Genomic DNA, 230,686 nt, shown 5'->3' on the forward strand with positions numbered 1-230,686 from the left:
CTTCACTTCCTGTGAATTCAACGTGCTTGGTTAGCATATCTAGTAGAAGATCTTTATCTTCTTGTTCAATTGGATCTAGGTCTACAAGTTCAGGGTTAAGCTTGGTTTCGAAGTCACCGCCTTTATCCCAAACATAAGCGACACCGCCACTCATACCCGCAGCAAAGTTACGACCTGTTGAGCCAAGGATAACGGCAACACCGCCAGTCATGTATTCACAACCGTGGTCACCAACGCCCTCAACAACAACCTTCGCACCTGAGTTACGAACACAGAAACGTTCACCAGCCATACCGCGAATGAAAGATTCACCTGAGGTTGCACCGTAGAAACATACGTTACCAACCACGATATTATCTTCAGCAACGATAGAAGACTTCGCATCTGGGTACAGTACCAAAGTACCGCCAGACAGACCTTTACCCCAGTAATCGTTCGCGTCGCCTTCTACTTCGAACTTAACGCCTTTCGCAAGGAACGCACCGAAAGATTGGCCGGCACTACCGTGGAACTTAACGTTCATTGGTTGTGGTAAACCTTGGTCTTTGTAAACCTTCGAGATTTCGTTCGACAGCATGGTACCCGCAGAGCGGTCTGTGTTGATGATAGGGAAGGTTGCATTCACGGCTTCACCTTTCTCTAGTGCTGGAATGGCTGCTTGAATCAACTTACGGTCAAGAACGTCTTCTAGGTTGTGGTTTTGTTGTGTCTGGTTGTAGATACCATCTTCTTCACGAGCCTGCTCAATGTGCAGTACAGGTGTTAGATCGAGATTCTTGTACTTCCAGTGGCCGATGTCGTCACGAACTTTAAGTTTGTGCGATTGACCTACCATCTCATCGATAGAGCGGAAGCCAAGTTCAGCCATTACTTCACGCAGACCTTCAGCCATGTATTGGAAGAAAGTCACTACGTCTTCTACGCGGCCGTCGAAACGCTCACGCAGAGTTTTGTTTTGTGTTGCGATACCAACAGGACAGGTATTCTTGTGACACTTACGCATCATGATACAGCCTTCAACAACCAATGCTGCTGTTGCTACGCCCCATTCTTCCGCGCCAAGTAACGTTGCTACTGCAAGGTCACGTGGTGTTTTCATCTGACCATCTGACTGAACAACGATACGGTTACGTAGGCCATTTTTCAGTAGTGTTTGGTGAGTTTCCGCTAGACCTAGCTCCCAAGGCAGACCTGTGTGACGGATAGAAGACATCGGAGATGCACCCGTACCACCATCAAAACCTGCGATAAGTACCACGTCAGCTTTCGCTTTTGCTACACCTGATGCAATCGTACCTACGCCAGCTTCTGATACTAGCTTCACGTTGACACGGCCGTTACGGTTCGCGTTTTTCAGATCGTAGATTAGCTGAGCCAAATCTTCGATTGAGTAGATATCGTGGTGTGGCGGTGGCGAGATTAGACCTACGCCAGGAGTCGAGTGACGGGTTGCGCCGATCCAGTCATCAACCTTATCACCAGGTAGTTGACCACCTTCACCAGGTTTCGCACCTTGAGCCATCTTGATTTGCAGCTCATCAGCGTTCGATAGGTAGTAAGACGTCACACCAAAGCGACCAGAAGCCACTTGTTTGATTGCTGAACGCTCCCAGTCACCGTTTTCTTTACGTTCGAAACGTGCTGGATCTTCACCACCTTCACCTGAGTTTGACTTCGCGCCGATACGGTTCATTGCAACAGCCAGTGTTGAGTGAGCCTCATGCGAGATAGAGCCAAAGCTCATTGCGCCGGTAGCGAAACGCTTAAGGATGTTCTCGATTGGTTCTACTTCCGCTAGAGGAATAGAGCCTGCTGGGTTTTTGATGAAATCAAGTTGGCTACGTAGCGTTGCTGCGTTGTCGCCTTGGTCATCAACGGCTTTCGCATACTTCTTGAACTGAGCGTAATCTTTATTACGCGTCGACTCTTGAAGTAGAGAGATAGTTTCTGGGTTGAACAGGTGCTTCTCACCACGTTGTTTCCACTGGTAAACACCGCCAACATCAAGGATTTGAGCTGGGATTTCACGAGCTGGGTAACCAACACGGTGACGAACAAGCACTTCACGAGCGATGTCGTCGATGGTTAGACCTTGAATACGAGAAACCGTACCTGTGAAGTATTTTTCAACCACTGACTTGCTGATACCAAGTGCTTCAAAGATTTGTGCACCGTGGTAAGACTGCAGTGTCGAGATACCCATCTTAGAGAAGATCTTCAGTAGACCGCCGTTAACACCTTTACGGTAGTTATCGAAGAACTCACGTGGGTGAACGTTCGGGTCTAGTTTCTTAGTACGTTGTAGTTCAACAATCGTTTCAATCACTAGGTATGGGTTAACTGCGTTTGCACCGTAGCCCAGAAGTGTTGCGAAGTGGTGTGTTTCACGAGCATCACCCGTTTCAACCACGATGTCACACTTAGCACGTAGGCCTTTACGGATTAGGTGGTGGTGTACCGCGCCAACAGCCAGCATTGCTGGAATTGCAGCGTGGTTAGAGTTAACCGCACGGTCAGTCAGTAGGATGATTGAGTAACCATCAATCACGGCATCTTCTGCGTATTGGCAAATACGTTTTAGTGCACGCTCTAACTTACCTTGGTCTCCGTTTGCTTGGAATACGATATCTAGGGTCTTCGCTTGAAGGTGCTCGTTATCGATAGCACGCAGCTTTTCTAACTCAGAGTTAGACAGTACTGGAGACTCAAGCTCTACCTTTTGACAGTGCTCAGGTGTTTCTGAAAGCAGGTTCTGATCTTTACCTAAGTAAGTGTTCAGAGACATAACCATACGCTCACGGATCGGGTCGATCGGTGGGTTAGTTACCTGTGCAAACAGCTGCTTGAAGTAGTTTGAAAGGTGCTGCGATTGGTGAGAAAGAATCGCTAGCGGCCAGTCAGCACCCATTGCAGAAAGTGGCTCATAGCCCGTCTTCGCAAGAGGTAGAATGATTTCGTTCACTTCTTCAGAGCTCACACCAAACGATTGTTGTTTGTGGAGAAGTTTCTCTGGAGAAGGTTGGCTAAATTCGTTGCTCGCGTCTGGTAGCTTTTTCAGGCTAAGAAGGTTCTCTTCAACCCATTTCTCGTAAGGTTGAGATTTTGCGATGCCATCTTTCACTTCTTCATCAGAAATGATGCGGCCTTGCTCAAGGTCAGCAACGAAGATACGACCTGGTTGTAGACGACCACGGTATTCAACGTTTTCTGGTGCGATTTCAACAACGCCAGATTCAGACGCCATCACTAGGAAATCGTCTTTTGTCACTGTGTAGCGAGAAGGGCGCAGACCGTTACGGTCAAGAGTTGCACCTACTTGAACACCATCAGTGAAACATACCGAAGCTGGGCCATCCCATGGTTCCATTACGTTCGCGTGGTACTGGTAGAACGCGCGACGAGTTGGGTCCATGTTTTTGTTTTCTTGCCATGCTTCCGGGATCATCATCATCAGTGCGTGTGGCAGAGTACGACCAGACAGAACCAGAAGCTCCAATGCCATATCGAAGTTTGATGAATCTGAGCTACCTTCTTGACAGATAGGCAGTAGCATGTCGATTTCAGCTTGTGTGAATAGATCCGATTCTAGGATCGCCTCACGCGCTTTCATCCAGTTAAGGTTGCCGCGAACCGTATTGATTTCGCCGTTGTGTGCGATGTAACGGAAAGGCTGAGCTAGACGCCAACGTGGGAATGTATTGGTAGAGAAGCGAGAGTGTACTAGTGCTAGAGCCGTCACCATAGTTGGGTTTTGCAGGTCTAGGAAGTACTGAGGAACTTGTTCTGTTGTTAGCTGACCTTTGTACACCAATGTCTTGTAAGACATAGAGTTGATGTAGAAGTCATCACCGATATTTGAAACGCTTTCTAGGCACACGCGAACGGTGTAGTTACGTAGAACGTACAGTTTACGCTCAAGCTCTTCTGGAGTAATACCAGGGCCGCCAGAGATAAATACGTGTTCAAATTGAGGTTCAGTGCTTAGTGGGTCAGCACCAATCATTGAATTGTCCGTCGGAAGTTCACGGTAGCCGATCACTTCTAACTCTAGGCGTTGTGCATTGCGTTCTAGAATGTCGCGACACTGTGCACGTTTGTGTTCATCTTTAGGGAAAAGTACAACACCAACACCATATTTTTCAAAAGACGGCAGTTTAATTCCAAGCTTAACGGCTTCTTCAAGTAAGAATTCGTGCGGCTTCTGTAGCAGGATACCTGCACCATCACCAGAACACGGATCGCAGCCTTGGCCGCCACGGTGTTCCATACGTGCAAGCATATCGAGTGCTTGAGTTACTACATCATGAGATTTGCGATTCTTTAGATGCGCAACAAAACCGATACCACAAGCGTCATGCTCCAGTTCAGGAGTATACAGACCCTGTGAGTTCTGCTCTTGATCTACCATAGATACATCCTTCCAGTTAAATCTAGGCGCAACTTCTTTGTATAAAGTCAGCCTTGTCCTTTTATATTTATGAGTCTAAACCGGCCTGTGTTGGCGGTTTGAATCCTTTCCGTATCTCGCAGGAAAAGTATTGCGAGAAAAACAATCCTTGGTGATATCCGTTTATTTTTAGCCACAAACTAGTGGTTTATATAGGTGGGAGTTAGATATTACCGACTTATTAGCAAGTTTTCGTTGTAAGAAATTACACAAAAATAGCTAATATGTGTAAGTATCCTACAATTTTGTCTAGGCGAATTGCAATGAAAGTTGAACCGTGTAGACCATTTTTTTCGTTTTATTTTGAATTTTATGTCTAACAAATGTGCAACATTAGGCAAATAGAGCGAATTTTTTGCATGTTTATTGATATTTGATAGGTTGCTCGCAAAAAGCCTTGAGTAAACTAATTGGTCGAATTTTGCAGGGATGTAATTTTTTTTCAAAAAAAGACTGATATTCATTCTTATTTACTTGAGCGCTTTGAAAATATGCAATTACATGAGTTGGTCAACACTATCGGCCAAGATCTTCAACGTCGTTATGGCGAAAAGGTTCACAAGCTAACGCTGCACGGTGGCTTTAGCTGTCCAAATCGAGATGGAACCATTGGCCGTGGAGGCTGCACTTTTTGTAATGTGGCGTCTTTTGCCGATGAACAAACCCAGGTTCAGAGTATTGCAGAACAGCTAAAAGATCGTGCGGGTGAAATTGCTCGTGCTAAGAAGTATCTAGCTTATTTTCAGGCGTACACCAGCACTTATGCTGAGGTGCAAGTGCTCAAGAATATGTATGAAGAGGCGCTAAAAGCACCTGGTGCCGATATCGTTGGTCTTTGCGTGGGCACAAGACCCGACTGCGTACCTGATTCTGTTTTAGAATTATTGGCTGGTTATGTTGAGAAAGGGTACGAGATCTGGCTCGAGCTCGGCTTACAAACGGCCAACAACGATACTCTTAAGCGCATCAATCGCGGCCATGATTTTGCGGTGTATAAAACGATCACCCAGCGTGCTCGCGCTCTCGGAATTAAGGTGTGTACTCACCTTATTGTTGGCCTGCCAAAAGAAACTAAAGCGGATAACCTGGAAACACTAGATAAGGTATTAGCGGTAGGAACGGATGGCATCAAACTTCATGGCCTTCATATCGTAGAGGGAAGTACCATGGCCAAGGCATGGAAAGCAGGCAAGCTAGAAGCTCCAAGCCTTGAAGAGTATGTCGAGATTGCTACTGATATCATTCAGCGTACGCCAGCGGACGTGGTTTACCATCGTGTTTCATCTGCGGCAAGACGCCCTACGTTACTATCTCCGTTATGGTGTGAGAACCGTTGGCTAGCGATGACAGAGATAGGTCGATCACTGGATAAAACCGGTGCACAAGGCATTAAAACAGACTCTGCATTCGAGTACACATTGCCTGTTTTAAACGCAACTGATTGATAGAAATGAGTGAGAGTAGGTAACAGCAGATAAAACCAACAAATAGTGGTAACATTTCCCTCACAGATTTTATGGTATAGATTGAGAGTAGATGGAACTGGTAATGACTTGGTTGTGGGACAGAGCGTATGGCTACGGTGTTTATATCGTTTTCATGTTGCTGATTGCTCTGATCTGCTGGCATTTTTATTCACGTTATCAGTCTCATATTGAAAAGTTACTTCTCTCGACGCCATCCCCTCTATTTTTCGTTGATGTCCGGACCGGCGAGATCTTGTATTCCAACCGTCAGGCAATGCAGTTGCTTGGTATCCGCCAGATTGGCGTAAACTTTCGTTTTCCTACCGTGGAAAGCGAAAATAGTTTCCGTCAATACTTAACCAATCACATCAACTCTCGATCATTTGCTCAGAACTCGCTTTGGGCACTGTCTGAATTTGAGTCCCTCAAGATCAATCTTGTGGGGCGTAAGATCCACTTTAGAAACAAAAAAGCGTGGATGATTCACGCATCACCTTACAAAAACACGAATGAAGAGCAATCCCAAGAACTACGTGAACTGAATGTCGCCCGTACCGCTTTGGACTCCCTGTCTGAGTTGATTTATGTAAAGGACCAAAAAGGTGAATTACTAGCAAGCAACCGCTCCTTCAAGAAGTTTTGGCATGGTCGCCCGGAAGAGGGCACTTTGAGCGTTTCGGGGGGAGCCTTAAAAGGCCGCGTCAGTGAACGTTCATGGACGACTGACCAAGATGGTAAAAGCTGCCTACTTGAAACCTACCAAAGTGTGTTGTTATCTCAGGATGGGGAAAACATCGGCACGCTTTCTATTAGCCATGATGTAACCGACTGGCACGATATGCAGCAGAAACTGCGTGGTGAGATGGAAAAACGTAAAGATACCGAAGTCGCCCTTGCTCAGCGTGACACCATCTTACAAAACATCTTAGAAGCCAGCCCTGACTCGATCGGTATCTTTAATGAAAACATGGTTTACCAAGCCTGTAATAAGCCGTTTGTGGCAGCGCTTGGTATTTCTGAGGTCAGTGATTTGGTCGGTAAGCGCCTTCAGGATGTGGTGCCAAATAGCATGTATATGCGTATCTCAGAGTCCGATCATCAGGTGCTTCATCAAGGGAAATCACTGCGTTATATCGACAAGGTGATCTCTAGTTATGGTGAATACACTTGGTATGACGTGGTGAAGTCGCCATTTAGAGATCCAGCATCTAGCACGAATGGTGTGTTGATCATGGCTCGTGATATCACCGAGCGTTACCTTGCTGAGCAGAAATTGGAAGAGGCAAACCTTGAGCTTGAGCGTCTCAGCTTTATGGACAGTCTGACTCAGGTTTCTAACCGACGCCGCTTTGATGAACAACTGTCGACCCTGTGGCATTACCATGTACGTGAGAAGTTACCACTTACTATTATGTTGTGTGATATCGACTTCTTTAAAGGCTACAACGACTACTACGGTCACCAACAAGGTGATGATGCGCTGATTCAAGTCTCTCAGGCGTTTAAGAAGGTACTGAATCGTTCGTCAGATTGTGTGGCTCGTTATGGTGGTGAAGAGTTTGGTTTTATTCTGCCAAACACAACCGCGGACGGAGCATTGATGGTCGCACAGCGAATTCATGATGAAGTGCTAAAGCTGGGGCTGATCCATGAAAAATCGACCGTTTCTGAGTTTATTACCGTCAGTATTGGTGTTATCTCTTATGTACCGACTCCTGAAGATGAGATGGAGTCTGCGGTAGCGTTAGCCGACAGTGCGCTTTATCAAGCGAAGTCTGATGGTCGAAATCGTTCGAGCGTGCATCCATCGTCGATTCGCTAAATAAATTTATCACTGACTTAGCCTTTATTTACTTGGGTTATCTGTTTTAAACAATATAACCTAGCTCTCTTGCTGCATGTGATGTAGCTAGCTTACCTCCTATCTTCAAACAGGGTAGAATGTTGCTAGTCTTATCGCATGGAGCGCTAAATGAAACCCATGAAAAATCTCGCCCAGTATTACGTGGATCTACTCGTAAAGCTTGGGATTGTCCGCTTTTCTATCTTACTCGCCTTAGCGCTTGTTGCCCTCGCTGTTGTCGTGCAAGTCGGCATCACTCTCGCACTTAAAGGTAATGTTGATGACATCGACATTGTCCGCTCAGTATTCTTCGGTTTAGTGATCACACCTTGGGCCGTTTACTTTCTGTCAGTGGTTGTTGATCAGCTGGAAGAGTCTCGTCAGCGTTTAGCTAAGTTAGTCTCTAAACTTGGCGACATGCGAGAGCGCGACCAAGAGCTGAATAATAAGTTGCAGCTTAATATCGAGAAGCTTAATCAAGAAATTGAAGAGCGTGAAAAGGCCGAAGAGGCGCGTGCTGAAGCGATGCATGACCTCGAGAATGAAGTATTTCAGCGTGAGCGCACTCAGCTTGAACTTGCAGAGCGAACAGCGCTGCTACGCTCGTTTATCGATGCCTCGCCTGACCTTATTTACTACCGTAATGAGGACGGCGTGTTCTCGGGTTGTAACCGAGCCGTTGAAGAACTGACTGGCAAGACAGAAAAAGACTTGGTGGGTTTGACACCGTGGGATGTCTACAGCAAAGAAATCGCTCAGCAAGTTGTTGAAACCGATAAGAAAGTTTTTGCTGACAACCAGGCTCTCACCTACGATCAATGGCTTGAGTACCCAGATGGACGTAAGAGCTACTTCGAACTGCGTAAAGTGCCTTTCTACAGCAAAGATGGTCGTCATCTTGGTTTGGTGGGCTTCGGTCGTGATATTACCGAACGCAAAGAACACCAAGAGTCTATCGAGAAAGCGAGTCGCGATAAGACCACCTTTATTTCTACTATTAGCCACGAGTTAAGAACACCGCTTAATGGCATTATTGGTTTAAGCCGCATGTTGCTTGATAGCCAGCTGACCAGTGAGCAGCGCAAACAGATGCAAACCATCAAAGTGAGCGCTGTAACACTGGGTAATATCTTCAACGATATTATCGATATGGATAAGTTCGACCGTCGCAAGCTTGAGCTATTCCCAACCCCGATCAACTTTGAAGACTTTGTTGTGGAGATCGAAAGTATCTCGGCACTGATGGCTGAACAGAAAGATTTGAGGTTCGACTTAGAACGATTGTCTGATCTTCCTGTGGCTGTTGAAGTTGATGGTACTCGTTTGAGACAGGTGCTGTGGAACCTTGTTAGTAACGCGATGAAGTTCACCAAAGATGGTGGCGTGGTGATGACTGTTAGCGCCGATATTGATGGTGACTTTGCCAACATCACTATGGAAGTTGAAGACACAGGCATTGGTATTCCTGAAAGTGAGCTCGAGAAAATCTTCGCGATGTACTATCAGGTGAAATCAGGCACCGATAACTTGCATGCAGTGGGAACCGGTATTGGTCTTGCTGTCTCTAAACAGTTGATCAACATGATGGATGGTGACATTGAGGTAACCAGTGAAGAGGGCTTTGGTAGTACCTTCACGGTTTCGATTCGTGTGCCTGTTAATCATGATACTCAAGCCTTGATTAAGACACCTCGAAAACAGTCGAACCTTAAGATCTTCATGGTTGAAGATATCGAACTCAATATCACGGTTGCGCGCTCTCTGTTGGAGAGCCTAGGTCATGAAGTGACGGTGGTGATGACTGGTAAAGAGGCACAAATTGCCTTCAACCCAGAAGACTATGACTTGGTATTGTTGGATATCCAGCTACCAGATATGACAGGCTTCGATATTGCCCAGTACTACCGTGAGAAATACACCCAATTACCGCCGTTAGTGGCATTGACTGCGAATGTACTAAGTAACAAGCAAGAGTACTTCCAGAAAGGTATGGATGAAGCGATCAGTAAACCGCTATCCGTGAGAGCGATTCAAGATGTGATCAGCGAACTTATCGAGGATGCACCAGAGGCTGTGAAAGAAGCCGGAGCGACCAAAAAGGTAGAGGAGAGTAAGCCGACGATTTCTTCGATTGACACCAGTTTGCTTGATATTGATATGCTAGAGTCTTATGTTGACATTGTTGGGCCGAAGCCGGTTTTAGATAGCATCGTGATGTTTGAAGATATGATGCCGGAGTATATGGAAATATTGAACTCCAACATGGTCGCGAAAGACCAAGCCAGTATTGTCTCTGAGGCGCACAAGATTAAAGGTGCTGCAGGTTCAATTGGTTTGAAGCGCATCCAGCAAGTGGCTCAGAAAGCTCAATCTCCAGACCTACCAGCTTGGTGGGAAAACATTTCAGATTGGGTCGATGAGATTAATAACGAATACCAGAATGACATTGAAGTCTTAAAGAGTTGGTTAAACCAAAGGTAGAAGAATAATGAAAAAATTAGCATTCGCCGCATGCGTAGTGGCATTAGCGGGCTGTGCTGCACCACAAGTTGAGTGGCAGCAGGACAACCAAGTTGAAGTATCTGCAGCGACAGTCACAATGAAAAGCAACCTTTGGCACAACAAGATGCCAACGATCGGAGAGACTCAAGACAAAACTCTGCATGGCGCTATTTACCTAGAGTCAGATTCAGAATTACCAGCAACACTGGCGGTGGAGAGCGTGACCGTTAAGCAAGGCTCAGATACCTTGTTAGTAACGGCTGACGATCTTGATCTAAGAACGCACAGCGAGACTCAGTGGGAAGTCGCGTTTGTATGGCAGCTAGAGATCGACAGCGAAAAGCCGGTTGATGTTGCGGTTGAACTGAAAGACGGTGAGACGGTGAAGTGGCTGGTGGAGAAAGACGTTAAGGTTGATACGGTTTACTAACTTCAACTCAGCACAACAAAAAAGGGAGAATGCGTTGGCATTCTCCCTTTTTAATAACCATTGATTGCGCTTCAACTGTTTAAACACTATGTGCTAAACGACTAGAAACGCGAATCGAATTAGTCTTCTAGGTCACCACAAAAGCGGTAGCCTTCACCGTGAATCGTTGCGATGATTTCTGGAGTACCAGAAACAGATTCAAAGTGCTTACGAATACGACGGATTGTTACGTCTACAGTACGATCGTGTGGCTTAAGCTCACGGCCAGTCATCTTCTTAAGAAGGTCTGCACGTGTTTGGATCTTACCTGGGTTCTCACAGAAGTGAAGTAGAGCACGGAACTCTGAACGAGGTAGCTTGTAGCCTTCGCCATCTGGGCTAACCAGAGAACGACTGTTGATATCTAGTACCCAACCGTTGAACTCGTACTTCTCAACGCTGCGCTTCTCTTCTTGAACAGAGCTTGTGCTCATTGAACGGTTAAGAAGGTTGCGTGCACGAATAGTCAGTTCACGAGGGTTAAAAGGCTTAGTGATGTAATCATCAGCGCCGATCTCTAGGCCAAGGATCTTATCAACTTCATTATCACGACCAGTTAAGAACATAAGCGCTACATTTGCTTGCTCACGTAGTTCACGCGCAAGTAGTAGGCCATTCTTACCTGGAAGGTTGATGTCCATAATTACAAGGTTAACTTGGTTGTCAGATAGCACTTGGTGCATCTCTTCACCGTCGCTAGCCTCAAAAACAGCATATCCCTCTGCTTCAAAAATACTCTTTAGAGTGTTACGAGTTACTTGCTCATCTTCAACGATAAGAATCTGCGGGGTTTGCATTTGGCGGTACCTAAATTTGTGACGAAACTGTGCTAATAGAATAAATTCTAGGCAAAAACATAACATACAGGTAATGTATTTTTGATGATAACTTAAAGTTTTCAAAAAAACACTTACTTCCAGCTATCTGCCTTCCTTGAAGTATTGCCCAATAACGTAGATCCAGTACGCCTTTCAATCATTCTTTTAGTGATTGCAACGGATTCTATAATGTTAACAGCATGCTAACAACGCGAGAATGTTAATTCCATTCACTTTGTTGATTTACATCAATTGCCGTATCGCAACAAACTTTAATAGTATGGCTACAACTTAACCAGTGTTATGGTGACTATTTAGCAGGAAAACCAGAATGATTATTCGAGATAGTGATCACATCTCGCCCGCTAACGACCTGATTATGAACCAAGGAAGCTGAACGCTGTCCTTAGAGTCTAGTAGATAAATATGTTCAATCAACCTTGATTCAGTATTAAATTGAGCATAGGACAATGAAAACAAAGGAATAATTTTTAATAACAATATAAAAGCATAGGGGCTCGCCTGATTTCAGGTACGCCTTACTCACGGAGGATATATGCACGATATAACACCCGACTTGTGTGATGAGTTTGAAAGCAAAGTCACCCTACTTAACCTTCCATTACAGAACTTCGGCCAACGTGGTGCGTTCTGGGGAAAAATTGTAACAGTTCGTTGTTATCACGATAATTCGAAGGTTCGCGAAGTTTTAGAGACTGACGGCAGCGGCAAAGTATTGGTTGTTGACGGAAATGGCTCGTGTCAAAAAGCACTGCTTGGTGACCAACTCGCGATTCTTGCCATAGAGAATGGTTGGGAAGGCGTGATTGTAAACGGTGCTGTACGTGATGTTGGAATGATGTCACAAATGGACTTGGGTGTTCAGGCGCTAGGTGCATCACCATTCAAAACAGAGAAGCGTGGCGTAGGCCAAGTAAACGTGACACTGACGGTGCATAACCAATTGATTCAGCCTGGAGATTACATTTATGCCGATTGGAATGGCGTGCTAATTTCATCTGAGTTACTGCTTGAATCATAAGTGGTGAGTGATCCTCAGGTGATGTTTGGATCATAATTTATCCGTCGATATTAAGCTTGTGGATTAGAAGCGAAACCCTAGTCCTACTTCGACACCTTGCTGCCACTCTTCGTAATCAAGGGTGGCATGCAAATCCAAGTTGTCGGTCAGTTGCACTCGGCTTGACACCTCAGCCGCAACAGATTTGTCACTGTCTTCTGTTTCATCTTTATATGTGTGCAAAGAACTGTTGAACGAGACCCTTTCTGAGAACTGGTAACTGACACCGCTCAAGAATCCACTTTCATGCTTCAATGACGCATTGTTGATTCGTGTACCGACGTAAACATCCACGTCATCGAATAAGCTGTACGCGTAACCGCTGTCGACTTTCCAAGTATCGAAACTTTCGTTGGATGCGTTTTGAGATGAAATAAAGAACTTGTGGGCCGAACGATCAATTTGACTCGGCAATAAAGGCAAGCTATTCGCAGAACAAACAACAGGCATAGCAAAGGCTAAAAGAATAAGTAATCTCTTCACTTCCCACTCCTGATGTCATTTATTATTGTTCTTTGAACGTTATCGTTCAATTAAAGCACAGTTCTTGTACGCTTGCTGAACAATCGATATAGCATTTTGTTATGACCTTATATGAAATTGATTGCTTTTATCTGTTCGTTAATCAAACTGTATCTTCGAATTGTCGGTGCACACTGGATGTTTTATCACTGAAATGACGGTTTGCTCTGAAAAACGGTCTGAATGTAAAAAAAACGCAACTTTTCATTGACGTCTAGTGGTAAAAATTGATACACGTAGAGTAAAGCACAAGCAGAGAATTTGATATGCAGCACATAAGCCACCTAGTAATGACCACAACCATTATTATTACCGACATTAACATTGTTGGGGCAGGCTGCTAAGTAACGGATTTTAAAAAAAAGGCCTGTATCCAACAAGATACAGGCCTTTTTTTGTACCATTTTTATGACTTATGGAGAAAGGGATGCGCGTTTTAAAGTTTGGAGGTTCATCATTAGCTGATGCAGATCGTTTTTTACGAGCGGCTGATATCATCGCTAATAATGCCCAGCAAGAAGAGCTAGCCGTTGTACTATCGGCTCCAGGAAAAACAACCAATAAGTTGGTCGCTGTTATTGAAGCTGCACTAAAAAATGGTGAAGCTGACGCACAGATTACAGAGATCGCATCTTCATTTAATGCACTATTTGCAGAGATCAAAGCGGTCGTACCTTCAATTGATGGTTCTGCGTTCCAAGAGCAGGTGGATACTTCTCTTGCTCAGCTAAAGCAGTTCGTGAATGGCATCAATCTACTTGGAATGTGCCCAAACCACGTCAACGCTCGCATCATCAGTAAAGGTGAGCGAATCTCTATCCAGTTAATGAAAGCAGTGTTGGAAGCGAAAGGCCAACCAGCAAGCCTGATTGACCCTGTTCAATACCTATATGCTAAAGGCGATCACCTTGAAGCTATGGTCGATGTGGATGTCTCTACACAGAACTTCCAACAATCACCACTTCCGAAAGGCCACGTTAACATCATGCCGGGCTTTACTGCTGGTAATGAAAAAGGTGAGCTAGTCACGCTTGGTCGTAATGGCTCTGACTACTCAGCAGCTGTGCTAGCGGCGTGTCTACGTGCAGATTGCTGTGAAATCTGGACTGATGTCGATGGCGTTTACAACTGTGACCCGCGCTTAGTTGATGATGCCCGTCTGCTTAAATCACTTAGCTACCAAGAAGCAATGGAGCTTTCTTACTTTGGTGCTTCGGTTCTACACCCGAAAACTATTGCTCCTATCGCACAATTCCACATTCCTTGTCTGATCAAAAACAGCTTTAACCCACAAGGTGCTGGTACTTTGATTGGTCAAGACACTGGCGAAGATAACCTAGCAATCAAAGGCATCACGACACTAAGTGACCTAACGATGGTTAACGTATCGGGCCCAGGCATGAAGGGTATGGTTGGTATGGCGAGCCGCGTATTCGGTGCGATGTCTTCGGCTGGCGTATCTATTGTTCTTATTACTCAATCGTCTTCTGAGTACAGCATCAGCTTCTGTATCGAGTCGGCTGATAAGTTAAAAGCTAAGCAAGTGTTATCAGAAGCGTTTGAACTTGAGCTTAAAGATGGCCTGCTAGAGCCAGTTGAGTTCATGGATGACGTTGCTATCGTGACCTTGGTGGGCGATGGCATGCGTACTTCACGAGGTGTTGCTTCTCAGTTCTTCTCTTCTTTAGCTGAAGTGAACGTGAACATTGTTGCGATTGCACAAGGCTCATCTGAGCGCGCTATCTCTGCGGTTATCCCTGAAGATAAAATTTCAGAAGCAATCAAAGCGTGTCACGAGAACCTATTTAACTCCAAGCACTTCCTTGACGTATTCGTTGTTGGTGTTGGCGGTGTTGGTGGCGAACTTGTTGACCAGATCCAACGTCAGCAAGGCAAACTGGCTGAAAAGGGCATCGTGATTCGCGTATGTGGTTTAGCCAACAGCAAAGGTTTATTGCTAGACAGTGAAGGCTTACCACTAGAACAGTGGCGTGATCGCATGTCGAGTGCGACAGAAGAGTTCAGCCTCGCTCGCTTAGCCGCTCTTGTTCAACGTAACCATATCATCAACCCTGTATTGGTTGACTGTACGTCTAGCGAAGATATTGCGGCGCAGTATGCTGATTTCCTAGCAGCAGGTTTCCACGTAGTCACACCGAACAAGAAAGCAAACACAGCAAGCATGGCTTACTACCATCAGCTGCGTGAAGTCGCACGTAACTCACGTCGCAAGCTGATGTACGAGACAACCGTAGGCGCAGGTCTACCAGTAATCGAAAACCTACAGAACCTAATCTCTGCAGGTGATGAGCTTGAGAAATTCAACGGCATTCTGTCTGGTTCTCTTTCTTACATCTTCGGTAAGCTTGATGAAGGTATGACGTTAAGCCAAGCAACCAACATTGCTAAAGACAACGGCTTTACTGAACCGGATCCTCGTGACGATCTATCTGGTATGGATGTCGCGCGTAAGCTACTTATCCTTGCTCGTGAAGCTGGCATGGCACTTGAGCTTGAAGATGTAGAAGTTGATCAAGCTCTACCACCAGGTTTTGATGATTCAGGTACGGTTGAAGAGTTCATGGCTCGCTTACCTGAAGCGGACACTTACTTCCAAGAGCAATCAGCTATCGCAGCAGAAGAAGGCAAAGTACTTCGTTATGTTGGTGAGATCGCCGATGGTAAATGTAAGGTTCGTATCGCAGCTGTTGATGGCGACGACCCAATGTTCAAGATTAAAGATGGCGAGAACGCGCTAGCATTCTACAGCCGTTACTACCAACCAATCCCACTAGTACTTCGTGGCTACGGCGCTGGTACTGAAGTAACAGCAGCAGGCGTATTCTCTGATGTGATGCGTACTCTTGGTTGGAAATTAGGAGTTTAGGAATGAGTTCAAGTGATATGGATGTTGTCGTTTATGCTCCTGCATCAATCGGTAATGTCAGTGTAGGGTTTGATGTGCTGGGGGCCGCTGTGTCTCCAGTGGATGGCACACTGCTGGGTGACCGAGTTATGGTTAAAGCAGGTGATGAACCATTCTCACTTAAAACAGCTGGCAGCTTTGTTTCTAAGCTGCCAACTGAAGCGAAAGAAAACATCGTCTACGACTGCTGGGTGGTGTTCTCTAGAGAGCTAGATAAAAAAGGCGTTGCGCTTAAGCCACTGGAAATGACGCTAGAAAAGAACATGCCTATCGGTTCTGGTTTAGGTTCAAGTGCATGTTCAATCGTCGCGGCGCTTGATGCGCTAAACCGTTTTCATGGTCAGCCACTGAATGAAACTGAACTGCTTGCCCTAATGGGTGAGATGGAAGGTAAAATTTCAGGTGGTGTGCATTACGACAACGTAGCACCTTGCTACCTTGGTGGTGTGCAACTCATGCTTGAAGAGCTAGGCATCATTAGCCAAGAAGTGCCGTGCTTTGATGACTGGTACTGGGTGATGGCTTATCCGGGCATTAAAGTATCTACGGCTGAAGCGAGAGAGATCCTACCATCTCAGTACCGTCGTCAGGATATCATTGCTCATGGTCGCCACTTAGCGGGCTTTATCCACGCGTGTCACTCAGGCCAACCTGAACTGGCAGCGAAGATGATCAAAGACGTGATCGCTGAACCATATCGTGAGAAACTGCTTCCAGGGTTTGCTGACGCACGTAAATACGCGCTGTCGGCAGGTGTATTGGCTACTGGCATTTCTGGTAGTGGCCCAACTCTATTTAGCATTTGCAAAGAACAAGATGTCGCCGAGCGTGTTGCACGCTGGTTAGAACAAAATTACGTACAAAATGAAGAAGGATTCGTTCACGTTTGTCGCCTAGATAAGCAAGGTTCGATCGTTACAGGAAGTGAGTTATGAAACTCTACAACATCAAAGAAAATGATGAACAAGTCTCTTTTGGCCAAGCCGTTCGTCAAGGCTTAGGTCGCAATCAAGGTCTATTTTTCCCATCTGAACTGCCAAAGTTTGATGATATCGATGCGCTGCTAGCAGAGGATTTTGTCCCTCGTAGCTCAAAGATTTTGTCGGCACTTATCGGTGATGAACTACCGAAAGAGCAGATTGATCAAATGGTGGATGCAGCGTTCCAATTCCCTGCGCCAATCAACCAAGTAAAAGATGGTGTTTACGCACTTGAGCTTTTCCATGGCCCAACACTGGCGTTTAAAGATTTTGGTGGTCGCTTCATGGCGCAATCTCTTGCGGCAGTTTCAAATGGCGGTCAAATCACTATTTTGACAGCAACATCAGGTGATACTGGTGCAGCCGTTGCGCATGCTTTCTACGGCATGGAAGACATCAACGTTGTGATTCTTTACCCGAAAGGCAAGATCAGCCCGCTACAAGAAAAGCTATTCTGTACGCTGGGTAAGAACATCCACACGGTAGCGATTGATGGCGACTTTGACGCGTGTCAGGCGCTAGTAAAAGATGCATTTGATGACGCAGCACTGCGTGAAGAGATTGGTCTTAACTCAGCAAACTCTATCAACATCAGCCGCCTGATGGCTCAGATCTGTTACTACTTTGAGGCAGCTTCTCAGCTAACCAAAGAGCAGCGTGAAAACCTGGTTATCTCTGTACCAAGTGGTAACTTCGGTAACCTAACTGCGGGTCTATTAGCGAAAGCGCTTGGCCTACCAGTGAAGCGTTTTATCGCCGCTACCAATGAAAATGACACGGTTCCTCGTTACTTAGAAACTGGCGAGTGGGCTCCAAAACCGACAGTTGCGACAACATCGAACGCAATGGATGTGAGCCAACCAAACAACTGGCCACGTATCGAAGAGCTTTGCCAACTGAAAGGCTGGGGCTTGGATACACTGGGCAAAGGTAAAGTATCTGACGAGCAGAGCGCTGAATCAGTACGTGACCTTAAAGCGCAAGGTTACCTTTGTGAGCCACATGGTGCTATCGCTTACCGTCTATTGGATGAACAGTTGCAAGAGGGTGAAACTGGCTTGTTCCTATGTACAGCGCACCCAGCGAAGTTCAAAGAAGTGGTTGATGATATCCTAGGTTCAGACATTGAACTGCCAGGTCCGCTAGCTAAACACGCTGCAATGGAGTTGTTATCTGAAGATTTAGATAATGATTTTGAAGCACTAAAAGCAGTACTACGTCGAGTTCAACCAGCGTAATTTTTATTTGCGTGTAGGACCTGATGGTTAAGAGAAAGGTGAATGAGCAGTCATTCACCTTTTTTATTGCCCAATAGCTTATAAAGTTAACTTTATTTAGGTCATTTCCTCGGGTTAAATGGTTTATCTGGTTAATAGTTTTAACCCAAGCTCAACGGAAAGGGATAGTATGAATTTTTTGATTTTCCTTGGCTCTGTACGTGAGAGTACACCACCAAGACCTGCTCGATTAGGAATGAGAGTCAGCAAGGCGTGTGCAAAACTACTAACGAATAAACACTCAGATCATACGGTTGAGATTATCGACCCACTGGATTACGACTTTGGTGACGTATTTAAGCCTGAGTTTTCTTACCATCGTTCCAAAGTACCTGCACATCTTGCGGAGTTAGCCGATAAGATTGCCAAAGCTGATGGCTACGTGATGGTAAGCCCGGAATATAACCATTCAATGAGCCCAGCACTGGCCAATATTCTTAACCATTTTGGTAGCTCGTTATTCTCATATAAACCGAGTGCGATTGTGACGTATTCTGCAGGGCAGTGGGGTGGGGCAAGAGCGTCGGTTTCGATGCGAACCTTCTTATCTGAACTCGGTTGTTTGCCGGTTTCTGCGATGATTCATCTGCCTAAAGCACAAGAAGTCTTTGATGAAGAGGGTTGTGTTGCCCAAGAGTCAGAGCAAGCTCAATGGGATGAATACATGAACCGAACCTTCCATCAATTGATGTGGTGGGCACAAGGTGCAGCGTTACAGAGAGACAAAGTGGATCCTACAACGTTAGCCAAGGCCTTTACTAAAGACCCTTCTCAGCGAAATGCGCCGTAGCCGGTGTATAGGCAAATGTGAGCGCCATAAAAACGAAAAAAGCTTGGTCATCTCTGACCAAGCTTTTTAAATCTTTAACACTCTAGTTTCTGAGATTATAGAGACTCAGTGAACGTACGTGCGATAACGTCACGTTGTTGTTCAGTTGTTAGAGAGTTGAAACGTACAGCGTAACCCGATACACGGATAGTTAGCTGTGGGTAGTTCTCTGGGTGAGCAACTGCGTCTTCTAGTGTTTCACGCTTAAGAACGTTAACGTTTAGGTGTTGACCACCTTCGATACGTGGTGCTGCTTCGATAGCAACTTCACGGCTCTCGTATTCACCTAGGTCTGCAGCTGGGATAACTTGGTCAGCTTCGAAACCAGCAGTAGCTGCAACACAACGAGCTTCATTCTTTTCGCTGTCTAGTAGCCAGATTGAGTTTAGTAGGTCGTCGTTTGCTGCTTTAGTAATTTGAATACCTTGGATCATAACTATCTCCTAGTCCACTGAATGTGGTTTGATTATGGTGTTAACTTTCGATTTTTATTGAGCTGGGTAATATATACCTAATATTTGTGAGGTTAACATTGGTTTAAGTCAAAAAACAACCAAAAACCATATTTTTACAAAGGTGATTATTTTGAGGTAAATCAATAAAACCTTTGAAAACAAACTAATTACAAAATATTTTAAACTATAAAAAATATTTAACGGTTATATTTGTTGTAATTTTACTACATTTATTGCGCTTTTATTGAGCGGTAACCGATACGGCCCTTTATTTATTATGCATTCTGAAAGTGTGAAGTGATTTAATGACAAACAAAATTTCATCGTCAAAACCTGAAACAAATATTAAGTTTATTGGCGCTCATGTGTCGGCAGCCGGTGGTGTTGATCAGGCTCCAATGAGAGCTCGAGAGATAGGTGCTAATGCGTTTGCACTGTTTACTAAAAACCAGAGGCAATGGGCTGCAAAGCCGTTAGAGGCGAAAACTATTAGCGCCTTTAAAGCCAACTGCAAAATGTTGGGCTTTTCAGCGGAGCACATTCTTCCTCACGACTCCTACTTGATTAACCTCGGCGCACCAGAAGAAGAGAAACTAGAGAAATCACGCGCTGCCTTTATTGATGAGATGGAACGTTGTAACCAGCTTGGGTTAACGCTTTTGAACTTCCATCCTGGCAGCCATCTTAAAAAGATCTCTGAGACTGAGTGTCTAGCGAAAATCGCAGAGTCGATTAACCTCGCCCATCAAGCAGTTCCTGATGTGATGGCGGTGATCGAGAATACGTCAGGCCAAGGCACTAACTTGGGTTGGAAGTTTGAGCACCTAGCAGAGATTATCGAGCAAGTAGAAGATAAATCGCGTGTTGGCGTGTGTTTAGACACCTGCCACACCTTTACAGCGGGTTATGACCTAAGAACAAAAGAAGCGTGCGAACACACTTTCGCTGAATTTGACCGCATCGTGGGTATGCACTATCTAAGAGCAATGCACATCAATGATTCAAAAGCTGAGTTCGCGAGCCGAGTTGATAGACACCATTCTTTAGGAAAAGGCGAAATTGGCTGGGATTGTTTTGAGTATATTGCCTCAGATTCCCGCTTTAACGGAATCCCTCTTATCTTAGAAACGATTGATTCGACGATTTGGAAAGAGGAAATTCAAAAGCTTAGAATGTTTCATCGCTCAGCAACGCTAGCGACGGGAGAGGCGTAATAATAGAGGGGAAAATTAATTTTCCTCTTTTTATAAGAATTGGCACCTTTATTTCATAGCTACTAAGTGAATATGTAGTTCACGATGTCTTATAGGAGGTGCCTTTATGTATTCAAAAGCCCAAACTTCAACTGTTTCTGCCGCTCGTCGTTTACCGACTCCAAATCGTCACGTGCATAGCCATGGTCACCATCGTACTCAGCAGAAAAGCGGTTAATCGAGATCAACACAACTTGAACTGATTATTATGATTCATCAACAAATGAACCCTACACATCATGTTTATTGATAGCTGTATGAGGTATAACTAGTAGCCGATACAGCTATTTTTTGACTGGCGAAACCTAGAAACCATGATGATTGGGAAGTAAAACGATGAGCACACCAAAGACTTGGGCATCCATTATTAATGACGAACGTGAGAAAGAGTACTTCCAAAGTGTTCTCGCTTTCGTCGAACAGCAACGAAATAGTGGGAAAACCATCTACCCACCTCAAGAGCAGGTATTCAGCGCTTTTGATATGACGCCCTTTGAGTCTGTACGAGTGGTTATCCTAGGACAAGACCCTTATCACGGTGCTAATCAAGCACACGGCTTGGCCTTCTCTGTATTGCCCGGCGTTAAAATCCCGCCTTCTCTACGCAACATGTACAAAGAACTGGCACAAGATATCGAAGGTTTTGAAGCGCCTAACCATGGTTACCTTGAAGATTGGGCATCACAAGGGGTGTTGATGTTGAATACTGTTTTAACAGTAGAAGAGGCACAAGCACACTCACATGCCAAATGTGGCTGGGAAACCTTTACCGATGCCATTATTGCAGAGCTGAACCAGCGTTCTGAGCCGATTATTTTCTTGTTGTGGGGCGCGAATGCGCAGAAGAAAGGCCAAGCGATTGACACACAGAAACATCATGTGTTAGCTGCACCTCATCCTTCACCGCTGTCGGCACGTCGCGGTTTCTTTGGTTGCCAGCATTTTTCAACGGCTAACAAACTACTTTCTTCTATGGATCAGCAACCTATCGACTGGCGCCTACCTGCAGAAGTGTAGGTTGGTTGTTTTCTGAGCAGGGTCAAATCATAACTCGGTATCTTCGTATACACTTATAAATAGTAGGTGTAATGGAGTGCAATACTATGATGATTGAAAGGATAAGACGAGAGCATGGCTATATGGCTCGATTACTCGCGATACTCAACAATAAGTTAGAGTTTCTAAAACAGGAGCGAGAAATAAACTATAGCCTTATCGCTGAGGTGGTTCACTACTTGATGAACCATTCAGATAAAGTACATCACCCTAAAGAAGACGTCATTTATCGCTATTACCTTAAGCAATATGGCAGTGACCAAGCAATTGAGGACTTGGAACTCGAGCATCAATTGCTATCTGAGAAAACGGCTGACTTTTTAGGTGTGGTAGACATGATCCTCCAAGATGCCGTGGTTCCACAGCAGGTGTTCATCGATCAACTCGAAAGCTTTGTTAAAGCGCAGCGAAAGCATATGGAGTATGAAGAGAAGCATGTGTTACCTATGATCGTGCAAGCATTTACAGTGAAGGATTGGCAAGAGGTTGAATCGCAATGGCTTCAACCCGAAGACGATCCTGTGTTTGGGGATACGATTGCTGATCAGTATCGTCAACTCGCGGCGCGCGTGCGACAAAATGAACAAGAGTGTGTTTAGCGAGTTAGTATTTCCCTCTATATTAAAGGGGTCTTTCCCTCACAACGGAAATTTCAAAATGACTCGCAGCGCACGATAACACCAAATGAAAGAAAAAAAGCACCTTCATAGGTGCCTTTTGCTATCTGTTTTCTTATCGTGCTGATTAAAGCTTTATATCGTCAAGGCTAAAATCAAGACCTAGGTTCATCTCTCTTAGCTCTTTCTCAAGCTGCCTACGATCGTTGATTGCTTCGATTTCACGCCACTTACGCTTGAGTGGTTTAGAGCGTGTTTTCTGAGTTGCACGTGGCATTTCTAGTTCTGATATTTCATCGAATTGAAAGTTATCCATAAGCCATATCTCCTTCCGTGGGACTAGTTCTTACGAACTATTAAATATCATAATTAGGTTCACCATAACCTTGATTTGTTTCTCATTTGTTTCAAATCTATGAAGGTTTTGTTTTCGTTTTCTATGCATGCTCACACATTGTGGTGATTTTTATGTATGAAAAGTGAGCAAACAAACCGAAGTAAACGATTAAATTACAGGTTGTGGAATGTTAATTCATTGTGCGAAAGGAATAGCACTTTATCGACAATGCATTTAACTGCGTATCACGCTTTATTGGAGAGTCATCTTATCGTCCTAGAAAAAAACGCAGAACTTCACTATACCTTGTAAAACCTAGGCTGACGTTACTTTTACGGTGTGTCGTTCTTATTCGGTGGGGTCGGTTGTTGATGTTGAGATTATGTCCCGATAATGTGACTTTTATTGGGCTGGATTGTTGAAAAATGTGTTAACAAAAGGTGTGTTATTAGTGAAATGTCATTTTGATATAAATCAATTTGCATATTGATTTTTAGGTCGTCTCGCTGCATTATCCGCCCGTCAAAAAATACACCGATACGTAAAATGGATGCATGAAGCGACATTTACAATCTAGATCGCAACAAATAAATATAAAACTAATGCCGACACAACTATTGACACTGGCATAGGTGATCTAGGGGAAGGCTTGGAAGCATGATCGGTGCTTAAACTCAATTACGAGGTTCACGTGACAGACTTAATCAATTTGATGAACGATCTCCTTTGGGGATCTATCTTAGTTTATTTACTGGTTGGTGTGGGTATCTACTTCACCGTACGACTAGGCTTCATTCAATTCCGCCATTTCGGCCACATGTTCTCGGTTCTAAAGAACAGCCGCAAAGCAGACAGTGCTGGTATCTCTTCTTTCCAAGCTCTTTGTACTAGTCTTGCTGCTCGTGTTGGTACGGGTAACATGGCAGGTGTTGCTGTAGCACTTACTGCTGGTGGCCCTGGTGCTATCTTCTGGATGTGGCTAATTGCAATGCTAGGTATGGCAACATCATTTGCTGAAAGTACGCTAGCGCAGTTATACAAAACACGCGATAACGACGGTAACTACCGTGGTGGCCCTGCATACTACATGGAGAAAGGCCTTGGCATGCGTTGGATGGGGGTTCTATTCTCTATCTTCCTAATCATCGCATTCGGTCTTGTATTCAACGCGGTTCAAGCGAACGCGATTGCAAGTGCAATGAATACAGCGTTTGACTTTGAACGCAGCTACACAGGTGTAGCAATCGTAATTATCTCTGCATTCGTTATCTTCGGTGGTATCCGTAAGATTGCACGTACTGCAGAAATCATCGTTCCAATCATGGCATTGGCTTACCTTGCTATCGCTCTGTTTATCATGTTTGCGAACATTGAAAGAGTGCCTGAAGTGATCGCTCTTATCTTCAAGAGTGCATTCGGCCTACAAGAAGCGGCTGCCGGCGGTCTAGGTTACGCAATTGCACAAGCGATGATTAACGGCATCAAACGTGGTCTGTTCTCGAACGAAGCGGGTATGGGTTCTGCGCCAAACGCAGCAGCTTCTGCTACGCCTTACCCACCGCACCCAGCATCACAAGGTTATGTACAAATGTTAGGTGTATTCATGGATACGATCGTTATCTGTTCTGCAACAGTAGCAATCATCCTGATGTCTGGTGAGTATGTACCACACGGTGAAGTAACAGGTATCGAGCTGACTCAACGTGCACTAACAGCACAAGTAGGCTCTTGGGGCGGTATTTTTGTAGCGGTAGCGATTTTCTTCTTCGCTTTCACTTCAATCATTGCAAACTACTCGTACGCTGAAACGAACCTGATTTTCCTAGAGCACAACAATAAGAAAGGCCTCGTGCTATTCCGTATTATTGTTCTGGGTATGGTTATGTTTGGTTCTCTAGCAACGCTACCTACGGTATGGGCACTGGCTGACGTATCGATGGGTCTAATGGCGATTGTTAACTTGGTGGCGATTATCCTGCTATCAGGCATCGTGATTAAGCTAGCGAAGGACTACAACCGCCAACTTGACGCGGGTAAAGTACCGACATTTGATGCAAATGACTTCCCTGAGCTTAAGTCTCAACTGGAAGATGGTATTTGGGACAACAACAAGAAGTAGTTTTGTTGGAGTGATAAAGCGCTTATCCTAAAACAACTGCAAAGGCTAAGGTTTCGACCTTAGCCTTTTTCTTTGCCTGCTTTTTCGTTCTCAGCGGCTTTTGATGATTGAAAGTGGGTGGTTATAATCATCTATCAAAGTAATAGGAAGAGTCATAAAGACAAGTTGATGTTTTTTCTATACTCTAGCAGCATCCAGTTAGATAACCGATTAGGGTAAAGTTATGTTAGTTGTCGTGTCTCCAGCCAAAACACTTGATTACGAATCACCATTAGCGACAGAACGCTTTAGTCAGCCTGAGTTTGTTGAACACTCTGCTGAACTGATTGAAGAGTGCCGCAAGCTGACACCAGCAGATGTCTCTGCATTGATGAAAGTGAGCGATAAGATCGCAGGGTTGAACGTAGCGCGCTTTGAGCAGTGGAGCGAGACTTTTACCCAAGAGAATGCACGTCAAGCCATCCTTGCCTTCAAAGGTGATGTATACACAGGCCTAGACGCTGAAACACTGTCGGATGAAGATTTTGACTACGCACAGAACCACCTGCGTATGCTTTCTGGTCTTTACGGCTTACTAAAGCCACTTGATTTGATGCAACCTTACCGCCTAGAAATGGGCACGCGTTTAGCGAATGCTCGTGGTACTAATTTGTACCAGTTCTGGGGCAATATCATCACAGACAAGCTGAATGAAGCGCTGAATGCTCAAGGCGACAATGTGCTGATCAACCTAGCATCTAACGAGTACTTCAAAGCGGTAAAACCAAAGAACTTGGATGGCCAAGTGATTACACCGGTATTCAAAGACTGCAAGAACGGTCAATACAAGGTGATCAGTTTCTACGCGAAAAAGGCGCGCGGCATGATGGCTCGCTACATCATTGAGAACAAAGTGGACTCAATTGAAGCACTGACTAAGTTTGATACCGCGGGTTACTACTTCGTAGAAGAAGAGTCGAATGCGAAAGAGCTTGTCTTCAAGCGTGAAGAGCAAAACTAGACGTTATTGATTCAAGGTAGTCGAGCTCTATGGCGAGACACCAGCCAGATAGAGAAAAGCCCCATGCAGTTCGCTGCGTGGGACTTTTTGTTGAATCATTCAAAAGTTAGCAGATTACTTTTTCTTAGCCGCTTTCTTTTTCTTCGCGATTTTTTTCTTCTTCGCGAGCTTCTGCTTCTCTACTGCTTTCTTATCTTCTTTCTTTGGTTTCTTTTTCTTCGTTACCGTGGCTTTCTTGTGTGTTGGACGCATGCCTTCAACGAAGCGCTCTTTGATTGCTTCTTTGGTGTAACGAGCAACGCGTTCAATCATCAATTGATCGTGCGCTTCGATTAGAGAAACCGCATTACCTTTTTTACCAGCACGAGCCGTACGGCCAATTCGGTGTAAGTAAACATCAGCTGTGCGTGGCATGTCGTAGTTAATTACATGGCTTACATCTGGAAGGTCTATACCACGAGCCGCTACGTCAGTTGCTAGCAGTACGTTTACAGTGCCATCACGGAAACGAGCAATCGCATTGTTACGACGATCTTGAGGCATTTCGCCTTGAATCCAAGCACATGGAATCTGAGCGCTCTCTAGCAGTGCACGCAGGTCACCTAAACGCTCACGAGTTTTCAAGAAGACGATGCTACGCTCAGCTTCTTTAGTAATGATGTGTTTTAGCAGCTCAAGTTTGTGCTCTGCTGTGTCTGCACGGTGGTACCACTGAGTGATCTTTTTACGCTCACGTAGTGATGACTTTGCGTCGATCTCTGCTGGGTTGTTCAGTAGGTCTTCAGTGAAACCTTCAACACCTTTACCTTCTAGCGTTGCTGAGAAAAGTAAAGTTTGCTTACGCCAGCGACACTCTGCAGATAGGCGATCAACAACAGGACCAAAGCCCATGTCTAACATGCGGTCTGCTTCGTCTAAGATCAGCCATTCGATCGCACGACAATCAAAGCGCTCAGCTTCGATGTATTCCATTAGGCGGCCTGGAGTCGCAACAACGATGTCTTGGGTGGTGCCAAGAATGTCTGCGTGCTCTTGGTACATCACACCACCTGTGATGGTGAAGATGTTTAGCGCAGTGTATTTCGCAAGTTCACGAGCTTGGTCAGTGATCTGCATTGCTAGTTCACGGGTCGGCGTCAGGATAAGCATACGAGCAGGGCCCGCTTTCTTACGTGGGAAATCCTGAAGGTACTGCAGTGCTGGCAGTACGAATGAGGCTGTTTTACCAGTACCTGTTGGCGCAGAAGCCAAAACGTCTCTTCCATCTAACGCTTGTGGGATTGCTTCAGCTTGTATCTGTGTTGGGCGTTCGTAGCCCATTTCGTCAATTGCTTTAAGCAGCTCTTGGTTTAGATCGAGTTCTGCAAAGGTTCTGATCACTGTTGTTTCTCCACAAGCAATAAATGTTTCTGTCTCAAAAAGCAGACGATAAAAAAGAGTAGTCGGACATTATAGAAGCATTAGTGATTAGGATCACATGGTATTTGCTACATCTTGAGATAAAAATCTTTGGTGAGCGCTATAAATGCCTCGCTATAACCATTTTGATGATGAATGGTAAGCGATTCACGCTGCAAATCGGCCTCACGCGCAGGATCTTTCGATAACTCAAAAAGAATTCGACTCGCAGGCTTCTTGTCTGTGGTTTTGACATCGAGACGCTTAGCTAGGTGCCAACCGCACTGTTTGGCAAGCTTGATAAAACCTTCTCCCTCAGGCGTTGGCAGTATAAAACTGGCGGTTGCAGTTTCGGTTGTTATCTCGAAACATCGTTTAGCAAGTTGCAGGTGATCCAAGCTGTCGGTATGTCTGGCGGTGGCTCTTTGGCTCTGCTGTGCCTGTTCCCCAGAGTTGAAGTAGGGTGGGTTGCAGATTATCGCGTCAAACTTTTTCGGAAAGTCGGTGGTGAGTACACTGTCATCATGCAGAGTAATGCGATCTTGCCATGGCGACTGCTCAATATTAATGGTCGCAGCCTCAATCGCATGTGGATCAATATCGATCGCGGAGATCGAGACGTCTGTAAAACGCTGCGCGGTCATCAAGGCCAAAAGCCCGGTGCCAGTTCCAATATCGAGTGCTGAGGACTTAGGTGTAATGCTTACCCATGCGCCAAGTAGTACACCATCGGTGCTGACGGGCATACCGCTTTGCCCACCGTAAATTGAGAATTGCTTAAAATTGAAGCTTTTAGTCTGCACGATTTTGTCTTTCATGAATGTTCTGAGTATCGAGATATTTTAAGTGATTAGCTCTAATGTTAACCACTTGTATGGATCAATGTTCTACTTGAGAAACTATTGTTGTGAATTATGGTTAGTTTATAATTGTGGCTATTTTTTCATATCTAGTGGAATCCACTGCTTTTTGTTTGTATATGCAAATTTATATGGTGTTTTTGTGTGGTGACTTGCAGCTAGCCAGTTGTTTCGTCATTATGCGCGACTATTTTATAGATTGAATGGCAGCTTTTCACTGTAACATTCACGTAAGCACAACATAAATTCATAAATATAATTAAGGATTATCTGTGAAACAGAGTCTAAAACTAACAGATATAATGGCATTGGGCTTTATGCTTTTTGCGTTTTTCTTGGGTGCGGGTAACATCATCTTCCCACCTCTAGCTGGCCAATTGGCTGGTGATCATTTTCTTCCAGCGATGTCTGGTTTCCTGCTGACTGCCGTTGGTCTGCCGTTAATCACTATCGTGGCTGTTGCACTTGCGGGTGGTTCTTGGGGTCACCTGACTAAAGATCTTCCTAAGAAAGCAGCAACCATCATGGCTGTGTTGATCTTCATTATCATTGGTCCTGCATTTGCTGCACCACGTACCGGCCTTGTTGCTTATGAGATGGCGGTGAAACCGTTCTTCATCGATGCCTCTCAAGCTCACCTAACATTCTTTTCTATCGCATTTTTTGTGGTTGCCATGTTCTTCTCATGGTCTCAAGGTAAGCTAATTGACGTTATCGGCAAGGTTCTAACACCAGCACTTTTCATCGGTTTAGTTGTACTGGCGGTTGCTGTATTTGTTAACCCTCAGGGTGATATTCTTGGTGCTCACGGTGAATACATCACTCAGCCATTAACAAAAGGTTTCCTTGAAGGTTACAACACCATGGATACTTTTGCTTCACTGATGTTTGGTATGCTGATTGTGGACTCTATCCGCAGCAAAGGCATCACTGACCGCGCAGCGACGACTAAGTACCTGATCAGCGCAGGTTTTATTGCTGCGGCGGGTCTAGCATTCGTTTACATTTCTCTGTTCTACCTGGGCGCAACAAGCGCAACAGTAGCTGCGGGTGCTGACAACGGCGGTGCGATCTTAAGCCTATATGTTCAATCACTGTTTGGTCCTTCAGGTCAGCTAGTGCTTTCTGTCATCGTACTACTAGCGTGTCTAACAACAGCGATTGGCCTTGTGTCTGCGTGTTCTGACTACTTCAGTTCACTAACGCCGCTGTCTTACAAAACTTGGGTAATCATCAACGGTGTTGCTTGTGCAACGGTAGCGAACGTTGGTCTTTCTCAGCTTATTTCTCTGTCTGTTCCTGTACTGTTTGCGCTGTACCCAGTAGCGATCGCATTGGTAGCACTGACGTTCTTGCGTAGCCGTTTCCCTAATCCAAAAGTAGCGTACCGCGTTGTGGTATTAGTGTCATTGATGTTTGCTCTTATTGATGGTGCGAAAGTAGCGGGTGTTGATGTATCAGCACTGAAGATGCTGCCTCTGTTCGAGATCGGCATGGGTTGGTTACTTCCAACGGCGGCAGCAATCATCTGTATGTTCTTTGTTGGTAAGTCAGCAGAGCAAGAGATGGCAGAAGAGACGGTTTAATCTCTGATTGAGATTAGATAGTCATTCTAAATGACATAGAAAAGGCCTCATTACTTCGCAGTAGTGAGGCCTTTTTGTATTCTGTTTGTTTTGAAATGAACAGCTTGTGGAGAGCTTATCTACTTACAGCGTCTCGCTGTACTCAACCAGAACTTGTTCAACCCAGCTTGCGATACGCTCGTCGCTCAGTTCGTATTGTGAGTCTTCATCAAGTGCCAAGCCTACGAACTGTGATTGGTCTTCGGTGAGCGCTTTAGACGCCTCGAATTCGTAGCTGTCGTCGTTTGGCCAGAAGCCAACAAATTGAGCTCCGGCCGTTTTGAGCTCGTCATGCAATAGACCCATCGCATCCAAGAACCACTCTCCGTAACCCTCTTGGTCACCTAAGCCAAACAGTGCCACAACCTTACCTTTTACTGGTGTCGTCGCGATATCGTCCCAAAGCTCATTCCAATCTTCTTGGATTTCGCCAAAGTCCCACGTAGAAATACCCAGAAGTAATAGGTCGTAGTCTGCCATTAATGAAAGCGGAGTCTCTTTCACGTTATGGATATCAACTAGGTCTTCACCAATAATGCCGCGAATTTTTTCTGCTGCCATTTCTGTGTAGCAGGTGGTTGAGCCGTAAAATAATCCAATTTTCATAGCAAACGTTCGATTTTAATTTCAGATTGCGAATTCTAACCATAAATCGACTTCGATTGCAGCGATTATCCACTCAAGGTGTAATTTTTATGGCATTCATATTTGCTCTGGCATACTCTCAAAACAGTTTCCAATATTGTGAGTAACACTATGCAGTCGCCTCAAGGGCAGAGCGCAGACCACGGTCTAGTTGAGCAGTTTCTAGATGCTATGTGGATGGAGCGAGGGTTGTCAGAGAATACTCTTGTCTCGTATCGTACTGATTTATCCAAGCTATTAACGTGGATGGAACAGAATAATTATCGCCTCGACTTTATTAGTCTCTCTGGGCTACAGGACTACCAAAGTTGGTTGGTTGATGCGGACTTTAAGCAGACTTCCCGTGCACGTATGTTGTCGGCGATTCGTCGTTTGTTCCAATACCTGCATCGTGAGAAAGTCAGAGCCGATGATCCGAGTGCGTTGTTGATCAGCCCTAAGCTGCCACAACGTCTGCCAAAAGACCTAAGTGAAGAGCAAGTGGATGCTTTGCTCGATGCTCCTGATCCGAATGACCCGATTGAACTTCGCGATAAGGCGATGCTTGAGTTATTATATGCAACCGGTTTGCGTGTGACGGAGCTGGTTAGCCTAACGATGGAGAACATCAGCCTGAGACAGGGCGTGGTACGTGTTATTGGTAAGGGCGGTAAAGAGCGCTTGGTGCCAATGGGCGAAAACGCTGTGGACTGGATTGAGAGTTTTATTGAACAAGGGCGCCCGCAACTGCTTGGTGAAAACAGCTCAGATGTGGTTTTTCCAAGCAAACGTGCTAAACAAATGACCCGTCAGACATTCTGGTATCGTATTAAACATTACGCGGTTATCGCAGGTATTGACACAGAATTGCTATCCCCGCACGTTTTGAGACACGCTTTTGCCACTCATTTACTGAACTATGGTGCCGATCTTAGGGTCGTACAGATGTTACTTGGGCATAGTGACTTATCGACAACCCAAATTTATACTCACGTGGCGACTGAAAGGCTGAAGCAAATTCATACTCAGCATCACCCTCGTGCTTAAATCCATTTATTTTTAAGGTGAACTTAATGAGCGTATTACGCCGTCTTCCTCTATTAGCGCTGCCGCTGATGATCACTGCATGTAATGCATCAGAAGCGAAAGTAGAACAAACCACAACAGCCGCAGAGGTTGCTTCAGCTCAAGATATTGATACTGCGGCGCTCACCAAGCGTTTTGAAAAAATCGGTATCAAGGTGAACAAGATTGTTCCTTCAGATATTGATGGCCTGCTAGAGATTCAAACCAACAGTGGCATTATCTTCTCATCTCCAGCGGGCGATCATTTTCTAGCCGGTACACTTTACTCTCTGGATGAGAACGGCAAATTCAGCGATGTATTAGCAGAGCGTCAAGCGCCTATCAATGCTGAGAAAGTAGCGGCACTGTCTGATACAGTTATCGAATACAAAGCAGACAACGAAAAGTATGTTGTGACTGTGTTTACTGACATCACTTGTGGCTACTGCGTTCGTCTTCACAGCCAAATGCAGGGCTACAATGACCTAGGTATCACGGTGCGTTACATGGCATACCCACGTCAAGGTGGTACAGGCCAAGTAGCAGACCAAATGGCGGCGATCTGGGCTTCTGACGATCCAAAAGCCGCAATGCACAATGCTAAGGTAGAGCGTAAGATGCCAGTTTCAAGTAAAGACCTTGAAGAGAAGAAACAGATCATCGCTAAGCAGTACCAACTAGGTCGTGAGCTTGGTATTAATGGTACACCTGCTATCGTATTGGCAAGCGGTGAGTTGGTGAGTGGTTACTTACCACCTGCACAACTGCTTCAGCGTTTAGAGCAGTAGTCTTAGTCTCTAGCAGAGCTGTCACAGTCGCCATCAGTTAATATGGCGACTGTATTACTTATTTATTCCCATGTTTTTGATTTAAGGAGTGGCCTGATTGATATCAGGCCCATTTTTATATGATAGAGATTCAACGCCGTCCTGAGGTCGACATTTCCGTTTTACCTGCTCATTTTCCAGATCTGTTAAAACGCATCTACGTGAGCCGCGGAGTCAACAGTGCAGACCAACTTGAGACTGCAGCGAAAGGTCTACACTCCTATCAAAAACTGGGCGGAATCGATGCTGCCGTTGAATTGTTGTTTAAGGCGATTCAGCATCAAAAACGCATTATTGTGGTTGGCGACTTTGATGCCGATGGAGCAACCAGCTCTGCGCTGTCGGTACTTGCGCTGCGTATGCTAGGCAGTTCAAATGTTGATTACCTAGTTCCTAACCGTTTTGAAGATGGTTACGGTCTTAGCCCTGAAGTGGTGGAACAAGCAATCGAGATTGGTGCGGAAGTGATCATGACGGTTGATAATGGTGTCTCTTCGATTGAAGGGGTGCGTTTTGCCAAAGAGAAAGGTTTAGAAGTTCTGGTCACTGACCATCACTTGCCGGGCAGTGAATTGCCTATGGTTGATGCGATGGTAAACCCGAACCTAGAGAGCTGTGCATTTCCGTCTAAAGCCCTCGCTGGTGTTGGCGTGGCTTTCTATCTGATGATGGCACTGTGTGTTCACATGCGTAAACTGAATTGGTTTGCTGAACGTGGCATGACAGAACCTAAGCTAATGGAGCTGATTGACCTTGTTGCTCTAGGCACCGTTGCGGACGTGGTGCCACTTGATGAAAACAACCGAATCTTGGTGCACCAAGGCTTGCAACGTATTCGAGCGGGTAAAGCTCGTCCGGGTATTCAAGCCTTGATTGAGATTGCAAAACGAGATGCGAAACGTTTGGTCGCTTCGGATTTTGGTTTTGCACTGGGTCCTCGTATCAATGCTGCCGGCCGACTTGACGACATGTCATTTGGTGTTGAGCTACTGATGAGTAACAACATCCACGCTGCACGTCGCATGGCGAGTGAACTTGATGGTTTGAACCAGACTCGCAAAGAGATCGAAGAGGGCATGAAACAAGAAGCGATGGCTTTCTGTGAACGACTTGAGTTTGGTAAAGACGACTTGCCTTCCGGCTTGGCACTATTCCAACGTGATTGGCACCAAGGTGTGATTGGTATTTTGGCTTCGCGTATCAAAGACAAATACCATCGCCCTGTGATTGCGTTCGCCGATGGTGGAGAGGGGAGCATTAAAGGCTCGTGCCGCTCGATTCCGGGTTTGCATATGCGCGATGCGCTAGACCGTATCGACACTCTAAACCCAGGTCTGATTCTTAAGTTTGGTGGCCACGCAATGGCGGCTGGCTTAACGATCATGGAAAAGGACTTTGAACGCTTTAGCAAATTGTTCAACGATGTAGTGAAACAAGAACTCGGAGAAACGGCACTTAAGGGCATTATCTTGTCTGACGGAGAGTTGCTGCCTGAAGAGTTCTCTATGCACACCGCTGAAACGCTGCGCGCGGGTGGTCCTTGGGGGCAAGCATTCCCAGAGCCTATCTTCGATGGTGAGTTTAAAGTACTGCATCAAAAGCTGGTGGGTGAAAAACACCTAAAGCTAATGTTAGAGCCGCTTTACAAAGGCCATCCAACCAATGTGATGATCGACGGCATCGCTTTCAATGTTGATTTGCGTCGCTGGCCAGATGCCTCAGTGAAAACTGTGCATCTTGCCTATAAGCTGGATATTAACGAGTTTCGTGGTAACCAGTCATTGCAGTTAATGGTTGAGCACATCGAAGCAAAATAGCCTAACTTCAATAAGATTACGGCTTCATTCGCCTTATCAAAACAACAAGCTCGGATGTGAAATTCGGGCTTGTTTTTTTTCCTAAATCGCCCGCAATGGCACCAATTTCTGAGCTTAAAACTTTATATTGTTGTAAGTGACTGAATATTGGTTTGCCCTCTAAAAATTTCTGTATCTCCGTCACACTTTTGAGTACAATTCTTCGGTTAAATTCTACTCATAAATGATGAGCTAAAATGTTTGAAATCAATCCTATAAAAAACCGTCTGCAGGATGTGTCTGAGCGCACAAATATCCTGAGGGGGTACCTTTGACTATGACGCTAAGAAAGAGCGTCTAGAAGAAGTAAACGCAGAGTTAGAACAACCGGATGTATGGAACGAACCTGAGCGTGCTCAAGCGCTAGGTAAAGAGCGTTCTGCACTGGAAGCGGTAGTAGAAACGATTGACCAACTTGACCAAGGTGTTGAGGATGTTGATGGCCTACTAGAGCTAGCGGTTGAAGAAGAAGATCAAGAAACGTTCGACGAAATTGAACCAGAACTAGCGGAGCTTGAAGCTAAGTTAGGTAAACTTGAGTTCCGTCGTATGTTCTCTGGTGAGCATGACGCTTCAGATTGTTATATCGATCTACAGTCGGGTTCAGGTGGTACTGAAGCACAAGACTGGACTTCAATGATGCTGCGCATGTACTTGCGTTGGGCTGAAGCGAAGGGCTTCAAAACGGAAGTTATCGAGGTATCTGAAGGTGAAGTTGCTGGTTTGAAAGGTGCAACAGTACGTATCTCTGGTGAGTATGCGTACGGTTGGTTGCGTACAGAGACAGGTGTTCACCGTCTAGTTCGTAAATCACCATTTGATTCAAGTGGCCGTCGTCATACTTCATTTGCATCTGCGTTTATCTACCCAGAGATTGATGACAACATTACGATCGACATTAACCCTTCTGACTTACGTATTGACGTATACCGTGCTTCGGGCGCTGGTGGTCAGCACGTAAACACCACGGAATCGGCGGTACGTATTACTCACGTTCCAACTAACACAGTGGTTCAATGTCAGAATGACCGTTCGCAGCATAAGAACAAAGATCAAGCGATGAAGCAGCTACGTGCTAAGCTTTTTGAACTTGAGATTCAAAAACAAAATGCTGAAAAACAAGCGAATGAAGATACTAAATCAGACATCGGTTGGGGCAGCCAAATCCGCTCTTACGTTCTGGATGATTCACGTATCAAAGATTTACGCACCGGCATTGAAAACCGTAATACTCAAGCGGTTCTTGATGGTGACTTAGACAAATTTATTGAAGCTAGCCTGAAATCAGGTCTGTAAGCTTTTTACCGACTATATTTGCGAAAATATAGCTGTTCAAATTATAAAAGCAGGGTACATCTCAATGACTGATGCTGTTCAAAACGAAAACGTACAAGAAGAAAACAAACTAATTGCTGAGCGCCGTAGCAAGCTGGATCACATCCGCCAAAGCTGCAAAGCAAATGGTCACCCAAATGATTTCCGCCGTGAGCACCTAGCTGGCGATCTTCAAGCGGAATTCGGTGAGAAGACTAAGGAAGAGCTAGAAGAGCTTAACCACATCGTTGCGATCGCTGGTCGTGTAATGGCGAAGCGTGGTCCATTCCTTGCGATTCAAGAAACTTCTGGTCGTATCCAAGCATACGCAGCGAAAGACGTACAAAAAGTACTGAAAGAGAAGTACCAAGGCCTAGATATCGGTGACATCATCGGTGTTAAAGGTGCACTTCATAAGTCAGGTAAAGGCGATCTTTACGTGAACATGGAAGAGTTTGAACTGCTGACTAAAGCTCTTCGTCCTCTACCAGAGAAGTTCCACGGTCTAACTGACCAAGAGATGCGTTACCGTCAGCGTTACGTTGACCTAATCGTGAACGAAGATTCTCGCAACGCATTCATCGTGCGTTCTAAGCTTGTTTCTTCAATCCGTAACTTCATGAGCTCAAAAGGCTACCTAGAAGTTGAAACGCCAATGATGCACGTGATCCCTGGTGGTGCGACTGCACGTCCATTCATCACTCACCACAACGCATTAGACATCGACATGTACCTACGTGTTGCACCTGAGCTTTACCTTAAGCGTCTAGTGGTTGGTGGTTTTGATCGTGTATTCGAGATCAACCGTAACTTCCGTAACGAAGGTCTGTCTCCACGTCATAACCCAGAATTCACAATGATGGAATTCTACCAAGCGTACTCTGATTACAAAGACCTTATGGATCTAACTGAAGAGATGCTAAGCACAGCGGCTATGGACGTCCTTGGTTCTACTTCTATGCCTTACGGTGACGAAACAGTTGAGTTCGGTGGCAAGTACGCGCGTATGAGCATGTTCGATGCGATCAAGCACTACAACCCTGAGCATGCTGAGATTCAAGCACTAACAGAAGCAGACCTACAAGACCGTGAGAAGATGGTAGCAATCGCGAAATCTGTACACGTTGAAGTAGAAACGTTCTGGACATGTGGTCAGCTTCTTGAAGAGATCTTTGGTGAAACGGCTGAGCCTCAGCTAATTCAACCAACGTTCATCACAGGCTACCCAGCGGATATCTCTCCTCTAGCTCGTCGTAGCGATGACAACCCGTTCTTCACAGACCGTTTTGAGTTCTTCATCGGTGGTCGTGAAGTAGCGAACGGCTTCTCTGAGCTTAACGATGCACAAGACCAAGACGAGCGTTTCAAAGCGCAAGTTAACGCGAAAGACGCGGGTGATGATGAAGCAATGTACTACGATGCAGACTACATCACAGCACTAGAGCACGGCTTACCACCAACAGCGGGTCAAGGTATCGGTATCGACCGTCTAGCAATGCTATTTACAAACACGCACACAATCCGTGACGTGATCTTGTTCCCGGCAATGCGCCCACAAGCGTAACTCTCGCTTACGGGTCGTAACACCCAATAAAATTTAAAAGCCACCTTCGGGTGGCTTTTTCTATTTTTAGAGCTCAAAACCTAGTCTGTACCGCACTCTTGATTCGAAAAATCACTATTTCTGACATAGTCTTACTATTGAGACATAAAATCTAAGATAGTCTCACTACTATACGTCTCTGCGCTGAATACGATCTCGTGGCATCTAGCCGAACGAAAAGCGATGAGTCGTATTAGTCTGATTTAAATAAAAATAGAATAAGGAAGAAGGATGGGAACTCAATTTAAGATGGATTCCTTACCAGGTTCTCTTATCGTCGTTGGTGGTGCGTACGAACCCTGGTTATCTGTATTAGAACAAGTGGGTTGGCAGTGTACCCAGTGTGCTGACTTGCGAAAAGCGGATGCCTTGATTGCTGATATTGGCCCATGTATTGGTATTGTCGATCTCAGCCATGATGAATTCAGTCTTAATGGTATTGCTAACCTTGTGAGTAACAATAAGCAAGTACGATGGCTCGCTTTTATCCGTGAATCGCAATTAAGCTCTGATACGATCTGCCAATTTATCGTTAACTTCTGTATCGACTTTTTCACGGCACCTATCCCTGATGCTCAGCTATTGAGTACGATTGGACATCAGCTGGGAATGCTCAAGTTAGAACAGAAAGTATGGCCAAATTACGGTATCAATAACAATATGGGCTTACTGGGTGACTCAGTTGCTGTGAAGCGCTTGAGAGATCAAGTCAAGCGTATTGGTCCAACCGATGTCAGCATCCTGATTTATGGAGAGAGCGGCTCAGGCAAAGAGACGATTGCACGCTCTATTCATCAAAACTCCTCACGATCTCAAAAGCCATTTCTAACGGTGAACTGCCGTGCCTTGTCTGAAATGAGAATAGAAGCTGAGGTATTTGGAATATCAGCACAACCAACGTCTTCTCCTTGTATGCTGGAAGAGGCCGATGGTGGCACCATCTTGCTCAATGATGTTTTGGCGATGCCACGTAATCAACAGTTGAATCTGCTGCGTTTTCTACAAGAAGGCAAGATTGAGACCGCAGAAGGACCTAAGTCTGTTGATGTGAGAATTCTGGCTGCGAACTCCTCTGATATCGAGAAAGCACTGATAGAAGGGGACTTCAATGAAGAGCTTTATCACTATATCAATGTGCTGCGCATTCATGTGCCGAGCCTGAAAGAGCGTGTAAGCGATATCTCCGTACTAGCTGATCACTTCCTACGAGAGTATTCGAAAGAGTTTAATGCTCAGGCTAAGAGTTTTTCAGACGATGCCATTCGTTCGATGAATCGCTACCACTGGCCAGGCAATGTTCGCGAATTGATGAATCAGATAAAGCGTGTTGTGTTGATGTCGGATGCAGTGATCATCGAAGATCACCAACTAGATTTACCAAAACAGAATGATGAACGACGTAGCTTGAAGAGTATTCGTGAACGTTCAGAGCGCGATGCGTTGTTAATTGTTTTGGAATCATACGGTGGTCAGGTTTCGCTGGCAGCTAAAGAACTTGGTGTATCACGGGCAACCATGTACCGTTTGTTGAATAAACACAGCCTTATTTCTGAGGGAGTGGTGTAGAACTTTCTTCTAAGTCATTCAATCTGTTCGTGTAAATTTAAGAGCCACGCATCATGCGTGGTTTTTTTTGTTGCTAGTCGTTACGTTTATGTTCGAACAACTGAGAGATGAACTCTAAGTCGTTAAGAGAGATATGCTGTGATTTTATATAACCATAGTGAATATGTTATATGTAAATGAATATGCAACTGATATTTCAGTCGATTGCATTGTTTTAAAAATGTTAACCAATTAGCGGTTGAATAATATACTCACTTGGTTAGACTTTAACCGTGAAAGCAACGATTTAATAAAGACTTGTCTGCTTTTACTTCCCCATTTCTTTTTGGATTTTTTAGTTAGCTTGGAGGCGCAAATGAAACATTTCGATTTTATACAGCACATTTGCGCGTCGTTTGATCCGTGTACTGACATGGTGACTGTTATGTCACAAATCTCAGCCATGGCCGATCGAAACACCCAAGATAAACCTAACTAATAGATCCGTATCCTTATTTGGCTGCGGAAAAATAGCAGCTAAGTGAGAAGCCCTCATACTATCTAACACGCTATTTTTCCTCAGTTGACTCAACAACTGGAGAGTTATTATGCGTCACTCAGTATATTTAAAATTAGCAACAGTCCTTATCCGTGCCGATCTTCGTCGTGAAGAGCGGGAATGGCAGCGAAAAGTACGTCGTAGTTCACTAGACCTACCTTGGCACAACACTCATTTGCTAAGAGATATTGGCCTTGAAGCCGATGGTCGTCCAATTGGTTTCTCTGAGCCTGAAGTTGTCACCATTGAACGTCGCGTTCGTCATCTTCGTCGTGTTCTTAGCGCGCGAATACCGACGTAATCTTTCGGGGTTGATCGCACCTTTCAACCCCTTAAATCATTGACGGTGATAGTTAGGTGTCAAAAGTGAGCGCTTTTGAACTAGAACTGGACAAAAAAGAGAAGCATTGGCTTCTCTTTTTTGTTTTTTTAATCGAGAAAAATCAACGTGCCCTAGTAAAGAAATAGAGTTCTACTAAGCTATAGAGAGCAAGGGAGGCCGGTTATGCAAAAGCATCAGTTAGACATGTGGCTACATGGAGAGCACAAAGACTCGTATCAAATCCCCAAAGTGTACGTTATTGGCTGTTCCGATATCTCGGAATATCTGCTGGCTGTGGAGTACAAACACAAGCTTGAGCCGGTAAAACAAGATGGTGAGCCACTTCACTTTGGATCTTTGGATCAAGTGAAAGAGGAGTTACTCCGGCTAGGGTTTGAAAAGGCCTATCTTCGCTTGCACAATGCTTATGACGAATTTGGCAGTGAGCCAAGTCAAAGCTACTGTGATATCGAATTAGCGTTGAAACCTCATTGATCAAAGAACGTAACTCACTGATATTGTTTCGTACTAATGTTTATTGGGCTATGCGTAATGCGTCGTCAGCAAGTTGTGAGTAAATTGAGTTCGCAAATAAAACCCACGAGGCTTGGTCTTGATGGGCTTTCCACTGGCTCCATAAGCTTCGGTTAACACGCGACTGTTTGCGGCCTTTGGACGTAAGTGTAGGGCTTCTCCATGCCTTGCCGTGATCTGTTCAACGTTCCCTAAAACGATCAACTCCATCAACTCTTCCCAGTCTCTCTTTAGGAGTTCGTTCTCAGCTTCACTTGGTGTCCATAGTAGTGGTGATCCAACGTGACGTTCTGCCAGCGGGATTTCTCTTTCCCCTTCTACAGGGATCCACAACACTTTAGACAGTTTATTGCGAACATGGCTGGTTTCCCATGTCAGTCCTTGCACTCCCATTAATGGCGCCACACAAACAAAGGTGGTTTCAAGTGGCTTACCAGAATAGCCAATCGGAATACTCTTTAGCTCGATGCCTAGCTTCGCGAAATCCTGTTCTGGTTTACTGCCGGCAGGTGCGCCTAAGTGCCATTCTAACAGTTGCCCAACCCAGCCTTTGTCTCGCTTAAGATCGTTTGGCATGTCCATCTCTGCTTCATCAGCGAGCTCTTTGAAGGTCATCCCGGCAATCGCGTAAGCTCTGTCTAACAACTCTTGTTGTGTTTGTGGTTCTGGTTTCATAATAAAAGGCATGATCAAAAAAATGATTTTATCAGAAGTTATCACCAAATGACGACTGGTTAAGAAATGATCTCCTAGTCGAAGAAGGGATCAAACTTAGGGTTATCCACAGGACATAAAGGTAATTAATTGAAATATTAATTTAGTGGATAAATAAACAGGGGTTTTTGGTGGATAAAATGCTTGCCAAATGGGGTGTAAAATGAATCTTTCACTTGGTAGTGTGGATAAACACCGGGGTGGTTGATCTTTGAACAGCTTGTGTTTTTAAAAGATCTTTTGAGTTTTGACTGTGCTTTGATTTTTTATTTTTATTTTAAGGTGTTGATTTTTAATGTTTAAGTTTTTGTTTTTCTAGTGGGCTGGTTTTAGTGTTGATGAATCTATGGATTAAAAAAAACGATTGCGGCTAATTCTTCACATAGTTATTCACAGAAAAGGTGAATAAATGTGGTCTAGGTCTCACTATTGTGTGGGTAACTCGGATTTGAGCAAAACTTATCCATATTTGCAGATAATATTCATAAATATAGCGCTTATCACGTCACTAAGTTTGCTCCAATTGGGGATATGTGGAAAAATCAGTGTAATTAAAAATTTAGATAGAGGTTGGCCAGTGATAGATGGCGATGGTTACCGATTAAATGTTGGTATTGTAATCTGTAACAACCATGGTCAGGTCTTCTGGGCTAAACGATACGGGCAACATTCATGGCAATTCCCTCAAGGGGGAATAGATGAAGGTGAAACTCCGGAACAGGCAATGTACCGTGAGTTGTATGAAGAGGTTGGCCTTACTAAAAAGGATGTAAAGATCGTCGCGACAAGTCGTCATTGGTTACGCTACAAGCTACCCAAACGACTGGTTCGGTGGGATTCTAAACCTGTCTGTATTGGACAAAAACAGAAGTGGTTCCTTTTACGCTTAGATTGCGATGAATCGCGTATCAATATGCAGCGTGGGAGTACACCTGAGTTTGATGGTTGGCGTTGGGTGAGTTACTGGTACCCAGTTCGACAAGTAGTTTCTTTTAAGCGAGATGTTTACCGTCGAGCGATGAAAGAGTTCGCATCTTTAGCAATGCCGTTTAAAGAGCGAAAAACAAAAGGAAAACGCAAATTGCGTAGAGGTTAAGCATGCTCAGTCAACTAAGGGAAATAGTTGAACACGTATCAAGAGTTGAAGATGTATCGACGGCACTTGATATTCTAGTTAAAGAGACATGCAGTGCGATGCAGACGGAATGTTGCACCGTGTATTTAGCCAATAATGATATGCAGCGCCTTGAGTTGATGGCAACTCAAGGCCTGATCTTTGAAGGTAATAGTATTCACATTGGTTTCGACGAAGGCTTAGTTGGCCTCGTGAAACGAAGTGCTGAACCTATTAACCTTGCACAAGCGTCTGCTCACCCTGCTTATAAGTTTTTTCCAGAACTTGGAGAAAACATTTACCACTCTTTTCTTGGTACTCCGATTATCCATCGCAAGCAAGTGCTTGGCGTATTGGTTATTCAACAAAAAACACCTCGTTTATTCAGTGAGATGGAAGAGTCATTCCTCGTTACGCTCTCAGCTCAACTTGCAGTTATTGTGGCGCACGCTCAAACTCAAGGTCATTGGCTGTTGGAACAACAAAAGCTGCCAGGCATCAAAGGTATTGCTGCTTCATCTGGGGTAGCGATTGGTGATCTGTGGTGGGACAACACCCAACCTGAATTAACGGATGTGTATCCTGCTTCGACGCTCAATATCGAGCGCGAGCAAGAGTTATTGGCAGTGGCGGTTGAGAATGCCCTCAATGACTTCAAGCGCATGCGAAAGCGCTTAGACAGTGAAATCAATAAAGACGCATTGGCGATCTTTGACCTGTTTACGCACTTACTCAACGATCCTATGTTGCGTAAGGATCTAAAAAGCCAGATTCAGAAAGGCGATAAAGCGGACTGGGCACTAAGACAGGTGGTTGAGAGCTATTCCAACCGCTTTGCTCGTATGTCGGATGTGTATTTGCGTGAAAGGGCGCAGGATATTCGAGAACTCGGTCAAAGGCTGTTGTACTTCCTTCATAACTCTGAGTATGAGCTACGTACCTTAGATAAGCCGATTATTCTGGTGGTTCGTGAGTTAACCGCTTCAGTATTAGCGTCGATTCCAAAAGAGAAGCTGTTGGCAGTGCTCTCTTTGGAAGGGGCGGCGAACTCGCACGCTGCTATTTTATCTCGCGCGCTTGGTATTCCTTCGGTGATGGGGGTTAGCATTAACCTCGAGCAAGCGAATGGTAAGCAAGCCATCGTCGATGGTTATAGTGGCGAGATCTTTATCGAGCCGACCAAGAACCTGCTCAAAGAGTATCGCGGGCTGATTCTTGAAGAGAGTGAGCTCTCCTCAATGGTCAATCGCGAGCTGTATCTACCTGCGAAAACCCAAGATGACCAACAGGTCGAAATCCTACTTAATGCAGGTTTGAGCGCTGATACCAATATTGCTATCAACCAAGGTGTTGATGGCGTTGGTTTGTACCGAACGGAAATCTCGTTCTTATTGCAACAACGTTTCCCATCAGAGGATGAACAGTTCAAGCAGTATCGTTCTGTGCTTTCAAGCTACCCAAATAAGCAGGTGGTGATGCGTACACTCGATATTGGTGGTGACAAGGCATTACCTTACTTCCCAATCGAAGAGGACAACCCCTTCCTTGGCTGGCGTGGTATCCGTTTTACGCTGGATCATCCTGATATCTTCATTATCCAACTGCGTGCCATGTTGCGTGCGAGTTGTGAAAGCCATAACTTGAGCATTCTGCTACCGATGATTTCGGGCGCTCAGGAGTTGGATGACGCCCTGCAGTTGATTGAGCAAGCCTATGATGAAGTGCATGAACTTGATAACCGAGTACGAATGCCGCGTATCGGTATCATGATTGAAGTGCCTTCGATGCTCTATCTTCTACCGCTGATTGCTGACAAGGTCGATTTTGTCTCTGTCGGCACCAATGACTTAACCCAATATTTATTGGCCGTTGACCGGAACAATTCCCGCGTCTCTGATGTCTATGAATCTATGCACCCGGCAGTGATCATGGCATTGAAACAGATTCATGATACTTGTAAGCAATATCAATTACCTGTGTGTATTTGTGGAGAGCTAGCCGGTGATCCAATGGGCGCATTGTTACTGCTTGGGTTGGGGTATCAGACGTTAAGTATGAACACCTCGAATGTGGCTAGAACCAAATATTTGATTCGCCAATCTAACTTGAGCGAATTACAGGATTTGGCAAATAAGGCACTTTCAAAGCCGTATGGCAGTGACATCTATAGTATGATGCTGAACTATTTCGAAGAGCGTGAATTTACAGGCTTCATTCGAGCAGGTAAAAAATAGGAATTAACGTGTCATATGAACTTATAGGCTTGCTAGCAGGCCTTGGTGCTGTTGTTGGTGTTTTAGCTGGCTTGCTGGGTATTGGCGGTGGGTTGATGGTGGTTCCGGCCTTACTGTTCTTGCTCCCGAAAGCGAGTATCCCTCAAGAGTTTGCAATGCAAATGGCATTAGCGACCTCGCTATCTACCATTATTGTTACGTCAGGATCGTCTGCGATTAACCACTTAAAGTTGGGTAACGTCGAGATATTTGTCGTTAAATGGTTAATGCCAGGGGTTGTGGTTGGCGGTTTTCTCGGTTCTTTTGTAGCTGACGTTATTCCTTCTCAATACCTGCCTAAAGTTTTTGGTGTGATTGTGTTAGTGCTAGCACTGCAGATGCTGTTGTCGATTCGCTCTAAGAGCCAAAAAGCGATGCCGGGCTCTGCGACAACCATGTTATGTGGTGGTGGCATTGGTTTGGTTTCAAGCTTAGCGGGTATTGGTGGTGGGTCGTTGTCTGTACCTTTCCTTAACCATCATGGTGTGGAAATGCGCAAGGCAGTGGGCTCGTCTTCGGTGTGTGGTTTCGTTATCGCTATCTCTGGAATGCTAGGCTTTATTTGGCATGGCTCGTCTGTCGAGGGGTTGCCTGCGTTTAGCCTCGGTTATGTCTACCTGCCTGCCTTGGTTGCGATATCGTGCACATCAGTGCTAACCACACGAGTGGGGGCGAAACTGGCTACGCAATTACCAACACCAGTACTTAAGAAGTTCTTTGCGGTATTTTTAATGTTTATAGCAGCGACCATGCTGCTGTAGTGTCTTTCGTTAGCGATTGAGCTAACCGTTATTCAATTTAGATAGAGAGCCAAGTATGTCTCAGGGTTTTATTGAATTCCCAAATATCGATCCTGTTCTTATTGAACTAGGACCAATCTCAGTTCGTTGGTACGGCCTAATGTACCTTGTCGGTTTTATGTTTGCTCTTTGGTTAGCAAATCGCCGAGCTGATCAGCCGGGTAGCGGTTGGACTCGAGAGCAAGTATCAGACTTATTGTTCGCTGGCTTTCTAGGTGTGGTACTTGGTGGTCGTATTGGCTACGTGTTGTTCTACAATTTTGACCTTTTCTTAGCGGATCCACTTTATCTATTTAAAGTATGGACTGGCGGTATGTCTTTCCACGGTGGCTTGCTGGGTGTTATCACCGCAATGTTCTGGTATGCGAAAAAGAATGGTCGCACCTTCTTCGGCGTTGCAGACATGATTGCACCACTCGTCCCATTTGGGTTAGGCATGGGCCGTCTAGGTAACTTCATGAACAGTGAGCTATGGGGCCGTGTTACGGATGTGCCATGGGCAATCGTATTCCCGAATGGTGGTCCACTTCCTCGTCATCCATCTCAGCTTTATGAAATGGCGCTTGAAGGGATTGTGCTGTTCTTTATCTTGAACTGGTTTATTAAAAAGCCTCGTCCTCTTGGTTCTGTATCAGGGTTATTCCTTGCAGGATATGGTACATTCCGCTTCTTAGTAGAATACGTACGTGAACCAGATGCTCATTTAGGCTTGTTCGGCGGGTTTATCTCTATGGGACAAATCCTATCACTGCCAATGGTAATCATCGGTGCGCTGATGATGGTATGGGCATACAAGCGCGGTCACTACAAAGACGAATTACCACAACAAACGAAGTAAGGAATTGGTGTGAAACAGTATTTAGATCTCTGTCAGCGTATCGTTGATAACGGTACTTGGATTGAAAATGAACGCACGGGCAAGCGCTGCCTAACTGTGATCAATGCTGACCTTGAATATGATGTTGGTAACAACCAGTTCCCGCTTGTCACTACACGTAAGAGCTTTTGGAAAGCGGCAGTTGCTGAACTGCTTGGCTACATTCGCGGTTACGACAACGCTGAAGATTTTCGTAAGCTAGGAACGAAAACTTGGGATGCGAATTCGAACCTGAATGAAGCATGGCTGAATAACCCTTACCGCAAGGGTGAAGATGACATGGGCCGTGTTTATGGTGTTCAAGGCCGAGCATGGGCAAAGCCTGATGGTGGTCATATCGACCAACTGAAGAAGATTGTTGATGACCTGACGAACGGTATCGATGACCGTGGTGAGATCTTAAACTTCTACAACCCAGGTGAGTTCCACATGGGATGTTTGCGTCCGTGTATGTACAGCCATCACTTCTCACTACTTGGTGACACGCTGTACCTAAACAGTACTCAGCGCTCTTGTGATGTACCACTAGGCCTGAACTTCAATATGGTTCAAGTATACGTGTTCCTAGCTATCATGGCGCAAATCACGGGTAAAAAAGCGGGTGTGGCTTACCACAAGCTAGTTAACGCTCATATCTATGAAGATCAACTGGCGCCAATGCGTGATATTCAGCTAAAGCGTGAGCCTCTAGCTGGCCCTACATTCCACATCAACCCAGAGATTAAGTCTCTAGAGGATTTAGAAACTTGGGTAACAATGGATGACTTCTGGGTTGAAGGTTACGAGTGCCACGAAGCGATTAAGTACCCATTCTCGGTTTAATCGTATCCGTTTGTTTGATTGAAAGGCTCCTTTGGGCTGTCTCTTATACACAAATCCCTAAGCCACGCTTGGGGATTTTTTTTGAACTATTTTTAGGTTTCATGATCTGATCATCTAAGCAATGACAAGGATGATTATCATGACCTATATAGAGCCAACCCTTTGGGCACAAAAACAGTTCGGTCAAGCCCACCTTAATGACCCTAGACGCACTCAAAGACTCGTTGCTCTCGCAGCCTCACTGGCCGAGCAGCCTGGCGTACCCGTCTCGAAACTCATTATATCCCCTGCTGAAATGGAAGGGGCTTATCGCTTCATCCGTAATGAGCAAATCAAAGCAGAAGATATCGCAGAAGCGGGTTTTTATGTCACCGCACAAGAAGCATTAGAGCAACAAACACTTCTTGCCTTAAAAGACACCACTTCTCTCAGTTACTCCCATCGCAGCATTCGAGATGAACTCGGGCACTCTAATCAAGGCAATCGACATCGCGCCATGTTTGTACACTCAACCTTACTTTTTGCTCCCGACACTCAATCTGTTATTGGTTTAATTGAACAACAGCGCTGGACTCGTGATATAGAAAAGCGAGGTCAAAGGCACCAGCATGCGACTCGACCATACAAAGAGAAAGAAAGTTATAAGTGGGAACAAGCCTCTCGCCATGTCGCTGAGCGACTTGGCGATAAAATTTCGGATGTCATTTCTGTGTGCGATAGAGAAGCCGACCTATTTGAATACCTCACTTACAAGCGAGAGCAACAACAAAGGTTCCTCGTTCGCTCAATGCAAAGCCGCTGTATTGAAGAGCACGATAATCGTCTTTATAGCTATGCTTCTACCCTGTTATCAGCCGGAGAGAAAGTGCTCGAAATACCGCAAAAAGGCGGTCGTAAAGCTCGCAAGGCTCATTTAGATATCAAATATGCCCCCGTGACACTCAAGTCTCCTGCTAACAAGAAAGAGTTCGATAACATTCCGCTTTACTACGTGGGATGTATAGAACAAGGAGAGAGTGGTAATAAGCTCGCATGGCACTTACTGACTTCAGAGCCGATAACGAGCAAGGAAGAGGCACTCAAAATCGTCAGTTATTATGAGCGGCGCTGGCTGATAGAAGATTTTCATAAAGTCTGGAAAAGTGAAGGGACTGAAGTTGAGCAACTGAGAATGCAAAGTAAGGATAACTTAGAAAGGCTCAGCGTCGTTTTGGCTTTTATCGCGACTCGGTTACTCCAGTTGAGGTTTATGAATGAATCAGACGAGTTATCTAAGAGCAGTTGTGAGCAGATATTAAAAGGCAAAGCGTGGAAGTTAATGTGGCTCAAGTTGGAGAGCAAAAAACTACCGAAAGAAGCGCCTAATATATCATGGGCTTACAACGGTATTGCTCGGTTAGGTGGTTGGAAGAATACCAAGCGAACAGGTCGCGCTTCTATAAAGACGTTATGGCAAGGATGGCTTAGGTTACAAACCATCCTTGAAGGGTATGAACTCGCCAAGTCTCTTGATTAACCAGACTTGTGATCAAGAGACAGGCCACTGTGCAGCCTTTTTTATTTAAGGGGCAGTGATGAGTAACCGGGTCTCGATATGCGAAGATCAGGAGCAGATACGAGTAAACGAGACTAGGGATACGAAGAGCTAAGAGTAGAAACGAGTAAATGAGATTAGGAATACGAAAAGCATACCTAGGTTTGAGTCGGCGATATACCAATTACGGCTATCACAGTTCGTGTTTTTCGTTACTTGCTTACCCGTACCTCTAATCTGCTTCTGGTTCTTCGCTCGCCACTCGCATTTGTTTTTATCTCTTCGCCACTCGTTCACTCGAATCTCACATCTGCTCTTAAAAAAAGAAAAAGCCCGCAACCTAGGTTGCGGGCTTTGATATAAGCGATGTGTATTTTGCTACTAAGCAGTCAGAGACAAGATTGTGCCTGGCAGTACAAGGAATACCGCAACAAGGTAACCGGCAACAACAGCTTTGTTCTTCACAGCCATGTCTGAAATCATGTCTGCCGCTTTAACTGGTAGCTCACGTAGGAACGGGATACCGAAGATGAATACCGTTGCCATGATGTTGAACACCAAGTGTACTAGAGCAATCTGTAGTGCGAATACTGCGAACTCACCAGATACTGCTGTTGCTGCTAGCAGAGCGGTAATACATGTACCGATGTTTGCGCCTAGAGTGAATGGGTAAACATCACGTACTTTAAGAACACCTGAGCCTACTAGTGGAACCATCAAGCTTGTCGTCGTTGAAGAAGACTGAACAAGGATAGTAACGATAGAGCCAGAAGCGATACCGTGGATTGGACCACGACCGATTGCGTTCTTCAGAATCTCACGAGCACGACCAACCATTAGGCTCTTCATCAGCTTACCCATAACTGTGATAGCTACGAAGATAGTTGCGATACCTAGAGCGATAAGCATGATGCCGCCAACCGTGTCGCCAAATGTTGATAGAGGCTCTTTAATTGCGCTCACTACTGGTTTAGTGATTGGTTTGATGAAGTTAAGACCCTTCATGCTCATATCACCTGTTGCTAGCATCGGAGATACCAACCAGTGAGAAATCTTCTCTAGAATACCAAACGCCATCTCTAGCGGTAGGAAGATAGCTACAGCCAATAGGTTAAAGAAGTCGTGAATCGTCGCACTTGCGAATGCGCGTTTGAACTCTTCTTTACAACGAACGTGACCAAGGCTAACTAGCGTATTGGTTACTGTCGTACCAATGTTTGCACCCATGATCATAGGGATTGCTAGCTCAACAGGTAAACCACCTGCCACAAGGCCAACGATAATTGAAGTAACTGTACTTGATGATTGAATAAGTGCGGTTGCAACTAAACCAATCATTAAGCCTGCAACTGGGTGTGAAGCAAATTCAAAAAGAACTTTTGCTTGTTCGCCTGTTGCCCATTTGAAGCCTGTACCAACCATTGAAACTGAAAGTAATAGTAGGTAAAGCATGAATGCCAAGTTAGCCCAGCGTAGCCAACGAGTTGTGCTCGAAATAGGCGCTGCTGCAGTAGTAGCTTGGTTCATAATGTTTTCTCCATAGGACCGTTTAAGTCTGTGTTTGGTCTGTTTGTTTAATCTGAGCGTGATGTTAGAGGTGAAATATTTCAGTAATATTACATTTTGATTGAGGCGAGACTTTTTTGTGATGATTTACTGTTTAAATATTCTGACAGTAAATGTGGTTATTTTAAGTTATTGTTTTTGAATGTTTTTGTTGCTGGTTTTGATGGGTGATATAGATCTTAAAAGTTAGAAAAAAATTGAGAAAATTCGTCCTAATATTACATTATGAAACCAAAAACTTCGAAAAAATTAGTGGTTAAATGGTTTTGTGATTGATTTTTCCGAGTTTGTTGAGCGGAGGTGTCATATTTGATATAAAAAGGAATCGACTCTCTTATTTACGGCACACCTATGTCGCACCTCAACTATAACCATCTTTATTACTTCTGGATGGTCTGTAAGCAAGGCTCTGTTACTAAAGCAGCAGAAGCTCTATTTCTCACACCTCAAACGGTAACTGGCCAGATAAAAGCATTAGAAGAGCGAATGGACGGCAAGCTGACTAAGCGCAACGGTCGTAGTGTTGAGCCAACAGAGCTTGGGCAGTTGGTGTTCAAATACGCGGATCGTATGTTTGGTTTGAGCTACGAAATGCTCGACATCGTGAACTACAGTCAGCACTCAAATATTCTGTTTGATGTCGGTGTTGCGGATGCACTGTCAAAAAGGCTCGTTAGCAAGATCCTGATGTCGACAATTCCAGAAGACAACAGTATCCACCTTCGCTGTTTTGAATCGACTCACGAAATGCTGCTTGAACAGCTCTCTCAACATAAGCTCGATATGATCTTGTCTGACTGCCCCGTGGACTCTAGCCAGAGCCCTGGCTTATTCAGTAAGAAGTTGGGTGAGAGCGGTATGAGCTTTTTCAGCTCAGGTGAAGTGAAAGGGGGTAATTTCCCTGCTGTACTAGAACAAAGGAAGTTGCTGATCCCGGGCAGTCGAACCTCAATGGGGCGCAAGATACTGCAATGGTTTGACCGCCAAGGTCTTAAACCAGATATTTTGGGAGAGTTTGATGACGCGGCATTGATGAAAGCGTTCGCTCGCTATCACCATGACGCGATTTTCTTAGCGCCAACGCTTTATATGTCAGAAGTAGAACAAGACACTTCATTGCAGCTCTTAGGTGGTATTGAAGAGTTAAAAGAGGAGTACTACGTCATTTTTGCTGAGAGGATGATCCAGCATCCAGCAGTAAAAAATGTATGTGACGCAGATTTTAGCAAATTGTTCGAATGAGGTAGTTTGTTAATGAATTGATATCGACTATGATAACTCCGCAATATGCCGTAAATACTGATAGCCCGTAGTTGGCGTAAAGGTTGTAGGGAGCCAAACTATGAACTTAAAAGAGATGGAGAAGAACTCAGCACAAGCTGTGATTCTACTCAAAGCCATGGCCAACGAACGTCGCTTACAGATTTTGTGCCTTTTACATGGTACTGAGCTGTCGGTTGGGGAGTTGTGTGGCAAGTTGGAACTGAGTCAATCGGCTTTATCTCAACATCTTGCTTGGTTGAGAAGAGATGGTTTGGTCGATACTCGCAAAGAAGCTCAAACCGTGTATTACACATTGAGCAGTGAAGAAGTAAAAGCAATGATTAATCTACTGCATGGTCTATATTGCAAGTAGTTTATTGTTGGTAAGAAAAGTAGTTTCTTATCAGGAATAAGGTCGACACAAGGAAGTGTCAGTATTTCACGTCGAACGTTTATCGCTGTCTATTCACTATCTATTTATCTACAACCTATCTATTTAACTCCTATCTGTTTTATTTCCTATTCGTAACTTGGTTTGTTAGTCACCTTTAACTACTGCCTGTCAGTCGTTTAATTGGGCTGCTCAAAATTTAGATATAAAAAAACCGGCCTAAGCCGGTTTTTTTCGTTTTGCGTTGTAATCAAATTTCTATTAAAGAGCTTTGATTGCAGCAGCGAAACGAGACTTATGACGTGCAGCTTTATTCTTATGAATAAGGCCTTTAGTCGCCATACGGTCAAGAAGTGGTGTAACTTCTACAAGAGCAGCAGTTGCAGCTTCTTTATCACCAGCTGCGATAGCTGCGATAGTCTTTTTCATGTAAGTGCGCATCATAGAACGACGGCTAGCGTTGTGCTGGCGACGTTTCTCAGCTTGGATAGCGCGCTTCTTAGCAGATTTACTGTTTGCCAAGGGTCTAACTCCCAAAAACTTAGTTCGGTGACAATTTAAGGGCGAGGACTATCCCTCATTAGCGCTTAATTGTCAAATGATTTGTGCAAAAACCAATCGTAGCCAAACAAACTTTGGTATGGAAAGGTCATCGCGGTTAAGATGGCGGGGATTCTAACAGCATTTTTAGACCAATGCTAATAAATATGCTTCTTAGGACAGGATAGTATTTATCCTCCCTTGAAAGTAATCAACCAGTGTCAGAGGTTTCTGTGAGTAAACGACTATTAAAGTCAGGCCTGATTGTCAGTGCAATGACTTTTGTTTCCCGTGTATTGGGGCTAGTACGTGATGTAGTAGTAGCAAATTTGATGGGAGCAGGAGCGAGTGCCGACGTATTTTTCTTCGCTAATAAAATCCCGAATTTCTTACGTCGACTGTTTGCAGAAGGTGCCTTTTCTCAAGCGTTTGTTCCAGTATTAACGGAATATCACGCGGCTGGTGATAAAGAGAAAACCCGAGATTTAATCGCTAAGGTGTCAGGTACGCTCGGGGTATTAGTGTCTATTGTTACCGTTATCGGTGTGCTGGGCTCTGGAGCAATTACCGCGCTGTTTGGTGCGGGTTGGTTTATCGACTGGCTAAATGATGGCCCAGCGGCGCCTAAGTTCGAACTCGCGAGCTTTATGCTCAAGATTACCTTCCCTTATTTATGGTTCATCACTTTTGTCGCGTTATCTGGTGCCATTCTCAATACACTGGGTAAGTTTGCGGTCTCCTCTTTTACCCCTGTGTTTTTGAATGTCATGATCATCGGTGCAGCGTGGTTTATCTCTCCGAACTTAGAACAGCCAGAAATCGGCTTGGCGATCGGTGTGTTTCTTGGTGGCTTAGTTCAGTTCCTTTTCCAGATGCCTTTCCTTATTAAAGCAGGTGTGTTGGTTAAGCCGAAGTGGGGCTGGAGAGATCCGGGCGTCGTTAAGATTCGCACATTAATGATTCCAGCTCTGTTTGGTGTGTCAGTTAGCCAAATCAACCTACTGTTTGATACCTTCATTGCCAGCTTCCTAGCGACAGGCTCTATTAGTTGGTTGTACTACTCAGATCGATTGCTTGAATTCCCACTGGGTCTATTTGGTATTGCGATTGCGACTGTGATTCTTCCTGCTTTGTCTCGTAAGCACGTTGATGCTCAAGGAGAAGGGTTTGCACACACCATGGACTGGGGCGTGCGTATGGTGCTACTGCTTGGCATTCCTGCGATGTTGGGCCTTATTGTTTTAGCGAAACCAATGCTAATGGTGCTATTCATGCGTGGTGAGTTCTCTCCACACGACGTGCAACAAGCATCAATGTCTTTAGTAGCGTACGCCTCTGGCTTGCTTAACTTCATGTTGATTAAAGTATTGGCTCCGGGTTATTACTCTCGTCAAGATACGAAAACCCCAGTGAAGTACGGCATTATCGCGATGGTCACGAACATGGTATTTAACGCTATCTTTGCTTATTTCTATGGCTATATAGGTTTGGCAATTGCAACCGCTCTGTCAGCCTTTGTAAATATGGCCTTGTTATATCGCGGTTTACACCTTGCTGGTGTCTATAAGCTGACAAAGACCACTTTGCTGTTCTGCGCGAAGTTAATTGTCTCTGGTGGCGTGATGGTCGCGGCAATTCTGTGGCAGTTAGATAATATGCAACAATGGCTTGAATGGAGCTTTAGTCAGAGAGCGCTGATGCTAACAGGCTTGATTGGACTTGGTGGCTTTGTTTATATTGTTTCGGTACTGGTTTTCGGTATCCGAGTAAAACATTTAAAAGCAGCGACAGATTAATACTGATTAGTATATAATCCGTCGGTTTCACACAATGAATGATGCAAATAACAGGTTTTAGCTGATCATAATGGAACTGATCCGAGGTATACACAATATTAAAGCGCAGCATCACGGCTGTGTATTGACCATAGGTAACTTCGATGGTGTTCATCTAGGACATCAAGAGGTTCTTAGTCAGGTTTCTGAACAAGCGGCAGCATTAGGTTTACCTTCTGTTGTTATGACGTTTGAACCGCAGCCTATGGAGCTGTTTGCCCGAGATAAAGCGCCGGCACGTTTAACTCGCTTACGCGATAAGTACGTACAACTGAGCAAGCTAGATATCAGTCGTTTATTGTGTGTCAATTTTAATCAGTACTTTGCAAGTTTATCGGCGGAAGCATTCATTAAAGATCTTTTGGTTGATAAGCTTGGCGTGAAGTTTTTGGTGGTTGGTGATGATTTTTGTTTTGGCAAAGGCCGCACTGGCAATTTCGCTATGCTTAAAGAAGCGGGTGAAAAGTATGGCTTTGAGGTGGTAAGCACCCAAAGTTATTGCTTAAACCAATTACGAGTGAGCAGTACTGAGATACGAAATGCATTAGCGGTCGATGACTTGGCTGCAAGTGCTACCATGTTAGGACGTGATTACAGCATTAGTGGTCGTGTGTCCCATGGTCGAAAACTGGGGAGAACCATAGGTTTCCCTACCGCTAACATTCCATTAAAGCGTTGTGTGTCTCCTGTGTCGGGAGTGTACGTTGTTGAAGCATTGGATATCGACGGGGTTCCTGTCGGTGGCGTTGCTAATATTGGACAACGACCAACGGTGAATGGTGTAAGGCAGCAATTAGAAGTGCACTTTTTTGACTTTAAAGCCAATTTGTATGGTAAACAGTTAGAAGTACGACTTTTGCACAAACTGCGCGACGAGATAAAATTTGAATCGTTCGACGCATTAAAGAATCAAATAGAATTGGATGCTGAAGCCGCAAGGGTGTGGCTGCTTCAGCTAAAGAATTAATCGGATTATTCCACCGATTAACATAATGTCTAACTTCGCCCAATATAACGGAATTAAGAATCGATGAGTGATTATAAAGATACCCTGAACTTACCAGAAACAGGGTTCCCAATGCGCGGCAATCTGGCAAATCGTGAGCCAGAAATGCTTAAGCGTTGGTACAAAGAAGATCTTTACGGCGAAATCCGTAAGGCAAAGAAAGGTAAAAAATCTTTCGTACTGCATGATGGCCCTCCATACGCGAACGGCGACATTCACATTGGCCACGCGCTGAATAAGATTCTTAAAGACATTATTATTAAATCTAAGACCCTTTCTGGTTTTGATGCACCGTACATCCCTGGTTGGGACTGTCACGGTCTTCCAATCGAACTAATGGTTGAGAAGAAGAAAGGTAAGCCAGGTCAGAAGATTTCGGCTGCTGAATTCCGCGAAGAGTGTCGTAAGTACGCTGCGGGCCAAGTTGAAGGTCAAAAAGAGAGCTTCAAACGTCTTGGCATCATGGGCGAGTGGGGCAAACCTTACCGCACTATGGATTTCGGTACAGAAGCGAACATCATTCGTTCTCTAGGTAAAATCGCAGACAAAGGTCACCTACTGAAAGGTTTCAAACCTGTTCACTGGTGTACTGACTGTGGTTCTGCTCTGGCTGAAGCTGAAGTTGAATACAAAGATAAAGTATCTCCATCTATCGATGTGAAATTTACTGCAGCTGACGAAGCGGCGCTTCTAGATAAATTCTCTCTAGCTGACGGCCACGCTGGTCAAGGCGAAATCTCTATCGTTATCTGGACAACAACACCATGGACTCTGCCAGCTAACCGCGCAGTATGTCTACGTGATGATCTTGAATACGTACTTATCCAAGTTGAAGCGAATGGCGACCAGCCAGCTCAACGTATCGTTGTTGCTTCTGAACTAGCAAAAGACGTAATGGATCGTGCGGGTATCGAGCACTTCCATAACCTAGGTTTTGCAACTGGTGCTGATCTTGAGCTTTCTCAGTTCAACCACCCGTTCTACGACTTCACAGTTCCTGCGATCTTAGGTGATCACGTTACGACTGATTCAGGTACTGGTGTGGTTCACACTGCTCCTGGTCACGGTCAAGAGGATTTCGTGGTTGGTAAGAAATACAACCTAGAAATCGCTAACCCAGTAGGCTCTAACGGCGTTTACCTGCCAGATACCGAGCTATTTGCTGGTCAGCACGTATTCAAAGCGAACGACTCTGTTTTAGAAGTTCTAAAAGAGAAAGGTGCACTTCTGCATCACCACGCTTACGAGCACAGCTACCCACACTGTTGGAGACACAAAACTCCAATCATCTTCCGTGCAACGCCACAGTGGTTCATCTCTATGGATCAAGCTGGCCTACGTGCAAAAGCACTAGAGTCAACGAAGAATGTTGAGTGGATGCCTGAGTGGGGTCAAAGCCGTATCGAAGGTATGATCGAAGGTCGTCCTGAGTGGTGTATCTCTCGTCAACGTACTTGGGGTGTGCCAATTGCTCTGTTCGTTCATAAAGAAACGTCAGAACTTCACCCAGATAGCTCTGAGCTAATCGAAAAAGTAGCGAAGCTAGTTGAAGAGAAAGGCATTCAAGCTTGGTGGGATGTAGACGCAGCAGACCTAATGGGCGCTGAAGACGCAGACAAGTACGAAAAAGTGTTAGATACACTAGACGTATGGTTCGATTCAGGTGTTACGCACTTCTCTGTTGTTGATTCTCGTGAAGAGTACAACGGCAACAGTGCTGACCTTTACCTTGAAGGTTCTGACCAACACCGTGGTTGGTTCCAGTCTTCTCTAATTTCATCTATCGCGATGAAGGACGAAGCACCATACAAGCAAGTGCTAACGCACGGTTTCGTAGTAGATGGTAACGGCCGTAAGATGTCTAAATCTATCGGTAACGTTGTTGCTCCTAAAGATGTAACTAACAAACTAGGCGCAGATATCCTACGTCTATGGGTTGCTTCTACAGACTACACTGGTGAAGTTGCGGTTTCTGATGAAATCCTGAAGCGTTCTGCTGATGCTTACCGTCGTATTCGTAACACTGCTCGTTTCTTCCTAGCGAACCTAAGCGGTTTCAACCCTGAAACTGACCTAGTGCCTGCTGAAGAAATGGTTGCACTTGATCGCTGGGCTGTTGGCCGTGCACAAGCTGCACAAGAAGAGATCGTGAAAGCATACGGTGAGTACAACACTCACGGTGTAACTCAGCGTCTAATGCAGTTCTGTTCTATCGAAATGGGTTCTTTCTACCTAGACGTAATCAAAGACCGTCAGTACACTGCAAAACAGGGCAGCCATGCTCAACGTAGCTGTCAGACTGCGCTTTACTACATTGTAGAAGCTCTAGTTCGTTGGATGGCACCTATCATGTCGTTCACTGCAGATGAAATCTGGAACGAGATGCCTGGCGCTCGTGACAAGTTCGTGTTTACTGGCGAATGGTTCGAAGGCCTATTCGGTCTTGCTGAAGGCGAAGAGCTAAGCAACGAATTCTGGGCTGAAATCCAAACGGTTCGTGGTGCTGTGAACAAGCTTCTTGAAGACGCTCGTAAAGAGAAAACAATCGGTGGTGCACTGCAAGCTGAAGTAACTCTGTACGCTGACGACGCACTGGCGGCTAAGATCAACAAGCTAGAAGATGAGCTACGTTTCGTGCTTATCACTTCTGCTGCGGTTGTTAAGCCACTGAGCGAGAAGTCTGATGCAGCTCAAGCGACAGACGTTGAAGGTCTATTCGTTGAAGTTGCAGCAACAGAAGCTGAGAAGTGTGACCGTTGTTGGCACCACACACCAGACGTAGGCACAATTGAAGGACACGAGAAGATCTGTGGCCGTTGTGTATCAAACGTTGATGGTGAAGGCGAAGTGCGTAAGTTCGCATAACGACTCAGAGAAAGACTGAACTTTTTGTAAAAATCATAGCCCCAGTATCAACTGGGGTTATTTTTAGTTATAGGAAATGTGTTTAACCAAGCTGATTTTTAATGGCGACTCAAAGCGAGTATGCGAATGAGGAATCGCTTCGTAAATACTAGGAATAGAAATGAGTGAAGTTTCGTTAAAACAATCTGGTGTACGTTGGTTATGGTTAGCTCTGCTGGTTTTTCTTGCAGACATCGGCATCAAACTCTTTGTCATGGACAATATGGGTTATGGCTGGGCAAACCGTATTGAGGTGTTGCCGTTCTTTAACTTTTTGTACGTTCATAACTACGGCGCCGCATTCAGCTTCTTGAGTGATCAAAGTGGTTGGCAGCGTTGGTTATTTACCGGTATTGCCTTTGCTGTAACGGGCATGCTGACGTATTGGATGAGCAAACTACCAGCGACAGAAAAGTGGAACAACATCGCTTATGCCATCATCATTGGTGGTGCGGTAGGTAATGTATTTGACCGTGTCGTACATGGCTTTGTTGTCGATTACTTAGATTTCTACTGGGGCACTTACCACTGGCCAGCATTCAACTTAGCCGATATGGGTATTTGTATTGGTGCCGCGATGATCATCCTAGATGGTTTCCGTAAGAAAGACGAGAGCAAATAGCTTTTCAATAGATGCTCTAAAGTCAGTCTATGACTCACAGAATAGAATAGCCCTAAGCGCTGTCGGTTGATTCCGGTGGCGCTTTTTTTTATGCTTCAGTCAACAAGGAAGCAAAGCAAAATGCATCCTCAAATAATAAAGAAGTCTAAGGAAAGTAACGTGGCAGCAATTAAAAATGATTCAGCAGTAACCCTACATTTTACGATTAAGATGAAGGATGGTTCAGTTGCCGATAGTACCGAAAATATGGGCAAACCTGCGAAGTTCGTGATGGGCGATGGTAGCCTAAGCGAGAACTTTGAAGCGTGCTTACTTGGGCTTGAAGCAGGTACTGAAAAGTCTATCGACCTAAAAGCGGAAGATGCGTTTGGTATGCCTAACCCAGATCATATCCACCATATGGATCGTGCTAAATTTGTTGGTGACTCTGAGGTTGAAGTGGGCACTATCATGGCATTTTCTGGCCCTGACGGTATGGAAATCCCAGGTATTATCACTGAGATCGCTGGCGATTCAGTGACGGTTGATTTTAATCATCCACTTGCAGGCCAAGATGTTACGTTTGACGTCAATATCTTAGCTGTCGACTAACATCACCTTACAGCTGTGATGTCACCCAGAGCTTCACTGTCTAGGCGCTTCACTGTAGAATGCGAGCCTCGCTGACGGCGAACTCTATAGAAACAACCTTAGTACCGCGGTAAATGATGAGCAATGAAATGAAAATAATGTTAGCTAACCCTCGTGGCTTTTGTGCCGGTGTTGATCGTGCGATCAGCATTGTCGAGCGCGCACTCGAAATGTACCAGCCACCGATCTACGTTCGTCATGAAGTGGTACACAACCGCTTTGTTGTTGAGGGGCTAAAACAACGCGGTGCTATTTTTGTCGAAGAACTTAGCGAAGTGCCAGACGATAATATCGTGATCTTCTCTGCTCACGGCGTGTCTCAAGCGGTTCGTAAAGAAGCGAAAGAGCGCGAGCTAACGGTATTCGATGCAACGTGTCCTTTGGTGACTAAAGTCCATATGGAGGTTGCTCGTGCGAGCCGCAAACATATGGAAGTGGTACTGATTGGTCACGCAGGTCACCCTGAAGTTGAAGGTACTATGGGTCAATACGCGAGCCAAACGGGTGGTATGTACTTGGTTGAGAAACCAGAAGACGTGCAAAACCTAGTGGTAAACGATCCAACTAATCTGCATTACGTGAGCCAAACGACGCTATCTGTTGATGAGACAGCTGACGTAATCGAAGAGCTACGTCGTGTATTTCCTGAGATTCAAGGCCCTCGTAAAGATGACATCTGTTACGCGACTCAAAACCGTCAAGACGCTGTGCGTGAGATGGCAAACGACGTTGACGTTGTGATTGTCGTTGGTTCTAAGAACTCATCGAACTCAACACGCTTGAAAGAGCTGGCTGAAAAACTAGGCACACCTGGTTACCTAACGGATTGCCCTGAAGACATTCAAACAGAATGGGTTGAAGGCAAGAAGAAAATCGGTGTAACGGCTGGTGCATCTGCTCCTGAAGAGCTGGTAAATCAAATCTTAGATCGAATTCGCGAGCTTGGTGCTACTGACGTTGAAGAGATTCAAGGTCGTGAAGAGAATATGTTCTTCGAAGTACCAAAAGAGCTACAGATTAAACAAGTCGATTAATCTCTATCGATTTGTGACATTAACGATTCGTCATACCGTCGATTCGCAAGCAGTAAAAAGCCAACGTTGATACGTTGGCTTTTTTGATCGTGCGCTTTGATAAGCTATTGGATACCGAGTTGTTCTTTTAGTGTCTTGAGATAGCGACGACTCACAGGCACTTCAAAGCCGGTAAGCGTGACGATCTCCGCTAATCCATTTTCTAGCAACTTGATCTCTTGGATCGATTTTATGTTGATCAAATATTGTCGATGACAGCGGATCAAATCGGTCTTCTCTTCTAAGATCTTTAGCGTCAATTGTGAAGTGGCCGTTTGCGATGAACAGCGAACATGCACGCCGCTGATATCAGAATAGGCACACTCGACACTTTGGCTCGCCATGATCACAATGCGGTTGTGACCAATACAGGGAATCTGTTCTAAGCGTGAAGGAGCAATTGAAGCAACATCTTGCTCTGGTGCTTTTTGGTTCTGCTTGACGACTTTATTCAGTCGAGAAACACTTTTATTGAGTCGGCAGGGTTCAACGGGCTTAAGCAGGTAATCAAAAGCGTTGTCTTCAAAGGCTTGAATCGCGTATTGATCGTAAGCGGTCACAAACACCACGTAAGGCATGGTCTCTGGGTCAAGCATACTCAACAGCTCAATACCTGTAACTTGAGGCATCTGAATATCCAGATACACCACGTCGGGTTTAAGAAGGTTGATCTGCTTAAGTCCTTCGATCGCGTTGCTTGCTTGACCGATGACTTCCACTTCTCCCGTTTCAGTCAGTAACTCAATCAGCTCTTCGCGAGCAAAAAGCTCATCATCGATAACGAGTGCTTTTAACATCCTGCAATCTTCATTTTTGTTCTGTCCCTGCTTATTCCGCCTATCTTTTTTATGTCTGCTTCTAAATGTCGCTAATGAGAAGCGATTACCTACGGAACACCATTATTTTAGTATAGGTATGATAAAGCTCATTCGAGTAAATTGCTGTGGTTGAGATTCTATTTTTAGTGCTGAGTCTTGTCCAAAGAAATTAGTGAGTCGTTTATCAACAATTTCCATCCCTAATCCCACATGATCTTGAGATGGCTTCTGGTAGTTGCCAGCATTGTCTTCGACGATCAGTCTAAATCCACCTTGGAAAGCTTCGCTATAGATCTTCACTTTGCCGCCTTCCAGCATATTTGAAATCCCATGTTTAATGGCATTTTCAACCAGAGGTTGCAGGGTAAAGCTTGGCAGTTGTGACTCAAACAGTTGTGGGTCTATGCCCCATTCAATTTCTAAGCGGTCGGTAAAGCGTGCCTTTTCGATCGTCAGGTACGCATTAACGTGCGCGAGCTCGTCTTTAAGCTTAACGGTATTAATATTCTGTTTAAGGTTGCTTCTGAAGAAGTGAGACAGGTGCTGAATGAGCTCACGTGCTTTATCTGGATCACGACGTGTTACGGCACTGATGGTATTGAGTGCATTAAACAAGAAGTGGGGGTTGACCTGTGCGTGCAGCAGTTTGATTTCAGCTTGAGTGAGCAGGGTTTGCTGTTGCTGATAGTTGCTGAACAGGATTTGACTCGATAACAGCTGAGCAATACCTTCAGCCATCGACATGTTGATGGTTGAAAACAGCTTCAGTTTAGGCTCATACAGTTTAATGGTGCCGACGACTTCGTTACCGGCACGCAGTGGGATAATCAACGCTGACCCCAGCTTACAATCCTGTGAGAGAGAGCATTGGTATGGGTTCTCTTTACCATCGAGGTAGATGATGTCGTTCTGTTCCATCGAAGTCAGTGTGCTTTGCGATGAAATAGGGGTGTTAGGGATATGGTGCTCATCGCCAATGCCAACGAAAGCGAGAATTTTTTCTCGGTCAGTGATTGCCACAGCGCCTACGTTGGTCTCTTCGTAGATAATACGCACGATTTTCTGCGCGTTATCAGACGTGAAACCACCATGAAGAATACCCACCGAACGCTCGGCAATGGTCAGTGCGCGGCGCGAGAAGGTCGCTGAGTATTTCTCAAAGATGGTTTTACGGTCTTGGATGATACTCATGAACAGTGCTGCACCCACGGAGTTGGCAATGATCATCGGTGCTGCAATGTCGGAAACCAGCGCATAAGATTGTTCAAACGGTTTGGCGACCGCAAGCAGAATCAACATCTGAATGATCTCTGCAAATAGCGTCACAGAGAATACTATCATCGGATTAAACAACTGGCTGGCTTTGTTTTTTCTGACTAAGTACACATGCAGCAAGCCACCAATCAGGCCCTCTGCGGTGGTTGAAATCGCGCAGGCCAAGTCGGTGAAGCCACCTAATGAGTAGCGATGAATCCCGCCAGTAAAACCCACCGCAAAGCCAACCACAGGGCCACCAAACAGGCCACCCATGACTGCGCCCATCGCACGTGTGTTGGCGATCGCATCATTTATCTGTAGGCCGAAATAGGTGCCCATAATACAGAACAAAGAGAACAGAACGTAACAGCTGATCTTGTGGCTCAAGCGTGAAGAGATGCTCAACAAAGGGAGAATCAGTGGGGTTTTACTTAGCATGTAAGCGATCACTAAGTAGACACAGGTTTGTTGAAGCAGAGAGAGAATGAGTTCCATATTTTCACCTATTGAGACGCTTGTTAAGTGTAAAGCTCATTGTGTGGTAAGGGTAGTTTTGCTTGTGTTTGTAAGGCTTATATCGAGCGATTAGCGCTCACACTGTCTTGTTGCTAACCAGTACAGACAATAAAGCCCATCACAGGGGATGGGCTTTAGTCTTAATATCCATGAATCACTGAGTGATTGCCGGAACAAGCGAAGTTGTGTTTGGCTGTTCTTGTCTTTCTATGAAGACTGGTCTTTTACAAAGAGTTTAAAGAACTAGGCTGTTTTAGTTTCACCTTTTGCTTCTTTTTCTTCATCAGCAAGGTCTGTTTCGCCTTTGCCTTTAGAAATCTTGATTACGTAAGCCGCAACACCCAGCGCACTAATCACACCAACGATAGTTGAGATTTGCATTGGTAGGCCGAAACCAAGTTGGCTGTTGTTCAGGATGAATGTGATACACACAGACGTCATGAAGATAGCTGGAACCGTCGTTACCCAGTGTAGTTTGTTGTGACGTAGTAGGTAAGCTGAAGCTGTCCACAACATCATTACTGCTGTTGATTGGTTAGCGAAACCGAAGTAGCGCCAGATGATACCGAAGTCTACTTGAGTCAGGATGCCACCGATAACGAACAGTGGTAGAGCCATCAGTAGGCGGTTACGCAGTGTCTTCTGTTCCATGTTGAAGTATTCAGCAAGGATAAGACGGCTTGAGCGGAATGCTGTGTCACCAGATGTGATTGGTAGGATAACCACGCCTAGGAAAGCAAGGATACCGCCGAATACACCTAGTAGGCCAAATGAAGCGCTGTATACCACGTTACCTGGACCGCCGTTTGCTACCGCTTCAGATAGAGACTCAACTGAACCGAAGAACGACAGTGCAAGTGCACACCAGATAAGAGCGATGATGCCTTCACCAATCATTGCACCGTAGAATACGAAGCGACCGTTCTTCTCGTTTTCCATACAACGCGCCATCAGAGGTGACTGAGTTGCGTGGAAGCCAGATATTGCACCACAAGCGATAGTGATGAATAGAGCAGGCCATAGTGGTAGGTCGTTCGGGTTCATGTTGGTGAACATGTCGCTGATTTCAAAACCACCCATGATTTGGTGTTCATCAGAGAAGCCAATTGCGGTGATTAGACCTACAGACATGAAGATAAGTAGAGCACCGAACAGTGGGTAGAAGCGACCAATGATTTTATCGACAGGGACAATCGTTGCGATGATGTAGTAAGCAAAGATAACAACAACCATAGTTGTTGCAGACATCGCGAAATCAGTTTGGTCATTCACTAGGTTAGTGATCATGCCTGCTGGAGCAGAAACGAATACCACACCAACTAGAAGCAGTAGAACAATGGCAAAGATATTCATAAAGTGTTTTGCGCCATTGCCTAGGTAACGTCCAGTGATGGTAGGAACCGAAGCACCGCCATTACGGATAGATAACATACCTGAGAAGTAGTCGTGTACTGCACCTGCGAAGATACAACCTAGTACGATCCATAGCATTGCTGCTGGGCCGTATAGGGCACCCATTATAGGGCCGAAGATTGGACCTACACCTGCAATGTTTAGCAGTTGAACTAGGTATACCTTTGGAGTCGACATTGGAACGTAGTCCACGCCGTCTTGCTTAGTGTGAGCAGGTGTTTGACGCTTTTCATTGATACCAAAAATCTTCTCGATAAAGGTACCGTAAATAAAGTAGCCACCAATGAGTGCTGCGACACAGGTAAGAAACCACATCATAATTTGTTATCCCTGAATGTATTAATTAAGTCAGGGTGTATATTAGAGGAGTGTATGGAAAGAAACTTCCGCTACTGGAGTGAGTGGTCGAATAGCTAATTAAGTGGTGTTATAACCGGTTTAGTGGTTTGTGACCTTTGTTGAGTAGTGGGGTAGAAGTGTTGAGAAGTATCGTGCTTCTGTTAAGTGGTCGATGGTGAGCGTTAAACGGCGCGTAATTAAAGAGTAATGGTAGATAACAGAGATGAGTGGACATCAGCTCCCGTTCAGCGGAGAATCACCAACAGAGGCAAAGCTTCATTTAGAAGTGGCTATGGAAATATAAAGGATTGAAATGAAAAAGATAATAGCACTATTCGCCGTAGCATTTAGCCTTGCAGGATGCAGCGCCAATGTTCAAGATTTAGCGGCAGAAGGCAACTGGCAAGAGATTGGCTACCGCGATGGTATTAAAGGCAACACTCAACGTTCGTATTCAGAGATGGCAGAATTGGGTGCGGTTGACCAAGCAAGCTATAACGAAGGTTACCAAATCGGTGTGACTGAATATTGTAACCCGAACCACGCATACCAGATTGGCCTATCTGGTCAGGTGTATGAAGGTGTTTGTTCTGGTACCGAAGATGCCCAGCGTTTCCGTATGGAGTGGCAACGTGGCTGGGATGAGTTTTCAAACGACCACTAACTTCGATCGTGATTAGTCACACCTCTTAAGCAGAATCATTAGGCTTAAATTGAAAAAAAAACCAGTACCTTATGTGTACTGGTTTTTTGTATCACGCTTTCGTCAGTATTGAAGATTAATCCGACATTGACTGATTATTCTCGACCGCTTTTCTTAAAAAGCCGTTCTGCTGGTCAAGCTGAGCCTTCGCCGCCTGCAAATCAAGCCCGGTCAGAATCATTAAAATCGCTAGCTTAACGTCGTAGTCAGTGGTTTTTAGTGTCGACACTGCCAACGCTTTATCACATTCGGTTGCTTGAATAACGATACGAGCGGCGCGGGCTACTAGCTTTTCGTTGGTCGCTTTTACGTCGACCATCAGGTTCTGGTAGCTCTTACCAATACGAATCATGCTCGCTGTGGTCAGCATATTAAGTACCAGCTTTTGTGCAGTACCGGATTTCAGCCTTGTTGACCCCGTTAGTGCCTCTGGGCCAACCACTGGGCTTATCGCGATCTGAGCAATATCAGCAATTGGCGAATCTGGATTACAAGACAGAGCAACCGTCACCGCACCGATTTGATTGGCGTAGTTGAGTGCGCCAATCACGTAAGGCGTACGCCCGCTTGCCGCAATGCCAACCACAACATCCTTTTCTGAAAATTGAATCGCTTTCAGATCATCGATACCTAACGTCAGCGAATCTTCAGCCCCTTCTTTGGCTTTCAAAATCGCTTCTGGTCCGCCGGCAATAAGGCCGATAACCATTTTGTCTGAAACGCCAAATGTGGGCGGGCACTCTGAGGCATCTAATACGCCCAATCGACCACTGGTGCCAGCACCCATATAAATCAGTCGCCCTCCGTTTTGAAAGGCGTGAGCGATTTTATCAACAGCCTTAGCTATTTGCGGCAGTTCAGCTTCGATCGCCAGTGGGACTTGTTTGTCTTGTTGGTTAATCTTTTCGACCACTTCAAGAGAAGTGAGTAGATCAATATCCATAGTGTCAGGGTTTCTCCCCTCCGAAACGAGGTGCGAGAGCGCTGATATGAGAGCGTCGTTACTCATAATGATCCTTAAATGATGATTCTAAAATGGTTTAGTTAGCACTATATAGAACGCCTAGAGAGGCAGATCTGCTTGCACCAGTCACTTCTGGTAAATTACTCGGTAGTTGATGAACATGACGTTGAGCAAGCCAAGCAAAAGCCATGGCTTCCATATAGTCAGCGTCTACACCTTTGTTGGTGGTTGAGGCAACCTCCCAGCTTGGTAGAAGCTCAGAAAGCCTCTTCATCAATAGTGGGTTTCTAACCCCACCACCACATACATACAATGCTGGTGCGTTACCTAAGCGGTAAGCCTCGACTTCATTGGCTATCGTCAAAGCCGTATATTCGCAAAGCGTGCGTTGGACATCTTGTGCTGAGATGTCATTAAATTCTGTTAATTGTTGCTCCAACCAAGGCAGGTTGAATAGCTCTCTACCGGTACTTTTCGGCGGTGTTTGAGATAAATAAGACGCTTCCAGCAGTTGTTTTAATAAGGCTTGATTGACTTGACCTTGAAGTGCGAACTGAGCGTCGCAGTCAAATTTTTCACCCGTGTGTTTATCTACCCAAGCGTCCATTAACATATTGCCTGGGCCAGTATCATAACCAAGTGTTGGTTGATTCGGGCGCAGTACTGAAATATTCGATATGCCACCAATGTTCAGCACAACAACTGAGCTTTCTTGCGGTTGAAAAATAGTATGGTGAAAAGCGGGGACCAGTGGTGCACCTTGTCCACCAAGCGCCATGTCTTTACGTCTAAAATCTGCGACGGTTTGAATCTCGGTTTTAGCAGCAATAATGTTGGCATCGCCTAACTGCATGGTAAAGGGAGAGTCGCCTGTTGGCTGATGGAATACCGTTTGACCATGATTGCCAATTGCAGTGACAGCGGATGCTGGAGTCTCAGACTTGGCGAGAAGCTGTAGAACTGCATCCGCAAATAGGTGACCAAGCTGGTGGTCGAGTTCACCAATGGCAATCAAGTCAGTTTGCTGACCGATACATACATCAAGCAGGCGTGTTTTGAGTTCCTTTGGCATTGGATACTCATCATGAGCAAGCAGTGTGATCCGGTTGTCTTCTATCGACACCAGTGCCGTATCAACGCCGTCCATGCTCGTGCCTGACATCACGCCAATGTATAACTCTGACTTCATTGTCATTTCCTTAATTTAGCGGGCAAAGCTTTTGATGTGCGATGATTTCCGCACCATCTAAAGCATTACCTTGAACCTCTAAGCTGCGATCTTGTAGCGCTTGTGGCAGTTTGTCACGATAGAAAGGGCCTAAGCTGCCTAAGAACATGATCGGTAGTGAGTTGTTGTCTGAGCATGTTCGTGCAAGCCGCTCAATTTCTTGAATGCCTTGCTCAACGATGTCTTTGGCCGTTGGACAACACGATTCTAACTCGACAAGCTCTTTTGCAAGTTGAGCATAATCGGTTGCGTTGGCTGAGCGAGTCCATTTTAGGATCGCACTGCGGACATTGCCTGTTTTCTTCATGACAAGTTGACTCGTTAACGAGCAACGTTGAGCGTCAAACTCGACAAGTGTTTGCTGAACCGCTTTAAAACCAAGCCAAGAGCCACCACCCTGATCGCCAATGGGGAAACCCCAACCGCCAAATTGATGGGTCACGTATTGGTTGTCTAATTGAATCGCAACCGAACCTGTGCCAATCGCAATACAGTTTACGCCTTCCCCTCTATTTGCACCAACGACCGAGGCTTCAGCATCGGTCGTCACATACAGGTTTGGGAAATGGGACAGTGCCAGTTGTAATTTCGCTTTTAGTTGAGCATTACCTGCGCCAGCAACACCGACCACAATATAACACTGTTTCGGACTTATCTGATTCACACTCAGCATTTCTTCAATGTAATGAGTGAGTTGAGTGATGGCTGTTTCACCGTATAAGGTTAGTGATGTTGCGGCCAAAGTACGCTCTTTAATTACGCTCGGTGTCGGCGAAATTCGCTTGAGTCTCATTGCGGTTTTTGTGCCGCCACCATCGACGGCTAGAGTATGAGTAATCATTGGCTAACTGTTTGTAGTTTGTTTGCTTCTTGAGGCTGCTTCTTGCCTGATAGACAGACGAGCAATGACACAAAGGTACCTACACACAGTTGATACGGGAAGGCCAATCGAACACCCACCCAATCCGTATTAATCATACCCATTACGCTATCCCAAACATAAGCTTGCATCAGTAACGTCGTTAGGAAGCCGGCCACAAGCGCCAACGCTACTGATGTTTCATTGCCGCGCTCGGTGAAAATCGCCGTGAAGTAGACCCCCAATAATCCGGTGTAAGCAAACACCATCACACTCAAAGCGAACGACAATAATGGCATGTCGGTATATTGCTGCCAGTAGTAACATAAGATACCCATGCTACCTAAGGCTAGCGCAGCTGCGGCCATACCGAAGCGACCCGCTTTTACATAATGGAAATCATCTTGTTCGCCTTTACGAGCTTCTAACCATGGTTTGTAGATATCTTGAATCGCAACAGAAGACATTGAGTTCAAGCCTGAGTTTAATGTTGAAAGCGCTGCCGCAACCACGCCAACGGTCACTAAGCCTCGAAGACCCGCCGGCATTTCATTGAGCACGTAGTACATGAAAATTGTTACGTTCTCACCATTAAAGCTCTGCACGACATCTTTACCTTCGACGCCCATCAGGTCAGGTCGTTGATAGAAAACATACAGAAGCAGGCCAATCGACATGAAAACCAACACAACAGGGATAGAGAAGATGATTGAGTTGAGCATCGCCTTAGAGCCTTGCTTGGCATCTTTACAGGTTAGAACTCGCTGGGTCATGTCTTGATCAAGACCAAACGCACCAATATTCAAGAGTACAAAACCAGTAATACATGCCCAGAAGCTGAAAGTACCAGCAGGCGTTAAATCAAGAGTGAAATCGAGCAAGGTCAGCTTCGAAGATTGACCTTCACCAGGGTTGGCAAGCACTTGTGCTATTTGGCTGAAATCTGCCGGGATCTGACCTAGTAAGTAGATAATGACTGCAATAGCTGCACCGACGTACACCACAAGTTGGATCAGGTCACTCCAGATAACCGAGCGGATACCGCCCATGTAGGTGTAAGCGAGGCCAACGGTGACCAAAATCACCACGGAAGTGATAACGCTGCTTGGGTCAATATTGGTAAATAGAATCATAGATACTGCGATAGCCGCCATATATAGACGAGCACCAGAAGCAAACACACGACCAACCAAATACATTACACCAGCACGCTGCTTAGTTTTCTCGCCAAAACGCACTTTCAGTAGCTCATATACTGTTGAAACTTTGTTTTGATAGAAGCGAGGAATCAGAATTAGAGCGACAAAAATAGCGCCCAGAATACCGCCAATATTAGTAGCTAGGTAAGTGAGGTCGCCACGGTAGCTCGATTCTGGTCCACCTAAAAACGTCGCTGCTGACTGTGAGGTTGCGAGTACTGAGATAGCCACCACCCACATTGGCATTGAGTTACCGCCTAAAAAATAGTCCTTGGTACTCGTGATTTTGGTTCGGCTGAAATGCCAACCTGTGAAGGCGATAACAACGAAGTAAATCGCAAATACCGCCCAATCCAGCGAAGTAAATAGTGAATTCATAGCAGCTCCATAGCATGAATAGATAAGAAGGTGTTTATTATTATTTTTTCAGAATGACAGTTTGAATAATGAGTTTCAAAACCTATTCCTTGGTGGAATAGTGACCAGAGGTTTTCTTTGACTATGCTCCCAGAAGGTTGTGTTAGCTATTCCAAATGAGGGAGTAGGGAGGAATAATTATTCCAATGGAAAGGCAAAACTCGTTATGATGACAGGCTTAAAGAGGGAGATAGATCGAGTGAAAGGCATTGCGAAAGTAAAAGCGTTATTACCCAAGCTTTCTCCATCGGATTCGCTGGTGGCACGATATGTATTGGATCACCCGCAGCAGGTTAAGCAACTCTCTTCCCCTGAATTAGCGAAAGCGGTAGGGGTGAGTCAGTCGACGATCGTCAAGTTTAGTCAGAAGATCGGTTATAAAGGCTTTTCTGAAATGAAGGTGAAACTCTATCAGAGTGATATGAGTTATCAGCCTGTTTCTCAACGAGGCATACACGGCACCATCACCAGAAAAGATTCGCCAGATACCGTGATGGACAAACTTCTTGCAAGCAAAACACAATCGCTTGAACGTACCGTGTTATTAAATGAGGGCGAACAGCTGAGTAATGCCGCTGACCTACTGCACCTTGCCAATAAAATTCAAATTTCAGGTGTTGGAGCATCGTCGCTAGTCGCGAAAGATTTCGCTTATAAGCTGATGAAGATTGGTCATGCGGTTCATGCGGAACCTGATGCTCATATTCAGATTGCCAACGCGGCATCGCTTACTGAAAATGATGTGTTGGTAGCGATTTCCTATTCAGGAAAAACCAGAGAAGTTGTAAAAGTGGCTCAGTTAGCGAGATCGAAAAAGGCCAAGGTCATTGTGATTAGCCAGTTATCTCCTTCGGCTCTGGACAAGTATGCTGATATCAAACTCATTTCGGCGGCTGACGAGAACCATATTCGTAGTTCCTCTATCACAGCGCGTGATAGCCAACTTTATATTACTGACTTGTTGTTCATTGCGTTAACTCAGCAAGAAGAGCAAGCTGACCAATTAATCGAACAAAGTAAATCTGCGGTAGCGGAATTTAAGCAATAGAGGGACATATTATGGGACCGTTGTGGGTTGATGTTGCAGGCTACGAACTGACTGCGGAAGACAAAGAAATTTTAGAGCACCCAACTGTTGGTGGTCTCATTTTATTTGCTAGAAACTACCACGATAGCAAGCAGCTATCGGCTTTAAATAAAGAGATTCGAAAAGCGGCTAAGCGTCCTATTTTAATTGGTGTTGACCAAGAAGGTGGACGAGTACAGCGTTTCCGCGATGGTTTTTCTATTATCCCAGCTGCTCAAGAGTTCGCGACTCAAAAGAATGGTGAACAATTAGCTGAACAAGCTGGTTGGTTGATGGCAGCGGAGCTGATTGCTCATGATATCGATCTAAGTTTTGCACCAGTATTAGATAAAGGTCATCAATGCAAAGCGATTGGCAACCGAGCGTTTGGTGAAGATATTGATACCATCGTTCGTCATAGCAGTGCATTCATCAAAGGCATGAAGTCCGTTGGTATGGCGACAACTGGAAAGCACTTCCCTGGCCATGGTGGTGTGATAGCTGATTCGCATCTAGAAACGCCTTACGACCCTCGAGACGATATCTTTGAAACCGATATGGCGATTTTTAAGGCGCAAATTGAAGCGGGAATATTAGATGCGATGATGCCTGCACACGTGGTTTTCTCTCATTACGATGACCAACCAGCAAGTGGCTCTCAATATTGGTTACAGAAAGTATTGAGACAAAAGCTGGGCTTTAAAGGCTTGATCTTCTCTGATGATTTAACGATGGAAGGTGCTGCGATCATGGGCGGACCAGCCGACAGAGCAAAAGCAGCCTTGAGTGCGGGCTGTGACATGGTGTTGATGTGTAATAAACGAGATGCACAAATTGAGGCTCTTGATCACTTAGCGATTCAAGAGGTGCTTTTAGCCAACTCATTGCTTAAAAAACACAGCTTTGATTTGCCGACTCTTCACTCTGATACCCGATGGAAAGAGGCTTCAGAGCAGATTAAGCGAATGCTAAACGATGCGTGATAAATAAACACTCTACAAATTTAAAGAAGGCGATATGAGAAATATCGCCTTTTTGTTTGTATTGACTGTGGTTTAAGCTGGCAATCTAATTAAAACGACTTAAAATCTGCGATGTAAATTTAAACTTACACCTGATGTTTTTTATTGTTTACGCTTGCAATCGTTTTTGTAGCTGTTATTGTGTTTTTAAATATTGTTAACCCAAATGGAAATGTTGGGTGTAAAAATAAATATACAGATTGAGTTATGCAGAAAAGTGAATTAAGCAATGTCAATATTATCGACGAACAGGTACTGATTACTCCTGAGGAGTTAAAAGCAAAACTGCCTTTGAGTGATAATGCTCGTCGTTTCATTCAAGAGTCTCGTCAAACTATCGCAAACATCATCCATAAGAAAGATCACCGCATGCTAGTTGTATGTGGCCCGTGTTCTATCCATGATGTTGAAGCGGCAAAAGAGTACGCGAAACGCCTAAAAGCTTTATCTGAGCAACTTAGCGATCAACTGTATATTGTTATGCGTGTTTACTTTGAAAAGCCTCGTACTACGGTGGGCTGGAAAGGTTTAATCAACGACCCTCATCTAGATGGTACTTTCGATATTGAGCATGGTTTGCATGTAGGTCGTGAATTACTGGTTGAACTTGCTGAGATGGAAATTCCACTGGCAACAGAAGCACTAGACCCAATCAGCCCGCAATACCTAGCAGATACATTCAGCTGGGCGGCGATCGGCGCACGTACAACGGAATCACAAACGCACCGTGAAATGGCAAGTGGTCTTTCAATGCCTATTGGTTTCAAAAACGGTACAGATGGCAACCTAGGCACAGCAATCAATGCGATGCAGGCAGCTTCTTCTAGTCACCGTTTCATGGGTATCAGCCGTGAAGGTCAAGTTGCACTATTAACTACTCAAGGTAACCCAAACGGTCATGTTATTTTACGTGGCGGTAAGCAAACGAACTACGATTCAGTATCCGTACACGAATGTGAGCAAGAGCTTGGTAAGTCAGGTTTAGAAGCAGCACTGATGGTTGACTGTAGCCACGCTAACTCTCGCAAAGACTTCCGTCGCCAGCCTCTGGTTGCCGAAGATGTGATTCATCAAATTCGTGAAGGTAACAAGTCGATCATCGGCCTTATGATTGAAAGCCATATCAACGAAGGAAACCAATCTTCTGATATACCTCTCAATGAGATGAAATACGGCGTTTCAATTACCGACGCGTGTATCAATTGGGACACAACTGAGGCACTATTGAAACATGCACATACGGAACTAGTCCCGTTCTTAGAGAACCGTTTGAAAGGTTAGTCAGAGTTTAAAAGTTAAGTGCCTCATCTAATGGGGCATTTTAAGATCTGTTACTAACGAAATCGGCGTTGGTACGGGCTTATAGATTAGTAAGGAATAAAATGGCCGTTGAACTGAACGAATTACGCGACCAAATTGATGCTGTCGATAAACAGATGCTGGATTTACTGGCTCAGCGACTTGCTCTTGTTGAGAAAGTTGGTGAAGTGAAAAGTGAACATGGATTACCTATTTATGTGCCGGAGCGTGAAGCGGCAATGTTGGCGTCTCGTCGTCAAGAAGCAGAAAAAATAGGGGTTCCACCACAGCTCATCGAAGATATTTTGCGTCGAACTATGCGTGAATCTTATGCCAGCGAAAAAGACTCTGGTTTTAAGTGTCTTAACCCAGAATTACGTTCAGTGGTTATCGTTGGTGGTAATGGTCAGCTGGGTGGCTTATTTGGTCGTATGTTTAAGCTTTCTGGCTACGAAGTGAAAGTCCTTGGTAGTCAAGATTGGGATAAAGCCGATGAAATCCTAGATAACGCTGGTCTTGTGGTTGTTACCGTTCCAATTCACTTAACGGAAGGTGTGATTGCGAAACTTGGTAACCTGCCAAGCGATTGTATTCTTTGTGATTTAACATCGATTAAATCAAAGCCGCTGCAAGCAATGATGAATATGCACCAAGGCCCTGTTGTTGGTCTTCACCCTATGTTTGGCCCTGATGTACCAAGCCTAGCGAAACAGGTGATTGTTTACAGTGATGGGCGTGGTTCTGAAAGTTACCAATGGCTACTGGAGCAATTTAGTATCTGGGGTGCGAGCCTATGTCAGATGGATGCTGCTGAGCACGATCACGGCATGACTCTGATTCAAGCGCTTCGCCACTTTACCTCTTTTGCTTACGGTCTACACCTAAGCAAAGAGAACCCGAACATCGACCAACTTCTGAAGCTTAGCTCCCCAATCTACCGTCTAGAGATTGCGATGGTTGGTCGTCTATTTGCTCAAGACCCGAACTTGTACGGTGACATCATCCTATCTTCAGATGAGAACATTGAGATGATTCGACGCTTCCACCGTTGTTTTGGTGAAGCACTCGAGATCTTAGACGGAAAAGACAAAGCCAAGTTCGTTGAGAGTTTTGACCAGGTGAGTGATTGGTTTGGTGACTACTCACAGCAATTCTTGCAAGAGAGTCAAAGCCTGTTAAAACAAGCACATGACTCGATTCATCGCGGTTAATAGTGTGGTTTGAAAAATAAAAAAGAGCGACCGTTTGGTCGCTCTTTTTGTTTGTGTTGAATGCCGATATTGCATTTGGCCTATAGTAGGCGAAATGCATTTGGATCATCATGGGCCAAACGAACAAACCTAGTTAGTCACGATAGGCTCTTTGTTATTCTCGTTCGATACTCGGTTATCATCGCTGGATACTGTGTCGATAGTTGAACTGATGTAAGGCACGTTAGTTAGGTTGATCTGCAAGCGAACCACGTTATCAATCAGCTGAACGAGTGGGCCCCATTTCACCTTTTTTTCTTTCTCAAACACGTAATTGAAGTTTTCTGGTGTCCAATCCATCAAGTATTGAGGGTTCAATGAGCGACCAAGGAAGCGTACTTCATAATGCAGATGTGGGCCAGTTGAGTTACCTGAGTTACCACAGCTCGCAATCACATCACCTTTACTAACAAACTGACCGCTGCGAACTTTGAATTTTTGCAGATGCGCGTAAGAGCTCATGAAGCCAAACGAATGGCGCATGGTGATAAAGTTACCAAAGCCTTTCTTACTTGGGCGTACGGTTTCAATCACACCATCTGCTGGTGCTAAGATATCTTCACCACGCTTACAAGTAAGGTCGATACCAGTATGGTTGTGGCGTTTGCCTGTAATTGGGTTAGTACGGCGACCGTATGAAGACGAGATGCGTTGATAAGCCATCGGACTATCATTAGGAATTAAGCGGAACATGGTAGCTCTTACCGCGGAATCGACAGCTGCAGCATCAATGCGGTCTTCTAGTGAAACCTCATCGGTGTGTAACTCTTCATCAGCCAGGCCTAGAACGGATTCCACATCGAATACACGCTTACCGAGTAACTGAATCGTCCCTTCTTTCTCAGTTAAGGCTTGAGAAAGGTTATGGTTGGTTTCAACTTGTTCCGCGTATAAGAACTCGGTCTGCTCTTTTTCAACAATCAGAGTTTCAATTAACTGTTGTGCATCACCGGCTTGTGCAGCTAGCTTGTTTTTACTCTCAAGGTGCATGTAGGTTGCACCACCAATCAGCATCGGTACTGAGAGCTGGGAGGTCATGCATAAGAGTACGGCTTTTCGACCGAAGTAAAACGTCTGTTCCCCCTGACTAGAGGGAATAGTAATGGACACTTTTTTAGACATGGTTCTGTATTAACTAAATGCTTCTAATAGAAAAAGGGTAATGGAGATATTATTCCTTGCCTAAGTCGGTAAGGTGTTCAATCTCTCTATAAAGCAGGTCATCGTCACCAACATTAAGCTCAACAAGGCGCTTAAGGTGGCTGATACTATCAATATCTAAATGCTCTATGCGTAAACGCATTGAGGTATTGATGGTAGAGACTATCGTTGCTTCTAACTGAATGTTGATATCGCTGTTGGTCAGCTTAAAGCTAACGTGAACAGGGTTCTCCTGGTTAAGTTGCTGTAACTCTTCGCACTGAATGAGTAAACCATGAAGAGATAAGTCTTGCACTGAGCCTGATACATTTACTTGTCCTTGTGAGATTTCAGTCGGAACTTGATAAATAACTCGTGAAAATTGACGTCTTTCAATCATAAGTATTCTCTCTATATCGGTGCGGAATGCGTAAGCCAGATATATCAAAGGCCGCTATTATCGCGGCCTTTGTTCAAAATACAAGCTTATTTACTTAGCAATACGTTTGTACTTGATGCGGTGTGGTTCTGCCGCTTGAGCGCCCAGAGTCTTCTTCAGCCACTCAGTGTACTCAGTATAGTTACCTTCGTAGAAGTTAACTTGACCTTCATCACGGTAGTCTAAGATATGGGTCGCAATACGGTCTAGGAACCAACGGTCGTGCGAGATAACCATTGCACAGCCAGGGAACTCAAGTAGCGCTTCCTCAAGAGCACGTAGTGTTTCAACGTCTAGGTCGTTGGTCGGCTCATCGAGTAGCAGTACGTTACCGCCCGCTTTTAGTAGCTTAGCTAAGTGAACACGGTTACGTTCACCACCAGAAAGCTCACCGATGATCTTCTGTTGGTCGTTGCCTTTGAAGTTGAAACGAGAGCAGTATGCACGTGCTGGGATTTCGAAGTTGTTGATCTTGATGATATCAGCGCCTTCAGAGATCTCTTGGAATACTGTCTTAGTGTCGTCCATGCTGTCACGGAACTGATCAACAGAAGCAAGCTTAACTGTTTCGCCCAGTTCAACCGTACCTGAGTCTGGTTGTTCTGCGCCGCTTAGCATCTTGAATAGTGTTGATTTACCCGCACCGTTGGCACCTACGATACCCACGATTGCACCCTTAGGCATGCTGAACGATAGGTCATCGATAAGAACGCGGTCACCATATGACTTAGTTAGGTTCTTAACTTCAAGAACTTTGTCACCTAGGCGCTCACCTGGCGGGATGAATAGTTCGTTGGTTTCGTTACGCTTCTGGTATTGGCCAGTCGTCAGTTCTTCAAAACGAGCCATACGAGCTTTAGATTTAGCTTGACGACCTTTAGGGTTTTGACGAACCCACTCAAGTTCTTTCTCGATAGTCTTTTGACGTGCGCTTTCACCAGCTTTCTCTTGCTTTAGACGCTCATCTTTTTGCTCTAGCCAAGACGTGTAGTTACCTTGCCATGGGATACCTTCACCACGGTCAAGTTCTAGAATCCAACCAGCAGCGTTATCTAGGAAGTAACGGTCGTGGGTAATCGCCACAACAGTACCGCTGTAGTCCACTAGGAAGTGCTCAAGCCATGCAACCGATTCTGCATCTAGGTGGTTCGTTGGTTCGTCAAGAAGCAGCATGTCTGGCTTCTCAAGAAGTAGACGACAGATAGCAACACGACGACGCTCACCACCAGAAAGGTGTTCAATCTTAGCATCCCACTCAGGAAGACGAAGTGCGTCTGCAGCGCGCTCTAGAGCTGCTTCTAGGTTGTGACCATCTTTTGCTTGGATAAGCGCTTCTAGTTCGCCTTGCTCTTTTGCTAGTGCATCGAAATCTGCATCTGGTTCAGCATAAGCCGCGTAAACTGCGTCGATACGTTTAAGTGCATCAGCAACATCAGAAACCGCTTCTTCTACGATTTCACGAACCGTTTTTGATTCGTCTAGTACTGGTTCTTGAGGTAGGTAACCTACGTTAAGACCTTGTTGTGCACGAGCTTCGCCATCGATATCAGTATCAATACCAGCCATGATACGTAGTAGGGTAGATTTACCTGAACCATTTAGACCCAAAACACCGATTTTAGCGCCAGGAAAAAAGCTAAGAGAAATGTCTTTAAGAATTTGACGCTTAGGTGGAACAGTTTTGCTCACCCGAGACATGGTATATACGTATTCAGCCATTGCCGATCGATCCTAATTATTGTTCAAAATTGTTAGCTATTTTATACCAATATCCCTAAAGATGTTACTCCTAGGAAAGAAAAGCCATTCTTGAACGAATCCTTACTTACTATTGTCACATTGGTTATTAAAACTATATTTAATATGCTTCTTAGATGAAGTGTTAAATATTAATAATATTTACACTCAATTCCTTTACATTTTATGTGATGTCGGGCGTAAATAGATTTCACGTATTCATACACGCACTAAGGAAAGAGCGAATGTTTTTCCGAATTGGTAATACGAAGGTTGCTGTGGCTGCATCGGCAATCTTGTCTTCAGTTTCACTGGCTCCAATGGCTATGGCTAGCAATGCCTCAGAGTTAGAAATGCAGCGTGATGTTTATGATAGAGCGCAAGAGGTTTTAGACAGCCGTGATCTAAAAGCTTATTTAGCACTGCGCAGCAAAATTCAAACATACCCTCTCACGCCTTACACCGATTATCGTGCTTTTCTTATTGGCTTAGGTGATCGCACTCCGGCGGAAGTGGATGCGTTTATTGAAGAGAACAAAGCACTGCCATTTTCTAATCGTATGCGAGCACCATATTTAGATATGCTGGCGTCTAGAAAACAGTGGCAAACCATCCTCGAGTTTCAGACCAAAGAGCCAGTGGGCGAAAAGTACCAATGCATTTATTACCGAGCGAACTATGAGCAAGGTAATCAAGAACTGGCTTTTAAAGGAGCGAAGCAGCTTTGGTTGAGCGGCGATGGTGTTGATGACGCTTGCGACCCGTTGTTTAAGAGTTGGGATCAAGCTGGCTTGAGAACCGATGAACTAATTTTAGAGCGTATGCTGTTAGCGTTTGAAGGGCGTAACGGTAAGCTGATGACCTATCTGATCAAGCAATTGGATCATAATGAGTCAATTGCTCAAGCTAAGCAGATGAAGGCGTTATACAACAAGCCTGAAAATGTGCTCACATTCGCTAAGAAGCATCCAGCCAATGAGTTTTATCAAGCTCAAACGGAGTTTGCTTTTAAGAAGCTAGCAAGAAAATCGGCTAGTAGTGCCCAAGAAGTATTCGATGAGGTCATCAAGGCTCAGAAGTTTTCTGAAGAGAAATATCAAGAGCTCGCTGATTACCTGACTTTCCGTTTAATCAATACCGATTCTGAAGAGTTGATGGAGTGGCGAGATGAGATGTTGGCGAGTTCGTCGAAACAAGTCTTACTCGAACGTCGTGCCCGTTTGGCTATTCAGCATGCCGATTGGGCTGGATTGAAAGAGTGGATTGCCCGCTTAGACGACAAGCACCAAGCGTCATTGCGCTGGCAATATTGGTTAGGCAGGGCTGAAATAGCAACAGGTGATACTGAAAAGGGTAACCAACGTCTGTCTGATATTTTAGGTCAGCGTAATTTTTACAGTGTTGCAGCAGCAAAGCAGTTAGGTAAACCGATTCAATATCCAACTTCTACGTTGAAATACAACCCAGAAACAGTGAAGCCTTTTAGTACTTCGCTGACTCGTATCGATGAACTGATCACTCGCGATAAAATTGCCGCAGCCAAAAGTGAATGGCGCTGGCTACTGACCAATGCAGATAAAGAGCAAAAAGAGATGCTGGCCGCTTACGCTGCGACACAGCGTTGGAATCACTTTACTGTCATTGCCAGTATTTCAGCGAAAATGTGGGATAACATTGCGCTGCGTTTTCCGGTTGCTCATAAGTGGTGGTTTAACTTCTATGCGGAGAAGCATGATATTGATCCAATCACCTTGATGTCTCTAGCAAGACAAGAGAGCGCGATGGATTCAGAAGCTCGTTCTCCAGTTGGTGCACGTGGTGTCATGCAAATTATGCCAAAGACAGCGCAATACACAGCGAACAAGCACAAGATTAAGTACAAGGGTAGCGATGATCTTTACGATGTCGGCAAGAATATCGAAATTGGCAGCCACTACTTAGATGGCTTGCTCTCTCAATATGACAACAACCGTATCTTTGCTTTTGCTGCCTACAATGCAGGTCCAAGCCGTGTTAAGCAGTGGCGTTCTCGCAGTGACGAAAAGCTTGATGCCTTCGCTTTTATTGAGATGATTCCATTCAAAGAGACACGCGGTTACGTTCAGAACATCTTAATGTTTGAGACTTACTATCGAGACATCTTGGGTGAGCAGGGCGAGTTTTTGGCTCCCCATGAGGTGAAAACTAAATACTAGTGGTCGATAAGTCCTGAAACTGAGTGACAATTGAAGGCAGTGAGTGCGAACCATTTCCGCTTACTGCCTTTTTACATTGGATCACATCCAGTATTTCGGTATAAAGTGGTAGACGCTTTCAATCGATAAGCGACTCTTTAAAGTCTAAATTTAAAAGTAAGTGTAGATATATGGCATCACAACCTGAATATGATAACTGGCAACAACTCATGGATTTAGTTAAGACAGCGGTTGAGAAAGATCAGCATGAACTGTTGTTGACCATGATGATGACGCCCGATGAGCGAGATGCTCTGGTTGCTCGAATTAATATTTTTTGTGAGCTAATGAAAGGTGAAATGTCTCAAAGACAAGTAAGCCAAATGCTGGGAGTCGGTGTGGCAACCATCACCAGAGGCTCGAATGAGCTCAAGGCAAAATCAGAACAAGAGAAAGCGATTATTGCCGATCTGCTGCTTAAGTAATGATGGCTTAAGCTATCACTGAATAGCGAGAGTGCGAATTGAAAAAAAACGCTAACTGAGGGTTAGCGTTTTTTAGTTTCTAGAGCTTGCAATCGAGCTGCTAGAAAGCTTGAGAAGCATTCATTGGTCAAGCCGAGAAATGCTCAGGGTTCACAAATGGGATCAGCGCTAAGATTAACGCTTGGTGATAGACCGAGCTACGTGAAAGCTGGTTATGTGTCAGTAAACCAATCGCTCCACCTTTTTGTTTGATATTGTCAGTACCAAATACTTCATCCATCACATCCCCGAGTTCGTTAGCGTGTTCTAGCTTCTCAAGAACGGCTGGTGGCAACATCAGGCTTGCCGAGCGAGATTCTCCACGTTGGCCATTTGATTCAATCACCATCCAAGCAAAGGTAACCCCGCCTTCGATTCCCGCTTCTAACCCAACATAGAAATCCGCATTAGGTTGCTGTTGTGTCGCATTGTGAACACGGTTTACAGCACCTTGATAGGTTTCATCATTACTCATCGGCTGATCGGCAACACCACTTGGCACACTTACCCCCGTGAACTCAAACCCGGTGTTGGGAAACGCAGAGACAAAAGCACTTTTGACAGCATTGATCTTAGCGGGATTTAGCGAGGCGATGATGACAGATTTCATGTGTTCGATTCTTCTAGTCGGTTGATTCAGTTGGCGCGTGTTAATCGTTCTGCTGGTGCTTAAATCGCTGTTGGTGTTCTTGATACCAGTCGCTTAGCTCATTGAGAGGCATAGGCTTACCAAAGTAGAAGCCTTGCAGCATGTCGCAATGCGCGTCTTGTAGCCATTGGTGCATCTCTTTGGTTTCGATACCTTCAGCAGTCACGGTTTTACCTTGCGCGTGACACAGTCCGATCACGGGTTTAACTATGTTCTGATTATCTGTTTCGATCAAGGCTTCTAAAAAACCTTTGTCTAATTTAATTTTTTGCGTTGGGTACTCAACCAATTGAGTGATGGATGTGTAGCCCGAACCAAAATCATCGATAGCTAATCGGTAGCCCATTCGAGCGAGTTCGTTGAGTAGCGGAAAACCGTGTGAATTTGAATAGAAAGTCTCGGTGATCTCAAAATCAATTAAGCTTGGTGGAATGCCATTAATCTTTGCGTGTTGTTCAATGAAATCCGCTAGGTGCGTAGTCTCTATCCCTGCGGAAGATAGGTTGATGGACAGCTGAATCGAGTGATCAAATTGACCCTGAAGCTGATGGAAAGAAGCGAAAGCATTCTTGATAACCCAGCGGTCGACAAGCTCAAATAGCCCAGTTTGCTCGGCAATAGGAATAAATTCATTGGGTGCAACCGTACCAAGTTGTTCGGACTCCCAACGCAATAGAACCTCAACCCCAATCACGTGGTTCCCTGCGGCATCCATGTAAGGCATATAAACGAGTTTAAACTCTTCATCGAAGTTTTTATCTCTTAGGGCACGCTCAATATTGGCTTGACGCTGAATAGTTTTATCCAAATCTAACGAGTAATCCGCGAACTGATTCTTGCCAGCATGTTTTGCCTGATACATCGCAGTATCAGCGTTTGAGAGTAGTTTCTCTATGGTATGCCCATCACTTGGGTAGGTCGCGATCCCAATGCTCACGGTAATCGGAAAGCTTCCTGAGTCGGTGATAAAGCCTTTTTGTAGCGGGGTCAGTAATTTTTCTGAAAACTGATGCGCAATATTATCGGCATTCGCTGGGGCATTGATATAGATAACAAACTCATCGCCCGACAAGCGTGCAGGCATGCAGTGAGCGCTGTCGCTCTGTTGAAAAAAGTCACATAAAGCGGTGATGCGCTCTGCAAAAGAAACCAGTATTGAATCCCCAATCTGGTGTCCGTATTTGTCGTTCACAAACTTAAAGTTGTCTAAATCGAGATAGAGTACCCAGGTATTGTTTTTCGAGTCAGGGGCTGGCAGAGACTGTTGCACAAACGACTGAAATTGAAGTCGATTGGGGATTTGCGTTAGCTGGTCATTCTCTGCCAACACTTTGGTCTGTTGGTAGGTATTATCGAGCTCTTGGTACATGTCATAAAAACGTTGTGACAAGCGGCCTAATTCATCATTAGTGCCTAAGCGCTCAATGTTCTTTCTTTGCTTTTTTTCGACCTGTTGCAGCTGCTTATCCAAGCGCGTGATTGGATTAATCACACATCGGGATAAAAGCATGAGCAATAAGCCCATACTGACAAAAGCAGAAAGAGCAAACGACACGCTGAGCTCATTCCAGATGGATTTGAGTTTGTTGTCCAACAAAAAATGAGCGGGGTCGAGTGTTGCGTAAAACTCAGGCCCTAGCTTTACTGACTGAGTTAAGCCATTTCCTAGGGATATCGGCTCATCGGTAAAGAAAAGGCTAGTTTGATAGTCAAACTCTATCTGTTTTCGTAGTGAATTAAACTTATCGAGAGAAACAGATACGACGAGAAAAAACACATCGTTGAGTTGTTCGCTTATCGGAGCGGAAACGCTCTTTTTGTCGAGTACTTCATAGTGAACAAGCACACCTTCACCTTGTGAGTTTTGGATGTAGTCAGTACCCAAAGCTGTGCGTTTTTCTTGGTATTGATGCTCAACGAACTCTAATACTTTAGGGTCCATCTCTGCATAGGGATCTCGGCTATTTTCGGCGTAATAGCTGACAGTGCGATCACTGTCTAGCAGAGCTAGTCCGGTAAAGCTGTCGTCGCCATCTTGCAATAACTTAACGGTTTCGTGCAGGTCATCGATGAGTGCGAGCTCTTGGCTGGGGTTCTCTTCAGCCAAGAAGAAGCGTTTAATCATGTCACTTTTAGTGAGTGCATAAGAATAGCTATTAAGAAAAGAGCGTGACTGGCGAAAGTGCCCGGCCAGTTTTTCCATACTTAATTGCAGAGCGTTATCTTCGCGTTTGATGAAACTGTTTTTTTGAGTTGAGTAGATGATATAGCTGGAAGTCGCAGTACTTATCAGTATTACGGGTGCAATCAGAAGTAATATTTTCGTACTTAGCTTCATGGCTACTCACAACATGGTTTATAAATTTGAGCGCGTAAGTCTATGTTACTTGGAGTGAGCTCGCTATTAATTACACGTTGTACGGTGCTTTCCTGTGAAGGCGGTAAGGTTTTGTCTTTATTGATAAAAAAGCTACTAATGAGTTTTCTGTTAGAAAAGCGTAGGGCTACTTAGAGGGGAGGTGGTGTAGAACGATAAATCAATGATTAGAGGCTAGGAAATGCCAAAGAGAGCGTTGCTTCTAAATGATATGTGTAGTCATGGTGATTTAAGTATTTGGCCTACCATAGGCCAAATACTTATGTTAGCTGAAAGCGTTATTCGTTCTCGGCTACGACAGCTTAACCTGAGTCGCTTTGATGTTTTCGCTTGGGTAACAGCCTAGCACTTTGAGGTGGCGAGTAATGGCCGTTAACTCTGTGATCGCTTGCTGCATATTATCTGAGTCTAGGTGTGCTTCTAAGTCTACATAGAACATCTCTTCCCAAGGGTTACCCATAATCGGACGAGACTCTAGCTTAGTCATGTTGATACCTAAGCGTTGCAGAATCAGTAGTGTCTCTACTAATGAACCAGCTTCTTGTGAAGTCGACATAATGAGTGTCGTCTTCGCTGGGATTTGCGTTGATACTTCAACTGGCTTGCGTGCTACCACGATGAAACGCGTGTGGTTTTCTGTTTGATTTGCAATGTTACCTTGGATTGGCTGAAGCCCGTAAAGCTTGCCGCTCGATGCGTTACCAATCGCTGCGACATCATCACCGTCCAGATCTTTCACCTTTTTCATAGCGTCAGCTGTGCTGGCACAAGACTCAAGGGTGACATCTTTAAGACGGCTCAAAAACTCGCTGCATTGCTGATGAGGTTGTGGGTGCGAATAGAGGGTTTTGATGTCTTCTAAACGGATATCATTCTTAGCAACTAGGCAGTGCTCAATGGGTTGAGATAGCTCACCTACGATATAAAGCGTTGTGTGTTGAAGCAGGTCGTACACTTCGTTGATTGAACCTGAGCTGGTGTTCTCAATCGGCAATACGCCGTAATCTGCATGTCCCGATTCTACTGTTGAGGCAACCTCTTTGAAATGGCTACAGTTTAGCTCAATCAACTCCATATTCTTGCGGCTGAAATACTCGCGGCTTGCAAGGTGCGAGTAAGAGCCTTTAGAACCCAAGAATGCCACGCGAGCCAAAGGCTTACGGCTTTGTGGATTTGCGAGGTTTTGTAAGTATGACTGTTGCAGTAGAACTGAATCTTCAATGATGGTGTGAAACAGCTTAGTAATGTACTGAGCATCCAATTCGTATTTGTCTTTACCGTTGTTAATCAGCTTAACCAACAGTTGTTGTTCTCTTACTGCATCACGAACTGGCTTTGATGTCTCTACCTTGCTTTTAGCAACTTCGATGCTTAGCTTGCGACGTTCTGAAAGTAGTTTCAGTAGTTCGTCATCTAAATCATTAAGACGAAGGCGGATATCATCCAGTGAAATTGAGCGGTCAGTCATAAATGTGTCCTTATAAAAAAGCCTCCCTAGTTTGGGAGGCTTCTTGTTCGTTTTTGACTTGTTTTTCTAAAACGACTTAGCCTCCGATTTACGGAAGAAAAAAGAAGTCAAAAATAAACAAAGATTGGGTTTGCATAAAAAGTGATTGTTTTATGAATGTTTAAACACAATAAGCAAGCGAGCTACGAGCGTCAAGCAAAAAAATAGCGCCCTGAGGCGCTATTTTTTAATCTGTTATCTTTCCTTATTCTACTTCAGCTTCTAGCTCTTCGATTTCAGGCTTTTCAGCGCGGCGCGCTTCTGGTTTATGGCGTAGCTTGTTGAGTTGACGCTCTAGTTTTTGTTCTACTTCGTTGATAGCAACGTAGAGGTCGTCATGGATTGATGAAGCTACAAGTTGTCCTTTTGGTACAGTGATTACCGCTTCAAATTTCTTCTTCTTGTTTGGTTCTTCACTAAAGCTCGCTTGGCAACCAATGATGTCTACTTGCCATTTATCCAGCTTTTTAAATTTGCTTTCTATGTGATCACGGATTGCAGAGGTAATGTCGATGTTTTTACCAGTGATGTTCATTTTCATAGAAGTTTTCCTCTGTTGTATCCCTCATGGGTTAACTTCAGATTACGACTTTTGGGAATTGATAATGTGATCTGGATCTTGTTTTGGTTGGGTGGAATGAGCATTAAAATCAAATGTGATCTTACGCAAGTCTTGATATCTTTTTGGCGAAAAATGCTTGTTATCCTTATGGAAAACGATAAGTTGGAGGCAAGGCTTCGCTAAAAATTAAATCAGTTTTTAGGGGCGTCTTACAGCTTACAGAAAGTGCTTGATGGATATTTATCCAAAAGTATTTTGTGATCTAGAGCACGTGACACATATCGCTAGGTAAGCTTCCTCAGAATTAGACAAACAAAAGCCGCATAACTTTGCTTATGCGGCTTTTGTGTTTTTGTCTTTACTCAATGTCTCTTCTTGTCTGGCTCAAGTTTATAGTCGCTCTAATCATTCGTTTTGAGCAATCTCGCCGTGCCGTTCTCTCTAATCGCATTGATTGCCTCTAGCTGTTTATAGATGACGAAGTAGCGATTGATATTGGCAACGTAGGTGATAGGCTCTTTACTGACGTATTTACGAGTAATTATCTCTACGTTTTTAAACCAGATGTTCGGGTTGTAGCCTTTCTTCTTCGCAAGGTTCCTCATCTTTCTGATCTTAGCTGGACCTGCGTTATAGGAGGCGAGAGTAAAGTAAATCTGGTTATCTGGAGTAATGGCTGGGTCATCAAAATATCTATCTTTAATGAAGCGCATGTATTTCACACCAGCATGGATGTTGTTATCGACGATGTGGATATTCTTGATGTTGACGTTTTTGTCTCTCGCAGTGCTAGGTAGAACCTGCATTACTCCAATAGCACCTCGGTGGGAGACTCTGCTTTGATCAAGGCCCGACTCTTGGAAGCCTTGCGCAGACATCATCAAAGGATCGAATTCATACTTATTCGAATACTTTTCAAATACATCAGCCAGTTTAGCAACGCGGTCAACTTTGTTCGGGTTGAGTGCCCGACCTAACCAACGAGTATTATCTATGTATTTCTTATAGATAACGTTTCCAAGCAGGGTACCTGTTCGAGCTGTCTTAACGTATTTGTTTATCTCTTTCTTTAGTTGAGGGCTGTCTTTTCTTAATGCCCAGGCTATTTGACCATTTTCGCGTAAAGGTAAGTCGTGATGGACTTGAATGTTTTCCATCACATCGATCCACAGTTTCGCTTTGTGGCTGTCTAGAATCGTACCTTGTATATAGCCTTGGTTAACGAGCTCGATCAGTTCGTAGTCTTGCAGTGACTCTTCGATGAAGTGGACATGCAGTGGCGGTAAACCCAGTTCGTTGAGTTCCTTATTGACCCTTTGCACGCTTTCGAAGTAACTGGAGCTGGCCCGAATCCATACTTCCTTACCACTAAGCTGCTTGATCTCGGTGATCGCTTCTGAATTCTTGCCAGTGATAATGAGCTCTTTACCGTCTTTAATCATAGGGGCTGAAAAATCGATCACCTTTAATCGCTTATCGGTGACGGTCAGGTTTGCAACAGCAACATCGCCATAGCCTGACTGTAGAGAGGGGAGCAGGTCATCCCGCTGCACAGGAATAATTTGAACGTTCAGGTAAGGGTGCTTCTTGCGAAGACTTTTTTCGAAATGGTAAAGCATCTCGGCAACGATGCCTTTGGGCTTGCCATCTTCTATATAGTAGAAGCCAAGATCAGCAGAGACCAGCACTCTCACTGTACCTTTGGTTTTGAGTACGTCGAGGTCCCCCATGTAAGGCTTATTGCTTAATGGCGAGAGTTCTAATGCGTGGGAAAATTGGCTAAATAGCACGATCCCAATAAATAATAACAACCTACTCACATCCACACTCCATGTTGATGTTTTGTTAAAAGTTATTTATTGAAGATACCGTGTATTGTGCGATTCATCAAGTTCGTGGAATAGGTTTAAAAAAAGCGCGCTAGTAAATTAGCGCGCTTTTTTAGTCAGGAACAGAATGGTTGGCTAAGGTAGTGGGTTCAGCTCAATCAAGGCTTCTGTTCTTTGAATCGCGTCCTCAAGGCCAAGCTGTTTGTAGGCCTCTAGCTGAATTTTTAGAGACTTACGCGCTGCGATGGTATCTGGGTAAGTCTTTTGCAGTTCTTGCGTTCTATTGATTGCTGCGATCCAAGCTTCACGACGTAGATAGAAATCTGCCGTTGCTAGGTCGTAATCCGCCAAACGGTTTTTAAGTGCGAACATGCGTTTTTGTGCATCTTCTGCGTAAGGGCTTGCTGGGAAGCGCTCTAGTAGTCGTTTGAAATCAGCAAAAGCGAGTTTTACTGGCTCAGGATCTCGGTCGCTACGGTCGATATTAAAAATATCGTGCATAAAGTTTCTGTCTTGTGCCATGTGCGTTAGGCCGCGCATGTAAAGAACCCAGTCTTGTTTTTCGTGAGTTGGGTTTAAACGCAAGAAACGTGAAATGGTCGCTAGGCCAAGCGCTAGGTCATCATTTTTGTAGTAAGCGTAAATCAGGTCTAGCTGTACTTGTTCAGAATAGGCGCCGAAAGGGTAACGAGAGTCTAGAGCTTCTAGCTTTTCAATGGCAGAAAGCCAGCTACCACTTTGTAGCGATTCTTGCGCCTCAGAATAGAGAACCGATGGCGGTACATCTGGCACTATCTCTTCGGTACTTGAACAACCAGCCAAGAGTGATACGGCTAATAGACCCGCTAAAGTAAGGTGTTTCATGTCAGGCGTCGATTCCTTGAATTAAATATTTCGTAAGCTTCCGTTACTTTCTAACCAGTAACAGATACAATGATGCAATTATTCTATTTTATCCATACTAATGGGTATTAGTCTCACGGTTTTTAAAAAAGTTCGATATGGCTCAGCAGATCACATTAACAGACACAGTAAAAAGCAGCCAGTTAGGTCAACGTTTAGACCAAGCTGTCGCTGAACTATTTACCGATTTTTCTCGCTCTCGTATTAAAGAGTGGCTTCTTGACGGCAAAGTCCAAGTGGACGGTGAAGTTATTACCAAGCCACGCGTTAAGGTTATGGGCGGAGAAGAGATCATCTTACAAGCTGAACTTGAAGATGAAGAGCGCTGGGAAGCACAAGACATTCCTCTAGACATTGTCTTTGAAGATGAACACCTATTGGTTATTAACAAGCCACGTGATTTTGTTGTTCACCCAGGAGCAGGTACGCCGGATGGAACCGTGCTAAACGCGTTGCTGCACCACTACCCACAAATCGCTGAAGTACCTCGTGCAGGTATTGTTCACCGTCTAGATAAAGACACGACAGGTCTTATGGTTGTTGCTAAAACAGTACCAGCACAGACTCGCCTTGTACGTGCACTGGCTAAGCGTCGTATTACTCGTGAATACGAAGCGATTGCAATCGGCAAAATGACCGCTGGTGGCATGGTAGAAAAAGGCATTAGCCGCCACGCTACCAAGCGTACTTTGATGGCTGTGAATGAAACGGGCAAGCCAGCGGTAACTCACTACCGCGTTGCTGAGCACTTCCGTGAACATACACGTATTCGCCTACGTCTAGAAACGGGTCGTACTCACCAAATCCGTGTACACATGTCTTACCTTCAGCATCCACTGCTAGGTGATATTGCATACGGCGGTCGTGCACGTATTCCAAAGGGCGCATCAGAAGAACTAACGAAGATGATTCGTGCTTTTGACCGTCAAGCACTACACGCGGTTATGCTCAAATTTGTTCACCCAATTACGGGCGAAGAAGTTGAGTTCCACGCACCTGTGCCAAATGACATGGTTGTGATGGCTGAAGCACTACGTGTTGATGCTCGCGATAACCTAGAAGAAGACATTTAATTATGTCGATGATCATCCCTAACTGGAACGCACCAAGTAACGTGAAGGCTTTTGCTTCGACGCGTGTTGGTGGTTTTTCTGCTGATGCATATCAAGGGCTAAACCTCGGTATGCATGTTGGGGATGATGCTTCACTGGTTGAACGTAACCGAATATGGCTTACGCAACACGCTAATATGCCCGCAGCACCCATATGGCTAAACCAAACACACTCGACTGATGTGATTACAGTTTTAGAGCCTACAACCAATGTTCTCGATGCTGATGGAGCTTTCACCACTGCGAGTGGCGTAGTGTGTTCAGCTATGACTGCAGATTGTTTACCAGTGATTCTTACTGATACTAAAGGTACTCAAGTTGCTGCGGTTCATGCCGGATGGCGTGGTCTTGCTGGTGGTATTCTTGAAAATGCAGTCGCAAAGTTTACCAATCTCAGCTCTGATAACCAGATCATAGCTTGGCTAGGCCCTGCGATTGGCAAACAAGCCTTTGAGGTTGGTGATGATGTGTTGGAAGCTTTCGTTGGTTTTGACCCTCAAGCCAAGCTTGCATTCAAAGCGAAAACTGAACCGGGCAAATGGTTAGCGAATATGTCTCAACTTGCAACACAGCGACTTACTAAAGTGGGTGTTTCGCAAGTGACGGGTTCGAACCTTTGTACTTTTGCCGATTCTGATGCTTTCTATTCTTATCGTCGAGATGGCGTTACTGGACGTCAGGCTACCTTTATTTGGCTAGAGTAACGTTTAGTAAGTGTCCGCTTTTATCCAGCACAATTATATTTTTATATAAACTCTATTCTTCATTCCTATCCCTTGAAAATCCGCGTTACCGTATCCATCTTCTAACCATAAGATAAACATATCTAAGAGTAGGAAGGTTGGCATGCGTCTCGATCGATTCACTAGTAAATTTCAAATTGCGATATCTGATGCTCAGTCGCTCGCATTAGGTCGTGATCACCAATATATAGAGCCTGTACACCTAATGGTGTCGCTATTAAATCAAGATGGTAGTGCGATTCGTCCATTGCTTACTATGTTGAATATTGATGTGGTTCAGTTGCGTTCAAAGTTAAGCGAAATATTAGACCGTGTACCGAAAGTAAGTGGTATCGGTGGTGATGTTCAGCTTTCGAATGCAATGGGTACTCTGTTCAATCTATGTGACAAGGTCGCACAAAAGCGCCAAGACACATACATTTCTTCGGAAGTCTTCCTACTTGCTGCAATTGAAGATAAAGGTCCTTTAGGTAACCTGCTCAAAGAGCTAGGTCTTACTGAGCAAAAATTATCTCAAGCTATCGAGCAGGTTCGCGGTGGTCAAAAAGTTGATGACCCAAATGCCGAAGACCGACGTCAAGCATTAGAGAAGTTCACCATCGATCTGACTGAAAGAGCTGAGCAAGGCAAGCTCGATCCTGTTATCGGTCGAGATGACGAAATCCGCCGTACTATCCAAGTACTTCAGCGTCGTACTAAGAACAACCCAGTCATTATCGGTGAACCTGGCGTTGGTAAGACAGCTATCGTTGAAGGTTTGGCTCAGCGCATTATTAACAATGAAGTGCCTGAAGGTTTAAGAGGCCGACGCGTACTTTCATTAGACATGGGCGCTTTGGTGGCCGGTGCTAAATACCGTGGTGAGTTTGAAGAGCGCTTGAAATCAGTCCTCAATGAATTGTCTAAAGAAGAGGGCAATATCATTCTCTTCATCGATGAAATTCATACCATGGTCGGCGCTGGTAAAGGTGAAGGCTCTATGGATGCGGGTAACATGCTGAAACCAGCATTAGCTCGTGGTGAGCTTCATTGCGTTGGCGCGACGACTCTTGATGAATACCGTCAATATATAGAGAAAGATCCAGCGTTAGAGCGCCGCTTCCAAAAAGTACTTGTCGATGAACCAACGGTTGAAGACACGGTGGCGATTCTTCGTGGTTTGAAAGAGCGTTATGAACTTCACCATCATGTAGAAATTACCGACCCAGCGATCGTCGCTGCAGCAACACTATCTCACCGATATGTTTCTGATCGTCAACTGCCAGATAAAGCAATTGACCTGATTGATGAAGCAGCATCGAGTATCCGTATGCAGATTGATTCAAAACCTGAATCTCTGGATAAACTCGAGCGTAAGATCATTCAGCTTAAGATCGAGCAGCAAGCGCTGACTAATGAAAACGATGAAGCCAGTGAAAAGCGTCTTCGCACCTTACAAGCGGAGCTTTCAGATAAAGAACGTGACTTTGCTGAACTTGAAGAAGTGTGGAACGCTGAGAAAGCAGCACTGTCTGGCACGCAACATATCAAATCAGAGCTAGAACAAGCTCGTATGGATATGGATTTTGCAAGACGTGCAGGTGATCTAAATCGAATGTCTGAACTGCAATATGGTCGTATCCCAGAGTTGGAGAAGCAACTAGACCTTGCGACTCAAGCTGAAATGCAAGAGATGACCTTACTACGTAATAAGGTTACTGATGCAGAAATTGCCGATGTCCTGTCTAAGCAAACGGGCATTCCGGTTTCCAAAATGTTAGAAGCAGAAAAAGAGAAGCTTCTAAAGATGGAAGGTGTTCTGCATAAGCGTGTTATCGGCCAAGGCGAAGCGGTAGAAGTGGTATCGAATGCGATTCGTCGTAGCCGTGCTGGTTTATCGGATCCGAATAAGCCAATTGGTTCTTTCCTATTCCTTGGTCCTACAGGGGTAGGTAAAACGGAGCTTTGTAAAACGCTCGCTAACTTCATGTTTGATAGTGACGATGCAATGGTACGTATCGACATGTCTGAATTTATGGAGAAGCACTCTGTTGCTCGTTTAGTTGGCGCACCTCCGGGTTATGTTGGTTACGAAGAAGGTGGTTACTTAACTGAAGCAGTGCGTCGTAAACCATATTCAGTAATCTTGTTAGATGAAATTGAGAAAGCGCACCCAGATGTTTTTAACATTTTACTTCAGGTACTTGATGATGGGCGTCTAACCGACGGGCAAGGTCGTACGGTCGACTTCAGAAATACGGTAGTGATCATGACATCGAACTTGGGCTCTTCAAGAATTCAAGAAAACTTCAATACGCTCGATTACCAAGGAATAAAGAATGAGGTGATGGAAGTGGCAGGTAAACATTTCCGTCCTGAGTTTTTGAACCGAGTGGATGAAAGCGTTGTGTTCCACCCATTAGGGCAAGAGCACATTCAATCTATTGCTTCTATTCAGCTTGAGCACCTAAAAAAGCGTATGGAAGATAATGGTTATGAACTTGAGGTGTCAGAAAAAGCGCTGAAGCTAATTTCTCAAGTTGGCTTCGACCCTGTATATGGGGCACGACCGTTGAAAAGAGCAATTCAACAGAGTGTAGAGAACCCATTGGCGAAAGCGATACTTGCTGGAAAAATCAACCCAGATAAAAAAGTACAGCTATTAGTTAATAACGACAGAATTATTGCTCACCAGTAATTGGGGCAGAAACAATAGGTACGATTCGCTAAATTTAGTCTAAATCGTACCTATTTCGAACGCTTTGTATAAATACTATTCGAACAGTCGCCAGTGGCGGCTTTTTTTCGTTTTTGGCCTTGTGCGCAAGATTATTATCTCTATAATGCGCCTCCGTTGTCAGGGATAACCAAGCGGTTTGAACTAAGCAGCAAAACGGCAAATAAGCATTTAAGATGCTTCAAAAAATTAGCAGGAAAAAGTGTTTGACACTGAATCCCAATTCGCTAGAATGGCCGTCCACTTCGAGAGGATCCTTACTAAAAGGAACGCTTAAGAAGTTAAGCTCTTTAACAATTTAAACCTATCAATCTGTGTGGGCACTCGTTGATGAATATCACTAAGTTTGTTTTCGCTTTTTAAAAGCAAAAGCAAATGTGAAACTTCGGTTTCAACTTGATTTCAATGAACTGAGTGACCAATTCGAATCGAAAGATTCGGCACAGTCAATTCAACATTACTTAGCTTTTTATTAAGCGAAGAGAATGTAATCAGTATTCATTGAGTCAACAAAATCTTAAATTGAAGAGTTTGATCATGGCTCAGATTGAACGCTGGCGGCAGGCCTAACACATGCAAGTCGAGCGGAAACGAGTTATCTGAACCTTCGGGGAACGATAACGGCGTCGAGCGGCGGACGGGTGAGTAATGCCTAGGAAATTGCCTTGATGTGGGGGATAACCATTGGAAACGATGGCTAATACCGCATAACGCCTACGGGCCAAAGAGGGGGACCTTCGGGCCTCTCGCGTCAAGATATGCCTAGGTGGGATTAGCTAGTTGGTGAGGTAATGGCTCACCAAGGCGACGATCCCTAGCTGGTCTGAGAGGATGATCAGCCACACTGGAACTGAGACACGGTCCAGACTCCTACGGGAGGCAGCAGTGGGGAATATTGCACAATGGGCGAAAGCCTGATGCAGCCATGCCGCGTGTATGAAGAAGGCCTTCGGGTTGTAAAGTACTTTCAGTTGTGAGGAAGGGGGTGTCGTTAATAGCGGCATTTCTTGACGTTAGCAACAGAAGAAGCACCGGCTAACTCCGTGCCAGCAGCCGCGGTAATACGGAGGGTGCGAGCGTTAATCGGAATTACTGGGCGTAAAGCGCATGCAGGTGGTTCATTAAGTCAGATGTGAAAGCCCGGGGCTCAACCTCGGAACTGCATTTGAAACTGGTGAACTAGAGTACTGTAGAGGGGGGTAGAATTTCAGGTGTAGCGGTGAAATGCGTAGAGATCTGAAGGAATACCAGTGGCGAAGGCGGCCCCCTGGACAGATACTGACACTCAGATGCGAAAGCGTGGGGAGCAAACAGGATTAGATACCCTGGTAGTCCACGCCGTAAACGATGTCTACTTGGAGGTTGTGGCCTTGAGCCGTGGCTTTCGGAGCTAACGCGTTAAGTAGACCGCCTGGGGAGTACGGTCGCAAGATTAAAACTCAAATGAATTGACGGGGGCCCGCACAAGCGGTGGAGCATGTGGTTTAATTCGATGCAACGCGAAGAACCTTACCTACTCTTGACATCCAGAGAAGCCAGCGGAGACGCAGGTGTGCCTTCGGGAGCTCTGAGACAGGTGCTGCATGGCTGTCGTCAGCTCGTGTTGTGAAATGTTGGGTTAAGTCCCGCAACGAGCGCAACCCTTATCCTTGTTTGCCAGCGAGTAATGTCGGGAACTCCAGGGAGACTGCCGGTGATAAACCGGAGGAAGGTGGGGACGACGTCAAGTCATCATGGCCCTTACGAGTAGGGCTACACACGTGCTACAATGGCGCATACAGAGGGCAGCGAACTTGCGAGAGTGAGCGAATCCCAAAAAGTGCGTCGTAGTCCGGATTGGAGTCTGCAACTCGACTCCATGAAGTCGGAATCGCTAGTAATCGTAGATCAGAATGCTACGGTGAATACGTTCCCGGGCCTTGTACACACCGCCCGTCACACCATGGGAGTGGGCTGCAAAAGAAGTGGGTAGTTTAACCTTTCGGGGAGGACGCTCACCACTTTGTGGTTCATGACTGGGGTGAAGTCGTAACAAGGTAGCCCTAGGGGAACCTGGGGCTGGATCACCTCCTTATACGAAGATATTCACGATAAGTGTCCACACAGATTGATGGTTTAATAAGTTAAGAGTAGGGAATACTTTTCCAGATGGGGCTATAGCTCAGCTGGGAGAGCGCCTCGCTGGCAGCGAGGAGGTCTGCGGTTCGATCCCGCATAGCTCCACCATCTTTAAGTGTTCTTATTTCTTTAGAATAGAAAGTAGAATCTTTAAAAATGGTTATTTCTTTTGAAATATCTAGCTCTTTAACAATTTGGAAAGCTGACTGATTAACTCTACGAGTTAATCAAATTAAAAGTTCTCAATGTTTATCTTTTGGATAAACACAACACAAACACATTCAAGTGTCTTGTATTCGATTCAAACTTGTTTGAATCACATTGAGTCCGGCAAACACGTAATAAGAACTAACCCTTCTTGTTACAACCAAAAACCTTGGTTAGTTGCCATACACTAAGACTCTTTCGGGTTGTATGGTTAAGTGACTAAGCGTACACGGTGGATGCCTTGGCAGTCAGAGGCGATGAAGGACGTATTAACTTGCGATAAGCCCAGATTAGACAGTAAAAGTCATTTGAGTCTGGGATTTCCGAATGGGGAAACCCACTTACATAAGTAAGTATCTTGTTGTGAATACATAGCAGCAAGAGGCAAACCGGGGGAACTGAAACATCTAAGTACCCCGAGGAAGAGAAATCAACCGAGATTCCGAAAGTAGCGGCGAGCGAAATTGGATTAGCCCTTAAGCTTTTAATGAGACAGACGAAGGCTCTGGAAAGTGCCGCAATAAAGGGTGATAGCCCCGTAGTCGACATCTCATCATCAGTGAAAACGAGTAGGGCGGGACACGTGATATCCTGTCTGAATATGGGGGGACCATCCTCCAAGGCTAAATACTACTGACTGACCGATAGTGAACCAGTACCGTGAGGGAAAGGCGAAAAGAACCCCTGTGAGGGGAGTGAAATAGAACCTGAAACCGTGTACGTACAAGCAGTAGGAGCACCTTCGTGGTGTGACTGCGTACCTTTTGTATAATGGGTCAGCGACTTAATTTTAGTAGCAAGGTTAACCGTTTAGGGGAGCCGTAGGGAAACCGAGTCTTAACTGGGCGTACAGTTGCTAGGATTAGACCCGAAACCAGGTGATCTAGCCATGGGCAGGTTGAAGGTTGAGTAACATCAACTGGAGGACCGAACCGACTAATGTTGAAAAATTAGCGGATGACTTGTGGCTAGGGGTGAAAGGCCAATCAAACCTGGAGATAGCTGGTTCTCCCCGAAAGCTATTTAGGTAGCGCCTCGGACGAATACTACTGGGGGTAGAGCACTGTTAAGGCTAGGGGGTCATCCCGACTTACCAACCCTTTGCAAACTCCGAATACCAGTAAGTACTATCCGGGAGACACACGGCGGGTGCTAACGTCCGTCGTGGAGAGGGAAACAACCCAGACCGCCAGCTAAGGTCCCAAAGTATAGCTAAGTGGGAAACGATGTGGGAAGGCTCAGACAGCCAGGATGTTGGCTTAGAAGCAGCCATCATTTAAAGAAAGCGTAATAGCTCACTGGTCGAGTCGGCCTGCGCGGAAGATGTAACGGGGCTAAGCTATACACCGAAGCTGCGGCTACGCACTTATGTGCGTGGGGTAGGGGAGCGTTCTGTAAGCCGTTGAAGGTGGTCTGTAAGGGCTGCTGGAGGTATCAGAAGTGCGAATGCTGACATGAGTAACGATAAAGGGAGTGAAAAACTCCCTCGCCGGAAGACCAAGGGTTCCTGTCCAACGTTAATCGGGGCAGGGTAAGTCGACCCCTAAGGCGAGGCCGAAAGGCGTAGTCGATGGGAAACGGGTTAATATTCCCGTACTTCTTACAATTGCGATGGGGGGACGGAGAAGGCTAGGTGGGCCTGGCGACGGTTGTCCAGGTTCAAGTACGTAGGCGGAAGAATTAGGTAAATCCGGTTCTTCTTAACGCTGAGATACGATGTCGAGCTACTACGGTAGTGAAGTCATTGATGCCATGCTTCCAGGAAAAGCCTCTAAGCTTCAGATTGTAAGGAATCGTACCCCAAACCGACACAGGTGGTCGGGTAGAGAATACCAAGGCGCTTGAGAGAACTCGGGTGAAGGAACTAGGCAAAATGGTACCGTAACTTCGGGAGAAGGTACGCTCTTATCAGTGAAGTCCCTTGCGGATGGAGCAGACGAGAGTCGCAGATACCAGGTGGCTGCAACTGTTTATTAAAAACACAGCACTGTGCAAAATCGTAAGATGACGTATACGGTGTGACGCCTGCCCGGTGCCGGAAGGTTAATTGATGGGGTTAGACTTCGGTCGAAGCTCTTGATCGAAGCCCCGGTAAACGGCGGCCGTAACTATAACGGTCCTAAGGTAGCGAAATTCCTTGTCGGGTAAGTTCCGACCTGCACGAATGGCGTAATGATGGCCACGCTGTCTCCACCCGAGACTCAGTGAAATTGAAATCGCTGTGAAGATGCAGTGTACCCGCGGCTAGACGGAAAGACCCCGTGAACCTTTACTACAGCTTGGCACTGAACATTGAACCTACATGTGTAGGATAGGTGGGAGACTTTGAAACCGCGTCGCTAGATGTGGTGGAGTCGTCCTTGAAATACCACCCTTGTAGTTTTGATGTTCTAACGTTGGTCCCTGAATCGGGATTACGGACAGTGCCTGGTGGGTAGTTTGACTGGGGCGGTCTCCTCCCAAAGAGTAACGGAGGAGCACGAAGGTGGGCTAAACACGGTTGGACATCGTGTGGTTAGTGCAATGGCATAAGCCCGCTTGACTGCGAGAATGACAATTCGAGCAGGTGCGAAAGCAGGTCATAGTGATCCGGTGGTTCTGAATGGAAGGGCCATCGCTCAACGGATAAAAGGTACTCCGGGGATAACAGGCTGATACCGCCCAAGAGTTCATATCGACGGCGGTGTTTGGCACCTCGATGTCGGCTCATCACATCCTGGGGCTGAAGTCGGTCCCAAGGGTATGGCTGTTCGCCATTTAAAGTGGTACGCGAGCTGGGTTTAGAACGTCGTGAGACAGTTCGGTCCCTATCTGCCGTGGGCGTTGGAAAATTGAAGGGGGCTGCTCCTAGTACGAGAGGACCGGAGTGGACGAACCTCTGGTGTTCGGGTTGTCATGCCAATGGCATTGCCCGGTAGCTAAGTTCGGAATCGATAACCGCTGAAAGCATCTAAGCGGGAAGCGAGCCCTGAGATGAGTTTTCCCTGACACTTTAAGTGTCCTAAAGGGTTGTTCAAGACTAGAACGTTGATAGGCAGGGTGTGTAAGTGCTGCGAGGCATTGAGCTAACCTGTACTAATTGCCCGTGAGGCTTAACCATACAACACCCAAGGGGTTTTGATGGACTCAAAATTGTTGTTTCCGCTTTAAAAAGCAGAGGCAAACAAGAACACTTGAATGAGTTTACGTAAGAACTTTTAATAGCTTTCCAGATTATTTTGCCTTCAGTTTTTAAAAAAGCTGAAAGTAAAAGCAGAATTTGCTTGGCGACCATAGCATTGTGGACCCACCTGATTCCATGCCGAACTCAGAAGTGAAACACAATAGCGCCGATGGTAGTGTGGGGCTTCCCCATGTGAGAGTAGGACATCGCCAGGCTTAAAATTTATTTTCACTTTTCAAAAGTGAAGACAAAAAGTGTTATGAATGACTTGTCAGCGATGATAAGTAGTCCACTGCGGAGTGGTAGTTCAGTTGGTTAGAATACCGGCCTGTCACGCCGGGGGTCGCGGGTTCGAGTCCCGTCCACTCCGCCACTTATTCAGAGTTTCAGCTCTTTAAAACTGAAAATAGGGGTGTAGCTCCAATTGGCAGAGCAGCGGATTCCAAATCCGCGTGTTGGGAGTTCGAATCTCTCCACCCCTGCCATATACGAAGCCTCAGCAGAAATGCTGGGGCTTTTTTACGTCTGTTGCTTCTGCAAAGCAATGTTGGGAGCTGTAGCGCCAGCCCGGTCGAATCTCCGGAGTGCCGGCTCACCCCTGCTATATTTAAGGCTCTAGTCGAAAGACTAGAGCCTTTTTGCTTTCTTAAGTTGAAATACTTCATAACCCCCTTTCAGCTTCTTCTATCTCAAATTTCTCTCTGCTCCCAAAAAGTTGCCAATAATCGTAAACTGTTCTCAAATGCCGACTAGTATAAATAATATGCATCACTTACATGGAACGGTTATGAGGTTATCTTTTGTTTTAGTTGCCCTGTTTTATTCATTTTCTTCTTTAGCAACCCCTTGGGAGAAAGAGAAAAGCCCGACGACAAACTCGACCTCATCGATCGGCAGTTACGCTAACGGCTGCTTGGACGGTGCAAAGGTTTTACCGATTAATGGTGTTGGCTATCAGATTATTCGTCCCCAAAGGGAGCGTTACTATGGTCACACAGAGGCTATTCAGTTTGTTGAAAGGCTCGGCGTGACAACAAGTGAGCAATTGAACACGAATCTATTGATTGGTGATATCTCACTTCCTCGTGGTGGACGCTTTTCATCTGGGCACTCAAGCCATCAAACTGGATTAGATATAGACATATGGCTGAGGTTAACGGACAAAAGGCTCTCTGAGAACGAACTCGCCGTTCCTAAGCCAGTCAGTGTCGTCGATCTTACTAACTACAAGCTTCGCCAGTCTAATTGGACTAACGACCATTTCCAAGTGATTCGCCATGCCGCTAAAGATGAAAAAGTGGTGCGCATTTTTGTTCATCCAGTGATTAAGCAGGCTCTTTGCGAGCAGGAAGTTTCTGATGTTAAACAAAGAGGGTGGTTAGGCAAGATCAGACCGTGGTGGGGACATCACTCTCACTTTCATGTTCGCTTAAAGTGCCCTGAAGGTAGTGCCAATTGTATCCCTCAAGCTAAACCTCCTAAAGGTGATGGTTGTGGCGAAGAGCTCGCGAGTTGGGCGCCAAAGACAATCCCTGTTCCTCCTCCTAAAAAGGTAGCCACCAATAAGAAAAAAAAGAAAATTCAAGTCATACCTAGTCAATGTTTAGCCTTGATTTCGAATAAGTAATCGAATTATCAATGGCTTATTAAGGTGGTAATGCCACTCGTTTTGTCGACTCTAAAAACTGGAGAAATGTCACACTTTTGTCTAGAGTTTATAAATGCGACATTAAGAATATCGTTTGATATTGAAAGCATTAATTTGAATAAAACAGCGACAATTTGGCTGGGCTAGGTCAGGAGTAAGTGTTTGGGGTGAAAGATGCGGCTTATGTGTAGTATGTGAAATCAGAGTCTGATACCCGTAGATAGATAATTCAAGGATAAGACTATGACTATGATTTGTGCAAAGGAATTTTCAGAATGGTTAAGACATAGGTTCAGCACTGAGAATGCGGGTATTTCTATTTCAAGAGATGATATCAACCAATTAACAGGCAGACAGCGACTAGACCCTAGCTTTGTCAACGATGTACATTATGAATTGATGCAGTATGGAATGGCATTTGTGACAGATACCGGGCGGGAAAACTTTTATCTCGTTCCTGTATCACAGTCGATAAATTGGCGAGAGCGACTCGAATATCAATTTGAAAAAGAGTTATTCTGCAACATTTATCCCATCGAAAAATCCGGATAAGAAAAAGGTTCAACTTAATGATTAAGTTGAACCTTTTCTCTTTTAGGTCAAGCCTTGAATGATAACAAACTTCTCTAGTAGCTCGTCTTCAGTTTCAATATGGTTTGGGTCGGTGATGATGCACTTGGTAATTGGGCATACAGACTGACACGTTGGCTTCTCATAGTGACCTTTACATTCAGTACATAAATCTGGGTCGATTTCGAAGATGCTGTCACCCATAGTGATTGCGCCATTTGGGCATTCAGGGTCACACATATCGCAGTTTATGCACTTGTCAGTGATTAACAGAGCCATAGCTTACTTCTCGGTTTTCTAAGTAAAGTTACTTACCAGATGCGTTGCGTGTATCTTGGCCTTCGCTCAAGTTACGCATCAACAAGCCGTACTCTAAGTCTAGATCAGCTGGTACAGGGATGAATACAAAGTGACCGTTGCCTTTTGCGTCTTCAACGGCTTCAGACTTACGGTTTTCCATCATCTCTAGTGTGAAAACAACGTTACCTTTTGGTGTCATCATTTCCAAGCTGTCGCCTACTAGGAACTTGTTTTTCACTTCTACTTCCGCTAGATCGCCACGGCGTTTACCTGTGAATTCGCCAACAAATTGTTGAGTATCAGAGATAGAGTAACCGTACTCGTAGTTTTGGTAAGTGTCGTGAGTGTGGCGACGTAGGAAGCCTTCAGTGTAGCCGCGGTGCGCTAGGCTCTCTAGAGTACCCATTAGGCTTTCATCAAATGGCTTGCCTGCTACGGCGTCATCGATAGCTTTACGGTAAACTTGTGCAGTACGAGCACAGTAGTAGAAAGACTTAGTACGGCCTTCGATTTTCAGTGAGTGAACACCCATCTTCGTTAGACGCTCAACGTGCTGGATTGCACGAAGGTCTTTTGAGTTCATGATGTAAGTACCATGCTCATCTTCAAACGCAGCCATTTTCTCTTCAGGCTTGTGTGACTCTGAAAGTAGAACCACTTCATCTGTTGGTTTACCTAGACCTAGTGTGTTGTCTGGACGTTCGTCTTGAACTTCAACATCCTGAATCTCTACACCAGTAGGGTTTGCTTCAACGATCTGACCGTTTTCGTCTTCTTTTGCCGCTTCAGTTTTGTATTCCCAACGACAAGCGTTAGTGCAAGTACCTTGGTTAGGATCGCGTTTGTTCATGTAACCAGAAAGTAGACAGCGACCAGAGTACGCCATGCAAAGTGCACCGTGAACAAAGATCTCTAGTTCTGTTTCAGGACAGTGTTCGCGGATCTCTTCGATCTCTTCAAGTGATAACTCACGAGATAGGATGACACGCTCAACGCCTTGTGTAGCCCAGAATTTTACAGTTGCCCAGTTTACAGCGTTAGCTTGAACTGAAAGGTGGATAGGCATTTCAGGGAATGCTTCACGAACCATCATGATAAGACCAGGATCAGACATGATAAGAGCGTCTGGGCCCATATCAACAACTGGCTTAAGGTCGCGAATGAAAGTTTTTAATTTAGAGTTGTGTGGCTGAATGTTACATACAACATATAACTTTTTGCCTTGAGCATGAGCTTCATCGATACCGATTTGTAGGTTTTCGTGGTTGAACTCATTGTTACGAACGCGAAGGCTGTAACGTGGCTGGCCCGCGTAAACCGCATCAGCGCCGTAGGCGAATGCGTAACGCATGTTTTTAAGGCTTCCTGCCGGTGATAATAGTTCAGGTACAAATGGTTTTTGTGTAGTCATTGCTTCGTTCTCTAATCTGATCTCAAGTCAGGTTGATACCACCAAGTGATATCAAAGGGGCGCAAATTTTACGCTAAAATGAGTCTGGTTGATAGCCCTAAAGATAGCAATGATATTAAGAAGAGAGTGAAGGGATAAATATACAGCGGGAAATGTAGGGAAAATAAGCTCAGGCACGGAGCACCTGAGCTTTGGAGATACCGATTAAGCGTTCGGTTGAGTTAATCCACCTAGTGATTCGAATAGATTCGGAAGGAACACGCTGAACTCACCACATAGCAATGAGAAATCTGCATCAAAGCGTGCAGCTTGGTCCTCACGGGGAATATCGTCGTTCTCATCTTTAAGTTCATCGCTAAACTTCAGGCGCTTGATACTGCCGTCTTCAGCCAGGATGAATTCAATGCGATCTTGCCAGTTGATAAGCAGCTTGGTTACCACTTTATTTGCTTCGATGTGGTTTTTAATCTCGTCGGCTTCTAGCTCTTGTTTTTTAACTCGAACAATACCACCGTCTTCTTGAATCGACTTAAGCTCAGCTTCATCAAGCATTGTAATGCCTTGAGGCGTATCACCTGATTTAACCCACTCGGTTAGTGTTGTTTCTATCGCTTGCTCAGGAATAGCTGGCACGACTGGTAGGCTACCCATTGTTTTACGCAGCAGAGCTAATACGTCTTCTGCTTTTTTGTAGCTGCTTGCATCAACAACAATGAAACCTTCTTTTGGCATGATCAGCGCGTATGTGAAGTTACTGCGGCTGAATGCGCGAGGAAGGAGATCAATGATGATGTCTTCTTTGAGGCTGTCTTTCTCTTTCTTTTTAAGAGGAGTGCCAGACTCAGCTTCAAGTGTTTCGATTTTTGCATTCAGTGACTCTTTAATCACAGATGCTGGTAGCATTTTCTCTTCTTTCTTTGCACAGACGAGAATGCGGTTCTCTGATACGTGCGTCATCATATCGCCATGTTTACCCATTGCGTGCACCCAACCAAATTTCTGTTTGTCTTGGCTACCACAAGGAGTAAAGCGGAATTCTTCAAGTTGTTTCTCTAGCTGATCTGCGTTGAAATCAATATCACGGTTGAAGCGATAGACTAGGCAATTTTTAAACCACATATATTTTTCTCATACCTTTTTAGAAGTGCCTCATGATATGAGATCTAATTCGATTTGTCCTTAGCTCTGTATCAAAAGTTATAAAGTGAAACGTTTGAGACAGTTATATGAAAATTTGTTTTCAAAGGTCACAAAAGTGTCATAATTAACTCAGATAATGCAATGCGTTGATTAAATACAAAGGCTATTCAATTATGTCGAGAAGGATTCTGGTCGTTGAAGATGAAGCACCTATTCGTGAGATGCTGTGTTTTGTACTTGAACAAAAAGGCTACCAAGCAGTAGAGGCTGAAGATTACGATACAGCGGTAAACAAGCTATGTGAACCTTTCCCAGATCTAGTATTACTAGATTGGATGCTACCTGGTGGTAGCGGGATAAACTTTATCAAGCACATGAAGCGTGAAGAGTTAACTCGCAACATCCCAGTGGTGATGCTAACAGCTCGTGGTGAAGAAGAAGATAAGGTTCGCGGTTTAGAAGTTGGCGCTGACGACTACATTACCAAACCGTTTTCGCCAAAAGAGCTTGTTGCTCGCCTTAAAGCGGTGATTCGTCGTGTAACACCAACGGCATTGGAAGATGTGATTGATGTACAGGGCCTTAAATTAGACCCAGTATCACACCGCGTGACCGCAAGTGAAGGTCCAGTTGATATGGGACCAACAGAATTCAAAATGCTGCATTTCTTTATGACGCACCAAGAGCGTGTATACAGCCGAGAGCAGCTGCTTAACAACGTTTGGGGTACCAATGTTTACGTTGAAGACCGAACGGTTGATGTACATATTCGACGCCTGCGTAAAGCGCTTGAGTCTGCAGGTCACGATAAGCTAATCCAAACGGTTCGTGGCGCTGGCTACCGTTTTTCTACAAAGGCTTAATGTGGCTTCGCTGCCCAGTTTACGGAGTCCTGAATGGTTGAAAAGTTAACCTGGAAAAAGCTGGCTTGGGAGCTGGCTTTTTTTTACGCACCATGGGTTTTAGTCGGATGGATATTCGGTTACCTACCTTGGTTACTGCTGGCTGCTACGGTATTGCAGCTCGGCTGGCATCTACACAACCAAATGCGTTTGTCCGCATGGCTGTGGGATGAGAAGCGTCTAACTCCACCTTCAGGCTCTGGGAACTGGGAATCTCTGTTTAACGGTATTTATCGTATGCAGCAGAGACAGCGTCGCAAACGCAAAGAACTGACTAACCTTATCCGCCGTTTCCGTAACGGTGCAGAATCGCTTCCCGATGCCGTTGTGGTATTCCGCGGTGAAGGCAATATCGTTTGGTGTAACAAGCTAGCTCAGTATTTGCTGGGCTTTCGTTGGCCAGATGATTCAGGTCAACCGATCTCGAATTTGATTCGTTCTCCAGATTTTATTAAGTACCTTAATAAGCAAGATTTCTCTGAGCCATTAGAGATGCCTTCTCCATTGAATGTGGAGCGTATGCTCGAGCTGCGTATTGTGCCGTATACCGAGGGTGAACACCTGATGGTGGTACGTGATGTGACCCAGCTTAAGCAGTTAGAAGGCATGCGCCGTAACTTCTTCGCTAACGTTTCTCATGAATTGCGTACGCCGATGACCGTCCTTCAAGGTTACCTTGAAATGACCGAAGATCCAGACATGATCGTTGGCCCAATGTGGACCAAGGCGCATGGCGTAATGACTGAGCAGCTCAATCGAATGAACAGTTTGGTTAATCAATTACTCACGCTTTCGAAAATTGAAGCGGCGCCAATGCATGAGTTGGATGAAGTGGTCAACGTTCCGGCGATGCTTGAGGTTCTTGAGAAAGAAGCGGCGAGCCTTAGCGGTGAGCGAGAACATAAACTTGAATTTGATATCGATAAGAGTCTGCGAGTTCTTGCCGACGAAGACCAATTGAGAAGTGCGATATCGAATTTGGTTTATAACGCGGTTAAATATACACCCGCAGGTGCAACGGTCAAAGTGCGTTGGTATCAAACCAGCCAAGGCGCGTGCTTAGATGTGTCAGATACTGGTGATGGTATTGAGCCTCAACACTTACATCGACTCACAGAGCGCTTCTATCGTGTAGATAAAGCCCGCTCTCGTGATACCGGTGGTAGTGGTCTTGGATTAGCGATTGTAAAGCATGCGCTTAGCCACCACGATTCACATCTCGAAATTCAAAGTGAAGTGGGCGTCGGCAGTCGTTTCCATTTCACGTTGCCAAACCGATTGACTGTGTCATGAATGACTTAATACGCAGGATGCGTTTGCCAATTGGTTCACTGTTAGCGATGGTATTGGCGTGTCCAAGCTTCGCTGAGCAGAGTGTTGAGTCATTGCCTGATTATTCCAAAGTTCCTGGTATCTCTGGAAGCTTGTTATCGGTCGGGTCTGATACTTTGGCTGGGATGACGACATTGTGGGTAGAGGAGTTTAAATCCTACTACCCGAATGTGAACGCTCAGGTCCAAGCATCGGGCTCTTCTACTGCGCCTCCTGCATTGACGGAAGGGACTGCTCACCTTGGCCCTATGAGCCGACCAATGCGTTTACGTGAAGTGGAAGCTTTTGAAAGAGAGCATGGCTATAAGCCAACTGCATTACGAGTCGCTATTGACGCAATCGGGCTGTTTGTCCACCGAGATAACCCTATTGAAGGGCTTAACTTTCGTCAGATTGATGGCATCTTTTCTGAGACATTACGCTGCGGAGCAACAAGGCCCCTCAATAACTGGCAAGATCTCGGAATCGATCAGCCATGGGCGAAACATCGATTCCAATTGTTCGGTCGCAATTCTGTATCGGGGACTTATGGATACTTCAAACAGAATGCACTGTGCGGCGGTGACTTTAAAAATCGTGTGAATGAGCAACCTGGTTCGGCTTCAGTCGTTCAGTCGGTCGCTTCATCCATCAGTGGGATTGGCTACTCGGGCATTGGCTACCGCGTAGCAGGTGTTAAGCTGATTCCTATTGCAGAGCACGGCTCTAATTATGTTGAGCCTACGCGTGAGAATATCTTGAGTGGTGATTACCCTCTATCTCGTTTTCTCTATGTGTATGTGAATAAGCATCCGGATAAACCACTTTCTCCGGTTGAGAGAGAGTTCCTTACTTTTGTATTCTCAAAGCAGGGACAAGAGCTTGTAGAAAAAGATGGCTATTTAGCGATACCGTCTGAGTTCGCAGAGCAAGAGCTCGCAAAAGTTGGGTTATAGCTCAAACTCAATATACAGATAGCCTACTTGCGGTAGGCTATTTCCCTCATTTCAAATCTAAACACCAACCGGCATTTTTCCAGCGCTGCTGTTCTTCTTTTAACTCGTAATCGAGTAGTTGGTTTGTATCTAACCAGTCACTATTTTCGCCAGTCAAACTCCAATGGTCATCCATTTTTATGGTTAGCTTTATATTGGGCACTGGTGCTTGGCTGCGTTGTCGATTGAGTAAGATTGCCAGCCTAAGTATTCGTATCATCAGCGTCACTTGTTGCAACGAAAACAGTGCTAATGTTGGCAAGTCTGGCAGCTTGAGCGCTTTTCTCTGATATCGAACGATGACCGAGATAAGTCGTTGCTGCTCAGTATTAAAACCGGGCATGGTGGTATGTCTAATCAGATAGGCTGAATGGCGATGATACCCTTGAAATGCCACGCTTTGGCCCACTTCATGCAGCAGTGCAGACCAACCAAGTAAGTCAAACAACTCAGCGTCTACAGTGCCCTCCAGTTGTGTTTTTGCTTGCAGTAATAGTGTGTGAGCTGTCTCTTTGACTTTTTCGGCGTGCGTTAAGTCAACATGATAGCGAGAGAGCAATGTTTCTGCGGTACGAGACCTTATATCAAGGCTCTTGAACTTATCTTCCATGTCATACAGAACGCCTTCTCTCAATGCTCCGTCAGACACATACAACTCATCTATATTTAAGCTATCCATGACAGCGGAAAGAATCGTGGCACCTGCAGCAAAAACGGGCTTTCGTTCATCGCTTAAACCCAACAGCTTGATGCTTTCTACAGATGAAAACTCCTTTAGATGGTTTTTAAGATAAGTAAGCCGTTGTGGAGTGATGTACTCATCGATAAAGCCCAACCCTTTGAGTGCCTCTTTTATAGATTTCGCTGTGCCAGATGAGCCAAAAGCGATTTCCCAAGAGGTGGATTGGTAATTCTTAATGACTGGTGTTAATAGTTGAATCGCAGCGGTATAAGCAGTAGCAAAATGCTGTGAAGTTAACTGATTATCACTAAAGAACCGCTGAGTAAAACTGACGCACCCCATCGGCAAGCTATGCATGACGTCGGGTGTGAAGCCCTGTCCGGTCACTATCTCAGTGCTTCCACCACCAATATCGATAACGAGCTTTGATTTGGAAGCGGTTTGAGTGTGTTCAACCCCGTTGTAAATCAATCGTGCTTCTTCTTGCCCTGAAATGATCTCGATGGGAAAAGGGAAAATGAGTTTGGCTTGTTCGATAAAGGTGTTTGAGTTCTTTGCTTTTCGTAGGGTATGGGTAGCTACGACTCTGACATCGTCTATCTCAAAATCAGTGAGTCGTTCAGCGAATACTTTTAGACACTCTAGCCCGCGATGAATCGCTTGGTCTGATAGTTGGTGGTGTTCACCCAACCCATCACCCAACCGTACTTTCTGTTTATGTCGGCTGACGAGTTGTAGGTGTTTGCCAAACACTTGAGCAACCACCATATGAAAGCTGTTCGAACCTAAATCGATAGCTGCAATGCATCTGGATTGTTTGTCGTCACTTAGCGGCATGATTTCTTCTCTTGCTTGTGCTTTTTACGAGCTTGCTTCTCTATATGTTTAATATAGTGGTAAGTAGCGAGTTGTGACGTGGAATGCGTAAGTTGAGTTGTGGTTGAAGGCTTGTACTGATTGGTCATCGTATGATCGATCATCCGCGCCTTATGTTTGTCATCAAAATGAAACTCGGTGATATCAATGATAGTTTGCTTGATCTTAGAGTCCAAAATTGGCGTTGCTACTTCAATTCTATGGTCAAAGTTTCGAGTCATCCAATCGGCGGAAGAGATGTAAACCTTGGGTTTTCCGGCATTGTTGAAGATCATCACTCTTGGGTGCTCAAGAAAACGATCGACCACACTGATGATCTCAATATTGTCACTGACGTTTGGTATTCCCGGAACCAGTGAGCACATACCACGAATGATCATTCTTACTTTTACGTTGGCTTGGCTCGCTAGGTAGAGCTTTTCAATGATTTCGCGATCCACTAAGTTATTGAGCTTTAAAGTTATACTCGCAGGCTTACCCTCTGAGGCATTCTGGATCTCTTTATCGATCAGCTGATACAGACGCTTTCTGGTATTTTTAGGTGAGACTATCAGCTGTTTGAACTGCGTTTTTTGATACGGGTTTTCGATGTATTTGAAGACTTGGCGAACTTCATGCGTGAGCTCTGGGTTTGCGGTAAGTAACGAGAAGTCGGTATAGACACGAGCAGTGATTTCATGAAAATTGCCTGTACCGATATGAACATAACTCTCCATAGCCTTACCGTTCTTGCGCTTGATGAGTAGCAATTTTGAATGGATTTTTAGACTAGGGATACCATAAACCACCTTCACTCCTGCTTCTTGGAGTCTCTTTGCCCACTGAATGTTGGCTTGCTCGTCAAAGCGGGCTTGAAGCTCAACCACCACGGTGACTTTCTTGCCATTGTGGGCCGCATCAATGATCGAGTTGAGTAACTTAGAACCTTCAGCAACACGGTAAACGTTGATCTTGATGACCGTTACTTTGGGATCAAACGAAGCCTGCCTGACCAGTTCGGTAATGTGATCGAAAGTATGGTACGGGTAGTGCAATAAGATATCGCGAGCTTTGATCGCTTCAAAATAGTTACTGTAATGAGCAAACGACGCACACTTAATCGGTGAGAGAGGCGCGTTAACGAGATCATCTCGATTGAGGGCTGGGAAATCACAGAAGTGCTTAAAGTTTTGATAACGACCGCCAGAGAGTACGCTGTCATAGTCTGATAGTTTGAGCTTGATTCGCAAGAAATTCAGCATCTCTTGTGGCATCTCGGATTCATAGATCAAGCGTATCGGCAGCGCTGTTAAACGTTGTTCAATGCCAATCGACATCGATTCTAAAAGGCTGCAGTTACTGTCTTCTTGTAGGTCATAGTCTGCATCACGTGTCATTTTGATGGCGAAGCAACGCAGCGAATCGTATTCGAAGAAGCCTTTAAGTAAGTCGTCTAGGCAGAAACGAACTATATTATCTAACAAGATCAGGGTAGTACGTTGTGAGTCTGACGGACTCGGCAATTTTACAAATCGAGGTAAAGCGTCAGATGGAATCTCTAACAGAGCGTATTGAGATGATCCATTGTGTTCAATATCGATAGCTAAATAACTTTGTTCGTCTTTGAGGATATTGAGCAGTTGGCTATCTTCGTTAAGTAGCAAAGGCGTAAGATGCGGGAGTATTTTCTTTCTAAAGTATTTTTTTAGCCAATCACTCTGCTCGGCATTAATTTGCTGTTCATTAACCAAAAAAATACGATTACGTGCCAATTCGAGCAACAACTCTTTGTAAAGTGAATGAAAACGAACATCCAGCTCATTCGCCTTCTGTTGCATCTGAGTCAGCAAGGTTTTTGAAGTGTCAGAGTTGGACTCAGTATCTTGCAATAAGATCTTGCGTTTTACGTCGGAAAATCGGACTTTGTAGAACTCATCGAGATTTTTTGAGTAGATCCCTAGAAAACGAACTCTTTCGATCAAAGGGACAGACTTGTCAGCTGCCTCTTGAAGCACTCTTTCGTTGAACGATAACCAGCTAAGTTCTTTTGCGACATAGTCTTTTTCCATCGTATTGTTGATCCTTGAATGCTGACTATTGGGAGACTAGTTTAATTTATAACGTTAGCGCTCACAAAAGTAATGATCTTTGGATAATAAAAAGGGTGAACAAACTTGTTATTAGTTTCAGTTGTTTAACGTAGCTTGTAATATAATTGTCATCTAAGATACATATTATGTCAGCAGCTAAAAAAAGGTAGATAAACAGATGGCTTCAGCCCAATTTTCATTGAAAGAGCGCGACAAAAAAAGATGGTTGAAAGATCGTCTCGTCCGTTTTTCGGTGACATGCGGCGGTGTCAGTGTTTTAGCTGCCTTGGTTTTGATCTTCGTATATCTAGCAATGGTCATTTTACCGGTATTTTCCGATACTGGTTTAGAGACTGATCAAGCGGTTAAAACCGTTGTGGTAGATAAGCCTATCGCACTATCGGTTGATGAGTACGGTCAACACGCCTTTACTGTCGAAAAGTCTGGTTTGGTTCAGTTTTGGGACCTAGACTCGCAAAATACACACTCTTATTTCGAACGAAGCGTATTAGCAGATCCTATTGCCTTCTCTCGAAATACCCCTGCTGAAAATTGGTTTGCTTTTGCCGATAGCGCAAGCAATATCACTTTCTTCTACCCTGAGTATAGTGCGCCTGTACTCCAAAAGGGCGCTGAAGCTGAACCAAAAATCGAGCAAGTTACTCTGCCTCAACCCTTCTTAGCCGACGAACCAGCAAACGGCGCGTTGATCGATAAGTTCGTATTCTCTAAAAGCGGGCGCGATATTACTGTTGCCGCTCAGTTAACTGACCAACGAGTGCTAGTGAAGTGGTACCAAAGCGACTTGGCTGGTGGCTATGTATTAAAGAATAGTCAATGGTTATCGGATAAGCTTGGCGCGCAGCAGCAGTTATTGATGACACCTGATGGGCAGACTTTATACCTTCGAGCAAAGTCTGACTTAGTGGTGCTAAAGCTCGCTGAAAAAGGGTTTGATGTCCGTGAGGTGATCGACCTGAGTTTGAATGACGCCAAACACGGTGTGAAAAGTATCGATTTGTTGTCTGGTGCTTATTCGTTGTTGGTTACGCATCAGGATGGGCAAGTTTCTCAATGGTTTGATGTACTTAAAGATGAAAAGCGCAGTCTAACCCATATTCGAGATTTCCAGCTCGCTGAAGAAGTACAATTTATCCTGCCAGATACTTACCGAAAAGGTTTCTATAGCTTCTATAAAAACGGCACATTACAGAGCCATTATACGACCAGCGAAAAGTTGTCTCTGTTTGAGCGTGCGTTTGATAAGTCACCTCAATTGGCTGCGATGTCGGCTAATGAGCTACATTTGGCAACATTGATTGATGATAAAATCAGTGTAGCGAAAGTCGACAATGAATATCCTCAGATTTCATTTTCATCGCTGTGGCAAAAAGTCTGGTACGAGAGCTATCCAGAGCCACAGTATGTATGGCAATCAACCTCCGCTAATGATGACTTTGAAGAGAAGTTCAGTTTAGTTCCGATCACCTTTGGTACCATCAAAGCTGCGCTATTTGCCATGATGTTTGCGGTACCTATTGCTGTACTGGGGGCTATTTATACCGCTTACTTTATGTCGCCACGCATGCGACGAGTAGTGAAGCCGTCGATTGAGCTAATGGAAGCTCTGCCTACCGTAATCATTGGTTTCCTCGCGGGTCTATGGTTTGCGCCAATCGTTGAAACTCACTTAACTGCTGTATTCTCTTTGATGGTAATGTTGCCTCTGAGTGCTTTGATTACAGGACTTGTTTGGTTCTGTTTACCTAAAGTTGTGACAAGTCGTTTCTCTAATGGTTGGCATGCACTCATCTTGATACCGGTACTGATTGCAACGGTCGTTATGGTATTCGCCGCGGGAAACAGTATCGAAGCCTTGTTGTTTAACGGTGATATACGCACTTTCCTAGCTGGTTATGGGATTGATTTTGACCAACGTAATGCTCTAGTAGTCGGTTTCGCGATGGGTTTTGCTGTCATCCCGACAATTTTTACGATTGCTGAGGATGCGATTTTCTCTGTGCCGAAGCACTTGTCTGATGGTTCACTCGCGCTTGGTGCTACTGCGTGGCAGACCCTAATTTATGTTGTTTTACTGACAGCCAGCCCCGGTATTTTTTCGGCGGTTATGATGGGATTAGGGCGAGCTGTTGGTGAAACCATGATCGTCCTGATGGCGACAGGCAACACGCCAATCCTTGATTGGAATATTTTAGAAGGGATGAGGACACTATCCGCGACCATTGCTGTCGAACTTCCAGAATCGGAAGTGGGTGGGTCGCATTTCCGTTTGCTGTTCTTAGCTGCGCTATTGCTGTTTATTTTTACCTTCGCTGTGAACTCGCTAGCGGAGTGGGTTCGACAAAGATTGAGAGATAAATATCGTGCTTTATAGTGTTAATGCGTCACCTCAATCTGAATCTAGGCCTGCAAAGCTTTGGGGCTTAGCAAACTGCATGTATCGTTGTTCTATGTATCACTGTCAGGTAACACATGATGAATAGGCTCAAGTCGTTATTGTCATGGGTTAAATCTGGCTCGCCATGGATCTGGCTAACCGGTGGGGCAGTGAGCATCAGTATGCTTTCGGTTCTTGGTTTGATGCTCCTGATCGGCTGGAAAGGGCTGACCTACTTTTGGCCTGCGCCCTTGTATCAGTGGCAAGTCGATTCTAAAGATATGTCTCTGGTTGTTGACCTTGATGAAACCGTCTCTCAACAAGATGTGTTGATCGGTCAGCTGTATGAACGCAAATACATTCCAATAGAGCAAGTTCCTCAGGCGCACGATCTACTATCACCTCAAAACATCGCTACAGGGCTGATACAACGTTTGAGCATCAAGGTGGCGAATAGAGAACTCTATCCTGCTGATTTCGTTTCGATTCTAGATGTGAACTTATTGGAGCCAACCACGCCTCGAGATTGGGCTGTTATAGAGCGTAGCCGCGGTGGTTACTTTTTTGGTAAGCCGGTTGGCTTTAAAACGGCATCGGGAACTTTTTATACCGATATCGACCAAAAGCTTAAAGATGGGTTAGCTTTCGCTGACACCTTGCGCGCTGAAACGTCACGTGTGGTAAACCAAGAGATACGCAATATCAGTTGGCAGTTGGAAAACTTACGCCTAGAAAAGCGCAAGTTAGAACTGAATGAGTCTGTCAGCGATGAGTATCTTAAAACGTATACCGCAACTAGGCTTGAGCTCAATAAGCAGTTAGATGAAGCCGAAATCAAGCTAGAGCACCTCAGAACACAGCTAAATGTTGAGAGTCTGCTTGTTGAAGATATGACGGGTGAGCAGGTTGAAATCTCGCTCAGTCATATTCTGGATTACTGGTACCCAAACAATATGTCTTATCTTGAAAAGGTTGGACATTGGGGCCATCAAGTGTGGAAGTTTTTATCAGAAAACCCACGAGAGTCCAATTCAGAAGGCGGCGTTTTCCCTGCTATCTTTGGTACAGTGTTACTGGTTATTCTGATGTCGATTGTGGTGATGCCTCTTGGGGTAGTGGCGGCGATCTACTTACATGAATACGCGAAAAACAACGCTCTTACACGTTTGATTCGAATCGCGGTTATCAACCTAGCCGGTGTACCTTCAATCGTATATGGCGTTTTTGGTTTAGGCTTTTTTGTTTATACCATTGGTGGCTCGATCGATACCCTGTTTTATGCAGAGCGACTACCTGCCCCTACCTTTGGTACGCCAGGTCTACTTTGGTCTGCACTGACTTTGGCTGTGTTAACGCTCCCAGTTGTGATTGTGACGACCGAAGAGGGGTTAACACGTATCCCAAGTTCGGTAAGGCATGGTTCTTTAGCGCTCGGCGCGACTCAATTTGAGACCTTGTGGCGCATTGTTCTGCCTATGGCAAGCCCTGCGATAATTACCGGCTTGATCTTGGCGATAGCAAGAGCTGCGGGGGAAGTGGCTCCATTAATGCTGGTGGGTGTTGTAAAACTTGCATCAAGCTTGCCTGTTGATAGTCAGTTTCCGTACATACACTTAGATAGAAAGTTCATGCATTTAGGCTTTCATATCTATGATGTTGGATTTCAAACATCGAATATAGAGGCTGCGCGCCCATTGGTGTATGCGACTTCGTTTTTATTGGTTACGGTTATCGTGGGACTGAATTTAACGGCGATTAATATCCGTAATAACTTACGTGAAAAGTACCGAACCTTAGGACAAGATTAAGATGTTCTCAATTAATGAAACCTTGGGTTACCAAGCGCCTTTAGACGTACACAATCTAAAGGAAGAACAAATTGCTATCTCGATCGAAGGGCTCAATCTTTACTATAAAGACAGCCAAGCGCTCGATGATATCTCGATGAAGATACCCAAAGGGCAAGTGACGGCATTTATCGGTCCTTCGGGCTGTGGTAAATCAACCTTACTACGCTGCATCAATCGTATGAACGATCTTGTCGAAGGCTGCAAAGTTTCCGGAAAAGTGAAGCTTCATGGCAAGAATGTCTATTATCCTAAAGTTGATGTTGCGACTCTGCGTCGCCGTGTCGGCATGGTATTTCAGCGTCCAAACCCGTTTCCCAAATCTATCTATGAAAATGTGGTTTACGGACTAAGGCTGCAAGGTGTGAGTAACAGCCGAGATCTGGATGATGCCGTAGAACGATCACTGCGTGCAGCGGCGTTGTGGGATGAAGTAAAAGATCGTTTACATGAAAATGCTTTTGGTTTATCTGGTGGTCAGCAGCAGCGTTTGGTGATTGCTCGCGCTGTCGCGATTGAACCTGAAGTCTTATTGTTGGATGAGCCGACATCGGCATTGGATCCTATTTCAACGTTGACGATTGAAGAACTAATCAACGATCTCAAGACGCAATATACGGTCGTTATCGTCACGCATAACATGCAGCAGGCTGCGCGTGTGAGTGACCATACTGCTTTTATTCATATGGGAAAATTGATCGAGTACTCAGATACGGATTCAATATTTACGTCGCCATTGAAAAATCAAACGGAAGACTACATTACTGGTCGATACGGTTAACGTTACCGTTCTGATCATTGGAGCTAAGTCACTCCAATATAAGTGACTTATCCATTTCTTTTTAAGGAGCTGACATGCAATTTGGTCGCCACATCTCAGGACAATTTAATGTCGAGTTAGAGTCTATCCGTACCCATGTACTGACTATGGGTGGGTTAGTAGAGCAGCAGCTCTCTTTTGCGATGCAGGCACTCCACAAAGATGATTTGGAATTAGCGAAGAAAGTGATTCGTGATGACCATAAAGTGAATGCGATGGAAGTGTCGATTGATGAGGCATGTACTCGCATTATTGCCAAGCGTCAACCAACGGCAAAGGATCTGCGTTTGATAATGGCGATCATCAAAACGATTACCGACCTAGAGCGTATTGGTGATGTTGCTTCGAAGATCGCGCAGGGTGCGATTGATATCCCTTCGACAAAAGAACAAAAATTCCATGTATCGCTAGAGCCTTTATGTCGACAAGCGATCACCATGCTACACCAAGTTTTAGACGCATTTGCTCGCATGGATGTGGATGCGGCAGCCGAGGTACACAAACTTGATGATAAGTTGGATGCTGAATACGAAGCAGTGATTCGTCAATTGATGACTTACATGATGGAAGACCCGAAGAATATTCCAAATATCTTGCAAGTGATGTGGTCAGCGAGAGCCATTGAGCGAGTGGGGGATCGTTGCCAGAATATCTGTGAGTACATTATCTACTTCGTCAAAGGCAAAGATGTACGCCACCTTGGCGATCAAAGCCTAGATGACGCACTAAAGTAAACAGCCTAGCTAGAAGCTCAGAATCGCGCCTAGGTTTAAATTGATAGTGGTGTTGTAAGGCACAAAAGTTTTATTGTGATCAAACAGGTTTAGGTCGGCACCTGCTCTGAGTGCGAGTATTGGTGTCGCTTGATACACGTAGGCACCACCTAAACTTAGGCCGGTCGCTGTCTTCCTTTCCGTAATACCAGAACGTGTCTTTTCACCGTCATAGTCTGCAAGCCCTATTTCAGCTTGAAAGCCTTGTAATTGCCGCGAACCGAACATGTTTTGAATACCAATTCGATACGAGTTTACCGTTTCATCATAACGATCACTTTCATACCAAATATCAGAATAGCTTAAATAAATCGTCCCTAAATCAGCAATTTCAGTGACACCGACTTGAACTCCAAATCCATGATACGCGCCGATTTTTAGTTCGGGTGAAAGATGAAGACCGGTTGAAAAAGCTGAGGTTGAGAATAAAGCTGACGCTAGGAGAAGAGTTCTAAATTTCATAGTACCACCGAGGTAAATTGATGCACTCCTTAGCATTAACTTATCCTTATGAAGATCTAATTAAAAGAATGGCTTAGTGGGGATGAAGGCTCATGATAAGCTAACTTGTGCTATTTATCATTCAACACTCCAATCACACTAACCTTTTATTTGTTGAAGTCCCCACCATCCATAGCAGGGAGAGAGTGCTCTATTTAAAGCTGTACTGAAGGCCAACGCCGCCAGCAACATCTGAAGATGAGTATTTACCTGATGTTTCATAGTGGAAAGTGCCAGAAACACTTAGGCTTTCATTGATTCCGTATGCGCCGCCTAACGCAAGTGCTTCTTTCGATCCTGCAAAGCCAACACCCGCACCAATAGCAAATTCACCGTTGGTAACGAATGGACGAGCATTCGTTACAGCGTGCAAACTTGCACGAATACCATCCATTTGTTCAGCATGATCATTGAACTTCGCATTATATTCTGCGGCCATTGCTTCGAAGTTACTTTGAAGCTCTGCTTGACCTAACTCTAATGCAGATGAGCGTTCGGCTTCTGTCGGGCCTGAGATATCCGGTGTATCACCGTAATCTGGGCTAGGACGCTCTGGACTATTATCTACAGGTGGCTGCCATGGTGTATTTTCAATTGGTTGAGATGGCTCTGGTAATGTTGGCTGTACAGGCAATTGAGGTTGAGTTGGGGTTTGTTCAATCGGCTGTGAAGGCTTTGGTTTTTCAATTGGATTACTTGGTACTTGCTCGATAGGTTGAGAAGGTGCCGGTAGTATTGGTTGAACAGGTAGCTGAGGTTGAGTGGGTACCTGTTCAATTGGGTTTGATGGCTGTTCATTCCAAATTGGGTTTTGAACATCAACATCTGCGATCGCAGGAAGTGAAAATACAGTAGCTAGTGACACTGCAATAATTGATTTTTTCATTGAATACACTCTCAATAAGATTAAATATTGAGCATCCTTACTATGGTTTAATTTATTGACTCCGTGTCGATGGAGTAAATATTAAACAGTGTATTATTTTTAGGCTAAGTAGCTATTTTTATACTTGTGATAAGTCTTGCTTATTAACTTGTTCTATTAAAGCTTGCTTGATCTCTGAAAATAGCCAGAGGGTTATTGGAGCGTTACGGTTTTTGATATGCATGTGAGCATGAATTGGCATTTTGTAATGCTCTCCTTCAACTAACACATCAATCGCTCTTAAGCCTGGGTAATTCTCCACTGGAAATATGTTGGAGTGGGGCATGTACATGTCGGTGTGTAAGATCACATCGATAATGGCCATGATAAGTTCTGAACGAAAACCAACTTTGTGTTCAATAGAGTAGCGCTCAAGTAACTTTGCTGCGTAACTATAATTATCATTCCAACCAGGAGAGATCATTGAAGCTATTTCAAAACCAGCCATGTCCTTTGGCTCTATCAGGGATTTCTTGATTGGGTGGTCTTGCCTAACAAAAACGCGCCCAGTTAGGTCTAGGAGCTTCTTAGTGTAAACTTCTTTTGTTGAATTCGTAATGACATAACTAACACCTAAGTCGATGATGCCTTTTTGAATATCTTCCTGCGTCGATAGGTTCCAACTTAATAGCTCCAGTTGAGCGTTGGGTGCTTGCGCTTTTATCCGTGCATATAGAGAGCCTGAAAGACAAGTAAGTACTACAGGAGAGAGTGCTAGGCGGATCTTAAAATCAATATCGCTAGGTTTAAATTGAATCGATTTATTGAGTGCTGATTCTAATCCATGAAAGTGAGGGGTTATTGTATTGGCAAGGTCTTCACAAAAAGCAGTAGCTTGCAGTCCTCCATGTACTTTCACGAATAGATCATCCGAGAAGTGATGACGCAGTTTCTGTAGAGCTTGACTCACTGCTGGTTGAGAGACAAATAAACGCTCCGCTGCCTTTCTGGTGTTTTTTTCCTGGTAAACAATTAAAAAGGTACGCAATAGGTTTAAATCAAGAGAGCTGAATAGATCCTTAGCCATAACATTCCATGAGTCGCCATATTGAGTTTACTAATATACGTGACTTCTGGGCTTTTACTAGCTATGTTGTGTTGGTGTTTAGTCAGCTCTCGGTGTTTATCTATTTGTTAAGCGAGGCTATCAGATCTTGAATCTTTGCCGTGCTTGTTACTGGGATTAAGTAATCGTCTACATCGTCATGCCCCATTTGAGCTTGAGAGGCTTGTGTCATTAGGCTTGGTCTTGTCGACTTGCCAGACAGATGCAGTGCTTGAACGCCAGTGTGCTTGAGAATTTGTCGGCCATTTTCAGCGGTAACGCCTGCCCCAGCCATAATATCTAAGCGGCCTTGAGTGAGCCTAACCATCTCCTTGAGAATATCTTTTCCTTGCTCCGCGTTACTTGCTAAACCTGAAGTTAAAACACGTTCACAGCCAAGTTCGATAATTTGTTCTAGCGCTTTTTGGTAATCCTTAAGTTGGTCTATAGCACGGTGAAAGGTCACGCCAAGTTTTAGCTGGTGGGCTTTTGAGGTTAGTGCTTTCATAGCAGCCATGTCTATTTCACCTTGAGCGGTAAGCACACCTAATACCACACCATCTAAACCAGCATCGGCAGCGGCTTGGATATCATCAAGCATGCACATCACGTCGTCATTATCGAAGATGAAGTCGCCTTGTCTTGGTCGAATCATTGCGTACACGGGAACCGATGAAATGCGAGCGGCTTGCTTCATCATACCTAAGCTTGGAGTTAATCCACCAAGTGCTAGTGAAGAGCAGAGCTCAATACGATTCGCTCCGCCTGCTAGGGCATTGTGTAGGGATTCTAGGTTATCGATACAAACTTCAATTTCGATATTCATGATATTTTACTCGTTCAAATTGAGAATGAGGAAATCATAGCAAGCTTGAGACGATTCTGAATAGGTAGTGATAGAGGAAAATAGAGGTAAAGTTTCGCTTTGCGGTTACCCCTATTCATAGAAGACATGAGCAAGGAATAAAGCATTGTTGAAGCAATAGATGCAAAAAGCCCGAAGCGTTAACTTCGGGCTTTGAATAATACTTTACTTCTTAACTGATTGGCGGTGCGCTTTGCGCTGTAGCTTATGCTTTATTTCTCTTTATAGAGAGTCATCCAACCATTCACCCGTGTTGAGTCGGGCTTAAGAATGTAATTACTTGCTTAGGTCGTCAGCGTGCTCAGATAGGAATGCTGCAACACCTTTTGGAGATGCGTCCATACCTGATTTACCTTCTTCCCATTGTGCAGGACAAACTTCACCGTTCTTCTCGTGGAAGTTTAGTGCGTCTACCATGCGTAGCATTTCGTCGATGTTACGACCTAGTGGAAGATCGTTAACTACTTGGTGACGTACAAGGCCGTCAGCGTCGATTAGGAAAGAACCACGGAAAGCAACGCCTGCTTCTGGGTGCTCAACATCGTATGCTTTGCAGATTTCGTGCTTAACGTCAGCAACTAGTGGGTATTTAACTTGACCGATACCGCCGTCAGCGATAGCAGTGTTACGCCATGCGTTGTGAGAGAATTGAGAATCGATAGAAACACCGATTACTTCAACGCCTTTAGCTTGGAAATCTTCTAGACGGTTGTCGAAAGCGATTAGCTCTGAAGGACAAACGAAAGTGAAGTCTAGTGGGTAGAAGAAAACAACCGCTTTCTTACCTTTAGTGAATTCTGCGAAGTTGAAGTTATCAACGATCTCACCGTTACCTAGAACAGCTGCTGCAGTAAAGTCAGGGGCTTGACGACCTACTAGTACCATTTTGGAATCTCCTAAAAAATTAGTTGGCCCAACACATCTTTGTTTGGGCTCCGTTTCTACGCGACAAACTATAGTACAATCGGTACTATAGAAAAAAGCGAATTAAATAGATTAAGTCCATCGAAAAAAGCGATAAGCTTATTCTTTGTCCTTTTCTCAGGTCTTAGGACCTTCTTGTAACTTATCCTACTCATATTACAAAGTAATTTCATGAATAAATGGCCAAGTCTTAAGCAACTTCACTATCTTGTTACTCTTCACGAAACACGCCACTTTAGCGACGCCGCTGATCGCTGTTTCGTTAGCCAATCTACTCTGAGTAAAGGTATCCAAAACCTAGAAGAGCTGATCGGTTGCCCTTTGTATGAGAAGAAAGATAAAAAGAGCCCACTCGTTTTCACTCAAGCGGGAGAGCTGGTGGTGAAGCATGGCCGAGAGTTATTGGCGAAAGGGCAAGATTTGGTTGAACTCGGAAACCTATGTAACGGCGATGCGATGCAAGGCCAGCTGCGAGTTGGATGTATCCCTACCATTGCGCCATTTCTTTTGTGCGATTTGGTACAAGAAGCCAACCAGCGCTTTCCTCAGCTAAACTTACTGCTACGTGAAGACACCACAACGAACTTACTCGCAGCACTGCGTCATGGAGAATTAGATGTATTGATTCTGGCTCTACCTGTCGATATCGACAACATGGAGAGCAAAGTGGTTGGGCAAGATCCTTTTAGAATGGTCATCAGCCGTAATCAAGCAGATGGTATTCGTGTCCCAATTAAATATGATGACCTGCCAGACGAGTCTGTATTCTTATTGGAGAACGAGCACTGTTTAACTGAGCACGCGGTGTCAGCCTGTAAGTTAACCGACAAAGAGAAAATAAACCCGTTCACTGCCACAAGCCTCCATACATTGGTGCAAATGGTCGCGAACGGTTTAGGAACCACCTTTATTCCACAAATGGCTATCGACCATGGATTGCTGGAAAATCAAAACCTGGTGGTTATTGATCCGCCAGGTCAACAAGCCTACCGCGATATCGGCCTTGTTTGGCGACCAAGCTCGTCACGCCGTGAAACTTTCCACCAATTAGCCGATGTGGTATCTGAGTTACTGTAATTTCATATAGCGCTTGATTGCCATTTTTGCAGAAACCCATACGATTATGTTCAATCGTATGGTTTTTTGGATTTTGCGAAATAGTATTTTACAGATTTATATAAAAAATAAACTATAAGTAGTGATTGGTCCAAACACAGATAGAAAAATATCGAACAGACTGCTAGATTTGTCAGTAATAATTATTTTCTTATCATTACCTATAGTTAAAATATTATACTTTTCATTTTTAACCAGTTCGAAATCGAATCCATGAATTGATAAAATATTATCTATATCTAGTTTATAATAATAATTTTTAGACCCTTTAGTATGAACTTGAACATGATCAAGGCTTACCACTCTTGCTTGCTTTTCAATATCGGATACCCAAAATTGGTAGGTATCTACTGCAAGTCCGTAGACCAAAAAAGATAGGAAAGTATAGCCTAAAGTAAAAGAAGAAAACTTAAGAAGTAGGAATGATTTTTTCATAATCCGTCGCCGCATTTTTCCTGTGAAAGCGCAAACTTTTCTAAAAGCCCCACTGAACCTCTCAGTTTCATTTTCATTATTGAACCACAATATACGTAGTCCGCGCTATTTTCCTTATAATCTTCAACTTTTAAATAATAAAGAGTAGATAGTGATATGGCTATTATAAAGTAAACACCGATATGATGATTTGTAGTTTGGTATTTGTCATCTCTATTTTTTATTATTAGTACTAGCTGTACGATGGTGTATGTAAATAAAAAAAATGCAATAAATGAACTTATTACAGAAAAAAAGTAAATTCTTTCTGAGTCATACTCTCCTGAAGGGAAGTATATGAACGGGTAACTGCATACAATAATGGTTGCTAAGCATATTATCGAGTACTTATATTTTGATATTTTCATTCATTACACATTTCTTCGGTGATGGCGAATTTTTCAAATATACCACGCGAGCTTTTTAATTCTATTTCTGGGCCGCAGTATATATGAGTTGGGCTATTTTTTTTATAATCTTCCATTTTAAAATAATATAGAAAAGAAAGAATGAACGATATAGCAAGTAAAACATATGAAGTTTTATTTTTCATTCTAATATGATCTTTCTTTGTTTTAAATATTAATTTTAATTGAACTATACTTATGAAAAAAGACCAAAAGAAAGCAGGAGTAAGTAGTATTGATAAGAGATATATTTTATCGGTTCTATAAGAGCCGAGTGGGAAGTATAATATAGGGTAAGAACTGATTAATAATATAATCGTAAACCTAATAGCTTGTTTGTGCTTTCGTAGTTTCATATCTTTTCCTGTGTAGGTATATGATAGCCCCAGAGGGGCTGTTTAAATAATATTTAATTAAATTTATACAGACTCGTCGCTAGCCGTCTCGTCATTTCGACCTGTTAGCCGATGTGGTGTCTGAATTGCTTTAAAGTTAGTCACCTTAACAATAGTCCTTGATTGCCATTTTTGCAGAAACCCATACGATTATGTTAAATCGTATGGTTTTTTGGATTTTGCGAAATAGTATTTTACAGATTTATATAAAAAATACAGTAGAATAAAAAATATACTATAAGTAGTGATTGGTCCAAACACAGATAGAAAAATATCGAACAGACTGCTAGATTTGTCAGCAATAATTATTTTCTTATCATTCTCTATAGTTAAAATATTATACTTTTCATTTTTAACCAGTTCGAAATCGAATCCATGAATTGATAAAATATTATCTATATCTAGTTTATAATAATAAGTTTTAGACCCTTTAGTATGAACTTGAACATGATCAAGGTTCACCACTCTTGCTTGCTTTTCAATACCGGATACCCAAAATTGGTAGGTATCTACTGCAAGTCCGTAGACTAAAAAAGATAGGAAAGTATAGCCTAAAGTAAAAGAAGAAAACTTAAGAAGTAGGAATGATTTTTTCATAATCCGCCGCCGCATTTTTCCTGTGAAAGCGCAAACTTTTCTAAAAAACCTACAGAACTTCTCATCTTTAATATTGCCCCGCAATATACGTGACTAGTGCTTGTTTCTTTATACTCTTCAACCTTAAAGTAATAAAAAGTAGATAGTGATATGGCTATGATAAAATAAATACCCATATTATGATTTTTAGTTTGGTACTTATCATCCCTATTTTTTATTATCAGTGCGAGCTGTGCCACGGTAAACACTAAGAGAAAAAACATAAAAAATGAGCTTAGTACAGTAACAAAGTAAACTCTATCTGAATCATACTCCCCCGAAGGGAAGTATATGAATGGGTAACTGCATACGGCAATGATTACTAAGCATATTATCGAGTACTCATATTCTGATATTTTTATAGCCATCCTTTATTATTATTTTCCACACTGTTTATTGAATGAAAACTTTTCTAGTAGTTGTGTTGAACGACCAGTTTTAAGTTCAGACCCGCAATAGGATTTACTATGTTGATTTTTCAAATTATCAAGGTCAGAGTAATACTCAAAACTAGGATAAGGGATCGCGATAATCGCTATAATTAAAACTAAAATAGACCTTCTACCTGAAATGTCCTTGTTTACGCGTCCCATCAAATAATTGAAATTGAAATAGATAAAATAAGGTAAAAGGAATGCAAAGAAAAAAATTGTAATTGAGAATGACGCTGTCGATAAAAAATATACATCTTCATTGCCTGCCTTGGTGTTAGGCCAGAAATAAATTGAGTAAGATAGGAGTAGAGTAAAAAATAAAAACCAAGCGTTCGTTTTTACTGTATCTTCTTTGTTCATTTTAATTATCAGTCTATGTAAATTGTAACATTATATGGGCTTTGTTGCGTAATTCAGTTTAGAGACAGAGCCACCCTGTTTCGCATGCTTTTTAGTCAATACGACAAGTTTCAGGCATACCTAACCCAGTAAGCTTGTTCAACGCTTTTATCATCGCGTAAGTTTCCCCCACCTGTGCATTGTAATTTCTTAAGCTCAATCGGCCTCCTAGCAACTGTTTAACTCGATACATCGCTGTTTCTGACAATGAACGTCTGTGGTATCCATACCGCTCTTTCCAATACTTATTTGAACCGTATAGCTTCTGGCAACCCACGGCGATATTTCGAGGGTGACCACGCTCCCAGAAGGCTGCTCTTTCTCTTGGGGGAATAAGCGCAACGGCTCGCTTAATCTTAATAGCAGCGTGACACGCTCTTGTGTCATAAGCGCCATCACCAGACACCTCAAGGATACTTCGGCGTGTTTGTTTTAGTAAATTCGGGAGTACTTCTCCATCTGTAACCGTTGATAAACTTAGCTCGGCGGCAATGATCTCATGAGTGTTGGTATCGACGGCAATATGAAGCTTTCGCCAGACTCTACGCTTGCCATCCGTCCCATGTTTTTTGACTTTCCATTCACCTTCGCCATAAACCTTAAGGCCAGTAGCATCAATGGCCAGGTGCTGTATCGCTCCTCTCGTTTTAGTCTTAAATGAGACCTCAACTTGCTTGGCTCTACGACTGATGCAGGTGTAATGCGGACAACTTAACGGTACATGGGCTAACCTAAATATCGAGTCGATAAATCCTTGCAGCGCTCTCAATGGCATAGAAAAAACCCGTTTCACCATGAGTGCTGTCGTGATAGCTAAATCACTGAACCGACGTGGCCTCCCACGCTTATTTTGTTTGCTTTGCGCCCAGCCGCTTATTGCCTCTTCATCAATCCAAAAGGTCAGAGAACCACGGTTAATGAGTGATTGGTTATATTGCTTCCAGTTGGTTGTTTTGTAACGAGGTTTAGGCATAGAGCTACGAGAGGTAGTGGACGTAGCTGATCAGTTCGTAGGCTCTGGATTTAGTTCCATTGAATTACGCAACAAAGCCCATTATATGTCACTATATTATCTTGGCTTCTTGAATTTTTTAATCTAATTAACTGTCCACGTAAAAAATTCAAGAGATTGCCCAATCATGAATACGACAACAGTGACGCGAGTAATGACAGGCTTTAACCATTGCTAGGATACCTATTGATGAAAATAATTTTTATTTAACCCCCAAAATAAATTTTTATGGCGAATAATATAAATCGTATTAATATCATATTCAACTAAATTCATATGGTGTAGCGTTCTGATGCGTTTTTTCGAATGGGTCCGGGGGAGTGGTATTTTATTTCTATTGACGAAAGTGATCTGGCGATAGAGCCTCATGATGTCATGAGGCTCTTTTTATTGCTGCCTCAATCCACTTCAGCTTCTTCTGGCTCTACTTCTTCTTGCAGTTCAAGCAAGTTAATCGCGATGGTGACGAAGTCACTGTCGGTGATGATGCCAACCAGCTCGCCATGACTGACCACTGGTAAGCAGCCCACTTTATGCTTCTGCATGTAAATAGCAGACTCTTTTAACCCAGCTCGAGGCTCTACTGACATAACGTTTTTGTGCATGATGTCGTTGAGAGGAGTCGATAGGGTAAAAGATTGAGCTGGCGGAATGTTTTGTAGGCTAGATTCTTGGGCGGCGAGAACGTCTCGTTGGGTGACTACGCCCAATAGTTTTCTATCGGCATCGACGACTGGGATATGGCGGATATCAAGAGCTTCCATGGTGTGCTTAGCATCGGCCAATGAATGTGAGCGCAATAAAGTATGAGGGTTGCGAGTCATCATATCTTCAACCTTGATCATACGAACCTCCTTATTATTCATTTGTTGTTCTCACTATAGTTTTTTATCCAAAAAATAACTGAGAGGTGGCGCATTTTTGAGAGAGTTTTATGCAACTAATTCTCTAACTTGAAGCGGTGAATCGGTAGCATTATTTTACGCCTCTTTACAATAATCCATAGCTGTAAACCTTGCTATTGCGGCTCGTGTGCCTATACTAGCCCACTGCGAAATTTTTAGTCGTGTTTGCGCTTTGTTTACGGTAACGGTTTACTCACTGTAACGATTGATTAGCGGCAACGATTTATTATTCGTCAACAGCACAAATCTCATCAACTAAGACAAGACTAGACACATGCAAGTTTCAGATTTTCACTTTGACCTACCAGATGAACTCATTGCTCGCTACCCTCAAGAAGAGCGTACAGCAAGCCGCCTGCTTAAATTAGATGGCAATAACGGCAACCTAACTGATGGTTCGTTCAAGGACGTTTTAGATTTGGTGGAACCAGGCGATCTGGTTGTTTTCAACAACACTCGCGTTATCCCTGCTCGTGTATTTGGTCGCAAAGCTTCAGGCGGTAAGCTTGAGGTGTTGGTTGAGCGTATGCTGGATGAGAAAAGCATTCTGGCTCATGTTCGTTGTTCTAAGTCACCAAAGCCGGGTACTAAGCTGTTCCTTGGTGAGAATGATGAGTACGAAGCAGAAATGGTCGCGCGTCATGATGCGTTATTTGAAATCCATTTCACATCTGATCAAAGCGTTTTAGAGATTCTGAACAGCGTTGGTCACATGCCACTGCCTCCTTATATTGATCGTCCAGATGAAGACGCAGATAAAGAGCGTTACCAGACGGTCTATAATGAAAAGCCAGGTGCAGTAGCTGCACCAACAGCGGGTCTTCACTTTGACGACAAGCTAATGGCAGACATGAAAGCTAAAGGCGTTGAGTTTGCATATGTAACGCTGCACGTTGGCGCGGGCACATTCCAGCCAGTAAAAGTAGACAACATCAACGATCACCACATGCATGCAGAGTACGTTGAAGTACCGCAAGAAGTGGTGGATGCGGTTGCGGCAACGAAAGCTCGTGGTGGACGTATTATCGCAGTGGGTACAACATCGGTTCGTTCTCTAGAAAGTGCAGCACAAGACGCTCTGAAAAACGGTACAGAATTAGTGCCATTCTTTGGTGATACAGAAATCTTTATTTTCCCTGGTTACGAATACCAGTTGGTCGATTGCCTTATCACTAACTTCCACCTACCTGAATCGACTCTGATTATGTTGGTGAGTGCGTTTGCAGGTTACGACCATGTGATGGCTGCATACGATCATGCAGTGAAGAGCGAATACCGCTTCTTCAGCTATGGTGACGCGATGTTCATCAACAAGAAAACTAGCTGATTTTAGCTGGTTATAAGCGATATAAATAAGAATTTACGGGTGCTAGCAGTAAGCTAGGAGTCGGGCAGGGTCTCTGTCTAATCTCTCGCAAGGAATACGCGACCGCTCCTCATAGAGTATTAAGGCTAACTTAAGCTCTGAATTAACAGTCAGATTGTTTCTCTGGCATATTGGAGGCTTCGTGAAATTAAAATACGAACTTAAAAAAACAAACGCTGGTGCGCGTCGTGGTCAACTTCAGTTTGAGCGCGGTACTGTCGAAACACCAGCATTCATGCCTGTAGGTACTTACGGTACTGTAAAAGGTATGACTCCTGAAGAAGTAAAAGACACAGGTGCTGAAATCCTACTAGGTAACACGTTCCACCTATGGCTACGTCCTGGTCAAGAAATCATGAAAATGCACGGTGACTTGCACGATTTCATGAACTGGCAAGGTCCTATCCTGACCGATTCAGGCGGCTTCCAAGTATTCAGCTTAGGTGCGATGCGTAAAATCACTGAAGAGGGTGTTCACTTCCGTAACCCGGTAAACGGTGACAAGATCTTCATGGACGCTGAGAAGTCTATGGAAATCCAAAAAGACCTAGGCTCAGACATCGTAATGATTTTTGATGAGTGTACGCCTTACCCTGCGACACACAAAGAAGCGAAAGACTCAATGGAGATGTCTCTTCGTTGGGCTGAGCGTTCTCGTAACCACTTCGACAAACTTGAAAACCCGAACTCACTATTCGGTATCGTTCAAGGTGGTGTATACGAAGACCTACGTGATGTATCGGTTAAAGGCCTAACTGAAATTGGCTTTGATGGATACGCAGTAGGTGGCCTAGCAGTAGGCGAACCAAAAGAAGATATGCACCGCATTCTTGAGCACACATGTCCTCAACTGCCTGAAGATAAGCCACGTTACCTAATGGGCGTAGGCAAACCGGAAGACCTAGTTGAAGGTGTTCGCCGTGGTATCGATATGTTTGACTGTGTAATGCCAACGCGAAATGCACGTAACGGCCACCTGTTTGTGACTGAAGGTGTGATCAAGATCCGTAATGCGAAGCATAAAACCGATACAACACCACTAGATTCAGAGTGTGACTGTTACACTTGTAAGAACTACAGCAAGTCGTACTTGCACCATTTGGATCGTTGTAACGAAATCCTAGGTGCTCGACTGAACACGATTCATAACCTGCGTTTCTACCAACGAGTAATGTCTGACATTCGTCAGTCTATCGATGAAGACCGCTTTGAAGAGTTTGTTGCAGAGTTCTACGCAAGAATGGGGCGTGAAGTGCCACCACTAGGTAAAGAATCTTAGTATTTCTTTTTTGCGAGCCCTGTCTCTCTTCGGAGGGACGGGGCTTGAAAATAAAGGGATACAACCCAATTAGACAAACAATTACGAAAATATAAATAGAGGATGTTTTAAATGTTTATTTCTCAAGCTCACGCAGCAGCAGAAGGTGCACCAGCAGGCGGCGGTTTCGAAATGCTTATCATGCTAGGCATGTTCGCTGTGATCTTTTACTTCATGATCTACCGTCCACAAGCTAAGCGCGTTAAAGAGCACAAAAACCTAATGGCTTCTATGGGCAAAGGCGACGAAGTTCTTACTAGCGGCGGTCTGATCGGTAAAATCACTAAGATTGCAGAAGACAACGACTACGTTGCGATCGAACTGAACGCAAACAACGAAGTAGTTATCAAGAAAGACTTCGTAACAGCAGTGCTACCAAAAGGTACTCTGAAATCTCTATAAACAGCTAGAGGATCCTCGCTGTGCTAAACCGTTATCCGTTATGGAAGTACCTGATGGTGGTGTTTACCATTGCCATCGCTGCGTTGTACGCACTTCCAAATATATACGGTGAAGATCCGGCAGTTCAAGTTACAGGGGCGCGTGGCGCCTCTGTAGATATGTCTACGCTGGATGCTGTCACCAATGCTCTTGAAGCAGAAAACCTTTCAACTAAATCCGTTGCTCTCGAAAACGGTTCCATTCTTGTTCGCTTTAATGACACAGACTCTCAAATTAGTGCTCGTGATGTTATCACTGAAGCATTAGACGAAGACGTTATCGTTGCATTAAACCTAGCGGCTTCAACACCGGATTGGCTTGAATCTATTGGTGCTGCACCAATGAAGCTTGGTCTTGACCTACGTGGTGGTGTTCACTTCTTGATGGAAGTGGATATGGACGCTGCAATGGAAAAGCTAGTTGGCCAACAAGAAGAAGCGTTCCGTAGTGAACTTCGTGAAGAGAAGATCCGTTACCGTGCAATTCGTCCATCGGGCAAAGATGCGGTAGAAGTGATCTTACGTAATGAAGAGCAGCTTGCTGAAGCGAAATCGCTACTGCAATCTAAGCACCAAGACATGACATTCGTAGACTCTGACTCGAATGGTCGTTTTTCTTTGATTGCTAACTTCACTGAAGCTCGTCTTCAAGAAATCCGTAACTACGCGGTAGAGCAAAACATTACCATTCTACGTAATCGTGTGAACGAACTTGGTGTTGCTGAGCCTTTGGTTCAACGTCAAGGCGCTAGCCGTATCGTAGTGGAATTGCCAGGTGTTCAAGACACGGCTCGTGCTAAAGAAATCCTTGGTGCGACAGCAACGCTTGAATTCCGTGAAGTTGACAGCAGTGCTGACTTAGCTGCTGCCGCTTCTGGTCGTGCCCCTGCTGGTAGTGAAATCAAGCAAGACCGTGACGGTCGCCCTGTGGTACTTAAGAAGCGCGTTATCCTAGGTGGTTCTAGCATTACAGATGCAAGTTCAAGTGTTGATGAATATGGTCGTCCTCAAGTTAATATCTCGCTAGACAGCGAAGGTGGTAGCAAGATGTCTGCGTTCTCTCGTCAAAATATCGGTAAGCTAATGGCAACCGTATTTGCAGAGTACAAAGACAGCGGTCGTAAGACACCTGAAGGTAAAGTGATTCTTACTAAGCATGAAGAAGTGATTAACCAAGCGACGATTCAATCTGCTCTTGGCCGTAACTTCCGTATTACTGGTATCGACTCTACAGCTGAAGCTCATAACTTGGCACTTCTACTTCGTGCTGGTGCTCTGATTGCGCCTATCTCGATTGTTGAAGAACGTACGATTGGTCCATCTATGGGTCAACAAAACATCGATATGGGTATCATGGCGATGGTTTGGGGTATGGCTGCAGTAATGCTATTTACGCTGCTTTACTACCGTAGCTTTGGTCTTATCGCGAACGTTGCGCTAATGGCGAACTTGGTATTGATTATTGGTGTGATGTCAATGATCCCTGGTGCAACCATGACGCTACCAGGTATTGCCGGTATCGTATTAACGGTCGGTATGGCGGTCGATGCCAACGTACTAATCTTTGAGCGTATACGTGAAGAGCTTCGAGAGGGACGCAGTCCACAACAAGCGATTCACCAAGGTTACGCGAACGCATTCAGCACAATCGCCGATGCGAACATCACCACGCTTCTAACGGCAATCATTCTATTTGCGGTTGGTACTGGTGCGATCAAAGGCTTCGCGGTAACGCTGTCTATCGGTATCCTGACTTCTATGTTTACAGCTATTGTCGGCACACGTTGTATCGTGAACCTGATGTATGGCGGCAAACGCGTTAAGAAACTGTCGATCTAAGGCTAGGAATTAATATGTTTCAGATTCTAAAAGCACAAAAAATGATCGACTTTATGCGTTGGTCAAAGGTTGCCTTTGTTCTCTCTATCTTGATGATTGGTGCAGCTATCTTCACTCTTACAACGAAATCGTTGAACTGGGGTTTAGACTTTACTGGCGGTACTCTGATTGAAGTGGGTTTTGAACAACCAGCACACCTTCCTGATATCCGTAGTGCACTTGAAGCCGAAGGCTTTGGTGATGCAACGGTACAGAACTTCGGTTCAGCTCGTGATGTAATGGTACGTCTTCGCCCTCGTGATGGCGTTGCTGGTGAAACGCTTGGTAACCAAATCCTTTCAGCTATCGAGAAAGGCACAGGTGAACAAGTTGAAATGCGTCGTATCGAGTTTGTTGGCCCTAACGTAGGTGATGAGCTAACAGAAGCGGGTGGCCTTGCTATCCTAGTTTCTCTTATCTGTATCTTGATCTACGTATCTGTGCGATTCGAATGGCGTTTGGCGGCAGGTGCGGTACTTGCACTGGCGCACGACGTTATCATCACGCTGGGCGTATTCTCTCTAATGCAAATTGAGGTCGACCTGACCATCGTAGCTGCCTTGCTAACGGTAGTCGGTTACTCGCTCAACGACACCATTGTTGTATTCGACCGTATTCGTGAGAACTTCCGTAAGATGCGTAAAGGCGAAGCCCCTGAAGTACTGAACAGCTCAATCACACAAACATTGAGCCGTACGTTGATCACTTCTGGTACAACCTTGTTCGTAGTTATCGCACTGTTTGTTCAGGGCGGCGCTATGATTCACGGTTTCGCGACTGCACTTCTACTAGGTATTACGGTTGGTACTTACTCTTCTATCTATGTTGCTTCTGCACTGGCTATGAAGTTGGGTATTACACGTGAACACCTAATGCCACCACAAGTGGAAAAAGAAGGTGAAGAGTTTGACGAAATGCCATAAGCCTTGGCTTAACAAGTTTCGTTAAACCAGAAAAACCGCTAGGCAACTAGCGGTTTTTTTATGCCTGAATTTTGTAGGAAAACTCAATACAAATTACGTTCGAGGTGAGTTGCACTTAATGTCATAAGCGCTATTCTGCTCGAATCCTTGAACCACAGATACAAAAAAGCCCCGCATGTGCGAGGCTTTGAATATTTAGCGCTCTATTAAATAGAGACTATTAACGTAAGGCCTGAATTACTTCAGCATACCTTCGTTTGCGTTCTCACGAACGTGCTTAAGAATTGCTTTAACACCGCGTGCGCTTGAAGCTACAACGTTACCAGACTTCATGTAGTCAGTACCGCCAGCGAAATCAGTCAGGATTGCGCCTGCTTCACGTGCGATTAGATCACCTGCAGCCATATCCCATGGTTTTAGGTCTAGTTCTAGGTAACCGTCAACACGGCCAGCCGCTAGGTAACATAGGTCAAGTGCTGGAGAACCAGTACGACGGAAATCAGAACAGTCGATGAATAGACCAGAGATGATCTTCATGAAAGACTCAGAGTGTTGCTTAGCTTTGAATGGGAAACCAGTTGCTAGAACAGTACCTTGAAGGTCTTTAAGCTGAGTAACACGCATACGAGCGTTGTTTAGTTGAGCACCAGCGCCACGTTGAGCTGTGAATAGCTCGTTTAGCATTGGGTCGTAAACACAAGCAACTTCTGTACGACCGTTCATGCGAACAGCGATAGATACAGAGAAGTGAGGGAAACCTTTTACAAAGTTGTTGGTGCCATCTAGTGGGTCAACGATCCATTGTACGTCAGAGTCTTTACCTTCGATTAGGCCTTTCTCTTCAGAAATAATGCTGTGCTCTGGGTAAGATGCTTTGATTGTCTCAATGATCATGTACTCAGCTTCTTGAGCAATGTTAGTAACGTAATCGTTGTTACCTTTTAGAGACGTTTCGATCTTATCAGTTGTTTCTAGAGATTTAGCAATATGGTTGCCAGCTTTACGCGCAGCGCGTATCGCAATGTTTAGCATTGGATGCATATGGTTTTTCCCACAAGATGTTAAAGAACAATTTAAAGCGGCGGCGAGTATACCAAAGTTTTACCAAAAGGGAAGTGGTTATTTTTTGAACTCTTAGATTCACATTACGCGAAGGGTCTGACCATTTTACTTTGCTATGTGTTAATATCTCGCGATTATTTTTAAAGTGGTGTCATATAGCATGTTAGACAATGTAAAAGTCGTTCTGGTTGGTACGTCTCATTCGGGAAATATCGGATCAGCAGCTCGCGCAATGAAAGTGATGGGTTTAAGTCAGTTAGTTCTTGTAGACCCTCAGTGTGAAGTTGACGAGCAGACCTTAGCACTGGCTGCTGGTGCTGGTGACATCGCTGAAAATGCGGTTATTGTTTCTACATTAGATGAAGCCGTAAAAGACTGCGGTTTGGTTGTCGGTTCAAGTGCTCGTTCACGTACCCTTGAATGGCCAATGCTTGAGCCTCGTGAGTGTGGTGAAAAGTTTGCCGTTGAAGGTCAAAAGCACCCTGTAGCATTAGTTTTCGGTCGTGAGCGCACAGGCCTAACGAATGAAGAACTACAAAAGTGTCATTACCACGTATGTATTCCTGCAAACCCGGAATACAGCTCGCTAAACCTGGCGATGGCTGTACAGACGCTGAGCTACGAAGTTCGTGTTGCTCATCTAGATATGGTGGCTAGCCAATACAAGCCTCAGCCACAAGATGAGTACCCTCGTCACGAAGAACTAGAAATGTTCTACGAACACCTTGAAAAAGTCATCATCGATACCCAATTTATCTCTAAGGATAAGCCTGGTCAGGTGATGAATAAGTTACGTCGCCTGTTTAGTCGTGCGCGTCCAGAACTTCAAGAGATCAACACGCTTCGTGGTATTTTGACCTCTATCGAGAAGAGCAAAAATAGCCAGTAAAAACCATGCTCGCCGCAAGGATGAATACCTGACTAAAATAGTCAGGTAAAATACTTGACCAATTTAGTCAGGTATGGGAAGATTCCAACCACATAAACAATGTGGATACGGTGTGATATGAAACTTACATCTAAAGGAAGATATGCGGTAACGGCTATGCTAGATGTAGCACTGCATTCGCAAAAAAGCCCAGTTCCTCTGGCTGACATCTCAGAGCGACAAGGCATCTCGTTATCTTACTTAGAGCAACTTTTTTCTAAGTTACGTAAAGCTGGCTTAGTTGCTAGTGTTCGTGGCCCAGGTGGTGGTTACCGTCTTGGCGCTGAAGCGGGTGACATCGCTGTCGGAACTGTGATTGCAGCAGTTGACGAATCAGTAGATGCAACTAAGTGTCACGGTCGAGCAGATTGCCAAGGTGGTAGTCGCTGTTTAACTCACACTCTTTGGCGTGATTTAAGCTCCCGAATCAGCAGCTTCTTAAACGACATTACGCTCGGTGAGCTGATGAAAGATAACGAAGTTTTAGAGATTTCTGATCGCCAAGATATTGATCTTGCGGTTAACAATAGTTTTGCACATAAAAATACGAGCACTACAACGATTAGTGCAGCACCTCAGGGTGTTAATGCCCGCTCATAGCGGTCAGTTTTTACATTGGAGTAGAAAATGAAACTGCCTATTTACTTTGACTATTCAGCTACATGTCCAGTCGATCCACGAGTTGCTGAGAAAATGGTTCAGTGCATGACGATGGACGGTAACTTCGGTAACCCTGCATCTCGTTCACACCGTTACGGCTGGCAGGCAGAAGAAGCAGTAGATAATGCTCGTGAGCAAATTGCTGACCTACTAAATGCAGACCCACGTGAAATTGTTTTTACTTCTGGTGCTACAGAGTCAGATAACCTTGCTATTAAAGGTGCAGCGCACTTTTACGAGAAGAAAGGTAAGCACGTAATCACGTGCAAAACAGAACACAAAGCGGTTCTTGATCCATGTCGTCAACTAGAACGTGAAGGCTTCGAGGTAACTTACCTAGAGCCAGAAGCAAACGGCATCATCGATCTAGACAAGCTACAAGCTGCAATGCGTGAAGACACAGTTCTTGTTTCTATCATGCACGTAAACAACGAAATCGGCGTTATCCAAGATATCAATGCAATCGGCGAACTATGTCGTTCTCGCAAGATCATCTTCCACGTTGATGCAGCTCAGTCTGCGGGTAAAATCCCACTAGACGTAAAAGAGACTAAAGTTGACCTAATCTCACTTTCAGCTCACAAGATGTATGGTCCTAAAGGTATCGGTGCACTTTACGTTCGTCGTAAGCCTCGTATTCGTCTTGAAGCGCAAATGCACGGTGGCGGTCATGAGCGTGGTTTCCGCTCTGGTACGCTTGCTACTCACCAAATCGTGGGTATGGGCGAAGCGTGTGCTGTTGCTAAGCAAGACATGCAGAAAGATTACGATCACGCACTAGCACTTCGTGATCGCCTACTGAAAGGTGTTCAGGATCTAGAAGCGGTAACAGTAAACGGTGACTTAGACCAACGTGTACCACACAACCTAAACGTGAGCTTTGCTTTCGTTGAAGGTGAGTCTCTGCTTATGTCTCTAAAAGACCTAGCAGTATCATCGGGTTCTGCATGTACATCAGCAAGTCTAGAGCCATCGTACGTTCTACGTGCTCTTGGTCTAAACGATGAACTGGCACACAGCTCAGTACGTTTCTCATTCGGCCGTTTCACAACGGAAGAAGAAATCGACTACGCGATTGCACAAATCCGTGTAGCGGTAAACAAATTACGCGACATGTCTCCTCTATGGGATATGTATAAAGAAGGGATTGATTTGAACACTGTTGAGTGGGCACATCACTAATCTCACGGAAATAGAGGATTCGAGGTAACTATTATGGCATATAGCGAAAAAGTAATTGATCACTACGAAAACCCACGTAACGTAGGTTCGTTTGATAAAGAAGACCCAAGTGTAGGTAGCGGCATGGTTGGCGCACCAGCTTGTGGTGACGTAATGAAACTGCAAATCAAGGTAACACCAGAAGGTATTATCGAAGACGCGAAATTCAAGACTTACGGTTGTGGTAGCGCAATCGCTTCTAGCTCACTAGTCACTGAGTGGGTTAAAGGTAAAAGCATTGATGAAGCGGCTGCTATCAAAAACTCTGAAATCGCAGAAGAGCTTGAGTTGCCACCAGTGAAAGTTCACTGTTCAATTCTTGCTGAAGATGCAATCAAAGCAGCAGTTGCGGATTACAAAAAGAAGCGTTAATCGTTTCTAAAAGTAATCACCAATAATAAGCAATATTTGGGAGCACCCTTTGTGCTCCCCCTGAGTTCTCAATTTTATATAAAACACAAGGTTGTAGTATGGCCATCACCATGACAGAGACGGCGGCAAGCCGAGTTCAAGCTTTCCTAGATAACCGAGGTAAAGGTATCGGGTTGCGCTTAGCGGTTAAAACCACTGGCTGTTCGGGTATGGCGTATGTACTAGAATTCGTTGACGAGCTTAACGAAGAAGACCAAGTGTTCGAGCATTCAGGTGTGAAGGTCATCATTGATCCAAAAAGCTTAGTTTACCTAGACGGTACGGAGCTTGATTACGTAAAAGAAGGCCTAAACGAAGGTTTTGAATTCAACAACCCTAACGCGAAAGGCGAATGTGGTTGTGGTGAGAGCTTCAACGTATAAACGCTTCAATCGTAGAACGTTTATAGTGAGCGAAGAATAAAATTAGGCTCTGATTCAGAGCCTAAACTTAGGACCACCGTTACATGAATCATTTCGAATTATTTGGGCTACCACTTCAGTTCCAGCTGGATGGTAGCCTTCTTTCTTCTCAGTTTAGAGATCTGCAACGCCAATTCCATCCTGATAAATTTGCTACAGCTTCTGAGCGAGATCGCTTGCTAGCCGTACAAAAAGCAGCACAAATTAACGATGCGTATCAGGTGCTGAAGAATCCAATCAGCCGCGCTGAATACCTGTTAGTACAACATGGTGAGGATATTCGCGGCGAGCAGCAAACCATGCAAGACCCAATGTTCCTTATGGAGCAAATGGAACTGCGTGAAGAGCTTGAAGACATCGCCGACAGTTCTGACCCGGAAGATGCATTGTTTGCATTTGAAGGAAAGGTTAGCAAAATGTATAAACAACAATTAAGCGCTATCCAACAAGAACTCGACAGCCAGGCTTGGTTAGAAGCAGCAGACCGAGTAAGAAAGCTAAAGTTTATTGCAAAATTAAAGAATGAAATCGAGCTAGTTGAAGATCGTTTGATCGGCTAGTTGGTACAACAAGGACACATCCATGGCACTACTTCAGATTGCAGAACCAGGGCAAAGCGCCGCTCCTCACCAGCATAAGCTTGCTGTGGGTATTGATTTAGGTACAACAAATTCATTGGTTGCGTCAGTGCGCAGTGGTGAAGCGAGCACGCTCGTTGATCAAGATGGTCGTAGCATTCTGCCTTCCGTTGTTCACTATCAGTCAGACTCACATACGACTGGTGATGAAGCTCGTGCAAATGCACAGACTGATCCTAAAAATACCATTATCTCAGTTAAGCGATTGATTGGTCGCTCACTGGCTGATATTCAGCAACGATACCCATCTCTGCCATATCAGTTTGAAGAAAGTGATAATGGTCTGCCTGTGATCCGTACAGAGCAAGGCAACAAGAACCCGATTCAAGTGTCTGCAGATATTCTGAAAGCACTCGGTCAACGTGCTGAATCTACATTAGGCGGTGAGCTATCTGGTGCGGTGATTACTGTTCCTGCGTATTTCGATGATGCACAACGTGCTGGTACTAAAGACGCGGCGCAGCTGGCTGGTCTTCATGTATTACGTCTTCTAAATGAACCAACGGCGGCAGCGATTGCTTACGGTCTGGATTCAGGCAAAGAAGGGGTGATCGCGGTTTACGACTTAGGCGGCGGTACGTTTGATATCTCTATTTTACGCTTGTCTAAAGGTGTCTTTGAAGTTCTAGCTACTGGCGGTGACTCTGCACTAGGCGGTGATGATTTTGACCACCTTGTCGCTGATCATTTCAAAGAGCAAATGGGATTATCAGAGCTAACTGCTGAGCAAAACCGTGCGCTTCTAGATGCAGCAACAGAAGCTAAAATTGGCTTGTCTGAATCAGAAAGTGTTGATGTTGAAGTATTAGGTTGGTCTGGTTCATTAACTCGTGAAGAGTTTGAAGAGATCATCAAGCCTCTAGTTAAGAAAACGCTACTTTCATGTCGTCGTGCTCTAAAAGATGCAGAAGTTGATGCGGATGAAGTGCTAGAAGTAGTCATGGTTGGTGGTTCAACTCGTACATTACTAGTACGTGAAATGGTGGGTGACTTCTTTGGTCGTACGCCATTAACCAGCATTAACCCTGATGAAGTGGTTGCGATTGGTGCGTCAATTCAAGCGGATATTCTAGTAGGTAACAAACCTGATTCAGAAATGTTGCTACTAGACGTAATCCCACTTTCGCTAGGTATCGAAACCATGGGTGGCCTAGTAGAAAAGATCATTCCGCGTAACACCACGATCCCAGTAGCTCGCGCACAAGAATTTACTACGTTCAAAGACGGTCAAACTGCAATGACAGTACACACCGTTCAAGGCGAACGTGAAATGGTTGACGATTGTCGCTCACTGGCTCGTTTTGCTCTGAAGGGCATTCCACCTATGGCTGCTGGTGCAGCGCATATTCGTGTGACTTACCAAGTGGATGCTGATGGCCTGTTGTCTGTAACAGCTATGGAAAAGAGCACTGGTGTTCAAGCTGAAATCCAAGTGAAGCCTTCTTACGGCCTGAGCGATGATGAAGTTGCTAACATGCTGAAAGACTCTATGACGTTTGCGAAAGAAGACATGCAAGCGCGTGCTCTTGCGGAACAACGCGTAGAAGCGGATCGTGTTATTGAAGGCCTGATCGCTGCAATGCAAGCTGACGGTGACGAGCTGCTTAACGAGCAAGAGAAACAACAGCTGCTACAAGCCATTGAAACGCTGATTGAAGTGCGCAACGGCGACAGTGCTGATGCCATTGAACAAGAAATTAAGAATACCGACAAAGCGAGCCAAGACTTTGCTTCACGTCGTATGGATAAATCAATTCGTGCTGCACTGTCAGGTCAGTCAGTCGATAATATTTAATAGTTAGAGAATAGATAAACATGCCAAAGATTATTGTTTTACCTCACGAAGATCTATGTCCAGAAGGCGCTGTTTTAGAAGCAAAAACTGGTGAAACGGTTCTTGATGTAGCGTTGAAGGCCGGTATTGGTATTGAGCACGCATGTGAAAAATCGTGTGCATGTACAACATGTCACGTTGTGATCCGTGAAGGTTTCGATTCTTTAGAAGAGAGTGATGACCTAGAAGACGATATGCTTGATAAAGCATGGGGCTTAGAAATGGAATCTCGCCTAGGTTGCCAAGCGAAAGTCGCTGATGAAGACCTTGTTGTTGAGATTCCAAAGTACACCTTGAACCTAGCATCTGAAGATCACTAAGAATTACTCTACAGTCATGGTGGTTTTCGCCATGACTGAGATAACGATTTAGCAAAACTGGCCTAGAATATAGATCATAAAAGTGACTAAGTGTCTCTGATAAATATAAGGAAGTGTTATGAGCTTGAAGTGGATTGATTCTCGCGATATCGCAATTGAGTTATGTGATTTGTACCCTGATACTGATCCTAAAACGGTACGTTTTACCGACCTACATCAGTGGGTATTAGACCTTGAAGAGTTTGATGACGAGCCTAATCACTCGAACGAAAAGATCTTAGAGGCTATTATTTTGTGCTGGATGGATGAGATGGATTAATCATCACATCGATGATTTGGCTATGGAGTGAAATCAACCCCATATAAAACGCAGCCAAGTTAACAATTCTTACTAAAAAAAGCGGACCTTATGGTCCGTTTTTTTATCAAAATGACATTTTACTTCTACATAATGCTAACATCAGTGCGTTAATAAAAAATAATCAGGATCACTCAAGTAAGGTGGTTCTCAGACAAGGAGAAATCATGTCTACACAGATGTCAGTATTTTTAAGTCAAGAAGCTGCCCAGCCTCAGTGGGGAGCAAAAGCTATTTTATCGTTCTCGGAAGTAGGAGCGACAATTCACATTGGTGAAGGCCACGATCTTGGTGCTGTTCAACGCGCAGGTCGCACACTTGACGGACAAGGTATTTCATTCGTTTCGCTAAGTGGTGAAGGTTGGGACCTAGAAAGCGTATGGGCTTTCAATCAAGGTTACCGTGGACCAAAGAAAAAGAATGCATTGGAGTGGGATGCACTGCCAGAAGCTGACCAAGCTGAGCTAGAAGCGCGTATCCGTGCGACAGATTGGACGCGTGACATTATCAATAAAACGGCTGAAGAAGTTGCACCTCGCCAATTGGCGACAATGGCAGCTGAATACATTAAGTCAGTCGCACCTGAAGGCACAGTTAAAGCGAAAATCGTTAAAGACAAAGACCTACTAACAGAAGGTTGGGAAGGCATCTACGCGGTAGGCCGCGGCTCTGAGCGTACTTCAGCAATGCTTCAACTGGACTTCAACCCAACAGGCGACGAAAACGCGCCTGTATTTGCCTGTCTAGTTGGTAAAGGTATTACTTTCGACTCAGGCGGTTACAGCATTAAGCCAGGTCAGTTCATGACTGCAATGAAAGCAGACATGGGTGGCGCAGCGACTATCACTGGTGGTTTAGGTCTTGCGATTGAGCGTGGCCTTAACAAGCGCATCAAGCTTATCCTATGTTGTGCAGAGAACATGATCTCTGGCCGTGCATTGAAGCTTGGCGATATCATCACGTACAAGAACGGTAAGACGGTTGAGATCATGAACACCGACGCAGAAGGTCGTTTAGTTCTAGCTGATGGCCTGATGTACGCAAGTGAGCAAAATCCTGAGCTTATCATCGACTGTGCAACGCTAACGGGCGCTGCTAAAAACGCACTGGGTAACGACTACCACGCACTAATGAGCTTCGATGACGAGCTGGCTCACCAAGCACTAACGGCGGCTAACCAAGAGAAAGAAGGCCTGTGGCCACTGCCTCTTGCGGACTTCCACCGTGGTATGCTGCCTTCAAACTTTGCTGACCTTTCGAACATCAGCACGGGTGATTACACTCCTGGTGCAAGCACGGCTGCTGCGTTCCTGTCTTACTTCGTAGATGACTACAAAAAAGGCTGGATGCACATGGATTGCGCGGGTACTTACCGTAAATCTCCAAGTGATAAGTGGGCGGCAGGTGCAACAGGCATGGGTGTTCGCACACTGGCTCGCATTCTTATCGACCAAGCAAAATAATAATAACGATGAGCGGTGTTTCGGTACCGCTCATTGATTAACTTAGATCGAATGATCTTAGTAATTTCAGTATTTAATAACAAAAAAATGAAGTGAAGGAATCCCTATGGCTCTAGAAAGAACGTTCTCAATTGTTAAGCCGGATGCAGTTAAACGTAACCTTGTTGGTGAAATCTACCACCGCATCGAAAAAGCAGGCCTAGAAATCATCGCTGCTAAGATGGTTCGTCTGACTGAAGAGCAAGCGAGCGGCTTCTACGCGGAACACGAAGGCAAAGAATTCTTTGGTCCACTAAAAGAGTTCATGACTTCTGGTCCTATCATGGTTCAAGTACTTGAAGGCGAAAACGCAATTGCTCGTTACCGTGAACTTATGGGCAAAACAAACCCAGAAGAAGCGGCATGCGGCACGATCCGCGCTGATTACGCAATCAGCATGCGTTACAACTCAGTACACGGTAGCGACAGCCCAGAGTCTGCAGCTCGTGAAATCGAGTTCTTCTTCCCTGAATCTGAGATTTGCCCACGTCCAGCTCAATAAGCGACACAGCAAATGATTCTAAAGGCTTCACTTCGGTGAGGCCTTTTTTGTATGTGGATTTTACGTTAGAGATAGTTTACCTAGTCGTCATTCCCGATAGTGACGCAGGAGCGCAGTTGGGAATCTCAATTGTGGTTGGAGATTCCAGATATCTCGTTCCTCGATTCTGGAATGACGAGGTTTTAAAAACTGGTGACCTGATGACTATGAATGGAAAGTGACTGAGTAAGTATTTACGTCATTCCCGATAGCGACGAAGGAGCGTAGTCGGGAATCTCTATTCGTTGTTGGAGATTCCAGATACTTCGTTCCTCAGTTCTGGAATGACGAGGTTTGAGGAACTGGTGACCAGAGACTATGAATGGAAAGTTACTGAGCAAGTTTTTACGTCATTCCCGAAAGCGACGAAGGAGCGTAGTCGGGAATCTCTATTCGTTGTTGGAGATTCCAGATACTTCGTTCCTCAGTTCTGGAATGACGAGATTTGAGGGACTAGTGAACTTATGACTATGAATGGAAAGTTACTGAGCAAGTTTTCACGTCATTCCCGAAAGCGACGAAGGAGCGTAGTCGGGCATCTTCACCAGTTGTTGGAGATTCCAGATATCTCGTCCCTCGATTCTGGAATGACGAGGTTTGAGGAACTGGTGACCTGACGACTATGAATGAGAAGTTACTGAGTAAGTTTTCACGTCATTCCCGATAGCGACGGAGGAGCGCAGTCGGGAATCTCAGTTGTTGTTGGAGATCCCAGATACGTCGTCCCTCAGTTCTGGAATGACGAGGTTAGAGGAACTGGTGAGCAGACGACTATGAATGGAAAGTTACTGAGTGAGTTTTTACGTCATTCCCGAAAGCGATGAAGGAGTGCAGTCGGGAATCTTGTTCTTATTTCCTGAATTGTAAGTAATGAAAGGTGGTTGTGTAAATTTTAATCACTTAAGTTTGAATGTCTTAGTAAACACAGGGTTTTACAGCCCTTGTTGAACATGCGTAAAGGCTGTACAATTCGCGCCCTTAATTATTGTTCCGTCATTGAGAGGCATCATGACCACAGCTAAAGTCAATCTACTCGATTTTGATCGTAAAGGTCTTCGTAAATTTTTCACAGAAGAATTGAATGAGAAAGCTTTTCGCGCAGATCAAGTGATGAAGTGGATGTATCACTTCGGTGTCGATGACTTCGAAAACATGAACAACATCAACAAAAAGCTGCGTGAAAAACTTCAACGCCGCTGTGAAATTGTTGCACCTGTTGTTTCTGAAGCTCAACACTCTTCAGACGGCACAATTAAATGGGCGATGAGCGTTGGCGACCAAGACGTTGAGACGGTATACATCCCAGACGGTGACCGTGCAACGCTGTGTGTATCTTCACAGGTTGGTTGTGCACTAGAGTGTAAATTCTGCTCGACAGCTCAACAAGGCTTTAACCGCAACTTAAAAGTTTCTGAGATCGTGGGTCAAATCTGGCGTGCTGCTCGTGAAATCGGTCTAGAGAAAGAGACTGGTCGTCGTCCAATTACTAACGTTGTAATGATGGGTATGGGCGAGCCGCTACTAAACATGAAAAACCTAATGCCATCATTAGAGATCATGCTTGATGACCTAGGTTTTGCACTGTCTAAGCGTCGCGTAACAGTATCTACTTCAGGTGTTGTATCTGGCCTTGACCAAATGACAGATAACATCGACGTAGCACTAGCTATTTCTCTACACGCGCCAAACGATGAACTTCGTAGCCAAATCATGCCGATCAACGACCGTTGGGATATCCAAGATTTCCTAGCGTCTGTTCGTCGCTACATTGCCTCTTCAAATGCCAACCGCGGTAAAGTAACGGTAGAGTACGTTCTATTGGATCATGTAAATGATGATATGGACCACGCTCGTGAACTTGCAGAGCTAATGAAAGATACGCCATGTAAGATTAACCTGATTCCATTTAACCCTTACCCAGGTTCACCATACAAGAAGCCAAGCAACTCTCGTATTGACCGCTTCCAAAAAACGCTAATGGAATACGACTACACAGTAACGGTTCGTAAAACGCGTGGTGATGATATTGATGCAGCATGTGGCCAGTTGGTTGGTGATGTTATCGATAGAACTAAGCGTACTAAAATGCTTAAAGCAGCATCAGAAGCTAACTTGGTTGCCGGTGGTGTGATTGAAGTAAAAGCGGTATAAAACGCGATTTGAATCTAAACAAGCCAGAAGTATTACTTCTGGCTTGTTGCGTTTTTGGGACTTCGTTTTCTATTTTTTGGACTTCTTGCCCACGCTTTCTTACATTTTTCGTCAATTTTTGGACAAAACCATGAGCTGACGGTAAATTTTGTTGAAAGTATTTTTGCCTTGTAATGGCATTAGCTTATGATTAACTAATCTTAAATTAATTTAAGTGCTCGCTTGTTACTGATAATCAATATGTCTATTTAGGTTGGCTACTTGATAAACTAGCTTCCTGAGAACGTCACTAATAATAAAATGCATGTCGTTCGTCTTTAAGGGTTGATGAGTTGGGTAACAGGACAAATTCCACATAAGTGGGTTGCTAGAATGAGCTTAAACGACAATAAAAAACGCTCTCGTCGACCTGCGATAATATTTTAGAAGTTCACTCTCTATGAACACAGAACACGACACACAAGCGCAAGAACCAATCGCTCCAGCTCTAGAAGCAGGGACGCTACTGAAAAATCAACGAGAAGCTCTTGGTTTAACACAAAAGCAGATCTCGGATCGCCTAAAACTACGCATCTCTTTAATTCAACAAATTGAAGAAAACCAATTTGAGTCAGACCAAGTCGCAACCTTTATGCGTGGTTACATCCGTTCATACGCGAAATACGTCAATCTTGATGAAAAAGTGGTATTGAACGCGCTTCGCCATTCCGGTGATGCTCAACATGAAGATCAAGAAATGCTGAGCTTTTCTCGCAAGACGAAAACAGAAAAGCACAACAGCCGTATCATGCTGCTCACTTGGGGTATCTTTGCAGTTATCGTCGGTATATCTTCACTGTGGTGGTGGCAGAATCAACAACAAGACACCCTATCTCAATCTCTGGCTAACATTGAAGGCTCAGAAGAGCTTGCGGTGGAAGAGTCGTTGGACCCTGAGTTCGCCTCTTTAGAAGTGATTGAAGCTGAGCAGAACGACGCAGCGGCTTCTGTGATTGAAGATACTGAAGGCCTTGCTGCAATCAGTGATGCGGCAAATACTTCAGCTGCACTTGACGTGACTGATGAACAACCAGCAGTCGACGTAGAACTAGCTGTTGAATTAGAAACCGTTGAAGCAACACCTGCTCCTGAAACAACGCCAACACCGGAAGTAGCAACCAAAGCGCTAACGATGCAGTTTACTGCAGACTGTTGGATTCAAGTTAAAGATGCGACCGGCAAAACCTTGTCAACGGGCATCAAAAAAGCGGGTCAGTCACTAAATCTATCAGGAATTGCGCCATATAAAGTGATTCTAGGTGCGCCAGAAGGCGTATCAATGACATTTGCAAGTGAACCTGTCGACCTTTCTGGGTATACTTCAGGCAAAGTAGCCAGAATAACCTTACCTTAGAGTTAATATGCAACACGAATCTCCTATTATTCGTCGCAAATCAACCCGTATTTATGTGGGTGATGTGCCGATCGGTGATGGTGCACCTATTGCTGTGCAATCCATGACCAACACAAGAACAACAGACGTAGCCGCGACCGTTGCTCAGATCCGAGCTCTGGAAAATGTGGGCGCTGATATCGTTCGCGTATCTGTACCGACTATGGATGCCGCTGAAGCATTTAGGCAAATCAAGCAGCAGGTTTCTGTTCCTTTGGTCGCTGACATTCACTTTGACTACCGTATCGCGCTGAAAGTGGCTGAATACGGTGTAGATTGTTTGCGTATCAACCCAGGTAACATCGGCAACGAAAGCCGTATCCGCTCAGTTGTTGATTGTGCTCGTGATATGAATATTCCGATTCGTATTGGTGTTAACGGTGGTTCTCTTGAAAAAGAGATCCAAGAGAAATACACAGAGCCAACAGCAGAAGCGCTTGTTGAATCAGCAATGCGTCACGTAGATATCTTAGACCGTCTCAACTTTGATCAATTTAAAGTGAGCGTTAAAGCATCTGACGTATTCCTAGCTGTAGGTTCATACCGTTTACTGGCGAAACAGATTGATCAACCGCTTCACCTTGGTATTACCGAAGCTGGTGGTGCTCGTGCTGGTGCGGTTAAGTCTTCTGTTGGCTTAGGTATGCTTCTTTCTGAAGGTATTGGCGATACGCTACGTATCTCGCTAGCGGCGGATCCTGTTGAAGAGATTAAAGTTGGCTTCGATATTCTTAAATCTTTGCGCATTCGCTCGCGCGGTATCAACTTCATCGCGTGTCCGAGCTGTTCTCGTCAAGAGTTTGATGTTATTAACACCGTAAACGCGCTTGAAGAGCGTCTAGAAGACGTAATTACCCCAATGGATGTTTCTATTATCGGTTGTGTGGTGAACGGACCAGGTGAAGCGGAAGTATCTCATCTAGGTCTAGCGGGTAGTGCTCGTAAGAGTGCCTTTTACGAAGATGGTAAGCGTCAGAAAGAGCGCTTTGATAATAACGACCTTGTTGATCAGCTTGAAGCTAAGATTCGAGCAAAAGCATCAGTGCTTGATAAAGCAAATCGCATTGATGTAGAAAACCTAGAAGATTAATAAAACGCGATGAGGTGCGGTTGTCTATTCGCATCAACACCTGGTCGTGAGAAATTACGGAATAAATATTGTGGCTAAAAATATCCAAGCAATCCGAGGCATGAACGACTGCCTACCGACTCAATCACCACTGTGGCAGAAAGTAGAAAACGCAGTGAAAAACGTGGTGAGTGCACACGGTTACAACGAAGTGCGTATGCCTATCGTTGAAGAAACAAACCTATTTAGCCGCGCAGTGGGTGAAGAGACAGACGTTGTTTCAAAAGAGATGTACACCTTTGATGACCGTAACGGCGATAGTCTAACGCTACGTCCAGAAGGCACAGCTGGTTGTGTACGTTCATGCATCCAAAACAGCCTTATTAACCGTGATGAGCAACGCCTATGGTACATGGGCCCAATGTTCCGTCACGAGCGCCCTCAAAAAGGTCGCTACCGTCAATTCCATCAATGTGGCGTGGAAGTGTTTGGCCTAGACGGTCCAGACGTTGACGCAGAACTTATCATGATGACTGCGCGTCTATGGCGTGAGCTAGGCATCGACAAGCACGTTCGTCTAGAGCTGAACTCAATCGGTTCTACTGAAGATCGCGCGAACTACCGTACAGCACTTGTTGCTTTCCTTGAACAGCACATTGATGTGCTAGACGAAGATTGTAAACGTCGCATGCACACAAACCCACTTCGTGTACTAGATACTAAGAACCCAGACGTTCAAGCTATCTTAGGTGACGCACCCCGACTTTCTGAATACTTAGGTGAAGAGTCGAAGCAACATTTTGCTGGTTTGTGTGAACTTCTTGATGCCGTTGGTATCGAATACCAAGTTAACGAGCGTCTAGTACGTGGTTTGGACTACTACAACCGTACAGTATTTGAGTGGATCACTGAAAGCCTAGGTGCTCAAGGTACCGTATGTGGCGGTGGTCGTTACGACGGTCTTGTTGAGCAACTTGGCGGTAAAGCAACACCAGCTGTTGGTTTCGCAATGGGCCTAGAGCGTCTAGTCCTAATGATGGAAACGCTAGAGCTTACAGAAGTTCGTCGCAGTGTTGATGTTTACATGGTTGCGGCTGGTGAAGGCACAATGATCGCGGGCATGCAATTAGCGAATCAATTACGTGATACCGTTGAAGGTGTACGTGTAATGAGCCACTTCGGTGGTGGTAGCTTCAAGAAGCAATTCAAACGTGCAGACAAAGTAGGTGCTGTAGTTGCTCTGGTACTGGGTGAAAACGAAGTAGCAGACAACACTGTGGTATTGAAAGATCTGGTTGGTGGTGAACAAGAAGTTGTTGCCCAAGCAGACGTTGCTGCAAAAGTAGCTGCGCTAATCTAATTAGCCTTAGAGCAAACGCTCATAACGAATATTAACGTCAGCACTATGCTGGCGTTTAAAGAATTAAAGAGGACAGGAAGTGGAACTTTACGATAGCGAAGAGCAGCAGGTTGAAGCCATTAAAGATTGGTGGAAAGAGAACGGTAAAGCCGTAATCTTCGGTGCGGTTATTGGTTTAGGTGGTCTATTCGGTTGGCGCTACTACCAAGATTCAGTAGTTGAGGCGCGTGAAGCTGCTTCAGAAAGCTATACGACAGTGATCTCTGCTTTAGATGCAAAAGGCGTTGATGCTCAATCTGATATTCAAGCTTTTATCGATGCAAATAAAGATGCTGAGTACTCAGTACTTGCAGCGATGCAGCTAGCAAAAGTACAAGTACAAGCGGGTGAATTATCTGCAGCACTTGAACAGCTAGAGTGGGCAAAAGCGGCAACTAAGGATGCGGCACTTTCGCCACTACTGACTTACCGTGTTGCTCGTATCAAAGCTGAACAAGGTGAATTCGATGCTGCGTTGTCTGATCTTGCTGCAGTAACGGACGAATCTTGGAAAGGCCGCGTGGCTGAACTACGTGGTGATATCTCACTTCGTAAAGGCGACACAGACGCAGCATACAGTGCTTACACAGAAGCACAGCAAGCTGTTGATGCGAGCCAAACGCTTCAAATCAAACTTGACGACCTAGCTAAATAAGGCGCTTTGAATGAAGAAGATGTTTCCAAAAGCGGCGTTGTGTGCGATTGCTCTTGGCCTATTAGCTGGCTGTGCGGGTGAAGAAGACACCGTAATCATGGCGCCAGTACCAACGGTAAACAGTGAGTTCACTCCTAAACAGGAATGGTCGACCTCGGTTGGTGATGGTGTTGGTCACTACTTTTCAAAACTGACACCGGAGCTGGCTTACGACAAAGTGTTTGTTGCAAGCCGTGAAGGTCTGGTTAAAGCGCTTGATCCTGAAACAGGTAAAGAGCTGTGGAAAACAGATCTTGAGAAAGATGTGTTGGCTCGTTTGTCTGGTGGCTTAACTGCAGCTTACGGCAAAGTGTTTGTTGGTTCTGAAAACGGTGAAGTAATCGCACTGGATGAATCGACTGGCGAAGAGCTGTGGCGTGTATCGGTAAACGGTGAGGTGCTAGCATCTCCTGCCACTGACAACAATATGGTATTGGTTCATACTAGCCGCGGCATGATGCTCGCGCTAGACCAAGAGACCGGTGAACAGAAGTGGACAATCAGTACTGAAGTTCCAAGCCTGACACTACGTGGCGACAGTGCTCCTGTTGCAGTTTCTGGTGGTGTGTTCTGGGGGACGGCAAATGGTCGTCTAGCAGCAGCTATTGTTGAGCGTGGTCAGTTAATTTGGCAACAACCTGTTGGTACACCAAAGGGCGCGACGGAAATTGATCGCTTGGTTGATGTGGATGCATCGCCAGTAGTACTGGGTGGTACTTTGTACACCGTTGGTATTAACGGTCAGTTGATTGCCATTGATCTACGCTCTGGTAAGCCAGTTTGGAAACGTAACTACTCGTCAGCGATTGATTTAGCAAGTGACGGCAGCCGTTTGTTCCTTGTAACAGATAAGGATCATGTAGTTGCAGTAGATGCTCGTAGCGGTACCGAACTGTGGAGTACTCCATTGCTAGAAAACCGCTTACTGACAGCACCTGCTATCATTAACGGATACGTTGTGGTGGGTGATACAGAAGGTTATCTACACTGGTTAGATCGCTCAACGGGTGAGTTTGTTGCTCAGCAGTTGGTTGATGACAGCGGCTTTGCTGTAGCGCCAATTGAACTGCCTGAAGGCTACTTAGTGACGACTCGCAACGGCGATGTAAAGAAACTGACGATTAGCCAATAAAAGCGTGATATAATTCACAGTCGGCTCCTGGTTGGTAACAGCCAGGAGCCGTTTTGTTGTTAAAAATTAATAAACCATGTGGTTATAGGTAAGAGTTTAAACTTACGAACAAGTGCTTACCTATAACTACATTAAGAGAAGAAATTGTAGAGGTTGTTATGGTACCTGTTGTTGCTCTAGTAGGGCGTCCGAACGTAGGTAAATCTACGTTGTTTAACCGATTGACTCGAACTCGTGATGCATTGGTTGCGGATTTCCCTGGCTTAACGCGTGACCGTAAATATGGCCATGCTCAACTTGGTGAGCATGAGTTTATTGTTATCGACACTGGTGGTATCGACGGTACTGAAGAAGGTGTTGAAACTAAAATGGCAGAGCAGTCATTAGCGGCGATTGACGAAGCTGATGTTGTGCTGTTCATGGTAGATGGCCGTGCTGGTCTAACACCATCTGACGTTGCTATCGCGAAGCACCTTCGCCAACTAGAAAAGCCTTCAATGCTTGTAGTAAACAAGGTTGATGGTATTGACCCTGATGCAGCAAGTGCTGACTTCTGGCAGCTAGGTGTAGAAGACATGTACCAAATCGCTGCAGCGCACGGTCGTGGTGTTACAGCACTGATTGATCTTGCTCTAAACCCATTTGCTGAAGCACTTAAAGCTGAGCAGGGTGAAATTAGCGATCTAACAGAATTTGAAGACGAAGAAGCAGAACAGGTTGATTTCACTGAAGAAGAAGCGGAACAAGAGTTCAAGCGTCTGCAAGATCAGCCAATCAAGCTTGCTATTATTGGTCGTCCAAACGTAGGTAAATCAACGCTAACTAACCGTATCCTAGGTGAAGAGCGTGTGGTTGTTTACGATATGCCTGGTACTACTCGTGATTCTATCTACATCCCAATGAGCCGTGATGAGCGTGAATACGTTCTGATCGATACTGCGGGTGTTCGTCGTCGTAAAAACATCAACGAAACCGTAGAGAAGTTCTCGGTTGTTAAAACGTTGAAAGCGGTTGAAGATGCGAACGTAGTTTTACTTGTGATTGATGCTCGAGAGAACATCTCAGATCAAGACTTGAGCTTACTAGGCTTTGCATTGAACGCTGGTCGTTCAATCGTGATCGCAGTAAACAAGTGGGATGGCCTAGATAACGACGTGAAAGAGCGCGTTAAGAAAGAACTAGACCGTCGTTTAGGTTTCGTTGATTTCGCACGTATTCACTTCATCTCGGCACTTCACGGTACTGGTGTTGGTCACTTGTTTGAATCGGTTCAAGAGGCTTACAAGTCAGCGACAACCCGTGTTGGTACGTCTGTCCTAACTCGTATCATGAAGATGGCGACTGATGATCACCAACCACCTATGGTTCGTGGCCGTCGTGTGAAACTGAAATACGCGCACGCGGGTGGTTATAACCCACCAATTATCGTTATCCACGGTAACCAAGTTCGTGACTTGCCAGATTCATACAAGCGATTCCTGATGAATTACTACCGTCGTTCACTAGAAATCATGGGTACGCCAATTCGCATTCAATTCCAGAACAGCGAAAACCCATTTGAAGCTAAGACGAACAAGCTAACTATCTCTCAAGAGCGTAAACGTAAGCGCATGATGAGCATGGTTAAAGGACGTAAATAGTCCTTTTGAATAGATTTGATACCCGAGCCTGTCTCGGGTATTTTTTTAAGCAAAATTTACGTTATCTGATAACCGCACCTTGCTAGGAATTATCAGCAAGCGACCTAGACTAGATTCCAAAAGAAGAACGACATGACAATGAGCGACTTGATTACACCAGCAGCAATCACACCGACCATCACCCAATTTTGCCACCAGACTTGGCAGCTTGAGGCAAAAGTTCTGTATGTTGAAAGTGATGAGAGCAAAACCTACTTGATCACTGATGTGACTCCTTTTCATCCTGTTAGCCATATTTGGCCAGATCACCCAGCAGATAAAGGCACCATTAACCTTGGTGGCGTGCAATATACCGTTGATGATTGTTTAGTTGGCGCGATAGAACAATCTACTGGCAAACTTTATGTAGCAGCAGATATTCCTGTTAAGCGTGATACAGAGGGTTGGATGTTTGTGGTAGTCCACCAGCTACCTGTATCTGCTTCTACGATAAGTGTTAACGAGCAGGTATCGTTGTCGGTTGATAAAGAGTACCAAGCGAGCCTTAGCCGTGGCCATAGCGCTGGACATGTCGCCTTCTTAGCGTTGAATAAGGTCTTAGCTGATAACTATTGGCGCAAAGATGCAGACCGCAAAGATCCATTGGGCAGCTATGACTTTAATAGCTACGCCCAAGTCACCAGCTTTGTAACGCCTGAACAATGTAAAGACACTTATCGCTTGGGTAAAACCTTGAAGAAGCGCGGCCTTAATGTGGCAGATATGCTAGCGAACCTTGAGGTCATTGAAGCCTATGTTAATGAGCTGATTTCTGTTTGGTTAGCACAACCAACGGCGGTTACGATGAGGTTAGAGGGCGAGGCGTTAACAGACTCTCGTTACTGGGAGTGGCAGCTTGACGCAGATACTCAGGTGACCATTCCTTGTGGTGGTACACACATTGGGAATACCGCAGAATTTGGTGCGCTGTCCGTTAAGTTAACCCAGTCAGATGACCAAAATATTGAAATGCTGACGCATGTAATTCGATGATTTGAGCAATAGATCGAAATGACTTGTGCTGCTTATTCTGTTTTGGGTTGTCACTTTTAATATAATTAACTGTTTAAAATTGAAATGCAGCACATGTAACTTATGCTTTCGGTATGTGGTGATATAAATATTCTTTTTGGGGTAGATCGCTGATCAAAATAGATAAAGCGAAAGATCAACCTATGATCTTCGATTGTGTGTCGTGGTAATTAAGTGTGTTATTATTAACCAATAACAAGCTTGCATAAGAACAGGCTGTACCCGATTAAATAATTGAAAGCTTTAGTGAATGGAACAACAATTTTTATTAGAAGGCCACCGAGCAGTCAATAGGTTGCTTCGGAAGCTTGCCCTTGGGATGGATCGCAAGGACTTAAACAGCAAGATCATAGAGCTCACAGAACAGCTTTTTGGTCAGCGTATGGCTTCAATTTTACTGCTCAACGCTGAGTCCCAGACTTTGCATCTCGAATATGCTCCAAATTTGCCTGATTTCTATAATCAACAGATAGAGGGCGTTGGTATAGGTGTTGGAATTGGTTCGTGTGGTGAGGCTGCTGCGCTTAAAAAAGCAGTGATGGTCTCAGACATCAACACCCACCCTAACTGGGCACCTTTCTTGGCGTTAACAACCCAGGCGAACCTTCATGCGTGCTGGTCTGTACCAATTCTTTCTTCAAACGGGCACGTACTCGGTACTTTCGCTATATACAGCCAATGTATTTCCGAGCCACATGAATTCGAACTTGAGATCTTAGAGTTGCTCGCTTCTCTATATTCAGTAGCATTAGAAAAGTACGAGCTAGAAAACCAGCTTAACTTTTTCGCTAATCGTGATTCTCTTACCCATTGCTTGAATCGTCGTGCCTTGTTCAATGAAGCTGAAAAGGTCTTGGCCAAGCGCAGTTTTGCTCAGAAGGTGATGGCGTGTCTGTTTGTCGATGTCGATAAATTCAAATCAATTAATGACACCTACGGTCACAGCTTTGGTGATGATGTGCTATTGGCGGTTGCTAGAGTGCTTGATGATGCTACGACAGCGTGTGCCAAGATAGGCCGTTATGGTGGTGATGAATTTGTGGTGTTCTCTTGTTTTGATGACAAAGATAGCGTTGTTAGCTTCTACCACGGTTTAGAGAAAACACTACAACAAGCGCTTTATATTAATGATGTGCAGTTCTCAGTGAGTGTTGGTCTTGCTTGTGAAAAAGATCCACAGGGGTTAGATCAGTTGATCGCACAAGCTGATAAGAACATGTACCAAATCAAACAAGCTAAATCCAAGCAGTAGTAGATTGTAAAAAGAGTCGTGAATTAGGAAATACTAATGAGTGAAAATATCTGCCCTAAGTGTCAGTCAGAGCTTGGTTGGGACGGACAATACCACTGTGAAAGTTGTCAGGCACATTTTACTAAAATAGGGTTCTGCCCAGAGTGCAGCAGCCTGTTAGAAAAACTTCAAGCCTGTGGTGCCGCGAGCTATTTTTGTAATGGTGACTGTAACGAGCTTAAGTCTAAGTCGAGAGTAAAGTTCGAGTTCCAACCTGCGGAATAACCTTTTATTGAGTTTTCTTATTAGATACAAAAAAGCCCTGTCGATTATCGATAGGGCTTTCTAGTTTTTAACGTTCGAATTAGTTCTAAACTAGCCCTTAGTTGCTCTTGCCGTCACTTGCGACTCAATCACGCCATCTTCAACTTGAGTGGTGATCACTTCACCGACTTCGACATCGTTAATTGATGACACCGTCTTGCTCGATGCTGAATGAGTAATGCTGTAACCACGCTTTAGGGTTGCCAGTGGACTAACGGTCTCTAATTTCTCGGCAGCCATTGCCAGCTGGTGGCGAGTGGTTAGCAGGGTTTTATCCATCGCATCTAATAGCTTTTGCTCTGAACGCTGCAGATGCAGTTTTTGTTCACCCAAGCGTTTCACTGGCGAGTTCAATTGAAGCTGATGCTGTTTGCGTTCGACACGCTGTGCATGCTGCTTTAGGTATTGAGTCATTCCGCGACGCAGACGCATGTCTAGATCATCCAGCTGCTGGCTCTGTTTTTGCAGTTGGTAGCTAGGGTGCTGTCTTTCTAAGCGGTGTTTCAATGTTTGAGTCGACTGCGCTTGCTTGATTAATATGTGGCGAATCGCGCTGACTAAGCGAGCACGTTTAGAGGCGAAAGCTTGCTCTTTATGACTGTTGTCACGGCTAACCAATTCAGCTGCCGCTGATGGAGTAGGGGCGCGCATATCGGCAACGAAATCGGCAATAGTAACATCCACTTCGTGGCCAACGGCGCTGATGATCGGGATTTGGCTTGCAGCAATAGTGCGAGCAACGATCTCGTTGTTGAAGCACCAAAGGTCCTCTAACGAACCACCACCACGGCCCACGATTAACACATCACACTCATTGCGTTCATTAGCACGTCCAATCGCTTGAGCAATTTGAATCGCCGCTTCTTCGCCTTGCACCATAGTTGGGTATACCACAACCGGTAACGAAGGATCACGACGTTTAAGTACGTCCAAGATATCGTAGAGAGCAGCACCGGTCTTAGAGGTAACAACACCAACGCGCTTTGGGTGCTCAGGAAGAGCTTGTTTACTCGATTGAGCGAAGAGCCCTTCTGCGGCGAGGTTCATCTTTAGCTTTTCAAACTCTTGTTGAAGTTTACCGTCACCTTCTGGCTGCATGCTTTCGATGATCAGTTGATAGTCACCACGCGGCTCATAGAGAGACAGGCGAGCTTTAACTAATACTTGATTGCCGTTTTGAGGTCTAAAGGTGACTCGACGGTTATTGCCACGAAACATGGCGCACTTAACTTGAGCGCGAGAATCTTTAAGGGTGAGGTACCAGTGACCAGAGACAGGTGCAGAGAAGTTTGAGATTTCACCAACGAGCCACACTATTCCCATTTCGTTTTCTAATAGGAGACGAACCTCTGAGTTGAGGCGAGAAACAGTAAAGATGTTTGGATTAGTCATAGAAGCACTATCTTTCCTTGAAGGGAGGTCTTTCTTGGAATCTCACAGGGCGTGAGTATGGAAGATAGCGGCAATATAATACATATCAAGGGGGTAAATGCAAATTAAAAATACAAAAATGTGTAGCCAAGCGATTTCCCCGTGCGTATAATCCCTCCGCAATATCTAATCCAAAGTACTTCATTATGCGAAACGATGAAGTCGGATTTTTCTTTCTACTCCTCAATTGTGAGATATTGCAAATGCTAAGAATTGCCAAAGAAGCGCTGACATTCGATGACGTACTACTCGTGCCAGCTCACTCCACTGTTCTCCCAAACACAGCTGATCTTCGCACTCAGTTGACTAAAAACATTTCACTGAACATCCCTATGATTTCTGCGTCGATGGATACCGTGACGGAAGCTCGTCTGGCTATCGCACTCGCGCAAGAAGGTGGCATTGGCTTTATCCACAAGAACATGTCTATCGAGCAACAAGCTGAAATGGTTCGCCAGGTTAAAATTTACGAAGCAGGTGTGGTTTCTCACCCTGTAACAGTAAGCCCTGACGCAACGATTGCTGACGTTGTTGCCCTGACTGAGAAGCACGGTTTTGCTGGCTTCCCTGTAGTGACTGAAACAAACGAACTGGTTGGTATCATCACTGGCCGTGACGTTCGCTTCGTAACAGACTTGTCTAAGAAAGTTGACGTAGTAATGACGCCTAAATCGCGTCTAGCTTCTGTTAAAGAAGGTGCAACACGTGAAGAAGTGCAAGAGAAAATGCACGAAGCACGCGTTGAGAAAGTACTGGTAGTGAACGATGAGTTCCAACTAACTGGTATGATCACAGCAAAAGATTTCCATAAAGCAGAACGTAAGCCAAACGCATGTAAAGATGAGCGCGGCAGTCTACGTGTAGGTGCCGCTGTTGGCGCTGGCGCTGGTAACGAAGAGCGCGTTGCTGCTCTTGTTGAAGCTGGTGTAGACGTTCTACTTATCGACTCTTCACACGGTCACTCTGAAGGCGTACTTAACCGTATCCGCGAAACTCGCGCTGCATACCCAGATCTACAAATCATCGGTGGTAACGTAGCAACTGGCGCTGGCGCTCGTGCTCTTATCGAAGCAGGTGTAAGTGCAGTTAAAGTTGGTATCGGCCCTGGTTCTATCTGTACAACTCGTATCGTTACTGGTGTTGGTGTTCCTCAAGTAACAGCAATTGCAGACGCAGCGGAAGTTGCAAACGAATACGGTATTCCAGTAATCGCAGATGGCGGTATCCGCTTCTCTGGTGATATCTGTAAAGCTATCGTTGCTGGCGCATCTTGTGTGATGGTTGGTTCAATGTTCGCAGGTACTGAAGAAGCACCAGGTGAGGTTATCCTTTACAACGGTCGTTCTTACAAGTCTTACCGTGGTATGGGTTCTCTTGGCGCTATGTCTCAAGGTTCTTCTGACCGTTACTTCCAATCTGACAACGCTGCAGACAAGCTTGTTCCAGAAGGTATTGAAGGTCGTATCGCATACAAAGGTCGTCTAAAAGAGATCGTTCACCAACAAATGGGTGGTCTACGTTCAAGCATGGGCCTAACAGGTTCTGCGACGATTGAAGACATGCGTACTAAAGCTGAGTTTGTTCGTATCTCTGGTGCGGGCATGAAAGAATCTCACGTACACGATGTTCAAATCACTAAAGAAGCACCTAACTACCGTTTAGGTTAATAATACGTCCAAACGTTTGAATAATGTGCTGATTAAGTCGGCACATTATTTTATCTACTGTCTGTTTTGCTGAAAGCCTGATTTTCTCAAAACACGAGGTTAAAGATATCTAACGAAAACGTTTGCTTTATTTCTTGAAGAGTTAATCAGAGGTGAGTAAACTCGCCTCCGTTTGATCACATAGCCAATAAGACTGCTTAAAATGACTAAAAATATTCATGACCAACGTATTCTAATTCTAGACTTCGGTTCTCAATACACACAGCTAGTTGCTCGTCGTATTCGTGAGATCGGTGTTTACTGTGAACTTTGGAGCTGGGACGTAGACGAAGCGGATATTCGTGAATTCAATCCAGACGGTATCATCCTATCTGGTGGCCCTGAAAGTGTAACGGAAGAGAACTCTCCACGTGCACCTCAGTACGTGTTTGATTCAGGTGTTCCTGTATTTGGTATCTGCTACGGCATGCAAACTATGGCTGAGCAACTTGGCGGTAAAGTAGCAACGTCTACTGAGCGTGAGTTCGGCTACGCAGCGGTACAAGTGACTGGTGAATCAGCACTGTTCGCTGACCTTGAATCTACTCAAGATGTTTGGATGAGCCACGGTGATAAAGTGGTTGAGATCCCATCTGATTTCACAAAGATCGCTGAAACAGACACTTGCCCATACGCAGCAATGGCAAACGAAGAGAAGAAATACTTCGGTGTTCAATTCCACCCAGAAGTAACACACACTAAGAATGGCCTGAAAATGCTTGAGAACTTCGTTCTTAACGTTTGTGGTTGTGAAGGTCTGTGGACTTCAGCTTCAATCATTGAAGATGCAGTTGCACGTATTAAAGAGCAAGTAGGTGACGACGAAGTTATCCTTGGTCTTTCTGGTGGTGTTGATTCATCAGTAGTTGCAATGCTTGCTCACCGCGCTATCGGTGACAAACTAACGTGTGTATTCGTAGATAACGGTCTACTTCGTCTGAACGAAGCTGAGCAAGTTATGGATATGTTCGGCAACAAGTTTGGTCTAAACATCATCAAAGTAGACGCTGAAGATCGTTTCCTAGAAGCACTTAAAGGCGAAGCAGAACCAGAAGCTAAGCGTAAGATCATCGGTCACGTATTCGTAGATATCTTCGATGAAGAGTCTAAGAAACTGACAAATGCTAAGTGGCTTGCTCAGGGTACTATCTACCCAGACGTAATCGAGTCTGCTGCATCTAAGACTGGTAAAGCGCACGTAATCAAATCTCACCACAACGTTGGTGGCCTTCCTGATGATATGGAAATGGGCCTTGTTGAGCCTCTACGTGAGCTGTTTAAAGATGAAGTACGTAAGATCGGTCTAGAACTTGGTCTTCCATACAACATGCTTTACCGCCACCCATTCCCAGGTCCAGGTCTAGGTGTTCGTGTTCTTGGCGAAATCAAGAAAGAGTACTGTGATCTACTGCGTCGCGCAGATGCTATCTTCATTGAAGAGCTTCACGCTGCTGACCTATACCACAAAGTATCTCAAGCGTTCACGGTATTCCTACCAGTTCGCTCTGTTGGTGTTATGGGCGATGGCCGTAAGTACGATTGGGTTGTATCTCTACGTGCTGTAGAAACAATCGACTTCATGACTGCTCACTGGGCACACCTACCATACGACTTCCTAGGTAAGGTTTCTAACCGTATTATCAACGAAGTTGACGGCATTTCACGTGTTGTTTACGACATCTCTGGTAAGCCACCAGCAACAATCGAGTGGGAATAATCTCTTAGAGATTTAACTGCTATTTGATTTAGTTATTAAAAGCCTCGAACTCAGTTCGGGGCTTTTTTGTTTGCCACGCCGCAAAGTCAATGGTTGTGGTTTGAGGGGGGATTGAGCGTAAGAAACCAAATTAGTTGGAAACTAGATATCAGCTCAAGAAACCATGAGACGCATTGTTACCTTCAACTATACATAAAACTATCACTCGCACTTTTTATAAAATCACACCGCAACAGCTAGGCTATTTCCCACGTGCCACATACTCTTTGATGGACTTATTAAGGACAGATAAGAGAATCCATCATGTTAAAAATCAAATATTTGGCGACAGTATTGGGCTGTACTTTAGCAGCACAAAGTCATGCGTCTTTGAACATTCAACCTGATCCGCAAAACCCGAATGGTTACCTTATTGAGAAGTCGGCTTTACAGGCTGCTGAACAAGCGAAAACCTCGGACCCTATGTATGCGATCTGGTCACAGGCACTACAAACTCGTTCGAACACCATCGTTGAAGCGATTGAACCCGGTTCACCTTCCAACCCTGAGAACGTAAAGCGGGTTGAGCGCGTATTCCCTCAATCTGAATGGGATTTCCTTACTCAGATGGCTGCGCCTGAATACACTTACACTCGTTTCCTACGTGCGATTGGTAAATTCCCTGCGTTCTGTGGAGAGTACACAGATGGCCGTGACTCTGACGCCATCTGTAAGAAATCCATCATCACGGCTTTTGCTCATTTCTCTCAAGAGACGGGCGGTCACATCGCGATAGATAATACTTCTGATAACCCGTTGGGTTTAGAAGAGTGGCAGCAAGCGTTAGTCCATGTTCGTGAAATGGGTTGGTCTGAAGGGCAAGAAGGTTACACCACAGGTTGTGGTCAGAATGATTGGCAAAATGCGCGCTGGCCATGTGCGGCAGGGCAGGGTTACTTCGGTCGTGGTGCTAAACAGCTTTCTTACCATTTTAACTACGGCGCTTTCTCTGAAGTGATGTTCGATGGTGATGCAACCGTGCTGCTGAATAATCCGGGTTTAGTTGCTGATTCATGGTTGAACTTGGCTTCAGCTATTTGGTTCTTCTTAACGCCACAAGCACCGAAGCCAGCGATGTTGCACGTTATTGACCGTACTTGGACGCCATCTCAACGTGAACTGGATGCGGGCATTGGTTATGGCTTTGGTACCACCATTAACGTAATCAACGGTGGTATTGAGTGTGGTGAACAGAATAAAGACAAGGGCCAACCGGTTAACCGCATTCGTTACTGGGAAGGGCTAGCGGCGCACTACCAGATCCCTGTTGAAGCAGACGAAAAGAATACCTGCTGGCAGCAAACGCCATACGGAAGCTTGAACCTCAACGGCGCAACAGATGTGTTGTACACCAACTGGGATGGTAACTGGAAATACTACGCAGACCGTCCTGAAGGCTACTCATTTGAATGTGAGCTAGTCGGCTTCCAAACTGCATACTCTGCATTAGTACCGGGCGATTACGAGAAGTGTGTAACCAACTTCTATGGATCTCATGCAAGTTGGCCTGAAGTGAAAGTGGTCGATAAGCTTGATCCGGTAGACCCTGGAACCGATCCCGGCGGTAACGGTTGGAGTGCGACTAAGGTTTACAACGCTGGTGACCAAGTGACTCACAATGGCGCAACTTATGAAGCGAAATGGTGGACACAAGGGGATGACCCAGCCAATGGTGGCCCTTGGAAACTAGTAGCAGGTGAGCCAACACCACCGGTAGTGACAGATCCAACGCCTGTTGATCCTGCTCCGGTAGATCCTACACCCGTTGAACCGCCTGTGACAGAGCCGCCAGTGGTTGTCGATCCATCTGAATTTATTACGTGGCAAGCAGGTGTTAGCCAAGTGAGTAATGGCGATAAAGTGACGCATAACGGTAAGTGCTTCGTGGCTAAAAACGGCCCTGGTGTCTGGGAAAGCCCTGTTCAATCGAATTGGTTCTGGGATGAAATCAGCTGTAATTAATCGTTCAGCCAATTGAGTACCTTAACTGATTAATCAAAGCCGAAAGTGATTGCTTTCGGCTTTGCGTTTCGGCTTTACGTTCCTCGATGATCCAACGCGACACTTCTTAGCTGAATGCTAATTTTCCATTTAGAGAATAAAGTCCTGTACAAATGCTCTTTGTGAATTTATATTATTTTTTAAATCATACTTATTCTTTGTTTTAGGGTTAAGGTTTACCTATAGAACAGACAGATATCACGTCACTCATCCCCATTGTGATTACTTTGGTGTTGTCGTTGGCGACAAGGAATGTAGTGATTGGCCTTTTTGCTGGCGTACTCAGTGGCGTTGCTATGCTCACCGGAATGTTTAGTGAACTAAACCCTCTTGATACCTTTGGAACCATGGTCAAAGGCTACCTAGTGCCACAGCTTACTGATAGCTACAATGCTGGCGTCATTATGCTGTTGGTATTCATCGGTGGCTTTGTTGCTTTGATGGAGAAGCCGGGTGGTGGTGTTGCGTTTGCCAAGCGTGTGACTGAGTGGGTAAGTAACAAGTACCAAGCTCAACTGTCTGCGTGGTTTGGAGGAATCGTGATATTTTTCTATGACTTAGGTACTCCGTTAATTGTTGGCCCTGTCTTTCGCCCCCTTTTCGATAAACTGAAACTTTCTAGACAGAAGCTGGCATTTATCATCGACTCTACATCATCACCTGTCGCGATCCTTATCCCATTTATCGGGTGGGGCGTTTACATCATGAGCCTGATTCAAAAAGAGTTTACCGCCTTGAATGTCAACATGTCTGACTGGGATGCCTTTATCGGTGCGATTCCTTTCCAGTTCTACGCATTCTTAGCAATTTTCATCGTTCCTTTGGTTTCTGTTAAAGGTTTGGACTTCGGACCAATGGCAAAAGCTGAACGTGATTGCCAAGCGGGAATCAACCCAGGCGTGAGCAGCGAATCAATCAATCCTTTCTCGCATAAAAATGCAAAGGCATCTTTTGTTTGGGCACAATTATTAGTGATGCTCATGGTATTGTGTGTCATGTTAGTTCCACAAGGTTTCCCATTTCAAAAGGTCGCAGGCTCATCATTCAGATCAGCACTGTCTTCGGCTTATTTCTTTGCCGCGATTACCTTGATCTCGCTGATGGCTTACTACGGCGTGAGAAAGCTGTCGGATGGTGTTTCTGTATATCTAAAAGGCATGGGTAACATGATGCCGGTTGCAATTATTTTGGTACTGGCGTGGGCATTAAGCACGATTGGTAAAGAGTTGGGCGCGGCGACTTATATTGCAGAACAAGCGCAAAGCGGTTTCCCTTACTGGTTAGTGCCTGCAGTAGCCTTTTTACTCTCGGCTATTATCTCATTCGCTACGGGTTCGTCATGGGGAACCTTTGCCATCATGATGCCGTTGGTTATCCCAACCGCGATTGCAATTGATGCTCCGCTGTTAGTTGCGATTGGTGCGGTGCTTTCTGGTGGCCTGTTTGGTGATCACTGCTCACCGATATCTGAAACCACCATCCTCTCTTCAACAGGTGCAGGGTGTGATCAGTTTGAGCACTTTAAGACGCAATTACCTTACGCATTAATGAACGGTTGTATTGCTTTAGTGAGCTTTGTTGTCGCAGGCTTAACTGGTAGCTCGTTGGTCGTGTTAGGTGCGCTTGTCGCCCAACTGGTTGTAGTAACATTGCTAGCCAAGCGCGACGCGAGTAAGAATGCATCTTCAGAAGTTCAATCTCAAGTGTCTGAATCTAAACCACAACAAGCGTAATTTAAGATTTCAACTGAGAGACTAGATACAGGATGCGAGTAAACGATTATCGAAGAGCTCGCTCTCTATTGTCTAAGTTTGATGCTAAGGACTATTGCTTACTCAAATCTGGATACTCTTTTCTCATCCCGCATCTCGTTACTCGCATCTTTTTATAGCGTGATAGTGAATTCTCAACACATAGTTACCATGAATGTAAACTGCCAAAACCAAATCAAAATCTCAATAGGATCATTTCAACAACCTTAGTTTTCGATAACTGGATTATCCCAAAAGCGATTTATCAATTAAAATTTTATTACAATTTTTATTGGTTTTTTTTAACCCCCTATTTGATAAAGGTAAATTCGCAATGTCGACCAAACTAGCTAACCCAGCGCCGTTAGGCTTAATGGGTTTCGGTATGACCACTATTCTTCTTAATATCCACAATGCAGGTTTCTTTCCATTAGATTCAATGATCCTTGCGATGGGTATTTTTTACGGTGGTTTAAGCCAAGTTATCGTTGGCACAATGTGCTTCAAACGTGGTGATACGTTCGGTACAACTGCATTTACCTCTTACGGCCTATTCTGGTTGACTCTTGTTGGGCTAATCGTAATGCCTTACATGGGCCTACCAGCAAGCCCTGCAGCATTCATGGGTTGGTACCTACTTCTATGGGGCATCTTCACAGGCTTCATGTTCATCGGTTCTCTATGCTACCCAGTAGCGAAGCAAGTAGTATTCGGTTCACTAACTATCTTGTTCTTCCTGCTTGCAGCTCGTGATTTCACGGGTAGCCAACTGATCGGCACTATCGCTGGTTTCGAAGGTATCTTCTGTGGTGCTTCCGCTATCTACTTCGCAATGGCGCAAGTAATCAACAACGAATACGGCCGCACAGTACTGCCAATCGGTGAGAAGAAAGCACCTCAAATGGCAACGCAAGAAATCGCTGCATAATCTCGCGTTTCTTAGAAATATAAAAAAAGGGTTAGCTATGGCTAACCCTTTTTTGCATTTGCTTTAAAGAAAAACAGAATCTAGAGCAACTTATCGTTCAAAAGCTGTAATTGAAAGCCTTACGCTGAAGGCTGTTCTACTGGCTTGCTATCTGCCACTTCAGATTCTGGCGACTTACCCGTCTTACGCTTGTACTTCTCTTCCCAGTAAGTTGCACCTTTGATGCCTAGTTTTACAGGGTTGAATGTGTACTCGGTTACGCCTTTACTCTGTTGCTCCTCGTAGTCAGCCAAAGCGTTAAGCGCAGGCTTAGAGATGAAGAAGATGATCAGAATACCAACGATGTTTAACCACGCCATTAAGCCTACGCCAACGTCACCCATTGCCCATGCAAGGTTCGCTGCTTTGACCGTGCCGTAGAAAACCGCAGCGATCATGATAAGTTTAAGCGCAAACATCATCCCTGGGATTTTTATGGTGCGTCGCAGGTAAGCAATGTTCGTTTCTGCAATGTAGTAGTAAGCAAGAATTGTTGTAAATGCGAAGAAGAATAGAGCAAATGCGATAAATGGTTTACCAACACCCGGTAGTGCACTTTCAATCGCTAGCTGTGTAAATACAGGACCATTCGCGCTCACGTTTTCAGCAAGGTTTTGCACAAGGAATACACCCTCAGTCCCGCCATGTACATTGTAAGCGCCAGTAATGATGATCATGAATGCCGTAGCAGAACAAACCAGCAGTGTATCGATATAGATAGAGAATGATTGAACCAAGCCTTGCTGAGCTGGGTGATCAACACTTGCTGCTGCTGCGGCGTGGGGACCTGTACCTTGACCCGCTTCGTTTGAGTAAACACCACGTTTTACACCCCAACCAATCGCAGCGCCGAAGCCAGCCATAGGTGTGAATGCATCACCAACAATCATAGAGAACACAACAGGTACTTGGTCAATATTGAGTAGGATGATAATGAAGGCGATGATGATGTAAGCTAATGCCATGAATGGAACAACGATTTGCGTGAAGTTCGCAATACGCTTAACGCCACCAAAGATGATGAAACCAAGGATAATTGAGACAACGGTACCAGTGAAGATTTTAGCGAAGCTGAATGTACCGACAGCTGTTTCTATCATTGCACCTGAACCAAATGCAGCTTCTACCGCATTGCCAATGCTGTTTGACTGGACACCTGGGAGTAAAATACCACAAGCAAAAATCGTCGCGATTGCAAAGATCCATGCGTACCACTTCTGACCCATCGCTTTCTCGATGTAGTAAGCCGGGCCACCACGGAACTGACCCTCGTCCTCTTCTTTGTAGATTTGCGCTAGCGTTGATTCTGCAAACGCAGTCGCAGCACCAAAGAAGGCTACAACCCACATCCAGAATACTGCACCAGGACCACCGAAACCGATAGCTGCAGCAACACCTGCAATGTTACCAGTACCTACACGGCCAGATAACGAAACAGCAAGTGCTTGGAAAGAGGAGATACCTTTAGTAGAGCTTTTACCTGATAATAATAAGCGCCACATTTCGAAAAAATGACGGATTTGTACAAATCGAGTCATGACCGAGTAGAACAAGCCTGCGCCTAAACATAGATAGATAAGCACTGGGCTCCAGATTATTCCATTCAAAAAATCAACGAATGACTGCATGAGTTTTTTCCCTGTTAGTTTTACTTGTGATTGTTTTTCGAACAACACAATACTTCACTTGTAACTTAATTGTTAAACTATTTATCTGTGAGTTAAGATTACTGTGATACAAAGCAACTTCTTGACAGTAATTGTTAATTTTTATCGCTTTTTATGATGGGGTGAGTTGATTTTTTTGATGCAACTGTATGTTTTTCTTTGTATTCATAGATGTGTTGAAAGAGTGATTGCTCTATATCTTATGTCAATCATTACTGGGTCGGGGTTGAAAGAAGCGCAATAAAATGGGTGGGAATTCTGTGACTGGCTTACATCAAAAGCTATGTGTGGTTAGTTCTTATGTTGCATTAAAGTTACGAATGAGTGCGTCGGGTTAGGACTTTTTTGATTGCTGAACAATCAAGCAATCAGGGCAAGATAGGTGGAGGTGACCGTTGTTGACTGCTATTTCTCAGCTGGACTAGGCTGCGTTCACTTTTCAAGACAAACGTCAGCCCAGTAAATGATGAATAACGATAGTGGTAATCGTGAAGGTTTTTGGGAGAGGCTTAATTAAAGCTTAATCATTTTGAAGCGAATTACCGAGCAGAAGAACGGTCGGAATCAAGCTCAGAGTTTTGTTGTGATTCCCATCTAGCGACTTCAGCATCAAGCTCTGCAATCTTCTCAGCCATTAACGCATGGCAGTGATTCGCCAGTTCTCTTGCGTCACTCAGCTTGTATCCAGATACATCAATAGGTTCAAGCATTTCGGTAATCACAATGCCGTTGTTTAGTCGGTTAAAGTCGATTTTGTTGTGAGTGGTGCTCGTGCACATCGGGGTGATAGGTACACCCGCCTCAATCGCCATTCGGAAAGCGCCCGTTTTGAACGGCAATAGCCCGCGCCCTTTACTACGTGTTCCCTCTGGGTAAACCCACACAGAAAGGTCTCGTTGATGAATCGCTTCTGCCACTTGTTTGATCGTATCGCGCGCTTTCGACTTGTCTTCACGGTTGATCAGAATGTTCCCCGTGATCCAATACAGTAGGCCAAAGAAAGGCACTATCAATAAATCACGCTTACCCAAAGAAACGGTACGCGGCCTTAACATTCCTGGGTCGGTGACAAAATCCAACACGCTTTGGTGGTTAGAGATATACACGCTCTTTTCTGGTGTGGGTGCATTCTCTAGACCACGCTGCACCAGTTTTACACCAAGGATCTTCTGTAATTGGTTGAACCAACGACAAAAAAAGTACACATGCTTAGGGTTCTTGGGGCTAAACAAGCAGTAAACAAAAGCAAATAACGTGGTGAAAATAATAAACACCGTAGCCAAGATAATACGAAGAACAGAAAGCAAAATTGACTCCTTACTCACTACAAGAGTGCAGTGATTAAATAGTTTCAGGTATTTGAAGTCTTCACTCTATTTAACTGAAATGCAACAATTAACTGTGTGAGACGTCTTTTTTTAGATCTTTATATAAAACAATGACTAACAAGCACTCTAGGAAGGGGTTACCGAGCTTACATGTGTTCACTGGTACCTGCTTCTGATGGCCAATATTGCTTATTAGGATCAGACTTGTTTACCCATTCAGGGTTTTGACGGGCTTGTACATAAAGTTGTAGGCCATTATAAGACATAAAAGTCGCAGGACCGCCAAGATGTTCGAAATAGTCAAAATAATCATCTTCAAGCGTGCATAAATGCGCTAAATCTTTGACCTTGTTCGCCAGTGCCCATTGAATCGCAAACACTGGAGCCGTTGAGCCTGCAATCGATATTTCTTCAATATTGGGGTTAAACATCGCATTAGCCTGTTCCAGTAGAATTTCTTGTTGCTCAGATTCTTGCAGCAGCACCTCATCGATGATCGCTAAACGCTTGGTATTTGAGATATTCTTATTCAGCTTTGCAATTCTCAGTGCGTAGCTAAATCTTTCTGATGACACAATATTGACCAGTTCAGACAGCAGTTCTTTGTCTACTCCTGCAGCCTTGGTGAAATAATCGATACAAGAATGGAGTGAAGCATAACGAGTGCCTTCAAACTCAAAGCCACTGGTTTCGTCGTAGGCCTCAATGGCAATGTTATCAAGTGACAAAGACCAGCCTTGATACTCAACTCGTTGCTTAGCTATTTGATACATTTCCCAAGCGCTGCGCCCAAAGCCACCGAGTGTCGAGCCCGTAAACTCACTGTCTATTAGCTCTTGCTCTGTCCAGTTCTCACCAATTCCTAAGTGCTTGGCATACTTATCAATGAGCGCATGCTTTATCTGGTCGCGCACCGCCCAAATCGAAGTCAGGTCTTTCGCATACTTCACACTCGCGCATTCTTTACACGCTGGCAGTGCTATCGGCGCATGACCAACCTTGGCAAAAAGCGAAGCGGTTTTAGGAAACTCAACGCTGTGATTAGAAGGCTCACCACAAAACCAACAGGTGTGGCGTAGGTTGAATGGGATGTCTATGTAGGGGTATTGAGTCATTGAACGTCTATCGCTGAGTGTTGAGGTTGGGAGCATTCCGGTAAAACAATTATCTCTGTTCGGGTGTCGCCTTGCATCTGGTTTGTTTCACTTTTCCACCGAGTTTGATTTTAAGCGCTTGTTATTAGAATGAGTTGGTGGAGATATGTTTATATAAAACAGCGACTAATGATGAATGTGGATGGGAGTGGCTGAACCGATATGTGCCGCTAGTAATCTTGTTAGGTCACTATTACTATGGAGTTAGACTCCTTACTCCGATAGCGCATATGTCTTCATCGATTCCTTTTTACGATAAAAATGCCCACACACTTTGCCAGCAGTACCATTCTGTTGCTTTTGAAGCTGTTCATAAAAGCTGGCAAGCTTATTGGCCTTTAGAGGGCGATAAGGTACTAGATGTAGGGGCGGGATGTGGCCGTGATGCGTTATGGATGCAAAAGGCTGGTGCGGAAGTTATCGCGATAGAACCCAGTGCGTCATTACGTGAGCCGGGCTCAGAATATACTGGGCCAGATGTTACATGGTTGGATGATTCACTCCCATCCTTGAGTCGAACTGAAAACCTTGGAATGCGTTTTGATCTGATACTAGTAAGTGCTGTGTGGATGCACCTTGCACCGTCATATCGAGAGCGAGCATTCAGAAAGTTATCTAACTTACTCGCTCCAAATGGTAAATTAGTGATTACGCTACGTCACGGAGAGTTTCATGACGACCGAGAGGGCTATGAAGTCTCGGTTGAAGAGCTTGAGCGTTTATCGAAGAACAGTGCTTTGTTGGTGCGTCATGTCGATGATAGCCAAGACACCTTGAAGCGCAGTGAGGTTTGGTGGCAAACCGTAGTGATGACCTTGCCAGATGACGGATCGGGTGACTTAAACAAGGTGCGCCACATTATTGTGAATGACAATAAGTCGGCCACATACAAATTGGCTCTGTTAAGAACCTTGCTGCGAATCGCAGATGCCCATTCAGGTGCTGTGATTGATCGAACCGATGGCAAAATATCTCTACCAGTGGGTTTGGTTGCTCTGTATTGGGTTAGGCAATTTAAGCGTCTCATTGATATCGATATAGAAGGCGTTGGGATTCAGCAAAATAGCAACACGAGTAAAGGCCTAGGCTTTGTAAAAGACGATGGCTGGAACAAGCTCAAGCACCTCAGTGCCGATGATTTAGCGATAGGCACTCTGTTTATTGGTGATGAAGCCAAAGCATTGCAGAAGTTGTTTTCACAGACGATCAGCACCATTAAATCGGGTCCAGTGACCTTTATTTATCAAGGTACCAAAGAGAATAAGTTGTTTGAGATACTCCCACCTCAACAGCGACGAAAGAGTCGAGAATCACTAGTTATCGACAGTGAATTTTTAGCAAGCTTTGGTTACTTCACACTGGATGAAAGCTTATGGGAATGTTTCAGAATCTATCACTCTTGGATTGAGCCGCTAGTCGTGAATCAATGGGTGATGGAGATGCAGCGTTTTGAGTTAAATCGACAGCGCAACATATCACTTCAGACCTATCACGACTGCTTAGTCTGGATTGACCGAAATCACGACACTCGTGACGTACGTAAAAGAGTTGAGCAACTTAGATCTGAACATGCAGACATTGTCAGCGTTTGGAGTGGAAAATCGTTAAAAAATGAGTATCACGTTGATCACTGTCTGCCTTTTGCTTACTGGCCGAATAACGATAAATGGAACCTCTTTCCAACCACAAGCAAAGAGAACTTAAGCAAAAATGACAAGGTGCCTACCGCTGAAAAACTTCGCGCGTCTAAACCTCGTATTCTCAAATGGTGGCAATTAGCGTGGAGTGATTCGGCTCATTTTGAACAGCAATTCTTTTCTGAAGCGGTTCTTTCTTTACCTAATATTCCCCCACAATGTCGAGACTTTGAAGAGGTGTTTGACGCAATGGGTCTGCAGGTACGTGGTGTGAAAAGTCGACTGCTAATCAATGAGTGGCATTGAGCGTCACGCATACCCGCTAATTTAACCCTTTAAGTAATGGTAGAGTAAAAATGAAATACATCGGAATTGATGGCTGTAAGGCGGGTTGGATCGCTTGGATTGTCTCTGATAATCAAGCGCCAGTTTTCAAAGTAGTAAAGGCACTTGATGAGTTAGTGAGTGATCTCATCGGTTCAAAGGCGCTTATCGACATGCCGATTGGTTTTAGTGATGCGCAGGCTCCAGATCGTTTATGCGACAAAGCAGCAAGGCGTTTTCTAACCAGCAAACGTGGCTCTTCGGTGTTTCCGGTTCCGTGTCGTGAGGCGGTTTACCAAACCGATTACATCGCGGCGTGCAATGCCAATGTGCAGCAGCTTGGTAAGAAGTTCTCTAAGCAAACTTGGGGTATTGTTCCAAAAATCCGAGAACTAGATAAACTCATCGATGATCACCCACATTTATCGATCAGAGAGTCTCACCCTGAGGTGGTGTTTGCGGCCTTAAAAGGAGAACCGCTTACCTTTTCTAAGCGAACCCAAGAGGGCAAAGAAGAAAGGCTTTCGATTATTCAGCAAATCGCCCCGCAATGGTGTGAGGCTGCGGAGTTAGCTATCTCAAACACCAAGCGTAAAGATGTCGCGATAGATGACATTTATGACGCATTTATATTGATGTTGATTGCTTATCACGCTCCAACATTGTCGTGCTTGCCAGAACTTTCTGAGATTGATGGAGAGGCGGATAAGGATCAGAATGGTCGAGTTCGCGAAATCGTTTATTGGAACAAAGTGCACTAGCGAAGCATGCGCTCTGTTAGGTTGAGTGTGTTATTTTCCACTCCCTATCTTTTTACTCTTAATGTTTTTGAGCCTTGATATGAATCGTTTAATTGTTGGTTTGCTGGTAACTTTGAGCAGTGCGGCGAGTTATGGCCAAGTAGCACCTGTGTCCCAATGGCAATGTGACATGATGAAAAAGAACAAGGTATTGAGTAGCGGAGCACCTGTTGGCTGCGAGCGACTATCCAAAGTGGACTTTGATTTCATTAACTTTAAAGGCGAAACGCAGCAGGGGAATATGATTGTGTTTGATGTTATCGCCCCTTCTGTTGAACAACTCTTTTTAGAACTTAAACAGCGTAACTTCCCACTGCATTCTGCGCGCCTAATGCGAGAGTTCAACGGTGATGATAACGCCTCGATGGAAGCGAACAACAGCAGTGCGTTTAATGCTCGGCCTATCACTGGTGGAGGAGGTTGGTCGAAGCATGCTTACGGTGTGGCAATCGATATCAACCCAGTTCAAAACCCTTTCTTAGCGTTCGATAGTAACGGAACCATCACGGTCAAGCCCTCACAATCGGCGACTAGCTATGTGAACAGAACGCGTTTTCGTGCTCGCAAGAACATTGAACGCCGAGGCATGGCGGAAGATGTGGTCGAGTTGTTTGCACATCATGGTTTTATGATCTGGGGAGGGGACTGGAATTCCCCAATTGATACTCAGCATTTCGAAGTGGGATCAAGGAAGTTCGTCAATCAACTGCTCTCTCAACCCAAACCAGAAGCCAAAGTGTTATTTGAGCGATACGTCGAAACTTACCGCCAATGCTTTAATAAAAATAAAGGTGAGGGTGCAGAAAAAGCTCGTGCTATCTGTGCAAAGAAAACAGTCAGGACTTTTTAGTGCTATGTTTATCTAGAACCGTTCGTGTTTTAGCAAGTTAAGCCCGCTTCATGGGTATTTTTAATCGCTAAGGTCAACGCGCGTCGTTGGCCTTTTGTGTATTCATTTCTCCAATAGAACACTGAGTATCCAAACGTTATTGAGTGTCTGTTAGTCAACAATTGATGAAATAATGCGACGCAAAGTCATCGGTTTGTCATTGAAAAAGTCATAGCGTAAACGTTATGTGAGAACCATTGCTGGTGGGGAACTTCTTGCCTTTTCACCAGTATTATTAGTGAACTGATCACAACGGACTAACTAATGAAAAAGATCCCTTTGACTCTAACTCTTTTAAGTTCTCTATTTTTGTCACAATACTCTTTGGCTACAGACACCTCTCACACCACGCAAAACCCGAGTTACGAACTTGATGGTAAAGTGGTCTTAGGGCGAACTGAGAATGTGTACTTCTCTGGCGTTCAAGGGCTAAAAGACGTCCCTTTCATGGGTAAAATCGACACCGGTGCAGAAACCACTTCGATGCATGCTGAAGATATTCATGTGAGAAGTCTCCATGCCGACTACAAGAACCTCAAAGATGAGGAGTTGATGGCGGCATTGGTCGAAGAGACTCGGAGCAACAGAGCTCTCCACTACAGTGATTGGGATGGCAGCCACTTTGCAAAGTATCAGGCGATCGTTTCTTTTAAGGTGCAAAACCCGCGGAATGGAGAGAAAGTAAAGGTTGAGGCCCCTTTAGAGCGTGTCAGTGTTATACGTAGCCGCACTAGCAGTAAGTCTTTGCTTCGTCCGACGGTGAAGATGTCCCTGACCATCGCTAATCAAGAACTAAAAACAGACGTTAACCTCACGGATAGAAGCCATTTCTCTGCACCTGTATTAATCGGTAAATCCTTCCTAGCCGACAACGCGTTGGTGTTCGCTGGCTATGATTATTTGCAAGAGCAAGAGAACGCAACGGTGGTTGGTCGTAAAGAGGTGGTGTCTATTTCGGGCATGCCAATGAACGCGACCTTCTCTTTAAAGAACCGCTACAGCACCCTACATGCAAAAAATATTGATGTAGACAAAAAACACAGCGAAGTCACGTTTGATATCGTCGGTAACACTGGCAAGCAAAAAGAGGTGACATTACCGTTAGTTCGTATGCTAAGTGTGAGCGGAAATCAGAGGCCTCTTGTGTATGTACCAGTTCAACTCGATGAGAGTACCACTAAAGATGTGCTTGTTTATTTGAGCGAGCATTCAGGCGGTACTTCTCAGTTAAAGGTGGGGACGAATACCGCCAGCGAATTCTTTATGATTGATACCAATGCTGAGAATTTGCTCTCACAAGGTTCATCGAGTTTTAGCAATGTGGTTGAAGCGGGTTCCCCAATGATTATCTCACCGGAAGAGGACATCACACTTGATGGGTTCTCGCTAAAGGCTGTGGCTTCTTTTACTGTAAACACGCCTCTATTGAAGGTGGACAGCTTTGAGATTGTCGGCAAGGGTAAAGATGAATCGGTTGAGTTTTACCTAACTGACGCGAGTGGTGAACAACAGAAGGTCACAAAACCAATCATTAAAAAGCTCAAGGTGGGAGATGATACTCGCCCAGTAGTGAGTGGTGAGTTCTTGGCTTCTGGCAAGGTTCGCACACAAAAGTTTGCCATCGATGTTTTGGACAGTGATGAAAAACAACCTTATTTCATTCTAGGTAAGAAAATGGCGAAAGAGGGTGTTTACGTAAACACGCGCTCTGACTATCTACTAAAAGCAGAGCCTCTGTTTAAAGTGGGGCACATTGAAGTGGTCGAAGTGCACGGCATGACATTCCCTGCCAAGCTAGACACAGGTGCTGATGTGAGCTCTATGAACGCGGTGAACATCAAGCGATTTAAGAAAGATGGCCAAGACATGGTGACCTTTACTTATCAAAATAACCAAGGAGATAAGCAAGAGTTCACCAAGCCAGTTATTGATGTGATGCGAATTAAAGCGAAGAAAGGCGAGAAGGTGAATATTCGCCCTGTCGTAGAAATGAAAGTGAAGCTAGGCGACCTAGAAAAAGAGGTGAGAGTGAACCTTCAAGACCGTTCACGCTTTGAATACAGCATGATTCTAGGTAAGAACTTCCTGAAGTACGGCGCGGTAGTAAGTAGTGATGAAGATTACGTACTAGGGAAAATGGAGTAACGTCTTAACTTACTAAAAGCGAAATAGAGCAGTTCTAAACGGCCACACATTTCAGTAAAGGGATGTGTGGCTTTTTGTTATGTGGTGACTTGTTGGGTGTTTTGTATCTAACTCGTTGCTCTGTTAGTTGAGATAACTTGAACCTTTCTATTCAACAACTCTTGAGTGGAACTAAAATTCTTTTCGAAGCTTAAAATCGAGTTAGAAAGTTCAGTATTGGCAAAAGTCGAGAGCATCTCGCTTAATTCAAGCTTTGAGCCCGTGCGGTTTTGTTCTCTCTCATTAGGGTTTATCAGCACCACAGTTCTGCCCAGAAAGTCTCCCTTTTTTCCTGACTCATTCTCGCGACTGTTCTCGATCCAATTTATCGACGAGTGATTTGGTATTGGTTGGATGCTATTGGACATAGATTACTTAGACTCTTAAATCCGAGCTTTGAAACTTAGATGGCAAAGCTTCCATGGTTACATGGGCCGATAACAAGTCTTCCCAAGATTCACTTTGTGTAAGTATTTCAGCTAATGAATCTTCAAACAGCTCATAATCGAGTGACTCTGCTTGAAGCAGTCTATTCAAACATAGCTTGTGCCTGTGGTTATCTAAACTAAAAAACAGCTGATGTTCAGACCAGTGATAGTTAAATGCGACAAAAGAGCGGTAAAGATCAGGGGTTACAATTTGTAGATCAACGATCTCAGCTTCCAATTGAAGTGTCCCTGTTGTTGGGTGAAAGATTACATGTACTCTTATGTTGTCATCAAAAGCTAACCCCAACTCGTCTTCGATCAACTCTAATCTCGGTAACCCTATATGATGAGCAAATTTAAGTAAAACCTCATCTACGATTTGGCGCGCAGACATAGAAGTCATCCTTTTTTTTATTTAAGCTTGAAGTTATGGCAAGTGTGTTTCGTTGTTTATCAATATTAGTTGGATTTTTTTATATAAACGTTTTTATTGATGAACTAGGGATTATTAGCTGTGTTTCTTATAACAAAGTTTAATATAGTTAGTGTTTGTATAATGAACGACTTTATATTTGGAACTAACATCAAGATTTTTATCAAACTGAATTCAATGTATTTAATTGTGATTCTTATTTTTGAGACTCGTGATTATAATAATTAAAAGAAATACCTATTGATCTTTGATGCATTTTTATAGAACAATCAAGATTGTTATTTTTATTAAAAAGATAAGTTGATTGAGCATACAGTGAAGGTAAATACGTCTTTTTTATTACTAAGTATATTTCTTTTGAGCGCTTGTACTCACACAGGCCATTTAGGAAGTATGTTCAAAAGCGACTCTCAGGCAGCATTGTACGGATGGGTGTCTTTTGATGAGTATGTTGCTCCTGTAAATACTTTGATTGATGTCGATGTGTGCCAAGTGGTTGATGAGCAGTGCATTAGTGTTGCAAGGCAAACTTATCATGGAGTTCAGCTACCTGTGCAATACTCTTTTGTTCTAGCGCCGATACAAGCAGGTGAGGGGAAAATGAAGATCCGTGCTGTGTTACATTCTCAAGGAGAAATCATAGCTATTAAAGAAGAGGGCTATATGTTTACGCGAGGAAGATTCCATCAGAATTTAAAACTAAAAGTCTACAATAATGAGTAAATTAATCACTTTTATTTTTAAATGTTAATAAAAGTTAACGGTGAGTTAAGCGAAGGAAGGAAGGCTAAACCCTAAATCTTAATTGTAATAATAGAATTAAACTGCCTTCTTTATATGAATATCAGTTGCACTTACTGTAAATTTTATGTTTATATTCCACCCTTAAGAAAAATCGGTTCGATAAAAATGATTTTAAAAACACGCCATTTTCTTAGGGCTTATAATATAAGTGGTTATACTAAGCACTAGTATTTCAACTTTTTCTAATATAATTTAACTTTTGTTCAATTGAGTAGCGCAAGTTACCGTTGAATTTTAGCAAAAGCTTATTAACCTCTCGAGAAAATAAAAATAACATCGAGAGTTCTCTCCAAGATTACGTTTTGCTACCACCGGTGGCTTTTGAGCTATTTGTAATTTATTAGGGGAGCATGGTCGTGCTATCGCACCTATGCTCTTTTCTTGCTTCTTTAATTGACATCGTTCTGATTGCATATCATGTGTAATTTTTCGTGTTGTTGTAAATCAGGCTTTGGTATTTCTCTGGCTCTGTTAGAGAAATTGGGATTATGAAGGGTAGAAAATGGATGTGTTAGGCCAGCTAAATACAGAAAGGGTCAACTCGCTATCGCGAAAAGTCCATAGTACTTGTTACTATGAAAAATACGATGAAGTTTTTCATTCTCGCCAGTCTCATATTGTAGTCGTTCACAATGGGCAATTGAGAGTTCAAACGGGTGACTGTACGCTCGATGTTGCCGCTGGTTGTGGGGTTTACCTTTCTCAAGGGGATTACTTGCTCGAATATACTCCATCAGATGGCCACTATATGGCATCAATGGTTGAATTTGACAACGAACTGGTCAGCCAATTTTTGCAAAAGCATAGTGAATTACTTATGTCGCTGCCAAAAGTTGAGAGCATTCAGTCTGGGTTGTTTCCATTCACTTTGAACATATTGGTAGATCAAGCGTTATCAGGAATTAAGGCGTTAGAGGAGCAGTCTTATCCTGATACTATTATGCGCTTAAAGTACGAGGAAATACTGATCCTACTGCTTCATGGTGATAAAGGAGAAAACCTATATGCATTATTATCACAACTGACTAACAAAACCTCAGACCGACTGCGTCGTTTTATGGAGGTCCATTACCTGAAAGAGTGGAAACTAACGGATTATGCTCAAGAGTTTGGTGCGAGCTTAACGACGTTTAAAGAGCTTTTTAATGAGCATTATGGCGTATCTCCTAGAGCGTGGATCAGTGAGCGTCGCTTGCTGCATGCTCATAAGTTATTGCTCACTAGCAAGATGAGTATTGTCGATGTCGCAATGGAAGCGGGTTTTTCAAGCCAATCTTACTTTACGCAAAGTTATCGACGTCGATTTGGAACGACACCAAGCCGTGTGCGTTCTGGGGAAGAACAAGTGCCTATTGCTAAGTGAAATGTCTGACGACTAAAATTTTCTGACTAATTTTGAAAGGCATTAACTGGCGCAAACTCTATAATGATTAGCGTAACAACGAATCAAACTAATACCTCTACTTCCTTCTGGATTGTTCGAAGTAGATGCGGAGAACAACACCGATGAAAAAGCTGCATTGGCGACGCCGTTCGCTTTTTCCTAATAACATTGTGGCGCAAAGGAAGGTCACTGTCTTGCATAGAGGCACAAGATATGAGGGGCTAACCCAATCATCACAAGTGTCCAATGTTGTTAATGTCAATCACCGACAACTTCTAAGTGAAGGAGTTTTGAGTTCTGAGCAATTGTCTTTGCTGCAACGTTTACTTGACCGTAATGTCGTTGATTGTCTATGTGCTAGCCAAGTGGTCAAAATCTATCAAAGGTTTGGTACCTCTCTAGACCGATTCGCAATGCGCCTCTTTCTCGAAGTGGGTGGGCAATTGAGTGATAGTCATGTGTTGAGCTCTTTTGAGCAAAGGCTGGATTATATTAATGGTCGATTGGGGTTCCGTTTCAATTTGGCATTCCCCAAAACGCTGATTCTTTCCATGTATTTAGCCATTAATGAATGGGTTAACCGAAAGACAGATCAGACGATACTGCATGACACCATTAAACTTGAACAACTTATCAATCAACTGGGTATTCAGAAAGAGTATTGGTTGAGACTGTCGGCGGAAGAGAACAGTGCAATTTTCGCAGATCAGCAGTTATCGCTGATTCAGAGGCAGCAGAGTGAGCTGTATGAACAGCTTGATGTTCTTAATGAACAACAAAATCAGGTCGTGGAATCCCACCGAACTACCGTAGAAGAGTGGAAGCCAACGCTGGAAAAACTAAAGGGCCTATCTCAGCACGGCAAAACATCAGATAAGTTTATCTCTGAATGGAAAGGCTGGTGTGCTGAAGCCCGAGTTCAAGCACCTGAGCTTAAAGACGTTTGGGATGCTTGTGACCATGTTTACAGCGATTTGAATGCGGTTGCGAAGATTTGGCAGTGGTTTCAAGACATGCATACCGTGGGGTATGTGGATCACTATTATTTTGATATTCAGAGTAATCAATGCGGTCAAGCGTGTAACCACCTCAGTCAGATTTAAATAGAGCTAAATATGTTAGATCAAATGATGAAATCTCTCGCGGTAACGCTGGGGGGTGGGGATTTTATTATCTCAAATAATGGTTCCTACGATATCGAAGTCGACCAGATGCTGCTTAACATTCGGCAGCATTCATCATGGGTCTTGTGGGAAACCGTTCTCCCCTTTCAGTTTGAACAGCACCTCGATTTCCAAAAAGAGCAGGCACTCAAGCATTGTATGCAGCTCTCTTTGAAGACACTGCGCGATACGAGAAGCACACTGACGGTTAATGATAACGAACAGTTGATTGTGCAAGGAAAGATGAAAATGGAAAGCGCAACCACAGAGGTATTGTGCACTCAGCTCTCCCAGCATGTGAATTTGGTCGAGCAGTTAAGTGCTGTGTTAGAGCATCAACGCGTCAATCATACCGTCAGCCACAGTATTTGGATTCCATAATGCTTTCCGTTTTAAAAAGACAACTAAGCCGACTAGTTTGGTCTGTTGCATGTACTTTGAGTGTGTTCGCGGTATTGCCTTTACACGCATCAGAGTTGGATTGGCCTGACCAGCCGTTTCGTTACTATGCGGACAACGATTCTTTAAAAGAACTATTGAATAACTTTGGCGCTAACTATCGCGTTTCTGTGTCGGTCAGTGACAAGGTCAATGATCGAGTTAGTGGCCGATTTACTCCAGAAGACCCAGCCGAGTTTCTCGACTACCTAGCACAGGTCTACAACATGATGTGGTATTTCGATGGCGCGGTGTTGCATGTGTACAAAGCGACGGAAACCCGTTCACGACTGCTACAGCTTGAACTTCTGACGGCCCGTGAACTGCGCAGTACTCTGATATCGACAGGGATTTGGGACTCTCGCTATGGTTGGCGTGCGGCAGAGAACAAAGGGTTGGTTTATTTAGCTGGCCCACCTAGATACGTTGATTTGGTTGTGCAAACAGCCGAAGCGCTGGAAAGCCGGTTGGTTCAAAAGTCGAACTCTACTGATGAGCTGTTTGTTGAAATTATTCCTTTGAAATATGCCTCGGCGACAGATAGAGAAATTACTTATCGCGATCAAGGGGTCACGGTGCCGGGCGTAGCTTCAGTATTGAGCAGAGTCTTGTCGGGTGTTCAAACTAAGATAAAGGCGACTAGAGAGGGTGAAGAAACGGATATTAATACGGCTGCAATCACGACGAAGAATGTTTCTGTGCATGGCGGCGCATCAGTAGAGGCTGAGCCTGGATTAAACGCCATTATAGTTCGTGATACACAAGCGCGCTTGCCCTTGTACCGCAAGTTAGTCGCTCAGTTGGATCAGCCACAGTCACGAATCGAAGTTGCACTCTCGATTGTTGATATCAGTGCGAACGATTTGAGTCAATTGGGTGTGGATTGGCGAGCGGGTCTTGACGTAGGCAACAACAGCATTCTTGACATAAAAACCACGGGTGATGTTGATGGTGGCGATGTAACGTTAGGCAGCGGGCAGACTTTCAAATCATTGCTTGATGCGACCAACTTAAATTATCTGTTGGCTCAAGTTCGCTTATTGGAATCTCAAGGCAGTGCTCAAGTTGTGTCTCGACCTACTTTGCTAACTCAGGAAAACGTGGAGGCAGTCTTGAACAACAGCAGCACTTTCTACGTTAAGTTGGTCGGTAGAGAAACGGCAGCCCTTGAAGAGGTGACCTACGGTACTTTACTGCGCATCGTTCCACGTATTGTCGGAGACCGATTTGTTGAAAGGCCCGAAATCAACCTAAGTTTGCATCTTGAAGACGGTGCTCAAATTCCAGATGGTGGTGTTGATGATGTGCCATCTATTCGCAAGACAGAGATCAGTACGCTGGCGACGGTTAAGCAAGGACAAAGCCTGTTAATCGGTGGTGTATACCGTGATGAAGTGAGTCATCAGCTGCGGAAAGTCCCTTTATTGGGGGACATTCCATACCTTGGTGCCTTGTTTCGAAGTACCACTGATACCACCAGAAGAACGGTGCGCATGTTCATTATTGAGCCGAGAATTGTTGTCGATGGCATTGGTGACAACGTGCTTATCGGTAATGAGTATGACTTAAGGCCTAAGCTCGGTGCCTTGAATAATATTTCAAATAACAGTGCAGGTCTGAAATCCGCACTCGCGCTCTACAGTTGTTCATCTCAAGTACAAGCGGAGCGTTATCAGCAAGACCTGTTGTCACAGGGTAAGTCTTCTGTGCTATCGCAATGCGAGCTGCCTTCGGGACAAAAAGGATGGCGAGTGCAAATCAAAGAGTGTGATGGCTCAGATAATCATTGCCTTCGACCATTAGAGGAGAATTAGCCTCAATGCAGCAATGGAAAATTCGTATTCTCTCAGGTGTTCATGCCGGAGTAGAGGTGACCTTACCCAATGACTCATTGGTTTTGGGGAGCGATGACTTTACCGCCGATCTTGTATTAACCGATTCAGACATCAAGGGGAGTCACCTTGTATTGGTATGCAATGGCGATAGCGTTTTACTGCGTGACTGTGAAGACGTTTCGATCAATAACGAAAGCGTTACGGTTGACGCTGATGGGGTGGAATTATCACGTAACGCTTTGCTTTCGGTTGGTCGCTTGACGTTTGCGGTAGGACACCTTGAAGACGACTTGGTGAGCGATATCGCGAGGGAAACCACAGATAAACAACCAGTATCGGTCAGCCATAAAGCGTCATCAGGTTGGAAGAGAACGTTTTTGCTCGGCTTGATGTGTAGCTTGATCCCAAGCGTGATATTTGCCGGTGTTTGGTATAGCCAAATCCGAGCCAGCGACAACGATACCATCACGGCAGCAGAGCCTATCGTTTTAGTTCGCAATATTCTCAGCGAATTGAAACTTGATGATGTGCGGGTTGAATGGAATGCAACAGTAAGGCAGGCGGTACTGGAAGGATACGTTGAGGATAGAACCGCAAAACTGCAGCTATTGGGAAGAATTGACGCGCTTGGGCTCAACTACAAAAGTGACCTGCGAACCATGGAAGAGATTCGTCGCGGTGTACGCTTTATCTTACGTAACCTCGGTTATCATCAAGTTAAAATTGAGAATGGTGAAGAGACTGGCACGCTGCTCCTAACGGGGTACATTGATGACGCGAGCCGTTGGAGCCAAGTCGAGCAGATATTAGAACGTGATGTCCCAGGACTAGTCGCTTGGAAGGTCGAATTGCAAAGAGCGGGAGCCTATATGGATACGCTCAAAACATTGCTTGAAAAAGCAGAGTTACTAAAGAAAGTTCAGCTAGCGACAAGTGACGATCGTATCGAAGTACGGGGTGAGTTGGACGATATCGAGACCACTCGATTCTATGGGGTTACGAGGGATTTTCGTGAGCAGTATGGCGAGAAACCTTACTTGGTTTTGAAGTCCATTCCGAAAGTAAGCAAGGGCACTAACATCGATTTTCCGTTTCGAAGCGTGAATTTCGGTCAAGTCCCTTATGTGATCCTTACGGACAATGTTCGTTATATGGTAGGGGCTCGAACCCCTCAAGGATATCGCATTTCTAGCGTCACCCCAGCAGGAATTGAGCTGGTGAAAGGCGGGCGAGTGATCACGATCAATCTAGGGTATGAAGGTGGAAATACCAATGACAAATCTTGAACAACTACTACAAAGCGACTCGGGGCAGGAACAGAAAGAGGCCATTATTCTCAAGTTCAAGCAAGCGCAATCTGCGGTTAAGCGCCAGCTTGATTTAGGCTGTACACCCCATGAATATCAGTTGCTACTCAAACAGCATGAAGCCTATCAAGCGGCCTTAGCTGTGATTGAAACTGTCGAATGCAATAAATAAACAAGAGGCAATACCTATGTCATTTTATGATCCGAGTAATAGTGTTTATCTCGATGATGTTAAAGCGAAACTAGAAGAACAAGCAAAGGCGGCGAATGAGGCCGTGAACGTAGCGATCAAAAACTTAGAATCCAACGCTGATGACCCATCAAAGCTGGCTGAATTGCAGCATACTATCAACAAATGGTCAGTGATTTATAACATCAATGCGACCACAACTCGCGCAATTAAGGATGTGATGCAGTCGATTCTACAGAAGGTGTAGGTTATGGAAAAAGACATGCGTTTGCTGCTGGCCGAAACGGCTTTGATGGCAACCGGTATACATCGCCACGAAGAGGCAGAGACGATTGCATCTTGCCTCGAATCCCAAAGGGGTACCGAGGAGGTCGTTGCAATGATTCGCTCTATGAGTTTGATGAACCGCGGTCGCTACGAAGAGGCTCATCGCTTGCTTGAACCAGTTTGCGAAGACTCTACTGATTTAGTCTGCTTAGCGGCTCTCGCTGCTGGTAAAGCAGGGTTAGCGAGCAAAGCTGAATCTTGGCTGGCGATTGCTTCAAAAGGCAGTGAGGAAAGCCAAGCGTTTACTGCGAGCTTCTCTCAGGATATCAGGAACCTTTAATGAAGGTTGAAAACAACTCGCTCAACTATGTGCTAAGTCAGGTTCAGCAGCCAGCCAGAGTTGCTCCGCTCGAGGCACACAAGATGAGCCGTTTGATGAGTGAAAGTGCATCTGACAGCAGTTCATCAAACAAGAGTGCATCGCCAGTGCAAAAAACTACAGACATAGTCTCTCAATCTGAGGCCAAAGTGACGGCAATTAAAGAGTGGTATGAGGTGCTCAAGAGTTCCGGAAACTTCAGCTTAACGGCACTTAACCGCTCACTTGACGGAGTGCTTACTTCTTCAAGCGATCAGAAAGAAGCGTTGTGGTATGCACTTAACCAGGAAAGAAGCGCAAAAGGCACCGATAAAGCGTCACCAGAATTACTGGCTTCACTCGAACAAGAATTATTGGGCAGTTTTTCTGGACGTTTACTAGCAGATCCTCCAAAAGACCGTGAGGAGCTAAAAGTGTTGCTGTCTGAGCATTTCTCTCTGAGTGCGCAAAAGGAACAAGCACTTTGGCATAGCTGGGCCGAGTTGAAAGAGACTTCTGATCAACAGTCATTGTTAGACCTAGTACGGGAAGAGTTGAGTTTTGTTATACAAATCAACTCGATGGTCAAAAACATGCTGACTTACAGCCACAAACTAGATCTTTCATAGGAACGCAGATGATTAATACGCAGTACACCGAAGTCATACAGACGAATCTAGAGCAAGTGCAGGATGCACAAGCTCAGGATGGGCTTAGTGAACGTTTCGAGCAAGCGATGTCGGTCCCGGAAGGAAACAATGGCTTGGAAGGTGGTTTGTTAGAAAACATTAGCGAACTGAAAAATACCATCGATAACGCAAAAAGCAGTTTAGCTGACAGCATGAAAATGGTGGGCGACGATCCTGCTCAGCTTTTGCAAATGCAATGGGCGTTGACTCGAATTACCTTTCAAGAGGAGCTGATCGCCAAGACGGTAGGTAAAACGACGCAAAATGTAGAAACACTGTTGAAGGCACAGTAGCGATGATGAAAGTAAAAGCCATGATGAAAGCAATAGTCATGACAAAGGTAGTAGTTGCAATGAGGTCAGTCACCACAAGAAAAAAAATGCGTGCAGTAAGCATGTTACTGGTTCTATTTTTGGTGGGGTGTCAGACCGAACTTTACACCGGCGTGAGCCAGAAAGAAGGCAACGAAATGTTGTCAATCTTACTTTCTGAAGGCGTCGTCGCCACCAAAGAACCAGATAAAGACAACACCGTCAAGTTGATGGTGGATAAGGCACAAATAGCGTTCGCGGTTGACGCGCTTAAGCGCAAAGGTTATCCAAGAGAGCAGTTCTCGACACTGAAAGAAGTCTTCCCCAAAGACGATCTGATTTCTTCTCCGCTTGCCGAGCGAGCCAGACTTATTTACGCGAAATCGCAAGAGTTGTCGTCCACATTGTCACAAATTGACGGCGTGCTAGTCGCTCGCGTCCACGTTGTACTTGAAGACCAAAACCTTCGTCCTGGTGAGCGCCCAACGCCGGCATCGGCATCTGTTTTTATCAAGCATGCCGCCGATGTCGCGTTGGATTCTTATATCCCACAAATAAAACTATTAGTGAATAACAGCATTGAAGGGCTGAACTACGACCGTATTAGTGTGGTTATGGTGCCATCTTCGGAAGTACGCGTGATATCTCAAGATAATCAATTCGAAAGCATTCTGTCGATTCAAGTGACCAAAGACACGGCAAGCCATCTGATTTCTATCCTTGTTTTCTTGGTACTGCTGATCATTGGCTCTAACGCAGCAACGTTTGCTTGGTGCCGCAGGAACGTGAAACGTGGTTAATTCCGAAACGCCAGTTTCCCAAATTCAGCATCAGTTTAACTATTGCCCTTGCAGCTACATTGACGAAAGTTGGATAACGGAAAAACAGTCTTGGTTGTTAAAACTCCAAGGCTGGAGAAACCAAGCGGCCATCAATCAGTGGTGTATTGAAGACTGGGAGTTATCGCCAATTACAGATCATGCTTTTAATCATCCATACAACAGTTTGGCTTTGCTGCCTGTTGAGGCAACAGATCGACTGCTGTTGATGATTGGCGGAATCATGCATTGCCAAGCGATGCGCCAAGTGGTACTAAAGCAACCTAAACAATGTCTTAATCAGGTTTTTGGGGTGGATGAAACGCGTTTTTTGATCCAACAAGGGCCGATGATGATTTCCAACTGGCCCAGCGGTTGGCAAAAGCCACTGCCAACCAGCCTCGATGAAAAAAGCTTTGAAAAGACAGCCCGAGAGCTAGGGTATTTATGGATCAAGTTCTTATTGGCAAAGTCACCATCAGAGTTAGTGCAACGATGGCAGTTCAAGCTCGAACGTCAACTGACGTTGGCGGATCATAGTGCAGATTGGTTGGATGACACGCATCGCGATCTCGCATATCGACTTATCAAGAAAATCGCAAAACAGGTAATTCCTCAATGGTTTCATTTGTTGAAATAAAAACCGACAACTTGCAATTGGCACCGGGCTTAAAAGTGCTTAAAGCAAAGGACTATGTGAGTTACTTAGATTCACAGCATCTGGTTGAGGCGGCGCACTCAAAAGCAGAAAGCATCATTGCCAAAGCGGATGAAGCCTATGAGTTAGAGAGGCAGCGAGGTTATCAGGATGGCATCGATCAAGCGAAGATCGAGAACGCTGAAACCATGCTGGCCACACTTGCTCGATGCAACGAATACTATTTGCAGGTCGAGCATAAAATGACAGGCGTTGTGCTCGATGCCGTTAGAAAGATCATCAACAGCTTCGATGATGTGGATACTACGGCAAGTGTCGTGAGAGAGGCGCTCCAGCTTGTCAGTAACCAAAAGCAAGTGATCCTGCATGTACACCCAGATCAGGTTACTGAAGCTCGGGAGAAAGTGTCTTCCATACTCAGTGATTTCCCAGAGGTGGGGTACGTTGAAGTCATTGCCGATGCGCGTTTAAAAAACGGCGGCTGCATATTGGAGACAGAGGTCGGTATTATTGACGCGAGTATCGACGGTCAACTGCAAGCGCTTAAGCAAGCTATTACTAAGCAATTGAGTGAACGTCAACAGATACAGCCTTAACGCGTTTATTTTTGCTCACCGAAAGTCCAGCCATGCTGCAATGTAGATCAGATAAGGATCGGTTGACCGATCCTTCTTCTGAGAGATAATCGGAAGCCTGTTTCTAGGCTTCCGATTTTTTATGTCTATCCAAAACTATTTTGTCGATTTCCTCGAAGAAAATCCTGTTGATGTAGCTCAACTCACCACTTTCTCTGAACATATCCCAGATGAATGGGTTGTTAAGGCAGCTAGTCTTTCTGATAAAGCGACTATTCGCCGACGTCGACTACCAAGTGACATGGTCTTGTGGTTAATTGTCGGCATGGCCTTCTTCCGTAATGAACCAATTGCCGAAGTCGCACGAAGAATGAATGTCTGTGCGGATGGCTTGGCTGATGAAGAGTTATTAGCAAAAAGTGCTTTAACCCAGGCAAGACAACGTTTAGGCAGTGCTGCACCAGAGTGGTTGTTTAAACAATGTGGGCGAACGTGGGGTCTTGAACGATACCGTGATGATACGTGGCAAGGATTACAAGTTTTTGCTGTAGACGGTGCTCTTTTTCGCACCGCGGATACGCCCGAACTTAGAGAGCACTTTGGCTCGGGTAATACCTCGAGTAGCAGGCAGACACCACATCCAATGCTAAGAGTTGTGACTATGATGAATGTCCGTTCTCATGTCATCGTTGACGCTGCCATAAGCCCTTATCGGCGTGGTGAAATCCCACTTGCTATGCCCTTCATCGACTCTTTACCAGATAACTCTGTGACGTTACTAGATAAAGGTTTTTACGGTGCAGACTTACTTCTCTCTCTTCAAAATAGCGGTATTAATAGACATTGGTTGATACCAGCAAGGAAAGGGTTGAAATACACACTTTTAGATGAAGAAGAAAGCAATGATATGCTCATCGAAATGAACGTCTCACCGCAAGCTCTCAAAAAGAACCCTAGTTTACCTGAAAAATGGCAAGTCAGAGCGGTGACCTATGAAGTACAAGGTAAGCAGAAAACTGTTTTTACATCCCTTCCAAGAGCAGACTACGACGCGAAAGCGGTAGCCGAACTTTATCATGAACGTTGGGAAATCGAATTAGGTTATCGTGATATCAAAAGCTCAATGCAACACAATGCCTTAGTATTACGCAGTAAAACAGTAAACCTTGTTTATCAAGAACTCTGGGGGCTGTTGCTTGGTTATAATTTGGTAAGACGTGAAGCAAGTCAGGCAGCAGTTGAACATGGAAGAATGCCGAATGAAATTAGCTTTAAATACGCTTGTCAGTTTATAGCGAGCCAACTGAAGGTGATGAGTAAAGCGATATCGCCAGGCAATACACCTAAGCGTTTAAAGAGTCTAAGGGGAGACTTATCAGTCCTCTTTATAGACAAACGCCCTAAGCCTAATCGGCCTAGGGCGGTAAAAATATCAAAGACTCGCTACCCAATTAATCGCAAAGCAGCTCCGCTTAAGTGAACTACATTGCAGCCATGCTGGGCTTTTTTATTTCCAGTGGTTGGCTATTTCCAGACTTAGCATCAATTTTCTATCACATAAATGCAGATGACAGTTGTGAGCGCTAACCGATAAAAGGTGTCCTAAAAACTTCTGGCCAAAAGTGATATATGGCGAATACCCTTGCGCTTATCGTTTTGACTACTCAATACGAAAAGGGTCCTCGCAATGAACAAAGAAGAAATCATAAACAACTGGCTGTCTGATTTATCTGGCGGGCAATGGCAGCTTTTGAATGGTCAATGCAACTTGGTTGGCGAAGATGGCATGCATTACGCCACGATTTTCAATTATGAAAACCGCATGGTGGTCATGTTCCCCTTGTCACCAGCCAAACAGCCAGAGGGAGGAATATCACCCTCCAAACTGCTGGCGCTGAATTCTCACCCTGATGTTGTCGGCATTGCGTCGTTCTCGTTAGCCGCAGACAACACCACTGTTGTACTTAATTTTGCATTGCTGGATGAGTCAGTGGTGAATAGCGACCTCAATATCTTTTGGCAAAATGCACTCAGTTTACGCAGTGCTTTGTTTGATGCGATCACTGAATCCACTGCGGGGTGATCGATGCAAACAACGATCAGAACAGACGGCGCGGCAAGCACTGCGGCTTTGCTGTCCCCGCAGCAGACACTAAGCGCGGCAAGCACCGCGGCTAATACCTCTTTAAGTCAGGTTTCATCGGTCTCCGTTTCCTTAGTCGGCAATCAACCGCCGCTGAACACCCAACCAGCCCCGATGCCACCATTGCGTCAGGCCGAGGAAGAGTTTAATCACGCCATCATGCGTGCTGCCCAGTATGAAGGTAGCATTGAAAATTTAGTCCGAGATAAGGTAAATGCGCAGTTTCCAACAACCTCTGACGCGGTGAAAAACCAGATAGTCGCTCAGTCGGTGGAAAAGATTGCAGAAGCCAACCAAGCATTTGAGTTTAACCATTTGGGCAATGACCTGCTGCAGAGCCCTGCCGTTGAGTACATGTCTCAATCGTTTTTGCGTCGGATCCTAGAAAACGTAGCGATCGCTCAAGCGAAAGATCCTTCAGTGCCAGTAGCAAAGAAAAATGAAGACGCTGGCATCGGTTTTCTGGACGGCTGGAGTGATGATGACGTTAAGTGGGCAGAACAGCTCAACAGCGTACTCAAGGACCCTAAAGCCAATGCTCGGGTACTGACTACATTAGCTTATAGCCATTTGAGGGTATTTCGTGATCCTTCACGACTTAAGATGATGGGCGATGCTGTGAATCAGCCGCTGCTGAATGCTAAGGAAGCAAACCAAAGGCTGAACATTTTCCACTTACACGGTGAAGGGGCGCAGCCAGAGATCTCGACGCCGACCACCACCCAGCCCCACGGTTGGGCATGGCTTAAGTATGCCGATTGGAATACAAGTGAAGTGCTCGGCAACAAAACCGGCAATGACTTTATCGGCAGTCGTCAAAATGGCGACCCTCACAAAGGGACCGGATTCAAGTTTCAAGGAATGCAGGAGGCTATGAAGCCTGCGGCTTATCACAACGACGCTGTTGCTTTAAAAGAGCGTCCAGAACATGAGTCCGGCTATGGTGGTTTCGTTATCAATGACAAAACGTTAACCACGATTGGCGACGATAAACCAACTTCGGTCAACTGGCGCCAACAAAACATGGATAAGAAGTTACCTATGTTTGCGGGGCCATCCAGTACCACCTCTTTTATGTACGAAGTGGCACGCCTTCTCAAAATGCCTGCTTCTGAAGCGCAAGCCTTTCGAGCCTTGCTGTTGGGGTGGATGATTCAGCCGCGTGATCACAGCTTTACAGAGATCATGGGAGCACTGGATGCTTATGCAATGGAGCACAATGACCACGGCGCTGCGACAGTAGACAGTGATGGCATGATGACGTGGCAAGCACGTGAGACGGGCAATTGGCTTGGTGCTTACGAGGGGCTGATAACCCAAGACATCGACTTACCCGGTATGGATGCCAAGACAATCACACTAAATGGACAAGAGGTTCATCTACCCGCGATTGAACCGGTGAAAATGAGTGTCGAAGAGTTCGATCAATCTGTCACTCAAGGGAAAGGCTACCCATCACAATATGCAGGGAGTGAGTATCTTGATGTTCTGGCGCAGGCCGCGCAGAGTGATCAAGAAGCAGACGATACCTTTGGCCTAGCTTCAGAGAAAATTCACTACGCTGCGCAAAATATGAATGACTTGAAGTTATACAATACCGAGCAGCGAACCATGCCGGAATTGCCTGAGCGAAAACCGTCAGGGCAACCATTTATCGATGGTGTTAAAGCGGAAGCGTTAGGCAACTGGTTGGAGGGGCAGTCTCCTGCGCAATACCAACAGCTTCTCGGTAATGCTGCGTCTTTGTTGGCGGAATCTTCACAGGAAGGATCGCTAAGTAATGTTTTTCGTTACGGTGAGCGTAATGACGTGTGGGAAACCTTTCGCACGGTAGATAAGTCGAACATGCTTGATGCTCAGTTGGTGCTCAAAAACAAACCTGATCACCAAGATGCGTTGGCCTTTTTAAAGGATGTCGCGAGTAGTAAAACCACATCAACTGAACGTCAACAAGCGGTATTAGAGGCCATTGGTGATGATGCAAATAACCAAGCGACGCTGATTAACGCGATGCTGCTGGCGACGACTCGATTCTATACAGGGAATGGCGCAAATATTATCAACCCAGGCTACGGCGATTTTGCTCCACCAAAGAACGAGAGTGAAATGGAGATGCGTCTTCAATCGTTCCTAAAACGTAATCAATACACGAGTTCTGCTGAGCGAGCGCAAGCGAAGAAAGAGTATCGCCAGAACGTGGATATGTTACAGGCTGCGATAGACTCTCCAATGTTTGAACGATACTCCGGTAAAGTCTGGCACGGCTGTCACACCAGTGTTGCCGATGCTGCGTTAGAGAAGGGAACCGGTTTTCAGTTTCCTGGCTTTATGAGTACAACGCGTGCTCCAGACGTGGCACAAAGTTACATGGCGAAAGGTGCGCTTTTGGTCATTAACCCGGCGCCAGACCTTGGGGTGAATATTGAACCCATCAGTAATGCGGAAGGTGAGAGAGAAATCTTGGTTCCTGCAGGGACGTCTTTTACTGTGGAACAAAGCTATACCTTACACCTGGAGAAAGGTTACCCGCCTTCAGCCAATACGGCGATGAAAAAGCGAATTTACGATGCAGAAGTGGCTACGGGGAGCCGCAAACCTCATGTGACCATACGCATAACGACGCCAGAGATGGAGAAAGCGGGCCTAAGTGGTCAAAGCGATCCAAAAGGAGAGGCAGAACTTTCTGACTTGATTGATCATATCAAGAAAAATCCCTCGAACATGGAAGAGCAAACCAAAGTTGTGGTATTGAGCCGAGAGTCCAGTGCACTAAGCGCCAATACAGCGAATGCGGATAAAGCGGCAACAGAAGCCTTTAAACCAATGTACTCTGGTGGCTTTGTTTAGCCAAGAAGCTTAACCACCTAAGTTAGTCTAGCCAACTTGTAAAGCTCAGCACATCATGCTGAGCTTTTTTATCATCATGTGCCTTAATATAAACGGCTTAAAATGAAAAAAAGCCGACCATATCTAGCATATTCCCCCATCTGTATTCAGCATAATAACCACACCAGCCAACACTTTGCGATTATCTAAACCGCAGAGATGTAAATACTAATAAATACAAAATAGGAATGTAAATCAGATGGTCAACGGATTTATATCGACTCTTCTAAACGACTTTGCAAAGCGTTGCCAAATGGAAACGCTGGAATTTGATGAAGAAGGCTGTTGCCAATTAATTCTTGATAACGAAGTAGCAATTACACTTCGCTCAAGTGAAGAGAAGTTGACGCTTATTGGCTTAATTTCAGGTGAGAAACCGCATCCCGATGTTTATTTTAAGCACATGAAAGCAGCATTAACAAAAGATGAGCCCTACGTATGTTGGGATGAAGATGCTGGCTACATCGGTTTTATTCACATTCATCAGATAATGTTAACCGAGACATATTTTGAAACGTCGATTGCTCAATTTGTTGATTGGTTAAAGCTGTCAGCAAGCCCGCAGGGGCAAGTGGCGCAAGAACAGAAACAAACACGGACAATAGATACGGCACAATTTGCCACATTAAGGGTATAAATAATGATTAGTTTTGGAAACGTAAGCGCACTTCAAGCGGCACTTCCGGAAGCGCGAAAAGATATTCTCAATGAAGGCAAACTCAATGTTGGTGGCAAGGAATATAAGGTCGATGCAAATACTCAGCAGTTTGTTCGTTCAAACCCAAGTAATAATGCAGTCGCTCAATTCTTTGAAGCAACAGGTAAGCTATTTAGAGAAGGCAACACAGACTCAGTAGCTAAAGCGATGACAAAATCGGTATTCGACAATGCGCTAGGACAAGCTGAGCGTTTGAAATCCAGCTCTTCAGTAGAGCATGGCCAGATGTTTTTTAAAGATGCTAGTTTAAAAACGCCAGTCGATGTATTGAATGCTTTTAGTCGACTTGATGCTCAAACTATTCAATCTTATGGTGGCGAGCTTAACCAATTGGCTGATCTTGCTATGTCTGAGTTACTGCTTGATACGGAACCTGCCAAAAGCCTAAATACACAAATTGGTGAGGGTGCAACAAAAGCATTAGCTGGCAAAGTTGTTAAAGCTTTTGGTGGCGGTGCGATGGGCGTGAAGAACAACCCAAATACCGCGATGGGCTTGGAAGTTGTATTTGAAACCGAGGTTAAGAACTTAAAAGCGGCACAAGCACATATTGAAGGTTTGGCAAACAAAGACTTGAGTTCGGGTGTCTATGCGGATTCGCTAGCGGAAGATAAGTTCAATAAAACGGGCACGACGAACAACCTTGAACGTGCTGCGGCTTGGATCATTAACGCATCGACTTCGAAAGGAAACGATGCTGATAATATTACTGCGCTTCTTAAAGAGTACGCGGCCAATGATAAAGACTTGCTGAACATGGATAACTTAAAAGAGCTTCATGCGCGAGCGGTGCCGAATATTGAAAGAGATTACCGAGGCCCAGCGACGGCTGGTGGCGCACTTCCATCAAGCATTGGTGGTGAAGGCATGCTAAAACAGCACATAGAGGGCTTTTTGAAAGAAAACCCAGTGGCAGATAAAGATCTTGGTAAGCAGTTGTTTGCTGGCGTGATTGGCTACCATGGCTTCACGGATGGTAACGGTCGTATGGGACGTATGCTGTATGCGATTGCTGAGCTGAGAAACGATTCATTTACGCCTCTTGCCATGACTGCTGAAAACAACTTGCACGGTATTAAGTAAGTATCCCAAAAATAAAAAAGAGCGACTTTCGTCGCTCTTTTTTATAAGCCTGTCGGCCTTTATTGGAAACTGAGCAAATTAGCGACCTTTAGTTTTTCATATTCTCAAGCATATAGTTGAGTACATTATCGTTGTCGTTAATGAGGTTTTCGATTATATCAAGGTGGTCTCTTTTTCGAGCGAGGTAAATGCGGCACTCTTGTTTAGCATCAAGCACTTTGGCGTGGTATTCCTTTGTTTGTCGGAAGAACTCAGGCGTGTCCAGTTCTGGGACAATCAAGTGCAACGGCGCCAGTTCCTCTTCTGAAGGAAAATCATTAAGCAGTGGACTCACCCTCTCCGATGATTCATTGGTCATCTGAATGTTATCGTTCACGAAGCTGTTCACAAGTGGTCGAATATCAAAAAGGCCAGCGATTGAAAAAACATCTTTGAGTTTCTCTTTGCCTTCTGCTTCTACTCCAAATTGTTCCCAATCTGTTTTATGGAGCATGGATACAAGTTGGCCGCCAGCCGAGTGGCCTACTAGGTAGACTGCGGGAGAATTATTCTCCACTGCGAGCGATAAGATTTCTTTAACTGCAAGCTGCATCTGTTTAAGGATGGACTCCATTGGCGCACCGTTTGTCCAGTGTTGAGCCATTCGGTAACTTGGCATGTAAACCGCAAAACCATTTTGATTGAAAGGTTGCGCGATAAACCCAAATTGTTCCTTTGAAAACCATTGCCACCACCCGCCATGTATGTAGATAACCATAGGTGCATCTTTGGCAAGCCCCTTTGGCTTGTAGATATCTATTTTTCCAGAAAACTCGCCTTCTCCATATGCCATCTCGGTAAGTCCTGTTTCCAGGTTTGTTCGATAACGCTCACTTTGCTGGCTAGTAAATTCTATGTGTTTCGGTAACAAATCATCCGTGGGTAATCTATTGGTCCATAACGTCGGATTGTATTGTTCATCTGCTATCTCTCGTGAGAAGTATTGTGCAATTGAGCTTGTGCTTGTTTTGTTCACTATTTTGTCCCCTTTGGTTGCTTTAGGACATTATTAATGATTTTATTGGTATGAAAAAGATAGGTAATTTAGTACGGACTGTTTAATTTTTATAAACTATGAACAAGTATATGCGTCATATGATCATCTTCACGAGAGTTGTGGAGAAGGGATCTATTACTGCGGCTGCACGCGAATTAAAGGTGGGTAAATCCGTTGTTAGTCAACATTTGAGAGCTTTGGAGGAGGCGTTAGGTGTTTTGTTACTCAAACGCTCCACTCGCCAACAATTGCTTACGCCTATGGGAATAGAGTTTTTTGAACGGTGTAAAAAGATTAGCGAGCTTGTTGATGAGGCATGGGATATTGCAAGGATCAGCCAAATTGAGCCAAAAGGAATGGTTAAGATTAGTTCACCCCACGCGTTGATCGAGCCCGTGATATCACCGGCAGTTGGGCATTTAGTCAGTATCTACTCTGAATTAGTTCCTACGATTCTAGCCAATGACGGCAGCGTGGACTTATTTGAAACGGCGGCTGATCTCGCGATTCATGTCGGTGAGCTGCCATCAAGTGAGTACATACAAAGAAGGATAGGTAGTTTAAAGAAAGTGCTTTGTGCAAGCCCTTCATATATTCAGAATCATGATCTCAGCATCGCGAAACTTATTAAGGATCCGTCTCAGTTGCTCGCCTTCGATTATGTGGCGAATATCTGGGAGGGGAAATCTATTCGATATATTTTACAACACTCGTCCAGTGGTGAGCGAATAGAAGTGTCGCTGGAAGCGAGTCGCTTTAATGATTCGGTTCATTCGGTTATCTCTATGGTCAAAGCGGGAGCTGGTATGGCATTAATTCCTGAATTTATGTTCGAAAGTCTCAGACGCAAAGGAGAATTAGAGAACATTTTTCCTGGGTATACGCTTCCCAAGATTCCTATTTATGCTGTTCATAATTACGCAAAAACGCCTCCGCTCAATGTCAAAATGTGCACCGATTTCATTGAACGACAGCTTAGAAATCTTAACTCTTCAGAAGATGCTTAATCGTTTTCTGAATCGCTTAGATCTATCGATTCCATTCTACTTTGTTAGCACACAGTTCTTTTTTGTACTGTGTGCTCTCTGAGCATGACGCACATGATTGTGAGAGAGTTATACTCGCGATTCCTCAGCCTGCTCAAGAGACGCAACCCAACGCAGGATCTCAGCGGTGGCTTCAATAAGATCGCCTGGAATGTACTGGTTTAACTGACCATCGGCATAAAGAGCACGTGCGAGTGGTACTTTTTGCATCACAGGGATGCCTTCTTCGTGGGCTATCGCGATCATACGTTTTGCCATCGCATCGGTTTCTTTAAGGGTTATCACAGGCAGCGGCGTTTCGCCTTTTTTGTAGTACAAACCAATCGCGATGTGGGTTGGGTTCGTGACCAACACATTCGAACGTTTAACGTTATCTCTTTGGTTCGAAGTTTGCAGCTCTTGGTGCAACTGACGACGCTTACTCTTGATTTCTGGGCTGCCTTCCATCTCTTTATATTCGCGTTTGACCTCGTCTTTAGTCATCTTCAGTTGCTTGGTGTGGTCGAATTTTTGGTATGCGTAATCGGCAGCTGCAATCACAATAAAGCCGACGGAAGAGATGATCATGAGTTGTTTCACTAATACGCCGGTGATGGTCGGTACACACTCTAATCCGCATGTCGGGATTTGCAGTAGCGTGTTTAAGTTGCCCTGCAGAGTGACCCAAATAATGCAGGAAAGGAGCGACACTTTAAGAATCGATTTAATAAACTCAATGATGCTCTTTAGCGAGAAAATTCGTTTTGCCCCTTCGACAGGGTTGATCTTTTTGATATCTGGTTTGACGGATTCACCACTAAACAGCAAGCCGAATTGCCCCATGTTCGACATGATGGCGATCAATGCCGCCACTATCAGTATTGGTGCCAGCAAGTAAACCATTTCTTTGGCGATTGCGACGGCTACGTCAAGCAACGCATCCTGAAACCCTTGATAAGCCAACTCACTCGGCAACAAAAGTAGGGCAGAGATGTGCGACATATAGTAGTCAGCAAAGGCAAATAAGACGGCAATTAGGGCTAGGATTAACGCCGATGAGACGACTTCCTGACTTTTAGCGACTTGCCCTTTTTGCCGGGCATCCCGAAGTTTTTTCGGGGTGGGGAGTTCTGTTTTTTCTCCGCTCATTGCTCTTCCTGTCTGTTATTACCAAATGGTATTGAGCTGCTCTCTGAACAGTACGATTTCAGAGAAAAGGGCTTGAAAGTGGTCCATCATCAATGCCAAATAAACAATCAATAGCACGCTGGCAATGGCACTTTTGATCGGCATGGCCAAAGAGAAAACGTTCAGCTGTGGGGCGAATCGGCTAATCAGCGCGAGTCCAAACTCGGCAAGGAACATGGCCAAAACCAAAGGCGCAGACATCAAAACGCCAAGCCACATAAGTTGCTCGAACTGAGCGTAGAAAAAGTGCACCCATTCCTCAGTGACGGTTGGAAAAAAACTAATCACAGGCCACGACGAATAGCTGTTAAACAGCGCATAAATAAAAGCGACAAAGCCACCGCCGGAGAAAAACAAGGTGATCAGTGTTTGAGTCAATAGCACAGCCGTTGGCGTTGACTGAGAGCCGAGAGTGGGATTAAACATACTTGCCATCGCAGCACCACGTTGGTTATCCACTAGAAACCCTGCCGCCTCAATAGCCCAAAAAGGGATTGCTGCAACAAAGCCAATCAGCATACCCAATAGTACCTCTTTGCCTAAGATGACCATCAACCAAATCCCATCCGTTTCTGCGGGCAGGTCTTGTTGGTTGATCATTGGGAAGATAAACAGCGCAAGCGAACACAAAACACCATTTCTCACCAAGGTGCCACCGAGCGTTTGTTTGTTTAAAATCGGCAAAAATATAAAGCAAGCCATTAACCTAGGGAGCGTCAAGCTGTATAGGAACAGGGCCTGGTGCAAATCATCGTAACTCATCGTATTTGCGGGATTTTATCTAAGGTCAAGGTAGCAAATGAATGCAGTTCGGCGCCCAGCCATTGTGTGGTAACAAATAGGGTTATGATGACGGCGATCAGTTTGACGACAAAGCCTAACGTCTGTTCTTGTACTTGTGTTAGCGCTTGGACAAGAGAGACCAAGGTACCGACAAGTGCCGCAACCAAAATAGGTGGCAGCGACAAGAACAGAACAAGCGTTAGAGCCTGAGTGGTAAAGTGGATGATTTCAGCCGGATTCATGCTTCTCTCCTCATTATCCGTAACTGAGCACTAGGCCATGGGTCAACTTTGTCCAACCGTCTAGCAACACAAAGAGTAATAGTTTGAATGGCAGTGAGATGGTCATTGGCGATACCATCATCATGCCCATGGCCAGCAAGATGTTGGATACGATCAGATCGATAGCGATGAATGGCAGGTACAACAGGAAGCCAATCTCAAACGCTCTCGTTAGCTCACTCACGGTAAAGGCGGGGAGCAACAACAACAAGCTGTCTGACTCCAAACGGTCGACGTACTTTTGTGGCCACAAGGTTCTTGCTGCATCGGTAAAAAAGACCGATTCAGTTTCACGGATGTGCTTTTTCAAGAACTCGCGGTACGGCTGCAATCCACTCTCGATTAAACCTTCGATGCTCTCCGAATCTTCAAGTGAGATTTCGTGCTGGGTCACGTAGTCATAGGTTTCAAACCCCACTGGCGCCATGATGAAGATCGACAGAATGATCGCCAATCCATACAAGGCCATATTGGGTGGAATTTGTTGTACACCTAAGGCGTTTCTTAGCAGAGAGAAAACCACGGCCAGTTTAACGAAGGAGGTCGCCATCATTGCAATGAAAGGAATCAAAGCAAGAAGGGCGAGTGTAACGATGAGGTTCAGTTCATCAGGTAACTGGATCATGCTGGCTCCTGACTGCCGCCAAACAGTTCGAGAACGCGGACACCCAAGCGTTCATTAATGTTCACTAGTTCGCATTCACCAATGATTTTGCCGTTTGCTCGCATGGTGACTGGGTTAGAAATTGGTTGGTTGAGCTCAAAGATAAAACCCGGTTGCAGCGCGTTAAGCTGTTCTAAAGTAATGGTTTGCTGACCAACATCGAAAGTCAGTTCAATTGGCAATTGCTGGTGGTCGGTCAGTGCTTCAGAGCTGTTGATATCATTCATATTGGTTTCTTTTTCTTGGATATGGAGTGTCGTATTATCGAGTTGGCATCGCCAAAGGTTGTGATTGGAGACCTGAAGAAGCACTTGGTGTTGCGCGATGTAGCAATCGTCGAAAAACACCACATCGCCCAGTTCAAGTTGCTCAAATTGACTGAGTGCCAAACGTGTTTTGCCAAAGCTCAACCAGAAGGGCAGTGCGATGTTTTGGCTCAGGTAAGAGGGCGCTTGTGGCAGAGTGTCAATCAACACATCTCGACCTTCATGGACCCACAGGCTAAGAGAGACATCATCGCGATTGATGGTGAGCATCAATACGTTTTCTTCTGGTGCAGGCTGCTCATGAACTTGAAGTTTGCTCAATACCGGAAGTTGTCCAAATAAGCGCTTAATCATGTCGGTGTAGGGCTCAATTTGGCTACTGAGCAACGCCAATTGCAAAGAGTTTGGTAGTGATTCAAATGCCGTCGAGTCAAGAATGCCATTCAACCATTGCTGTAATTGCGCACTGCTGAAATCGATTTGAATAGTTTGTCCACCAATCAGTAGTGTTAAACGATAGCCAGAAAACTCCGGCTTTTGGCCAAGTGTGACCGATAAGCTATTGCTCTGACTATCTTGAAAGTGACACTGTTTTGCGCAAAGTTGATTACTTAGCGTGATGCTTGAAAGCTCGACCTTTGGGAAATCTAATATCATCATTCGTCCTCAGGCTTCCATTCATCGTAAATGCTGCGTTGTTGTCGCGAACGTTGTTGGTCTTGTTGTTGGTTCATCTGTTCGCTGACTGCGATCCGAATCGGTTGGTCGATGCCTAAACGTTGCAGACGCTCGGTCAACTCTTGCTTAGCCGTTTGGTTGATCAGCGAAAGAGCGTGCTCTTGCTTAATCAGCACGCTGTAGCCAGAACTGTCTTGCTTGATGGAGATCTCGCCACCTTTTAATTGGCCTTCATTTAGAAGTAGGCGAACTTCTCTCTCGTTTGCTGAAGGAAGAGACACGTAGATCTTGTCGACTAACTTATTAATCAATTCGCTTACGTCTTGAGCTCTATTCTGGGGCCCGTGTGTCTCTACGTTTTTCAGGATGATGTCGCCTTGCGCTGTTGCTTGGCTTAGGTTGGGCATCGGGTGAAGCTTAGCGTCCGACTCTGAACTTGGATGACGCAGATCGATGTGCTTCACTGCTTTAACCTTCTCTTCAAGCGCGGACAATGCGGCTTTCAAGTCGATAATTTTCGAGTCCACAATAGTAGCAGCGTCTTTTGCCGTAGGGTCGAGTTTATGAGCTGCTGCATCTAACTTATGCAGTTGGCCTTGCTGCACACATTCTCTCTCAAAGAGAGCGTGACTTGGCTTTTCTGGATGCAGACCAGCTTCTGACTTTTCATTAGCAGGTTGATCTTTCAAGTTTTCAGGGTGTTCTTGGCCACCGTCGAGCTGCTCTTTCCCCGCCTTAGGAATAGCACTGCTGGCCTTGCCTTTGTTCTTCATGCTATCGAGCTTGTCTGCGTTCAATACAGCAGCGAATAAACGAGAAGTCTCTGACTCATGTTCGCTTTCTGCTTGCGTTGGCTTAAGCGCATTCTTAAAGCGAGATTCAAGCTCTTCTGAGACTTGGTTGACCGGCCTCTGTTGAATCTGTTGCGGATGTTCAGTTGTGTTTGGATGATCGTTTTTGACTCGCATCTGTACCTTCTATGAAACAACAACGTTGCGGAACTCTTCTTGTTCGAGCTCTTCTTGATACTGCGCTTGGCGTGCTTGCTCAGCGATTTCTTGTTCGTTTAATTGAATGAATTTTTCTTTGGTTTTATGGGCGGCCATAGCGTCTTGCTTTCTTTCCTTGAGTCGCTGGTTCTCTTGTTCCAATGCCTTTTTTTCTTCTGCGACTCGTTGTTTTAAATCGGCCTCTCTTTCCCTTAACAGCGCGATTTCTTGCCGCAATATTTCAAGTTCTTTTAGAACGACGGTTTTCTGTTTGGCTTTCGCAAAGCGCCGTTCTTCTTCCTCTTCGCGCCATTGACGATAGTCAACGACAGACTGTTCCGCCTTTCGGAGTGAGGCTCGTGCGTTATTGACTCGATACTCTTGTTGCTGAACCGCGCGATCCGCACGGTCGGCACGAATTTTTTTTATCTCTAGCAGTCGCTCGATCATAGGCCTGCAAGTCCTCGTAGCTGCGTGACGCTCTCACCGAGCTCACTTGGCTCGTGCGTACCTTGGCGCAAGAACGCTCCTATATCATCTCCCTGTGCGATGGCCATATCCGCGCGACTGTCGGCACCGTGTTGGTATTCACCAATTTTGATCAACAGTTCGACTTCTTCATATTTAGCCAGCATTTCGCGCATGTGAGCCGCGGACGCTTGATGAGTTTTATCGACGATTTGGTTCATTACACGACTGGCTGAGCGAAGCACATCAATGGCTGGGTAGTGGTTCATCGCCGCCAATTTACGAGAAAGAATGATGTGGCCATCGAGTATCGAACGCGTTTCATCGGCGACCGGCTCAGTCATATCGTCACCTTCCACAAGTACGGTATAAAGCGCGGTGATGGAGCCTTTGTCTGATTGACCTGCACGTTCCATCAGTTTTGGTAGCGCGGCAAAAACAGAAGGCGGATAGCCCCGTCGTGTTGGTGGCTCGCCAGCGGCCAAGCCGATTTCACGCTGAGCTCGAGCAAAACGCGTCACCGAATCCATCAGCAGCAGGACTCGTTTACCTTGATCGCGAAAGTACTCGGCGATAGAGGTCGCGACGAACGCCGCTTTGGCACGTTCCATTGCTGGCCTGTCAGAGGTTGCGACAACAAGTACTGACTTTGCCATACCTTCTTCCCCAAGGTCGTGCTCGATAAATTCTCTTACTTCACGACCCCTTTCACCGATGAGGGCAAGCACGGTTACATCGACATCGGCAGAGCGAATAAGCTTGGCAAGCAGGGTACTTTTACCACCGCCCGCTGCGGCAAAAATGCCCATCCTTTGTCCTTCACCACAGGTGAGCAATCCGTCGATAGAACGCACGCCCATCGAAATCGGTTTTTCAATCAGCTTTCGCTGCATTGGTGGTGGCGCATCGCGGTAAACCGGATACCAAGCGCTCGGCTCAGTGCTTTGAGAACCATCGAATGGGCGGCCTAGACCATCAAGAGTTTTCCCTAAAAGGTGATCGCCAACACCGACTTCGTGCATTTTTCCAAGCGGGCTCACTTCGGTATTGGATGAAATTCCAAACATGTTGCCAAGTGGAGTAAGCAACGCATGGTGTTGCTCAAAACCCACCACCTCCGCAAGCAGCGACAAGGTTTGATCTGGATTACGTAGCTCACAAAGCTCGCCGACACGAACACCAGGCACAACGGCTTTGATAATAGTGCCAGTAACCTGAGTCACACGACCGCGGATTTGGATCAAACGCGTTTGCTTGATGGCTGATTGTTGAGTTTCGATGATGTATGAGAAGTCGTTCAATTTAAGAAAACATGCAATAACTGATGCTGGGAGAATAGGAAGGATGAAGCCGTTTTTATAGTGACTATTGGTCGGGAGTTTTTAGAAAACTTAAAACGCCCTAAAAAAACACGTCTGATTTTGACAGCCTAATAAAAATGCAATTCCTATAATTCGCTCATATTGTAGGAAGGAGTGCAAATCAATGAGCACTATCAATAGCCAAATTTTTACGGGCAACAAATTTGACGCGCCAATTAGAAGTAACCTCGAGTCTTCCCGCACGGGAGCCTCAGTCAATGGTAACTACCGAGGTGAAACTGTCCGCGTACACAATGCAACTCAGTCGCTGTTTGATGCAATGGAAGAGCTGACGGCGTTAGGTTCAGAAAAAGCAGAAAAAGATCTCACGAAACGCAAAGTAAAAGACGGCAGTATTCGCGTGAATGAAGCGCACGAGCTGGTTTCTGACTACCTAAGAAAAGTGCCTGATCTTGAGAAGAACCAAAAGATCAAAGACCTTGCTACCAAAATGGCAAGCGGTAACTTATCAACGATTGCTCAGTTACAGGCGTACCTCAACGGATTCTCTGAAGAGAAGAGCCATCAGTACCTAGCGCTGCAAGCAGTGAAAAAGTTCCTCGGAGCCAATTCAGAAAGTAAGAATCTACTAGCGCTGATAGACCAAGCCATTCTGACCTTTGAGCAGAATCCGGACTCTTGGGCTCAGATTGATACTGAAATTCGTGTTTCAAGCTTCGCGGATGAATACAGCCAAGAGCAAGGCTTTAGCAGTTTGCATCAATTGCGTGGCTTCTATCGCGACACGGTACACAGCTACCAAGGTTTAGGCTCAGCATACAAGGATGTGGTTGAGCGTTTTGGTGCAAAAGAGGTCTCCACGGCGGTCGACTTTATGTTGCAGGGTATGAGCGCAGATTTGAGCGTTCAAGGTAGCAATATTGACTCCGTTAAGCTCCAGCTTCTGATGTCCGATATGCAAAAACTTAAGACGTTGAATACGCTTCAAGACCAAGTTAGTAATCTCTACCAGATGTTCAAACCTCAGCAGGCAAACTATGGCTTATCAAGTTACTGATTTAATGTCAGACGTCATCGCTTTGGTTGAGCAGCGTTGGGTGGGAAGTGTCGAGATATGGAACCTAGTGAACGCCATGGAGTTGGCGTCCACGGAGAGAAAAATCAGCTTTTTTAGGGAACTTCACAAACTTATTCGCCATATTCCAATTGATGTATTTAACGATGAAGAACAGCGACAAAACCTAATACAAGCTGTGCAAAAAGCGCTTGATGAAGCGATTGATTTAGAAGAAGAGGAAATGTGGGACGATGAATTGGATTGATGCATCAGTGGATGATTTTTGCCGAGGAATGGGACTTGAAGCGGTAGACTTCTCGTCAGCAGGACGTGTTCAACTGAGTTTCGAACAGAGCGGCACTCTGCACGTTGAGAGGCATCAGGACTGCCTGTTTCTCATGCTGGCGAAACCGCTGCATTGGCACCAATCAAATGAGCCGATTAAAAAGGCGTTGAGTTTTTGCCATTCAGGTCAAGGCTGGCCATTCGTCATAAAGAGCGGTTTACTGGATGAACAGACACTGGTCTTCTCTGCACAAATTGAAGGGGATGAAGTGACCCTACCAACCATCGAGCAAGCGTTCGCTCTACTGGTTCGTTTACATAAAGATGTGGCGGATTCATGAGCCGTATTAGTACGTTAAACGTCGGTATTGAAGGCTTTACTTACGTTTCACTTGAGCAGGCTGAAAGCGACTTCCCACAGCGTTTTCAGCTGTTGCCTGACGGTCAAGCCATCGCGACTCACTTAGAGAAACTGTACGAGCTTCGCCCCTCTGAGCACTACCTGGTGTCACTGGCCAAGCCAAAATTGACACATTCGGAGCTACTTCGCCCGGACAAGTACCGTCAACAGTTTGATGCCACTCAGCAGCGGCTTCAGGAATTGGCACAGAAAAATGGCTCTCATGCGCTCAATCAGGCTGTGGAAACATTGCAAAGTACTCAATTAGACCAACGTTATCTCACTATGGCGTTGAATCTACTAATTCAGGTTTAAAAAGCCCATGTTGAAGACAAAAGACGTGGAGCTTTTGCTTATCCACGCCGCACTCCAAGTTCAATATCAAAAGCCGGAACAAGCGATTATCTTGCTTGATGCACTGCTGGAAATCGAACCTCAGCATCAGGAAGCTCGCCAAACATTAGCGGTAGCATGCCTCAATTCAGGCCGATATACGCGTTCAATTGAGCTGTGCGAAAGCTTATTGGAAAGCGAACACTCAAATAAAGCGGGCTTGTGGTTTTGCCTAAGCCAAGCTCGCTGGAAAGAACAGGATGTTGAAGGTGCCCGCCGAGCACATCGACATTATCTACAATCTCTAAATAGTGAATCAAATGAATAAGTTGATTGATACTCTAAACAAAGTCGGACAGCGTAAAGACATTATGCTTGCCGTGATGCTACTTGCGATCGTCTTTATGATGATCTTGCCTCTACCTACGGCACTAGTGGACGTTTTGATCGGTACCAACATGAGCATTGCGGTCGTCTTATTGATGTTGGCTATCTACATCACTACACCACTGGAATTTTCTGCATTTCCAGCCGTGCTTTTGATCACTACCTTGTTTCGTTTGTCACTTTCTATTACGACAACGCGACTTATCCTGCTGCAAGGTGATGCAGGTCAGATCGTATACACCTTCGGTAACTTCGTGGTCGGCGGTAACTTGGTAGTAGGTATTGTTGTTTTCCTTATCATCACCATTGTTCAATTTATGGTGATCACCAAAGGTTCTGAAAGGGTTGCAGAAGTCAGCGCTCGGTTCTCTCTTGACGCGATGCCGGGTAAGCAGATGAGTATCGATGGCGATATGCGTGCTGGAGTTATTGATGTTCATGAGGCGCGTCACCGCCGTTCATTGATCGAAAAAGAAAGCCAAATGTATGGCTCGATGGATGGCGCGATGAAGTTCGTTAAAGGCGACTCAATCGCGGGCCTGATTATCATAGTGGTAAACATTCTCGGTGGTGTAACTATTGGGGTTACTCAAAAGGGCATGTCTGCCTCTGAGGCACTTGAATTGTTCGCAGTCCTGACCGTTGGTGATGGTCTGGTGTCGCAGATCCCGGCACTGTTTATCGCTATCACGGCTGGCATCATCGTTACTCGTGTCTCAAATGAGGATTCTTCTGACCTAGGTTCAGATATTGGTGGACAAGTGACCGCTCAGCCAAGAGCTTTGTTGGTTGGTGGTGTTCTGCTGATTTTGTTTGCTCTTATTCCGGGCTTCCCGAAGATTACCTTCTTAATTCTTGCTGCTGTTGTTGGCGGTGGTGGTTTCTTCTTATCCTACCAACAAAAGAAACAAAGCGAATCTGACAGCTCTGACTTGCCTAGCTTCGTTGCCCAAGGTGCTGGTTCGCCAGCCGCTAAGCCCAATAAACCGACGCCATCTCGTAACAGCAAAGGCAAGCTGGGTGAGCAAGAAGAGTTTGCGATGACAGTACCGCTGCTCATCGACTTGGATTCTCGCTTGCAAGAAAGTTTAGAGGCCGTGGCTCTCAACGATGAGCTTGCGCGTGTCAGACGTGCACTTTATCTCGATCTCGGTGTCCCGTTCCCCGGTATTCACTTACGTTTCAACGAGGGAATGAGTAACGGCGAGTATTTAATTCAATTGCAAGAAGTGCCGGTCGCTCGTGGTCGAATTGAAAGCGAGAAACTGCTGGTAACAGAAGGTAATGAACAGATCGATTTACTGGGCGTACCTTATGAAAAAGATGACGATTTTCTGCCGGGTATTACGAGTCTTTGGGTTGACCAAAGTCATTATGAAAAACTCCAAAACAGTCATGTGGGCTTTCTGACCCCTGATCGCATTCTGACTTATCATTTGTCTCACGTTCTGAAAGAGTACGCGCAAGACTTTATCGGTATTCAAGAGACCCGCTACCTGCTGGAGCAAATGGAAGGTAGCTATTCCGAACTGGTAAAAGAAGCGCAGCGTATTGTGCCTTTGCAAAAGATGACGGAAATTCTGCAGCGTTTGGTTTCTGAAGACATTTCTATTCGTAATTTACGAGTGATCTTAGAAGCCATGGTTGAGTGGGGCCAGAAAGAGAAAGACGTGGTACAGCTAACTGAATATATCCGTTCAAGCTTGAAGCGCTATATCTGCTACAAGTACGCCAGCGGTCAAAACATGCTACCAGCTTATTTATTAGATCAAAGCTTGGAAGATAGGATTCGTAATGGCATTCGTCAGACTTCTGCAGGCAGTTACTTGGCGCTTGACCCCTCTGTCACTCAACAATTTGTCAGCGACGTTAAGCAAACCATTGGTGATTTAAGTCGCATGCCAAATAAACCTGTGCTGGTGGTGTCGATGGATGTGCGCCGTTACGTACGCAAACTGATCGAGTCTGAATACTACGAATTGCCAGTGTTGTCGTTCCAAGAGCTGACGCAACAAATCAATATTCAACCGCTTGGCAGGGTAGGTATGTGATGAAATGCCTTCTCACTCAGTCTCTAGTGGCGTCAGGCATCGAAGTGAAGCCCTACTTTTGGCAGAAAAGTACTATCTTACTTGGTTATCGTTATGAATTTGATGGGATGGAGCTGGTCTTCCGTGTCGAAGAGGGCGAAATCATCATTGTACTACTGCGAAGAACCAGCCCGAACCAAGGTCTAGGCAACCCTTTCTCCGCGCTATTTGTGCTCGCAGAACATGCCATCCGTTTGTATCCGCTCGACTGGACTATTCGTGGCAACGTTGATGTATTGCGAGGTAGTAACATGAGCAGCCAACGGTTAGCACAATTCTACTTACGAGCCTGCGGCGCGAGCCATGATCAACAAGAGGATTGGTATTTCTTGCGCCTTAGTGATTACCGACCTTTGAGAAAGAGAAAAATTTAAAAACTCTCGACTGTTACTGACAGCATCCCAAAGATGCTTGGCTTTAAGATAGGACACAAGATGAAGCAACCCTTTACTGAAACCATTGAAAACGCGGAACTTGCTATTCGCAATGCTGAAGACAGAACTGATGTATTCAATGAACTACTCGAAGGATTAGGCGTTGGTCCGGTAGCAGGCAATATTCTGCTCGATGGGTTAAATGCTTCGCCCCAATTGATGAAACAAGCAGAGCATGAGTTGCTTGAAGAAGTACAACGCCGCAGACAACAACAGCATCAGCCACAAGCCACGACCACTAAAGGCATTAGGCGCAAGCGACCGACCATGATGCGTGGCATGGTGATCTAGAGGTTTTTACATGACGGATATGACAACCATGAACTCCATCAGCGGAGTTCTCAATACAACGGCCAATCGTGATTCTCAGATCGCATTCCAGCAGGGTTTGGTTAAGACCTTTTCTCCCATTCTGAGTGATGCCCATATCGACGTGAATCAATTAGAGTCATTGATTCGCCAATTACCTATTGTCGTAGGGCGCACGGAACAAGAAAGCTTGAGTCTTTATGCAGATTCATTGGACACACTGTTAAAGAAGCAAGAGGCCTTTACTGGTACTGCTGCCACTGAGACTACTGCGCATTGGATGCGGTCACTGCAACAACAAGCTTTGAATGGCCAGATTGCACCTAAAGAAGTGGAAATGGGCGTTAATACTACGCTCGCGCATCAATTTCAATCTTGGTTTAGCACACTACTAAAAGATAAGGTCGACAGTTCACTTTCGACCGATTTTATCGCTGATTTCCGCTTGGGGAGCCAGAGTAACCAAGCACTGCAAATTCAAGCTTTGAATACGAGTGCTCTTAAAGCAGCAATGGCAGAGATTAGCTCGCTTGTAAATACACTGGCGGTGCATATGAGAACAAGTGAGGTTCGTGAGAATGCTATTCCGTTCTTGCGAAATGCCTTTACTAATCTTGGTTCAGTTAACCTCAATGAGCTTAAGAACTCAGATTACTTTTTAACGGAAGAAAGCTTTAGAGCTGCGGTTGCCGATCAGCTGGTTGCTTCTTTCAATAGCATTGGGATCACCATCAGCACCGATGATGCAAAGGCATTGGCGAACAAGATTGCTTGGATTCCTGGCATGTCTAAGCAGGAGCTTACCGATGCGATTAATAGCTTAGCGATACAACTAAAAGGACAGTTTGAAAATGCCTATGGTGCAGAGGGTGTCAAACAATTAAAAGCCATTTTGGATTTAGAAGTTGACAGAATTAACGCAGATCCCAATGCGATCACTTTACCAAGTTTGTTTTCTAATATTGCGATTGCACTTATTAACACTCAGATCGATAAGTTCTTTAACGATCTACTTGCTATCCAGGTAACTCAAACAACACCAGAACAGCTTGAGCGTATCAAGCAAAATACCGAGCAAGATATTCGTTTTCTTTTCGAGAAAATAGTTGCTGGAAAAGATATCGGAACCGATTTTGTCACACGTCATCAAAAAATGATGGAGAACCTTTATAAGCTCAGTGAGCGTTTAGCAAAAATCACAGCACAGGAAGTTGATAGTAAAGAAGTAAATGCTGAGCATGCATTGACTGCTCGCGATTTATTGGCAGTTATTGAGTCGAGTATCGGTGATCGCTTTGATGAACGCGTGTTATTTGCCTTAAATGAGCGCCGCGTAGACCGTCTTGAAAAGCGTAATATTTTGAAAGGTGAACTGGAAAACTTAACGATGGAGTTAAGAATTTTTGGTGCCATACAGTCGAAGATACACTCAAAACAAAGTGCAAAAGAAAAATATGAACCAGGGAATACGAGTTTCCAAGCAAGTGACTTTGGCTACGACAGTGAAGCGTCTTTTAAGGCCTCACCTGAGTATGCATATCTGACAAATAATAAGTTCGAAAACCACAAAGACTTTCTGACAAAGCAGGGCGTATCAGTAGCAGCAGATAGTTTTGAGGGCGATCAATTGGCAAGTTTTTCTAATTCAGTAAGTGATCAGTCCAAGGTTAAAAACGATACAGTTCAACTAAAAACGACCGAGCTCAGTGATATCAGCTCTCAATACAATGCAACCGTTGAGGCGATGAACAAATTTGTTCAGAAGTACCACAGTATTTTACAAGAAATCCTACGAGCCCTTTAAGGATAAATAACCATGACTACACAAAACGCGCCAACTGACCTATCTCAAATGCGAGCAGAAGAACTCCTTTCATTTCTGGAAGAGGGAGGCACGCTAAAAATGCTGCACGATGTATCGGCAGATACCATTGAGCACATTTACGCGGTTGGATACAACTTTTTTCAGTCAGGCAAAATAGAGCAGGCCGCAAAGGTATTTCAGCTGCTTAGCATGCTTGATCACTATCAAGCGCGATTTTTCATTGGTTTGGGTGCGGCTCGTCAGGAACTAGGTGAGTACCTGCAGGCGCTTGATGCCTACAGCTACGCTGCGCTTATGGACATTAATGATCCACGCCCACCTTTCCACTCTGCAGAATGTCATCTCAAACTTGAGCAACTGACGGAAGCAGAGAGTGGGTTTTACAGCGCGAAGGAGATGTCTGCTGGTAAATCAGAGTATGCAGACTTGCATCAACGAGCAGGCATCATGTTAGAAGCGGTGAGAAACAAAAGGAGTAACTAGAATATGAGTTCTATTGTACTTGACCACATTCAGAATCAGGTATTTACGCTTGATTCTGACGAAACTACGTTAAACAAGGTTGGCAAGACCGCTGCTCACGCATCGCCGTCAGTAACCTTTGAAAACGTACAAGGTAAAGGTGCTGAAGCATTGAACACCGGTAAGGTAAAAGTTCAGCTTGATGCACCGAATGCCGCTGTCAGCGATAAGGTGAATGACCTGACGTTGAAGGCCATTGCACAGCTACAAAAAATTGTAGACTCGATAGCTGGTGGCTTACATGCTGTTGCTGACAGCACTGGATCACTAGCCGTGAGAATAATCGCAGGCTCAGTGGACGACTTTGAGATTGAGCTGGCTGCTATCGCAGACAAAATTAAGAGTGCTCAAAACAAGCTTAAAATGCAGGAAGTCAAAGTAGCTCAAGAAAAACATAAACTTGAGATGGCAGAAAACCAGGAGAAGATCAAAGAATCTGAGGCCGCGGCGAAAGAAGCACAAAAGTCGGGCTTAGCTTCTAAGATTTTCGGCTGGGTCAGCGCTGTAGCCTCTATTGTTGTTGGCTCAATCATGTTCGCAACTGGGATCGGTGCTGTTGCTGGCGCGTTAATGATCGCGGGCGGTGTAATGGGTGCTGTCAACATGACTTTGCAAGAACCTGCTGTACAGGAGGCGATGAAAGAGGCCGGAATTAATGTCGATGTGCTGAGTAAAGTCGTCATGGCTTTTGAGATTGCGACTGCTGTCATTGGTGCTGTTGTCACATTTGGTGGTGCTGCCGCGGCGGGGGTTGCCAAGTTGGCCGCCAAGAGTGCAAGCCAAATTGCACAGAAAGTCACTGATATCGCCACAAAAGCATCCGCCAGTATCACAAAGTTTGCTGATTGGGGGTCGAAAGCGGCAACGACAACTGCAAAAGCGATCCGTTTTGGTGCTGAGGGTGCCGACATCACTGTCAATGTCGGTAAAGTTGCCACGGATAGCGTTCACGGGACAAACAACGCCCGTTTGACCAACATTCAGGCGGACATTACAGAGTTAAGGGCTGAGATGACACTGAGCCAAGCGGTGCTTGACAAACTGAAACAAGAAATTTCCAAGTTGATGGAAGGTTTCCAAGAACTAATGAACGTCATCATGCAAATGGTCCTAGCTAAAGGCGAAACAATGAAAACGCTGACGAACCGCCCTACAAATGTTTAAGGAATAATTATGATAGAAAATATTAGTAATACTGGACACGCAGCTCTTCATGGTTTGGGCGAACTCAACAGAACCAGTCATACTGAGAAAACCCCTGAAACCAAAATCGAAGCAGCTGCAATCCGTGCTAGTGCTGAAAGCAACGTGACGAATGCGAAACACTACCAATTGGATGGCCCAAAAGCGCCAGCTATTGGAGACCAAGCTATCGCGGTAGCAAAATTGATGGATGAGTTGGCCTCAACAACAAACCTGTTAATGCAAATAACAGAAAACGCATTGGCAGGCAAAAACGTGGCTAAGTCCTCGTCAGAGGCTATTTCTCAGTCACTGTCCCTTATCGCTTTGCTGTATGAAGTATCCAAATTAACCCGTGACCAGCAAGTACAGCAACGTGAAATTGCGGTCGAGGCAAATGTAGCTAGTATCAAGAGCCAAGCCGAAGAATTAAATAGTGCGGCAAAGGCTATGCTCGCAATGGCTATCGTATCAGGTGTTCTTGCAGGAGCAACAGCAATCGTTGGTGCGATTGGTTCTTTTAGAACAGGTCGAGAACTTAGTTCTGAAGTCGCTCATAACAAGGTCTTGCAGACTCAAAAAGCAGGCTTTGAGCAAGCTGAAGAGCTGATGGCTAGTGGTAATATGTCGACGAAATATCAGGATCAAGTGAGAAAAGCATATGCAGCCGCTAAAGAAAATATTGCTGATACGTCGATCTCTTTAACCAGTACTGGACGTAAATTTGAAAAGATGGCGGGGTCCAATCAAGCGAGAAACGCTGTACTTCAAGCTCTAGGTCAAATGGGGAACTCAGCAGCAAGCGTAGAGCAAACGAAAGCTCAAGCTCGAAGCAAAGAGGATGAAGTATTAGCAACTCGTGCCCAATCAGATAAACAAAGGGCAGACGAATACATTGGTTTCCAAGAGGGTTTGTTAAAAGAGCTACGTGAGCTTTTCCGCTCTATCGCTGATAGTCAAACTCAAGCATGGCGAGCATCCACTCCAACGGTGTAATCGCGTATCAGACATCATATTGTTATTTGTGTTTGGTTAAATCTAGATTAAAGGCAAACAAAAAGGGCCAACTCTTTCGAGTTGGCCCTTTCCAAACGTTTGGTGGAGCTGGCGGGAGTTGAACCCGCGTCCAAAAACTATTCATCATTGGTACTACATGCTTAGTCGATCTTTAATTTCACCAGTAACCTGCGAACCGACACGCTAGTTAAAGGCTAACCTGAATTATAATTCGCGCTTTTCCTCTCAGGTGGGAGAAGCCACGCTAGCTTGTTTGGGTTTGATCTCTTGTTGGTCCCCGTCTTACGAGCGGAAGCTAGGGCAAGAGAGCTCTGAGCAGGTTATTAAGCTGCTAGTGCGTAGTTTTCGTCGTTTGCGACTATTTTTTTGCGGCTTTTTACGTGGCCAACCGCCCCACGGCATGCACCTCAGACTTCAAAATTCCTGTCGAATCCTAAATCAGCCCCAAGTGTTCTTGCATAGTACCAGAAAAGCTTACACTGTCTAGCACTGTGCGTTTAAGTGCTTAAAATTAGCGCAAATTACTCTTCATAATTCGTGCTTTATCTCTCGCCCAATCTTTTTCTTTCATATCAGTACGTTTATCGTGCAGCTTTTTACCCTTCGCTACGCCGATCTTAATCTTCGCCCAAGAGCGAGACCAGTAAAGTGCGGTTGCGACAAGTGTCATGCCTTCACGGTTAATACGACCGAATAGGTTATCGAGCTCTTTTCTCGACATTAGGAGTTTACGGACACGTGTTGGGTTCGCCACGATATGAGTACTCGCTTGAGTAAGCGGAGTGATCGTCATACCACTAATGAATGCTTCGCCATCACGGATGTAAACGTAGCTTTCTGCGATATTGGTTTTGCCTTCACGTAGGGATTTTACTTCCCAGCCTTGTAGCTCAAGCCCCGCTTCTATTTCATCATCGATGAAATATTCGTGGCGAGCTTTCTTATTAAGCGCAATGGTATTACTACCGGCTTTTGATTTTGATTTATTCTTTGCCATAATGGCCTCATTATACGGATTGCGCGAAAGATGGGGAATCCTTTTTATTTGCGCTCTGGCTCAATACCATTAAAATTGTGGTTTGTTTAATGTAACGCTGTCTTTAACAGGAGTCTATATGCCAAAGGTTACTCGTTCAGCATTAGTATCATTTAGTGCTGACCAGATGTTTGACTTGGTCAATGATGTTGCTCGTTATCCTGAGTTTTTGCCAGGGTGTTCTGGTTCTCGTGTAATAGAGTTTTCAGATTCAGCAATGGTGGCTTCGGTTGATGTTTCTAAAGCCGGTATTAGCAAAACATTTACAACGTCTAACCGTTTAGCGGATGGCGTTGAGATCTTAATGGAGCTGGTGGACGGCCCATTCAAGAAACTGCAAGGCGGTTGGTATTTTACTCCATTGGATGATCAAGCCTGTAAGGTCGAGCTTAAGTTAGAGTTTGAATTTTCTAGCCGAATGATTGAAATGGCATTTGGTAAGATTTTCAATGAGCTAACGACCAACATGGTGAGCGCATTCACTCAACGAGCGAAACAGGTTTACTAAACCATGACTATTGAATCAGATATGATCCACGTAGAAGTTGTGTTTGCACTTCCGCATGAACAGCGTGTGTTTACTTTGGTCGTTAATAAGAATGCGACCGTTGAAGAAATTATTGCGCAGTCTGGTGTTTTGGAACTGTACCCAGAGATCGACTTAGCGAAAAACAAGGTTGGCGTGTTCAGCCGTAACGTGAAGTTAGATGCAACGGTTCGTGATAAAGACCGTATCGAAATTTACCGTGCACTATTGGCCGATCCAAAAGAGATTCGACGTAAACGTGCCGAACAAGCAAAAGCCGCTGCTACTAAATAGCATCAAAAAGCGTATTCAATTCACAGAGAGCTCGCCAAATCGGCGAGCTTTTTTGTGTCAGTGAGTGAGATTTGGTGGGTTAATTTGTAAGCAAATATTAAAAAGCCTGCTCATTGAGCACAATGTAGATCAGATAAGGATCGGTTGACCGATCCTTCTTCTGAGAGATAATCGGAAGCCTGTTTCTAGGCTTCCGATTTTTTATGTCTATCCAAAACTATTTTGTCGATTTCCTCGAAGAAAATCCTGTTGATGTAGCTCAACTCACCACTTTCTCTGAACATATCCCAGATGAATGGGTTGTTAAGGCAGCTAGTCTTTCTGATAAAGCGACTATTCGCCGACGTCGACTACCAAGTGACATGGTCTTGTGGTTAATTGTCGGCATGGCCTTCTTCCGTAATGAACCAATTGCCGAAGTCGCACGAAGAATGAATGTCTGTGCGGATGGCTTGGCTGATGAAGAGTTATTAGCAAAAAGTGCTTTAACCCAGGCAAGACAACGTTTAGGCAGTGCTGCACCAGAGTGGTTGTTTAAACAATGTGGGCGAACGTGGGGTCTTGAACGATACCGTGATGATACGTGGCAAGGATTACAAGTTTTTGCTGTAGACGGTGCTCTTTTTCGCACCGCGGATACGCCCGAACTTAGAGAGCACTTTGGCTCGGGTAATACCTCGAGTAGCAGGCAGACACCACATCCAATGCTAAGAGTTGTGACTATGATGAATGTCCGTTCTCATGTCATCGTTGACGCTGCCATAAGCCCTTATCGGCGTGGTGAAATCCCACTTGCTATGCCCTTCATCGACTCTTTACCAGATAACTCTGTGACGTTACTAGATAAAGGTTTTTACGGTGCAGACTTACTTCTCTCTCTTCAAAATAGCGGTATTAATAGACATTGGTTGATACCAGCAAGGAAAGGGTTGAAATACACACTTTTAGATGAAGAAGAAAGCAATGATATGCTCATCGAAATGAACGTCTCACCGCAAGCTCTCAAAAAGAACCCTAGTTTACCTGAAAAATGGCAAGTCAGAGCGGTGACCTATGAAGTACAAGGTAAGCAGAAAACTGTTTTTACATCCCTTCCAAGAGCAGACTACGACGCGAAAGCGGTAGCCGAACTTTATCATGAACGTTGGGAAATCGAATTAGGTTATCGTGATATCAAAAGCTCAATGCAACACAATGCCTTAGTATTACGCAGTAAAACAGTAAACCTTGTTTATCAAGAACTCTGGGGGCTGTTGCTTGGTTATAATTTGGTAAGACGTGAAGCAAGTCAGGCAGCAGTTGAACATGGAAGAATGCCGAATGAAATTAGCTTTAAATACGCTTGTCAGTTTATAGCGAGCCAACTGAAGGTGATGAGTAAAGCGATATCGCCAGGCAATACACCTAAGCGTTTAAAGAGTCTAAGGGGAGACTTATCAGTCCTCTTTATAGACAAACGCCCTAAGCCTAATCGGCCTAGGGCGGTAAAAATATCAAAGACTCGCTACCCAATTAATCGCAAAGCAGCTCCGCTTAAGTGAACTACATTGTGCTCATTGAGCAGGCTTTTAAGCTTCTTGATTGAGAGCTTGTCTACTGAAAGCTAGCGAAGGCTTTCGAAGAACTCATCACTGGCTTCAAAATCACCGTTGATCGTAACTAGGGTGCCAGTAGCATCAAAGTTCACGACGAGGTTTTTCTGAATCGGGTCTTCATGACCTTTTTGGTGGTGGTAAATGTAGTACCACGTATCTGGGTAGCCATTTTCGATAAGCATAGGTGAGCCCATAACGTAACGAACTTGTGTTTTTGTCATGCCAAACTTGAGCTGGTCGACAGCTTCTTGTTCAACATAGTTACCCTGATTGATGTCAATTCGATAAACCAACTTCTCTAGTAGAGAGCAACCGGTCAACATTGTTAGTGCAAGTGGAACTGCAACTAACCACTTTTTAATTCGCATAGTTTGAGATCTTTCTTCGCTAAAATACTGTCTGATAATAAACAAGCTCCAGCAAGAAGTAAAAAGCTCCTTGCGCTTTGAGCTTGTTATGACTGGCAATTTTGAATTTAGTTGCAAAATTACCAATATTTTTCGTTAAATTATCAGAAAGTTGCTGAAGATTTAATCTAAGCTGCGACTAATAACTCTTTTGCGTTGGCAAGGGTCGACTCGGTAATTTGGCTGCCACCAAGCAGTCGAGCCAGCTCTGAAACGCGTTGTTGCTGATCAAGTGTGTGCATTTGAGTTTCGGTTTTACCTGATTTCGTGTTCTTTGCCACAAACAGCTGTTGGTGACCGCAACCGGCAACTTGAGGTAAGTGAGTCACACACATTACCTGAGTTGATTCGCCCAGCTTACGCAGCATCTTGCCGACTACAGCGGCGGTTGGGCCACTGATACCCACATCCACTTCATCGAAAATCAGACTTGGTGTATCGACTTTTTGTGCAGTGATCACCTGAATCGCTAATGAAATACGTGATAGCTCACCACCAGACGCCACTTTAGCGATTGGTTGCATCGGCTGGCCTGGGTTGGTAGACACAATAAAGGTCACGTTATCCATACCCAATGGTGAAGGGTGAGTGTTGGTGTTGTTTACTTCAATCGCAAACTGCGCTTTTTCCATGCTGAGCTCGTGCATGCTTTGCGTGATCAGCTTGTTTAGCTCTTTTGCGTAACGAGCGCGAGATTTATGCAGCTTCTCAGACTTTGCTACGAATGATTGGTATTGGTTTTCAACGTCATTCGCTAACTCTTCAAGCTTTTCATCAGAGCAATCCAATGCTTCAACTTGTTGTAGTAAGTCTTGGTGGTGTTTATACAGCTCTTCAGGCAATACGTGGTGTTTACGTGCCATCGACATCACTTTAGAGAAGCGTTCTTCAACGTAAGCCATGCGACCTGGGTCGACATCGATGCTATCAAGATAAGTTCTTAGCTCGCTGTTGGTCTCTTCAATCTGAATAATGGCCTCAGACAGCATATCTGGTAGTTCAGCAAGTCGCTCGTCTAATTCTGCTAGTTGAATTAGGGAGTGATTGGCCGATTGCAGAATACCAAGCGCATTAACTTCTTCACCTTCGTAAATAAGCTCGATAGCTTGCTGGCAGGTTGAGGCCAATTCTCCGCTATTGGCGAGACGCTTATGCTCTTGTTCGAGCTCTTCATATTCTTCCTCCCCAATAGATAACTCGTTTAACTCTTTGATTTTGTATTCAAGAAGCTGTTTCTGAGCTTGGTTTTGTTGGCTGTTTTCACGTAACTCTTTTAGGTGGTTGTCTGCTTGGCGCCAAGTTTGATAAGCATTACGTGTCGATTTCAATAAGTTTAAATGGCCTGCGTATTGGTCAAGCATTGCCATTTGGTAGTCGCTTTTCATCAGCTGGTGATGCGCGTGCTGGCCATGAATGTTGATCAGTAGTTGTCCTAGTGATTTCAATTGTGAAAGAGGAACCGGGCTACCGTTAATGAATGCGCGAGAGCGACCTTCTTTAGAGATGGTTCTGCGCAGGATGCATTCAGTGCCGTCTAGAAGTTCGTTATCTTCTAACCAGCGAGTTGCATGCAGATTGTTCTCAAGTAAAAAAGCAGCACTGACTTCGGTTTTTTCTTCACCTTGTCTTACCATTCCTGCATCGGATCTCCCTCCAAGACACAAACCCAAAGCATCGATTGCGATAGATTTACCCGCACCAGTTTCCCCGGTGATTGTTGTCATGCCTTTAGAAAGTTCTAGCTGTAAAGACTTAACAATAGCGAAATTATTAACACTTAAATGAGCCAGCATTTTTATTTACCTGTATAACTGAACAATACTGTATATAAGTTCAGTATATACTGTTTCTTTATACAGTAAAGTCGACAGGTGAAAATTTTTTGTGATAGCTCTCAGAATTGTACTTGTCTGTAGATCACTGAAACCACTATAGATTCCCAACTCAGTCGTTCCTCCTTCTTGGGAATGACGATCTCTAGGATAGGCGTGAAGGCAGAGTTGGTGGGCGTTATAAAGGTAATAAAAAAGGCTAACGAATATCGTCAGCCTTTGAAATTTTTGGTTGTTGCTAGTGCCGTTGAGTTAGAACAGCTTACTCGACCAGCCCAGTTTGTTACGTAGGACATGGTAGTAGTTGTAGTCTTTCGGGTGGATCAGCTTGAGCACATTTGGGCTTTGGTAAATGTGGATCTCGTCGCCTGGAGATACAGGTAGCGAGATTTGACCATCGCAACTGACTTCTTGAGTGCCGCGGTTATCAGGCGATACGATCAGTTTAATGTGACGTTTCCCATCGACAACAAGTGGTCGGCTTGAAAGCGTGTGTGGGAACATGGGTACCAAAGAGATGGCATTCAAGCTTGATGATAAGATTGGACCGCCGCCAGAAAGTGAGTAGGCGGTAGAACCGGTTGGTGTCGACACGATCAAACCATCAGAACGCTGCGAGAAAGCGAAGCTGTCGTCGATGTACACTTCAAACTCGATCATGTGCGCGACTTGACCGGGGTGAAGTACCGCTTCGTTGAGTGCCGCATTATGGCTTTTTATTTGGCCATGGCGGTGGATCTCTGTTTCAAGCAGGAAGCGTTCTTCTTCCATGAACTCGCCTTTGAGAACATCGGTCAGTGCACTTTGGAAGTTTTCTGGGTTGAGATCGGTCAGGAAGCCAAGGTTACCTCGGTTCACACCAATCACTGAAATATCGAAACGAGACAAGATTCGAGCGGCGCCGAGCATGTTTCCGTCACCACCGACAACAATGGCGAGATCGGCGCGTTTACCTAAGTCGACCAGGCTAGAAAAATGTTCTTTTGGGATATCGTCTAAAATACTGGCGAGTCTGTCATCCACAAACACTTGATAACCTTCAGCACTCAACCACTGATAGAGTTCTCTATGAGTCTGAATTGCTTGCTGATCTCGAGGTTTACCAATAATGGCGATCACTTCAAATGGCTTTTTCATAAGGTTTCCAAACGAATTAGGCTTGAATCAAAATTCTTCATCCCCATAATAAAGGCAAGTTGAACGTCTATGCGAGTGTTTTATATCAATTTGAGGCGCAAACCCGCCTGTCACTTGCATTGGAAACGAATTCTGGAGATATCATGAGCAACGAAGAAAACAAAGTAACCGAAGAAGAACTAGATCAGATCATTGCTGAAGCAGAAAAAGTTGAAGAAGCTGAACTGAACGCAGACGCTGCTGATGAGCAGGAAGCAAAGATTGCTCAACTAGAAGCGGCATTGCTAGCTAGCGAAACTAAAGTGAAAGAGCAGCAAGACTCTGTTCTTCGCGCTAAAGCTGAAGTTGAAAACATGCGTCGACGTAGCGAGCAAGAAATTGATAAAGCGCGTAAATTCGCTTTGAACAAGTTTGCTGAAGGCCTACTGCCTGTTATCGACAACCTTGAGCGTGCAATGCAAGCTGCAGACGCTGAAAACGAAGTGGTTAAGCCACTATACGAAGGTGTTGAGCTTACGCACAAAACATTCGTAGACACAGTTGCTAAGTTTGGTCTTAAAGAGATCAACCCTGAAGGTGAAGCGTTCAACCCTGAATTCCACCAAGCGATGTCTATCCAAGAAAGCCCAGATCACGAATCAAACACGGTTATGTTCGTGATGCAAAAAGGCTACGAGCTAAACGGTCGTGTAGTTCGCCCTGCAATGGTAATGGTCGCTAAGTAATTGAGTGGTGCTCGTTAAGTGAAAGGTTCGACTTTTTACTGATCAAGCTAGCTGCAGTTACAACATAATTCACTAGTTGATGTGAAATAAGAAGAGAGGTTTATGCCTCTCTTTTTTTGTGCCTGTCACTTGAGAATCCGCGTAAATAGCCCTTCAAAGTGCATTAAGGATGTCGTTCTTTTTATTTCATACAGAACAGCGGTTTAGAGTTTTGTGTTATGAAACTGGTTGTTAATAAGAAAATGTTTTGATGTCACAATTGTGATATTTTTGTAAACAAGTGCTTTTAATTGTTATCTTTGTATGTAAAATCCACTGCCATATAGCGATATTACTCGCATATACAACTATAAAAGTACAAATTTTAAACACAACAAACTGGAGAAGAACGATGGATAAATCGCTCTCAAGTAAGATTTTTGTAGGCCTATTTGTCGGCCTGATTATTGGTACTGCTATTCAGTACCTATTCAGCGGAATCGCTATTTTTGACACTTACCTACTTGGTGCTGCGGAAGGCGCTGGTGGTATGTTCGTATCACTTATCAAGTTGTTGGTAGTGCCTCTTGTATATGTATCTATTGTTTGCGGTATCGTTGAACTAAAGGATATCCGTTCATTTGGTCGTCTTGGTGGTAAAACCTTTGGTCTTTACATTATTAACACCATCATCGCGATCTCAGCTGCTCTAACGATTGGTCTTATTTTCCAACCTGGCGCTGGTGCAAACCTAGCGGGTACGGTTTCTGAGACGATTGCACTTACAACAACAGAAACACCAGACATCTTCTCTCTTGTTGTGAACATCGTTCCTAGCAACCCAGTACAAGCATTCGCAAGCGGCGACATGCTACAAATCATCTTCATGGCGATTCTGACTGGCCTTGCTATTCAAGCGCTTGATTCTCGTGGTGGCCCAGCTATCAAGACGTTCAAGATGGCTAACGAAATCATGATGAAGCTTATCGGCCTAGTAATGAGCCTAGCGCCATACGGTGTATTCGCTCTGATGATTCAACTAGGTGCAACGCTGGATGCAAATACGCTAATGTCAGTAGCTGGCTACGTAGCGCTTGTTGTTGCAATGCTTGTGTTCTGGATCTTCTTCTTCTATCCAATGATGGTGGGTTCATTCACTGGTATTTCTCCAAAGCAGTTCCTACGTGCAACTCGTGAGCAGGTTCTATTCTCACTATCTACTGCAAGTTCGAACGCGACTATCCCAGTAACAATGCGCACTCTTACTGACAAGCTAAACGTATCTAAGTCAGTAGCTGGCTTCGGTGTACCACTAGGTGCAACAATGAACATGTCTGGTGTATCTATCTACATCGCACTAGCAACTATGTTCGTAGCAAACGCATTTGGTCAGCCAATCAACACTGCTGATATCTTCACTCTAGGTCTAACTATCCTGCTACTGTCTATCGGTGCTGGTGGTGTTCCAGGTGGCGGTGTAGTAATGGTAGGTGTTCTATTGCACCAACTAGGTCTACCACCAGAAGGTCTAGCTATCGTTGCTGCTGTTGACCGTATCTGTGACATGTTCTGTACTTCTTCAAACGTAGTGGGTGACACAGCGGTAAACACTATCGTTGCTAAATCTGAAAATGAAATCGGCGTTGAAGCAGACGAAGAAGTTGAACTGAAGAAAGCAGAAGCTTAATTAAAAGTTCTTCCTTCTATAGACAATGTCTATGTAGAAAGTCTTGATTGAAAACGGAGCCCAAGTGGCTCCGTTTTTTTATTGGGTGATAAATGTAAATCTTGCTTGGAGTACCGTGGGCACAAGCATGGTGCGTTGAATTTTTTCTTCGCCTTGATGGTTAGCCATAAGGCTTTTACAAACAGTACCAGATATTATCCACACAAGGTAAAACGGGGCTTTTGAATCGAATAACGGGTTTAATGGTGTGTTAATGATATGCATTCTTACCTAATCATTCTTTTTATTAAAATAAATGTAAAAAAATCCGTTTTTACCCTTGAAAAGGTATCGTGAGCCCTTATCTATGGTGCATACGAAAGCAAATTGTATTTGCACTTTAATTTTGTGTATTAGGGTTGAATCTCTAATTACCACCCCCACATCAGTGGGTATAGCAAAAACTTAATAGAATATATTTCGGAGATAGCCTGATGGGTAAAATCATTGGTATTGATTTAGGTACTACTAACTCTTGTGTTGCTGTTCTTGACGGCGACAAACCACGCGTAATCGAAAATGCTGAAGGCGAACGTACAACAGCATCAGTAATCGCATACACAGAAGGCGAGACGCTAGTTGGTCAACCTGCAAAACGTCAAGCTGTTACTAACCCTCAAAACACACTGTTCGCTATCAAGCGTCTAATTGGTCGTCGTTTTGAAGATGAAGAAGTTCAACGCGATATCGAAATCATGCCTTTCAACATTGTTAAGGCTGACAACGGTGATGCATGGGTAGAAGCGCAAGGCCAAAAAATGGCTGCTCCTCAAGTATCTGCTGAAGTTCTTAAGAAAATGAAGAAAACAGCTGAAGACTTCCTAGGCGAAGAAGTAACTGGCGCAGTTGTAACTGTTCCTGCTTACTTCAACGATGCTCAACGTCAAGCAACTAAAGACGCTGGCCGTATCGCTGGTCTAGATGTTAAACGTATCATCAACGAACCAACTGCTGCTGCTCTAGCTTACGGTCTAGACAAGCAAGGTGGTGATCGCACTATCGCTGTATACGACCTTGGTGGTGGTACATTCGATATCTCTATCATCGAAATCGATGAAGTAGAAGGCGAGAAGACTTTCGAAGTTCTTTCAACTAACGGTGACACTCACCTTGGTGGTGAAGATTTCGATAACCGCATGATCAACTACCTAGTAGATGAGTTCAAGAAAGAGCAAGGTATCGACCTTAAAGCTGATCCACTAGCAATGCAGCGTGTTAAAGAAGCAGCAGAAAAAGCGAAAATCGAGCTTTCTTCTACTACTCAAACTGACGTAAACCTACCTTACGTTACTGCTGATGCGACTGGTCCTAAGCACATGAACATCAAAGTGACTCGTGCGAAGCTTGAGTCTCTAGTTGAAGACCTAGTACAACGTTCTCTTGAGCCTCTAAAAGTTGCTCTAGCGGATGCTGATCTATCTGTAGGCGAAATCACTGACGTTATCCTAGTTGGTGGTCAAACTCGTATGCCTATGGTTCAAGCTAAAGTTGCTGAGTTCTTCGGTAAAGAAGCTCGTAAAGACGTAAACCCTGACGAAGCAGTAGCAATGGGTGCTGCAGTTCAAGGTGGTGTACTAGCTGGTGACGTTAAAGACGTACTACTTCTAGACGTTACTCCTCTATCTTTCGGTATCGAAACGATGGGCGGCGTAATGACTAAGCTAATCGAGAAAAACACAACTATCCCTACAAAAGCGGATCAAGTGTTCTCTACAGCTGAAGACAACCAAAGCGCGGTAACTATCCACGTACTACAAGGCGAGCGTAAGCAAGCGACTTACAACAAGTCTCTTGGTCAGTTCAACCTAGAAGGTATCCAACCTGCACCACGTGGCATGCCACAAATCGAAGTAACTTTCGACCTAGATGCTGACGGTATCCTAAACGTATCTGCGAAAGATAAAGCGACTGGTAAAGAGCAGAAGATCACTATCCAAGCATCAGGCGGCCTGTCTGAGGAAGAGATCGAAGCAATGGTACAAGAAGCAGAAGCTAACAAAGAAGCGGACAAGAAGTTCGAAGAGCTAGTAACTGCACGTAACCAAGCTGACCAAATGATTCACGGTACTAAGAAGCAAGTAGAAGAAGCTGGTGAAGCTCTACCTGCAGACGAGAAAGAGAAGATCGAAGCAGCTATCGCGGCACTAGAAGAAGTTAAGTCTGGTGACGACAAAGAAGCTATCGACGCTAAAGTTCAAGAACTTATGCAAGCAGCTCAGAAGCTAATGGAAATTGCTCAACAACAAGCTCAAGCACAGCAAGCTGGCGCTGAAGCGGGTGAGCAACCTAAGCAAGACGACGATGTGGTAGACGCAGAGTTTGAAGAAGTTAAAGACGACAAAAAATAATTTTTCGTCGCTATAACACGTGATTTCTGCATCGAAGGTACTCACTTACACTTGTAAGCTCCGTGCCTTCTCCTTGAACTAACGTGTTTTAGCTTAGAAAAGTCGTTTTTCGATTTCTAAATATACGGGCGTCAGAGGTAACTCTCACGCCCGTAAATTTGTATTTAGACTTGTCGATCTAGATAATAGCTTTATTCGGTGATTCAGCCGGCAGAACTTTTATCTAGATTGATACACAGACTACTGAAGTTACTTTTCGGTAGTAGCAATTATTTTGGTGACCTAGAACATGTCAAAACGTGATTTTTACGAAGTATTAGGCGTAAGCCGCGATGCATCAGAGCGCGATATTAAAAAAGCGTACAAGCGCTTAGCAATGAAATTCCACCCGGACCGTAACCAGGGTGATGAGAGCGCAGCGGACAAATTTAAAGAAGTAAAAGTAGCGTACGAGATCCTAACCGATCCTCAAAAGAAAGCAGCTTACGACCAATACGGCCACGCTGCTTTTGAACAAGGCGGTATGGGTGGCGGCGGCGGTTTCGGCGGCGGTCAAGGTGATTTCGGCGATATCTTCGGTGACGTATTTGGCGACATCTTCGGCGGCGGTCGTCGTGGTGGCGGTCAACAACGTGCACAACGTGGTTCAGACCTACGTTACAACATGGAACTGACGCTTGAAGAAGCGGTTCGTGGTGTATCTAAAGAGATTGAAGTACCAACACTGGTTGAATGTGACACTTGTGATGGTAGCGGCGCGAAGAAAGGTTCTTCTGCGCAAACTTGTGGCACTTGTCATGGCCACGGCCAAGTACAAATGCGTCAAGGTTTCTTCGCGGTTCAGCAGACTTGTCCTACTTGTAACGGTAAAGGCAAGATCATCAAAGACCCATGTAACTCTTGTCACGGTCAAGGCCGTAAGCAGAAGACGAAAACACTTAACGTTAAGATCCCTGCTGGTGTTGATACTGGCGACCGTATTCGTCTATCTGGCGAAGGTGAAGCGGGAGAGCAAGGCGCTCCAGCTGGCGACCTATACGTACAAGTTCACGTAAAAGAGCACAACATCTTCGAACGTGACGGCAATAACCTTTACTGTGAAGTACCAGTAAGCTTCTCTATGGCTGCTCTAGGTGGTGAAGTTGAAGTACCAACACTGGATGGTCGTGTAAATCTTAAAGTGCCAGAAGAAACACAAACGGGCCGTATGTTCCGTATGCGTGGCAAAGGTGTGAAAGGTGTTCGTGGCGGCGGTGTGGGTGACCTAATCGTTAAGCTAGTGGTTGAGACTCCAGTGAAGCTAAGCTCTCGTCAGAAAGAACTTCTACGTGAGTTTGAAGAGACATGTGGCGGCGAAGCGGCAAGCAAGCACAAGCCTAAGTCTGAAGGTTTCTTCAGCGGCGTTAAAAACTTCTTCGATGACCTAACTAAGTAATTAGGTTATTGAAATATTAAGTTATCGATACTTTAACTTAATGACGAAAATAGAAAGCCTGCTCTTGTAGCAGGTTTTTTTGTGTCTGTAGAAAAGAGAAAAGTGGTCACACATGGTGCTGATTGGCTTAACTCATTATGTCCAACACGCTTCTGGCTCTGAGACACCAGAGTGGTGTAGCTCCAAAATATCAGTCGTTGAATCTAAGCAGTCATCATTAGTTTGTGGGGCGTGCGGCTCAGCTTGAATAGTATAGGTGGTGCTGCTTGCTGAGATAGCGAGCGTGTATCGGCTTGTATCTGTATCACAAAAACTGCATGTCCCGGCGGAAATAATCCCTTGGGCTGCGGATGCATAATCGCCCGTATATAGGGTTTCCATCTCTAATTGTATCTTGGTCAGGTCGGCCAACGCGGTGACACGATGCGCCTTCATGACATGGTTGGTGTAACTCGGGTAGGCGATTGCCCCAAGTATTCCCACGATGACTACAGCCAGCAATAACTCGATCAATGTCATCCCTCTCATACTTATGTTGTTGCTGTTGCATATATTTTTTCGAATCATCGCGAGTAGTTTCCTTTCATAACTCAGTACATTCTTCTCCGGTGGTAGCATCGCTGCAAGATTAAATACGGTTACGCACTGAATTACATAGGAATTTGGGAAATGACTCGCGGGTTTACTTTATTAGAGCTGTTAATAACGGTATCGGTATTGTCGATACTGATAGCGACGGCTGCCCCGAGTTTTAGTTCGGTGACTCAATCCGTCAAGATGCAGCGGTTGGCAGGTGAGTTCAATGGTTTCTTAATTCAGGCTAAGTCTGAATCGGTGAAAAGGAATCAGGATCTCTGGGTGCATTTCTCTACCGCAAAAAATGAAGTGCAATCGACTGGTGATTGGACGGTATGGTTGAAGCCGACGGAAGATCTCACAGGAGAAACTTTGCTGCAGTTGTCGGGTGAACCATTTCGCGATGTCTCGTTTTCTCACAACTACACAGGGGAAAGAATCAGCTTTGAGAGTGTCAGGGGGAGACCAGCAAGAGGCACGATCTACCTTTCTCCTAATGCATCTTCAACCGACCGTTTATTGATTAAATTATCTAGCCCTCCTGGGCGCATAAAAGTGTGTGGTGAGTCGAGTGCGCAGTATGGCTATGATGCGTGTTAAGCCTGTTGTGTTAGGACTCAGCAGGCAACAAGGCACTTCATTGGTTGAGTTAATGGTGGCCTCTGTGATTGGTATCTTCGCTATCTCGATTATCGGAAGTGTCTTTATTACAGGGCAGAGAATAGCCAAGGACAAAGGCATTGAGTTACTGCTGCTACAAAACCTAACCAGCACCATACAAGTGATGAAAGAAGACATTCAACGAGCGGGTTACGACGGCTCAAACGGTTACTCAATCAAGTTATCTGGTGCAGGCAATACGATTCAAGTGAGTGGTGGTGCTGCGGTGGGTTTTGTTTATTTCAGAGAGGGTTCGAGCGGCAATAAAAACCACCGCAATATTGTTTACCAAAAAAACGGCACCAAGCTGCAAATATGTGAGAAGGGCACTACAGTATCTGAGGCGATCCCCACGTTTGAACAGGTGACTGGCTGCTATTCATTGTTTGATGACACCATTATGGATGTCGATGAGTTCAATATTACGTCTCGGGTATTAGAGCAGAACTCGATAAAGAGCACGCTCACAGATATCAGTATAACCGCATCAATTCCAACTGCAGCGGTGACCAAGTCGGTGTCTGTTTCTATTAAGCAGAGGAATTGGCAATGAGGAATTATGCAAAGCAGCATGGCGTAGTGACTTTGTTGATTACATCAGTGCTTTTGCTTGGAGCCTTAGTCGTGACGCTAGGCTCCTATCGAAGCATCTTCCATCAGATGAAAGTGGCTCAAAATGAAGTTCAAGGCAGGCAAGCACATTGGCGATCGGAAGGTGGACTGGAGTGTACTTACGCTTATCTACTTGAACTAGATAAAAATGTTGCTGATATTCAAGATACCAGTACTCGCCCAGCAGACTTTGCAGACTGGTGCTCTCCTTATCAAAATCAGCCTCAAATAGATGTGTCGATTACTGCTAGCTCTAGTACATATTTGGTGACGTCTTCTTCGAACACCAACTCCCTTTATAAGACGATAAGAGAACAGTCCCAGTTAGGCACGGGAGCAATCCAGTCGACAGGACCAATCGAAATAATTGGGACACTAAGTCTCAAGCCAACAGCGAAAGAAGAGCCCATCAGTGGTAATGAATATGAGTGTGTCAGTGTCTCATTCGCTGATCTGTTTACTTATCAATATGATGCTACTCACGGTGATTCAGGGCAGGTGTTGGGGGTAGAAGTGCATAATCCTACTGCTGATGGGCCCTTTTCTGGTTTCGATGGCGTTTGTCATAGCGACTATAAAACGGAGATCCCGAAAGGCACTTCCGGTAGTTCCTATTCGATCTATGCCCCTGATTATTATCAAGCAACCAACCCACCGCCGTTCAAGAAAGACTTCAATCCAGATCCTAATATGAATCCGTTTTACACCTTCTTTGGCATGGCTAGAACGGAACAAAACATTCTCGACCTGTCGCAAGATACGGACTTGTTTAAGCATATTCAGCTATTGAACGCGACCGAGTGTGGTCCAGAGATCATGGACCATTTTACGATAGGCCAAACCAAAGGGCTGTGGATTGAAGGTAACTGTCACATCAATGCGGCGGTAGCAGCTGCAAATAACCCCTCTCAACTTCTCGTGATTCAAGATGGTGTGCTCGCATTGAATGGCGCTATGACCTATAACGGGGTGATTTATCACTTGGTTGATTACCAAAACAGCCATGTGAAAACGCGAGTCGATAACTTCTGGAACTCGCTTGCGGCTAACAACGTGTTTGCGCCTTTTATCAAAGACATCGATGAGGCTAGCGTGATCAAAAAGAGTGTCGGTATTCAGTTTGCCTCTGGTTTACCTTCTGGTGGCCTTATCTTTGATTCTCCCTCGGGAGTGACGACCATTGTGGGGGATATGGACATGGATTTCCGTGCGGATTCGAACCCAAGTGACCCGCCTTCTACGTACCAATGGCAGCGAGGCTCGTGGAGTGATTTCTAAGAATTCTGGCTTCAGTTTGCTAGAGGTACTTATCTCTTTTCTGCTGATTGGCGTCGCGTCGCTAGGGTTGGTTAAATTACAGGTGTATGCGGAACAAAAGTCGGATCATGCGCTCCAGAGTGTGGAAGCTTTGCATTTTGCAGAAAGGCAGATGGAGTATTATCGAACTCGCGCGCTCAATGTTAGTGGGGCGGTAGGGCTTATTCCTTTTGAGGAACTAAATCAGTCGAGCTACTGTCTCAACATTGCGAGTTCAGATCCCTTATCCGGTTTATCGGGCTCTGCGTATTCGATGACATGTGAAGTCACCAATGCGAACGGAGCCTTATCTGGCGCGCTCAAAAACATTACTGTCACAATTGCATGGCAAGATCGTATGAACCGCGCGCAAAGTATATATCTCGAAACTATGCTCTCCAAATACAGTGAGTTTGACTGATCCCTAAGCAAACGTTTACTGCATGCCAAGGCTTACGCCACTCCTTTTACTGACAATTTTCACTCCTCGGACATTGTTTAATTACTGGTTAAATTCATGTATATGGAATGGTGTTTTTTGTGTTTTTATATTGTTATAGTTGTATGGTATTTTTGCAAAATATGTCTCCATTTATGGAATTTAGGGTGGAATATTGTGCTTTTTATGGGGGCTTTTAATAGAATATGTGTTGTACCAATAGGCCGTGGTAAAAACTTATATTAGGCCTAAACAAACAACATCACATATGGAGTTACAATGAGTAACCAAGCCGTAAAAAAAGCACCATCGACTGACAAGATCAGTGGAATGGATCGCTTTCTAAACTTCATTGAACGCGCCGGCAACAAAATTCCAGATCCAGCAATCCTGTTCTTCTGGGCTCTAGTTATCGTATGGGTAGCATCTGCACTTTTGTCGAATCTTTCATTCGATCTAATCAACCCTCAAACGGGTGCTGCTCTAGAAGTAAACAACCTACTGACTGGTGAAGCACTTGCTAGCTTCCTAGCGAATATGGTTACTACGTTCACAGGCTTCGCACCACTAGGCATCGTACTTGTTGCTATGCTAGGTGTTGGCGTTGCAGACTCTTCAGGCTTCATTACTACTGGCCTTAAGAAGATGCTGAACTTCACGCCAGCGAAGCTACTTACGCCAATGCTAATCTTGGTTGCTATCGTGTCTCACACAGCAGCTGATGCAGGTTACGTTCTAGTAATCCCTCTTGGCGGTATCATCTTCCACGCTGCGGGTCGTCACCCTCTAGCGGGTATTGCAGCAGCATTTGCTGGTGTATCTGGTGGTTTCTCTGCGAACTTCATCCCTTCAGGTATCGACCCGCTACTAGCTGGTTTCACGCAAACAGCGGCAAACGTTCTTGACCCTGAATACGTGATTAACCCTCTAGCGAACATCTTCTTTACTGGCCTATCTTCAGTTCTTATTGTTGCTATCGGTTGGTACGTAACTGAGAAGATCATCGAACCTCGCCTAGCGAACACGCCAGTTGATGAAGATGCTGAAGAAGCACCTGATCTAGGTACGTTCACTGCAATCGAATCAAAAGCATTCAAATACGCAGGTTGGGCAATGGTTGCTGGTATTGGTCTGCTTGTTGCGGCTCTAATCCCTGAGAACTCTGCACTGCGTTCTCCTGAAGGTGAGCTAACAGCATTCTCTGCACCAGTTATGAAGTCTATCGTTCCTCTGATCTTCATCCTGTTCATCATCCCAGGTATCGTTTACGGCCGTGTAGCGGGTACTTTCAAGAACAGCAATGACGTAATCAAGGCGATGTCTGAGACAATGGCTACGATGGGCGCGTACATTGTAATGTCGTTCTTCTGTGCACAGTTCCTATCGGCATTCGGTCAATCAAACATCGGTACTATGCTGGCACTTTACGGTGCTGAAGGCCTGAAAGCGATGGACCTTCCTGGTGAAGCGACAATCGTTGGTATGATTCTACTAACGGCTTCAGTTAACCTTCTTGTTGGTTCTGCATCGGCTAAGTGGGCACTTATCGGTCCAATCCTAGTTCCAATGCTAATGGTTGTAGGTATCTCTCCTGAGCTATCTCAAGCGGCTTACCGTGTTGGTGACTCAGTGTCTAACATCATCTCTCCACTAATGGTGTTCTTCCCACTGGTTGTTGTTTACTGCCAACGCTACGTTAAGTCTACAGGTATCGGTACTCTAGCTTCTCTAATGATGCCATTCTCGATTGCAATGCTAATCGGTTGGTCTATCTTCCTGCTAGCTTACTGGGCTCTTGGTATCCCACTAGGTATCCAAGCACCTTACACTTACACTATGTAAGATTGAACTAAGCAAAATTAAGCTTTATTCATTACTAAGCCCGCACCGAAATGTGCGGGCTTTTTTGTGCTATTTTTTCGCTCTATTTTTATATTCAAAAATTTTTATATCAAAAAGAAAGGTACTCAGCTTATACTCCGGATTACGGCTAATTGTTGGCCGGTAAAATTAGGAAATCCAAAACATCATGAAAATTCTGCTTCTGGTAGGGTTAATTGTTTTAAATGGTCTGTTTGCCATGTCTGAGATTGCATTGGTAGCAGCAAAAAATAGTCGGCTGAAACGCTTGGCCGAAAAACACCGTTCTGCTCAGATCGCACTTGAGCTCAAAGAGAATCCAACTCGCTTCCTCTCAACCATTCAAATCGGTATTACCGTCATAGGCCTGCTCAGCGGCATCGTGGGTGAGGCGACGTTATCAGCGCCACTAGCCGTTCAACTAGAACTGTGGGGCATGGATGCAACGCAAGCGAATGTTCTGTCTACCGCGGTCGTCGTTGTCGGTATTACTTACTTTGCGATTGTTGTTGGTGAACTCGTACCAAAACGCTTTGCTCAATCTCAAGCGGAAACCATCGCTGTGTTGGTCGCTATGCCAATCTATTGGTTGTCTAAAATCGCGACGCCGTTTGTTTTTGCTTTGTCTGCTTCAACGGAAGGTATTCTTAAGTTGATGGGCCGAGGTGGCGAAGAAGACAGTGTGACGGAAGACGATATTCATGCGCTTGTAAAAGAGGGCTCAGACTCTGGTGTGATTGAACGTGGTGAGCAAGAGATGATTCGCAATATCTTGCAGCTTGATGACCGCTTGGTGAGCTCATTGATGACGCCGCGTCGAGACATCGATTTTCTGGATGTCGACCAACCTGTTGAGAACATCTTGAAGCAGCTCCGCTCATCAAAGCACAGCGTATTCCCTCTATGCCAAGACCATCTAAATAAGGTGGTGGGCACGGTGTCTGCCAAGGCTTTATTGAATCAGGCGGGTAATCTAAGTATTCAAGTGATCATGGGGCTGTCTAAATCTCCAATCTATGTACCGGAATCGATGAAGGCACTGCGCTTACTTGGCTACTTTAAAGAGTCGGGCACTGAGATGGCGTTAATTGTCGATGAGTATGGCGATGTTCAAGGCCTTGTGACTCATTACGATATTCTAGAAGCGATTGCGGGTGAGTTATCAAACAACCCGAACGATCTTTGGACTGAGTCTTTGCCAGATGGTTTGCTGGTGGATGGATTAATCCCGATCAGCGAACTGAAAAACCGCTTGGAGCTTTCAGAGTTAGAGGGTGAAAGCGAGGGCTTCCAAACTCTAAACGGACTCATCACATGGCTGCTAGGTCGCTTGCCTGATACGGGAGAGATCGTTGAGTGTCAGCAGTGGCAGTTTGAGATTATCTCGGTTGAGAACAATCGTATTGTGAGCGTGAAAGCGACGCAAATCGTCAATGATTTGCTTGAGGCTGAAAGCTAGACCGACAGTTAATCATCCAGTCCATGGTTATT

Annotated in this window: 204 protein-coding genes, 3 tRNA genes, 3 rRNA genes, 1 other RNA gene and 2 other annotated features (1 of these 213 running past the window's edge); of the genes, 143 read left to right on the forward strand and 68 right to left on the reverse strand. The window is 44.8% G+C overall.

All coding sequences use genetic code 11. The features are described 5' to 3' along the window. A protein-coding gene (gene gltB / locus OCV52_RS02305) for a glutamate synthase large subunit (RefSeq protein WP_137408238.1) crosses the window boundary here: on the reverse strand, positions 1–4,408 show its 5' portion. Its footprint begins 140 nt before the window's first position; only the first 4,408 of its 4,548 coding nucleotides appear in the window; its start codon is at positions 4,406–4,408; its stop codon lies beyond the left edge, outside the window. A 530-nt stretch (positions 4,409–4,938) separates the two neighbouring features. Between gltB and OCV52_RS02310 the strand changes: the two genes are divergently transcribed. From OCV52_RS02310 to OCV52_RS02325, 4 genes are all read left to right on the forward strand, one after another. Next, positions 4,939–5,892, forward strand: coding sequence for a TIGR01212 family radical SAM protein (locus OCV52_RS02310; protein ID WP_137408237.1), 954 nt, complete (start codon positions 4,939–4,941; stop codon positions 5,890–5,892). Between the two features lie 91 nt (positions 5,893–5,983). Next, a complete protein-coding gene (locus OCV52_RS02315; RefSeq protein ID WP_137408236.1) occupies positions 5,984–7,735 on the forward strand; it encodes a sensor domain-containing diguanylate cyclase in 1,752 nt (583 codons plus the stop codon). A 150-nt stretch (positions 7,736–7,885) separates the two neighbouring features. Beyond that, on the forward strand, positions 7,886–10,237 hold the full coding sequence (gene arcB, locus OCV52_RS02320; RefSeq protein WP_137408235.1) for an aerobic respiration two-component sensor histidine kinase ArcB: 2,352 nt from the start codon (positions 7,886–7,888) through the stop codon (positions 10,235–10,237). Positions 10,238–10,244: 7 nt separating this feature from the next. Then, positions 10,245–10,688 (forward strand): hypothetical protein, encoded by a 444-nt coding sequence (locus tag OCV52_RS02325; RefSeq protein WP_137408234.1) that lies wholly within the window; start codon positions 10,245–10,247, stop codon positions 10,686–10,688. A gap of 119 nt (positions 10,689–10,807) precedes the next feature. On the opposite strand, the gene arcA is transcribed toward OCV52_RS02325, so the two are convergent. Then, a complete protein-coding gene (arcA, locus tag OCV52_RS02330; protein WP_004741534.1) occupies positions 10,808–11,524 on the reverse strand; it encodes a two-component system response regulator ArcA in 717 nt (238 codons plus the stop codon). 372 nt (positions 11,525–11,896) lie between these two features. Then, positions 11,897–12,049, reverse strand: a complete 153-nt coding sequence (locus OCV52_RS25625; protein ID WP_137408245.1) for a ribonuclease activity regulator protein RraA — start codon at positions 12,047–12,049, stop codon at positions 11,897–11,899. 52 nt (positions 12,050–12,101) lie between these two features. Between OCV52_RS25625 and OCV52_RS02335 the strand changes: the two genes are divergently transcribed. After that, positions 12,102–12,587, forward strand: a complete 486-nt coding sequence (locus OCV52_RS02335; protein WP_061033359.1) for a putative 4-hydroxy-4-methyl-2-oxoglutarate aldolase — start codon at positions 12,102–12,104, stop codon at positions 12,585–12,587. 63 nt (positions 12,588–12,650) lie between these two features. On the opposite strand, the gene OCV52_RS02340 is transcribed toward OCV52_RS02335, so the two are convergent. After that, the gene (locus OCV52_RS02340; RefSeq protein WP_032498815.1) at positions 12,651–13,109 is read right to left on the reverse strand and encodes a ribonuclease regulator; all 459 of its coding nucleotides are present in this window, start codon (positions 13,107–13,109) and stop codon (positions 12,651–12,653) included. A gap of 318 nt (positions 13,110–13,427) precedes the next feature. Next, positions 13,428–13,546, forward strand: a sequence feature (Thr leader region). 29 nt (positions 13,547–13,575) lie between these two features. Between OCV52_RS02340 and thrA the strand changes: the two genes are divergently transcribed. The 4 genes from thrA (at position 13,576) to OCV52_RS02360 (ending at position 19,121) form a co-directional block, all read left to right on the forward strand. Continuing rightward, positions 13,576–16,035 (forward strand): bifunctional aspartate kinase/homoserine dehydrogenase I, encoded by a 2,460-nt coding sequence (gene thrA, locus OCV52_RS02345; RefSeq protein ID WP_137408233.1) that lies wholly within the window; start codon positions 13,576–13,578, stop codon positions 16,033–16,035. Positions 16,036–16,052: 17 nt separating this feature from the next. Further along, positions 16,053–17,009, forward strand: coding sequence for a homoserine kinase (thrB, locus tag OCV52_RS02350; RefSeq protein WP_137408244.1), 957 nt, complete (start codon positions 16,053–16,055; stop codon positions 17,007–17,009). Then, the gene (gene thrC / locus OCV52_RS02355) at positions 17,006–18,292 is read left to right on the forward strand and encodes a threonine synthase (RefSeq protein WP_102423582.1); all 1,287 of its coding nucleotides are present in this window, start codon (positions 17,006–17,008) and stop codon (positions 18,290–18,292) included. The genes thrB and thrC overlap by 4 nt, the downstream gene beginning before the upstream one ends. A gap of 169 nt (positions 18,293–18,461) precedes the next feature. Then, on the forward strand, positions 18,462–19,121 hold the full coding sequence (locus OCV52_RS02360; protein WP_008224348.1) for an NADPH-dependent FMN reductase: 660 nt from the start codon (positions 18,462–18,464) through the stop codon (positions 19,119–19,121). A 95-nt stretch (positions 19,122–19,216) separates the two neighbouring features. Here the strand turns inward: OCV52_RS02360 and grcA are convergent, their stop codons facing one another. Further along, positions 19,217–19,594: an autonomous glycyl radical cofactor GrcA gene (grcA, locus tag OCV52_RS02365; RefSeq protein ID WP_004739575.1), complete on the reverse strand. Its 378-nt coding sequence runs from the start codon at positions 19,592–19,594 to the stop codon at positions 19,217–19,219. Positions 19,595–19,920: 326 nt separating this feature from the next. On the opposite strand from grcA, the gene nfo reads away from it, so the two are divergent. The 3 genes from nfo to OCV52_RS02380 all read left to right on the forward strand — a co-directional run bounded on the left by nfo (position 19,921) and on the right by OCV52_RS02380 (position 22,523). Next, the gene (gene nfo, locus OCV52_RS02370) at positions 19,921–20,829 is read left to right on the forward strand and encodes a deoxyribonuclease IV (RefSeq protein WP_170222461.1); all 909 of its coding nucleotides are present in this window, start codon (positions 19,921–19,923) and stop codon (positions 20,827–20,829) included. Positions 20,830–21,204: 375 nt separating this feature from the next. Then, on the forward strand, positions 21,205–21,885 hold the full coding sequence (ung, locus tag OCV52_RS02375) for a uracil-DNA glycosylase (protein WP_137408232.1): 681 nt from the start codon (positions 21,205–21,207) through the stop codon (positions 21,883–21,885). Positions 21,886–21,971: 86 nt separating this feature from the next. Next, positions 21,972–22,523, forward strand: coding sequence for a hemerythrin domain-containing protein (locus tag OCV52_RS02380; protein WP_105058979.1), 552 nt, complete (start codon positions 21,972–21,974; stop codon positions 22,521–22,523). Positions 22,524–22,668: 145 nt separating this feature from the next. Here OCV52_RS02380 and OCV52_RS02385 read toward each other — a convergent pair whose 3' ends face one another. Continuing rightward, positions 22,669–22,857: a DUF3545 family protein gene (locus OCV52_RS02385; RefSeq protein ID WP_004739567.1), complete on the reverse strand. Its 189-nt coding sequence runs from the start codon at positions 22,855–22,857 to the stop codon at positions 22,669–22,671. A 712-nt stretch (positions 22,858–23,569) separates the two neighbouring features. Here OCV52_RS02385 and OCV52_RS02390 point away from each other — a divergent pair. Together OCV52_RS02390 and yaaA are read left to right on the forward strand one after the other, a co-directional pair. Next, positions 23,570–24,997, forward strand: a complete 1,428-nt coding sequence (locus tag OCV52_RS02390) for an alanine/glycine:cation symporter family protein (RefSeq protein WP_137408231.1) — start codon at positions 23,570–23,572, stop codon at positions 24,995–24,997. A 223-nt stretch (positions 24,998–25,220) separates the two neighbouring features. Further along, complete coding sequence (gene yaaA / locus OCV52_RS02395) at positions 25,221–25,997, forward strand: peroxide stress protein YaaA (RefSeq protein WP_004739564.1); 777 nt, start codon at positions 25,221–25,223, stop codon at positions 25,995–25,997. A gap of 114 nt (positions 25,998–26,111) precedes the next feature. Here the strand turns inward: yaaA and srmB are convergent, their stop codons facing one another. Continuing rightward, complete coding sequence (gene srmB, locus OCV52_RS02400) at positions 26,112–27,377, reverse strand: ATP-dependent RNA helicase SrmB (protein WP_137408230.1); 1,266 nt, start codon at positions 27,375–27,377, stop codon at positions 26,112–26,114. Between the two features lie 107 nt (positions 27,378–27,484). Continuing rightward, the gene (locus tag OCV52_RS02405) at positions 27,485–28,213 is read right to left on the reverse strand and encodes a tRNA1(Val) (adenine(37)-N6)-methyltransferase (protein WP_137408229.1); all 729 of its coding nucleotides are present in this window, start codon (positions 28,211–28,213) and stop codon (positions 27,485–27,487) included. A 314-nt stretch (positions 28,214–28,527) separates the two neighbouring features. On the opposite strand from OCV52_RS02405, the gene brnQ reads away from it, so the two are divergent. Next, entirely contained in the window at positions 28,528–29,841 is a 1,314-nt protein-coding gene (gene brnQ / locus OCV52_RS02410) for a branched-chain amino acid transport system II carrier protein (RefSeq protein ID WP_137408228.1), read from the forward strand. A 123-nt stretch (positions 29,842–29,964) separates the two neighbouring features. Here brnQ and fldB read toward each other — a convergent pair whose 3' ends face one another. Further along, positions 29,965–30,486 carry a flavodoxin FldB gene (gene fldB / locus OCV52_RS02415; protein ID WP_137408227.1) on the reverse strand — a complete coding sequence of 174 codons (522 nt, stop codon included), beginning with the start codon at positions 30,484–30,486 and terminating at the stop codon, positions 29,965–29,967. 150 nt (positions 30,487–30,636) lie between these two features. On the opposite strand from fldB, the gene xerD reads away from it, so the two are divergent. The 8 genes from xerD to OCV52_RS02455 all read left to right on the forward strand — a co-directional run bounded on the left by xerD (position 30,637) and on the right by OCV52_RS02455 (position 40,090). Further along, complete coding sequence (gene xerD / locus OCV52_RS02420) at positions 30,637–31,551, forward strand: site-specific tyrosine recombinase XerD (RefSeq protein WP_008224436.1); 915 nt, start codon at positions 30,637–30,639, stop codon at positions 31,549–31,551. A 26-nt stretch (positions 31,552–31,577) separates the two neighbouring features. Continuing rightward, on the forward strand, positions 31,578–32,357 hold the full coding sequence (locus OCV52_RS02425; protein ID WP_128161960.1) for a thioredoxin fold domain-containing protein: 780 nt from the start codon (positions 31,578–31,580) through the stop codon (positions 32,355–32,357). A 119-nt stretch (positions 32,358–32,476) separates the two neighbouring features. Further along, entirely contained in the window at positions 32,477–34,213 is a 1,737-nt protein-coding gene (gene recJ / locus OCV52_RS02430; protein WP_137408226.1) for a single-stranded-DNA-specific exonuclease RecJ, read from the forward strand. 236 nt (positions 34,214–34,449) lie between these two features. Further along, a protein-coding gene (prfB, locus tag OCV52_RS02435; RefSeq protein WP_100205982.1) for a peptide chain release factor 2 occupies positions 34,450–35,548 on the forward strand; the annotation gives its coding sequence in 2 pieces (ribosomal slippage) (positions 34,450–34,524 and positions 34,526–35,548; 1,098 coding nt in all). A 64-nt stretch (positions 35,549–35,612) separates the two neighbouring features. Further along, positions 35,613–37,130 carry a lysine--tRNA ligase gene (gene lysS, locus OCV52_RS02440; RefSeq protein WP_061033349.1) on the forward strand — a complete coding sequence of 506 codons (1,518 nt, stop codon included), beginning with the start codon at positions 35,613–35,615 and terminating at the stop codon, positions 37,128–37,130. Between the two features lie 270 nt (positions 37,131–37,400). Next, positions 37,401–38,735, forward strand: a complete 1,335-nt coding sequence (gene vpsR, locus OCV52_RS02445) for a cyclic-di-GMP-binding transcriptional regulator VpsR (RefSeq protein ID WP_116870031.1) — start codon at positions 37,401–37,403, stop codon at positions 38,733–38,735. Positions 38,736–39,322: 587 nt separating this feature from the next. After that, entirely contained in the window at positions 39,323–39,574 is a 252-nt protein-coding gene (locus OCV52_RS02450; protein WP_008224444.1) for a hypothetical protein, read from the forward strand. Positions 39,575–39,778: 204 nt separating this feature from the next. Continuing rightward, a complete protein-coding gene (locus OCV52_RS02455) occupies positions 39,779–40,090 on the forward strand; it encodes a DUF6482 family protein (RefSeq protein WP_061033347.1) in 312 nt (103 codons plus the stop codon). Between the two features lie 48 nt (positions 40,091–40,138). On the opposite strand, the gene mutH is transcribed toward OCV52_RS02455, so the two are convergent. Beyond that, positions 40,139–40,804: a DNA mismatch repair endonuclease MutH gene (gene mutH, locus OCV52_RS02460; RefSeq protein WP_105059059.1), complete on the reverse strand. Its 666-nt coding sequence runs from the start codon at positions 40,802–40,804 to the stop codon at positions 40,139–40,141. A gap of 616 nt (positions 40,805–41,420) precedes the next feature. On the opposite strand from mutH, the gene rppH reads away from it, so the two are divergent. From rppH to OCV52_RS02490, 6 genes are all read left to right on the forward strand, one after another. Continuing rightward, a complete protein-coding gene (rppH, locus tag OCV52_RS02465) occupies positions 41,421–41,939 on the forward strand; it encodes an RNA pyrophosphohydrolase (protein WP_004739545.1) in 519 nt (172 codons plus the stop codon). A gap of 2 nt (positions 41,940–41,941) precedes the next feature. Continuing rightward, the gene (gene ptsP, locus OCV52_RS02470; RefSeq protein ID WP_137408225.1) at positions 41,942–44,191 is read left to right on the forward strand and encodes a phosphoenolpyruvate--protein phosphotransferase; all 2,250 of its coding nucleotides are present in this window, start codon (positions 41,942–41,944) and stop codon (positions 44,189–44,191) included. A gap of 8 nt (positions 44,192–44,199) precedes the next feature. Continuing rightward, entirely contained in the window at positions 44,200–44,991 is a 792-nt protein-coding gene (locus OCV52_RS02475) for a sulfite exporter TauE/SafE family protein (protein ID WP_137408224.1), read from the forward strand. Between the two features lie 55 nt (positions 44,992–45,046). Continuing rightward, a complete protein-coding gene (gene lgt, locus OCV52_RS02480) occupies positions 45,047–45,868 on the forward strand; it encodes a prolipoprotein diacylglyceryl transferase (RefSeq protein ID WP_008221585.1) in 822 nt (273 codons plus the stop codon). 9 nt (positions 45,869–45,877) lie between these two features. Beyond that, positions 45,878–46,729: a thymidylate synthase gene (locus tag OCV52_RS02485; protein ID WP_102425317.1), complete on the forward strand. Its 852-nt coding sequence runs from the start codon at positions 45,878–45,880 to the stop codon at positions 46,727–46,729. A gap of 139 nt (positions 46,730–46,868) precedes the next feature. Beyond that, complete coding sequence (locus OCV52_RS02490) at positions 46,869–48,245, forward strand: IS4 family transposase (protein ID WP_261900856.1); 1,377 nt, start codon at positions 46,869–46,871, stop codon at positions 48,243–48,245. A 129-nt stretch (positions 48,246–48,374) separates the two neighbouring features. Here OCV52_RS02490 and OCV52_RS02495 read toward each other — a convergent pair whose 3' ends face one another. Continuing rightward, entirely contained in the window at positions 48,375–48,560 is a 186-nt protein-coding gene (locus tag OCV52_RS02495) for a hypothetical protein (protein WP_137408509.1), read from the reverse strand. Positions 48,561–48,644: 84 nt separating this feature from the next. Then, positions 48,645–49,790 carry a Na/Pi symporter gene (locus OCV52_RS02500; protein ID WP_061033341.1) on the reverse strand — a complete coding sequence of 382 codons (1,146 nt, stop codon included), beginning with the start codon at positions 49,788–49,790 and terminating at the stop codon, positions 48,645–48,647. A gap of 390 nt (positions 49,791–50,180) precedes the next feature. On the opposite strand from OCV52_RS02500, the gene nhaR reads away from it, so the two are divergent. Together nhaR and OCV52_RS02510 are read left to right on the forward strand one after the other, a co-directional pair. Further along, entirely contained in the window at positions 50,181–51,071 is an 891-nt protein-coding gene (gene nhaR / locus OCV52_RS02505) for a transcriptional activator NhaR (protein ID WP_137408510.1), read from the forward strand. Between the two features lie 100 nt (positions 51,072–51,171). Continuing rightward, positions 51,172–51,465 carry an ArsR/SmtB family transcription factor gene (locus OCV52_RS02510; RefSeq protein ID WP_004739532.1) on the forward strand — a complete coding sequence of 98 codons (294 nt, stop codon included), beginning with the start codon at positions 51,172–51,174 and terminating at the stop codon, positions 51,463–51,465. A 279-nt stretch (positions 51,466–51,744) separates the two neighbouring features. Here OCV52_RS02510 and rpsT read toward each other — a convergent pair whose 3' ends face one another. Continuing rightward, positions 51,745–52,005, reverse strand: coding sequence for a 30S ribosomal protein S20 (rpsT, locus tag OCV52_RS02515; RefSeq protein WP_004739529.1), 261 nt, complete (start codon positions 52,003–52,005; stop codon positions 51,745–51,747). Between the two features lie 251 nt (positions 52,006–52,256). Here rpsT and murJ point away from each other — a divergent pair, with 251 nt between their 5' ends. The 6 genes from murJ (at position 52,257) to ispH (ending at position 60,054) form a co-directional block, all read left to right on the forward strand. After that, entirely contained in the window at positions 52,257–53,819 is a 1,563-nt protein-coding gene (gene murJ, locus OCV52_RS02520; RefSeq protein WP_137408511.1) for a murein biosynthesis integral membrane protein MurJ, read from the forward strand. A gap of 70 nt (positions 53,820–53,889) precedes the next feature. Continuing rightward, complete coding sequence (gene ribF / locus OCV52_RS02525; RefSeq protein WP_137408512.1) at positions 53,890–54,825, forward strand: bifunctional riboflavin kinase/FAD synthetase; 936 nt, start codon at positions 53,890–53,892, stop codon at positions 54,823–54,825. A 63-nt stretch (positions 54,826–54,888) separates the two neighbouring features. Next, positions 54,889–57,729 (forward strand): isoleucine--tRNA ligase, encoded by a 2,841-nt coding sequence (gene ileS / locus OCV52_RS02530; protein ID WP_137408513.1) that lies wholly within the window; start codon positions 54,889–54,891, stop codon positions 57,727–57,729. 160 nt (positions 57,730–57,889) lie between these two features. Beyond that, a complete protein-coding gene (gene lspA / locus OCV52_RS02535; RefSeq protein ID WP_004739521.1) occupies positions 57,890–58,390 on the forward strand; it encodes a signal peptidase II in 501 nt (166 codons plus the stop codon). Between the two features lie 159 nt (positions 58,391–58,549). After that, a complete protein-coding gene (gene fkpB, locus OCV52_RS02540) occupies positions 58,550–58,981 on the forward strand; it encodes an FKBP-type peptidyl-prolyl cis-trans isomerase (RefSeq protein WP_004739519.1) in 432 nt (143 codons plus the stop codon). 116 nt (positions 58,982–59,097) lie between these two features. Continuing rightward, complete coding sequence (gene ispH / locus OCV52_RS02545; protein ID WP_081090359.1) at positions 59,098–60,054, forward strand: 4-hydroxy-3-methylbut-2-enyl diphosphate reductase; 957 nt, start codon at positions 59,098–59,100, stop codon at positions 60,052–60,054. 104 nt (positions 60,055–60,158) lie between these two features. On the opposite strand, the gene btsR is transcribed toward ispH, so the two are convergent. The 3 genes from btsR to OCV52_RS02560 all read right to left on the reverse strand — a co-directional run bounded on the left by btsR (position 60,159) and on the right by OCV52_RS02560 (position 64,415). After that, entirely contained in the window at positions 60,159–60,890 is a 732-nt protein-coding gene (gene btsR, locus OCV52_RS02550; RefSeq protein WP_116870034.1) for a two-component system response regulator BtsR, read from the reverse strand. Between the two features lie 102 nt (positions 60,891–60,992). Beyond that, positions 60,993–62,663 (reverse strand): sensor histidine kinase, encoded by a 1,671-nt coding sequence (locus OCV52_RS02555; RefSeq protein ID WP_137408514.1) that lies wholly within the window; start codon positions 62,661–62,663, stop codon positions 60,993–60,995. Positions 62,664–62,927: 264 nt separating this feature from the next. After that, the gene (locus tag OCV52_RS02560) at positions 62,928–64,415 is read right to left on the reverse strand and encodes a carbon starvation CstA family protein (protein ID WP_061033335.1); all 1,488 of its coding nucleotides are present in this window, start codon (positions 64,413–64,415) and stop codon (positions 62,928–62,930) included. A 334-nt stretch (positions 64,416–64,749) separates the two neighbouring features. Between OCV52_RS02560 and OCV52_RS02565 the strand changes: the two genes are divergently transcribed. Next, positions 64,750–65,100, forward strand: a complete 351-nt coding sequence (locus tag OCV52_RS02565; RefSeq protein WP_102424021.1) for a DUF2799 domain-containing protein — start codon at positions 64,750–64,752, stop codon at positions 65,098–65,100. Between the two features lie 115 nt (positions 65,101–65,215). Here OCV52_RS02565 and murQ read toward each other — a convergent pair whose 3' ends face one another. Genes murQ through OCV52_RS02585 form a run of 4 tightly spaced genes read right to left on the reverse strand, consistent with a single transcriptional unit; the run spans position 65,216 to position 69,767 of the window. Then, the gene (gene murQ, locus OCV52_RS02570; protein ID WP_102425593.1) at positions 65,216–66,148 is read right to left on the reverse strand and encodes an N-acetylmuramic acid 6-phosphate etherase; all 933 of its coding nucleotides are present in this window, start codon (positions 66,146–66,148) and stop codon (positions 65,216–65,218) included. Between the two features lie 31 nt (positions 66,149–66,179). After that, positions 66,180–67,292 carry an anhydro-N-acetylmuramic acid kinase gene (locus OCV52_RS02575; protein ID WP_137408515.1) on the reverse strand — a complete coding sequence of 371 codons (1,113 nt, stop codon included), beginning with the start codon at positions 67,290–67,292 and terminating at the stop codon, positions 66,180–66,182. A 10-nt stretch (positions 67,293–67,302) separates the two neighbouring features. Further along, positions 67,303–68,172, reverse strand: coding sequence for a BadF/BadG/BcrA/BcrD ATPase family protein (locus OCV52_RS02580; RefSeq protein ID WP_137408516.1), 870 nt, complete (start codon positions 68,170–68,172; stop codon positions 67,303–67,305). Then, a complete protein-coding gene (locus OCV52_RS02585) occupies positions 68,169–69,767 on the reverse strand; it encodes a sodium:solute symporter (RefSeq protein WP_137408517.1) in 1,599 nt (532 codons plus the stop codon). The genes OCV52_RS02580 and OCV52_RS02585 overlap by 4 nt, the downstream gene beginning before the upstream one ends. 238 nt (positions 69,768–70,005) lie before the next feature. Between OCV52_RS02585 and OCV52_RS02590 the strand changes: the two genes are divergently transcribed. The 4 genes from OCV52_RS02590 (at position 70,006) to tyrA (ending at position 74,404) form a co-directional block, all read left to right on the forward strand. After that, on the forward strand, positions 70,006–70,854 hold the full coding sequence (locus OCV52_RS02590; RefSeq protein WP_061033331.1) for a MurR/RpiR family transcriptional regulator: 849 nt from the start codon (positions 70,006–70,008) through the stop codon (positions 70,852–70,854). An 11-nt stretch (positions 70,855–70,865) separates the two neighbouring features. Next, the gene (nagZ, locus tag OCV52_RS02595; protein WP_137408518.1) at positions 70,866–71,855 is read left to right on the forward strand and encodes a beta-N-acetylhexosaminidase; all 990 of its coding nucleotides are present in this window, start codon (positions 70,866–70,868) and stop codon (positions 71,853–71,855) included. A 246-nt stretch (positions 71,856–72,101) separates the two neighbouring features. Further along, positions 72,102–73,175 (forward strand): 3-deoxy-7-phosphoheptulonate synthase, encoded by a 1,074-nt coding sequence (locus tag OCV52_RS02600; protein WP_004739501.1) that lies wholly within the window; start codon positions 72,102–72,104, stop codon positions 73,173–73,175. A gap of 101 nt (positions 73,176–73,276) precedes the next feature. Beyond that, a complete protein-coding gene (gene tyrA / locus OCV52_RS02605; protein ID WP_137408519.1) occupies positions 73,277–74,404 on the forward strand; it encodes a bifunctional chorismate mutase/prephenate dehydrogenase in 1,128 nt (375 codons plus the stop codon). Positions 74,405–74,533: 129 nt separating this feature from the next. On the opposite strand, the gene OCV52_RS02610 is transcribed toward tyrA, so the two are convergent. From OCV52_RS02610 to ettA, 3 genes are all read right to left on the reverse strand, one after another. Further along, positions 74,534–75,565 carry a M23 family metallopeptidase gene (locus tag OCV52_RS02610; RefSeq protein ID WP_137408520.1) on the reverse strand — a complete coding sequence of 344 codons (1,032 nt, stop codon included), beginning with the start codon at positions 75,563–75,565 and terminating at the stop codon, positions 74,534–74,536. A 49-nt stretch (positions 75,566–75,614) separates the two neighbouring features. Next, on the reverse strand, positions 75,615–75,983 hold the full coding sequence (locus OCV52_RS02615) for a PilZ domain-containing protein (RefSeq protein WP_137408521.1): 369 nt from the start codon (positions 75,981–75,983) through the stop codon (positions 75,615–75,617). A gap of 90 nt (positions 75,984–76,073) precedes the next feature. After that, complete coding sequence (ettA, locus tag OCV52_RS02620; protein WP_004739497.1) at positions 76,074–77,741, reverse strand: energy-dependent translational throttle protein EttA; 1,668 nt, start codon at positions 77,739–77,741, stop codon at positions 76,074–76,076. 263 nt (positions 77,742–78,004) lie between these two features. Here ettA and sltY point away from each other — a divergent pair, with 263 nt between their 5' ends. Both sltY and trpR read left to right on the forward strand, forming a co-directional pair. Beyond that, a complete protein-coding gene (sltY, locus tag OCV52_RS02625; protein ID WP_137408522.1) occupies positions 78,005–79,954 on the forward strand; it encodes a murein transglycosylase in 1,950 nt (649 codons plus the stop codon). 170 nt (positions 79,955–80,124) lie between these two features. Further along, positions 80,125–80,418, forward strand: coding sequence for a trp operon repressor (trpR, locus tag OCV52_RS02630; protein WP_008221633.1), 294 nt, complete (start codon positions 80,125–80,127; stop codon positions 80,416–80,418). 127 nt (positions 80,419–80,545) lie between these two features. Here the strand turns inward: trpR and yjjX are convergent, their stop codons facing one another. The 6 genes from yjjX to OCV52_RS02660 form a co-directional block, all read right to left on the reverse strand. Continuing rightward, positions 80,546–81,067 (reverse strand): inosine/xanthosine triphosphatase, encoded by a 522-nt coding sequence (gene yjjX, locus OCV52_RS02635; protein ID WP_137408523.1) that lies wholly within the window; start codon positions 81,065–81,067, stop codon positions 80,546–80,548. Between the two features lie 40 nt (positions 81,068–81,107). Continuing rightward, complete coding sequence (locus OCV52_RS02640; protein WP_137408524.1) at positions 81,108–83,444, reverse strand: putative bifunctional diguanylate cyclase/phosphodiesterase; 2,337 nt, start codon at positions 83,442–83,444, stop codon at positions 81,108–81,110. 331 nt (positions 83,445–83,775) lie between these two features. After that, entirely contained in the window at positions 83,776–84,951 is a 1,176-nt protein-coding gene (gene pheA / locus OCV52_RS02645) for a prephenate dehydratase (protein WP_004739491.1), read from the reverse strand. Positions 84,952–84,963: 12 nt separating this feature from the next. Beyond that, positions 84,964–85,085 (reverse strand) — a sequence feature (Phe leader region). 110 nt (positions 85,086–85,195) lie between these two features. Then, complete coding sequence (hpf, locus tag OCV52_RS02650; RefSeq protein WP_004739490.1) at positions 85,196–85,531, reverse strand: ribosome hibernation-promoting factor, HPF/YfiA family; 336 nt, start codon at positions 85,529–85,531, stop codon at positions 85,196–85,198. Between the two features lie 422 nt (positions 85,532–85,953). Beyond that, positions 85,954–87,378 carry an MltF family protein gene (locus tag OCV52_RS02655; RefSeq protein WP_315973344.1) on the reverse strand — a complete coding sequence of 475 codons (1,425 nt, stop codon included), beginning with the start codon at positions 87,376–87,378 and terminating at the stop codon, positions 85,954–85,956. 138 nt (positions 87,379–87,516) lie between these two features. Next, entirely contained in the window at positions 87,517–88,245 is a 729-nt protein-coding gene (locus OCV52_RS02660; protein ID WP_008221648.1) for an outer membrane protein assembly factor BamD, read from the reverse strand. Between the two features lie 137 nt (positions 88,246–88,382). Between OCV52_RS02660 and rluD the strand changes: the two genes are divergently transcribed. From rluD to OCV52_RS02715, 11 genes are all read left to right on the forward strand, one after another. Then, complete coding sequence (gene rluD / locus OCV52_RS02665) at positions 88,383–89,357, forward strand: 23S rRNA pseudouridine(1911/1915/1917) synthase RluD (protein WP_004739484.1); 975 nt, start codon at positions 88,383–88,385, stop codon at positions 89,355–89,357. Between the two features lie 2 nt (positions 89,358–89,359). Continuing rightward, positions 89,360–90,100 (forward strand): peptidoglycan editing factor PgeF, encoded by a 741-nt coding sequence (gene pgeF, locus OCV52_RS02670; RefSeq protein WP_137408525.1) that lies wholly within the window; start codon positions 89,360–89,362, stop codon positions 90,098–90,100. 142 nt (positions 90,101–90,242) lie between these two features. Further along, on the forward strand, positions 90,243–92,816 hold the full coding sequence (gene clpB / locus OCV52_RS02675) for an ATP-dependent chaperone ClpB (protein ID WP_137408526.1): 2,574 nt from the start codon (positions 90,243–90,245) through the stop codon (positions 92,814–92,816). 558 nt (positions 92,817–93,374) lie between these two features. Next, positions 93,375–94,929 (forward strand): 16S ribosomal RNA (locus tag OCV52_RS02680). Between the two features lie 76 nt (positions 94,930–95,005). After that, positions 95,006–95,081, forward strand: a tRNA-Ala gene (locus OCV52_RS02685). A 308-nt stretch (positions 95,082–95,389) separates the two neighbouring features. Further along, positions 95,390–98,280 (forward strand): 23S ribosomal RNA (locus OCV52_RS02690). 162 nt (positions 98,281–98,442) lie between these two features. Further along, positions 98,443–98,558: ribosomal RNA gene (rrf, locus tag OCV52_RS02695) — 5S ribosomal RNA — on the forward strand. The 16S, 23S and 5S rRNA genes sit together here with 3 tRNA genes alongside, the layout of an rRNA operon. An 81-nt stretch (positions 98,559–98,639) precedes the next feature. Then, a tRNA-Asp gene (locus OCV52_RS02700) sits at positions 98,640–98,716 on the forward strand. A 35-nt stretch (positions 98,717–98,751) separates the two neighbouring features. After that, positions 98,752–98,828 (forward strand) — tRNA-Trp (locus tag OCV52_RS02705). Positions 98,829–99,130: 302 nt separating this feature from the next. After that, positions 99,131–99,970 (forward strand): penicillin-insensitive murein endopeptidase, encoded by an 840-nt coding sequence (gene mepA / locus OCV52_RS02710; RefSeq protein WP_137408907.1) that lies wholly within the window; start codon positions 99,131–99,133, stop codon positions 99,968–99,970. A gap of 264 nt (positions 99,971–100,234) precedes the next feature. After that, entirely contained in the window at positions 100,235–100,543 is a 309-nt protein-coding gene (locus OCV52_RS02715; protein ID WP_008223900.1) for a hypothetical protein, read from the forward strand. Between the two features lie 42 nt (positions 100,544–100,585). On the opposite strand, the gene OCV52_RS02720 is transcribed toward OCV52_RS02715, so the two are convergent. The 3 genes from OCV52_RS02720 to rdgC form a co-directional block, all read right to left on the reverse strand. Then, positions 100,586–100,840: a YfhL family 4Fe-4S dicluster ferredoxin gene (locus tag OCV52_RS02720; protein ID WP_004740368.1), complete on the reverse strand. Its 255-nt coding sequence runs from the start codon at positions 100,838–100,840 to the stop codon at positions 100,586–100,588. Positions 100,841–100,868: 28 nt separating this feature from the next. Beyond that, on the reverse strand, positions 100,869–102,272 hold the full coding sequence (gene trhP, locus OCV52_RS02725; RefSeq protein ID WP_061033314.1) for a prephenate-dependent tRNA uridine(34) hydroxylase TrhP: 1,404 nt from the start codon (positions 102,270–102,272) through the stop codon (positions 100,869–100,871). Positions 102,273–102,476: 204 nt separating this feature from the next. After that, a complete protein-coding gene (rdgC, locus tag OCV52_RS02730) occupies positions 102,477–103,391 on the reverse strand; it encodes a recombination-associated protein RdgC (RefSeq protein WP_137408908.1) in 915 nt (304 codons plus the stop codon). Between the two features lie 194 nt (positions 103,392–103,585). Between rdgC and phoB the strand changes: the two genes are divergently transcribed. Genes phoB through OCV52_RS02745 form a run of 3 tightly spaced genes read left to right on the forward strand, consistent with a single transcriptional unit; the run spans position 103,586 to position 106,581 of the window. Then, positions 103,586–104,275 carry a phosphate regulon transcriptional regulator PhoB gene (phoB, locus tag OCV52_RS02735; RefSeq protein WP_004735064.1) on the forward strand — a complete coding sequence of 230 codons (690 nt, stop codon included), beginning with the start codon at positions 103,586–103,588 and terminating at the stop codon, positions 104,273–104,275. A gap of 33 nt (positions 104,276–104,308) precedes the next feature. Next, positions 104,309–105,607 carry a phosphate regulon sensor histidine kinase PhoR gene (gene phoR, locus OCV52_RS02740; RefSeq protein WP_102424693.1) on the forward strand — a complete coding sequence of 433 codons (1,299 nt, stop codon included), beginning with the start codon at positions 104,309–104,311 and terminating at the stop codon, positions 105,605–105,607. Positions 105,608–105,624: 17 nt separating this feature from the next. After that, a complete protein-coding gene (locus OCV52_RS02745) occupies positions 105,625–106,581 on the forward strand; it encodes a PstS family phosphate ABC transporter substrate-binding protein (RefSeq protein WP_008223911.1) in 957 nt (318 codons plus the stop codon). A gap of 46 nt (positions 106,582–106,627) precedes the next feature. Here OCV52_RS02745 and ppx read toward each other — a convergent pair whose 3' ends face one another. Together ppx and ppk1 are read right to left on the reverse strand one after the other, a co-directional pair. Then, a complete protein-coding gene (gene ppx / locus OCV52_RS02750; protein ID WP_137408909.1) occupies positions 106,628–108,139 on the reverse strand; it encodes an exopolyphosphatase in 1,512 nt (503 codons plus the stop codon). Further along, positions 108,130–110,226, reverse strand: coding sequence for a polyphosphate kinase 1 (gene ppk1 / locus OCV52_RS02755; RefSeq protein WP_137408910.1), 2,097 nt, complete (start codon positions 110,224–110,226; stop codon positions 108,130–108,132). Before ppk1 ends, ppx begins: the two co-directional genes overlap by 10 nt. Before the next feature lie 199 nt (positions 110,227–110,425). On the opposite strand from ppk1, the gene OCV52_RS02760 reads away from it, so the two are divergent. The 4 genes from OCV52_RS02760 (at position 110,426) to phoU (ending at position 116,046) form a co-directional block, all read left to right on the forward strand. Further along, complete coding sequence (locus OCV52_RS02760) at positions 110,426–112,642, forward strand: ABC transporter permease subunit (RefSeq protein WP_137408911.1); 2,217 nt, start codon at positions 110,426–110,428, stop codon at positions 112,640–112,642. Between the two features lie 101 nt (positions 112,643–112,743). Continuing rightward, the gene (gene pstA, locus OCV52_RS02765; RefSeq protein WP_061033308.1) at positions 112,744–114,453 is read left to right on the forward strand and encodes a phosphate ABC transporter permease PstA; all 1,710 of its coding nucleotides are present in this window, start codon (positions 112,744–112,746) and stop codon (positions 114,451–114,453) included. Position 114,454: 1 nt separating this feature from the next. Further along, complete coding sequence (pstB, locus tag OCV52_RS02770) at positions 114,455–115,273, forward strand: phosphate ABC transporter ATP-binding protein PstB (RefSeq protein WP_137408912.1); 819 nt, start codon at positions 114,455–114,457, stop codon at positions 115,271–115,273. A gap of 74 nt (positions 115,274–115,347) precedes the next feature. Then, entirely contained in the window at positions 115,348–116,046 is a 699-nt protein-coding gene (phoU, locus tag OCV52_RS02775) for a phosphate signaling complex protein PhoU (protein WP_004740358.1), read from the forward strand. A 9-nt stretch (positions 116,047–116,055) separates the two neighbouring features. Here the strand turns inward: phoU and OCV52_RS02780 are convergent, their stop codons facing one another. The 5 genes from OCV52_RS02780 to OCV52_RS02800 form a co-directional block, all read right to left on the reverse strand. Further along, positions 116,056–116,547 (reverse strand): hypothetical protein, encoded by a 492-nt coding sequence (locus OCV52_RS02780; RefSeq protein WP_137408913.1) that lies wholly within the window; start codon positions 116,545–116,547, stop codon positions 116,056–116,058. A 190-nt stretch (positions 116,548–116,737) separates the two neighbouring features. After that, on the reverse strand, positions 116,738–117,472 hold the full coding sequence (locus OCV52_RS02785; protein ID WP_137408914.1) for a YadA C-terminal domain-containing protein: 735 nt from the start codon (positions 117,470–117,472) through the stop codon (positions 116,738–116,740). Between the two features lie 118 nt (positions 117,473–117,590). Then, on the reverse strand, positions 117,591–118,538 hold the full coding sequence (locus tag OCV52_RS02790) for a LysR family transcriptional regulator (protein ID WP_137408915.1): 948 nt from the start codon (positions 118,536–118,538) through the stop codon (positions 117,591–117,593). Positions 118,539–118,638: 100 nt separating this feature from the next. Next, positions 118,639–119,382 carry a copper homeostasis protein CutC gene (locus OCV52_RS02795; protein ID WP_137408916.1) on the reverse strand — a complete coding sequence of 248 codons (744 nt, stop codon included), beginning with the start codon at positions 119,380–119,382 and terminating at the stop codon, positions 118,639–118,641. A gap of 315 nt (positions 119,383–119,697) precedes the next feature. After that, positions 119,698–120,306: a peroxiredoxin C gene (locus OCV52_RS02800; RefSeq protein ID WP_004740353.1), complete on the reverse strand. Its 609-nt coding sequence runs from the start codon at positions 120,304–120,306 to the stop codon at positions 119,698–119,700. 210 nt (positions 120,307–120,516) lie between these two features. On the opposite strand from OCV52_RS02800, the gene OCV52_RS02805 reads away from it, so the two are divergent. Next, positions 120,517–121,422 carry a hydrogen peroxide-inducible genes activator gene (locus OCV52_RS02805; protein WP_017632986.1) on the forward strand — a complete coding sequence of 302 codons (906 nt, stop codon included), beginning with the start codon at positions 120,517–120,519 and terminating at the stop codon, positions 121,420–121,422. Positions 121,423–121,518: 96 nt separating this feature from the next. On the opposite strand, the gene OCV52_RS02810 is transcribed toward OCV52_RS02805, so the two are convergent. From OCV52_RS02810 to OCV52_RS02835, 7 genes are all read right to left on the reverse strand, one after another. Further along, entirely contained in the window at positions 121,519–121,896 is a 378-nt protein-coding gene (locus OCV52_RS02810; protein ID WP_240700705.1) for a hypothetical protein, read from the reverse strand. Further along, a complete protein-coding gene (locus OCV52_RS25630; RefSeq protein WP_137408917.1) occupies positions 121,893–122,303 on the reverse strand; it encodes a hypothetical protein in 411 nt (136 codons plus the stop codon). Before OCV52_RS25630 ends, OCV52_RS02810 begins: the two co-directional genes overlap by 4 nt. Positions 122,304–122,887: 584 nt before the next feature. Next, positions 122,888–123,334, reverse strand: coding sequence for a hypothetical protein (locus OCV52_RS02815; RefSeq protein WP_137408919.1), 447 nt, complete (start codon positions 123,332–123,334; stop codon positions 122,888–122,890). After that, on the reverse strand, positions 123,331–123,735 hold the full coding sequence (locus tag OCV52_RS02820; protein ID WP_137408921.1) for a hypothetical protein: 405 nt from the start codon (positions 123,733–123,735) through the stop codon (positions 123,331–123,333). Before OCV52_RS02820 ends, OCV52_RS02815 begins: the two co-directional genes overlap by 4 nt. 15 nt (positions 123,736–123,750) lie before the next feature. After that, a complete protein-coding gene (locus OCV52_RS02825; RefSeq protein WP_137408920.1) occupies positions 123,751–124,167 on the reverse strand; it encodes a hypothetical protein in 417 nt (138 codons plus the stop codon). A 91-nt stretch (positions 124,168–124,258) separates the two neighbouring features. Continuing rightward, positions 124,259–125,179 carry an IS5 family transposase gene (locus OCV52_RS02830; RefSeq protein WP_261900857.1) on the reverse strand — a complete coding sequence of 307 codons (921 nt, stop codon included), beginning with the start codon at positions 125,177–125,179 and terminating at the stop codon, positions 124,259–124,261. A 437-nt stretch (positions 125,180–125,616) separates the two neighbouring features. Continuing rightward, complete coding sequence (locus OCV52_RS02835; RefSeq protein WP_004740350.1) at positions 125,617–126,063, reverse strand: CBS domain-containing protein; 447 nt, start codon at positions 126,061–126,063, stop codon at positions 125,617–125,619. 334 nt (positions 126,064–126,397) lie between these two features. Here OCV52_RS02835 and queA point away from each other — a divergent pair, with 334 nt between their 5' ends. The 5 genes from queA to secF all read left to right on the forward strand — a co-directional run bounded on the left by queA (position 126,398) and on the right by secF (position 132,048). Then, the gene (queA, locus tag OCV52_RS02840) at positions 126,398–127,450 is read left to right on the forward strand and encodes a tRNA preQ1(34) S-adenosylmethionine ribosyltransferase-isomerase QueA (protein WP_004740349.1); all 1,053 of its coding nucleotides are present in this window, start codon (positions 126,398–126,400) and stop codon (positions 127,448–127,450) included. A gap of 181 nt (positions 127,451–127,631) precedes the next feature. Continuing rightward, a complete protein-coding gene (tgt, locus tag OCV52_RS02845; protein WP_004740348.1) occupies positions 127,632–128,768 on the forward strand; it encodes a tRNA guanosine(34) transglycosylase Tgt in 1,137 nt (378 codons plus the stop codon). Between the two features lie 111 nt (positions 128,769–128,879). Continuing rightward, positions 128,880–129,209 carry a preprotein translocase subunit YajC gene (yajC, locus tag OCV52_RS02850; RefSeq protein WP_004740347.1) on the forward strand — a complete coding sequence of 110 codons (330 nt, stop codon included), beginning with the start codon at positions 128,880–128,882 and terminating at the stop codon, positions 129,207–129,209. Positions 129,210–129,229: 20 nt separating this feature from the next. Beyond that, positions 129,230–131,086, forward strand: a complete 1,857-nt coding sequence (gene secD / locus OCV52_RS02855) for a protein translocase subunit SecD (protein WP_004740346.1) — start codon at positions 129,230–129,232, stop codon at positions 131,084–131,086. A 14-nt stretch (positions 131,087–131,100) separates the two neighbouring features. Beyond that, positions 131,101–132,048, forward strand: coding sequence for a protein translocase subunit SecF (gene secF / locus OCV52_RS02860; RefSeq protein WP_063522624.1), 948 nt, complete (start codon positions 131,101–131,103; stop codon positions 132,046–132,048). A gap of 237 nt (positions 132,049–132,285) precedes the next feature. Here the strand turns inward: secF and suhB are convergent, their stop codons facing one another. Further along, positions 132,286–133,089 (reverse strand): inositol-1-monophosphatase, encoded by an 804-nt coding sequence (gene suhB, locus OCV52_RS02865; RefSeq protein WP_137408156.1) that lies wholly within the window; start codon positions 133,087–133,089, stop codon positions 132,286–132,288. Between the two features lie 181 nt (positions 133,090–133,270). On the opposite strand from suhB, the gene trmJ reads away from it, so the two are divergent. The 21 genes from trmJ (at position 133,271) to OCV52_RS02970 (ending at position 154,049) form a co-directional block, all read left to right on the forward strand. After that, the gene (gene trmJ / locus OCV52_RS02870; RefSeq protein ID WP_061033301.1) at positions 133,271–133,999 is read left to right on the forward strand and encodes a tRNA (cytosine(32)/uridine(32)-2'-O)-methyltransferase TrmJ; all 729 of its coding nucleotides are present in this window, start codon (positions 133,271–133,273) and stop codon (positions 133,997–133,999) included. A 117-nt stretch (positions 134,000–134,116) separates the two neighbouring features. Then, entirely contained in the window at positions 134,117–134,638 is a 522-nt protein-coding gene (iscR, locus tag OCV52_RS02875; RefSeq protein ID WP_137408157.1) for a Fe-S cluster assembly transcriptional regulator IscR, read from the forward strand. A gap of 27 nt (positions 134,639–134,665) precedes the next feature. After that, entirely contained in the window at positions 134,666–135,880 is a 1,215-nt protein-coding gene (locus OCV52_RS02880) for an IscS subfamily cysteine desulfurase (RefSeq protein ID WP_137408158.1), read from the forward strand. 33 nt (positions 135,881–135,913) lie between these two features. After that, a complete protein-coding gene (gene iscU, locus OCV52_RS02885) occupies positions 135,914–136,291 on the forward strand; it encodes a Fe-S cluster assembly scaffold IscU (RefSeq protein WP_004740340.1) in 378 nt (125 codons plus the stop codon). 98 nt (positions 136,292–136,389) lie between these two features. Then, positions 136,390–136,713 carry an iron-sulfur cluster assembly protein IscA gene (gene iscA, locus OCV52_RS02890; protein WP_061033300.1) on the forward strand — a complete coding sequence of 108 codons (324 nt, stop codon included), beginning with the start codon at positions 136,390–136,392 and terminating at the stop codon, positions 136,711–136,713. Positions 136,714–136,796: 83 nt separating this feature from the next. Then, positions 136,797–137,312 (forward strand): co-chaperone HscB, encoded by a 516-nt coding sequence (hscB, locus tag OCV52_RS02895; protein ID WP_008222752.1) that lies wholly within the window; start codon positions 136,797–136,799, stop codon positions 137,310–137,312. A gap of 22 nt (positions 137,313–137,334) precedes the next feature. Next, the gene (gene hscA, locus OCV52_RS02900; RefSeq protein WP_061033299.1) at positions 137,335–139,185 is read left to right on the forward strand and encodes a Fe-S protein assembly chaperone HscA; all 1,851 of its coding nucleotides are present in this window, start codon (positions 137,335–137,337) and stop codon (positions 139,183–139,185) included. Between the two features lie 20 nt (positions 139,186–139,205). Continuing rightward, the gene (gene fdx, locus OCV52_RS02905; RefSeq protein WP_004740336.1) at positions 139,206–139,544 is read left to right on the forward strand and encodes an ISC system 2Fe-2S type ferredoxin; all 339 of its coding nucleotides are present in this window, start codon (positions 139,206–139,208) and stop codon (positions 139,542–139,544) included. Between the two features lie 118 nt (positions 139,545–139,662). Further along, the gene (gene iscX / locus OCV52_RS02910; protein WP_004740335.1) at positions 139,663–139,863 is read left to right on the forward strand and encodes a Fe-S cluster assembly protein IscX; all 201 of its coding nucleotides are present in this window, start codon (positions 139,663–139,665) and stop codon (positions 139,861–139,863) included. A gap of 206 nt (positions 139,864–140,069) precedes the next feature. Continuing rightward, positions 140,070–141,365 (forward strand): aminopeptidase PepB, encoded by a 1,296-nt coding sequence (pepB, locus tag OCV52_RS02915; RefSeq protein WP_137408159.1) that lies wholly within the window; start codon positions 140,070–140,072, stop codon positions 141,363–141,365. Between the two features lie 106 nt (positions 141,366–141,471). Then, positions 141,472–141,906: a nucleoside-diphosphate kinase gene (gene ndk / locus OCV52_RS02920; RefSeq protein ID WP_008222758.1), complete on the forward strand. Its 435-nt coding sequence runs from the start codon at positions 141,472–141,474 to the stop codon at positions 141,904–141,906. 1,047 nt (positions 141,907–142,953) lie between these two features. Beyond that, positions 142,954–144,096: a bifunctional tRNA (adenosine(37)-C2)-methyltransferase TrmG/ribosomal RNA large subunit methyltransferase RlmN gene (locus OCV52_RS02925; protein ID WP_008222760.1), complete on the forward strand. Its 1,143-nt coding sequence runs from the start codon at positions 142,954–142,956 to the stop codon at positions 144,094–144,096. 439 nt (positions 144,097–144,535) lie between these two features. Further along, a complete protein-coding gene (gene rodZ / locus OCV52_RS02930; RefSeq protein WP_137408160.1) occupies positions 144,536–145,489 on the forward strand; it encodes a cytoskeleton protein RodZ in 954 nt (317 codons plus the stop codon). A gap of 7 nt (positions 145,490–145,496) precedes the next feature. Beyond that, positions 145,497–146,618 (forward strand): flavodoxin-dependent (E)-4-hydroxy-3-methylbut-2-enyl-diphosphate synthase, encoded by a 1,122-nt coding sequence (ispG, locus tag OCV52_RS02935; protein ID WP_137408161.1) that lies wholly within the window; start codon positions 145,497–145,499, stop codon positions 146,616–146,618. A gap of 70 nt (positions 146,619–146,688) precedes the next feature. Then, positions 146,689–147,957, forward strand: a complete 1,269-nt coding sequence (hisS, locus tag OCV52_RS02940; protein WP_063522634.1) for a histidine--tRNA ligase — start codon at positions 146,689–146,691, stop codon at positions 147,955–147,957. 79 nt (positions 147,958–148,036) lie between these two features. After that, positions 148,037–148,651, forward strand: a complete 615-nt coding sequence (locus OCV52_RS02945) for a YfgM family protein (protein WP_008222763.1) — start codon at positions 148,037–148,039, stop codon at positions 148,649–148,651. A 10-nt stretch (positions 148,652–148,661) separates the two neighbouring features. After that, positions 148,662–149,822 carry an outer membrane protein assembly factor BamB gene (gene bamB, locus OCV52_RS02950; protein WP_004740326.1) on the forward strand — a complete coding sequence of 387 codons (1,161 nt, stop codon included), beginning with the start codon at positions 148,662–148,664 and terminating at the stop codon, positions 149,820–149,822. A 158-nt stretch (positions 149,823–149,980) separates the two neighbouring features. Continuing rightward, positions 149,981–151,462, forward strand: a complete 1,482-nt coding sequence (gene der, locus OCV52_RS02955; RefSeq protein WP_004740325.1) for a ribosome biogenesis GTPase Der — start codon at positions 149,981–149,983, stop codon at positions 151,460–151,462. A 132-nt stretch (positions 151,463–151,594) separates the two neighbouring features. Further along, positions 151,595–152,494, forward strand: a complete 900-nt coding sequence (locus OCV52_RS02960; RefSeq protein ID WP_137408162.1) for an alanyl-tRNA editing protein — start codon at positions 151,595–151,597, stop codon at positions 152,492–152,494. A gap of 289 nt (positions 152,495–152,783) precedes the next feature. Further along, the gene (locus tag OCV52_RS02965) at positions 152,784–153,785 is read left to right on the forward strand and encodes a sensor domain-containing diguanylate cyclase (protein WP_137408163.1); all 1,002 of its coding nucleotides are present in this window, start codon (positions 152,784–152,786) and stop codon (positions 153,783–153,785) included. Between the two features lie 36 nt (positions 153,786–153,821). Beyond that, on the forward strand, positions 153,822–154,049 hold the full coding sequence (locus OCV52_RS02970; protein WP_137408164.1) for a zinc ribbon domain-containing protein: 228 nt from the start codon (positions 153,822–153,824) through the stop codon (positions 154,047–154,049). A gap of 90 nt (positions 154,050–154,139) precedes the next feature. Here OCV52_RS02970 and xseA read toward each other — a convergent pair whose 3' ends face one another. Then, positions 154,140–155,480 (reverse strand): exodeoxyribonuclease VII large subunit, encoded by a 1,341-nt coding sequence (gene xseA / locus OCV52_RS02975; protein ID WP_137408165.1) that lies wholly within the window; start codon positions 155,478–155,480, stop codon positions 154,140–154,142. A 242-nt stretch (positions 155,481–155,722) separates the two neighbouring features. Here xseA and guaB point away from each other — a divergent pair, with 242 nt between their 5' ends. From guaB to OCV52_RS03000, 5 genes are all read left to right on the forward strand, one after another. Continuing rightward, complete coding sequence (guaB, locus tag OCV52_RS02980; protein WP_004740320.1) at positions 155,723–157,186, forward strand: IMP dehydrogenase; 1,464 nt, start codon at positions 155,723–155,725, stop codon at positions 157,184–157,186. A 202-nt stretch (positions 157,187–157,388) separates the two neighbouring features. Next, positions 157,389–158,942 carry a glutamine-hydrolyzing GMP synthase gene (gene guaA / locus OCV52_RS02985; protein ID WP_128161861.1) on the forward strand — a complete coding sequence of 518 codons (1,554 nt, stop codon included), beginning with the start codon at positions 157,389–157,391 and terminating at the stop codon, positions 158,940–158,942. Between the two features lie 303 nt (positions 158,943–159,245). Continuing rightward, complete coding sequence (locus OCV52_RS02990; protein ID WP_137408166.1) at positions 159,246–160,943, forward strand: chitinase; 1,698 nt, start codon at positions 159,246–159,248, stop codon at positions 160,941–160,943. A gap of 221 nt (positions 160,944–161,164) precedes the next feature. Next, positions 161,165–162,715, forward strand: a complete 1,551-nt coding sequence (locus OCV52_RS02995; protein WP_137408167.1) for a Na+/H+ antiporter NhaC family protein — start codon at positions 161,165–161,167, stop codon at positions 162,713–162,715. A 352-nt stretch (positions 162,716–163,067) separates the two neighbouring features. Beyond that, positions 163,068–163,661 carry an acetate uptake transporter gene (locus OCV52_RS03000; RefSeq protein WP_137408168.1) on the forward strand — a complete coding sequence of 198 codons (594 nt, stop codon included), beginning with the start codon at positions 163,068–163,070 and terminating at the stop codon, positions 163,659–163,661. A gap of 119 nt (positions 163,662–163,780) precedes the next feature. Here OCV52_RS03000 and OCV52_RS03005 read toward each other — a convergent pair whose 3' ends face one another. The 3 genes from OCV52_RS03005 to OCV52_RS03015 form a co-directional block, all read right to left on the reverse strand. After that, on the reverse strand, positions 163,781–165,328 hold the full coding sequence (locus OCV52_RS03005; RefSeq protein ID WP_137408169.1) for an alanine/glycine:cation symporter family protein: 1,548 nt from the start codon (positions 165,326–165,328) through the stop codon (positions 163,781–163,783). Between the two features lie 578 nt (positions 165,329–165,906). Continuing rightward, complete coding sequence (locus OCV52_RS03010) at positions 165,907–166,674, reverse strand: 1-acylglycerol-3-phosphate O-acyltransferase (protein WP_063522645.1); 768 nt, start codon at positions 166,672–166,674, stop codon at positions 165,907–165,909. 167 nt (positions 166,675–166,841) lie between these two features. Then, positions 166,842–167,810 (reverse strand): hypothetical protein, encoded by a 969-nt coding sequence (locus OCV52_RS03015; protein WP_137408170.1) that lies wholly within the window; start codon positions 167,808–167,810, stop codon positions 166,842–166,844. Between the two features lie 269 nt (positions 167,811–168,079). Here OCV52_RS03015 and OCV52_RS03020 point away from each other — a divergent pair, with 269 nt between their 5' ends. The 4 genes from OCV52_RS03020 to OCV52_RS03035 all read left to right on the forward strand — a co-directional run bounded on the left by OCV52_RS03020 (position 168,080) and on the right by OCV52_RS03035 (position 173,644). Continuing rightward, positions 168,080–169,792: a class I SAM-dependent methyltransferase gene (locus tag OCV52_RS03020; RefSeq protein WP_137408171.1), complete on the forward strand. Its 1,713-nt coding sequence runs from the start codon at positions 168,080–168,082 to the stop codon at positions 169,790–169,792. Positions 169,793–169,842: 50 nt separating this feature from the next. Beyond that, entirely contained in the window at positions 169,843–170,571 is a 729-nt protein-coding gene (locus OCV52_RS03025; RefSeq protein WP_137408172.1) for a DUF429 domain-containing protein, read from the forward strand. 79 nt (positions 170,572–170,650) lie between these two features. Beyond that, positions 170,651–171,460: a M15 family metallopeptidase gene (locus tag OCV52_RS03030; protein ID WP_137408173.1), complete on the forward strand. Its 810-nt coding sequence runs from the start codon at positions 170,651–170,653 to the stop codon at positions 171,458–171,460. A gap of 303 nt (positions 171,461–171,763) precedes the next feature. After that, positions 171,764–173,644, forward strand: a complete 1,881-nt coding sequence (locus OCV52_RS03035) for an ATP-dependent zinc protease family protein (protein ID WP_137408174.1) — start codon at positions 171,764–171,766, stop codon at positions 173,642–173,644. Positions 173,645–173,751: 107 nt separating this feature from the next. Here the strand turns inward: OCV52_RS03035 and exsE2 are convergent, their stop codons facing one another. Both exsE2 and OCV52_RS03045 read right to left on the reverse strand, forming a co-directional pair. Beyond that, positions 173,752–174,051 carry a T3SS regulon translocated regulator ExsE2 gene (exsE2, locus tag OCV52_RS03040; protein ID WP_137408175.1) on the reverse strand — a complete coding sequence of 100 codons (300 nt, stop codon included), beginning with the start codon at positions 174,049–174,051 and terminating at the stop codon, positions 173,752–173,754. A gap of 7 nt (positions 174,052–174,058) precedes the next feature. Next, positions 174,059–174,505, reverse strand: coding sequence for a CesT family type III secretion system chaperone (locus tag OCV52_RS03045; RefSeq protein ID WP_063522652.1), 447 nt, complete (start codon positions 174,503–174,505; stop codon positions 174,059–174,061). A gap of 354 nt (positions 174,506–174,859) precedes the next feature. On the opposite strand from OCV52_RS03045, the gene OCV52_RS03050 reads away from it, so the two are divergent. The 19 genes from OCV52_RS03050 to OCV52_RS03140 all read left to right on the forward strand — a co-directional run bounded on the left by OCV52_RS03050 (position 174,860) and on the right by OCV52_RS03140 (position 192,171). Continuing rightward, complete coding sequence (locus OCV52_RS03050; protein WP_170222459.1) at positions 174,860–175,267, forward strand: YscW family type III secretion system pilotin; 408 nt, start codon at positions 174,860–174,862, stop codon at positions 175,265–175,267. Between the two features lie 583 nt (positions 175,268–175,850). Continuing rightward, complete coding sequence (locus OCV52_RS03055) at positions 175,851–176,711, forward strand: helix-turn-helix transcriptional regulator (protein WP_063522654.1); 861 nt, start codon at positions 175,851–175,853, stop codon at positions 176,709–176,711. A gap of 143 nt (positions 176,712–176,854) precedes the next feature. Continuing rightward, positions 176,855–177,835, forward strand: a complete 981-nt coding sequence (locus OCV52_RS03060; RefSeq protein ID WP_137408176.1) for a T3SS regulon anti-activator ExsD domain-containing protein — start codon at positions 176,855–176,857, stop codon at positions 177,833–177,835. A gap of 12 nt (positions 177,836–177,847) precedes the next feature. Further along, positions 177,848–178,276 (forward strand): YscB family type III secretion system chaperone, encoded by a 429-nt coding sequence (locus OCV52_RS03065; RefSeq protein ID WP_137408177.1) that lies wholly within the window; start codon positions 177,848–177,850, stop codon positions 178,274–178,276. Next, positions 178,276–180,147 (forward strand): type III secretion system outer membrane ring subunit SctC, encoded by a 1,872-nt coding sequence (gene sctC / locus OCV52_RS03070; protein ID WP_137408178.1) that lies wholly within the window; start codon positions 178,276–178,278, stop codon positions 180,145–180,147. The genes OCV52_RS03065 and sctC overlap by 1 nt, the downstream gene beginning before the upstream one ends. 5 nt (positions 180,148–180,152) lie before the next feature. Continuing rightward, a complete protein-coding gene (gene sctD, locus OCV52_RS03075) occupies positions 180,153–181,454 on the forward strand; it encodes a type III secretion system inner membrane ring subunit SctD (RefSeq protein WP_137408179.1) in 1,302 nt (433 codons plus the stop codon). After that, a complete protein-coding gene (locus OCV52_RS03080; RefSeq protein WP_017107480.1) occupies positions 181,441–181,647 on the forward strand; it encodes an EscE/YscE/SsaE family type III secretion system needle protein co-chaperone in 207 nt (68 codons plus the stop codon). The genes sctD and OCV52_RS03080 overlap by 14 nt, the downstream gene beginning before the upstream one ends. A gap of 16 nt (positions 181,648–181,663) precedes the next feature. Further along, positions 181,664–181,912, forward strand: a complete 249-nt coding sequence (gene sctF, locus OCV52_RS03085; RefSeq protein WP_017107479.1) for a type III secretion system needle filament subunit SctF — start codon at positions 181,664–181,666, stop codon at positions 181,910–181,912. Positions 181,913–181,915: 3 nt separating this feature from the next. Next, positions 181,916–182,272 carry a YscG family type III secretion system chaperone gene (locus tag OCV52_RS03090; protein WP_137408180.1) on the forward strand — a complete coding sequence of 119 codons (357 nt, stop codon included), beginning with the start codon at positions 181,916–181,918 and terminating at the stop codon, positions 182,270–182,272. After that, complete coding sequence (locus OCV52_RS03095) at positions 182,272–182,919, forward strand: YopR family T3SS polymerization control protein (RefSeq protein WP_137408181.1); 648 nt, start codon at positions 182,272–182,274, stop codon at positions 182,917–182,919. Before OCV52_RS03090 ends, OCV52_RS03095 begins: the two co-directional genes overlap by 1 nt. An 8-nt stretch (positions 182,920–182,927) precedes the next feature. Continuing rightward, entirely contained in the window at positions 182,928–183,272 is a 345-nt protein-coding gene (sctI, locus tag OCV52_RS03100; protein WP_137408182.1) for a type III secretion system inner rod subunit SctI, read from the forward strand. Between the two features lie 59 nt (positions 183,273–183,331). Then, positions 183,332–184,090, forward strand: a complete 759-nt coding sequence (gene sctJ, locus OCV52_RS03105) for a type III secretion system inner membrane ring lipoprotein SctJ (RefSeq protein WP_137408186.1) — start codon at positions 183,332–183,334, stop codon at positions 184,088–184,090. After that, positions 184,083–184,748 carry a SctK family type III secretion system sorting platform protein VscK gene (gene vscK / locus OCV52_RS03110; protein ID WP_137408183.1) on the forward strand — a complete coding sequence of 222 codons (666 nt, stop codon included), beginning with the start codon at positions 184,083–184,085 and terminating at the stop codon, positions 184,746–184,748. The genes sctJ and vscK overlap by 8 nt, the downstream gene beginning before the upstream one ends. Next, positions 184,727–185,362: an HrpE/YscL family type III secretion apparatus protein gene (locus OCV52_RS03115; protein ID WP_137408184.1), complete on the forward strand. Its 636-nt coding sequence runs from the start codon at positions 184,727–184,729 to the stop codon at positions 185,360–185,362. Before vscK ends, OCV52_RS03115 begins: the two co-directional genes overlap by 22 nt. A 121-nt stretch (positions 185,363–185,483) precedes the next feature. Further along, on the forward strand, positions 185,484–186,821 hold the full coding sequence (locus OCV52_RS03120; RefSeq protein WP_137409200.1) for an IS4 family transposase: 1,338 nt from the start codon (positions 185,484–185,486) through the stop codon (positions 186,819–186,821). A 207-nt stretch (positions 186,822–187,028) separates the two neighbouring features. After that, positions 187,029–187,424 carry a hypothetical protein gene (locus OCV52_RS03125; RefSeq protein ID WP_137408922.1) on the forward strand — a complete coding sequence of 132 codons (396 nt, stop codon included), beginning with the start codon at positions 187,029–187,031 and terminating at the stop codon, positions 187,422–187,424. A gap of 3 nt (positions 187,425–187,427) precedes the next feature. After that, entirely contained in the window at positions 187,428–190,331 is a 2,904-nt protein-coding gene (locus OCV52_RS03130) for an ADP-ribosyltransferase (RefSeq protein ID WP_137408923.1), read from the forward strand. Positions 190,332–190,623: 292 nt separating this feature from the next. Then, positions 190,624–191,007, forward strand: coding sequence for a type III secretion system chaperone (locus OCV52_RS03135; RefSeq protein ID WP_233090385.1), 384 nt, complete (start codon positions 190,624–190,626; stop codon positions 191,005–191,007). Between the two features lie 3 nt (positions 191,008–191,010). Next, positions 191,011–192,171: a VopS family T3SS effector adenosine monophosphate-protein transferase gene (locus OCV52_RS03140; protein WP_137408925.1), complete on the forward strand. Its 1,161-nt coding sequence runs from the start codon at positions 191,011–191,013 to the stop codon at positions 192,169–192,171. Between the two features lie 88 nt (positions 192,172–192,259). On the opposite strand, the gene OCV52_RS03145 is transcribed toward OCV52_RS03140, so the two are convergent. Next, the gene (locus OCV52_RS03145) at positions 192,260–193,186 is read right to left on the reverse strand and encodes an alpha/beta hydrolase (RefSeq protein ID WP_137408926.1); all 927 of its coding nucleotides are present in this window, start codon (positions 193,184–193,186) and stop codon (positions 192,260–192,262) included. 110 nt (positions 193,187–193,296) lie between these two features. Here OCV52_RS03145 and OCV52_RS03150 point away from each other — a divergent pair, with 110 nt between their 5' ends. After that, complete coding sequence (locus tag OCV52_RS03150) at positions 193,297–194,214, forward strand: LysR family transcriptional regulator (RefSeq protein ID WP_137408927.1); 918 nt, start codon at positions 193,297–193,299, stop codon at positions 194,212–194,214. 108 nt (positions 194,215–194,322) lie between these two features. Here the strand turns inward: OCV52_RS03150 and sctU are convergent, their stop codons facing one another. The 8 genes from sctU to sctN are packed head-to-tail and all read right to left on the reverse strand — an operon-like array spanning position 194,323 to position 200,850. After that, positions 194,323–195,381: a type III secretion system export apparatus subunit SctU gene (sctU, locus tag OCV52_RS03155; RefSeq protein ID WP_137408928.1), complete on the reverse strand. Its 1,059-nt coding sequence runs from the start codon at positions 195,379–195,381 to the stop codon at positions 194,323–194,325. Positions 195,382–195,399: 18 nt separating this feature from the next. Beyond that, positions 195,400–196,182 (reverse strand): type III secretion system export apparatus subunit SctT, encoded by a 783-nt coding sequence (gene sctT, locus OCV52_RS03160; protein ID WP_137408929.1) that lies wholly within the window; start codon positions 196,180–196,182, stop codon positions 195,400–195,402. Next, a complete protein-coding gene (vscS, locus tag OCV52_RS03165; protein WP_005426136.1) occupies positions 196,179–196,445 on the reverse strand; it encodes a SctS family type III secretion system export apparatus subunit VscS in 267 nt (88 codons plus the stop codon). Before vscS ends, sctT begins: the two co-directional genes overlap by 4 nt. A 13-nt stretch (positions 196,446–196,458) precedes the next feature. Beyond that, positions 196,459–197,109 carry a SctR family type III secretion system export apparatus subunit VscR gene (gene vscR / locus OCV52_RS03170; RefSeq protein ID WP_005426130.1) on the reverse strand — a complete coding sequence of 217 codons (651 nt, stop codon included), beginning with the start codon at positions 197,107–197,109 and terminating at the stop codon, positions 196,459–196,461. Beyond that, complete coding sequence (sctQ, locus tag OCV52_RS03175; protein WP_137408941.1) at positions 197,106–198,071, reverse strand: type III secretion system cytoplasmic ring protein SctQ; 966 nt, start codon at positions 198,069–198,071, stop codon at positions 197,106–197,108. Before sctQ ends, vscR begins: the two co-directional genes overlap by 4 nt. Further along, positions 198,071–199,060 (reverse strand): type III secretion system needle length determinant, encoded by a 990-nt coding sequence (locus OCV52_RS03180; protein ID WP_137408930.1) that lies wholly within the window; start codon positions 199,058–199,060, stop codon positions 198,071–198,073. The genes sctQ and OCV52_RS03180 overlap by 1 nt, the downstream gene beginning before the upstream one ends. A 9-nt stretch (positions 199,061–199,069) precedes the next feature. Next, the gene (sctO, locus tag OCV52_RS03185; RefSeq protein ID WP_137408931.1) at positions 199,070–199,531 is read right to left on the reverse strand and encodes a type III secretion system stalk subunit SctO; all 462 of its coding nucleotides are present in this window, start codon (positions 199,529–199,531) and stop codon (positions 199,070–199,072) included. Continuing rightward, a complete protein-coding gene (sctN, locus tag OCV52_RS03190; protein ID WP_137408932.1) occupies positions 199,528–200,850 on the reverse strand; it encodes a type III secretion system ATPase SctN in 1,323 nt (440 codons plus the stop codon). Before sctN ends, sctO begins: the two co-directional genes overlap by 4 nt. Before the next feature lie 184 nt (positions 200,851–201,034). On the opposite strand from sctN, the gene sctW reads away from it, so the two are divergent. From sctW to vopD, 12 genes are read left to right on the forward strand one after another with little or no spacing between them, the layout of a single operon-like run. Further along, positions 201,035–201,928: a type III secretion system gatekeeper subunit SctW gene (gene sctW / locus OCV52_RS03195; RefSeq protein WP_063522675.1), complete on the forward strand. Its 894-nt coding sequence runs from the start codon at positions 201,035–201,037 to the stop codon at positions 201,926–201,928. After that, on the forward strand, positions 201,909–202,193 hold the full coding sequence (locus tag OCV52_RS03200) for a TyeA family type III secretion system gatekeeper subunit (protein WP_137408933.1): 285 nt from the start codon (positions 201,909–201,911) through the stop codon (positions 202,191–202,193). The genes sctW and OCV52_RS03200 overlap by 20 nt, the downstream gene beginning before the upstream one ends. Further along, a complete protein-coding gene (sycN, locus tag OCV52_RS03205) occupies positions 202,180–202,554 on the forward strand; it encodes a type III secretion chaperone SycN (RefSeq protein WP_063522677.1) in 375 nt (124 codons plus the stop codon). Before OCV52_RS03200 ends, sycN begins: the two co-directional genes overlap by 14 nt. Beyond that, a complete protein-coding gene (gene vscX / locus OCV52_RS03210; RefSeq protein ID WP_137408934.1) occupies positions 202,551–202,928 on the forward strand; it encodes a type III secretion system protein VscX in 378 nt (125 codons plus the stop codon). Before sycN ends, vscX begins: the two co-directional genes overlap by 4 nt. 7 nt (positions 202,929–202,935) lie before the next feature. Continuing rightward, positions 202,936–203,274, forward strand: a complete 339-nt coding sequence (vscY, locus tag OCV52_RS03215; protein ID WP_137408935.1) for a type III secretion system chaperone VscY — start codon at positions 202,936–202,938, stop codon at positions 203,272–203,274. Continuing rightward, on the forward strand, positions 203,258–205,384 hold the full coding sequence (vcrD, locus tag OCV52_RS03220; RefSeq protein ID WP_137408936.1) for a SctV family type III secretion system export apparatus subunit VcrD: 2,127 nt from the start codon (positions 203,258–203,260) through the stop codon (positions 205,382–205,384). The genes vscY and vcrD overlap by 17 nt, the downstream gene beginning before the upstream one ends. Beyond that, positions 205,384–205,797: an LcrR family type III secretion system chaperone gene (locus OCV52_RS03225; protein ID WP_137408937.1), complete on the forward strand. Its 414-nt coding sequence runs from the start codon at positions 205,384–205,386 to the stop codon at positions 205,795–205,797. Before vcrD ends, OCV52_RS03225 begins: the two co-directional genes overlap by 1 nt. Before the next feature lie 60 nt (positions 205,798–205,857). After that, positions 205,858–206,148 (forward strand): LcrG family type III secretion system chaperone, encoded by a 291-nt coding sequence (locus OCV52_RS03230; RefSeq protein WP_063522682.1) that lies wholly within the window; start codon positions 205,858–205,860, stop codon positions 206,146–206,148. Between the two features lie 10 nt (positions 206,149–206,158). Further along, positions 206,159–207,970: a virulence-associated V antigen gene (locus tag OCV52_RS03235; RefSeq protein ID WP_137408938.1), complete on the forward strand. Its 1,812-nt coding sequence runs from the start codon at positions 206,159–206,161 to the stop codon at positions 207,968–207,970. 12 nt (positions 207,971–207,982) lie between these two features. Next, positions 207,983–208,474, forward strand: a complete 492-nt coding sequence (gene vcrH / locus OCV52_RS03240) for a SycD/LcrH family type III secretion system chaperone VcrH (protein ID WP_005528925.1) — start codon at positions 207,983–207,985, stop codon at positions 208,472–208,474. Positions 208,475–208,477: 3 nt separating this feature from the next. After that, the gene (gene sctE, locus OCV52_RS03245) at positions 208,478–209,677 is read left to right on the forward strand and encodes a type III secretion system translocon subunit SctE (RefSeq protein WP_137408939.1); all 1,200 of its coding nucleotides are present in this window, start codon (positions 208,478–208,480) and stop codon (positions 209,675–209,677) included. A gap of 9 nt (positions 209,678–209,686) precedes the next feature. Continuing rightward, the gene (gene vopD, locus OCV52_RS03250) at positions 209,687–210,691 is read left to right on the forward strand and encodes a type III secretion system translocon subunit VopD (protein ID WP_137408940.1); all 1,005 of its coding nucleotides are present in this window, start codon (positions 209,687–209,689) and stop codon (positions 210,689–210,691) included. A gap of 100 nt (positions 210,692–210,791) precedes the next feature. Here vopD and ssrA read toward each other — a convergent pair. Next, positions 210,792–211,158, reverse strand: a transfer-messenger RNA (tmRNA) gene (ssrA, locus tag OCV52_RS03255). 65 nt (positions 211,159–211,223) lie between these two features. After that, positions 211,224–211,709, reverse strand: a complete 486-nt coding sequence (gene smpB / locus OCV52_RS03260) for an SsrA-binding protein SmpB (protein WP_004737567.1) — start codon at positions 211,707–211,709, stop codon at positions 211,224–211,226. Between the two features lie 118 nt (positions 211,710–211,827). Between smpB and OCV52_RS03265 the strand changes: the two genes are divergently transcribed. The 3 genes from OCV52_RS03265 (at position 211,828) to OCV52_RS03275 (ending at position 214,109) form a co-directional block, all read left to right on the forward strand. After that, the gene (locus tag OCV52_RS03265) at positions 211,828–212,256 is read left to right on the forward strand and encodes an SRPBCC family protein (protein ID WP_063522687.1); all 429 of its coding nucleotides are present in this window, start codon (positions 211,828–211,830) and stop codon (positions 212,254–212,256) included. A gap of 3 nt (positions 212,257–212,259) precedes the next feature. Next, entirely contained in the window at positions 212,260–212,568 is a 309-nt protein-coding gene (locus OCV52_RS03270; RefSeq protein ID WP_063522688.1) for an RnfH family protein, read from the forward strand. A gap of 203 nt (positions 212,569–212,771) precedes the next feature. Further along, positions 212,772–214,109: an IS4 family transposase gene (locus OCV52_RS03275; protein ID WP_137409200.1), complete on the forward strand. Its 1,338-nt coding sequence runs from the start codon at positions 212,772–212,774 to the stop codon at positions 214,107–214,109. Positions 214,110–214,171: 62 nt separating this feature from the next. Here OCV52_RS03275 and bamE read toward each other — a convergent pair whose 3' ends face one another. The 3 genes from bamE to nadK all read right to left on the reverse strand — a co-directional run bounded on the left by bamE (position 214,172) and on the right by nadK (position 217,539). After that, the gene (gene bamE / locus OCV52_RS03280) at positions 214,172–214,531 is read right to left on the reverse strand and encodes an outer membrane protein assembly factor BamE (RefSeq protein ID WP_004735159.1); all 360 of its coding nucleotides are present in this window, start codon (positions 214,529–214,531) and stop codon (positions 214,172–214,174) included. A gap of 167 nt (positions 214,532–214,698) precedes the next feature. Beyond that, positions 214,699–216,363, reverse strand: coding sequence for a DNA repair protein RecN (gene recN / locus OCV52_RS03285; protein ID WP_137407377.1), 1,665 nt, complete (start codon positions 216,361–216,363; stop codon positions 214,699–214,701). Between the two features lie 291 nt (positions 216,364–216,654). Then, positions 216,655–217,539 (reverse strand): NAD(+) kinase, encoded by an 885-nt coding sequence (nadK, locus tag OCV52_RS03290; RefSeq protein ID WP_004737572.1) that lies wholly within the window; start codon positions 217,537–217,539, stop codon positions 216,655–216,657. A gap of 143 nt (positions 217,540–217,682) precedes the next feature. Here nadK and grpE point away from each other — a divergent pair, with 143 nt between their 5' ends. The 4 genes from grpE to dnaJ all read left to right on the forward strand — a co-directional run bounded on the left by grpE (position 217,683) and on the right by dnaJ (position 223,752). After that, a complete protein-coding gene (gene grpE, locus OCV52_RS03295; protein ID WP_004737573.1) occupies positions 217,683–218,264 on the forward strand; it encodes a nucleotide exchange factor GrpE in 582 nt (193 codons plus the stop codon). Between the two features lie 391 nt (positions 218,265–218,655). Next, entirely contained in the window at positions 218,656–219,930 is a 1,275-nt protein-coding gene (locus tag OCV52_RS03300; RefSeq protein WP_004737574.1) for a dicarboxylate/amino acid:cation symporter, read from the forward strand. Between the two features lie 473 nt (positions 219,931–220,403). Continuing rightward, complete coding sequence (gene dnaK / locus OCV52_RS03305; RefSeq protein WP_102423756.1) at positions 220,404–222,317, forward strand: molecular chaperone DnaK; 1,914 nt, start codon at positions 220,404–220,406, stop codon at positions 222,315–222,317. A gap of 289 nt (positions 222,318–222,606) precedes the next feature. Continuing rightward, complete coding sequence (dnaJ, locus tag OCV52_RS03310; protein WP_008224495.1) at positions 222,607–223,752, forward strand: molecular chaperone DnaJ; 1,146 nt, start codon at positions 222,607–222,609, stop codon at positions 223,750–223,752. Between the two features lie 135 nt (positions 223,753–223,887). Here the strand turns inward: dnaJ and OCV52_RS03315 are convergent, their stop codons facing one another. Then, positions 223,888–224,319, reverse strand: a complete 432-nt coding sequence (locus tag OCV52_RS03315; protein WP_137407376.1) for a type IV pilin protein — start codon at positions 224,317–224,319, stop codon at positions 223,888–223,890. 102 nt (positions 224,320–224,421) lie between these two features. Between OCV52_RS03315 and OCV52_RS03320 the strand changes: the two genes are divergently transcribed. The 6 genes from OCV52_RS03320 (at position 224,422) to OCV52_RS03345 (ending at position 230,654) form a co-directional block, all read left to right on the forward strand. Next, positions 224,422–224,928: a GspH/FimT family pseudopilin gene (locus OCV52_RS03320; protein ID WP_102425513.1), complete on the forward strand. Its 507-nt coding sequence runs from the start codon at positions 224,422–224,424 to the stop codon at positions 224,926–224,928. Further along, positions 224,909–225,541 (forward strand): PilW family protein, encoded by a 633-nt coding sequence (locus OCV52_RS03325; protein ID WP_137407375.1) that lies wholly within the window; start codon positions 224,909–224,911, stop codon positions 225,539–225,541. Before OCV52_RS03320 ends, OCV52_RS03325 begins: the two co-directional genes overlap by 20 nt. After that, positions 225,538–226,878: a hypothetical protein gene (locus OCV52_RS03330; protein WP_137407374.1), complete on the forward strand. Its 1,341-nt coding sequence runs from the start codon at positions 225,538–225,540 to the stop codon at positions 226,876–226,878. The genes OCV52_RS03325 and OCV52_RS03330 overlap by 4 nt, the downstream gene beginning before the upstream one ends. Continuing rightward, positions 226,868–227,317 (forward strand): prepilin-type N-terminal cleavage/methylation domain-containing protein, encoded by a 450-nt coding sequence (locus OCV52_RS03335; protein WP_061033253.1) that lies wholly within the window; start codon positions 226,868–226,870, stop codon positions 227,315–227,317. The genes OCV52_RS03330 and OCV52_RS03335 overlap by 11 nt, the downstream gene beginning before the upstream one ends. Positions 227,318–227,614: 297 nt before the next feature. After that, entirely contained in the window at positions 227,615–229,177 is a 1,563-nt protein-coding gene (locus OCV52_RS03340) for an AbgT family transporter (RefSeq protein ID WP_061033252.1), read from the forward strand. Positions 229,178–229,364: 187 nt separating this feature from the next. Further along, positions 229,365–230,654, forward strand: a complete 1,290-nt coding sequence (locus tag OCV52_RS03345) for a hemolysin family protein (RefSeq protein ID WP_137407373.1) — start codon at positions 229,365–229,367, stop codon at positions 230,652–230,654. The last annotated feature ends 32 nt before the right edge of the window (positions 230,655–230,686 follow it).

The sequence above is a fragment of the Vibrio chagasii genome (assembly GCF_024347355.1).
GTDB lineage: Bacteria > Pseudomonadota > Gammaproteobacteria > Enterobacterales > Vibrionaceae > Vibrio > Vibrio chagasii.

Excerpts from the sequence above, each read along its gene's own strand:
- OCV52_RS02425 (WP_128161960.1), top strand. The coding sequence starts at position 31,578 with ATGAGCGTATTACGCCGTCTTCCTCTATTAGCGCTGCCGCTGATGATC.
- OCV52_RS03025 (WP_137408172.1), top strand. The coding sequence starts at position 169,843 with ATGAAATACATCGGAATTGATGGCTGTAAGGCGGGTTGGATCGCTTGG.
- OCV52_RS02325 (WP_137408234.1), top strand. The coding sequence starts at position 10,245 with ATGAAAAAATTAGCATTCGCCGCATGCGTAGTGGCATTAGCGGGCTGT.
- sctQ (WP_137408941.1), bottom strand. The coding sequence starts at position 198,071 with ATGATATTAGATTTCCCAAAGGTCGAGCTTTCAAGCATCACGCTAAGT.
- OCV52_RS02640 (WP_137408524.1), bottom strand. The coding sequence starts at position 83,444 with ATGAAGCTAAGTACGAAAATATTACTTCTGATTGCACCCGTAATACTG.
- OCV52_RS02825 (WP_137408920.1), bottom strand. The coding sequence starts at position 124,167 with ATGAACAAAGAAGATACAGTAAAAACGAACGCTTGGTTTTTATTTTTT.
- sctI (WP_137408182.1), top strand. The coding sequence starts at position 182,928 with ATGATTAATACGCAGTACACCGAAGTCATACAGACGAATCTAGAGCAA.
- ung (WP_137408232.1), top strand. The coding sequence starts at position 21,205 with ATGAGCACACCAAAGACTTGGGCATCCATTATTAATGACGAACGTGAG.
- rdgC (WP_137408908.1), bottom strand. The coding sequence starts at position 103,391 with ATGTGGTTTAAAAATTGCCTAGTCTATCGCTTCAACCGTGATATTGAT.
- OCV52_RS03135 (WP_233090385.1), top strand. The coding sequence starts at position 190,624 with ATGGAAACGCTGGAATTTGATGAAGAAGGCTGTTGCCAATTAATTCTT.
- OCV52_RS02380 (WP_105058979.1), top strand. The coding sequence starts at position 21,972 with ATGATGATTGAAAGGATAAGACGAGAGCATGGCTATATGGCTCGATTA.
- OCV52_RS02965 (WP_137408163.1), top strand. The coding sequence starts at position 152,784 with ATGGAACAACAATTTTTATTAGAAGGCCACCGAGCAGTCAATAGGTTG.
- OCV52_RS02510 (WP_004739532.1), top strand. The coding sequence starts at position 51,172 with ATGAACTTAAAAGAGATGGAGAAGAACTCAGCACAAGCTGTGATTCTA.
- vcrH (WP_005528925.1), top strand. The coding sequence starts at position 207,983 with ATGACTACACAAAACGCGCCAACTGACCTATCTCAAATGCGAGCAGAA.
- OCV52_RS02490 (WP_261900856.1), top strand. The coding sequence starts at position 46,869 with ATGACCTATATAGAGCCAACCCTTTGGGCACAAAAACAGTTCGGTCAA.
- nhaR (WP_137408510.1), top strand. The coding sequence starts at position 50,181 with ATGTCGCACCTCAACTATAACCATCTTTATTACTTCTGGATGGTCTGT.
- OCV52_RS03065 (WP_137408177.1), top strand. The coding sequence starts at position 177,848 with ATGTTAGATCAAATGATGAAATCTCTCGCGGTAACGCTGGGGGGTGGG.
- sctC (WP_137408178.1), top strand. The coding sequence starts at position 178,276 with ATGCTTTCCGTTTTAAAAAGACAACTAAGCCGACTAGTTTGGTCTGTT.
- OCV52_RS02580 (WP_137408516.1), bottom strand. The coding sequence starts at position 68,172 with ATGATTACTCATACTCTAGCCGTCGATGGTGGCGGCACAAAAACCGCA.
- fldB (WP_137408227.1), bottom strand. The coding sequence starts at position 30,486 with ATGAAAATTGGATTATTTTACGGCTCAACCACCTGCTACACAGAAATG.
- iscX (WP_004740335.1), top strand. The coding sequence starts at position 139,663 with ATGAGCTTGAAGTGGATTGATTCTCGCGATATCGCAATTGAGTTATGT.
- OCV52_RS02925 (WP_008222760.1), top strand. The coding sequence starts at position 142,954 with ATGACCACAGCTAAAGTCAATCTACTCGATTTTGATCGTAAAGGTCTT.
- vscY (WP_137408935.1), top strand. The coding sequence starts at position 202,936 with ATGTTGAAGACAAAAGACGTGGAGCTTTTGCTTATCCACGCCGCACTC.
- pheA (WP_004739491.1), bottom strand. The coding sequence starts at position 84,951 with ATGACTGACCGCTCAATTTCACTGGATGATATCCGCCTTCGTCTTAAT.
- OCV52_RS02405 (WP_137408229.1), bottom strand. The coding sequence starts at position 28,213 with ATGAAAGACAAAATCGTGCAGACTAAAAGCTTCAATTTTAAGCAATTC.
- OCV52_RS02760 (WP_137408911.1), top strand. The coding sequence starts at position 110,426 with ATGGCTTCAGCCCAATTTTCATTGAAAGAGCGCGACAAAAAAAGATGG.
- sctW (WP_063522675.1), top strand. The coding sequence starts at position 201,035 with ATGAGCACTATCAATAGCCAAATTTTTACGGGCAACAAATTTGACGCG.
- yajC (WP_004740347.1), top strand. The coding sequence starts at position 128,880 with ATGTTTATTTCTCAAGCTCACGCAGCAGCAGAAGGTGCACCAGCAGGC.
- thrB (WP_137408244.1), top strand. The coding sequence starts at position 16,053 with ATGGATGTTGTCGTTTATGCTCCTGCATCAATCGGTAATGTCAGTGTA.
- pstB (WP_137408912.1), top strand. The coding sequence starts at position 114,455 with ATGTTCTCAATTAATGAAACCTTGGGTTACCAAGCGCCTTTAGACGTA.
- OCV52_RS02815 (WP_137408919.1), bottom strand. The coding sequence starts at position 123,334 with ATGAAAAAATCATTCCTACTTCTTAAGTTTTCTTCTTTTACTTTAGGC.
- trmJ (WP_061033301.1), top strand. The coding sequence starts at position 133,271 with ATGTTAGACAATGTAAAAGTCGTTCTGGTTGGTACGTCTCATTCGGGA.
- trpR (WP_008221633.1), top strand. The coding sequence starts at position 80,125 with ATGGCATCACAACCTGAATATGATAACTGGCAACAACTCATGGATTTA.
- iscR (WP_137408157.1), top strand. The coding sequence starts at position 134,117 with ATGAAACTTACATCTAAAGGAAGATATGCGGTAACGGCTATGCTAGAT.
- vscS (WP_005426136.1), bottom strand. The coding sequence starts at position 196,445 with ATGAATCCGGCTGAAATCATCCACTTTACCACTCAGGCTCTAACGCTT.
- pgeF (WP_137408525.1), top strand. The coding sequence starts at position 89,360 with ATGTCGATGATCATCCCTAACTGGAACGCACCAAGTAACGTGAAGGCT.
- OCV52_RS03030 (WP_137408173.1), top strand. The coding sequence starts at position 170,651 with ATGAATCGTTTAATTGTTGGTTTGCTGGTAACTTTGAGCAGTGCGGCG.
- ettA (WP_004739497.1), bottom strand. The coding sequence starts at position 77,741 with ATGGCTGAATACGTATATACCATGTCTCGGGTGAGCAAAACTGTTCCA.
- ppx (WP_137408909.1), bottom strand. The coding sequence starts at position 108,139 with ATGCCGCTAAGTGACGACAAACAATCCAGATGCATTGCAGCTATCGAT.
- OCV52_RS03180 (WP_137408930.1), bottom strand. The coding sequence starts at position 199,060 with ATGCGAGTCAAAAACGATCATCCAAACACAACTGAACATCCGCAACAG.
- OCV52_RS03345 (WP_137407373.1), top strand. The coding sequence starts at position 229,365 with ATGAAAATTCTGCTTCTGGTAGGGTTAATTGTTTTAAATGGTCTGTTT.
- OCV52_RS02785 (WP_137408914.1), bottom strand. The coding sequence starts at position 117,472 with ATGAAAAAATCAATTATTGCAGTGTCACTAGCTACTGTATTTTCACTT.
- OCV52_RS03020 (WP_137408171.1), top strand. The coding sequence starts at position 168,080 with ATGTCTTCATCGATTCCTTTTTACGATAAAAATGCCCACACACTTTGC.
- OCV52_RS03200 (WP_137408933.1), top strand. The coding sequence starts at position 201,909 with ATGGCTTATCAAGTTACTGATTTAATGTCAGACGTCATCGCTTTGGTT.
- phoU (WP_004740358.1), top strand. The coding sequence starts at position 115,348 with ATGCAATTTGGTCGCCACATCTCAGGACAATTTAATGTCGAGTTAGAG.
- OCV52_RS03015 (WP_137408170.1), bottom strand. The coding sequence starts at position 167,810 with ATGACTCAATACCCCTACATAGACATCCCATTCAACCTACGCCACACC.
- vscR (WP_005426130.1), bottom strand. The coding sequence starts at position 197,109 with ATGATCCAGTTACCTGATGAACTGAACCTCATCGTTACACTCGCCCTT.
- sctO (WP_137408931.1), bottom strand. The coding sequence starts at position 199,531 with ATGATCGAGCGACTGCTAGAGATAAAAAAAATTCGTGCCGACCGTGCG.
- arcB (WP_137408235.1), top strand. The coding sequence starts at position 7,886 with ATGAAACCCATGAAAAATCTCGCCCAGTATTACGTGGATCTACTCGTA.
- OCV52_RS03090 (WP_137408180.1), top strand. The coding sequence starts at position 181,916 with ATGGAAAAAGACATGCGTTTGCTGCTGGCCGAAACGGCTTTGATGGCA.
- OCV52_RS02780 (WP_137408913.1), bottom strand. The coding sequence starts at position 116,547 with ATGAAATTTAGAACTCTTCTCCTAGCGTCAGCTTTATTCTCAACCTCA.
- tyrA (WP_137408519.1), top strand. The coding sequence starts at position 73,277 with ATGGCCGTTGAACTGAACGAATTACGCGACCAAATTGATGCTGTCGAT.
- mepA (WP_137408907.1), top strand. The coding sequence starts at position 99,131 with ATGAGGTTATCTTTTGTTTTAGTTGCCCTGTTTTATTCATTTTCTTCT.
- OCV52_RS03340 (WP_061033252.1), top strand. The coding sequence starts at position 227,615 with ATGAGTAACCAAGCCGTAAAAAAAGCACCATCGACTGACAAGATCAGT.
- pepB (WP_137408159.1), top strand. The coding sequence starts at position 140,070 with ATGTCTACACAGATGTCAGTATTTTTAAGTCAAGAAGCTGCCCAGCCT.
- lspA (WP_004739521.1), top strand. The coding sequence starts at position 57,890 with ATGAGTGAAGTTTCGTTAAAACAATCTGGTGTACGTTGGTTATGGTTA.
- guaB (WP_004740320.1), top strand. The coding sequence starts at position 155,723 with ATGCTAAGAATTGCCAAAGAAGCGCTGACATTCGATGACGTACTACTC.
- OCV52_RS02795 (WP_137408916.1), bottom strand. The coding sequence starts at position 119,382 with ATGAATATCGAAATTGAAGTTTGTATCGATAACCTAGAATCCCTACAC.
- yjjX (WP_137408523.1), bottom strand. The coding sequence starts at position 81,067 with ATGAAATCTGTCATCATCGCCTCGCTAAATCCCGCTAAGATCAATGCT.
- grcA (WP_004739575.1), bottom strand. The coding sequence starts at position 19,594 with ATGATCCAAGGTATTCAAATTACTAAAGCAGCAAACGACGACCTACTA.
- sctE (WP_137408939.1), top strand. The coding sequence starts at position 208,478 with ATGAGTTCTATTGTACTTGACCACATTCAGAATCAGGTATTTACGCTT.
- OCV52_RS02500 (WP_061033341.1), bottom strand. The coding sequence starts at position 49,790 with ATGAACCAAGCTACTACTGCAGCAGCGCCTATTTCGAGCACAACTCGT.
- xerD (WP_008224436.1), top strand. The coding sequence starts at position 30,637 with ATGCAGTCGCCTCAAGGGCAGAGCGCAGACCACGGTCTAGTTGAGCAG.
- phoR (WP_102424693.1), top strand. The coding sequence starts at position 104,309 with ATGGTTGAAAAGTTAACCTGGAAAAAGCTGGCTTGGGAGCTGGCTTTT.
- sctF (WP_017107479.1), top strand. The coding sequence starts at position 181,664 with ATGTCATTTTATGATCCGAGTAATAGTGTTTATCTCGATGATGTTAAA.
- iscA (WP_061033300.1), top strand. The coding sequence starts at position 136,390 with ATGGCCATCACCATGACAGAGACGGCGGCAAGCCGAGTTCAAGCTTTC.
- vpsR (WP_116870031.1), top strand. The coding sequence starts at position 37,401 with ATGGGAACTCAATTTAAGATGGATTCCTTACCAGGTTCTCTTATCGTC.
- OCV52_RS02360 (WP_008224348.1), top strand. The coding sequence starts at position 18,462 with ATGAATTTTTTGATTTTCCTTGGCTCTGTACGTGAGAGTACACCACCA.
- pstA (WP_061033308.1), top strand. The coding sequence starts at position 112,744 with ATGAATAGGCTCAAGTCGTTATTGTCATGGGTTAAATCTGGCTCGCCA.
- sctT (WP_137408929.1), bottom strand. The coding sequence starts at position 196,182 with ATGAGTTACGATGATTTGCACCAGGCCCTGTTCCTATACAGCTTGACG.
- OCV52_RS03095 (WP_137408181.1), top strand. The coding sequence starts at position 182,272 with ATGAAGGTTGAAAACAACTCGCTCAACTATGTGCTAAGTCAGGTTCAG.
- hscB (WP_008222752.1), top strand. The coding sequence starts at position 136,797 with ATGAATCATTTCGAATTATTTGGGCTACCACTTCAGTTCCAGCTGGAT.
- grpE (WP_004737573.1), top strand. The coding sequence starts at position 217,683 with ATGAGCAACGAAGAAAACAAAGTAACCGAAGAAGAACTAGATCAGATC.
- OCV52_RS03230 (WP_063522682.1), top strand. The coding sequence starts at position 205,858 with ATGAAGCAACCCTTTACTGAAACCATTGAAAACGCGGAACTTGCTATT.
- dnaK (WP_102423756.1), top strand. The coding sequence starts at position 220,404 with ATGGGTAAAATCATTGGTATTGATTTAGGTACTACTAACTCTTGTGTT.
- OCV52_RS03005 (WP_137408169.1), bottom strand. The coding sequence starts at position 165,328 with ATGCAGTCATTCGTTGATTTTTTGAATGGAATAATCTGGAGCCCAGTG.
- trhP (WP_061033314.1), bottom strand. The coding sequence starts at position 102,272 with ATGACTACACAAAAACCATTTGTACCTGAACTATTATCACCGGCAGGA.
- OCV52_RS03120 (WP_137409200.1), top strand. The coding sequence starts at position 185,484 with ATGTCTATCCAAAACTATTTTGTCGATTTCCTCGAAGAAAATCCTGTT.
- arcA (WP_004741534.1), bottom strand. The coding sequence starts at position 11,524 with ATGCAAACCCCGCAGATTCTTATCGTTGAAGATGAGCAAGTAACTCGT.
- OCV52_RS25630 (WP_137408917.1), bottom strand. The coding sequence starts at position 122,303 with ATGAAAATATCAAAATATAAGTACTCGATAATATGCTTAGCAACCATT.
- OCV52_RS02745 (WP_008223911.1), top strand. The coding sequence starts at position 105,625 with ATGCGTTTGCCAATTGGTTCACTGTTAGCGATGGTATTGGCGTGTCCA.
- OCV52_RS03275 (WP_137409200.1), top strand. The coding sequence starts at position 212,772 with ATGTCTATCCAAAACTATTTTGTCGATTTCCTCGAAGAAAATCCTGTT.
- OCV52_RS02990 (WP_137408166.1), top strand. The coding sequence starts at position 159,246 with ATGTTAAAAATCAAATATTTGGCGACAGTATTGGGCTGTACTTTAGCA.
- lgt (WP_008221585.1), top strand. The coding sequence starts at position 45,047 with ATGTCTCAGGGTTTTATTGAATTCCCAAATATCGATCCTGTTCTTATT.
- lysS (WP_061033349.1), top strand. The coding sequence starts at position 35,613 with ATGACTGATGCTGTTCAAAACGAAAACGTACAAGAAGAAAACAAACTA.
- hpf (WP_004739490.1), bottom strand. The coding sequence starts at position 85,531 with ATGAAAATGAACATCACTGGTAAAAACATCGACATTACCTCTGCAATC.
- nadK (WP_004737572.1), bottom strand. The coding sequence starts at position 217,539 with ATGAAAAAGCCATTTGAAGTGATCGCCATTATTGGTAAACCTCGAGAT.
- guaA (WP_128161861.1), top strand. The coding sequence starts at position 157,389 with ATGACTAAAAATATTCATGACCAACGTATTCTAATTCTAGACTTCGGT.
- ptsP (WP_137408225.1), top strand. The coding sequence starts at position 41,942 with ATGCTCAGTCAACTAAGGGAAATAGTTGAACACGTATCAAGAGTTGAA.
- OCV52_RS02610 (WP_137408520.1), bottom strand. The coding sequence starts at position 75,565 with ATGTCTAAAAAAGTGTCCATTACTATTCCCTCTAGTCAGGGGGAACAG.
- clpB (WP_137408526.1), top strand. The coding sequence starts at position 90,243 with ATGCGTCTCGATCGATTCACTAGTAAATTTCAAATTGCGATATCTGAT.
- ispG (WP_137408161.1), top strand. The coding sequence starts at position 145,497 with ATGCAACACGAATCTCCTATTATTCGTCGCAAATCAACCCGTATTTAT.
- bamE (WP_004735159.1), bottom strand. The coding sequence starts at position 214,531 with ATGCGAATTAAAAAGTGGTTAGTTGCAGTTCCACTTGCACTAACAATG.
- OCV52_RS02575 (WP_137408515.1), bottom strand. The coding sequence starts at position 67,292 with ATGAAGTCAGAGTTATACATTGGCGTGATGTCAGGCACGAGCATGGAC.
- OCV52_RS03035 (WP_137408174.1), top strand. The coding sequence starts at position 171,764 with ATGAAAAAGATCCCTTTGACTCTAACTCTTTTAAGTTCTCTATTTTTG.
- OCV52_RS02560 (WP_061033335.1), bottom strand. The coding sequence starts at position 64,415 with ATGATGTGGTTTCTTACCTGTGTCGCAGCACTCATTGGTGGCTACTTT.
- OCV52_RS02715 (WP_008223900.1), top strand. The coding sequence starts at position 100,235 with ATGACTATGATTTGTGCAAAGGAATTTTCAGAATGGTTAAGACATAGG.
- OCV52_RS03150 (WP_137408927.1), top strand. The coding sequence starts at position 193,297 with ATGCGTCATATGATCATCTTCACGAGAGTTGTGGAGAAGGGATCTATT.
- btsR (WP_116870034.1), bottom strand. The coding sequence starts at position 60,890 with ATGTTAAAAGCACTCGTTATCGATGATGAGCTTTTTGCTCGCGAAGAG.
- OCV52_RS02600 (WP_004739501.1), top strand. The coding sequence starts at position 72,102 with ATGCAGAAAAGTGAATTAAGCAATGTCAATATTATCGACGAACAGGTA.
- OCV52_RS02970 (WP_137408164.1), top strand. The coding sequence starts at position 153,822 with ATGAGTGAAAATATCTGCCCTAAGTGTCAGTCAGAGCTTGGTTGGGAC.
- vscX (WP_137408934.1), top strand. The coding sequence starts at position 202,551 with ATGAGCCGTATTAGTACGTTAAACGTCGGTATTGAAGGCTTTACTTAC.
- OCV52_RS03315 (WP_137407376.1), bottom strand. The coding sequence starts at position 224,319 with ATGATTCGAAAAAATATATGCAACAGCAACAACATAAGTATGAGAGGG.
- secF (WP_063522624.1), top strand. The coding sequence starts at position 131,101 with ATGTTTCAGATTCTAAAAGCACAAAAAATGATCGACTTTATGCGTTGG.
- suhB (WP_137408156.1), bottom strand. The coding sequence starts at position 133,089 with ATGCATCCAATGCTAAACATTGCGATACGCGCTGCGCGTAAAGCTGGC.
- OCV52_RS03125 (WP_137408922.1), top strand. The coding sequence starts at position 187,029 with ATGAACAAAGAAGAAATCATAAACAACTGGCTGTCTGATTTATCTGGC.
- OCV52_RS02805 (WP_017632986.1), top strand. The coding sequence starts at position 120,517 with ATGAATAAATGGCCAAGTCTTAAGCAACTTCACTATCTTGTTACTCTT.
- smpB (WP_004737567.1), bottom strand. The coding sequence starts at position 211,709 with ATGGCAAAGAATAAATCAAAATCAAAAGCCGGTAGTAATACCATTGCG.
- OCV52_RS02660 (WP_008221648.1), bottom strand. The coding sequence starts at position 88,245 with ATGAAACACCTTACTTTAGCGGGTCTATTAGCCGTATCACTCTTGGCT.
- OCV52_RS02810 (WP_240700705.1), bottom strand. The coding sequence starts at position 121,896 with ATGAAAAAATCATTCCTACTTCTTAAGTTTTCTTCTTTTACTTTAGGC.
- OCV52_RS02385 (WP_004739567.1), bottom strand. The coding sequence starts at position 22,857 with ATGGATAACTTTCAATTCGATGAAATATCAGAACTAGAAATGCCACGT.
- OCV52_RS02720 (WP_004740368.1), bottom strand. The coding sequence starts at position 100,840 with ATGGCTCTGTTAATCACTGACAAGTGCATAAACTGCGATATGTGTGAC.
- exsE2 (WP_137408175.1), bottom strand. The coding sequence starts at position 174,051 with ATGTCCAATAGCATCCAACCAATACCAAATCACTCGTCGATAAATTGG.
- ileS (WP_137408513.1), top strand. The coding sequence starts at position 54,889 with ATGAGTGATTATAAAGATACCCTGAACTTACCAGAAACAGGGTTCCCA.
- xseA (WP_137408165.1), bottom strand. The coding sequence starts at position 155,480 with ATGACTAATCCAAACATCTTTACTGTTTCTCGCCTCAACTCAGAGGTT.
- thrC (WP_102423582.1), top strand. The coding sequence starts at position 17,006 with ATGAAACTCTACAACATCAAAGAAAATGATGAACAAGTCTCTTTTGGC.
- OCV52_RS02830 (WP_261900857.1), bottom strand. The coding sequence starts at position 125,179 with ATGCCTAAACCTCGTTACAAAACAACCAACTGGAAGCAATATAACCAA.
- sycN (WP_063522677.1), top strand. The coding sequence starts at position 202,180 with ATGAATTGGATTGATGCATCAGTGGATGATTTTTGCCGAGGAATGGGA.
- ribF (WP_137408512.1), top strand. The coding sequence starts at position 53,890 with ATGGAACTGATCCGAGGTATACACAATATTAAAGCGCAGCATCACGGC.
- OCV52_RS03045 (WP_063522652.1), bottom strand. The coding sequence starts at position 174,505 with ATGTCTGCGCGCCAAATCGTAGATGAGGTTTTACTTAAATTTGCTCAT.
- OCV52_RS03055 (WP_063522654.1), top strand. The coding sequence starts at position 175,851 with ATGGATGTGTTAGGCCAGCTAAATACAGAAAGGGTCAACTCGCTATCG.
- OCV52_RS03140 (WP_137408925.1), top strand. The coding sequence starts at position 191,011 with ATGATTAGTTTTGGAAACGTAAGCGCACTTCAAGCGGCACTTCCGGAA.
- OCV52_RS02455 (WP_061033347.1), top strand. The coding sequence starts at position 39,779 with ATGCAAAAGCATCAGTTAGACATGTGGCTACATGGAGAGCACAAAGAC.
- ndk (WP_008222758.1), top strand. The coding sequence starts at position 141,472 with ATGGCTCTAGAAAGAACGTTCTCAATTGTTAAGCCGGATGCAGTTAAA.
- OCV52_RS03325 (WP_137407375.1), top strand. The coding sequence starts at position 224,909 with ATGGCTATGATGCGTGTTAAGCCTGTTGTGTTAGGACTCAGCAGGCAA.
- ispH (WP_081090359.1), top strand. The coding sequence starts at position 59,098 with ATGAGCAATGAAATGAAAATAATGTTAGCTAACCCTCGTGGCTTTTGT.
- thrA (WP_137408233.1), top strand. The coding sequence starts at position 13,576 with ATGCGCGTTTTAAAGTTTGGAGGTTCATCATTAGCTGATGCAGATCGT.
- der (WP_004740325.1), top strand. The coding sequence starts at position 149,981 with ATGGTACCTGTTGTTGCTCTAGTAGGGCGTCCGAACGTAGGTAAATCT.
- OCV52_RS02800 (WP_004740353.1), bottom strand. The coding sequence starts at position 120,306 with ATGGTACTAGTAGGTCGTCAAGCCCCTGACTTTACTGCAGCAGCTGTT.
- OCV52_RS02315 (WP_137408236.1), top strand. The coding sequence starts at position 5,984 with ATGGAACTGGTAATGACTTGGTTGTGGGACAGAGCGTATGGCTACGGT.
- OCV52_RS03080 (WP_017107480.1), top strand. The coding sequence starts at position 181,441 with ATGACAAATCTTGAACAACTACTACAAAGCGACTCGGGGCAGGAACAG.
- OCV52_RS03115 (WP_137408184.1), top strand. The coding sequence starts at position 184,727 with ATGGTTTCATTTGTTGAAATAAAAACCGACAACTTGCAATTGGCACCG.
- OCV52_RS02565 (WP_102424021.1), top strand. The coding sequence starts at position 64,750 with ATGAAAAAGATAATAGCACTATTCGCCGTAGCATTTAGCCTTGCAGGA.
- dnaJ (WP_008224495.1), top strand. The coding sequence starts at position 222,607 with ATGTCAAAACGTGATTTTTACGAAGTATTAGGCGTAAGCCGCGATGCA.
- OCV52_RS02835 (WP_004740350.1), bottom strand. The coding sequence starts at position 126,063 with ATGATCAAGGTTGAAGATATGATGACTCGCAACCCTCATACTTTATTG.
- OCV52_RS02585 (WP_137408517.1), bottom strand. The coding sequence starts at position 69,767 with ATGAATTCACTATTTACTTCGCTGGATTGGGCGGTATTTGCGATTTAC.
- ppk1 (WP_137408910.1), bottom strand. The coding sequence starts at position 110,226 with ATGGAAAAAGACTATGTCGCAAAAGAACTTAGCTGGTTATCGTTCAAC.
- OCV52_RS03130 (WP_137408923.1), top strand. The coding sequence starts at position 187,428 with ATGCAAACAACGATCAGAACAGACGGCGCGGCAAGCACTGCGGCTTTG.
- OCV52_RS02615 (WP_137408521.1), bottom strand. The coding sequence starts at position 75,983 with ATGATTGAAAGACGTCAATTTTCACGAGTTATTTATCAAGTTCCGACT.
- hscA (WP_061033299.1), top strand. The coding sequence starts at position 137,335 with ATGGCACTACTTCAGATTGCAGAACCAGGGCAAAGCGCCGCTCCTCAC.
- OCV52_RS02880 (WP_137408158.1), top strand. The coding sequence starts at position 134,666 with ATGAAACTGCCTATTTACTTTGACTATTCAGCTACATGTCCAGTCGAT.
- rodZ (WP_137408160.1), top strand. The coding sequence starts at position 144,536 with ATGAACACAGAACACGACACACAAGCGCAAGAACCAATCGCTCCAGCT.
- sctD (WP_137408179.1), top strand. The coding sequence starts at position 180,153 with ATGCAGCAATGGAAAATTCGTATTCTCTCAGGTGTTCATGCCGGAGTA.
- OCV52_RS03225 (WP_137408937.1), top strand. The coding sequence starts at position 205,384 with ATGAAATGCCTTCTCACTCAGTCTCTAGTGGCGTCAGGCATCGAAGTG.
- fdx (WP_004740336.1), top strand. The coding sequence starts at position 139,206 with ATGCCAAAGATTATTGTTTTACCTCACGAAGATCTATGTCCAGAAGGC.
- OCV52_RS03270 (WP_063522688.1), top strand. The coding sequence starts at position 212,260 with ATGACTATTGAATCAGATATGATCCACGTAGAAGTTGTGTTTGCACTT.
- sctU (WP_137408928.1), bottom strand. The coding sequence starts at position 195,381 with ATGAGCGGAGAAAAAACAGAACTCCCCACCCCGAAAAAACTTCGGGAT.
- OCV52_RS03265 (WP_063522687.1), top strand. The coding sequence starts at position 211,828 with ATGCCAAAGGTTACTCGTTCAGCATTAGTATCATTTAGTGCTGACCAG.
- mutH (WP_105059059.1), bottom strand. The coding sequence starts at position 40,804 with ATGAAACCAGAACCACAAACACAACAAGAGTTGTTAGACAGAGCTTAC.
- OCV52_RS03320 (WP_102425513.1), top strand. The coding sequence starts at position 224,422 with ATGACTCGCGGGTTTACTTTATTAGAGCTGTTAATAACGGTATCGGTA.
- iscU (WP_004740340.1), top strand. The coding sequence starts at position 135,914 with ATGGCATATAGCGAAAAAGTAATTGATCACTACGAAAACCCACGTAAC.
- murQ (WP_102425593.1), bottom strand. The coding sequence starts at position 66,148 with ATGAGTAACGACGCTCTCATATCAGCGCTCTCGCACCTCGTTTCGGAG.
- OCV52_RS02450 (WP_008224444.1), top strand. The coding sequence starts at position 39,323 with ATGCGTCACTCAGTATATTTAAAATTAGCAACAGTCCTTATCCGTGCC.
- sltY (WP_137408522.1), top strand. The coding sequence starts at position 78,005 with ATGTTTTTCCGAATTGGTAATACGAAGGTTGCTGTGGCTGCATCGGCA.
- OCV52_RS03330 (WP_137407374.1), top strand. The coding sequence starts at position 225,538 with ATGAGGAATTATGCAAAGCAGCATGGCGTAGTGACTTTGTTGATTACA.
- yaaA (WP_004739564.1), top strand. The coding sequence starts at position 25,221 with ATGTTAGTTGTCGTGTCTCCAGCCAAAACACTTGATTACGAATCACCA.
- queA (WP_004740349.1), top strand. The coding sequence starts at position 126,398 with ATGCAAGTTTCAGATTTTCACTTTGACCTACCAGATGAACTCATTGCT.
- OCV52_RS02335 (WP_061033359.1), top strand. The coding sequence starts at position 12,102 with ATGCACGATATAACACCCGACTTGTGTGATGAGTTTGAAAGCAAAGTC.
- rluD (WP_004739484.1), top strand. The coding sequence starts at position 88,383 with ATGGCTCAGCAGATCACATTAACAGACACAGTAAAAAGCAGCCAGTTA.
- recJ (WP_137408226.1), top strand. The coding sequence starts at position 32,477 with ATGATAGAGATTCAACGCCGTCCTGAGGTCGACATTTCCGTTTTACCT.
- phoB (WP_004735064.1), top strand. The coding sequence starts at position 103,586 with ATGTCGAGAAGGATTCTGGTCGTTGAAGATGAAGCACCTATTCGTGAG.
- OCV52_RS03060 (WP_137408176.1), top strand. The coding sequence starts at position 176,855 with ATGAAAAAGCTGCATTGGCGACGCCGTTCGCTTTTTCCTAATAACATT.
- nfo (WP_170222461.1), top strand. The coding sequence starts at position 19,921 with ATGACAAACAAAATTTCATCGTCAAAACCTGAAACAAATATTAAGTTT.
- bamB (WP_004740326.1), top strand. The coding sequence starts at position 148,662 with ATGAAGAAGATGTTTCCAAAAGCGGCGTTGTGTGCGATTGCTCTTGGC.
- OCV52_RS02790 (WP_137408915.1), bottom strand. The coding sequence starts at position 118,538 with ATGGCTAAGGATCTATTCAGCTCTCTTGATTTAAACCTATTGCGTACC.
- OCV52_RS03000 (WP_137408168.1), top strand. The coding sequence starts at position 163,068 with ATGTCGACCAAACTAGCTAACCCAGCGCCGTTAGGCTTAATGGGTTTC.
- nagZ (WP_137408518.1), top strand. The coding sequence starts at position 70,866 with ATGGGACCGTTGTGGGTTGATGTTGCAGGCTACGAACTGACTGCGGAA.
- OCV52_RS02310 (WP_137408237.1), top strand. The coding sequence starts at position 4,939 with ATGCAATTACATGAGTTGGTCAACACTATCGGCCAAGATCTTCAACGT.
- recN (WP_137407377.1), bottom strand. The coding sequence starts at position 216,363 with ATGCTGGCTCATTTAAGTGTTAATAATTTCGCTATTGTTAAGTCTTTA.
- OCV52_RS02960 (WP_137408162.1), top strand. The coding sequence starts at position 151,595 with ATGACAATGAGCGACTTGATTACACCAGCAGCAATCACACCGACCATC.
- OCV52_RS03300 (WP_004737574.1), top strand. The coding sequence starts at position 218,656 with ATGGATAAATCGCTCTCAAGTAAGATTTTTGTAGGCCTATTTGTCGGC.
- vopD (WP_137408940.1), top strand. The coding sequence starts at position 209,687 with ATGATAGAAAATATTAGTAATACTGGACACGCAGCTCTTCATGGTTTG.
- sctJ (WP_137408186.1), top strand. The coding sequence starts at position 183,332 with ATGAGGTCAGTCACCACAAGAAAAAAAATGCGTGCAGTAAGCATGTTA.
- OCV52_RS02555 (WP_137408514.1), bottom strand. The coding sequence starts at position 62,663 with ATGGAACTCATTCTCTCTCTGCTTCAACAAACCTGTGTCTACTTAGTG.
- OCV52_RS03235 (WP_137408938.1), top strand. The coding sequence starts at position 206,159 with ATGACGGATATGACAACCATGAACTCCATCAGCGGAGTTCTCAATACA.